Source organism: Mucilaginibacter sp., assembly GCF_028288185.1.
Classification (GTDB): domain Bacteria; phylum Bacteroidota; class Bacteroidia; order Sphingobacteriales; family Sphingobacteriaceae; genus Mucilaginibacter.
In genome coordinates this window covers 1-167,065 of sequence record NZ_JAQBOF010000002.1, presented here as the reverse complement: position 1 = coordinate 167,065, position 167,065 = coordinate 1, and the positions used below count along the sequence as shown (strand labels likewise).

Genomic DNA, 167,065 nt, shown 5'->3' with positions numbered 1-167,065 from the left:
CAGTGTTATACGGATAAGGGACGATAAAAAGAATTGAATTTTTCAAGCTATTTAACGGTATCCGGAACGCTATAAATTTGTCTATAAATTTTCTCCACGATATCAAAATTACGATATTTATATGCTAACGCTCTAATTCTTTTTTTCAAAAGGCCGTTATCCTCTTTTAACAAATCATCTATCTTTGTTATTGCGTTGTTGTATTCGTTATCTGTTAAACTTTTCAACACGTAACCGGCATTATTTTCTTCTATTATATCCGAATCATCAGAGATATTTGAAGTAATAACTACCGGTAAACCTGTTGCCCAATACTCGCCGTCTTTAATTGGCGTACAATACCGTTTGGTTGGGATTGGCTTTACCGGTGTAAGTGCAAAATCGGCAATTGCTAAGTATTTTGGAATGTCGTAATGAGGGACAAATTTTTGAATAAGAACATTATTGGGGATTTGAACGCGCTGTAATTGTTTACTTATGCTTTCTATTGATGCATTAGTAAGCATAAGTATCCTGAAATTACCTTTCCAATGTTTAAAGCATTGTTTAAAAAAATCAAATATTTCGTCGTCCAAATATATTCCTCCAAACTTTCCCGCATAAACGCAAATTATTTTACCATCTAAATCAAGTTCGTTTATCAATTGCGAATCCCGATACATAAAATTAAACTTCTCTAAATCTGTACAAGCCGGCTTGGTAAAAAAGCAGTTATTATCAATTTGTAAATTATAAGTTTTTTGGGCATAATCTTTCATCCCGGATGCTGCAGCTATATAATACTTAGCTCTGTGCGATTGTCTTATTTCTAATTCAAAGAGTATTTTATATGCCCATGAATTAAGTTTCCATGTGCCATTTTCTATCATAGTTTCTGCATGTGGTTCATAGCTATCCAATATTAGTGGCTTGCCTGATAAAATACTTAACAAATATCCTATAGCGCCTGCAGGGGTGCCCCATGTATGTATATATTCAACACCCTTCTTATTAACAAAATACAGCAATTTAGTAAGGTAAAAACTCCACATTAATATTTGTTTAATACCAAATCGGTTATATTCTAAAAAAATAACCTGCATATTATCTTTTTGCAGATCTGCATTTGTTTTTATTCTTTCCTGATAAGATGTTTTTAATTGTGATTGTTCGAGGCAAACTAAATATACCTTTCTTTTAGATACAGCAGCAATAATTTTAACATATGGCAAAGTATATGTTTGTACTAAAGCATCTTTGAAACTCCAGTAGGTTAGCACTAGTACAGGCTTCATTTACTTATCACTTTCTTAGTCAACTTTACTAACACAGGCGGATAGATAAATAAAGCTTTTATTAAAAAGTATATTCCCCGCTTTTTATTTTTACCATTTATCCACCAGCTGCCTGCCAACGTAAAATATAAATTAGAGAAGCATTGTTGTTTGAACCAAAATGATTTAAATAAGCCATTTTTATACGCCTTTTTGTATACGCTAACATGGTCCTTTTCCATTATTGATATGTTACGGCTCATACTATTGGGCAAAACTCTATAACTTGTTAATACTTTATTTATATGTCCAATTGGATGTTTCGCAGCCACCCTAAAAAACAACTCCTGATCTGCTGCCGTTGAAAAGGCAACATCCCATTGACCAATATTATAAAAGATGTTTTTTGTCATCATAGTACTTGATGGACCGGGAATATTAGTTTCTTGCCATAATAACAAGCTATTTAATATATTACCACCTTTTCCTTTAAAATAACCACCAGTAGAATTACTATTTTCATCAATTAACTCAACATCTGCATGAACGAGTGGATATTCGGGATTGGACATTAAAAAATCCAATTTTTCTTTAATGTTATTGTAATGAAAAAGATCGTCGGCATCCAAAAAGCACAAAAAAATTCCGGTTGCTATATTTGCACCAAAATTTCGACTATCAGATACTCCTGTATTATACTTTTTAAAATATTGAATTCTATTATCTATTAAGTGTTGTTGAATAATATGTGCAGACCCATCTGTTGATCCATCGTCTATGATTATGAGTTCCCAGTTTGTATAGGATTGATTGATAACAGACAATATCGTCTCATTTATGTAATTCTCTGCATTAAATAACGCTATTATAATAGAGACTCGTTCATCCAAAATATAAAAATTAACATGATTTTAAATAGTTACTTCTTTTTCAACCAAACACAAAGTTGCATTCCTGTATCGGTTTTCTTCATAAAAGGTGTAATGATGTAATCAATTATTTTAGGCATGTATGTTTGACACACATAGTATTGATGTAATATTACTTCATAGTTATTAGATATGGCATGGTCTTCAAATGATTTTAATCCAAATTCATACAGATGATAAGGGGCATGCATTGGAGATAAATTTCCAACATAGTCAAGCCCTCTAATCGAATAGTATAAATTAATAATTTTACCCACCAGCCAGTTTGATGATGGGACTTCGATATGAATAATACCATTTGGCTTTAACCATTTTAACGATTTAGTTATTGCTGCAGACGGATCATAAAGATGTTCTAAAACTGCCCCAAATGTTATAAAATCAAAATGATTATCGGGATACTCTATTTCCTCAATCATCCCAAGTTTTAATTTTTCAGAACTTATTTTCATTCTATTTATAGCCCTTTCATAAAAGGGTTGAGATGGCTCGAACCCATAAGCATCAAATCCTGCAGTAGAAAGAGCGGTCATAGCCTTACCCAACCCCGCTCCAATATCGAGTGATTTCATGCCTTTTTTAAAGTCAATGAGCGTTCTGAGTATTTCTATTTCAGCTTTAAAATAGTTTTCATTAAAAGTAAAATAATCATCTATCCAATAATTTTCCGGCGGTAAACCATAATGGTCCTGAATGTCATCAGGAACTGGTTGAGGATTACTGTAAATTAAGTTACAATTTGTACATTTAATTATAGAAGTGGTTATTCCAATTTTTTTACGGGGATTTTTACCTTGCGATTGATTGAGGCGTTTACCTATTACTTTATGCGCATTACTTGACGATCCACATAGGTTACAACAAGTAATATATTTGAAAGAATACTTCATGTCTAGCATTATCGTAGTTTTATATATATAAATTTATTATTTGCCAGAATGGATTCTTCCGTATTTTAAATTAGTTTCAAAAACCTTGCTTTTTCTTCATCACAAATTAAATAATTAAAGTAATTACTTTTACTTATATTTTTCGTTCTAATAATTTCTCCACTTTTTTCGTCTATATTAAAATATAAGTAATTTAAGTTTTGAACTAATGCCTGAACTTGTTCTCCTATTTCGTCGGTAAGTATTTCAATCAATATAGTTGGCCGAAATTTCTTTAAATATATACCCATGCCTGAAAGCACTTCTGGCTCATGGGTTTCAACATCAATTTTAATTAGATCAATTTTTTTCAGGCTTTCTTTTTCAATAAATTCATCGAGTCTTATTGTTTTTATTTTTTCTGTTCTGTATTCAACTGCATCTGGTAATAATGATTTATTTACTGTTACAGATAATGCATGAGTAGCGTTTTTTTCCATATATATTGTTGCTTCTCCTGTAAAATCCGATAACGCTACTTCATATGATTTCACTTCTGATTTAAATGAATTTAATCCTATGTTATAATTCAATTTCTCAAAAACCGATTTGATGGGTTCAAAAGAATAAATTTGGGCTAATGGATTCATGCTACCAGAAATTAAACTGTAAACACCCGTGTTTGCCCCGATATCTAAAATGATTTCTGAATTTTCACTTAACGCTTTCCATAACTTGAATGAAATTTTTTCCCAGGCGTTGTCAATGCCATGCCAAAAAAGCTCGTTCTCAATCATATATCCATAATGCTGCATGTAAAAGCTATTTTCTGAATGAGCTTTTATTTTTATTATAGAGTTAAAATGCAAGTGCTGACTTAAGCTTTTTGATGGAATCCAAAAATATTTTATCGCAGTAAATATTCCCTTTTTAAAAGGAATAATTTTATATATAAATTTTATAAATTTCTTCAAAATTAATTATTTAAATATACGTTTAAGTAATTTTTTAGCATAAACTTTACATCATACATGGAGTGTGCTATTAGCTTAATTTCTTCCGAAATTAGTGATTTTCTTTTTACATCTTTCAGCATCCAGTTAATGCCTGAAATTATATCTTTCGAATTTTTTTCAGCAACAAAGTAACAATTTTTTTTATGCTCAAGGGCATCAGCAGCAGCCCCGGTTCGGGTTGTTACCAATGGCACTCCATTGGCCATGGCTTCTGCAATAACAAAACCAAAAGGTTCTTGAGTTGCAGCGTGTACATATATATCCATTATGCCATATAAGGATGGAATATAATCTCTTTCTATCCAGCCCGCTAAAATAATGTTACCCTGAAGCCCATATTTTATAATCAAAGAATTTAGTTCATCACATTGGGGGCCTTCACCAATAAAAATAAACTTCACATTTGGGTGTTTTCTAATTATTTCTGCGGCGGCCTCAATTATGTATCTATATCCTTTCCATTCAATGTACCTTGAAACTGTACCTATTACAATATTATCTGTTATATTGTATCTCGCTCTTAATTCTTTTTTATAATTATCATTTTGCTTGCATAAATATTCAAAAGGGATTCCGTGATGTATCAGCTTAACTTTAAGCGGATCAGCTTTTTCATTGTTTAATATAAATTCTTTTGATTCATTGCTAATTGCTATAATATTGGTTGCGTTAAAATTATTAAATTTATCCGCCCAAACCCACTTTCTGGCATAATTCCAATGAAAGGTTGTATCACCTTTGGTTATTACTCTTTTTTTAATTCCGACCAATCGTGCTGCAAATAATGCTGGTAATGAATCGTCAAACAAATGAGTGTTTACTACATCAGGGTTAATTAGTTTAAAAAGTTTTATTAATTGAGGTAATGCCAATAACATAGACCCTTTTCTCTTAGCATTATTAAACTTTATCCAATAACAATTACATCCCCTTTCCTTCATATCCTCCAACATTTGTGGTTTTGAGGGACACATAGCAATGAAAGAAAATTTATAGGAGGGATATTTATGAATTTCTTCTGCAAACCAATTAAAATAGGGTACAGAAGAATTATTAGCCATTATGTGAACTATGTGCATTTTTGTTGTAAGACTTTGTAAAACCTTTATTTAGATAAATTCCCGCCTGAACTGTATATAATTTAAATAATAATATTTGGGGCAGGCATGCTTTTTCGCAAGTTGTTACTATAAGATTAAAAAGCAACAACGGCAGTTTTTGTCTTATAAGAAATTTTGCTATTTTTTTTATTTTCAATTTTTGTGAATCTTTTTTTTGGACGGGAATATTTTCAGTCCACATAGCTGTTACTTTGCGTTCAGGGAATTTTTGACATAAAAAAACAAAACCCTGCACACCGTTAAACTGCCTTGTTAACCAGTTTTTCTTTTTTATACGGTCAATTTCATTATGCTTTACAATAATATTCTCATCCAAAATAAGGGTAAATCCTAAGTTTTTAGCCCGTTCTGCAAAGTCCTGATCCTCACATCCTGCATAAGGAAAATTTTCATCCATTCCGTTCAGTTCCTTATAATGACTGGCTTTTATTGATAAACAGAAAGAAGCAAGAGATTCCACCTCATACAATTTGTTTTCTCCCGGTATTTTATACTCAATTTTACCCCTTATAGGAGCATAATCATAAGCTAATTTATATCGGCCAAATGTTGTTTTAGTTAGAAGTTTTTTAACCAGTTCACTATATTCCCAAAGGGGAGTTGACAGCGCCCGGTCAAATTTTTCATGCAGGTATAATACGTTTAAAAGTGTGTTTGCGTCAACAATAATATCATCGTCTATAAACAAAAGTATTTTACTTGTTGCCAATTGGGCTCCTAAATTTCGGGCACTCGCCGCGCCATAATTTCTATTATTAACAACAATGGTATTATATGTATTAATATTTAAAAACGCAACTATTTCCAACACAGACGTAGTTTTATCATCGTTTACAATAATAATTTCGGCGATAATACCATTTATTGCACCAATTAGATGATCATAGGTTTCTTTTAAAATCTCTAATCGCTTGTAGGTAGGTATTATTATACTTATTAACATTGCATTAATTTTGGCCAATTATTAAATATAAATATTGATAATAAAGTCTAACTACGGTTGCAAATCGCAATAAAAAAAAGCTATATTTTATTTCATATTTTAAGACAAGAATATTTGCCTTATTATTATTTGTCATTTTATTTAAAAAGGATTTTAAATTGCTGAGCAAGTTATCAGATGTCTTAGGATCACGCATCTTTCTGTATACTTCTATCCAAAATAAAAATGAATTAACAACGTGATTAACAATTTCTATTTCACTTAAACCATTTTTGGATAAATACGGTAGGTCTACCTCACAATTTGCTGGAATATTATATTTAATTGCTAGGCAGGCCAAAGACTGCTTAAGTAAATGTGTTGAACTATAATTAGTAGAGTGTATTCTGTAATCGGTTAATATGCAATCTAAATTTATTCCTTCATATTTATTTAAAATTCTTACCCATAGGTCGTAATCTTCAGCAACCAATATCGGATAATATCCACCCAATTCATTGAAAATATTTTTCTCAAATACTACACTTGGATGTGCAAAGCAACATCTGTTTTTTATTTCTTTTTTTACATCAATTAAGCTTGTTGGATATCTCCAAGTACCAAATGGTTTTGAATTTATGTCAATTAATCTGACGTGCGCGCCGACAAGTTTGACATGTTTATTTTGCTGCAAATAACTAACTTGCATAGTTAACCTATCTTTATATGCAATGTCATCGGCATCCATACGAGCTATATAAGGACCGTTGGCTATTTCAATAGCCTCGTTAAGGCATTTGACTAAACCTTGATTTTTTTGCTTATTTATGTATTTGATCCTTGGATCGGTATATGACGATATGATATTATGACTTGTATCTGTAGAGCCATCGTTGATTATGATAAATTCCAAATCAGTTAAGCTTTGATTTAAAATACTATCAATAGAGGATCTCAAAAATTCAGCCGCATTGTACACCGGCATTACAACTGAAACTATAGACATACCCATGAAGGAGGATAAATGGACTGAATATATTGTGCGTTTTGATTAGGTTCAATAAACCATTGTTTAGGAGCAACAACAATTTTATTTTTATAGTTATTCATCCATGCCCCCCACCAGGAATAAGTGCTATTTGCTATAATATTGTGTTTACATTGTGCCATTAAAACCATTCCTTCATAAGAATACATCTTCTCATCTTCAATCATAATATTTTTATATGGCAGTTTAATATTTACTTTGCACCAATCTATATCATCTGAAAAAATAAATATAGTTATATCCTCGATTTGTAAATTACTTAAAATGCAATTGATGCTTTTCGTATAATAATCTGATGTTTGAATATGATAAATATGGCTGTATTTAGATAAATAATCAGAGCGCCTGATGTGTATACTTATACTATTGTTTGAACTATTTATTAAATCACTATAAATGGCAGCGCCGGCACTCATTTTATTTTTTAACACCAATTGGTTACGCAAATCTGCTTCTATGCCTTCAAAATATTTAGGCGATTGCCAATATCCATCCAAATACGCATTGTTTCTTACTTGAAAAATATTAGGGTCAAATTTAAACTGTTTTTCTTGAGTGTAAGAGTTTTTATAATATGGTAGAAATATGCGTTCCAAAAATCGGGGGACTTTTGCAAATATATCTTGTGGAATTATTGTAGTTGAATTATTCTTTTTTAAATCAGTTAAACTAAAAGCCTCTAACGATAATTGACGTTTGGTTGTATCATTATCGTTATTATTGTAATAATAAGATGTATCAAATTGTACTTCTTTATTAAGCTGTTTCTTCAATGCAAAACCCAATGCGTATTGAAATAACTGATTACCAACACCCCCCATTATTTTTATTGTGATCATTTATTATTATGTTGTTAAAAATCATACAGCATTTATTAAAGTTTATCTAGATAGATTTTCTCCTATAAATATCGAAGTAATAAAACATTTTCTTTACATTATCCTTAGCAACAAGCAGCCACTTTTTAACGCCGGTATATCGCAAAGCCCTATGTCCGCCATATTTACCTTTATCCAATATAATAAGTTTAGGTATAAAAGGTAAACCCCAATTTTCCACGTACGCATACTCTGGCGACAATATTTTGGGCATTTTATTTAGCAAATAATGATTAAGGTGCGACTCGTCATGCCATAATGCTATTACTCCTTTATTGAGGTCGTTCTGAATGTTGTTTTTTAATGTATTGATCAATTTTAAATAGTTTTCCCGCATGCCTCCATTAAAACCACCCATAAAATAATGATCGCCTTCTCCTTGTGCGATGTATGCCTTAGAGTTTGCATTTCTATCATAAGGAAATTCATCGTTTTTTTTATTCCAATATCCAGGGTGAAGTACTGCCAGCAAACCGGAATCTATTTCATTCGGTAAGATTTCTGAGCTTATATGATCGCAAAAGGATATATTGGCATTAAAGAAAAACAAATAATCACATTTTTTTAATTCTTCTTCAACTTTCAAAAACATCTCAAAACGAAGTAAGGTATTATTCGGCCAACCTAAGGTCTTTTGATATATTTTTTTTACTTCGCTATCATCCTCAGCAAAAATTTTCTTTGCATCAGTAAATACAAAATATTTTTTTTTGTGCCCCTTAAATAAAAATTCTTGAGAAGATTGATAAAATTCTTCCCAGAAAATAGCATAGTTACCAGTGCAAATGTAAAGGATGCCGATCGTACTAGACATCCACTTTACTTTTACTACTTACTACACAAATCATAGTTTCACCCTCAAGTAAGTATGTTTCCAATGGTGTCAATGTGGTATATTTTTTGATGACATTATTTAACGTGTAAGCACTGAACCAGCAATTATGGTCGGGATGAACGATCTCTTGAAACGCATCACCATGCCAGCTATTTCTTTTTATATGATTTGGTGCAAAACAATTAGGTCCTGTTATAATGAATCTATCACAGGACAATTTAGATATGTCGCTAAGAAACATTTGAATATTATCTACGTGTTCAATTGTTTCGGGAATTAAGCAGACGTCAAAATGTTTATCAGCCACTTCCGAAAATGAAGAAAAATAAGGCTTGTTAACATATGTTTTCAAAACGTCTATCCCCTCCTTATCTATATCAAAACCATATAATTCGTCAACATAGCTATTTAATTGAATATGCAGATTTTTTTCAGGGTTAAATACTGGATAGTCAGTACATCCAAAATGAAGCACACTTTTTCCGGTGCAATATTTTCTAAATAAATCTAGGCGATTATCAGTTTTTTTGATCTCCGTTTTTTGTACAAAAAACGGATCGTGCGTATAGCTTTTTTTTTTATAAAACATATATAATAATTTTAATTTAATGTCCAGTTTATATCTTCAACATATATTGAGTTTTCACTCAAGTTTACAATGTCATTATTATTTACGATTTCAAATGCGCAAACTTCTTCTACTGTCTCTATGTGCTTATTGTTAAACTTATCACCTAAATGAGCTGTGAGGGTATACCTGCCTGGCATTAATTTAGGGCTTTCTAAAAGAGCCGTTATTTCAAAATCACCTTCTTTAGACCATGCGATGTTATCATCATAAATAACTGGGTTGATTATGGATAGCCCCGAGTTATCTACTATTTGAAATGCAAGCCCCGCATTTATAGGTTTTGATACAAAGTTTATTTTAAATGTAAAATTTATTGGTTCTGAGAAACGGTGAATACCATAAGCGTCGCTAGTGTTAATATTAATGGCAACAAACCCATTTTTTTTTCCTAAACAAATGTAATTTTTATTGCCATTATTAGAAAAGTCATTTTTATATAACATAATTCCTTCATTAGTCATACCGTGAAAACTTATTTCACCATTTTTAAGATATATAGTTGATGTTGTTAATTTTCTTACTGCGTCTATGTTGTGACTTACAAAAAGTACTGTTCTCCCTTCTTTGCTGACATCATTCATTTTACCCAAACATTTCTTTTGAAATTCGGCATCACCTACAGCCAATACTTCGTCAACTATTAATATTTCAGGTTCTAAATGAGCCGCTACAGCAAACGCTAATCGTACGTACATGCCACTACTGTAACGTTTTACCGGGGTATCTAAAAATTTTTCTACGTCGCTAAAGTCTACAATTTCGTCAAATTTTGATTTGATCTCTTTATGACTCATCCCCAGTATAGAGCCGTTAAGATATATGTTTTCGCGCCCGGTTAATTCTTGATGAAAACCTGTGCCCACTTCTAACAGGCTTGCCACGCGCCCATTTAAAGTAATACGACCGGTTGTTGGCTCGGTAATTCGGCTTAATAGTTTTAGCAACGTGCTTTTACCTGCCCCATTCCTGCCAATTATGCCTACCGCATCGCCTTTTTTTATTTCAAAATTAACATCTTTTAGGGCCCAAAAATCCTCGGTATGATCTGATGTAGCACGCCTGGCCTTAAAAATATTTTTTGCCTTATTGGCTATAACATCTCGTAATGCCGTATACCTCTGTTCTTGCTTATTACCTATCTGGTAACATTTTCCTAAATTTTCAACGCTTATAATAGCTTCACTCATAAAAAATTTAAATAATGTCAGCAAATGTTTTTTCAGTTTTCCTGAAATGTCTAATAGCAATAATTAGCATAAACAAACTTAATCCTACAGAAATACCCATGCTTAATTCAATATCCGAAGTTAAATTACCACCTAATATACACCACCTAAACCCATCTATTATACCAACCACCGGGTTAATATCAAATAGCAATCGCCACTTATGTGGTACAATGCTGCTGCTATAGCCTACCGGCGAAACATATAATCCAAACTGCACTATAAATGGTATAATATACCTAAAATCGCGATATTTAACATTTAATGCTGTCAAATATAACCCTATGCTAAATGATGTTAAAAAGGAAAGGAAAAGGAATATAGGCAAAAGCAAAATCTGTATGGGTGGTAAAAACTGATAGTAAATAAATAATACAAAAAGTAATACCAGACTTATTAAAAAGTCGACAAAACTGGCTATTACCGCACTTGCCGGCACAATTAATCTTGGAAAATATACTTTAGTAATTAAATTGGTGTTTGCTACCAGGCTATTACTACATTCTGTTAATGCTGAAGAAAAAAATGTCCAGGGAAGCATGCCGGCAAATACAAAAAGGGCATAAGGGGCATTAATATTGGCAGGAAGCTTCGCAAAACGGTTAAAAACAACCGTAAATATAACCATTACCAGTAAAGGTCTTAAAATGCTCCAGATTACTCCCAGCGCAGTTTGTTTGTATTTTACTTTAACATCGCGCCAACTTAAAATGTAAAAGAGCTCGCGAAAGCGCCATAAGTCTTTCCAATAATTTTTTTCGGTTCGACCCGGCTCAATGATTATTTGATGTTGTTTATAATCCATCCTTCATATTTTAACAAAAGTTCGATTTATAAAACAAGTGGGCTTAGTCGTCCTGATATCACTGGTTAAAAAACGACTGCCAAACCGTGGGTCGATGTAAAGTAATGTCATTAGTTTATCGTTATTTGTATTCCATCATCTAATTTATATAGAGGGTCATAATTTAACAGAGTTTTGGCTTTTGAAATATCTGCCCAGCTATTTTTAATATCACCTGTACGGCTCGGCGTATGAATGCCATTTATTTTTTTATTAGAAAAGTAATTTATCTTTTCTAAAAGCTGATTAAGTGAGGTTTTTTCTCCGCAAGCTATATTATAAACCTGGTTAACCGCCTCAGTATTTTCGACAAAAAAGGCTTTTATATTAGCCTGAACCGCGTTTTCAACAAATGTAAAATCCCGGGTTTGCTCCCCGTCTCCATGTATAGTTGGTGAAAGATCATTTTTTACTGCATCTATAAATAACGGTATCACAGCAGCATATGCGCCTTTTGGGCTTTGACGCGGGCCAAAAACATTAAAATACCTTAATCCTATCGTTTCCATTCCATACGTTTTGGCAAAAACATCTGCATACAATTCATTTACATACTTAGTAATAGCATAAGGGGAAAGGGGCTTACCAATATTATTCTCTGTTTTAGTTATGTCTGAGTTATCTCCATAAGTAGAAGATGAAGCGGCGTAAATAATTCTTTTTACACTTTCTGTTTCCTTTGCCGCACACAATATGTTTAAAAATCCGGTTATGTTAACCTCATTATTCATTATCGGGTCGTCAATAGACCGCGGAACAGAACCAAGTGCTGCCTGGTGCGTTATGTAATCTATGCCATCAACTGCCTTTTTACAAGTTTCAAAATCTCTTATATCTCCCACTAATAATTCAAATGATGGATTATCCATAAAAGCTTTAATATTTTCAAAAAATCCTGTAGCAAAACTATCAAGCACACGCACTTTTTTTGCACCGTTTTTTAACAGATATTCCACAATGTTTGACCCTATAAATCCTGCTCCACCGGTTACAAGAAATTGAAGATTGCTTAAATCTCTGGTATGATATTGTTTATTGTACATAGTTATATTATAATCTTCCGTCAATTAATGATGGTTTAAGAACTCCTTTAACATCAAATAAAACTCCCGGAGTTTTTAGTATAGCTGTTATGTCAATTTTTATGAAATCATTATGGCTTACAGCTAATATAATTGCATCGTAGGTTTTGTCAGTAGGCAATGTATTAATGCAATCCAATTTGTATTCATTTTGCACTTCGGTACAATTAGCCCAAGGGTCATAAATAGTTATGTCTGCGTTATAAGTTTTTAATTCTTTAACAATATCAACCACCTTGGTATTGCGTATATCCGGGCAGTTTTCTTTAAATGTAAAACCCATTATTAAAATGGATGATTGCCAAACGTTTATCTGTTTCTTAACCATTAATTTAATTACGGCATCTGCTATATACGGCCCCATACTGTCATTAATTCGCCTGCCGGACAATATAATTTCAGGATGATAGCCCGCAGAAGTCGCTTTTTGAGCTAAATAATAAGGGTCCACCCCTATACAATGCCCACCAACCAATCCGGGCTTAAATGGCAAAAAATTCCATTTAGTTGCAGCGGCCTCAAGGACTTCATTTGTATCAATATCTAATAAAGAAAATATTTTTGACAACTCGTTTACGAATGCAATATTAATATCGCGCTGGGCATTTTCAATAATTTTAGCAGCTTCTGCAACTTTTATTGATGACGCCAAATGAGTCCCTGCAGGTATAATTGATAAATACAGTTCATTAATGAGTTGCGCGGCTTGTGGGGTGGAGCCGGAGGTTACCTTTTTGATATTTGGCAAAGTTCTGGTTTTATCACCCGGGTTAATACGCTCGGGCGAATAGCCGCAAAAGAAATCCTCATTAAAAACTAAACCTGACATTTTTTCTAAAATTGGCACACAATCTTCTTCTGTACATCCAGGGTAAACGGTAGACTCATAGATAACAATATCGCCCTTCTTTAACACACTAGCCACAGTTTCTGTCGCTTTAATAAGAGGTGTCAGGTCTGGGTTATTATACTGATCAATTGGGGTTGGCACAGTTACTATAAAAACATTACATCCTTTCAAATCATTTTTATCAAAAGTGAAAAAGGTGCCGAGACCTTCACTATCGGTTCGACTATTTTCACTTAACTCATGCGGATCAGCTTCAAGCGTATGATCTATACCTAATAATAACTCTATAATACGAGTATTATTAATATCAAATCCAACTACCTTATACTTTTTCCCAAACTCTATGGCTAACGGTAACCCAACATATCCTAAGCCAATTATAGCTATACTTGGGCTTAATACCTTACCTTGCTGATTTATCATTAATATTATTTATTCTATATAAACGTAATGCGACTAATATGATTAACATTAATAATACAAATATCGCCGAAATGAAAACTATATACCTAGTTGTGCTTGCTATAACAGGCGCTAAAGGAAGCTCAGGCTCATCAATAATTTTATATAACGGGGTTTCTTTTTGTAAGTTAATTTTAGCAATTTCTAAATTACGCATAACCTCTGTATAAGCACCCGCGAAAGCAGCGGCCTTGGCCTGGCTGAATAAGGTACCGGACCGCTGAGTGCTAATCGAAGGGTTTAAGTTATACGTCCGGTCAATCATTGCAGCCGTAGAGTTGTATGTACCGCGTAATACTATTCCCAAACTATCCGCTTCGCGCTGAAGCAGCTTTACACTTGTTGCAGAAATCGTTGTTTTAGTATCTATAAAATATTGAGCTGTTTCACCAAGTATACATTTCGCAATATAATAGGCTGTATTTGCATCTGTTGATGTGGCGCTTATTAAGTAAAAAATTAATTTTTTATCTTTTTTAAATACAATAAATGAGCTTCCAACATAACTAATTACACTTCTATATACACTAATTTGCGCTTTGCTATATGTTTTAGGATTGTTATTAAATGGCCCATTTTTTTCATAAAACTTACTATATTTTTTTTGTGCTATATAGTTTAATAATGTTTGATGCGTAGCGGTGTCTACAACAGCCATTAAAGCAGACCCAATTAAACTCCTTGATTTGAATAATTCGATAATATTATCGCCCGAAAATATGTTATCTCCGCCACCAGCGCCAGTGCCGTCAAACCCAAGTTGTGCCGCTAATCCGGATAATCCGTTACCCCCTCTGGGATCACCTGTTGATAAAACAAAACTTATATTGGCCGTATAGGTAGGTTTAACATCTGGCTTAGTATAATATCCAACTACTACGCCTACAATTAAAGCTAAGAGTAAAAAGTACCATTTTTTTATTAAATAGAATAAAACATTGATACCCCGTTCCTGCCAAACTTTAATAAAATCCTGACTAATAATATCGGGCATGTTATTTCCTTAAACTAGTTACTGTTAAAACGATCAATGTAAGTGCAGATACCATTCCTGTTGTAAGGGTAATTACTTCTGTCGGTGAAACACCAACCTTTTCAATTCTCCTCGGTATTATAATTTCGGCGCCTGTTTGAATAGAAGGATATGATCTAAACAAACCAAAAAAACCGTTACGCGTCCTCTTCACATGCCCATCTGCGTATAGCACGTAGATTTTTGATTTACGTGCCCTTTCTGTTGTTCCCCCAGCCTGTGTCAAATAATAATTTAAGGGCTTTCCTTCAATGAACCCCGTTTTTGTTGCAGACAATACTTGTCCGCTCACTTTAACCAATGGGTCAATCCTTGAAACTAAGATTTGATCGCCATCCAACAACTGATAATCCTCAATTGATCCCGGCTTGTTTAACACCTTATCCAAATTTATTGGTATTTTGAAATTTGTTTTCGATACATCTTCTATCACCTTAGATGTTGAGTCTTTTAGATTTTTTTGAATGTTTTGTATAATGGCCTGCGCTTCTTCGTTATCCAAAGGAGTATGGCGTATTAAATATATACCTTTTGGATAAGCCAAAGCTGTTAGCCCTCCCGTGCGTTTTAATATACTGCTAATATGCTCTGATTTTGATTCAAGTACATAAGTTCCTGGGTAATAAACCTCGCCCTCTACAAAAACCTTTTGTTGTTCAATATACGCCGGATTACGCCTTACAGTAATTACATCATTAGGTTGAAGTATAAACCTGTTACTTTCAACAGCAAGGTCTTTATCGGTATTAAGGACTAACACAATAGCAATAGAATCCACATCCTTATTTAACCGCTCGGTAGTAAGCCTTCTGCTTACTTCTACACGGTATGATGATGCCGCATCAGTAAAGCCATTTGCAGCAAAAAAAATATCTTTTAATGATAGATTTGCTTTGTAAGGGTAAGCTCCTGGTTTTTTTACTTCGCCTTCAATTTGTATGGTATAAAGTGTTTTAAACTCCGCGCTTGTAGCTATATTCACTGCATCATATTTTACCAAAGGGATATCAGCAGCCCGGCCATTTAATATCTCTGTTAGGTTAAAGGTGACATTATCAAGCGTGCCATCCGGGTGCTTGCGTGTTAAGGTTGCCCTGTCTGTAAAAGCGCCTTCCGTTAATCCACCGGCGCGTTGTACCAAGGTACCCACAGTTAAGCCAGGCGTTAATTCATAATCACCAGCCCTGTAAAGTGGTCCTGATATGGTAACACCATTTTCAATCCGGTCTAAAACACCATCTACTCTAAACTCATCTCCATCAAGCGGTTTATAATTGGGGATATCTGCCCGGTAAATAGTTCTTATTTTTCGTTCAAGGTCAGTTATTTGCTTTACTGTAATTTGAGCTTTATACGCTTTGTCTGTATATCCTCCTGCAAAAAATAACAGGTCTTCCAGGTTTTCATTGTCCTTTAATTCAAATGTTCCGCCGCGTTTTACCTGTCCGCTTATTGAAACATGCTTTTTAAAAACAGGAAAACTAATCACATCGCCGTCTTTTAAAACGACATTTCCCTTTTGATCGCCGCGGGTTAAGAACTGGTAAAGGTCAATCGTAGTAAATATTTTATTGTTGCGCAGTAATTCAATATTTCGGTAGCTATTAATATCACCCGGGCCGCCGCAGGCTAAAAGTGCATTATAAACAGTAGTGAAAGACGATACGGTAAAATTACCCGGCTTATAAGCACCGATCGCAGTTATATGTATACTGCGTATTTTGCCTAAGGACACGGTAAGCCTAGATAAATTGTTTTTTAGAGAAGGATAAGCAGTTTGAGCCATTTTATTCTTTATACGGGCAATGGCATCATCAATTCTTAATCCCGATAATTCAATTGCACCAACTTGGGGTATAAAAATAGTGCCTTCGGGCCCAATCGTAGTTTTTATATTTGTTTCCTGGTAACCCGATACATTGATAGCCAGTTCATCATCAGGGCCTAAAATATAATTTGTAGGAGTGGCTATACGCAGGTTAGGTTCAAATGACAATGAAGGCGAGTCAAAAAACGATGATCCGAATACCCCGTTTGCGTGTGGCTTAGGGATTGTTAAATAATCATTTTTTTGCGTTTCCCTGGTTACTGTTGGGGTTAGCGTTGGCTCAACATTAACCTTAGAAGATTCTACTTTAGTCAAAGAATCTTTTTTTGAAGTAGCTTGCCCTTTGGCTTCGTATATATTAAAACAAATAAAAAAAGCAATAAATAATATAAGAAGGTTTTTGATATGCATTGTAGTAATAAAAACACCCAATCGATTATCGATTATCATTGTTAGCAAAGCTTGAATAAATTAGACTCTAAAACTACCAAATATATTTTAAACTACTTATTAGTTGGCGGTATATTTGCAATTATAGCTTTTTTAAAGCATTTGTTTAAATATTAAGAATCGTACTTAACATTATCATTCTTATCGTCTAGTATTCAAAGCTGTATTTACTATGCATACGTTCCTCCATTCGCAAAAATAAAATCATTTCTTGTCTGCAATAACGCTATCATCAATTTATTTCTAAAAATATAGGTCTTTTATAGATTATAGACCTGTGAATTAGGATGGCCACGTTTGACAGTCATAGAGTTCGCATCCCATAATCTGTTCGTACTCTAAGGTCGGTTGATAGTGTAGTGTTAGTACGTTGTAGGTTAGACGTACTACAATATAATAAATATTGTCGGCTTTGGCCTCTTATAAAGAAGAAGCAATTTGAAGTAAACCATAAAATTGAGTTATGGTTCTTTATGTACTAACGTGTACTATCACTGTACTATCAGCTATTTAGCTTCGCTGTCCGCTGCTAGTGGCATAAAAAACAAAAAGCCCTTAGAACTTAATCTAAAGGCTTTCTTTATGTGGGAGTTACTGGGTTCGAACCAGTGACCCTCTGCTTGTAAGGCAGATGCTCTGAACCAGCTGAGCTAAACTCCCGTTGTTTTGGGACTGCAAATATAGAATGATTGGGCAACTCTTCAAAATAAAAATGAAATAATACCACTAGTTGTTGATTATCAGTAAGTAACAAGGTTGTTAATAGGTGCTTATGCATGCGGCTGAGTGTGTTCGTGCAATTGTTCATACAGCATAGCAGCCATAAAAAACACTTTTATGGTTTATTACAAGCTAATTATAGGCGAAAGAAGATTTAAAGAAGATCAGATTTTACAAGTCCAGATCTGCGGTTAAACGCAAATTAGACAGAAAATAGTTCGAAATTCGTACAGTAACTCCCACATAATAAAAAAGCAATTTCTAATAGTATGTCAACCAACGGGGCCCATATCGTTTTAAAGGGGTTAATTTTAAAGGGGTTAATTATGTTAATATTTGTTAAAAATGCGCCGGTAGACCATGGTGTGTGCTTACAATACCTACTAATAAATTATATTTAAAAATTATTTGCCGTGCCCTATAGGCACGGCAAATAACAGTTTAGTTTTAAAGCCGTAATAAACAACTATCTTTGCAGCCGCATTAATACATAATGCAGACCGTGGATGATTAGGCGGGATGAACAAATAAAATTTGAAATATCATACTACAAGCATGAAAAAATCGCTACAAAGCACTTTTTTAATTATACTTTCTATAGCTATTATAGCATCTGTAACCAGTTGTAATAAAAAAAGTAATGTAACACTACCTATACCTGCGCCATTAATAAATGATATCGTAAGCGGCCTTACATCAACCACAGTAACTATAGATGGGCGTATAGGAGCATCATACGTGGTAACAGAAAATGGCATTTGCTATAGCGCTACCAATAAAACACCTACTACCAGCAATATTTTTATTATCGATACCGTTGGTGCTCGCTGGGAAAATAAATTAACCGGGCTAACCCCCAACACCACTTACTATATAAGAGCGTATGCGACTAATGATAGCGGCACGGGCTACAGTGATGTTTTAACCGTTACAACACCAGCCAATAACGCGGTGCCGGTTGGTACAGTAACTACTTTTGCGGGTAGTGATAAAGGGCTTTCGGGATATGTAGAGGGTATAGGCACAGCCGCTTTGTTTGACGGGCCGCAAAATATAGCATTCAATACAACTAGTGGGTTGTTTTATGTTAGCGATTCGTTTAACAACACCATAAGAACCCTTACAACTACCGGCACAACCGGCACATTAACAAATGCCGGTATAGGTTATGTAAATGGCTCATTAAGCGATGCGCGTTTTTACGGCCCGAGGGGCATATCATTTGACGTGCAGGGAAATGTTTATCTGGCCGACCTGGGAAACAATGTTATCCGTAAAATTACCACCGGAGGTATTGTAAGCACATTGGCCGGAAACACCATAGCTGGTTATCTTGATGGCACAGCTACTGTAGCAGAGTTTTATAATCCAATAGCAACTACTGTTGATGCTACAGGAAATGTTTATGTAGCAGATAGAAGTAATAATTTGATACGTAAAATCACCCCTGACGGGGTGGTGAGCGTATTTGTTGGTTTTAAGGCTCTTAACGGATATTCGCAACTAACGGTACCTGGTTATTTAGATGGAAGCGCCGCAGTCGCAGTTTTTAATTACCCCATAGCAATAACCAAAGATGCAAACAGTAATTTTTATGTGGCGGATTATAAAAACAACGCGATAAGAAAAATAACACCAGCCGGTGATGTTACAACCTATGCGGGCGGATTAAATTTCCCGGCTTTAATTGGTAGCCCAACAGGTATAGTTATTGATGCACAGGGAAATATGTTTATTTCTGACAATGCCGGCCGCATACTTGAGATTACCAAAAACAAAGTATTATATGTATTGGCTGGCGCTAAAGCGTCTGGTAATACAAATGGCGTAGGTTCTGTGGCTCGCTTTAGCAATCCACAATCAATAGCGCTTGATGCAACCGGCAATTTATATGTAGCCGATTTTAACAATAATGCTATTCGTAAAATTACTATAGCGATACAATAAGATATTTAGTCGGCCCATAATTTATAATAGATGTTGGACTAATATTAATTGCTATCTAAATAAGGCATGTCAGGGAATTATGTTTAAAAAAAACACTGAAAAAACTTGAATCGGTAAAAAATACCATAATCACCCCAAACAATACCATTAAACCTGGTTATTACCGCCTATCTTTGGGGTAATGAAAGCTGTTATCCCCATATACGACATTTGCAGCCTAACCCAAAAGAAGGATGACTTATTAATAAGCCGCTTTGCGCCGTACTTAAAAAGCCACCGCAATTTGCACTTGGCGCACAAACATTCGTTTTATCACCTGGTGTTTTTTACCCAAGGTGGCGGTTCGCAGACGATAGATTTTCAGCAAGTGCCTGTTAAAGCTAACCAAATTTATTTTATGATACCGGGCCAGGTGCATAACTGGGCCTTTAAAGGCGAGGTTGATGGTTATATCGTTAACTTTTCAGTGCCGTTTTTCCAATCATTTCTATTGAAGACTAATTATTTAGAGGACTTTCCATTTTTTACCGGAATAATTAATGACGCGGTAATTGACATACCTACCGGACAGCAGGAAAAGGTCATTGCTCTTTTTGAAGAACTGATCCACGAAATAGAAGAGCCCAAGCCGCTTGAAATGGATATGGTACGATCTATCATGCTACAGCTATTTATCAGCATTGCCCGGTTGGGCTTAAATACGGTGAATAATACCACGCCGTCCTATAATTATACCCTGCTACGCAATTTTCAGAAGCTGATAGAGAAAAATTATACTTCCATAAAGCTCCCTAAAGAATATGCAGAGCTGCTATACATTACCCCAAATCATTTAAACGCTTTGTGCAATGATGTATTGGGTATATCAGCTGGTGAAGTGATCCGCAACCGGATCGTTTTGGAAGCAAAGCGACTGCTCATCAACAATGATCTGACTGTATTAGAAATAGCCAACCAGCTAAATTTTGCAGATAACTCATATTTCACCAAATTCTTTAAAAAGCAGGTTGGCCAAACGCCCGAAGAATTTAGAAAAACAACTAACAGCCATGAATAGTTCAATAATAAACACAACAATGGAAACCTCGCAACTATCAGCCGCCATACATGCCAAATGCCCGAAATGCCGCAGGGGCGACCTGTTTGCTACCAGTATGTATGGGTTTTCGTCGCAAAAAATGAATACCAGCTGCTCGCACTGCGGTTTTACATTCGAGATTGAGCCGGGGTATTTCTATGTGGCTATGTTTGTAAGCTATGCTTTTAACATTGCCCAAATGGTAACCATGGCTGTAGCTATTTATGTATTATTTGGCAGCCATAACCCGTGGGTGTATGTTGGCGCGTTGTTGGGGGTATCTGTTGTGCTTTCGCCGTTTAATTTTAGGTACTCAAGAGTTGTGCTGCTATACTGGCTAACCCCCGGCATTCATTACGACCCCAACCGCGCTCGTGACGATTATCAAAAAATAGGCTAATTATAACCTGGGTTTATTAGGCTTTATCGGTGCTTCAAAAGTATTTACGCCACGTGTTTTAAACTTGCGGCGATAAACTTTATCCTTACAGGCTACATACATTACATCAAAATTACTGCCGCCAAAGCAAAGGTTAGCGGGTTGCCCGTTAGGTATCGGGAAAATAATGTTTACCCGTCCGGCTTGGTCGGCAACTTGTATGCCTAATCGGGTGGCTATATATACACGGCCCGCGCTGTCTACCTTCAGGCCATCGGCACCGGCATTATCCTGGTTGTCGGGAGTGTAAAGCCAGTCGTAGCGCTGTTTATTAGAGAGGGTTCCATCCGGATTTATTGAAAACAGGTAAACAAAATGCGTCCCCATTTCGGCAACGTATAATTGGGTTTGGTCGGGCGTTAACGCAAGGCCATTCGAGTACTTCATACCCTCGTCAACCACCACCTTTTCGCCATTGGGCCTTACCAAATATATTTTGCTGGGTTTCTCCATGCCATCGGGAGCTGTAACATACATATTTCCATTTTTTGCTACCGCGATATCGTTTCCGGGGATGTCGCTGGCAACAACTTTCTCTTTGCCTTTGACATCGTAACTCAAAATTTGATTGGTTGCGGTAGCCACGGTATAGCGTACACCCTTATTATCAAAGCCGGTACCGCCTGCTTTTTTCGAGTCGATTTTCAGATCAGTCACCTTACCATCCAACCCAACTTTATAGGTTTTTGCATTGGGTATGTCCTGGAAATAAACCTCGCCTGCGGTGTTAGCGATTAACCCCTCTGTAAAGCCATAACCCTCGCCAACCAGCTCCCAGCCCTCGCCGGGGATAATAATATCATGCAGCATTGCATTTTTGCTGATGCCGGTTGTAATAGGTGCCGGATAATCTTTCCATAACCACCGCATAGCTGCCGGGAACATCGCCTCGGCTTGTTTACCGTTATGATTACCCTCGCCCCAGGCATGCTCTACCTGCGTGCCCACAAATTGCAGCGAGCGTTCCATCATCTGGTTAGCAAAGAACCAATCGCCGGGGTAGGAGTTTTGGTCATTACTGCCATCCTGCAAAAATACACGCATGGCACGTGGCTCATATTTCCTGACTAATGACGAGTAACGCTCGCCGCCCCGCAAACCAACATACGTGCCTATACCCGAAAACACTTTCGAAAACTCGTTGGGCTTTTCCCATGCTGCGGTAAAAGCCGCGATGGCACCGCTGCTATTGCCGCCAATGGCGCGGTCGTTACCTGTTTTTAATAAATGAATGGCACGGCCATCGCTGGTTTTTTGTTTCTCTACATCGGGTAAAAGCTCCTGCAAAATAAACCGGGCATAAGCATCACCCAAACCATCATACTCTAAGCTGCGATTGTAGCGATCTAAACCGGTTTTTTGGTCTGCCGCCACTATCCGCCCCGGCGAAACAAAAACGCCTATGGTAACCGGCATTTCTTTGCTGTTTATCAGGTTGTCAAAAACAATAGGGGCTTTATTCTGGATACCATCCTGGTTAATATATACGCAAGCCGGTTTGGTGCCATCATATTGCGCGGGTATATAAACCCAATACTCGTGCATTTGCCCCGGGAAGATCTTAGAGTTTTGTAAGGTAAATTTTAGCACCTCGCCTTTAGGCACCCCAGCATGCGCGACAGATGCCGGGTCGACCGGGTAATTTTCAACAGGCGCCTGGCCAAAAGTTAATACCGGCAAAAAGAATAAACAGGCATATAGCAATGCTTTCATAACACGTTCAGGAAAAGGGTTTATAATTGATTATAGTAAATATATGGGTTTTAACTATAACCTAGCATTTTAGGGAGAAAATATAAGCGCTGTTACAACAAGAGGAGGGTAACCTCTTCTTCTAGTTTAGATAAATATTTAACAACAATAACCAAATCACATCATCTGATACATTGTCATAACCATGGATAATCCTATTTGGGGTATCAATGATCTTTTTGATGTCAGTAATTTTAATATCAGGTTGTTTCTTTATGATCCTATTGGCTGCTTCACCAATAATTTCAACGTTTCTTTTAATGGCCCTTTTGGCTTTAAGGTCTTTTTTAAATTGAAAGAAGTTTTTCTGGTCTGGAAGAAAATGGTCAAGATTTGTTTCACCCGCATGAAACAAAGCAGCATTACACAGGGCTTCGTCAAATCCTTTTGCAATCACACGCAACCTGCTTGCATTTTTTATTACTTTTGTGCCAAATATAATTTTGCATGAAGAACACAGCCCTTAGCGAAACCCATATAAAAGCAGGTGCCAAGATGGTGCCCTTTGCCGGTTACAACATGCCGGTACAATATGCAGGCATTAATGCCGAACATGAAACCGTGCGCAAAGCAGTAGGCGTGTTTGACGTAAGCCACATGGGCGAGTTTATTTTAAAAGGCGATAACGCGCTCGACCTGATACAACGCGTAAGCAGCAATGATGCCTCAAAACTATATGATGGCAAAGTGCAATACTCATGCCTTCCCAATAAAACCGGCGGTATTGTTGATGATCTGTTAGTTTATCGCATTGACGAGAAAACCTACATGCTAGTAGTAAACGCGTCAAACATCGAGAAGGATTGGAACTGGATAAGCCAGTTTAATACCGATGGCGTGGTGATGAAAGATATATCAGACCGCACCTCTTTACTAGCTGTACAAGGACCAAAAGCCGCCGAAGCTTTACAAAACCTTACAGATATTGACCTGGCATCAATGGAATACTATACCTTTAAAAAAGGCACATTTGCCGGTATTGATAACGTAATTGTATCTGCAACAGGCTATACCGGCGCAGGAGGCTTCGAGTTATATTTTGACAATGAACATGCCGAAGCTATCTGGGATGCCATATTTAAAGCGGGCGAAGCATTTGGTATTAAACCAATTGGCCTGGGCGCACGTGATACACTGCGTTTAGAAATGGGTTTCTGCTTATATGGTAATGATATTGATGATACCACCTCACCTTTAGAGGCAGGCTTAGGGTGGGTAACCAAGTTTAATAAGGGGTTCACTAACTCGGCAGCTTTGCAGGAACAAAAAGCGGCAGGCGTAAAGCAAAAGCTGGTTGGTTTTGAAATGATTGATCGCGGCATACCCCGCCATGACTATGAGATTGTTGACACCGATGGCAACAACATTGGTAAAGTAACATCGGGCACGCAATCGCCATCATTACAAAAGGCTATAGGTATGGGTTATATAAAGAATGAGTTTGCCAAAGAAGGCACCGAGATCTTTATTAAGATCCGCGATAACAGTATTAAAGCTAGAATAGTTAAACCACCTTTTTATAAATAGTATTTTGAGTCAACCAATAAACAAACCGTCTGCAAAGGGCCTGGATGTTTGCCTTACCCCAGCGCTGATCCCGCTTTATAATGTTGAAGATTACATTGTTGTAGTTATTGATATTTTTAGGGCCACAACCTCTATTTGCTACGGAATTGAAAATGGTGCCGAGGCTATTATACCGGTATCGCAGGTAGAAGAATGCAGCGCCTATTTAGAAAAAGGCTTTGATTACTTACTGGCTGCCGAGCGCAATGGCGAGGTAGTAGTAGGTTTTGACTTTGGTAACTCGCCATTCTCCTATACCAAAGAGAAGGTAGCGGGCAAAACTATTGTGCTCACCACCACTAACGGCACCCATGCTTTACACCTTTCGCGCAGCGCAAAAAAAATAGTTATAGGCGCATTTATTAATCTTACCGCTATTTGCAACTGGCTAAAGCAACAGGATGAGAGCATTCTGCTGGTGTGCTCCGGCTGGAAAAACAACTTTAATCTGGAGGACACCTTGTTTGCAGGTGCCGTTGTTGAGCAACTAAAGAATAGCGGTTTTGTAGTTGATGACCCTGCGCTAGCTGCTAATGATCTTTATAACATTGCCAAAGATGACCTGAATAAATACCTCAAAAAAACCTCGCATAGCGAACGCTTGAAAAAATTAGGTATTGAGGCTGATATTGAGTTTTGTTTAAAGATCGATCTAACAACCGCTATCCCGATTTTAGATGGAGATAGATTGGTAAAGTTGCAGTAGCAGTAAATATTGTCAATTTAAACAGCCACTTATTTTAATTTCTCGTTATTCTTGTGCCTATCCGCATCGCGGATGCTTTTCTTTTCCATGTTCTTTTGCAGGGCATCGGTCAAATCAATATTGGTTTGGTTAGCCAAGCATATCAGCACAAATAAAACATCGGCCATTTCATCGGCAAGGTTAACTTCTGTATCAGATTTTTTGAAGGATTGTTCACCATATTGCCGCGCCATTATGCGGGCCACCTCACCAACCTCTTCCATTAATATGGCCGTATTGGTTAACTCGTTAAAATAACGAATGCCGGTTGTTTTTATCCACTTGTCTACCAATCTCTGTGCTTCGGATAGTTCCATAATTAGTGATTTTCCTTGTCTTTTGTATCCATGATTATTGTTACCGGCCCGTCATTTATCAAGCTTATTTTCATATCGGCACCAAATACACCCGTGGCAGTTTTTTTGCCGGTAATGGTATCAAGCGTCTTTATCATTTGTTCATACAATGGTATTGCCCTATCTGGCCTTGCGGCTTTTATAAATGACGGTCTGTTACCTTTTTTCGTTTGTGCAAACAGGGTGAATTGCGAGATCAATAAAATACTTCCACTTACATCGGCCAATGCTTTATTCATCAAACCACTCTCATCGCCAAAAACACGCATGCTTGTTATTTTTTGTGCCAGCCATTGTACATCTTCTTCGGTGTCTGCGTCCTCAATACCCAGCAGCACCAAAAACCCCAGGCTGATCTCGCCGGTTATGGCCCCGTCAACTTTACAGTTTGCCTCAGAAACGCGTTGTATTACTGCCCTCATTTATAGAATCAAGAGTTAAGAATCAGGAAGCAAGATAAAAAACAAATGGTAAAAAGCATCTCTTCAAATGAAAGGGCTTAGGTGGTCTATTGTACCATCACCGCCATAGTGGGCGTGCGGTCACTTTCGTTTTTCAACCTGTCGATAGCCGTAATTACATACAAATACGTTTTACCGCGTTGTGCTGTCGTATCAACATACATCGGGTTAGCATCATATTGTATATGTAATATATGGTCAGGCGCTGATATGTCTATCTTTTCACTACCCTCAAAACGGTAAATAACATAGCCATAAACCAGTTCATTGTCTTTTGCCGGTAATGGGGCATCCCATTTTAATTGTATTTTATTGGTATTGGGTACTTTGGCTACTTGCAGGTTTCGCGGAGTGTTAGGCGGCACAGAATCCAACCATAACATAACCGGCGGCAATGCCGGGTGCTTGTAATAATTTAACCGTAAGGAGTCGGTAAATCCCAACTTATTATCTGTTAATGATTGCGAACTAAAAAACACGCTGCCCTGAACGCGCGGGTTATTACGCAACAATTTTATTTGATCAGGCATTTGCTGCGGATACTTAAAGGCTCCTATTTTTCTTTCATTTATTCGGTAAGCGGCTTGTCCTATATATAAATGCCGGTTATAGGTATTAAGCCCCCACCAATCCAGTAATTTTTCAAAACCCGCCAATGAATAACCTATTGGCCAGTATATTTGCGGGTTAATATAATCCAGCCAGCCTTCTTTTATCCATTTCCGCGAATCGGCATATAATTCATAATACGAGTCGCCACCTCTTGTATCAGACCCTTCGGGGTTTTGCGATTTATTGGCCCAAATGCCAAACGGACTAATGCCAAACTTTACACGCGGTTTATGTTTGTGGATACTATCGCTAAGCATTTTTATCAGTTGGTTAACATTGTCGCGACGCCAATCTCTGATATCACTAAAATTGCTGCCATACTGGGCATAGGTAGCGGCATCGTTTATTTTTTGTCCGGCTATTGCATATGGATAAAAATAATCGTCCATATGTATGCCGTCTACATCATAATTATCAACTACATCTAAAACAACCTGCACAATATATTCACGCACTTCGGGTATGCCCGGGTTAAACAGCTTTAATCCTCCATAAATAAAAAACCACTCAGGCTTTTTGTTGGTGATATGGTCCGGGCTTAGGGCCGAGTATTTATTATCAAATGTAGCACGGTAAGGGTTAAACCAGGCATGTAGTTCAATTCCCCGCTTATGTGCCTCTGCAATAGCAAAATCTAACGGGTCATAAAAAGGTGCGGGGGCCTGTCCCTGTTTGCCCATCAGCCATTTAGACCATGGCTCGCGGCCCCTGCCATAAAAGGCATCGGCAGCCGGGCGCACCTGGAACATTACTGCATTTAGATTAGTACGCTGGTGCTGGTCCAGTATATTAACCAACTGTTGCTTTTGCTGATCAACTGTCGAGCCTTGCTGCGGCCAGTCAATATTAACAACAGTTGCTATCCATGCCCCTCTAAATTCGCGCTTAGGGTGGGCACGATATTTAAGCATGACTGTGGTATCTGTTTGGGCTTTTGCTTTTGTTATAACTAATAACGTAAACAGAAGTATAAAATAGCGTAATTGGTGCATTAACAGGCTTTCTTTTAGAAGTGCAAAGATATAAACTCATTAATAAGGCGGTTTATTATGGCAAATAATAATTGCGTTTTATGCAATTTGTAGCTACTTTTAGCCAATCGCGGTCAAATTATTTATAGACAATTGTAAAAACAATATCATAAATTTCGCATTATTACGTATATTAATAGTTAACCAATGATTGATGCGGAGTAAAATCGGCCCATCTTTAATAACGGCATGTCCGAATTTAATTATTATTTAAGTACAAAATCAGACAATTTTTATGGAGAACCAGCAAACACAAGAGCCTAAAAAAAACTCGAACGTTATTTACTTTTTAGTGGTAGTAATTGTAGCATTATTAGGCACCGACGTGTATTTATACATGAAGAAGAATAATTCGGACCTTAAAGTTGTTTACCAAAACGATGAAAAGACCCGGCTACAAACAGAACTGGATAGTTTAGAAGCACAGATTGAGCAGGTAAATTCAGGTAAAACAAAAATGTCGGCAGAGCTACAGGCAAAAAACGATTCGCTTAAATCCAAAATAAAAGTTTTAAGAAGCGAACTGGCCAAAGGCAAACTTACCGCCGCCGAACTAAGCAAGGCACAAGAGGACGTAAAACAACTGCGCTATTTTGTTACCAAATACACTGCCGATATTGACGAGCTTAAAAAAGAAAATGTATCATTAACTACCGAAAGAGATACTTTAAAAACCAATCTTACCTCGGTTAGTGAAAAAGCTACCAACCTTGAAAAACAAAATCAAGATCTTGACAGCAAAGTAAAAGTAGCATCAGCATTAAAAGTAGCTACCACCAGCGTTGTTGGGTATAAGGTTAAAAAGAATGGAAAAGAAAGCGATGAAACCAAAGCCAAAAACGTTAATAAACTAAAAATAAACTTTACCGTTGCCAGCAATGCTATAGCAGCAAAAGGATCGCATGATATCTATATCCGCATTATTGACCCAACCGGCAACCTGATAACAGGTGCAGACGCCGGAACATTTAATGCCGATAGTCAAGATTTGCAATACACCTATAAAACATCTATTGACTTTAAAGACGATGGCGTTAATTATACCGTTGATTGGGTTTATGCATCACCATTCCAAAAAGGAACTTATACCGTATTGCTTTATGCCGATGGTTATACTATGGGTAAAACAAGTGTAACGTTTAAATAAGATACACCCCGCAAACGCCATTGCGAGGAACGAAGCAATCTCTACGCCGAAAGGTATGGAGGTTGCTTTTTTGTTTTAGGGTACTGTACCAGGTACGCATGGATACACCTGTGTACACTTGAATAGGTTACTTACCTGTCTTTTTTGGTTCCGATAGGTAATAATGCCATAACAGCATAGTAGCTACCGTCCTATAAGGCTGCCATTGGGCGGCAACGGCTATTATTTCCTCTCTTGTAGTTGTTGCCGGCAAACCCTTAACCCGCTTTAAAGCATTAACCGCGGCAAGGCCACCAATGGGGAACAGGTCAGCCCGTTGTAGTACAAACATCAGGTAAACATCAACTGTCCAGTTGCCAATGCCTTTTAGGGTGACCAATTGCGCACGGATCTTATCGTCTGGCAATTGCTCAAATGCTTCTAAGTCGATATGTCCGCTTATTAATGCCTCGGCTAAATATTTAATGTAAGCTGTTTTTTGGCGACTGCAATAACAGGCCCTAAGCTCTTCGTCCGTTAATAATAGCACTCGCGCAGGAGTCAGCTCCTGCACCCGCTCTTTTAATTTATTTAAGGCCGATAGCGCCGATGCCAGCGATACCTGCTGCTCTAAAATAATATGCACTAAAGTTTCGAATGTATTGGTTCGACTCCATAGTGGCGGGTAACCATGGACTTTAATAATACCCGCTAGCTCTGTATCGGTTAATGCTAATTCATCACAGATTTGGTGATAGTTGGCTTGGGAGAACTTTGTTATCATATAATTGTTATTTAAAAATACTAAAAAATTTAGGATTTAGCGTTTACTTTTCAGATTTTTACTACATGAACAATCTCCCGCCATTAGCAGAACGCATGCGCCCAAAAAACCTGGACGATTATGTGGGACAAAAACACCTGGTAGGGCCGGGCGCGGTATTGCGCAAGGCTATAGAAAGCGGCGCGTTGCCGTCTATGCTGTTTTGGGGCCCGCCGGGTGTGGGTAAAACTACGCTGGCTTATATTATATCGCAAACGCTTGACAGACCCTTCTTTTCGCTAAGCGCCATCAACTCGGGTGTTAAAGACGTGCGCGAGGTCATTGAAACCGCATCGCGTTTAAAAGAAGATGGCGACACACTACCCGTATTGTTTATTGATGAGATCCATCGTTTCTCTAAATCGCAACAAGACTCGCTTTTAGGCGCTGTAGAGCGTGGTATAGTTACATTGATAGGTGCAACTACAGAAAACCCATCCTTCGAGGTTATATCGGCTTTGCTATCGCGATGCCAGGTATATGTCCTGCAGCCATTGGAGGAGGATGACCTGGTAAGTTTATTGGATAAAGCGAAGAAAGAAGATATTGTACTACGCGATAGAAAGATCGACGTTAAAGAATATGAGGCTTTGCTGCGCCTATCCGGCGGCGATGCGCGTAAGTTGTTGAATATTTTTGAGTTGTTGGTAAATGCTATCTCGGGCAAAAAAATAGAGATCACTAACCAAATAGTGTTGGATCATGTGCAGCAAAACATGGCGCTGTATGATAAAGCCGGCGAGAATCATTATGATATTATATCTGCATTTATTAAATCCATGCGGGGCAGCGATCCTAACGGCGCGGTTTATTGGCTGGCGCGGATGATTGCCGGTGGCGAGGACCCGTTGTTTATTGCCCGCCGCATGCTCATCCTGTCATCCGAAGATATTGGCAATGCCAATCCTAATGCCTTGTTGCTGGCTCAGGCCTGCTTTAATTCGGTTAACGTAATTGGCATGCCCGAGTCGCAATTGATCTTATCACAAACAGCTATTTATTTGGCAACATCAGCCAAAAGCAATTCGGCTACTACGGCTATTGGTACGGCCATGGGCTTGGTAAAACAAACCGGCGATTTGCCTGTACCTCTGCACTTGCGCAACGCCCCAACCAAGCTGATGAAGAATATTGGTTATGGTAAAGATTATAAATATGCTCATAGTTTTGAGAACAACTTTGTTGATCTTGACTTTTTGCCCGATGCCATAAAGGGCACAAAAATTTACGAACCTGGTAACAATCCAAGGGAGTATGAGTCAAAAGAAAAGTTAAAAAAATTGTGGGGCGATAGGTATAAATATTAGGCCTCACCCCGGCCCTCTCCAATGGAGAGGGAGAAGCCAACGCACAAAGCCAACACAACAAGCAAGTCCCCTCCTTTGAAGAGGATTTAGGTGAGGCATTTATTAATTTATTTAATTATAATTACAGTAATTAACTATTTTTTAGCAGGCCGCATGATAACAACTTTCTTTAAGCACGAGTTTAAAGCCTTTTGGCGCTCAAAAAACGCGGGTAAGAACCTTGCGGTCCGCATAATAATGTCGTTGCTTATTTTAATGCTGCTTCTTTATGTAGTGGCAGCCGGGTTCTTAATGGACCTTATACTTAAAAAAGTATTTCCCCATGATTCTTTGATATTTTCATTTTGTGGTATTGTACTGGTTTATTTTGTTGGCGAACTGTTTTCAAGGATCCAATTGCAAGAGTTACCAACCCTACGGGTACAGCCGTATCTACAACTACCTATTAAACGCAATACCATTGTTGGTTACCTTGCGCTTACTGCACTTTTTTCGGTATTTAACTTATGGCCATTTTTATTGTTCTGGCCGTTTTTATTTAAAGTAGTATTGCATGACGAAGGCGGCCTGGCTGTGATAAGTTTTATGGTGTCGCTTTTTGGCCTGTCTGTTTTTAATAACTACCTGGCCCTGTATATTAAACGAAAAGCCAACTTAAACGGCTGGGTATTTTTAGTTGCTTCCGCTGTTTTGATATTGGTAATTATGGGCGATACTTCATGGCACTTATACTCCATCCGCAATATATCCTACCTGTTTTTTGGCAATTTAATTAATCATCCTGTTTTAGCCTTAGTGCCGGTATTGTTAGGGGCCACCATGTATTATTTAAACTTTATCTATCTTAAACAAAACCTTTACCTGGAAGAACTAAGCACCAAAAAAGACAAATACAAAAGCAGTACCGAGTATCCTGTTTTAAGTTATTTTGGCGCAACCGGCGACCTGGTAGCTAGCGAGGTCAAATTGATATTGCGGAACAAGCGCCCTAAGTCGGCTTTGATCATGTCATTGTTCTTTCTGTTTTATGGATTGATATTTTATACCAATCCCGGGCTTAAACACAACGAGTGGATGAAGCTTTTTGCAGGGATGTTCATGACCGGGTTTTTCATTATTAACTACGGACAATTTATGTTTAGCTGGCAGGCTTCGCACTTTGATGGCTTAATGGTGAGCAAAGTTAGCTTTGTTAATTTTTTAAAAGGCAAATATCTTTTGTTTACCACTACTTCAACGGTAGCGTTTCTGTTAACCATACCTTACGTTTATTATGGCTGGCGGGTATTGCTGGTGCATTTTGTAATGTACTTGTGGAACTTAGGCGTAACCGTTAACATTGTATTATACTTTGCCAACCGCAATGCCAAACGCATTGACTTGAGTAAAGGTGCATCATTTAATTGGGAAGGGGTTGGCGCAACGCAGCTTATTCTATCGTTCCTGCTGTTTTTACCGCCGTTTATCGTTTATCTGCCCTTTAAATTATTAGGGCATCCTGACCTTGCGCTAGCCACTCTTGCCGCTTGCGGTGTGGCAGGCATACTTACCCGCGGCTACTGGATAAATTTCCTGGAAGCTGACTTTAACAAACGAAAATTTGCCATACTTGATGGCTTTAGAAATAAATAAAGATGATACAAGTAAAAGATCTTAAAAAAGTTTATAGCGGCGTTATTGTTGTAAACATACCGCAGCTGGAGATTAAAAAAGGCGAAAGCATTGGCTTGGTTGGTAATAATGGTGCCGGTAAAACTACACTGTTTCGTATGATACTTGATTTAATACGCCCCGAAAGCGGCGAGGTATTATCAAATGAAAAGCCCGTTGCCGGCAATGACCATTGGAAAGATTATACTGCGTCTTATTTAGACGAAGGCTTTTTGATAGACTACCTTACCCCCGAAGAATACTTTTATTTCATCGGCGGCCTGCACCAACAAACCCGTGCTCATGTGGACGATTTTTTAGCAGGATACACCGACTTTTTTAACGGCGAAATATTAAAACGCGGCAAATACATCCGTGATCTTTCAAAAGGTAACCAAACCAAAGTGGGCATAGCATCATGCATGCTGCAAACCCCTGAGTTGTTAATGCTGGATGAGCCTTTTGCTAATATTGACCCAACCACACAGTTCAGGTTAAAAGCGATGATCAAGGAAGCTAACCAAAAAGGCGTTACCACCATCGTATCAAGCCATGACCTTAACCACGTTACCGATATTTGCGACCGCATATTGCTAATGGAAAAAGGAAAGATTATTAAAGATATAGCCACTAACTCGACTACTCTGTCCGAACTGGAGCAATACTTTGCTATCGGTGGTGCGCCAACGCCCGCCGCGCCCATTATTGATGAGGAGGAAAACCATTAATAAACGATACTCGATTGTCATTCATGTACACCATCAGAGAAGCAACCGTAAACGATGCAGAAACCATCAGGGCGCTGGCCAATGAAATATGGTGGCCAACATACTCGTCTATACTAGCCGATGATCAGATCAATTTTATGTTGAATGACCGGTACTCTACGGGTGTACTGGCCAAACAAATTCAAGATAAGGAACAAACTTATTTATTATTGATTGCTGAGGAACAAACGGTAGCCTTTGCCGCTTATTCGCCGGATGATAAGGATCCGCATATATATAAGCTTCATAAACTATACATGCTGCCATCAACCCAAGGAAAAGGATATGGCAAGATTTTGTTAAATGCTGTTTATGAAAAGGTACTGGCGGCAGGTAAAAACATATTGGAATTAAACGTGCATCGCCGCAACCCGGCCAAAACCTTTTACGAAAAAATGGGCTTTACCATAGCCTATGAAATAGACATTCCGTTCGGCCCATATTTTTTGAATGATTACGTTATGCGGAAGGAGTTGTAATATTTAGAAATCGAAGTTTAAAAACTTCGTTAGTCTTTTTGAAATACAGTTTTGGGCTCTTAATCCTTTTCCGGATACATGCTTGTGATCAATCTGCGCAGTGATAGCTCCACTAACACACCAAGTCCAATACCAATGGTATAACTTGCTAAATCGCCAATATAGAAAGTTTCGCCTAATAATACTTTGCCAAAAAAAGTAGTGCGTAAATTATTTATCCAGGGAGCCTGGTAAAGCTGGCTAAGCTCGGTAGCGTAAGCATAAATTAGGCTTACAATTATGGTAAATGTTAACGCTTTTTGTATGAAGAGGAATCGCATTAACAGAAAGACAGCCAGTCCCCATAAAATATCACCAACAAATAACGGTATAACGGCCGGTGATAACGTACGCGATACCAACCCGGTAATAACGGTAATTATAATAAGGATTAAATAAATCAGACGTGCTTTTAGCATTGGTTAAATATATATATTTTAGAACATATAGTTAAACCTAATGTATAAAAAAAGCGCCCCAATATCTATCGGGACGCTTTTTTTATAAATGTTGTGTGCTTATTAAGCGGTTACAGTTTCTGCTTCCAAAGCCATTTGCTCATCAATTAGGATACGGCCGCAATGCTCGCAAACAATAATTTTTTTGCGTTGGCGGATATCAGACTGACGCTGAGGCGGGATTTGGTTAAAACATCCTGAGCATGAATCGCGCTGGATAGTAACTACAGCTAAACCATTTTTAGCATTTTGGCGCAAACGATTGTAAGCAATCAATAAACGTTCTTCGATATTAGGGATAGCTTTTTCTGCCTGCGCAGTTAATTCGCTTTCGTCTTTTTCGGTTTCGGCAGTAATAGTGCCTAGCTCATCTTTCTTAGCGTCAAGGTCGCTTTTGCGAGCCTCAAGGTCAGCCAATGCTTTTTCATAAACCTGGGTTTTTGAAGCTATCTCAAAACCAAATTCACGTATTTTTTTCTCGCTAACTTGTATATCCAAACCTTGTATTTCAATCTCTTTCGAAATTGCATCATACTCGCGGTTGTTTTTTACTTCGTTAAGCTGGGTTTCGTATTTTTTGGTGTTAGCCAATGAATCTTTTATCAGATTTTTGCGGGTAACAATATCATCCTCCAAATCATCAAGCTCACTTTTAATTTTTTGTATACGGGTTTCCAAACCTGCAACATCATCTTCCAGATCGGCAACCTCCATAGGTAATTCACCTCTTATCTGGCGAATTTTATCAATTTTAGTGTGGATGGTTTGTAATTCGTATAACGCTTTAAGCTTTTGTTCTACGGTTTGTTCCATTATTTTGACGGGATTTATACTTATTTCTTTTTATAAACGGATGGCAAAGATACAACTTTTTTAAAATATTTTATAATTGAATTGTAAATTGCTAATATTCAAAAGTGTAGAGGGCATCAAAACGACTATTATGTCATTTCGAGCATAGCGAGAAATCTATACATAAGCATGTCGCCGGCCTATTCGTGTATACATCTCTTCCTTTGGTCGAGATGACAATTAAAATTTGCTACATAAAATACCTCACCGGATTAGTGTTAACACTGGTTAACCGTAATGGCAGATCAGCAAACTTTTTTTGTATCATTTCATGCAGCAATTGTTGGGTAAACTGCTCGCTTTCAAAATGGCCTATGTCTGCTATAATGATCTTACTGTCGGCATCAAAAAACTCATGGTATTTATAATCAGCGGTAATAAAAATATCCGCGCCGGCGGCTATTGCATGCTTTAATAAAAACCCACCCGAGCCACCACAAACGGCAACCTTTTTTATTTGCTTGCCCGTAAAGGCGGTATGCCTTATTACAGAGGCATGCATCTTTTCTTTCAGGTGATATAAAAATTCTTCGGCATCCATAGCTTGTTCCAGTTCGCCGGCCATGCCCGATCCTACCTGTTGGTGCTGGTTGGTCAATGCATATAGATCATAAGCCACTTCTTCATAAGGATGTGCCAGCATCAGCGCCATTAGTATTTTACTTTCCAGGTTGGCGGGGTAAACGGTTTCTATACGCGTTTCTTCTTCGGTATGGCGTATGCCGGGTTGGCCAACGTATGGGTCGCTATCTTCGTTGCCTTTAAAGGTGCCCGTTCCTTCGACGTTGAAGCTGCATTCGCTATAATTACCTATGTTACCCGCCCCTGCATAGAATAGCGCATTACGCACCTGGTCTACATGGCTGGTGGGTACATAGGTAACCAGTTTTTTTAACAAGCCTTGTTTTGGCGATAAGATATGTGTGTTCTCCAATCCTAGGGTCTCGCAAATTTTGGCGTTAACCCCGTTCATTACACTATCTAAATTGGTATGGATGGCATATAGCGCTATGTCATTTCGGATAGCTTTTTCGACCACGCGCTCCACATAAGTTTTGCCGTTAAACCGTTTTAACCCTTTAAAAACTATGGGGTGATGCGATATAATGACCTGGCAATTGGTAGCGATCGCTTCATCAACAACAGCCTCAATACAATCCAACGATATTAAAACCTGGTGAATTTCCTGGTCGGGATTACCAACAATAAGGCCGGCATTATCATAATCTTCCTGGTAAGCCAGCGGGGCAATACTTTCAAGGTAAGTGGTGAGTTGGGATAATTTCATTGTTAGGATTACACAATTTTTTTTGATTGCACTGATGTTTGATAAATGTATCAAAAATACCGTAAACAAGTAAAGACGCAATGTCTTTTGCGTCCTTACATTTTCCAATATATGATAGATCAAGGAGCGATTTCCCGCACCTCTACGGAGTATTAATTACCCATTTTAGCAAGGTTAAAGCTTTCGAAGGCCATTTTTTGGTTGTATTCGTAAGCTAATTTTTTATGGTTGATCAGGTCGACAATTGAGCCGATAAAGCATAAGCCTACAGTAAACAAGTACAATATACCCATCCCGATCTGTCCGGTGATGAACCTTTGCAGGCCCGGCACCAAAAACAGACCTATTATACAAAATATCAGCATATCCTGCGGGCTTTTGCGTTTACCTGAATACACCATAAAGAAGTATTTTTTTTGCTCGTCAGTTAATCCTGCAGTAGCTTGTTGTAACAGAGCCAATTCTTCGGGTGTTATGCCTGAAAGGCTCATATACGGGTTTTGATACATATCCATGATCGTTGTTGTTTTAAAGTGATTTGTTTTATTTATACCCCAAAACTAATGTACCATTTAAAAGTGGACAATGCAAAATGGGCAAAGCTGATAAACAAATCGGTAAGGGTAGGGATTTGAGCGGTGAAAAAGTGGGGTGGGTGTGAGTTTGTCGGCGAATACTCACCCCGAGGCTCTTCGAACGCGACCCTCTCTTTGTCTTTTGCAGAAAGAGAGTTATTAAAAGTTAATTCGAAAAAAAATCAAACAACCCTCTTTATCGCTTGCGAAAGAGAGGGTGATCGAGCGAAGCGATGATCGGGTGAGTCCCAGCCATACTAATCAAACTTATATTCCTGCTTCGGCACAAACAAACATCGCCCCAGCACAAAAATCCTATACCCAATAATTAATAAAGCAGGCACGCCCAGCCAATGCGCATGCCACGATCTAACAATATCACCATGCAACAGCCATGATATGGCATGCCCGATACCACAACCGGGACACCAGGTAATACCCATCAATTTTAGCGGGCATAGGGTGTACTGCGACTCGATAGCCGAATTAGCAACCGCCAGCGCAATGATGGCGGCTACCCAGAAAATAAGTTCGAAGTTTGTTTTTAAAAATTTAATCAACCTTGTTTGATTTTGTTGCCAAAACCAAAGATACAGCTAATGAAGATAATAATCCAATCAACAAGGCACCGAACATACGGCCAGAGAACGCGGCAAAATTATTACCGGCTTGTATATAATTGATATAAACTATACCTGCAAAAACGGCTAGTATGCCACCAAATAATAATATTTTAAAGCTTTGTATCAACGCTTCTAAGAAGCCCATATTGCCCGCAAGCTCGTAGTCGCGATAGCCTTTTATACCAAAAAACAGGCCTATTATCGGTATAAAAATGGACAGATATTCGTAAGGCGCGGTTTTGTCATCAGAGATGTCATAACCTAGGGCGTGTGTAATAAACAGCCATGCCGCGCTTAGTACACCGATAACAAGGCCCCATATTAAAGCATTTTTCATTTTATTTAAGTATTAGGTTAAAAGTTGTGAGTTGTAATTTAAATACGTGCCGTAAATACAAAACGTTGTTTAAACTATCTTAAAAAGTGTTTTAAGTGGTATATTGTTTTGTATAATTAAAATTTATGCTGTCAAACAGCCTTTTTACAAGTTAATTAAAATTATGCGGGTTTACTTGTTCGCGCGCATTAAAAATCAGTGCAATCAATATTAATCAGCCGTCCTTTTTCCCTATATTTGCGGCAGTTTGAACATCCGTGATATATTAGAAAGATATAAAGCTGATGACCGGATTTTAGCGTTGGCGAAAGCTTTAAACGCGGGTAAAAATCCAAGGATACAGCTTCGTGGGCTGGTCGGATCGGGTGATGCGACCATGGCGGTAGCATTGTATTTTTTGCAGCATAAGCACATGGTGTTTGTATTGCCCGAGCGTGAAGAAGCCGGCTATTTCCAGGCCGACCTGGAGAACCTTACCGGTAAAGAGGTACTGCTTTTCCCATCATCATACCGCAAACCTTTTGAGTTTACCCAGCCCGATAGCAGCAATGTTTTAGCGCGCGCCGAGGTATTGAATGAGCTGAACCATTCGTCTGAATTTGGGCAGCTGATTGTTACCTATCCCGAGGCTTTGGCCGAAAAGGTAATTGACCGTGCATCATTAGAAAAAAACACGTTAGAGATTGCCGTCACCAACAAACTGAGCATTGATTTTATCAATGAGTTTTTGGTAGAGTATGATTTTGACAGGGTTGATTTTGTATACGAGCCAGGGCAGTTTTCTATCCGTGGTGGTATAGTTGATATTTTCTCTTTCTCGCACGAACTGCCTTACCGGGTGGAGTTTTGGGGCGATATGATCGAGTCTATCCGCACGTTCGAGATAGAGAGCCAATTATCGGTGGAGCAGGTTAAGAGCATTACGATAGTGCCTAATGTGCAATCGAAATTTTTAACGGAAAGTAATATTTCGCTGTTAGAATATATTGACGATGATACCCAGATCTGGATAAAGGATGTACAGTTTACGTTTGATATTATCCAAACCGGGTATAAAAAAGCTACCCAGTTATGGAACGCTTTATCGACAGACGAAAAGAATCAAAACCCCGATTGGATTGACCCTAAATTTGGTTTTACTGATGAAAAACTAATTGCCGACCAACTGCATGACTATCCCGTAATTGAGTTTGGCAAGCAATTCTTCTATCAACCTACAGAAACTATCAGCTTTGATATGCGCCCGCAGCCATCTTTTAATAAAGATTTTAGCCTGCTGATACATAACTTTAAAAATAACGAAGCCGAAAAGATAGAAAACTATATCCTCACCGATTCGGCGCGACAGGTGGAGCGGTTGTATGCCATTTTAGACGATCTGGATAAAACGGTAAAATTTACACCGATAAGCGTTTCAATCCGCGAAGGTTTTGTAGACCGCGAGCAACACCTGGCCTGCTATACTGATCACCAGATATTTGATCGTTACTATAAATACAAGCTTAAAAAAGGATACCAGCGTTCGCAAGCCATTACGCTTAAAGAGCTGCGCGAGCTTAAACCCGGTGACTATGTTACCCATATTGACCACGGTATAGGCAAATATGCGGGGTTGGAAAAAGTAGAAGTTACGGGCAAACAGCAGGAAATGATCCGCTTAATTTATGCCGATAATGACCTGTTGTATGTTAACATCAATTCTCTTAACCGCATATCCAAATACAGCGGTAAAGAGGGCAGCGTACCCCGCATGAATAAATTGGGTACTGATACGTGGGAAAAGCTCAAGAAAACAACAAAAAAAAAAGTTAAAGACATAGCCCGAGATTTGATCAAGCTTTATGCGGTGCGTAAATCGCAGGTAGGTAACTCATTCTCGCCGGACAGCTATTTACAAACCGAACTGGAGGCCTCATTTATCTATGAGGATACACCCGACCAGGAAAAAGCTACTACTGATTTCAAGAAGGATATGGAGTCGCCGCACCCTATGGATAGGTTGATCTGCGGCGATGTGGGCTTTGGTAAAACCGAGGTTGCCATCCGCGCGGCATTTAAGGCCGTTGCCGATAGCAAGCAGGTGGCTATCCTGGTACCGACAACCATTTTGGCGGCCCAACATTATAAAACGTTTAGCGAGCGTTTAAAAGGCTTCCCTTGTAACATTGATTACGTTAATCGCTTTAAATCAAGCAAGCAGATAAAGGACACTTTAGAGAATCTGAAGAATGGCAAGGTAGATATTATCATAGGTACACACCGTTTGGTGAGCAAGGATGTAAAATTTAAAGATCTTGGCCTGATGATCATTGACGAGGAGCAGAAGTTTGGCGTAGGCACCAAAGAGAAATTGAAACAAATGCGCGCCAATGTAGATACGTTAACGTTAACCGCGACCCCCATACCGCGTACCCTCCATTTTTCCTTAATGGGCGCGCGCGACTTGTCCATTATATCAACACCGCCACCCAACCGCCAGCCGGTAGTTACCGAGCTGCATGTGTTTAATGATAAGCTGATAAAAGAAGCGGTTGAGTTTGAATTGGAGCGTAACGGCCAGGTGTTTTTTATCCATAACCGGGTTAATGACTTGCCGCAACTGGGGGGCATGATCCATAAGCTGGTGCCCGGTGCACGTGTGGGCATCGCTCACGGCCAGTTAGAAGGCGACGCGCTGGAAGATGTAATGCTAAAATTTGTGAATAACGAATATGATGTATTGGTAGCCACTACCATTATTGAGGCGGGTTTGGATATCCCTAATGCCAATACTATTATCATTAATCATGCGCACATGTTTGGCTTGAGCGACTTGCACCAGATGCGTGGCCGTGTAGGCCGGAGCAATAAAAAGGCGTATTGTTATTTGCTGAGTCCGCCATTGTCAACCCTAACTAACGAGGCCCGCAAACGACTAAGCGCAATTGAAGAATTTAGCGATCTGGGCAGCGGCTTTAACGTTGCCATGCGTGATCTCGACATCCGCGGTAGCGGAAACCTTTTAGGAGCCGAGCAAAGCGGTTTTATTGCCGAGATCGGTTTCGAGATGTATCATAAGATCCTGGATGAAGCCATTCACGAATTAAAGGACGATGAGTTTAAAGGCCTGTTCCCTGATGATAAACCACGACCCTTTATTGCCTTTACCCAAATAGATACCGACCTGGAGATACTGATACCAAACGAATATGTAACCAGTTTATCAGAGCGGTATAATTTATATTCGGACCTATCTAAACTGGAAAACGAGGCAGAACTGCAAGCGTTTCAGCAACAATTGCATGACCGTTTTGGGCCTATACCTGCACAGGTAAACGATTTGCTCAATACCATGCGCCTGCAATGGACTGGCAGGGCTATTGGCTTCGAAAAGATCTCATTAAAGAAAGGCGTACTGCGCGGTTACTTTATCACCAACCAGCAATCGCCATATTTTGAAACTGCAGCTTTCCGCAATGTGCTAACCTTTGTGCAAGCCAACCCTCGCCGTACCAATTTAAAAGAAGTAAAAAACACCCTTCGTTTAAGTATTGAAGGCGTAATGGGTATTAATGAAGCGGTTGAGTTGTTGGGTGGGATGTTGGAAGTAGCGGAAGCGCAACCATAATCGTCCTGTCATTCTGATCGCTAGCGAAGAATCTTTTACGCGCGACAAGTACAGCGCTTATCAATAAATTATATAAGATCTTTCGCTGTCGCTCTGGATGACAAATAAGAAGAGCCGTTCCTACAAATCCCTCAACCACCTAAACACCACTCCCACATACAACAATATACATATCGCCGCCACTATCCCAATCTCCATAATAACTTTAACAATAGCGTCCGGTCCGCCGGTGGCCATAGTGCCAAATACGGCTACGCCAACCGCGCCTGCTGCTTGCCGGGTGGTATTTAATACTGCCGAGGCAATGCCCGACTGATTAGGGGTAACGGTTGCTAAAGTGCCCGTTGTCATGGCTGGCACCGCCAACCCCATGCCCATTGGCAACGCAAAGAAGGGGAAGAGTAATTGCCAGTAAGGTGTATCCTGTTTTGCTACCAATAGGCAGGCAAAACCAATGGCAAATATGGTTAGTCCAATTAAAATGGGTATACGTATGCCATGTTTTTGCATAATTACACTGCTGGTTAGGTTGGCTATTAAAAATCCGCCTGTTAGCGGCAAAAACGCCATGCCTGCCTCAAAAGCCGAGTAATGCAATACTTGTTGCAGGTAAAGGCTCAGCACAAATACCGTCCCGTAATAACAGCCGTTAAATGCCATCCCCAAACCAATAAATACATTAAAGTTGGTTGATTTAAACAGATCAAGCGGCAATATGGGCGATTCGGCGACTTTCTCCCTCCACAAAAAAAGTCCCAGCATTATTACACTAAAAATTATCCCCCCATAAATAAAGGGCGAGTGCGCCCCCAGGTTATGCCACTCGATAATAGCAGCAATAAACGCCGTAAGCGCCAGCATCCATATCAATTGGCCGGGGATATCAAAGCCGCGTTTTTTACCCGGCTTGCTATCTATCAAATAAATACTGCAAAGCAGCCCGGCTAAACAAATTGGTATGTTCACTAAAAATATGGCGCGCCAGGTGCTGATGTGTAACAGCAAACCACCCAACACAGGTCCGGCGGCAATGGATACTCCGCCGCCTGCCGTCCAAAAGGCAACGGCACTGGCGCGCAGCTTTGGCTCGTGCGAAAAGGTATTGTTTAAGATCGATAACGAACTGGGTATCATAATAGCAGACCCTACACCTTGCAATGCCCTAAAGCCTATTAACGCTACCGGGCTCCATGCAATCCCGCAACCTACCGATGCTATGCCAAACAGCAATAATCCTAATTGAAATAAACGCTTAGAACCTAACAGATCGCTCATACCGCCTGCGGATAACATCAGCACCGCGAAAGCTATGGTATAGGCATCCACGATCCATTGCAATGTGCTTACTCCCACGGCAAATGAGCGGCCCATTTGCGGCAACGCTATATTAACGATAGACACATCTAATTGCGATACTACAAAGGCCAAACTGGTGGTAAATACCACAAACCAAAAGCCGGTTTTAGATTTTTTCACAAGGTAATTTTATAGATTAATTAAATTCAAGACCAACTAACTCTTTTAAAGCCTGTTTCCCCGATGCCGTTATGACAATGGCCCGTGTCCCGGTTTTGCGGGCAACCCATTTTTTATCTAAAAACAATTGGCAAACCGCAGCTCCTAATGCCCCGGCCAGGTGCGGTGTTTTTTCTGTCCAATCCATGCAGCCGAAAGCAAATTTGCGGTTGCCGTTTTTGGGCAGGGGCAGATCGATACCTAGTCTGCCAAAAATAGTATCTCCATTGGGGCCAAGCTGAATGGTTTTGGCAAGCAAATTTTTGACTTTTGGGGTAGTATCGCTGGTAAAATTAATAGCGCCTTGCTGCATAAGCGCATTAAAAACGGCTACACCCAGTTTGCCCGCCAAATGGTCATAACAGGTACGGGCTTGTTGTATGGGTTTTATCTCTATTTCTTTTTTGGGCGATAGAGGCTGCAGGTTTAATAACAACTCTATCAGCTGCGCTACGTCAGGGTTAGACAGCTCATATATTTTTTGCCTGCCGGCTGATGTTGATTTAATTAACCCAGCATTTTTAAGCACCGCCAAATGATTAGACAAATTGCTTTGCGAAACCTCCAGGTGATTGATCATTTCTGTAACCGATGCCGAGCCACGGATCAAATACATCATTACCGATAATCGTACCGGGTCTGCAATAGCGGCGGTTATGGTGAAAATATTTAACTCTTCCATGCCATAAAGGTAGGGAATGAACAAACACGATATATCACTGGATAATGATATGTCAATTTTAAATCAAATAAAATAATTTAAAATGTTTTATCTTGTTAATCGTCTACATAAACAGCAACAATTAAAGGCTCATGAAAATTAAAGTTATAATTACAGGCACTACCGGCATGGTAGGCGAAGGTGTACTACTTGAATGTTTAGAAAATCCTGCGGTAGAACAGGTGCTGATAGTTAACCGCAAGCATTACGATATGCAGCACCCTAAGTTACAAGAGCTTTTAGTGCCCGATTTTTTTGACCTGACCAAAGTAACCACCCAGCTCACTGGGTACAACGCCTGCTTTTTTTGCGCGGGGATAAGCTCGGTCGGCGTTAAAGAGCCCGAATACACCCATATCACTTACGATCTTACCCTGCATTTTGCCGAAACATTATCTAAACTAAACCCGGATATGGTATTTACCTATGTATCGGGCAGCCATACAGACAGTACAGAGAAAGGCAGCATTATGTGGGCGCGTGTAAAGGGCCGTACCGAGAACGCGCTTGTCAAACTGCCGTTCGCAGGCGTTTATAACTTTCGCCCCGGTTTTATGAAACCAACCGAAGGGCAAAAAAGTATGAAGACCTTCTATAAGATCATTGCGCCATTATACCCGCTATTACACCTTTTTATGGCCAAACAATTACTCACCCTGCGCGATGTGGCAACGGCTATGATAAATGCGGTATTAAAAGGATATCCCAAATCAGTTTTGGAGATTGGGGATATAAAAGTGTTGGCGAAAGGTTAGCTGTTTATTTGATGCGTGACCATTTAAGTTTCATAATTAACCTCTTATTGAACAAACACTCCGCCTAACCACTCTTTATGTACGGCTTCTAAACGTTGTACAATATCGGGGTATTTATCCGCCAGGTTGTTTTTTTCTGATGGATCATCCTTTAAATTCACCAGGAAATAGTTTTGACTGTTTAACTCCTCTTTCTTTGCCTCAAATGGGCTATGCATCAATTTCCAATCGCCATCCAGAACAGACCATTGAGGGTTATCCTTACCCCCTGCACTTTGCCAGTTAAATAGCGGGTGTGGCGTTTGCGCCTGCGGCGAATTAATTACTGGTTGTAAGTTTTGCCCGTCAATTTTACGAGCCGGCATTTTAATATTGCAATAGGCCGCCAGCGTAGGGAACCAGTCAATATTGGCGGCAACCTGTGTGCGTACCTGGTTAACCGGGATATGATTTTGCCAGCTTATAATTGCCGGTACACGCACACCTCCTTCGAATAAACTAAACTTCGATCCCCTAAAAATACCGGCAGAGCCGCCGCCGCCAAACGTACGCTCTTCCATTGAAAACCCCTGGTCTGATTGAAAAACAATGATGGTGTTTTCGCGTAAGCCAAGGGCATCTAGTTTCTTTAACAGTTCGCCTATTTTTTCATCCATGGTTGATATGCTGGCGGCATATTTATCGCGTGGCGATGGCAGGTTTTTATAATAATCCAACCATTTCTTTTCGCCTTGCAGCGGATAATGCGGGTTGTTAATGGCCCAGTATAAAAAGAAGGGCTGGTCCTTGTTTTCAGTTAAAAACTTGCCTGCTTGTTCCACCATAAGGTCTGGGAAGTATCGGCCCGCTTCATATATTTCTGCGCCGTTTTTCCATAGGTCATGGCGGTTAGGTCCTTCCCAATAAAAAAAGTGCGAATAGTTATCAATACATCCACCCATAAACCCGTAAGAGAAATCAAACCCTTGCGCGTTTGGCTCGGTATCTTTGGTATAGCCTACGTGCCATTTACCTATATGCGCGGTTTTATAGCCTGCATCTTTAAATAATTCGCCCATGGTATATTGCGAGCCGGGCATACCGCTAACACCTTCTTTAGATGAGGCCATATTGGGCAGCCCCGCTCTTTGAGGATACCTGCCGGTTAATAAGGATGCCCTTGATGGCGAACATATAGGCGCAGCTGCATAAAACTGTGTGAACCGCACGCCGCTCCTGGCCAGCGCGTCCATATTAGGGGTATAAAGGTCTTTCGATCCATATATATTCATATCGGCATAACCCTGATCATCAGTATAGATGATGATAACATTTGGGCGTTTGGCCGCTTTTTGCTTTGGGGTATAGGCCAATAAGCTTATACCTACTGCAATTAGGAGTATAACAGGTAAAGGATTTCTTTTCATAACAGGTTTATGTTATATAGTGATGATACAAATCTATATAATTATGCGGTTATGAGGCGCCTTGAAAATTATTTATGCCACCAGTTGCCTTTTGCCGGTTTCTGCCTGAATATCCGGCTTAACTGCAAATAGAGCTCGGGGTGTTTTTGCTGAAACTGATCGGGTTTTTCAAAAAAGTATTCGGCAGCAACGGCTAAAAATTCGGCTTCGTTGGTAATGGCGTAAGGGTTAATGTCTGATTTGCCCTCTTTTATACGATGCATTTCCTGGTGCATTAAGCTAAGCCACGGGGCGGCGTATTCATGCTCCATTAATTGTTCGGGCACGCCATCGGTAGCGCCGTCTGATTTATCAACCAGGTGCACAAATTCATGTATAGCTGTATTTTCTTTACCCGATATAGGTGAAAAACCTTTTAGCAAGGCTGGCCGCGATAAGATCATCTGACCGTTCATATAACCGGTGCCTACCATCCCTTGTATGTTGCGATTGCCACCTTCAAATTGGTACTCGTGGTCGAAGGTATCCGGGTAAAGTATTACGTTGGTTAAATTGCTGTATTCCCAATCGCCCAAACCAAATACTGGTATAATGGCGCTTGAGGCTATCAATACCCGGTCCAGATCGGTAATATCAGTACCCACCCCTTCTATATTTACGTACTGCAAAAACGCGGCAATTTGCCCTTCAAACCGCTTGCGTTCCCTCTTTCCCAGCCTGTGGTAGTAATTAATATTAGCGTCAAGCAATAACCGTAAAGGTGCATCTAACTTTTGGAACCCGGCTGGCATGGCTTTGCCCCTTTTACGAAAAACAACCCAGGCGATAATTAAAATTACAGGGATTACGATAATAAAATACATAGTTAAAACTTAGAAGTGTTACGGTATAAGAACAATTACCGGTAATTGTTCTTATTAAAACTCCATTACCTCTTTTTTCTTTTTGTGTTTCATGCGTTTGGGTACAAACTCCAGTATTTCGTTTTTTAGCGCTTCAATCATACGGCGTTTTAGGTAATTGCGTTGTATAACAATGCTTACCTCGCGTGCCGGCTCGGGCGATTTAAAGTAACGTACCCGGTCCATTTGCTTATCGGTTAGGTCTGTAAGGGCTAATTCTGGCAGTATGGTAGCGCCGTTGTTTTGATCGACCATGCGTTTAAGTGTTTCAACACTGCCACTATTATACTCAAAATGCTGAAAGCCCTGAGTAGAACGTCTACGCTGGCAAATGTTTAACACCTGCTCGCGCATACAATGGCCTTCGTTTAGCACCCAAATTTCTTCCATGTCTATATCATCGGGGTCTATATGTTTCTTTTTGTATAGCTTACTGTGCTTGCTCACATAGGCCACAAAGTTTTCGTAAAATACCGGGATCTCTATCAGGCTGCTTTCGTGCAAAGGGGTACTTAATATGCCGCAATCCAACGTGCCTAGTTTTAATTGCTGTACTATCTGCTCGGTAGTTTGTTCTGATACGATGAGCTTTACTTGCGGATATTTTGCGATAAAACCGTGTAATATTTTAGGTAGTATATATGGCGCTACGGTAGGGATGATACCCACTTTCAATTCGCCTGATAACTCTTTTTGCCTGTCGGATATGATCTCTTTTATCTTCTCACCCTCTGCTAACAGTATGCGGGCCTGGTTGATGATATCGATACCGATCTCCGTTGGCGTTACTGGCTGTTTAGAGCGGTCGAATAGTTTTACGCCAAGCGTATCTTCCAGCTTTTGTATTTGCATGCTTAGGGTGGGCTGGGTAACAAAACATTTGTCGGCAGCGGCCACAAAACTGCGATAAGTATCAACAGCTACAACGTACTCTAATTGGGTTATGGTCATGATATAGATATAATCTATACAAATATATAAATTATTGATTTTTTCTATCAAAATATATTACTGAAGTTTGTTGTAACTAAAATCAATAGATTATGGAAACTCCAAAGAAAAAGCTGACTACCGCATCGGGCATCCCGTATGCCGAGAATGAAAACTCAATGACAGCCGGCCCCCGCGGACCGATATTATTGCAGGATTTTATTCTGCATGAAAAAATGGCTCACTTTAACCGCGAGCGTATTCCCGAGCGCGTTGTGCATGCTAAAGGTTCGGGCGCTTATGGTACGTTAACCATTACGCATGATATATCTAGATACACCCGCGCAAAAGTGTTTAATCAAGTGGGTAAGCAAACAAAGCTGTTCCTGCGTTTCTCCACCGTGGGCGGCGAAAAGGGTTCGGCTGATACCGAGCGTGACCCGCGGGGATTTGCTATTAAGTTTTATACCGAAGAGGGCAATTGGGATCTGGTGGGTAACAACACCCCGGTTTTCTTTGTGAAGGACCCTAAAAAATTTGGCGACTTTATCCACACTCAAAAACGCGACCCATACACCAACAGCAAAAGTGCTACTATGATGTGGGATTTTTGGTCACTTAACCCGGAGAGTTTGCACCAGGTAACTATATTGATGAGTGACAGGGGCACGCCGTATGGCTACCGCCACATGCATGGTTTTGGCAGCCATACATTCTCTTTGATCAATGCTAACAACGAGCGGTTTTGGGTAAAATTCCACTTTAAAACCCAGCAGGGTATAAAAAACTTTACGGATGAAGAGGCCGGTGCAATGCGCGGCCACAACCCTGATTTTGCGCAACATGATCTGTTGACGCATATTGACAATGGCGATTTCCCGAAATGGGCCATGAAAATACAGGTAATGCCAGAGGCCGATGCCACAACCTACCATATTAATCCATTCGATTTAACCAAAGTATGGCCGCATGGCGACTATCCGCTGATTGATGTAGGTGTGTTAGAGTTGAATGAAAATCCCGATAACTATTTTGCCCATGTGGAACAGGCTGCCTTTGCACCGGCCCACGTTGTGGATGGTATAGGTTACTCGCCCGATAAAATGTTGCAGGGACGGATCCTGTCTTATCCCGATGCGCACCGTTACCGTTTGGGTGGCAACTATGAGCAGATACCGGTAAACAAATGCCCGTTTATGGTAAATAATTATGAACGCGATGGCCAGATGCGTGTGGATGGCAACCAAGGCTCGGCACCAAACTATTTCCCTAATAGCTTTGATAATATTGAGGCAGACCAGGCTTATAAAGAACCGGCCTGGGATTTTGGATCATCTGTAGGTGACTGGTATGACCGCAATGCCGAGGGTGAAAATGATCATTACACCCAACCGGGCAACCTATATCGTCTGATGACACAAGGTCAAAAAAACGATTTGATCAAAAACGTTGTAAATTCCATGAGCGGTATTGATGGGCCAAAGAAAGAACAAATAGTTAATCGCCAATTATGCCATTGGTTTAGGGCTGATATAGGCTTAGGGATGGCTATAGCTAAAGGCCTGGAACTTGATCTGCAGGAAACGATGAAGCATATGCCGGCGTGATGGTGATTAGAATTTAGAGATTGTTATTAAAGCGCTTCACTACTGAGGCGCTTTTTTGGTTATGTACTGAGACTAATCTCTAAAACATATCTCACATCTCAATACTAATTATTATTTTGCACCAAATGCAGTTTAAACACATAGTAGGGCAGGCGGCCATCAAACAACGGCTGATCAATTCGGTAAAAGAAGGCCGGGTTAGTCATGCACAATTGTTTTTGGGGCCAGAGGGGTCGGGTAGTTTGGCACTGGCGGTTGCCTATGCGCAATATTTATCTTGTTTAGATAAACAGGTTGATGATTCGTGCGGCGAATGTTCGTCATGCCGCAAATATCAAAAATTGATGCACCCCGATCTGCATTTTACCTATCCAACATTTGGTCTGCCAAAAGAAACGTCAATAGACTTTATCGAGAATTGGCGGCAAGCCTTTTTAGAGAACAACTATTTAAACCTGGATATATGGCGCGGTTATGTTGATGCAGGGAACAAGCAAGCAAATATTAATATTGCAGATTGCCATCAGATCATTAAAAGGTTAAGCTTTAAGCCGTTCGAGTCTGATTATAAAGTATTAATACTTTGGCTGCCTGAGTTTTTAGATAAACAGGGTAATGCCCTGCTTAAAATTATTGAAGAGCCACAACCCAACACCCTGTTTTTATTAGTGGCCCAAAATCAGGACCAGATATTAAACACCATCCTATCGCGTACGCAACTGATAAAAATACCGGCACTGGGTTACGAAGATATTAAGGCCGAATTAATGGGGCATCATCACCAAACAGAACATGCGGCCGCCGAAATTGCCTATTTAAGCAACGGCAATTTAACGGATGCGCTGGTCATGCTGCAGCAGGAAAATAAAAGCTACCACACCTTATTTGTGCAATGGCTGCGTTTGTGCTTTGCCAATAAAGGGATAGAGCTTGTGGGCTTTGTTGATCAGTTATCAAAAATGGGGCGCGAAAACCAAAAGAATTTTTTACGATACGGTATCAGTTTTATTCGGGAGTGTTGTTTGCTGATAGCCGGCGCAGGCGAACTTGTGCATTTACCGGCGGCCGAGTTGGAAACAGCGCAAAAACTGAGCGCGATAATGAGTATTTCTATGAACAACGCCATAGTTGCTGAGCTTGAAAAAGCGCATTATCACGTAGAAAGAAATGCAAACCCTAAAATTTTATTTTTAGATGTATCTTTACAAATTATAAGTTTTTTAAAAACTAAGTCAAGCCCGCAAGGGAATCAATATATAGCGAATTAATTATGGGATGTGGAAGTTGCTCAACGGGGGGCGGATGCTCGCCGGCAGGCTGCAAAAGTAATGGCTCATGCCTCACTAACGGATGCAGTAAATTAGATGTTTACGACTGGCTGTCGCACATGGATATGCCAGTAAATTATAAGCCATTTTCAATTGTCGAGATAAAATTTAAGGGTTCACGCAAAGAGTTCTATATAAATACCGATAATGTTTACCTGGAAAACGGCGACCTAGTTGTTGTTGAAGCCGCTACGGGCGGTTATGACATCGGCCATATATCATTAACCGGCGAGCTGGTTAGGATGCAATTGGTTAAACGCCGTGTAAAGGAGGAAGATGTTTTAAAGAAAATATATCGCCGGGCAACACCTGCCGATGTAGATAAATGGAAGGCCGCAAAAGATATGGAATGGGAAACCATGCATAGCGCGCGCAAGCTGGCCCTAAGCCTTAATCTATCCATGAAGCTAAGCGATGTGGATTACCAGGCCGATAAAAGCAAAGCTACTTTTTACTATACAGCCGAAGGTCGCGTTGATTTCAGGGAGTTGATCAAGAAGATGGCCGAAACCTTTCGCATTCGTATTGAGATGCGCCAGATAGGTATGCGCCAGGAAGCTAGCCGTTTAGGTGGCATTGGCTCATGCGGGCGCGAATTATGCTGCTCTACCTGGTTAACTGATTTTAAAACGGTTTCTACATCAGCAGCCCGTTATCAGAATCTATCTTTAAACACATTAAAACTGGCCGGCCAATGTGGTAAGTTAAAGTGCTGCTTAAATTATGAGCTGGACACTTACATGGATGCCTTAAAGCATATCCCCGAAAATGTAAATTACTTAAAGACCCTTAAAGGCGATGCCCGTTTACAAAAGACAGATATCTTTAAAAAACAGATGTGGTTTAGTTACCCCCGTGAGGAATCATGGATAGCGGTGCCGCTTGCACGGGTTAAAGAAATACAACAGATGAACAAAGATGGTGTATTGCCTGATGACCTGTTGGTATTTGTTGAGGTTGAAACCGAACCGATAAAAGCGCTGGATTACGAAAATGTTGTTGGTCAGGATAGCCTTACCCGTTTGGATGAACGCAATCGCAATAATAACAACAAAAAGAAAAACAAGAACCGCAACAAAAATAAGCCGAATCCAAATAATCCAAATGGTAACAGCAATCAGCCGCGCCCGGCAAATGTTGCAGGCCAGCCTAACAATAGTGGACAACCACGGCCACAGGGCCCAAGACCCGAGGGGGGAAACAATAACACAAACCCAGGGGCACAACCGCGTCCACAAGGCCCAAGGCCGGATGGGGGAAGCAACCCTAATCGAAACAGGAATCGTCCTAATAATAACAGAAACAAGCCCAATCGCCCGGACGGAAACCGTGGCGGCGGAGATGAACCACCAAAAGAGTAAGCAATGAAAAGTGCTTTAAAATACTTATTCCCCGCCCTGATGGTTTTAATATTGCTATCAGGGGCGGGTTGTACAGACCCAAATGCGGTTATTGATCAGAATGCCGAGATCGTTAACAACAATTGGGCGTATACCAATAAAATTAAATATTCGGTAAAAATAGATAATGAGCAGCAGGCTTATAACCTATACCTTAATTTAAGGGTAACCGGCGATTATAAGTACTCCAACATTTTTTTATTAATACATCAAACCAATCCCGATAAAAAAACAACTGCGGTGCGGTATGAGTTTAAACTGGCTAACCCCGATGGTGAATGGCTAGGGCAGGGATCGGGCAATTTGTATAGTTACCAAACACCCTTTCTGTTAAATTATAAATTCCCGACTAAAGGTACTTACACTTTCCAAATAGAACAAAACATGCGCGATAACCCATTGCATGAGGTGAGTGATGTTGGTTTGCGGGTGGAGACGGTTAAATAAATTCTTTATTAAACCCCGCTTTTGATTGTTTTTTCTTTAATGGCCCGCCAAATTAACCTTTAAGAAACAAATCAACAAATCGTATGTTTCATTAATTATTACTATTTTAGATAGCAATAATGTTTTCCCGCAAACCAAATTATTAACTAGTATTTAAACACGGGCGCTATTATAATAATTGATAGCTTGATTTTGAATATACACTCATGAACAATAAATCAAAAAGGGTTAGTGCTGAAAAACAGTCGAATGCCCTAAACAATCACTTAATCGAAAGAGTTCTTAAAAATTATGGGGCTTCTTCTAAGAATGATTTGTTTCGTCTGGTTATTGAACACCTGCCCGATCAAATTTATTTAAAAGACCCCACGGGACATTTTATAATGTGCAATACGCCCGTAGCCGTTAACGCCGGTTGTGCGATGCCCGAGGAAATGATAGGGAAAACAGATTTTGATTTTTATCCCGCCAGCGATGCAGAACGGTTTCATGAGGATGAACATGAGATTATGAGATCTTCTAATGCGTTGGTAAATCAAGAAGAACACTTTACAGACAAGAATACAAAAGAAATAAGATGGAACCTAACAACCAAAGTTCCAATAAAAAACGAGGTAGATAAAGTGATAGGATTACTGGGCATAAACCGCGACATCACCCAGATAAAAAAGGCCTTGTTAGAACGCGAAAATACCATGAAAGATTTATTGCAGCGCAATAAAGATCTCGAACAAGTTGCTTATGTTGTATCGCATAATTTAAGAGTGCCCGTTGCCAATATATTAGGTTTGTTAGAAATTGCGAGCCATGCAGGCACTATTGATGCTGAAGATTTAAAAACAGTATTCAAGAGCATTTCAAAATCGGCCAAAAAGCTTGATGCTATTATTCATGATCTTAACCATATCTTAGAGACTACCACCACGGTTGATGCCTCCCTGTAATTTATCCGCTATAAAAACATTAATAATTTACCGCATAGCTAATTTTTATTTACCTTCGTTTTGCTAATATTTTTATCAAAATGACTGTCGCTTTTTTATTCGCTTCCCTTGTAATACTTTTAATTGCCGTGTTTCTTTTTTTAAAGAAGCCAACCTCTGCTGATGGTATTTCGGCGGAAGAGTTTGCGCGATTGAAAAATGATAATGCAACGCTAAGCATAACTTTAGCTAAGGCCGAAGAGCGCGCATTAGGTTTGGGTTTAGAACGCGACAAAGCCGATAAACAGTTACAGGATGAGCGCGAGCGTTATGACACCGCTATCACTACATTAAACCAGGAACTGCTTACCGAAAAAAACCGTATGGCCAAAGCCGAGGAGCAATTTAAAGCACAACGCGAGCGACTGGGCGACCAGGAAAAAAGCATCCAGGAGATACAGCAAAAATTTCAGAAGGAGTTTGAGAACGTTGCCGAGAAACTCCTGAAAGAAAAATCAAAAGAGTTTATTGATGTTAACCGCACCAATTTAGATATCATCTTAAATCCGCTTAAAGAAAACCTGAAAGCGTTTGAAGATAAGGTGGACAAGGTATACAATATGGAAGCCGCCGAGCGTAATACCATGAAAGGGGTAATTACCCAGCTAATGGAGCTAAACAAACAAATTAGCGATGAGGCGCAAAATCTAACAAAAGCCCTAAAAGGTGATAATAAAAAGCAAGGCAACTGGGGCGAGGTTATTTTAGAACGTGTATTAGAACGCTCGGGCCTGGTGAAAGACCAGGAGTACCGCCTGCAAGCCAGTTTAACCGGCGTAGACGGCAGCCGTTTACAGCCCGATGTTATAATAGACCTGCCGGATGAAAAACACCTGATTATTGACTCTAAAGTGTCTTTAATAGCTTATGAGCGCTTGGTTAATTGTGAGACCGAGGACGATCGCAAGCTATTCTCGAAAGCGCATGTCGAATCTATCCGCAGCCATGTGCATGGTTTATCATCAAAAAACTACCATGATCTGTACCAGATTAACTCGCCGGATTTTGTGTTGTTGTTTATCCCGATCGAATCATCATTCAGTTTCGCGGTGCAGATAGATTCTGAATTATTTAGCGATGCCTGGGATAAGCGGGTGGTGATTGTTAGTCCGTCAACCTTACTGGCTACATTGCGCACCATTGCCAGTATCTGGAAACAAGAACGACAAAACCGTAACGTACTAGAAATTGCCCGTTTAAGCGGAGCCATGTATGATAAATTTGTGGGCTTTGTAAATGATATGGAAGGCATCGGCAAAAATATTAAACTAAGCCAGAATGCTTATGACAGTGCAATTAACAAGTTAACTGAGGGCAACGGCAACTTAACCAAGACAGCCGAGAAAATAAAGAGTTTGGGCGCTAAGGCTAATAAGCAGTTGGATCAAAAATATATTGAGATTGGCGATGATGAAGCGGTTGAATAGATTGGGTAGCCCCGATGGGGCAAAGACTTTTCTACTTATTTTCTACAAAGGTGTTAACCCTATACACCAACCATATATCTCAAGGCCTTTATTCTGCTGGCAATGCCGCCACGAAATCTAATAAAATATCTTGGTATTCATTACGGATAAACAGATCGATCCAATTTATAACCGCAAAGCTTATAAAAATACAATTTGTCCTGATCTCAGAATTTATATTTGGTACTCATTATTACTTAAAAGTACAGTACTTGTAGTTATAATGCAAGGCGGTTGGTTTGGTTGATTAAAAGTCACGAGTACGCCGCCCTCAAGCCACCGCTGCATACTCGCGCCAGGATGGGGTGAAAAGCAACTATTTTGCCACCCTGAAACCACTACGCTTCGAAATAAAAAAATTTGGATGAAGTGATGCTAACATACTTTCTTTGTAGTTGGCACCTATTTTTATGAAGAAATTGTTCTCTAAGATCACATAATCGCCATCAACCGAGTGGATCTTTGATTCGTTGACAAGATATGATTTGTGAATGCGCAAAAATGATGTGTTTGATAACTTTTGCTCCAACTCCTTCATGGTTAAATAAGTGACATATTTGCTTTTTTCGAGGTAAATGGTCACATAGTTTTGGCAAGCCTCAACATAAAAAACATCATCATGATTCAGACGGATCATCTTTCCTTTTGCTTCGCTTTGAATATAGAAATGTGGGGATAGGTCATTTTGGGGCGCCGGGTATTTGCCGGATCTTACTTTATTCAAAGCGCGGTTCAACTGCGTTAAACTTATTGGGCTAATCAGAAAATCGACAGCCTTATAGTTGAACGCCAGCACTGCATCTTCCTCAGATCGGGAGGTAATGATCAGTGAAGTGTGATTTGTTATTAATTCGGGCAGATTGCTTTGATGGGCCGCGCACACTTCAATATTTACGATCACAGCATCCGGAAATCGGTCTTTTCTAAGAATTTCTTCTAAAGCAATATTTGGGTTGTTTTGACTGCCGGCCAATATAAAATCTGTATGATGATGTAAATGGTTGGCTATGCTGTTCACTGCTGCGCTTTCTTCGATAACGTACAATGAAAATGTTTCCGTTTTGGCAAGGTGAGATATCATGACGGTAAAATTGGTTTAGGTGTTAGTCTTAGGGCTAAAACTAATCATTTTATACGGGTGTTTTTTAATAAAGTTACCTGGCAGATGAAATAAGCAAACATAATTTTTGAGGTTTGGTGTATGCAAAAAGCCATTTCGTCATGCCAAACCTTGTTCTTCATGTAATAAAATAAAAACGAATTTACATTTTAGTTAATATTGGATAACTAAAAATTAAAAACATGAAAAACTTAAACAGAACTATCAAAAAAGCTACTATGCCAAAACTGAGCCCTGTTACATCAGTAAACAGGAAATTTCTTTATAGCTTATGCGCTGCATTATTTTTGCTTACCTGTTCATTATCAACCAAAGCTCAAGACGGCACCCAAGCTGATCCTGATACTGTGACTTTAGGCTTCGAACATAAGGACCTGACTGCGTGTACTTCGTGTTCTCCTCTTATTAATAATTATGGGGATGCCACTCATTCCGGTACTGATAGGTGGATTAAGATAACTTTAATAGATGATGGTTACTTAACCATAAACGGTGGTACTTCTGATTTTGATAGCGTTTTCTATTTGCTTGGCTCCGACGAGAGCACCCTACTTACCTCCGGTGATGATGGCGCTGGCTCTGGGGATAACAATGACCACATTCACTTGCAACCCTTGATGCAATATTACGCGAGTGCCGGTACTTATTACTTAGTAGTAGACGGTACCGACAAATATATTGGATACCCGAGTAGTTGGACATCGACGAGTGGCACCGTAGGTATTTACCTTGCTCTTACTCACTTTTAATGTGAACTCCTAAAAAGGTTGATTGATGATACAAAAGTTGTTAAAAGATGCCGTCTCATAAGTCAATTATGAGGCGGTTTTTTGTTTTGATACTTTGATCGATATTAACACACAGCTATAACGATATCCCCCTCTGGCGTGAATATGCAGCGCTGGCCTTAGGGCGGCGTACCGTGACTTACCAAGAAGTTGACAGCTAAACGTTTCCCACCACAAAGTTTACGCTTTCGGTATCAATAAAACTATTTGCCCCCGGTGATTGGCCAGGTGGCTGGTGCGGCTCATTAAAACGTTAAGGCGGTTTCTATGCGGTTCTTTTTCAAAATCTTCTTCTGATACACTGGCGTGGCGTGTAAACCAATCCCCTGCCGGCAGGCTGTCAATATGTGCCGAAAATTTATTGTTAACTGCATGCCATTGCGCTCTTAATTGGCTAACCGGCGGAAGGTCGGCAATTGCTTTATCGGGCGCTTCAATAAAAACAGGACGAAGTTCGGGATATGATGGGTCTTCAAAACGAAGTAATGGCAATAATTGGTCGTGCACGGCAACTAAATGCCCTAATAAATAAATCCCGCGATTTTTTCCCGGAGATATTTCATTCAGCAACTCCTCGTCAGATATTTTATCCAATGTGTCATTGGTGAATTTAATTTGCTGGTTCCATCCGTCGACAGCCATTTTTACAAATACTTGTTGTTGATCCATTGCTCTTGGTTTTAGTGGTTAATATTTAATCAAATAAAACCTTTTGCAATGGGAGTTTTATCGGCATAAAGTAAACAAATTACCAAATATCACGCTAACGCTTGCGATGCTTCGCGCAAATACCCGATACGTCATAGCGAGCGAAGCGTGGCTATCTCTGCGCGCCAGGTCGCATGTTAACCTATTGTGTAGAGATCGCCACACTCGTGCCTCGTTCGCGATGACGGAATGGTGAGAGGGCCGGGTTAACGATGGCAGCGGATACCGGCCGCTTCGAGGACCTCAGCGCAGGCCGCGCCTAACGCCTCGTGCGCGTATGAGCGTACAGCGTGGGCCGTAGGCAACGCCAAATAGAAAGCTATAACTCTACATTTAACTAACCAAATTGGATGGGCTTGTAACATTTTAATCATGAGCCAATAAAGTGCTTGCATCCTAAATTAATTACTAATAAATTTACTTAATAGGTATTAAACGCTAATCAATATGGCTTCATACAAAATTTCTGTCAATAATAAGCTGGTTACTGTTGAGGCAGACGCTGATACGCCAATGCTCTGGGTATTGCGCGATCATTTAAATTTAGTGGGCACGAAGTTTGGTTGCGGTATTGCGCAATGCGGTGCCTGTACGGTGCATTTTAACGGGTTCGCTATGCGATCATGTCAATTACCGATATCCGAAGTTAAAGATTCGAAGATCACCACCATTGAGGGTTTAAGTACAGATGGTTCGCATCCCGTACAAAAAGCCTGGAGCGAAATGGATGTACCGCAATGCGGCTATTGCCAAACCGGGCAGATCATGGCGGCATCAGCTTTGCTAAAACAAAATCCACACCCAACAGATAATGATATAGATTTAGCTATGAACAATATATGTCGTTGCGGTACGCATTACCGTATACGTAAGGCCATACACTTAGCGGCAGAGAAAGGAGTAGCTGCAAGATGAGCAATCCCGATTTTTCAAGGCGCCACTTTTTAAAAGTAAGCGCTATAGCCGGTGGCGGTGTAATGTTTGGGTTCCATTTACTGGCGGATGCAAACCCGGCGCAGCATTTGGCAGATACCATATTTTCGCCCAATGCTTATGTGTCTATTGATTCGAAAGGGTTGATCACGTTAATGTCGCCTAACCCCGAGATAGGGCAGGGTGTAAAAACAGCGCTACCCATGATTTTGGCCGAGGAGCTGGATGTACAATGGGATAAAGTAGTGGTAGAGATGGCCCCGCTTGATCAAAGCAAATACGGGTCGCAAAACGCGGGTGGTAGTGGCGCCATACGCGGCAGATTTATGCCTATCCGCAACGCGGGGGCTACAGCCAGGCAAATGCTTATCACTGCCGCTGCCCAGCAATGGGGTGTTAATGAGGCTGATTGTTATGCCGAGAATGCTTTTATCATTCATAAACCAACCGGCAAAAAACTATCTTATGGCGAGCTTGCGGCAAAAGCTGCTGTACTGCCCGTGCCATCGACAGTAAAATTAAAAGACCCTAAAGATTTTAAAATAATAGGCACCCGGGTACATAATATTGATAACCATAAAATTATAACCGGGCAGCCACTATATGGCATTGACACCCGCCGTGAGGGGATGCTGTTCGCAATAGTGGCAAGGCCGCCGGCATTCGGCAAAACCTTTAAATCGTTCGATGATACCGAAACCCGTAAAGTTGCCGGTGTTAAAAACGTAGTGCAGGTACATAATGTGGTAGCTGTATTGGCAACATCCACATGGGCCGCTAAAAAAGGGCGTGATGTGCTTAAAGTTGTTTGGGAAGATACCAGCCCGCTGGAAAGCAGTACCGACCACATTGCTTCATTTACCGAACTGTTAAATAATAAAAGTGATAAGCCCGGCCGTAACGATGGTGACATTGACGCGGCTTTAAGCAACAGTAACTATAAAATAGTAGAGGCAGTTTACCAGGTGCCGGTATTGTCGCATGCCAATATGGAGCCGCTTAACTTTTTTGCCGATGTAAAAGGCGATAAGGTTGAGCTATATGGCCCAACCCAGGTGCCTGCCAATTTACGCGGCGCGGTTGCAAAAGCGCTAAACGTTCCGCAGGAAAATATTACGCTGGGCATGCCACGCCAAGGCGGTGGCTTTGGCCGTAAACTGCAAACAGATTATGGTGTTGAAGCGGCATTAATATCGCAAGCGGCAAAAGTACCGGTGCAATTGTTATGGATGCGCGAAGACGATATGCAAGGCGATTATTACCGCCCTGCCAGTATGTTTAAATACCAGGCAGCTATTGATCCGGCTAAAAACGAGATCGCGGCCTGGCATTTTAACGGAGCGGTATTAAGCGGCGGCTCGGCTGGTAAACCTGATGGTTTCCCGGCAGCAAGTATTGCTAATTATAGGGCGGATAATCATAGTCTGAAAACAAATATCCAAACCGGGCCGTGGCGCGCGCCCACATCAAACTCGGTAGCTTTTGCTGATGAGTGCTTTTTGGATGAACTGGCCCACCAAATGAAAAAAGACCCGATAGCGTTGCGATTGGAACTGATAGAAAAAGCTAAAAATCAACCCGCGGGTAAAGCAGCTAGTTATGATCCTGCAAAGTATAAAAGCGTTATAGACCTGGTTACGCAAATAAGCGGCTGGGGCAAACCGAAAAAGCCAAATGTGTACCAAGGCTTTGCCGCACATTTTTCGTTTAACACTTATGCGGCACATGTTGCCGAGGTAACTAAAATGAAGAATGGCAAACTACGGGTAACCAAAGTATATAGTGCTATAAACTGTGGCCGGGTAGTTAACCAAAGCGGTGCTGAAACCCAAGTGGAGGGCGCAATAATTGACGGGCTGAGCCACGCTTTATTCAGCAAGGTTACTTTTGATAAGGGAGCGGTTGAGCAAACCAATTTCCATACCTATAAATTTTTGCGGATGAAGGACGCGCCGATAGAGGTGATGGTAAAGTTTGTACAAACAGATGATGCCCCAACCGGCCTTGGCGAACCCGGATTACCGCCAATTGCCCCGGCAGTTGGTAACGCGGTTTTCGCGGCAACGGGAATAAGGTATAGGACATTGCCTTTTGAGTTTGAGAAAGCGTAGAGGTTAAGTGCTCAATATTTATGGCATGGTAATAGCAGCGGTTAATAAACGTTATTATACCATGAGCACCATACCACTGTTACCTAATTTTAATCTTGACAAATTTAAGGCCGATGTTAGGCAGGGCTTTAAAAATCTGGCCAAAGGCGGATTCAAAAATATTTACAGCCATATAGACCAGCTTGGCATTAAAAAAGGTGTAGATGAGTTGGGCATTAATAAATTTGTTAACCAATGCGCTCTGTTAGCAGCAGGCAGCGGTGCCATTGCGGGTGCCGGTGGACTGGCAATCATGCTAGTTGGTATTCCGCTTGATATGGCCAATCTTGTAACTCAGCAATTTAGGGTTACATTAGCCATAAATTATTACAAAACAGGTCGCTATGAATTGCGGTTTGAAGATTTCTTTAAGATTGTTGCGTCTTCGCTGAAAATAGACGCAGGCGTAACGGTGACTAAAAATGTTATGGAAGAAGTAGCTGAAAAGCTGCTCCTAAATCTCGGCTCTAAAACCGCCGAGCGACTGGTACCAATAGTAGGCGCTGTAATTGGTGGATCGGCCAATTATTTGTTTATAAAAAGGGTAGCTACGCAGTTAAAGAAAAATTGAAACGTGCCTTTCAAACAGTGCATAAAGAATTCAACCCTATATTCTATTAACGGAATTTTGGCATTAGTGTCCGGGCAACTACGCGTTTCTAAGCAGTTCTTCATAATCGGTCACGGTATCAATGTCAATACCGCCCTTTTCAAAAGGGACGGTCGCTACATCATCAGGATGGTTATTGATCACTTTTTTTGCACCTTCCTGGCCCTGTAATAAAAGCAGTTCGGTAAATAGGGCACGTTTAAATAAGGCAGGTACACCAAAGGTGTCTTTATAGGTGCAGGCAACTATGTTAGTCCCGGTTTGTTGTTTATATAGCAGGCTATCGATGATTGCCCGGTTAACAAAGGGCTGGTCGCATAGCATGATCATGGCTCCGGTTATGGTATTATCGTCTTTAATATAATTAATGCCCGCTCTTATAGACGATGCCATGCCCTGGGTCCAAGCGGTGTTATGAATGATTTGGATATCATTGCTTTTTATGCCGGGTTCAATCTTGTCGGCATTTGCACCCAGTACAACAATGACCGGGTTGCATTTAGATTTCAGGCCGCTCTCTATAGCCAACTCAATTAACGTTTTGCCTTTGTACAGTAAGGTTTGTTTAGGGAAACCCAACCTGCTTGATTCGCCTGCCGCGAGTATAATTAATGCAGTCATTTTATGGTGACTGATTGGAGTTGGGTAGAATGAATAGCAACCGGCTTGTATTTTAATGAAAACCCTTTACGGGCAGATAGCACCGCTTTTATCTCGGCTACGATAGATAATGCTATTTCTTCTGCTCCTTCCGACCCTATATCCAACCCCACCGGTCCATAAATGGTGTCCAGGTTTTCTTCAGTTATTTGGGTGCCGTGGTCTTCCAGTTCGGCAAGGATGCGCTGTAGTTTCTTTTTAGGACCGAGTATGCCAATATAGGGTAATTGTAAGGGTAGCAACTCTTTTAGCAATGCCAGTTCATAATTGTAATTATGTGTCATCAGCACAAAGACGGTCCATTCGTTCAATTCAAGGTGTGATAGTACTTGCTCAGGCTTTGCAACAATAACTTTTTTAGCTGATGGGAAGCGCTCGGGCAAAGCATAATTGTTCCTGCCATCAATAACCGTAATATCCCAACCCAAAACAGCAGCTATTTTGGTAAGCGGTATGGCATCATTGCCTGCACCAATTATCACCAGCGATATAACAGGTTTTACATGTTCAACAAAAGCGGTGTAAGCTACCTTGTCGGTATAAGTATGCGTTGCTGATCGCTGGGTTTTTAAAACGTTTGCTGCATCACTTTTTAAAGTATCAATGTAGGGTGCGTGGTCGATTCCGTTAGTAATAAGCCCACTTTCTGTTAAACATAAACAGGTGCCGGGTTGCGGCGCTTTCCTGTCATCAACAGAAAATAAAGTAACCAATACCGCGTGCCTGCGGTTGTTTAATATCGTCTTTAATAAAATGATGGGGTTTGTTGGATGATCAGATATTGGCTCGATCAATATATGGATTATGCCGTTACAGCCCAGGCCAACGCCAAGTTTGGCATCGTCGTCATCGGTAGTATCGTAAGTAACCAGCAGGGGTTCTTGCTGTAGTATCACTAATCGCGCCTTGCGTAAGGCATCGCCCTCTAAACAGCCACCGCTAATGGCGCCGGTAAGCTGACCATCCTCGGTAATTAACATGCGTGCCCCGGCACGGCGGTAGGCCGAGCCTTCCACTAACACCACAGTAGCCAAGGCGGTTTTTTTGCCTTGTTTATGTGCTGCGTCAAAAGCGGTTACGATGTCAATTATCTCTTTCATTTACTTAACAGCATGATGCCAATGTATAAATTTATGTATTATTTATGACTCACAGCCCATTCTTTTAAAAGCCTTATCGCATCATAAAGTACGCCAGCCTCACCCCTAAAATTGCCAGAGCCTTTTGGAGCGCCGGTTTGCACATCATACCATTCAAAAAAACCTTTGTTGGCAATAACACGGTCGGTCATTGGGGTTAGGTCGTTATAAGCCTCGGTAACCAGGTTATATTTTAACAGGCCCTCTATCATACGGCCTCCAAACCAGGTCCAGTCGCCGCCGTTTTGGTAAACGTATGGTGCCATGTTAGGATATTGTTCTTTTGGGTAAGGCGGATATACCGTGATGCCTATAGTAGCATATTTTTCTTTAGCTGCTGCTGCTACTATCTGCCGGTTAATTTCTATTACCTCTTTTTTGGTATTGAAGCCAGCTAAAATAGCGCAGATAGATCCACCGGTATATAAAATGTCCTCTTCTTTAAAATCTTTAGTGAAAGGGCCTCCATCCAAATAAATATGGGGTAAATACTTATTTGTTTTTGACTGCCATAAATATTTACGCACATTGGCTTTTAGATTAGTGGCAACTACATTCCAGTTTTTAGCGGTTTGATAGCTTCTAGGTTTAAAGGATAAAAAATCTTTAACGGCAATGGCAAACATGGCATTATCATAAATATCAATTGCCCATTTGGTTTTTTGATTGATAGCTACGCCCCAGCCGGTTTCGGGCTGTACATCGCCCCAATCAATAGTAGTGGCCCCGGTAACCAAACCATATTTAGCCGACCAACGATCTTTCATAATATAATTTAAGGCATCCTCTAACCGTTGGATAACCAATTTACCACCCACCTGTTCATTCAATATAGATGCATCGCCGGTAACATCAATATACTTTCTGATTGCTTGTATTAACGATGACTCCTGGTCGGTCTCCACCGTGTTTTTATGCGCGGCCCAGCCGGGTAACAGTTCGGAGTGGCGATAATTATAATTAACATTCGCCTTTTTTTCTTCTACCACGCCATCTACGATGTTACCATCCTCGCCTTGTATCTTAAAAAACATCAGCAGCATGTTTTTTACTTCTTCTTTTGGATGTGCTTTAAGCGACCCTTTAATAAAGGTGTTAAAATCGCGTATCCAAACTTCGTTATAAGAGTTACCTGCCGAAAAGCCACTAAGCAGTTTAATACCTGTTACCTGTACCGAGTCGAAGTTTTTATTGGTTAGAATAGACTGTGCAATAGTTTTGTCAACATTTGCCTGGGCGTTACTATTTAATTTTAATAAGCATACCAAAATGAAGCAACACAATAATGATTTATCCATAATATTTAAATAAGAAATTATAATTGGTTAGCAATAAACCGAGGATTACATTACCCGGTTTATAAATCTGTATTTAACGAAGATAATTAAGAAAAGGCGATTGTCAATTATTAATAACAGCAAGGGAAGCGTTAATAATACTGACTAGATCAACTGATGTTGTAAAATGGCAATTACCTGCGGAGTTAATAGCTTAACATTATGTTCAGTATATAAAGGTATCTCCAGTAAATCACCTGCGCTTAAGGTGTAGGTATGCTGCCCTATGGTACAAACGCATTGGCCCTTCAGTATAAGAAAGCTTTCCATAATATCGCTATGTGATTCTTCCGGGACATCTACTTGGGTAACTATTAATGTTTGCTCGATATTATCATTGTGGCGCAACGGATATGCAAAAAAATCGCCAATAGATTCATTAGGTATCAAATGCTCAATAGCTTGCAACCAGGTTTGGTAGTTGGAGTATTTGCTTATAGCTGGCAGATTATCTAGTGTAATAGCCTGGTCGTTGGTCGTAATTAGATTTGCTATTTGCTGCTTTAGTTCGGCTTTAGGTGTGATGGCATTATTTAACGCAAGGCGTTGCATAGCCAATTCAATCTCTTCCAGGTCTTTTTTAACTTCAGGATATAAAGCGCTCATGGCCAACACTGCTTCCTGTTCGCTCGGAGTGAGTAAACCAAGGCAATATTGTTCTAAAATGCCGCTGTTTATATATTCCTGTATTTGCATTATTTTAATGAAATATATTTAATAGCAATTGTAAATAAACAGTTTTTAACGGAGCGGTGACTCATTAATTATCGACATTTTTTGTAGGGACTTTTAGGATACTAACAAATGTATCAAAAGTTTACTACTTGTATATACGTGTATTTTGTTCATCCGGTTTTATTGGAATAAAAAAAACAACAGATTAAATAAATATCTTAGCAGTAATTTAAACGTTATGTATTTTATAATTTCAAAAATCCTGCTATTTATATTGCTGCCACTTTACTGGATAATAGCTTTACTAGTTATAGCGCTAATTAGTAAAAATCCTAAAAGGAAAAAGAAATTTTTACTGGCTGCTATAATTGTTTGTTATTTATTTACTACCCCCTTTTTTCTAAAAGCCTTTGAAAAAGCATGGGATATAGAACCGTACCCTGCTAACGACAGTAAAAAATATAGCTGCGTAATAGTATTGGGCGGGTTTTCTTCGAGTGGTAAGTTCGCTGGTGGGTATTTTAATTCGGCTGCCGACAGGTTTATACAGGGGGTTAAATTAATGGATACTAAACAAGCATCGCATATATTAATAAGTGGTGGAAACGGCTCATTGCTACCGGGTGGGTTTAGAGAAGCTGACTGGGTTAAAACGCAATTAACCCAATTCAATATTCCAGATAGTTTGATTTTGATTGAAAGCAACTCTAAAAACACCATAGAGAATGCACAGTTTTCTAAAACACTGTTAGAAAAATCTCATTTGCCCCCACCTTATTTATTGGTAACCTCGGCATTCCACATGCGTAGATCGTTAATGATATTTAAAAAGGCAGGTATAAATGTAGTTCCTTATCCAAGTAATTATCTTGGATCTGAGGTAAACTTTGCGCTAAATAACTTTTTACCCGAAGCAAATACTTTATCTAATTGGGAATATTATACCAAAGAAGTAGTAGGCTATGTAGTTAACTATTTTAAAAAATAAGCATACGGTATGTGCCGTATGCTTATTTAATTATTATGCCAGTTCAGGAATGGCCTCGCCGCTAAACGGATCTATACGTTTGAGTTTAAAATGAGTTACCGGATTTACTACCAGCGGTATTTTTTCAACATGTGTTTCGCTGGTATCCAGGCCAAAGGTCTTGGCATCTGATTGTGCCAGTTTTTTAATGCTGAAATAACTATTTAATATAAAGCCTTCGGCAACGCTAAATACGTTATTGTATGACAGGAATTTCTCTAATATCACAAACCTAAAGTCAGACACAACTTTAAATTTATTTAATGATTCATACTTGCTGATGATGTCTAATTCTTTTCGATTCAACATATCTTCAATTACTTTTCTAAACAGCACGTTAACCCGTGGTTGTATCCTAAAGCCCAATCTAAAATCTACTCTAATTATCTTTCCCTTTTCAACCTGATCCACGCTGTACTCCATGGTATAGGGTTCATCAGTAGTATCAATATGGATAAACCAGTAGGTGTCGGCGCGTTTTGGGCTTCGGCTCATTATGGAGTAGATGATCTTTTCTTCTATCTGCCTGCTATTGTTGGCTTTGGTTAAATAAATAAGCTGGCCGGCATATTTGGCAACAGATTGATCGGCGCGTAATGCGTTAAGCAACGGTATTTGAGTTTTAAGGTCGACAAAGTTTAAGAACCGGTTATTTATTTTGCGGGCCTTATACCAAATGTACATGGTAAAGATCAACCCAAACTCAAACACCAGGAAGAACAATCTTTTAACAATTTTTACCGCGTTTACTACAAAAAAGCTAAACTCGACCGTTAAAAACACGCATAAAATTATGGTAACTAACCATACCGGCCAATGCTTTACATAACGCATAAAGTAATACATTAAAATAGTAGTCATGAGCATGGCTATGGTGATAGAAAAGCCGTAAGCGGCTGTCATGTGCTCAACCGTGCGGAAATACAGGGTTACCGCTATACATCCAAAGCATAATATCCAGTTTATGCTGGGTATATAAATTTGCCCGCGAATATTTGACGGGTATTTGATGGTGATACGTGGCCAAAAGTTCATACTAACGGCTTCGCTTATCAGCGTAAACGAACCGCTTATTAAAGCCTGGCTGGCAATAATAGTAGCCAATGTTGCTAAAGCCACACATGGTACCATTAGTAAATGCTGATAAGGCACAATTTGATAGAATGGGTTTAGTAAGCTAAAATTTGTGTTTGCCGGCTGCTGTAAAACCCATGCTCCTTGTCCAAAATAGTTTAATAGTAATGCTGTTTTAACAAATATCCAGCTAACTTGTATGTTTTTGCGTCCGCAATGGCCAAGATCAGAGTATAGCGCTTCGGCACCCGTTGTACATAAAAATACTGCGCCTAATAACCAAAACCCTTTGGGATGGTCCATTAATAAACGCGCGCCATAATAAGGATTAATAGCTTTAAATATGCCCGGATCATGTGCCACCTGTAAAGCGCCTAATACACCTATGGTTAAAAACCAAACCAGCATAACGGGCCCGAATGAAATGCCAACAACCTTAGTGCCGAATTGCTGAAAGAAGAACAGCAACAGCATAATACCGGTAACAATACCCATAATAAGCCAACTGCCCGGTATGAACGATGATGCCAACGAAGGTACGTTGCTCAAACCCTCAATTGCTGATGTAACTGATACCGGTGGTGTAATAATACCATCAGCCAATAAAGTGCCCGCACCAATTATGGCCGGTATGGCCAGCCATTTACCGTAGCGGCGTACAAGAGCGTATAAAGAAAATATACCACCCTCGCCTTTATTGTCGGCTTGTAGGGTAATGAAAATGTATTTAAAGGTAGTTTGCAGGGTAAGGGTCCAGAATATGCAGGAAAGTGAACCCAGCACCAACGCCGGGTTTACTTTGCCGCCCTCTATTAACAAGGTTTGAAAAACATATAGGGGCGATGTGCCTATATCGCCAAAAATAATTCCGAGGGTTATTAGTACGCCTGCTGCCGAGACAGTTTTAAGATGAGAAGTCATTATTGTTTATGTGTGATGATAAGTGATTAAATGTTTTAGCTAACAACCGTTAGGCGTTATTTACAATCAGTGTAAAGTGAAACCGGCTCCCAATGCCTGGCTGACTTGAAACGCCGATGGCGCCGCCTTGTGCTTCAATAAAATCTTTAGCTATTGCCAGGCCAAGGCCAGTGCCTGTTTTTTCGGGATCGGCATCGGGTACTTTAAAGTAGCGTTCGAATATGCGCGACAGGTACATGGCATCAATACCACGGCCAGCATCTTTTACGGCAAACTCAATTACGTTCTTTCCTTTGGTTTGTATGGAAAGATCAATCGTTGATTTAACCGGACTGTATTTTATAGCGTTTGATAAAAGGTTGATGAGTACCCAGGTAGTTTTGTCCAGGTCGGCCATAACGTTGGGTAGTGTTTCCGGACAATTAATGGCTATGGTTATTTCTTTCTGATCGGCCAGTGATTTGATAGACTTCACCGCATAATTAACGATGTTGGTTGGGTGCGCGCTGCCGAAGTTAAGTTGGATATTACCCGTTTCGGCTTGCGCGGCGTTTAATAGCTCGCCGGTTATTTGTAATAAGCGTTTGGCATCGTCTTCAATATTTTCCAATATCTGTTGCTGCTCGGTATTCATGGTACCGACACGTTCATCCTGTAATAACTTAATACCCATTTTCATGGATGATATGGGCGTCTTCAACTCGTGCGATACGGTGGCGATGAACGTAGTTTTATTATCACTGGCCTGTTTAAGATTATCTATATTTTTTGTTACAGGATTGGCTATATAACTTGGAAAATTAACCCAAAAGCTAAAAGCGATCAAAAAACAAAGCGACCCCATTAACGATACTATGATTACCGCATCATCGGCAGTTTTGCTTGCTGTATCACTTTTATGCTGGATGGCAGTCATGTTTAACTGCATGATAGCATAAACTGCTGCCCTGATGTTGTTTTTATATAGAATATTGCCGGGAGCAAGCTTATATAATTCAAAGTTTGCCCTAAGCGTGGCGGCTAGTTTAGCTTCACCAGGTTCGGTGATATTATGTTCCTCTTGTGTTAGATTGGTCTCTATAATTTGTTGATTGGCTGACGAATTTGTCTTGCCATCATCTAAAGCCTCACCAATATTTTTACTATAGGTAATAGAGCGGTAGTTATTTTTAAGAATAAGTTTAGAATCGGATGAAAGGCGGTTTAAGTAATAATCTGCCAGGCCCGAACTTATCAAAGCCATCAGGAACAAAAAGCCAATGCCAAAACGGAGTTTGTTTTTTAAACGCATAGTGGCGCTATTGCCAAACAAATGCCATTAATAAAAAATGTTGGATATATAATGATATACAGTTAGTTGTATTTTGATGGAATAATAAGTATAATTACGCTACCCTATCATTTTGATATGGTATTATCAAAATGGGATTATAATAATCCGAATAAATTGGTTATTCAGTTTCGCTAAAAGTGATCTTGTTAGTTGCTTTATACAGCCTTAATATCACCTCTCCTACACTGCCCAAAGAGCACACATCAGTGTTTAAATACATTTTAATTTTGGGATCGTATTTGGGCTTTGCCTGATTGTCTTCCTCATTTTTCATTTTTTTTAATCCTTCAATAGGAAAGATCGTAAGACGGAGAAAAGTTTTATTATTAATTAAAGACCAGAATGTTGCATTTGTGTATGAAGCAGAAAAATTTGGAAAATTCTTAATTCGCGTCTGAGGATTATTAACAGCGTCTTTTATGGCAGCATAATAAGGCATCATGCTTTTGGGCAAATTGTCAGTGTCGGTTAATGCAATATAACCATGTTGTTTTATCCAGTCTGTTAATGACAGTTTTTTACGGCTCTGTGCAGATAGGCTAGCGCTAATTACTATAAGGAATGCAAATGCGTATAAGTTTTTCATCAGCTATGATCGATAATTGCTAATATACCAACAATCGCGTTACTCCAATCCGTACTCTTTTAACTTGCGATACAAAGTAGCAATGCCAATGTTTAATAGCCTTGCGGCTTCGGCGCGGTTGCCGCTGGTATGGTTAAGCACACGTTTAATATGCTGCTCTTCAATTATTGCCAGTTCAAATGCCGAAGCGGAGTTCTCGGTTTTTATGGAAGCGATATTAAACTCATAAGGCAATAAGGAAGCATCCAGTTCATTACCATCGCATAATATTACCGCGCGTTCAATAACATTCTTTAACTCGCGTATGTTGCCGGGCCAGTTATAAGCTTCCAGCTTTTGCAGGAAATCAGCAGTAAAACCGGTTATATGTTTATTTACTTTGGTGGCATAGGTTTGGACAAAACTTTTGGCAAGGGGTGCGATATCTTTCTTACGGTCGCGCACAGGGGGCAGGGTGATCTGGAAAACAGATAAACGGTAAAACAGATCAGACCTGAAATTGCCTTTAGCAGCTTCATCCTGCAAATCGCGGTTAGTGGCTGCCAGTATGCGCACACTTACCTGTGTGGTTTTGGTATCGCCTATCTTAATAAATTGTTGCGACTCCAGCACGCGTAATAATTTGGCTTGCAGGTCATGGTCCAACTCGCCTATCTCATCTAAAAAAATAGTGCCGCCATTGGCTTCTTCAAAAAGACCTTTTTTATCTTTTATGGCCCCGGTAAACGCGCCGGCTTTATGGCCAAACAGTTCGCTTTCTAAAAGTTCTTTGCTAAACGCGCTGCAGTTTATAGCTACAAATGGTTTGGCATTACGCGGACTGGCCTGGTGTATGGCTTCGGCAAATACTTCTTTGCCGGTGCCGGTTTCTCCCAATAATAAAACGGTGGTATCGGTAACGGCTACACGTTGCGCCAGTTTAATGGCATCAGCAATACCTGCCGAGCTGCCAATTATCCGCTCGAAACCAAATTTTAAATTTAGCTTATTCTCCAATTCTAGTACCCGGCGCTGTAAAATGGCTTTATCCATCGCCTTGCTAACCAGCGGGATGATCTTTTCATTATCATCGCCTTTGGTTATATAATCAAACGCACCATTTTTAATGGCGGTTACACCATCGTTTATAGTGCCATAAGCGGTAAGCACGATGATTTCGACAGCAGGGTTATTGGTTTTAATAATTTTGGTAAGTTCAATACCGTTAGTATCCGGCAATTTTACATCACATATAACAACATCAACGGTAGCGCTTTCTAATTGACGCAAGCCTTCTTTGCCTGTCGCGGCCTCCAGCAGATCGTATCCTTCCAGTTGCAAAATGCGGGCAAGTAGTTTTCGTAAACGGTCTTCGTCATCAATTATTAAAAGCTTGCCTTTTGATGCTGTGCTCATGGATTACAAATCTGTGTAATTTAATTGTGATTATAAACAACAAAAAAGCCCGTCCCAATGGCTATCGGGACGGGCTTTTATATAATGTGAAACTATTTAGTCTTTTATCTCACGGATCTTCATGTTTTTCCAACCGCTTGCTCCGGGGTGTTTTTGGATAGCAATTTTGCCGCCTTGTACTTTCATGAAATCTTCAAAGCCACGGCTTTTAAATTTACTTTGTGCCATTGCAGCGTCCCACTCAGGGCTGCCTATTTTAACGTCAACAGTTTTAGTCCCGTTTAACCAAAAAGTAAGTTGGCCTTTATTTTGAATAATTTTAACCTGGTTCCACTCGCCCGGAGTTACCGGATGTGATACAGTTGCATCGCCAATCATATCATACAAGCAACCTGCTAAGTGATTTGGTTTTTTATTGTCGCTTGCAGCAATGTTATCCAATACCTGCATTTCTGCACCTGTTTGGTAAGTAGCTCCATGTTTGCCATCTTCCTGGATGTCAAAAATAATACCGCTGTTACCACCAGGGGTAATTCTCCATTGTATTTGTAACTCGTAGTTTGTATATGAACCATCAGTCACTAAGTCTTCACCTTTACGGTCATTGCTTAAATCGTATTGTATTTGGCCGTCTTTTACCATCCAGTTAGCAGCAACTGTATCGCGTTTCCAAGAGTGCCAGCCTTTAAGATCGGTGCCATCAAATAGCAGTTTCCAGCCTTGTTTTATTTCTTTTTTAGTTAATGTGTTGTCCTGTGCCTTTACTACAGAGGAGATAGCTATGCATGCCACAAAGCCTAATACAAGTATTTTTTTCATGTTTATTTAAAAATGGTTAGGGTAAAACTACAATAATTTTTAATGGTGCGATATTTTTTATCAATTTCTCAAGTAAATAATAGGTTACAATTGGTTTTGAGGATAATTTGCTGTAAAAACGGCGAAGACTCACCCGGTCCACGCCACCGAAGTTTACCTAACTCTCCACCATTTCCTCCCACAAAAACCATTTAAAAAAAACCCTTTTCTGTATTAGTATTTTTCCCTACATTTGCAGGCTAATTGTTGCTCATTGAAATCGCTAAGAAATTATTCGATTCCTTTTACTGGTTTAGCACTTGGTAAGCATCATTTTGAATTTGATGTAAAGGATGACTTTTTTGACGAGTTTGATTACTCGCTGGTAAAAAAGGCCGACTTGAAATGTGAGGTCGAAATTGAAAAACAGGAAACTATGTTGATCCTTGATTTTCATATTACCGGTACAATTGATGCTGCTTGCGATAAATGTTTGTCGCAATATCCGCAAGCGTTGGATGTGCACGAACAGCAGATAGCTAAGTTTAGCGACGAAGAGATAGACGAAGACGATGAGATCATAGCCATAGGTAAAAATGAGCATGAAATAATGCTGGCCGGCTTGATCTATGAATATATTAACGTTGCAGTACCTTTTATACAGGTATGTAATGACGAGGGTAACACCCCGTATTGTGATAATGAAATGCTGGATAAGTTGAATAACTTAGCGGCGAATAATGAACAAGATGAGAACCCGGACCCACGGTGGGACGCACTCAAAAAAATTAAATAAATAATAACATTAAGTTATGCCACATCCAAAACGTAAAATATCCAAATCAAGAAGAGACAAGCGTAGAACCCATTACAAGGCTATCGCTCCAACTTTAACTACCTGCAAAGTTACCGGTGCTGTACATTTGCCGCACAGAGCTTATACTGTAGATGGTAACGTATACTATAACGGTAAATTACTGATTGAAAAAGCAGTAGCCTAATACTAATTTTCTAATATGAAGATTGGCTTAGATATTATGGGCGGAGATTACGCTCCCAAAGCGACTGTTTTAGGGGCTATCGAAGCATATAAAGTTTTATCGGGCCATACCCTTGTACTTATAGGCGATAAAGATGCGGCTGTAAGTATTCTTCGTGAAAATAACTTTGACCCGGATAGCTTTGAGTATGTACATACTACCGAGGTTATTGGCATGGGCGAACACCCCACCAAGGCTGTTGTTCAAAAACCAGACTCAAGTATCAGCGTAGGTTTTAAACTGTTAAAAGAAGGCCAAATACAGGCCTTCTCTTCGGCAGGTAATACCGGTGCTATGTTGGTTGGTGCTATGTTTAGCGTAAAAGCTATACCGGGGATACATCGGCCTGCTATAACTACTATGGTACCAAAGCTGAAAGGCGGCTTGGGTATTTTGTTAGATGTAGGTGCCAATGCCGATTGCAAACCCGAAGTATTAGTACAGTTTGGCGTATTGGGCAGCTTAATGGCGCAAAACGTTTATAATATTGCCAATCCCCGCGTAGCGCTGATGAACATTGGCGAAGAGGAAGAAAAAGGCAACCTGCTTTGCCAGGCTACCTATCCTTTAATGAAAGAAACAGACCTTTTTAACTTTGTAGGTAATGCCGAAGGGCGCGACCTGTTTAGCGATAATGCGGATGTTTTTGTATGCGATGGTTTTACCGGAAATATTATACTTAAACTTGCCGAATCATTTTATGTGGCAACCCTTAAAAAGGGATTGAAAGATGAGTTTTTTGACAGGTTTAATTATGAGCAATATGGCGGCAGCCCAATTTTGGGGGTAAACGCGCCTGTTGTTGTTGGCCACGGTATTTCAAACCCCGAGGCTATAAAGAATATGGTTCTTTTGTCTAAAGAGATGGTTGAAAGCGAGTTGGTTGGTAAAATAACTAAGGCGTTTCAATAAAAAATTATAACTATGAGTAAAATTACTGCAGCCATTACAGCTGTTAATGGTTACGTACCAGATTATATACTCACTAATCATGAGTTATCTACAATGGTTGATACCAATGACGAGTGGATAACCACCCGTACCGGTATTAAAGAGCGCCGCATATTAAAAGGCGAGGGCCTTGGCACATCAGACCTGGCAGTTCCTGCCGTTTTAGGCTTGCTAAAAAAACGCGGTATAGGTGCCGAAGAAATTGACCTGATCATTTTTTGTACTACTACACCTGATATGCCTTTCCCGGCTACTGCTAACTCATTTGGGCATAAAATTGGCGCGGTAAATGCCTGGGGATTTGATATGCAGGCAGCCTGCTCTGGCTTTCTATTTGGCCTTGCTACCGGCGCGCAGTTTATTGAAACCGGTATGCATAAAAAAGTATTGGTAGTTGGTGCCGATAAAATGTCATCAATAGTTGATTATCAGGACAGGGCAACCTGTATTATATTTGGTGATGGTGCCGGCGCCGCTTTATTAGAGCCTAATTATGATGGTTATGGCTTACTTGATTCTGTACTAAAAAGCGATGGTTCGGGTATCCCGTTCCTGAATATGAAAGCCGGGGGTTCTATAAAACCGGCTAGCCATGAAACTATTGATGCCCGCGAGCATTATGCTTACCAGGAAGGTAAAGCGGTATTTAAATTTGCGGTAACCAATATGGCCGATGTTGCTGCCGAAGTAATGGAGCGCAATAATTTAACTGCTGATGATATTGCATGGCTGGTGCCACACCAGGCCAATAAACGTATTATTGATGCTACCGCCGCTCGTACAGGTGTTAGTGAGGATAAAGTAATTGTTAATATTGAACGTTACGGTAACACCACAAACGCGACTATACCTTTGTGTTTATGGGAGTGGGAAGATAAATTTAAAAAAGGAGACAACCTGATATTGGCCGCCTTTGGTGGCGGCTTTACCTGGGGTTCTATTTATTTAAAATGGGCTTACTGATGTGCAGATGCGTGTATGTGCAGATGTGTAAATGATCGAGTTAACTTTCTCACATTTAGTCTGAACATTGTAAACGCGTATTTGTTAATCACTTAACTATTAACATTATAAAAAACATCCGCATATTTGCACATCTGCATATTCGCACATTAAATTGCGCATCTGCATATTATAACTAACTTAGATTAACACGTTATCCAAAAACCCTATAATCTGCAACAATGGATATTAAACAAATACAAGATCTTATACGCTTTGTTTCCAAATCAGGAGTAAACGAAGTAGCTATTGAGCAAAAGGATTTTAAGATCACTATTAAAACTGCCGGCGAGCCCACAGTTGTGCACGCAACTATACCCGCGCCTGTTACTGCCGCGCCCGCTGCATTGGCCCCTGCTGCACCAGTTGCCGCTGCACCTGCTGCTGACGATACATCAAACTACATAACTATAAAATCGCCAATGATCGGTACTTTTTACCGTTCGGCATCGCCAGACAAACCATTGTTTGTTAATGTTGGCGATGAAATAACAAGCGGTACAGTAGTTTGTATTATTGAAGCCATGAAATTATTCAACGAGATCGAAGCAGAAGTATCAGGCCGTATTGTGAAGATACTGGTTGATAACGCATCGCCGGTTGAGTATGACCAGCCATTATTTTTAGTAGAACCTATATAGATGTGCAAATGTGCGGATGTGCTAATATGCAAATGATTTGCATATTTAAAAGCCATCCGCACATCTGCATATCTGCATATTTGCACATTTGACTTATGTTTAAAAAAATATTAATAGCTAATCGTGGTGAAATTGCATTGCGCATAATCCGTACCTGTAAAGAAATGGGTATAAAAACGGTAGCTGTATATTCTACTGCCGATCGTGACAGCCTTCATGTACGCTTTGCTGATGAGGCCGTTTGTATTGGCCCGCCACCAAGTAAAGATTCTTATTTAAATATTCCCAACATCATATCAGCTGCCGAGTTAACCAATGCCGATGCTATACATCCGGGTTATGGTTTCTTGTCAGAGAATGCAAAATTCTCGGCTATTTGTGCGGAGTACGGCATCAAATTTATCGGTGCAACTTTCGCTCAGATCAATGCCATGGGCGATAAAGCATCAGCCAAAGAAACCATGAAAAAAGCTGGGGTACCAACTATCCCGGGCTCTGAAGGTTTGTTACCAGATGTTAAAACAGGTATCGCAATAGCAAAAAAAATAGGCTACCCGGTTATATTAAAAGCAACTGCCGGTGGTGGTGGCCGTGGTATGCGTGTAGTTTGGAAAGACGAAGAGTTTGAAGCAGCCTGGGATTCGGCCCGTGCAGAATCAGGAGCGGCTTTTGGTAACGATGGTATGTACCTGGAAAAATATGTTCAGGATCCGCGCCATATTGAAATACAAGTGGTAGGCGACCAATATGGCAAAGTTTGCCACTTATCAGAACGTGATTGCTCTATACAGCGCCGTCACCAAAAACTGGTAGAAGAAGCACCATCGCCTTTTATGACAGAAAAACTGCGTAAAAAAATGGGCGAAGCTGCCATTAAAGGTGCAAAAGCGGTTAAATACGAAGGTGCCGGTACGGTAGAGTTTTTGGTTGATAAGGACCGCAACTTCTACTTTATGGAAATGAATACCCGGATCCAGGTAGAGCACCCGGTTACCGAAGAAGTAATCAACTTTGATTTAATTAAAGAACAAATAAAAGTTGCTGCAGGTATACCTATATCAGGCAAAAACTACGAGCCTACAATGCACGCCATCGAGTGCCGTATCAATGCCGAAGATCCGTTTAACAACTTCCGCCCGTCACCGGGTAAAATAACCAATTTTCACTCGCCGGGTGGCCATGGCGTACGTATTGATACGCATGTGTATACTGGTTATGTTATTCCGCCTAATTACGATTCGATGATCGCTAAAGTAATTTGCGTGGCTCAAACCCGCGAAGAAGCTTTAAGCACCATGGAGCGTGCGTTAAGCGAGTTTGTTATTGAAGGGGTTAAAACTACTATACCATTCCACTTAAAATTATTAAAGGACCCAAACTTCCGTGCCGGTAACTTTACTACCAAGTTTATGGAAACGTTTGAATATTCTGAATAAACAAAACATCACCCGTAATGAACATCTCCATAGGTCCAACGGACGGATATATAAGCATGGATAACTAAACAAATGAGCGATAACAAAATAATAAAAGCAATACAGGATAAGGGTAAAACCATCGAGTCTGAAATGTCGTTTTTTGAGCATTTAGAGGCTTTAAGATGGCATTTAATACGATCGGCTATTGCTGTTGTTGTTTTTGCACTGGCCGCTTTTTTAAATTACGACTTTATATTCAACAACATTATAATGGGCCCGTTTAAGACTGATTTCTGGACCTACAGAATGATGTGTAAACTGGGCGATGGCTTTTGTGTATCAAAAATAAATGCCACTATTATTAACACCGAGGTTGCCGGACAGTTTATGCTGCAAATCAACTCATCGGTGCTGATAGGTATCATCGTGTCTATCCCTTATATTTTATGGGAGATATGGCGCTTCATTAAACCGGCCCTGCTATCTAAAGAAAAAAAAGCGGCCAGCGGATTTGTTTTTTATGCATCGGCACTTTTTATTCTGGGTATTTTATTTGGCTACTACATTATAGCACCCGAATCTATTTCTTTCCTGGCCAGCTATACCGTTAGTGATACCATTAAAAATGAATTTACTGTTGGCTCATACCTATCAATGGTGGCAACCATTACTTTAATTATAGGTATCGTATTTGAGCTGCCGATCCTGATATACATACTGGCATCTATAGGCATATTAACGGGCACGTTCATGAAAAAAACGCGCCGGTATTCGGTTGTGATACTATTAATAGTAGGTGCCATTATATCTCCGTCGCCAGATTTTTTGACTACCATGATAGCAACAATTCCATTATTTGCCCTATATGAGGTAGGTATAGTTGTAGCATCAACAGTTGAGAGAAGACGTGCAAAGGCACATGATGATATAATGAATTCGTAATATAATAGGTAATAATAACATGATAGAAGGACTAAAAATTGCCATTGGTGCAGACCACGCCGGTTTCGAAATGAAAAACGCCCTGTTAACCATATTGGGCGAGAACGTTAAAGATTTCGGCACCTTCTCTAAAGACTCATGCGATTATACAGACTTTGCACACCCGGTTGCTTCGGCGGTTGAAAGTGGCGAGTTTGACTATGGTATATTACTTTGCGGCAGCGCCAACGGTGTAGCCATTGCGGCCAACAAACACCAGGGCATCCGCGCGGCATTATGCTATAACGAAGCCGTAACAGAACCGGCCCGCAGCCATACCGATGCAAACGTGTTATGCATCCCATCAAACTTTGTAACGTTAGAACAGGCAAAGAACATTGTAGAGATATTTTTTAATACCAAATTTGAGGGTGGCCGCCATGCAAGGCGCGTTGGCAAAATAGCCTGCTCATAAAATATAAATTGCGATAATGCGTAATATAAAATAGCGATAGGTTTTGAATCTATCGCTATTTTTTTAGGATTAAAAAAATTACCTTAGCGCCATGACAAGCATTTCGGAAGAGTTTTTAGTTGACGCGGAAAATAAGGCGTTTGATATAGATCACCGTAGGATTATCAATTACAATATTGCTAAGTACGATACGGCTGTTGATCGTGGCTTGGGCAGGATAATAAACTTGGATAATGCGAAGAAAAAAGGCCACGCAATTAAGTGGAAGGTGATGGAAAACCTGGACAAAATATTGCCCGAGTTTGAAGCCAACTTTCAAAAACGCGGCGGTAAAGTTATCTGGGCCAATGATGCTGCCGAGGCCAACAAGGAGATACTAAATATCATACAAAAAGCAGGGGCCAAAACGGTTATCAAATCAAAATCGATGGTTACCGAGGAGATTGAGCTAAACGAGTTCCTGGAACATCACCATATCGAATCAATAGAATCTGATCTGGGCGAATACATTATACAATTGCTGGGGCAAAAGCCTTATCATATTGTAACGCCGGCCATGCACCTGTCTAAAGAAGATATTGCCAAACTTTTTCATGAACGTTTTGGTACCCCGATTGATTTCACCCCCGAACAATTGACTCAAAAAGCGCGCGAGTTATTACGTGAAAAATATGTTCAGGCAGATGTGGGTATAACCGGCGGCAATTTTTTAATTGCAGATACAGGTAGCATCGCGCTGTCAGAAAATGAGGGAAATGCCAGGTTAAGCACCTCGTTCCCTAAAATACATATTGCTGTTGTGGGTATTGAAAAGCTAATACCATCACTAACAGACCTTGACCTGTTTTGGCCAATGCTGGCAACACATGGTACCGGCCAAAATTTAACGGTTTATAATACCATACTAAGCGGCCCGCGCCAAAATGACGAAACAGATGGCCCCGAAGAAATGTACGTGGTTTTACTGGATAACGGCCGCACCAACCTGCTTGCTCAAAAAGACCAGCGCCAGGGTTTATATTGCATTCGTTGCGGGGCTTGTTTAAACGCCTGCCCGGTTTATAAAAACATTGGTGGCCATACTTATAATACAGCTTATAGCGGCCCTATCGGTTCTATTATTACCCCGCACTTGCAGGGCATGAAAGAGTTTAAGCACCTAAGTTACGCTTCTAGCCTATGCGGTAAATGTACCGAGGTTTGTCCGGTAAAAATTGATATCCACAAAATGCTGCTGCTTAATCGCAGGGATGCTGTTAATGAGGGCTTATCGCCAACGGCCGAAAAATTTGGCTGGAAAATGTGGAAGACCGGTATGTTAAGCCGCCGACTGGAAGATTTTTTAAGCGGTAAAACCAAAAACCTGTTGATGAAAACCTTCTTCAAAAAAACATGGGGACATTACAGGGATATGCCAAATGTTGCCGGTAAATCTTTCACCCAGCAATGGCAGGAAAAACATCAGCCTGAAAAATAAAGATCATAAATGCGCAAGATAATATTAAACCTGGCGGTTAGTCTGGATGGCTTTATTGAAGGCCCTAAAGGCGAAATTGATTGGTGCCTAACCGACCAGGATTATGGTATGGAGGCTTTTTTTGCCAGTACCGATGCCATATTTATGGGGCGCAAAAGTTATGATATGATAGACGGGCTGCCCAGTCCTTTTGCCGACAAGCAGATCTATGTATTTACCGATTCGCCTTTTTTAATACCGAACCCGCACATTGAGGTTATACACAGCAAAGATTTTTTAAAAGATATCCAGGCTATACGCACATTACCGGGTAAAAATATATGGTTGTTTGGCGGCGCATCCTTGCTGTCCAGCTTTATTAAACATAAACTCATCAGCGAGTTTATTATTTCTGTTCACCCTGTTGTATTAGGCGGCGGTAAGCCCCTGTTTTATAATATAGGCGAAAAACTGGACCTGCTGTTTCTAGGCAGCGAAACTTTTTCGAGCGGCTTGATCCAATTAAAATATGCCATCAAACCAAAATTTGATTTCGGCATATTGGAGCAACAATTGTCTTTGTTAAACTAGGCTCTTTAGTCGCTTCATTAACACCCCCAAAATTTCAGTAGATTAGCCGGATGATTTTTGACCGGAAAAACCTGGACGATAATGCGCTGATAGCAATTTATAAAAAACTGCTGTTTCCGCGTGTTATTGAAGAAAAAATGCTGGTCTTGCTTCGCCAGGGGCGTATTGGTAAGTGGTTTTCCGGTATTGGTCAGGAGGCTATTGCGGTAGGTTGCGCGTTAGCCATGCAGCCTGATGAATATATACTACCCATGCACCGTAACCTGGGTGTGTTTACGGCTCGTAACGTGCCGTTTAATCGATTGTTAGGGCAATGGCAGGGCAAAGCATCCGGCTTTACTAAGGGTCGCGACCGGTCGTTTCATTTCGGCTCGCAAGAACATAAAATCATTGGCATGATCTCACACCTCGGTCCGCAAATGGCTCTGGCGGATGGCATAGCGTTAGCCGATATTTTAGCCGACCGTAAAAAAGCGACTTTGGTATTTACTGGCGAAGGAGGCACCAGTGAAGGTGATTTCCATGAAGCCCTAAACATTGCAGCCGTATGGAACCTGCCCGTTATTTTTTTGATAGAGAATAACGGCTACGCTTTATCAACCCCAACAAATGAGCAATACAAAGCAAAGAAACTAATTGATAAAGCCATAGGCTATGGTATTGAAGGCAGGCAGATCAATGGCAATAATATATTAGAAGTTTATTACGCTATTAGCGAAATAGCCAATAACATCCGCAAGAGGCCAAGGCCCGTGTTGGTTGAATGTACAACATTCAGGATGCGCGGGCATGAAGAAGCATCGGGCACTAAATATGTACCGCAGGAGTTGTTTGACGAATGGCAGGATAAAGATCCGATAAGTAAATTTGAGAATTTTTTAATAGACGAAGGAGCGTTACGACCAGAGTGGATACCTTATTTACGCAACGACTTTTTGAAAGAAATAGACCCGATCATTGAAAGGGTGTTAAACGAAAAAGATATACGCCCCAATATATTTACTGAGATGGGCGATGTATACCAACCATCTACCCGGCCAACATTTAAGCTATCAGGCAAATCAAGTGTGGTGCGTTATATTGATGCTATAAGAGATGGCTTAATATTATCAATGCGTAAATATGATAACTTGGTAATTATGGGCCAGGATATAGCCGAATATGGTGGGGTTTTTAAAGTGACGGAAGGCTTGGTTGAACTTTTTGGCAAAGAGCGCGTGCGCAACACGCCGCTTTGCGAATCGGGCGTTATAGGTGCGGCCATGGGATTATCACTTAACGGCTACAAAGCAATAGTTGAAATGCAATTTGCCGATTTTGTAAGCAGCGGTTTTACACAAATAGTAAACAATCTCGCCAAAACCCACTATCGCTGGGGGCAAAATGTTGATGTAGTTATACGTATGCCTACGGGCGCGGGTACCGCCGGAGGGCCGTTCCACTCACAAAGTAATGAGGCGTGGTTCACCAAAACACCGGGACTAAAAGTGGTTTATCCGGCTTTCCCTACTGACGCTAAAGGCTTGCTAATGGCCGCCATTGCTGACCCAAACCCGGTAATGTATTTTGAGCATAAATACCTATATCGTAACTTAACCGGCGAAGTGCCCGAAGGCGATATATATATAGAGATAGGCAAGGCAAGGATAGTTAAAAAAGGTACTACTGCCACCATTATAGCCTATGGCTACGCCGTACACTGGGCGCTTGAATATTTAAGTAATCACCCCGAACTGTCTATAGAAATTATCGATCTGCGCAGCCTGCAACCGTGGGATGTAAACACGGTTACAACCAGTGTAAAGAAAACCGGCAGGGCAATGGTGTTACATGAAGATACTTTAACCGGCGGTTTTGGTGCCGAAATTGCCGCTACAATAACCGAAAATTGTTTTAAGGAATTAAAGGCCCCCGTTATGCGCTGCGCCAGTTTAGATACCCCTGTACCTATGGACAAAGGGCTGGAAAGCCAGTTCCTGGGCAAATCTCGCCTGGAGAAAGTCATGCAGCAATTATTGAATTATGTCTGAAGATCCACACGAGGCATACGGCAACATAGATATTTACCTGTTTGACCAGCTGTTAAAAAGGACCTATCAACATTGCAGCAATGTTTTGGATATAGGCTGCGGCGGTGGCAGAAACCTGCATTATTTTTTAAAAAATAATTATAAAGTTTTTGGAATAGACCAAAATCCGGACGCTATTAATTCGGTACGCGCATTATCGGCAGCTTTGGCGTCAGCCAATCCAACAGAAAATTTTAGTGTAGGTAATGCTGAGGATTTACCTTTTCAGGATGGATCATTTGATTTAATTATCAGTAGCGCGGTGCTGCATTTCGCGAAGGATAAAACGCATTTTGATACGATGGTTAAGGAGACGTTCCGCGTTTTAAAACCTGGCGGTTATTTCTTTGCCCGGCTTGCTTCTGATATTGGTATAGAAACATTGGTTAAAAGTGTGGGTAATGACCGGTATCAATTACCCGATGGCTCAGTAAGATTTTTAGTTAATCAGGAAACCTTACTTGCCTATACTCACCAATTTGGTAGACTACATGAACCCATAAAAACCACCAACGTACAGAATCTGCGCTGTATGACTACCTGGTGTGTCCAAAAAAGTCTCACTAAAACCCCTCTCCAAAAGAGAGGGACTTAATATCGCTTTAAATCAAAGTCCTCTCCTTTGGCGAGGAGTTAGGTGAGGTTAATTCTATTAAATCACTATACTTTTTACATACAAACAACAATTTTTTGCATAAACTTGCAATGTAAAGAGTAGCAAGACTATACACATAATGAACGACGAATTTTACAGGCAGATATTAAATAAACAGCAGCTAACCGAGGCCGTACCTTCTAATAAAGAAATTACAACTTGGGCTTTGCAGGTTATTCGCTTGTTGTTTCCTGAGCAATCAAAAAAGGTGTTCATTTCTATAGGGCAATTACAAGATGAATTTGCAAAACTGCAGGAAGAGCTATTGCATATTATGAATGCTACCCAAGCTTGCAGCGATTGCGATAATAAGGATCGATCTAAGAGTTTCTTTGATCAGTTGCCAGAATTGTACCGAATATTGAATACCGATATCCAGGCTATTTTTAATGGCGACCCTGCCGCGCGCAGCGAGTTTGAAGTAATACGTACCTATCCAGGGTTTTATGCGATATGTTTTTATCGCCTGGCGCACAGCTTATTTAAACATGATGTGCCGCTGATACCCCGCATATTAACAGAATATGCACATTCAAAAACAGGCATCGATATACACCCCGCCGCAAATATTGATGAATACTTTTACATCGACCACGGTACAGGCATTGTAATTGGCGAAACGACCAGGATAGGGAAACACGTAAAGTTATACCAAGGGGTAACCTTAGGCGCTTTAAGTGTCGAAAAATTTATGGCCGATACCAAACGCCATCCAACAGTTGAAGATAATGTGGTGATCTATTCGGGCGCTACCATACTGGGTGGCGAAACTATTGTGGGGCATGATAGCGTTATAGGCGGCAATGTTTGGTTGACAAAAAGCGTTCAGCCATATTCAAGAGTTTACCATGCGCCAATGGTAAAAGTTTTAAAAAAGGACGAACAATAAAATGGCTACATTAATTGATCTGATAGGCAATACGCCGCTGGTTGAAATTAGGCGGTTAAATCCAAATCCCAACGTAAAAATATATGGCAAGCTGGAGGGCAATAATCCCGGCGGCAGTGTAAAGGACCGTGCGGCACTAAACATGATAAAAAGCGCTTTGGAGCGTGGTGATATTAAACCCGGCAGTAAATTAATTGAAGCCACAAGCGGCAATACAGGTATTGCTTTGTCGATGATAGCTTGCTTGTTTGGTTTAGAGATCGAACTGGCCCTGCCATCAAACTCGACCAAAGAACGTACGTTGGCTATGGAAGCCTTCGGAGCCAAAGTGACCTTGTTGGATGGCATAGAAGCCTGCCGTGATTATGCCGAAAGCAAAGCTGCAAACGAAGGTTATTATATACTGAACCAGTTTGCCAACCATGATAATTATATGGCTCATTATAAAACAACGGGCCCCGAGATATGGCGCGATACCGACCATAAGATAACCCACTTTGTTAGTGCCATGGGTACAACAGGCACCATAATGGGCTGCTCTAAGTTTTTAAAAAGTGTTAATCCTGACATACAAATTATAGGCTGCCAGCCAACCGAGGGTTCGTCCATCCCCGGCATACGCCGCTGGCCCGAAGCTTACCTGCCAAAAATATTCGATCCATCAAAAGTCGACCGTATAATGGACATATCCGAAGAGGATGCCGTAGCGATGACCCGTAAACTGGCCCGCGAAGAAGGTGTATTTGCCGGCATGAGTAGTGGCGGCGCATTATCAGCAGCCCTAAAATTAGCTGCCGAACTAAAAGAGGGTGTTATTGTATTTATTTGCTGCGATAGAGGTGACAGGTATTTGAGTACTGATCTGTTTGGGTAGAAGTCCCACCGCTGTTTGTACCTCATAAACAGTTCTGAAATTGCAAAAAGGGTGCCTGTGAGGACACAGGCACCGGGGGATTTTTTTTTCTTTTCCTACTTTATAACCCTTGCCGCCACACCTTCATTGGTGATCTTAACCGGCAGGATATGCCCTTCGGCATCAAAATACATTTTATCAATACAGGTTACGCGGTGGTTGCCGTCACGCTCGCCTAATGGGCGGCGGTGATAAACAATATACCACTCATCTGTTTTTGGGATATTGATAACCGAGTGATGCCCGGCACCGGTAGCAACGGTCATGTCTTGTTTTAATATCACATCAATACGGTTAAAAGGGCCAACAGGCGAATCGCCAATGGCATAGGCCACGCGATAATTAGGGCCGGTCCAGCCGCCCTCGCTCCACATCAGGTAATATTTGCCATTACGTTTAAACATAACAGGTCCTTCAACATAATCTTTCGGGGTGATAGACTTAAAAGTCTCCCCATCAGCAAACGGAACAACGTCTGTAAAATTTTTATTCAGCTTCGCGATGTTGCAATGCCCCCAGCCACCGTAAACAATATAGTATTGGCCGTCATCATCTTTAAAAACAAACTGGTCTATTGGCTGTGCGCCATTAATGATCTTGCCGATAAGAGGTTTGCCTAAATAGTCTTTAAACGGACCGCCCGGTTTTTTTGAAACCGCTACACCGATACCGCCAACCTGGTTATCATTCTGAATATCGTTAGCGCCAAAAAATAAGTAATACTTTCCGCCCTTTTCGGTTACAGCCGGGGCCCACATGGCTTTTTTGGCCCATTTAACTGCGGAAGTATCTATAATGCGGTCGTGCTTAGTCCAATGCACCAAATCTTTTGATGAAAATGCATCCATCAAAACTTGTTTTTCATATTTATCAGAAAAGGTAGGATAAACCCAATATTCTTTTCCGAAGATCTTAGCTTCCGGGTCGGCATACCAGCCTTGTGCTATAGGGTTACCTGATGTTGTTTTAGGTGCATCCTGCGCAAAGGAAATCCCTGCCGATAAGGCAAGGATTGTTGTTAGTTTTAATGATTGATAAAGTCTCATAACATATTTATCTTATTTTTTCCAAACCCTTTTTTTACCCCTGTTATTGCGATTTTGATTTGGTTTGGCTTCCTGCCTAACCTCGGCAATGTTGTTTAAATGTTCGGGCAATGGGTGCTGGGTAATCTTTCGGTCTATTAGTTCTTCAATACTTTTTAGCCTCCGCTCATCACGATGATTAACAAAAGTAATAGCGGTACCGGTAGTTTCCGCTCTGGCAGTACGGCCAATACGGTGAACATAATCTTCTGCATCGCCCGGTACGTCATAGTTAACTACCAGGTCTATCCCCTCTACATCAATACCGCGCGAAAGTGCATCGGTACCAATAATAATGGGTAATTGTTTGTTTTTAAATCTAAGTAGAATTTCTTCACGTTCCTTCTGTTCAAGGTCCGAGTGAAATGCTTCAGCTTTAAGGTGTATGCCTTTTAATTCTTTATATAAAGCTTTTACAATTTCTTTCCGCGAAGCGAAAATAATAGTGCTCAAGTAATTCCCATCTTTTAGCAAATGCTGCAACAACGGTGTTTTTTGCTGATCGTGCAAACGATAGATCTGTTGGTCGATACCGGCTGCCGGTTGTGATATGGCAATGTTAATTTGCTCGGGATTTATCAATACCGATTTAGCCAAGTTGCGTATGCGCCCCGGCATAGTAGCCGAAAACAATAAGGTTTGCCGCTCTTTTGGCAGATAGCTTATGATGCGCATTATATCATCCGAGAAACCCATGTCCAGCATACGGTCGGCCTCATCCAATATCAAATGATTGATTTGGTTTAGCTTTAATACGCCTGATGTAAGGTGGGCTATCAGCCTGCCCGGTGTGGCAATAATAATGTTTACATTGTTTTGTATACCACGGCGCTGCTGCTCGTAAACGTGCCCGTCGCCACCGCCAAAAACCGCTATGGAACTTATGCCGGTAAAATAGGCAAGCCCTTCAACCTGTTGGTCTATTTGCTGTGCAAGCTCGCGCGTTGGGGTTAATATAAGGGTGCTGGTATGGCCCTTTTCGGTGCGGCCTATTTGTTCTAAAACCGGCAATAAAAATGCGGCGGTTTTGCCGGTACCTGTTTGGGCGCAAGCTATTAGGTCTTTGCCCGCTAAAATAAGTGGAATGGCCATTCCCTGTATCGGGGTTGGGGTGGTGTACCCCATGCTGGTAATGCCTTCTGTTAGCTGTTCGTTAAAATTAAAATCGTTAAATGTCACTCTATCTTTTTTGTATGCGGACAAGATAAGAAAAATTGTTGTGCTAACAGTATTTGCGGGTTATCTTGACACAAGCGTCACTAATTCACACGGGCGATTGGCTTTATATCAGTAGTAAAAATCGATGGTTTTCAGGTATCAACCCTTACACCGGTAGTAAAAAATGGCGTTTTTCAGGTATCCGTGGTTTTACCGGTAGTAAAAATTGCCATTTATCGGGTATCGGCGGGTATGTTGGTAGTAAGTTTTCTATTCAAGGAACTGATTGTCAATGGATTGATTATTATTGACTGTTTTGTGAGATAATATTTTGCTTTTAGATACCCTGTAAATAGCGAGGCTTTGAGTGCCGGCGAAAGCGGCAGTGGCTAATACAAAAATACGAAAAAGGAGTGGGTTTAAAAAATGCAAAGTATAATCACATGGCATCGCCGAACCATCTTTTTTGAATCATCTTAAATTATAAATCCTGACCAGTAGGGAATTGGCCTTTACGACTGTATATAACTCTTCAACTGCTCTATCGTATCCTCATGTACAGATATGGTTTCGGTAACCACATCGGTGATGGATATAATGCCGCATAATTTATCCAATCTAAAAACAGGCAGGTAGCGGATGTTGCTTTCGCTCATGATATGCATGCAGGTTTCTATCGAGCTATCTGGTAATATTCGGGGCAGGCCGGTGCTCATAATTTCGCGTACGGTTGTCCCGGTAGATGAACGGCCTTCCAGTACAACTTTACGGGCATAATCCCTTTCGGTAAGCAGGCCTGCATATTCGCCATCCTCAGTAACTATTACCGAGCCTATGTTTTTACCAGCCATTAAAATTAACGCATCCAAAACAGATGTTTGGGCGTCAATAGAAATCACATTACTGCCCTTACGGGTAAGGATATCAGAAACTTTACGCATAACATAGGGGTTTAGTGGTACAACAGGTTATTCCAAATATAACCATCTGCAAAATAAAAAAAGCCTCTAGATGAGGCCTTTATATTAACATTTGTTTATTTCTTTTGTTGATAGCTTAATCTCTGTCGCGGCTTAGCTTGCTAAATTGTAACGGGTTCTCGTTCAGTTCTAGTCCTTCTTTACGATGTTTAACTATATGCAGGGCTGTAAATATCGCTTCGCGGAATGATATTTCTGATGCCATATTTTTACCGGCGATATCATAAGCCGTACCATGGTCAGGCGATGTGCGTACAAATTTTAGCCCTGCCGTAAAGTTAACTCCAGATTCGAAAGCGATCTGTTTAAAAGGGATCAACCCCTGGTCGTGGTACATGGCCAGTACGGCATCAAACTGCATATAAGTAGCGTTGGCAAAAAAACCATCGGCAGCATACGGCCCAAAAGCCAATATATCGTTTGATCGTGCTTCTTCAATAGCGGGGATGATGGTAGTTTGTTCTTCGTCACCAATTAAGCCATTATCGCTGGCATGTGGGTTTAGTCCCAGTACGGCAATCTTAGGTTTGCGTATCCAAAAATCATCGCGTAAGCTGGTGTTCATTAACTTTAGCTTGGCTAATATTTTTTCGGTAGTGATGCTTTCGGCAACTTTGGTAACCGGGATATGGCCGGTAACTACACCTACACGCAGGGTGTCGCTTACCAAAAACATTAATGATTCGGCAGCACCATCACGGGCCTGCAAATACTCGGTATGGCCGGGGAAGTTAAAATCTTCGCTTTGTATAGTGTCTTTATTTATTGGGGCGGTTACCAACGCGTCTATATCACCATTAATTAAGTCGGCAGTAGCACGTTCTAATGAAGCAAAGGCAAATTTACCAACTTCTTTGTCGGCTACACCTGGCTCTATTTTAACGTCCTCTTCCCAGCAATTGATCATGTTGGCACGTTTTGGCTGTGCTTTTGACGGATGGTCTATTACATTAAAGTTCAGCTCGCTTGCCTCGGTAACACGGCGATAAAACGATGCTACTTTGGTATGGCCGTAAACAATTGGTGTGCAATAATTATAGATCATGCTCTCGGCAAGTGTCTTGATAATTATCTCTAACCCAATGCCGTTTACGTCGCCTATGCTAATGCCTATTTTAAGTTTTTCGCTCATTTTATTTTAGATGATTTAACCTTTCTTCATCGTAAATTACAACGCAAAGAAAAGATTTTAGGCTCAGAGTTCCTGATTAAAGCACAAATATGACTTAATTTGCTCAAATATTTGATTAATAATGACATTAGTAAGGGCAAAAAAACATTTAGGGCAACATTTCCTGACCGATAAAAATATCGCTGCCAAGATAGTTGATAGTCTGCGCCCCGAAAATAAGTACAGCCAGGTGTTGGAGGTTGGACCGGGCATGGGTATCCTATCGGATATATTGTTAGAGCGGGAAGGCTACGAAGTTTCATTGATCGATATTGATACCGAGAGTTACGAGTACCTGCAAAAGAAATACCCAAAACTGGGCAGCAAGCTCATCAATGCCGATTTTTTGGAGATGGATTTTGCCGCTACGTTTACCGGTCCGTTGGGTATAATTGGTAATTTCCCGTACAATATATCATCGCAAATACTTTTTAAGGTGTTGGATAATCGTCAGCAGGTAGTTGAGGTAGTAGGCATGTTTCAAAAGGAAGTGGCAGAACGCTGCGCCTCAAAAGCGGGCAGTAAAGAATATGGTATATTGAGTGTGTTTTTGCAGGCCTATTATAAAGTTGAATATTTGTTTACGGTTAAGGCGGGGGTGTTTAATCCACCGCCTAAAGTATTGTCGGCAGTTATCAGGTTAACGCGTAATGAGACTCCACAATTGGATTGCGATGAAAAGCTTTTTTGGCAAGTGGTAAAAGCCGGCTTTAATCAACGCCGCAAAACGTTGCGTAACGCGTTATCATCCCTCATCAACAAAGAAAAAATGACCGAAGAGCCATTACTTGACCTGCGCGCCGAGCGGCTAACGGTTGATGACTTTGTAAAGATCACCCAACAAATTACAGCGAACAGATAGCGCCTAATTTACTATTACAATAGCATTAGGTGTTGTAGCGGTAAAATAACCCAATGCTTTACCCTTTTCATCCTCCAGTTTCCAAACATGCGATACGAAGGTTTTTTGTATGGACCTGTTATATGGCGAAATTTGCCCGTAAGGACGTGATTTTTCTGTAAAATCTATAAAGAACAGTTTCACTTTACGCCCGGTATTGTTCACGAACATTATAGATGCCTTATTAGTACCTGTGCCCGATATGGTACTTGTGGGTAATTTTTTAGCCGGCGTAACATCGATAACTTCAATTGGTAATTTACCGGTATAAATGGCTTTTGCCAGGGCATAGCCCTCGGGGTCATAACCCATCAAACCATCCGGGCCCGCTGCAGGTAGTTTGGTGCCTTTTAAAAATTCGCCATGTGCGCCAAAGTACCACATTGATAGCTCGGCCCAGTATTCGCCGGCATCAACGGCGGCGTTAGCGCCTTTCCATAACCCCTTGGCGATGGCATTTTTATATTGGTCTCTTATTCTCTTCGCCAAATTATCATCCAGTCCGTAATACATAATGTTATGCGCAAATTCGCGGATGCAAATGTCTGATCCACCTGCATAGCGGTCGCCGGGTAAATTCAATAGATTTTCTTCGCCGCATGAGGTATAGATACCGCCCAAGCCGCGCGTACGGTTATCAATATTTGTGGTTATACCGGTATTATCAACGTATGATACGCCTTTTTGATCGCGAAATTCGGGCAGGTCAGATGTTTGCTGGTTTTTACCGATGATATGGATCTCGGCCCCCCATTGCGCCAAATTATGGCGCGCATTAGGAATATTAGCCAGCATCATATTTATTTTTTGAGCAGCTACTTGTAATGCTTTATCATCAACCGCGTTTGACGAACGAATGGCGATACCACCGCAATCTAAATATTTGCTGTAGAAATCAAATAACGGCGGGGTTGCTTTGGTGATAGGTGTGATGTCAGAGTTTGGGGCAATTGTTTGTGCGTTTGAATATTGGATAACACATAATAGATTGATAATGAGGAAAATATTTTTAAAGGGCAAGGCAAGGTTCAACATAAGTATGAGGTCGATAAATCAATTTTTGGGAGTTAACTTGTTTTTATTGAGATAGATTGACAACTGTTCAAAACTCATGTCTTTAATATCCATAGATATTTTATCCTTAATTTTTTTAAAGGTCTTTACAGTGTCGAAAACCTTTGATTTTTTATAAAATCTCTGAGCCATATTCCAAAGTTAGTTAATCTTTCGTTATGTATATTTGGCCTTTTAGTAGTAGTAAATGAATACAAACAACAAAATACTCATCGTTGACGATATACACCCCATATTTATTGAACAGGCAGAAGCCATGGGGTATGTATGCGATTATCAGCCATTAATAAAACTGGACGGCGCATTACAAATTATTAGCGATTACGCCGGACTGGTTATCCGCTCAAAATTTAATGTGAATAGGCAAGTTATAGACGTAGCTAAAAGCCTGCGCTTTGTTTGTCGTGCCGGTGCCGGTATGGATAATATTGACGTGCCTTATGCCGAAGAAAAGAACATAACCCTGATCAACGCGTCCGAAGGAAACATGGACGCGGTTGGCGAGCATGCGGTGGGCTTATTATTATCGCTAATGAACCATTTTAATACCGCCGATGCCGAAATACGCAACGGCGAATGGAAGCGCGAAGCTAACCGGGGTTTTGAATTAAAAGGTAAAACGGTTGGTATTATAGGCTATGGTTTTATGGGGAAGAGCTTTGCCAAAAAGTTATCAGGTTTTGAGGTTGAGGTTATTGCTTATGATAAATATAAAACCGGTTTTTCTGACAAGTATGCCCGCGAGGTAAGCATGGAAGAAATTGTTAAACATAGTGATGTGTTGAGCATGCACGTGCCGCTGACCAGCGAAACAAACGGTATGATTAATGATGAGCTGCTGTTCCACTTTAAAAAGCCTATATTTTTTATCAATACATCACGCGGTAAAGTGGCCAAAGTTAGGGCGGTGTTAAATGCTATTAGGGAGGGCAAAATTTTAGGTGCCGGGCTGGATGTGTTGGAAACAGAAAAATTCCCGGCATTAGGCGAGCAGGAATGGTTTGATGACCTGAAAAAATTAGGCAAAGTAATTTTAACGCCCCACGTTGCCGGCTGGACATTTGATTCATATAGAAGGATAAGCGAGGTAATGGCTGATAAGCTTGCCGCGCTGCGCGAAGATTAGTTAATAAAGATTGAAGATTGGTGACTGAAAAACTACGAATGCTAATACAACTAATCTTCAATCTTTAATCATCAATCTTTATTACCCCAACAAAAATTTGCATATTAAAACTTAAATAACTTATCTTCGTTTTACATAAAGCAAGACTATACGGGTACGCCTGCATAGTCTTGTTTGTTTTTAAAGTCATTGCGTCCTTCTTAAAATAGGGAGGGCGGTTTTTTTTGACAGACCAATTAGACAAATAAGAAATTAAATAAAGCGTTATGGCAGAGGTAGCATATTTTACCAAAGAAGGTTTAGAAAAATTAAAACAAGAGTTACAGGAATTAAAAACCACGGGCCGGACTAATATATCAAAGGCAATAGCCGAGGCACGGGATAAAGGCGATCTTTCTGAGAACGCCGAGTATGATGCGGCTAAGGAAGCACAAGGTTTGCATGAAGCTAAAATATCGCAAATGCAGGAAACACTGGCTAATGCCCGTTTGCTGGACGAATCGAAACTGGATGTGTCAAAAGTACTGGCATTATCTATCGTTAAAATAAAGAACATACAAAACGGCGCAACCATGAGCTACCAGTTAGTAGCCGAAAGTGAAGCTGATATGAAGACCGGAAAGATCTCTATGATATCGCCTATTGCTAAAGGGTTGCTAGGGAAAAAAGTAGGCGACATTGCCGAAATTACCGTACCAGCAGGCAAAATGGAGTTTGAGATATTAGAAGTAAGCAGGTAACTTTAATGAGTGAATTATTGAATGAGTGATTGAGTGAATGTTTTTAGCTTATTCAAAACTTGCAAATCCACATTCACTCAATCACTCAATCACTCATTCAATAATTCACTCATTAACCTATGTCAAGCATTTTTTCAAAGATCATAGCCGGCGATATACCAGCCTATAAAGTGGCCGAAAACAACGAGTTTTTAGCCTTTTTAGATATTGCCCCATTGGCAGAGGGCCACTTGCTGGTTATCCCCAAAAAGGAAGTTGATAAGCTGTTTGACCTGGATGATGAAACTTATACCGGGCTAATGCTGTTTGCCAAAACTATTGCCACGGCTATGAAGAAGGTTATCCCATGTAATAGGATAGGTGTTACTGTTATAGGTTTAGAAGTGCCGCATGCCCATATACATTTAATCCCTATTAACGGGGTTAATGACATGAACTTTACCAAACCCAAACTAAAGTTTACTCCCGAGCAGTTTAAAACTACTGCTGATAAAATCCGCGAAGCGTTATAATTATCGTCCTATCTGATTTTTGATAGCGAATTCTTTGTTGTTATCAATGTATCATCTGATATATTGATTTTATGCGCTCATTTTCAATTATTTTCAAGTAAATTTAACCATTCGGGCAACCTTTATGCAGTAATCAACGTGATGCATATAAAAACGGGAAACACCAACTAAGCAACTATTTATAACCCTTATGGGCGAAGAAGAGTTACATCATCTGATCCACGGCTGTGTTAAACAGGACAGGAAAAGCCAGAAATTGCTTTACAAGGCATTCTATGGGTTTTCTATGGCTATATGTTTGCGCTATGCCGGCGACCGTGATGAGGCTGCTGAGGTGATGAACCAGGGGTTTTTTAAGGTTTTTACAAAGATAGATTCTTATGATACCTCGCGGCCGTTTAAAGCATGGCTGGGTAGGATCATGATGAATGTATCTATTGATTATTACCGGGCCAACCTTAAAATGGCATACGCCGAGGATCTGGACCAGGCCGAGCATGTATATGATGCCAGCGTGGCTACCGATAATAATTTAAATTATAATGATCTGTTGGCAATGGTGCAGAGGCTTCCGCAGGGATACAGAACGGTTTTTAACTTGTTTGCTATAGATGGCTATTCGCATGAGGAAATTGCCGATATGCTGAATATAAACATAGGTACATCAAAATCAAACCTGTTTAAGGCAAGGCAAAAACTAAAACAAATGATACTGGATGCAGATGCACCCGGTAATTACATAAACGGAGTAAATTTTACACCGGTTGTTGCAATAAACGCAACGCCAATTGGCCCGGTGTTTTATAATAAAAACGGCATTAGAGAATGAAAAAGGAAAAAGGCATTGATGACATCTTTAAACATGGACTCAGGGATCCGGTTGATGAAACCGAATTCAGGGAAAGTGATTGGGATGCATTTGAAAACATGCTTGATGAACGTAAACCAAAGGGAGGAGTTTTTTGGCTGCCTATGTTGGGCAGTGCTGCAGCTATTTTGCTGGCGTTTTTTGGTTGGTGGATGTTTAGGCCACAAACAAGTACAGTACAAAATACACAGCAGGTAGCAGTAAACCCAAAGGGTACAACACAAGCGCAAACACCTGTTGAACAACGGCAGGCAGCGGCTGTAAATCAGCCGGAAAAAACGGGTCCAATAGTTTCTAATTCAGCAAACGCAGCTAAGAATGAAAAAACCACTACACAGCAAAACAAGCTACAACCACAGTATTTAGCCGCCCGTATAAATAATGGTAAGCATGGTATTGGAGGGGCAACACATTTAGGGCAAGGAAAATATGAGGGCAATAGTCCGGTATTTGCTAATGTACCGGGTGCAAGAGATACAGTACAGCTTTATAGTCCATTGGCGGCTATAAATCCAACAACCGATCTTAGTGTGTCAAATGATTTTGGCAGTCCCGCTTTGGCATCAGTTGTCGGTGAGAAAAAGACCGGCATTAACGCTTTGGTAATTTCTTCTGCACCGGCTATTAAAAAAACGGGCTTGTCGGCATTTCATCCGCAATTTGCTATAAGAGCATTGGCAGCTTCAGAGGTTAACGGTGTTGGGTCATTCCAGTCAAGCAGTAAGGGTACCAATATTGGCCTGCTGTTTTCTGTAGGCGTAAAGAAATTTAGCTTGACCACCGGCGCTTCATATTCAACCAAACCATATACTATACCTTATAGCCAGTATAATACCAGTTATAAGTTAAAATATGAGCCAGAGTATGTAACTGCAGATTGCCGTGTGTTAGATATACCGATTAACCTTGGCTACCAGTTGTACAATAAATCAAGCAATAAAATATCCATCGGAGCAGGCATGTCGTCATACATCATGATGCATGAAAGTTATACTTATGATTATGGGACCTCATCAACACTATATGGCCCATCCTATTACGCCGTGAAAACCCGGGGCAAATATTTATTCAGCATTATGAACCTGGAGGCAACTTATGAGCGCAAGGTTAATTCGAAAGTAGGGTTAAGCCTTACCCCTTATTATAAAATACCATTATCAGATATAGGTTACAGCCAGGTTAGGGTACAGACCTTTGGCGTAGCTGTAGGGTTAAACTGGAACATAAATTTGTTAACAAAACCTAAGTAAACATGAAACATATCAGTATTATTTTACTCGCCTGGTTAAGCATCTTAAACCAGACGGGGCAGGGACTCTATGCTTGTAAAAATGCTCAGATCAGTCTTTTTTCAACCGCGCCGATCGAGGATATTGCGGCAAAAACATCATCGGGTACATCAGTTTATAACTCAAATACGGGCGACCTTGTATTCAGTTTAGCTATAAATACCTTCAAGTTCCCCAAATCATTAATGCAGGAGCATTTTAACAGCGATTACCTGGAAAGCGATAAATATCCGCGAGCTACTTTTACAGGAAAAGTGCAGGAACATCCTGATCTGACAAAAAACGGCACCTATCCAATAACCGTAACCGGCGAGCTGAATGTGCATAATGTTAAACAAAACCGCACCATACCGGGCAACCTTACAGTAAATAATGGAGTACTGACTATGACGGCAGAGTTTATGGTAAAATGTGTCGATCATCATATTGAAATACCGCGATTGGTGTTTCACAACATTGCAGAGAGTATTAAAATGAATGTTTCTGCCACTTACACGGCAGCTAAATAGAAATTAATTACAACAATTATCCACAACAATGAAAAAACACATCGCATTATTAGGCTTACTGGGATTGACGCTGGGAGCAAAAGCACAAAAAAAATCATCGGCTGATTCTTTAATGAGCGCGATGAATGCTAATGAAAGACCTGTACCGGTTGCCATATTTAAATCAACCCGGTTAGTATTGTCACAAACCACCGAGACGGTTAAAAAGAATGAGTTTAATTTCCAGATCATTCACCGTTTTGGCGATATTGCCGGAAAAGGTAACGGCGGAGAAACCGCGTTTGGTATAGACCGTGTTAATGATGTTTTCTTTGGATTTGAATACGGCGTTAGCGACAATTTTAACCTTGATTTGGGCCGAAGCACCATTGGCCAATTAGTACAGTTGGAGGCAAAGTGGGCCGTGATGCATCAAACATCTGATAATAGTTCGCCATTGGCAATAACTTTAGTTGGCGAAGCAGGTGCTAAACCATACCAGGGGACTACTTTCCCTACGTTTAGCAGCAGGTTATCTTATTTAGCGCAAGCCATTATCGCGCGTAAATTCTCGTCTGATATTTCTATACAAGTAGCGCCAACGTATGTGCGTGAAAATACACCATTCCCGATATTGCCGGGCAATGAGCAATCGTTTTTTGCAATGCAGGCATCGGCACGTGTTAAACTAACTAATCATACCGGGCTGATATTTGATTATGCTCACCCATTCTCAAACTTCAGGAAAAACACTGTGGGGTTTGAGGATCCGATAGGTTTTGGTTATGAAGTTGAAACCGGCGGCCACGTATTTACGGTAAATGTTACCAATGCCAACTCTGTATCAGAAATGAATATGCTGACCAACTCGCAGCAACGGTTTTCATACGGGCAATACCGTATAGGTTTTACCATATCAAGGATGTTTGATTTTAATCCGAAGGTTAAAAAAGACAAATAATAAATTTACCGACCCCTAAAAAGTAATATTATGGAACGCGAAGAGTTTTTATCGAAGCTGGGCATAGGCGCGCTGGCGGTATGTATGGGTTGCAGCATGGTAGCATGCAGCAAAAGTGGCAATGCCAACCCATCAAACAATAATGTAAACACCCCGCCGGCCGGCACCACATTTTCCGTGGATCTTGGTTCTTCTCTTACCGCCGTTGGCGATTCAAAAATATCAAACGGTATTATATTGGTAAGAATAGCCTCAGGCAATGCTATAAGCTCCTTTACAGCTGTACAAGTAGCTTGTACCCACGAAGGAACAGCTATTAACTATAACAATAGCCAGGGCTTGTTTATTTGCCCACTGCACGGCAGCGAGTTTAGCAAAAGCGGCGCGTTAATACAGGGCCCGGCTACTACATCATTAAAACAGTATACAGTTGCTATTGCCGGCAGTACGCTTACAGTAACGGTGTAATACCCAAATAGAGACTTACGAAGTTTTTTAAACTTCGTAAGTCTTATACATTCTTCTCAATAGTTGCAAACCATCCCGGATATGCAATTTGCTCCTCATTCATCTATATCCTGAGATATTTTTAACGCTACCAAAATATTCTGTAGCTTTGCAAAATTATTTTCTTGAACAAAGTGCTTATTAGTTTTAATGCTTTCTGCTTCAATTACAATAAATTAGAAATTATAATATGAAAAAAATTGTTGACTACAGAAAGCTTTTAGGCGTTACAGAAACAGCCGAACTAGTGGAATTAAAATCGGTTTACCGTGGATTAATGAAAACCTGGCATCCGGATAAATTTCAGGATAGTGAAGAAACCAAGCTGGATGCAGAAGAGAAAAGCAAAACTATTATTGAGGCCTACCATTTTTTGGTAAGCATAGCGCCCGAAACCCGTGACCAATCATTAGCCGAATATAATGCAACCACTGCTACGGCCAGTATTACCGATTTTGAGTTCAAATCGCAGGTGTTGAAGGTTGAATTTTCTGACGGTAACGCTTATGAATATTTTGATGTACCCAGGGCTGTTTATGTAAAATTGGTTAATGCAGATTCGCCGGGAAGATTTGCCCGAAGGCATATTTATAACGAATTTGTTTACAGGAGTTTAAGCAGATTAGTGGCCAACGGTTAATTATTATACTTAAATAACATACAATAACTATCCCTAAAGCTCGTTTTTAAGCCAAACAACTAATCACAACTATGAAATTTTTAAGAGCCCTTTACTTCTCCGTTTTTATTTTATCAGCAGTTACTTTAATGCAAGCTTGCAAGGCAAAAAAGATAGCCCAGGCAACACCTGTAGCCGTAACTGAAACGCCTGCACCTGTAGCGGCAACACCAGCACCTGTAGCAGCTACACCAGCTCCTGCGCCCGCTCCGGCACCGGTTGAAAAACCTAACTATAACTTTGCCAACATACAATTCGAGTTTAACTCGGGCATATTAAAAACAGCTTCTTATCCTATTATGGATAAAGCGGCAAGTGAAATGAAAAAAGACCCGTCAGTAAATTTTGTACTAAACGGCAATGCATCGGCAGAGGGTACAGACGCACATAACATGTCATTATCTGTTGAAAGAGCTACGGCTGTAAAGGCGTACCTGGTTAACTCGGGCATAAGCGCTGATAACCTAACCGTTAAGGGTTATGGCGATAAAAAACCTATAGCAGATAACGCTACCGAAGCCGGCCGTGTTAGAAATCGTCGGGTTGAGATAAAGAAACAATAGTAGTTCCTAAAGTTTTATTGGTTAACCTGTTGATATTTAGGTAAGTGTTAACAAATAAATGATACTCCGGTAACGTTTTTGTCATGCGTTATGCTTTATCTTTAGGATATGCATTAACGAGTACTAAAAAACGAGTTTTATGACCTGGAGAAAGTTTAGCGGCGAGATCATCCAATTACCTATTATTGAAGAGGTAGAACAAGTAATTGAACGGGAAACCTTGCTGGGTAACAAGCTTAAAGTATGCATCGGCACCGACTCGCAGGTTAAAGGTGCTATAACCGATTTTGCGACTGTAATTGTTTTTTTGCGCGAGGGCAGGGGCGGCTTTATGTTTATCCACCAGGAACGCACATCGCAAAAGATGAGCATTAAAGAACGGATGCTTACCGAGGTGCAAAAATCAATAGACATTTCTTACAAACTTTGCGACCTGCTTGACCTGTATGATGTTGATCTGGAAGTGCATGCCGATATTAATACCAACCCTATGTTTAAATCAAACCAGGCCCTGCACGAGGCTATGGGTTATATATTAAGCATGGGCTTTGTATTTAAGGCAAAACCAGAGGCCTTTGCCAGCTCATGCTGCGCTAATAAGATGGTGCAATAACAAAGTTGATTTTGATGGATATTTTTTATCTTGCATAAACATCACGTTATGAAAAGATCAGCCTTTATCCTGCTCACATTGCTGGCTCCGCTATTTAGCCGGGCACAACAAGTCGACCCCACAACTTTTACCAAAGTAGGCGACACTGCACCGATGTTTGATTTCAGCATAACCAAAACACAAAAAGCCAACTTAAAAGATTATCGCGGTAAAATAGTAATGATCAACTTTTTTGCTACCTGGTGCGGCCCCTGCCGATTGGAGCTACCACGTGTACAAGCCGAGATATGGGACAAGTATAAAGACAATCCCAAATTTGCATTATTTATTTTTGGCCGCGAAGAAGGATGGAACGTAGTACTGCCTTTTAAAGAAAAATATCATTACACATTTGCCATGCTGCCTGATGAGGGACGCAAAGTTTTTGGCTTATATGCTACGCAATCTATTCCGCGTAATGTTGTAATTGATGAAAATGGTAAGATCCTATATCAATCTATAGGTTATAGTGAGCCTGAATTTAAAACGCTGCTTAACCTGCTTGATGCTAAATTAAAAACGATAAACTAACAACAGGCAATTACTGGCTGAGTTTTTGCGCTGATTGGAGCGTGAAAACCTATCTATTTAAATTTGAGCAAAACCTGCCCATCCCCCTGGCCGAAACCTGGGACTTTTTTACCTCTCCGTTAAATCTTGTAAAACTTACTCCGCCGCAAATGCGGTTTGAAGTAACATCGCCCTATGATGCTAATAACAGGGTGTATGAAGGTATGATCATCACTTACAAAATAACACCGTTGCTGGGTATAAAAATGAACTGGGTGACCGAGATCACTCACGTAAAAGACCAGGAGTATTTTGTAGACGAACAACGCTTTGGCCCCTACGCATTATGGCATCACGAACATCATTTTAAAGAAATAAAGGGCGGCGTACAGATGACGGATATTGTAAATTACGCAATTCCGTACGGTGTTATAGGCCGTTTAAGCCATAAGCTGCTGGTTGGTAAAAAGATCAAAAAGATATTTGATTATCGCGCGAAAGCGATAAATGAAATGTTTGGGGTGTATAGAAATTAGGTGAAATCCTAATGTCATTTCTCACTGCGTTTCGAAATGACAGCGTTGTTAGGGGTTAGATTTGACAACTTTTAAAAGGTTGTCAAATTTTCGGAGTAGGGCATACTTCTTACTTACAATACTTCATCACCGCATCCTTACCTGCTTTTGATCCCAACACTGCTGCGGCATTAAAATCTGTACAGGCACCGGCTCTATCATTTTGGTTGATCTTAGCCATGCCACGCTTTAAGTATGATGCCGGATTTTTGGTGTTTAAGCCGATAGCCAGGGTATAATCTTTTATAGCGGCATTAGGGTTTTTTAAGTTGAGCTCGGCATCACCCCATAGATTATAAATAGCCTCATTTTTAGGGTCGAGCATTATAGCATAGCTAAAGTCTTCTTTTATACGCTCGGCATCGGGCATAAAGCTTTTGGCGTAGCCCCGCCATGCAAATGCTTTTATATTGTCCAGGTTTATAAATAAGGTACTGTTATAATCGTCAACAGCGCCCTGGTAATCTTTGGTAGCCAATTTAACGCTTGCCCGTAAAAAGAAGGCTTCGTCATCATCATCGCGCAGCAATACAGCTTTGTTAATATCTTTAAGTGCGCCCTCGTAATCACTAAGCGCTATTTTTGCATGTCCACGGTTTTGGTAAGCTTCTGCCGATGCGGTATCCAGCGTCAACGCTTCATTATAATCTTCTATAGCGCCGGTAACGTTGTCCAGGTTTTCGCGGGCAATGCCACGTTCTATATAAAAGCCGGCAACTTTAGGGTCACGGGTTATTAAGTTATTAAAAAGCGTCTGTAACTCGTTAAAAAAACTACCCTTAGCCATTAACTGACCAAGCCGTATATATAAATAGTTATCGCTGGAATTAAGATCGCCCAGCTTTTTAAAATCTTGTAAAGCACCCACCCGATCTCCCATCCTAAGGCGGGTGCCACCGCGTTTTAGATAGTTTTCTGTATTGCCGGGATTATCTGCTATCGCTTTATTATAATCTGCTAAGGCGGCATTATCATTTCTAAGTATGGTATTTATATCGCCGCGTATGGAAAAGGCGAAGTCATTCAAAGTATTAATCTCGATAGCGGTATTAATGTCTTTAAGTGCACCGCTGGTATCATTAAGCTTTAGCTTGATCCTTGACCGGGTTATAAACGCGTAACTGTTTTTTGCATCGAGCCCTATTGCCTTGTCCGCATCGTCAGATGCATCATCATACAATTTAATATTAAATTTTGCATCGGCACGGCTTTGATAGGCCTCGCTGTTTGGCCTTAATTCTATCGCTTTATCAAAATCGGCAATAGCACCTTCTTTATCGTTAAGGTTATTTTTAACAATACCATCGTATAAGTATAGGTCGGCATTTTTAGGGTCTGCTTTTATCCGGTCGCCAAAAAAGTCAAGCGCGGCTTTAGTATCGCCGTTTTTGGCCAAAGCATTTGCCAGGTACTTATAAATGTTGGGAATTTTGCTATCTATCGAAATTGCCCTTTTATAATCTTCAATGGCCTCGGCATATTCATTAATATTGCCATGTGCATTTGCACGATAAAAAAAAGCGGCCGCGTTTTGCGGATTCATGGCCAGTGTTTTGGTATAATCAGCAATGGCGCCTTTAAAGTCGGGCATATTACCTTTGGCGTTGGCACGATAAAATATAATATCGGCATTTTCAGGGTCGAGTTTTGCAGCTCTGTCATAATCAGCAATGGCACCTTTATTATCGCCTAAATTGGCTTTGACAACACCCCTGTACTCAAATAAAGAGGGGTCATTAGGTGATATTTGGATGGCCCTGTTAAAGTCTTCGATAGCGCCTGTATAATCTTTTAAATTAGATTTGGCATCGGCGCGGTAATGGTATAAAATGGCATTCTTCGGGCTAATGGCGAGAGCCTTTGTATAATCTGCCACGGCTTCCGCGTAATTTTTATTGGCGTTGTAGGCATTGCCACGATAGTAATAAGCAAACATATTTACCGATGGTGGATCAAGCTCTATAGAGCTGGTAAAATCTTTTATAGCCGCGGGGTAATTATTAATTGCACTGTAGGCGTTAGCACGGTAAAAATAGATCTTCGCGTTTTTACCGTCCTGTTCAATAGCTTTGGAAAACTCGGCAATAGCGCCCTTATAATCTTTTGCACTTACTTTTGTATTACCCTGTTGGATATAAGTTTCTGACGACTGAGCAAGGCAGTAAAAAGGGAAAAGAAATAATATAAGTAATGATCTGAGCATGTTTTTATACGCTAAAATGGCTTTATAATAAATGATGCCGATGCACTTGAACCATCGCCGGTGTTGCGTCCGTTAATAAATTTACCAGCTGATAAAAATAATGATAGCCGCTTGCCGAATGAATAGCCATAACTTAATGATACCTGATTAAAGGCAAAGTTTTTATTACTGGCTATATGCGTAGGGTCATAGCCGCTGCTAAGAGTACTTGTTGAGTAAAAGCCACCCAGAGAAACGGAAACCTGGTGTTTAAATCGCCTGTCGAGTGTTAGGCCAAACGTGGCGGTATATCTATCTTGCAAAGGGCCGTATGTTCCGAAATACTGCCTTATGCCATTCTCCAGGTTAAAATAATAGTTTTTACCAAGTAGTTTGCCGCTGCCCCCAAATGATGCCTTTAATTCTGCGCCTTTTTCGCCATAACCTAAATTAACATTGTTGATGTACATGGGAAGTATAAAAGTGCCCTGTACGGTGAAATAATAGATGTAATTAATATTGGCCACATAATATCTAATGCCTGTTTCCAGATCAGTTAATCCATTTGTTTGGTTGCTGTAGCCATTGTTATCATGATAGTTGTTTATAACATACGGTAGTAATGCTACAAAGGTAAAGCGCCTGCTTATACCATATTCTGTATATAAAGAATAACTGGTAGACCGGAACTGCCCGCCCGCTGCAAACGGACTAAGCGTACGCAACGAGTCCCAACCTTTGTTTGCAAAGAAATAATTTATAGACGGTGATAATAATAAACTACCGGGCCTAACCGGGAAACTGCCGGCATAGCTATTATTTTGTGAAGCGAAGAAAAGTATTACTGCAACAAGCAGGCACCTTAGCCAAGTTTTAGTAATTTTCATATCATTAAAATAATAATGTAAATGTCTCATGCATCCAACGGATGCCTTCAAGCTTCTTCTTTATTTTTTATTCGATCGTGTCTAATCCTTTTATTAACTAAAAAAACAATCCAAACTGGTCATGCATCCACGAGTTCTCCAGCTGTATGTACAGCGGGCTAACATCATGTCCCAGGTCTTTAAATATCATTATCTTTTTTTGCGTTGATATACTATTAAAAACCACAAAATCATTTGTTGGCGGCACATAAGTATCCAGTAAGCCAACACTCATTATAAATTTGCATTTAACATTTGGCGCAAAATTTTTCACATCAAAATAATCAAGGTTATCCATTATTTTATTCAATGATAGTCCAGGCTGGGTTTTAAGATAGGTATTGATAGCGCTAATTGGAAACTTAACCCGCTTTATCAAGCTGCGCATATCAGCAAATATGGGGCTTTGTGCCGAGCATAGATTAACCCTTTTGTCTAAACTGGCAGTAGTAATAGCTAAAAAGCCGCCCATACTACCTCCCTTTGCAAAAATGTTATCATGTTTAAGCTCCGGCCTTGTATAAATAAAATCCATGGCCCTTATACAATCCATAATTACACCGCGCATTACGTATTTGTTTTTGTCCTCGATGTTATGGACCACAAACTCGTCACGCCGGGTATTGATAACATCCCGGCTGTTACCCTGGCCACGTACGTTTAAAGTAAGAAATGCCAGGTCGGGGTCGTCTATGGTCATAATAGGCGAAAGATCTATCTGGTAACCCGGCAAGCCAAGTACTATCGCAAATTTTTTGTCAGGATTTTTTGAAACAGGCTCTGTTAACCAACCCCTGATGGTAATGTTATCTAATGATTGCATTTGCACCAAGTAAACGTTACAGGTTTTAGTGCTCATTTTGGGCATGAAAAGAACCTGGAATTTAGGTTTTACTTTAGCCAGATCATCCTTGGCTTTTTGCCAATAGGCATCAAAATCGGCAGGCTTTTTTACGGTTGATGTGATCAGTTCGGGCTTTATGCCAAAGGCTTTATGCAGCGTGTCATCATAATCAGTTATATTGACCATGAAATTTACTCTATAAAAGCCAACGCCTTTACCCGGAATATCGAAATTGTATTTTGCCGTTGCTTTTTTAAGTACGCTTATTTTTATCGAATCCGTCCGTATTTTTTGGCCGTTTTCGTCAACAACATCATAACTTATTTTACCTTGCTGATCATTCTCTGTTGGATTTTTTACCTCAAAGGTATATTTGGCTATTTCGTCAAAAATGGCATTTTTATTGGCTGCGGTAATTAGGGTCGATATTTCGGTATTGTCAGCCTTGCCGGGTTTTGTTTCGGTGTGAGATTGCGCGTTGGCTGTAATTATCCAAAACGGTTGCGTTGCCGTTAGTACAATTAAAAAACAAACAAATTTTATAAATCTCATCACGTTCATTTTATCTCTGCAGAGTCATTATCAGGGTTACGCGCTTTATTCTTAATCAAAAAATCCGATTTACGAATGTAATGATTAAGTGGTTCCTCAATAGTTTTAAATAGTAAAATAGATATCGCGTTTAACAAAATAAAAGCATAGAGCAGGTTTATCTTATCATTCTCAAAAGGCGAGTGCCAATTAATGCCCCATTTATCATATAGCGCAAATACATAGTCATTTAACCACTCGGTGCCTGTATGTATCAGGTTATATAGCCAGCCTAAATGTATCAGGTAAAATATGTACGAGCTTTTACCCAACAGCTCGATAAATGGATTGGCTAATACTTTTTTTAAGGCGCTGGTTTCTGTTAATAGCCCATAAAAGAATAAAGCTACCGCAATACATAAAAAGTAGTTATTGGTTATAATACCTGTAGGGCTTTCAACACCTGCTGCCCAGCCCTTGGGTATAGGTTGAAAAGCCATTACCAATACACATAAAAATATCAACAGAAAACCTAGATAGGTATACACTATTTTATTGGTGCGCTCAAAGCCCTTGTTTAATACAATGCGGGCCAGTTGTACGCCTACAAAAAACTCAAAGCATCGCCCAAAAAAGGTAAACAGCATTACAAAAGGGAAGTTGCTGAAGAACCCATACCAATCTACATGGCTAAATATCAATACCATCACTATGGCGAAGGCGGTTAATATTATGGGCTGTATATAAAACTTGCTGTATTTTTTGGCGATGAGAAAGATAATTGGCGCCGAAAAGTAAAAGCATTCCTCGACCGTTAAGCTCCAGCCTTGCGCTATGCCGGTATCCCAAAAACGATAAAAGAAACCACGTATAAACGTAATGTTCATCACCATTAACCATATTGGGTTTTGGTAGCCTTTGGTTATGCTTTCGTCTTTAGTGATAAAGTAATAAACAAAGGCGCAAATGGTCAATATGGCATACATGGGATATATGCGCGCTACCCGGTTTTTTAAATACTGCTTAAACCAATCGACAGTTAAATGAAAGTTTTTATAGTACCTAAAAGTTATTAAAAAGCCTGATAGTACAAAGAAGATAGATACCCCGATATGGAACTCGCCCAAAAAGCGTTGCACAATGTGAGGAAAAGTATCATCAAAAACGTAGAAATAGTGGGATACAAAAACAAGATAAGCAGCCAGCGCGCGAACCCCGGTTAAGGCCGGAATATAGTTTTGAACAGGTTTTTGTACCAACAGACCGTTAAATTAATTTTCTCTAAAATACTTGTTATACCTGTAAGTGCAAAATCAATGCCGGGCCCCCTCTAAATCTCCCCCGGTAGGGGAGACTTTTGATTAGATTTAAATAAAAAGATTATGAAAACTATAAAGTGGGCTTAGCGCGATGGCAAGCTCCCCTACCGGGGGAGATTTAGAGGGGGCTGATTGCACTCCCCTGCACTACACCGCTATTCAAGATCTTTTGGTCTATGTAGTATTGTATTTCAGATTTTTTGAGGCCCCAGTTTGGAGCGATCAGCAGTTCGCGGTCACTAAGGCCGAATAAGCGTTGGATCACCACATCGGGCCTTACCAGGGGTAATAACTCGCATAAAAACCCGGCGTACTCATCCAGGCCGAAAAGCTTAAATGGTTCGCGTTTGTATTTTACACCCATTACAGAGCCTTCAACAATATGCAGGTGATGGAACTTTACAAATTTTATCTGCGGATGGCGGTTTATTTCATCGGCATATTTAAGCATCATTTCCCTGGTTTCCCAGGGGAAGCCGAAGATGGTGTGTACACAAATATCCAGCTTGCTATTCTCTACCAGTTTAAGGGCGGTTAGCAGGTCGTCATGGCTGCAGCCACGGTTTATCTGGTCAAGCGTTTCATTATAGATGCTTTCCATGCCCATTTCCAAGTCTACATCGAAGCGGTCGGTATAGCTTTCAAGCAGGGCTATTTTTTCGGCATCTATACAATCGGGGCGGGTACCTACTGATAGGCCAACAATGTCGTCGGTGCAATAACTTAGCGCTTCGTCATACAGGGCTTTTAGGTAATGTACCGGCGCATAGGTATTGGTATTGGGCTGAAAGTAGATAATAAACTTATCGGCCTTATTGCCCTTGCGCGCACGCTCCATGCCCTCCATAACCTGTTGCCTGATGGTAGACGCATTGCGGCTAACCGATGGCGTAAACGAGTCTACATTGCAATACGTGCAGCCGCCGAAACCTTTACTGCCATCGCGGTTGGGGCAGGTAAAGTTGCCATCAACAATAACTTTAAACACACGGTGGCCGGGGTATTTCTCTTTAAGCCACGGCCCATAGTTATTATACCCCTTCTCCCAAATACTTGTTGATGTGTCTGTTAATTGCATTATGTTTTGTGATTTCACTGATTATTTTGTGATTTCACCAATGGCAAAGATACGGATTGATGTGCAGATATGCAGATGAATGCCGCGATAATGAAAATAGCCGCCGACCAAAAAAGGCCTCAGGGTGACAGCCTCCAGTTTATTATAACTCTACCACTACCGGGTGATCACTCAAACTTAAAGCGATCTCGTTAACATTTTTTAAACTTTGATTAGCGGATGCGCCAACGGTAGGGTCATAAACCTTTACAGAACTAAACTTTTTACCCAGGCTAACCTTTACCTCGTCAGTCCCGGTAGCTTTCTCATCCCATATTACTAGTTGAAACTTGCCATTGCTGTTTTGCAGCAGTAGGTCATGCACGGTTTCGGGTTGATTAGCTATGGTATAAGCTAATGCGGCTGGTTTTTTTAATGAGCCTTTATCGGTTAAAATAGTAGTTAGATTATGCAGGTAGACGGCTGCTTTACGCGGTGTATAATCTTTCTGATAAAAGCCGAAGGTTTGATTGCCGCTTTCGTCTGATCTGTCCCTTAACAAATAAATAGCCGTATAGCTCCATTTGCGTTTAAACTGCGATAAATAAAGGTTCGTGTATAAGCAAGCCTGTTTTTCTTCGGATACTTTTTCGCCGAGCGTTACGCCGGTTTCGGTAGTGACTTTGGGCAGATCAATTAATTGCTCTGCGGTATAGCCTTTAAACTTTTTAGCCCAGGTTTTGCCGTAATTGCCAAACAGCCCGTCAACCTTGCAAAGCGGACCGGGGTCAGCAGCGTTCCAGGTTTGGTTGTCGTATAATCCGGGGTGCGATGGGTGCAGGAAATAGTTGTGGCAGGTAGCGTAATCGGCATACTGGGTGCCATCGGGCATAAGCGCGCCAGTACCGGTTGGTATTTGCAGGTATTGCAGGCCTGTATTATCGGTTTGCGCGCCGCTTTCGCTGATGCTCCAAACGGGGAACGGGTTTAATGTCGCATCAGCTTTAACAGCTTTGTACATATCGTTTTGCAGTTTGGCTACGGCCAGCCAGGTTAGGTTTTTACCACCTTTTTCGCCGTGATAGGTTAGGGGCCAGTTATTGGGCTCGTTAACGCCTTCAAAAGCTAATAGCGCGCCCGCGTTGGCTAACATTCGGCCGCCGGTTAGCAGGCGGTCTATATTGGTGCCGCCGCTCATTAATCCATAACTGAATTTAACGCCTGTTTCGCGGTGCAGGGTTAGGTAGTCGCTTTCAGTCGCATTGCCTTCGTAGCCTGATCGGATCCATCTTATCCCGGTATATTTTATGGCTTCGATGGTTTTTTCCAGCTTCTCGCCACGGGCCGCAATAGCCGAGTTTATCCCAATGCTATTCAAAAAATCATTTGTGTTTATAGCCACTACTTTTGCAGGAGCAGGCTTATCCGCAGAAAAAAATATAGTTAACGGCAAAGCCAAGGCCATTAAACTTTTAGGTAGGATAGTAAATTTCATTACTTAATAAATTAGTAACGCCAAGATAGAAAATTTATGGCGATTGCTATGCCAACAGCCGACTGTCTCGTCCCTGAGTGGATGGCCACCCTCAACGTCACGTCATCCCACAAACATAGGATGACGCGCGAGTTGAAGTGGTAATAGTTACTGTATTTTTACTGATGTTACTAAATCATTAGCCGTTGGTGTAAGATTTGGGAAATGCGGTGTATCTGCATTTATTACCCACGATTGCCCCAGGTAATTATCATCCTTGTACATGGTAACCGTCCATCCTGGCGGTACCGTTGCCGATGATGCCCAATCATTTACAAAACCCATAGTTTGCAATTGCGATATAGTGTAATTACCCTTAGGGATAATACCGCTGCTGGTACCACCATATAGCGTGTTCTGATAAAATACCACGCCCTGGTACTGCTGCATAAAGGACACCAAACTGCAAGCCTCGTAAGTCTGGATATAGCCTGTTGGGCAAGCCACCGCATAGTTACGGTAAGTAAGATTACGCGCAGGATCACGGTTGGCCCAGCCGGTATCTACATTGGTTAATATCCAACTTAGGTATTGGGTTTGTTTGCCATCATTTATCAGCTGCATTATATAATCGGCGAAGATGGCTTTCATGGTGCCTTGCTCGTTAAAGTCGCCTTCGGCGGGGAGGATGCCTTGCGCGTTACACATATTGTTTTTAACGTAATCGGCATAACGGGTAGCGTCTGACAGATATGCGCTGTTACCGCTCTGTTTGTATAACGCGTAAGCCGCGCCAATAGCGGTACCCGAGTTATAGGTATAATCCGTTCCGCCCGGCGGGTTGCTGCCAATTTTATTATCATACACCTGGCCGGTAGTGGTATTGGTTAAATTGGCTTTTGCCCAGGTATAAATAGATTGTGCTTTGGTTAAATAGGCGCTATTGCCGGTAATATTATATAACCGCATAGCCGCAATAACCGTTGGGAAGTTAATGCACGAGTTTTTACCAGTATGGTTAAAATCCCAAAACATGCCGCCGCCTACAGAATCATACGAGCCTGCCCACACCCTATCGAAACCCGCCGTGGCATTGGTAAGGTAGGCTGCATTGTTGGTTATCTTATAGGCGCGTGCAAGCGCGTTTATCCACCACATCATATCATCATAAATAAACCATACGGTGGTATTGTTCCAGTTATAGGCAGCGTATTGGTTTGATCCGCCGGTGTACATATCGGTAATGCGGGTCATATCAGCAGTGGCCTTGGTGCGGGTGTACACATCCATTGCCATGTCCCAGAATATGGCCTGCGTCCAAATGGCGGCAAGGCCCGTTTTTTGGGTGGTGCCATAATACAGTTTAGCGGTAGGGTTGTAGCAAGCCGTATTAAAGGCATTGTAAGCCGTGGTAGCATCGGCAGGGTCCCAGTACACAAATGATTGCCCCGAGGTTACCCCAGACGGCACCGAACCCAGCGTAGTTTTACCGCCCGGCGCGGCACCTTCTTTTTTACTGCAACTTAACAATGCTAAGCAGGCAGTTAACAATAGGATACTTGTTTTCTTCATAATTGTAAGCATTAGTGGTTTGTATTAGTGTTTGTTTGATTAATTACTCAATTGGTTTAACGTAATTTGTAGACACATTACCACAAGCTATCAACAGGCATGCTTGCAAATGGGGTATAGCAAGTAAAGCCCGTTTTAACAACAGCTTATATCAACAACGCAACAGTTTTATTCCGATAACTACCGGGACAGGTTTAAAAATTTATTGGTTTTCTTTATACGCAAGTGGCTAACTAAAAGATGCACCGATAGTTAATGCATCATTAACCAATGCGAAAAGTACGTTTGAAACATAACATAAAACAAAAATGTCATTTCGAACCATGGTTCGAAATGACAGGAGGAGTGGGACGGTGAACGGATTGACCTAATTACATCCCCACCAAGGTATAAGTTTTACCGGCAACGGTTGGCATATCATATAGCAGGGTTGGCTTTTCGCCGGGTGCTTTTAGTTGTGCTTTGTCTGATATGATGGGTTTAGCGGTTTCTTCGTTTTGATAAAAGAAGTTAGTATTTGCGCCTTTGGCGGATCTTAACGCGCCGCCAACCAGCTTAATGCTATTTGGTACACGCAACCTGCAATTACCACCTACGGTCGACTTAATTTTAAGCTGAGCTATTTTACCATCCTTCCATTGCATGCTCACAATCTCAAAACCGCCACGGGCACGCAGGCCGCTGATGGTTCCGGCTGGCCAGGCATCGGGCAGGGCAGGTAGCAGGTTAAGGGCACCATCGGCGCTTTGCATCAGCATTTCACTGATGCCGGCCGCACAACCAAAGTTACCATCAATCTGGAACGGCGGATGCGCGTCAAACATATTAGGATAGGTTCCGCCCCCATTGTTAGAGCTGCCTTTGTTTTTACCCGTTGGAGTTAATTGGTTTTGTATCAGTTTAAAAGCATGGTTTCCGTCAAGCAATCGTGCCCAAAAGTTAACTTTCCAGCCCATGCTCCACCCGGTTGATACATCGGTACGATAGATCAACGAGGTACGCGCGGCATCAAACAGCTCGGGCGTGCGGTATGGCGATATCTGGTTACTTGGGTACAACCCATATAAGTGTGATATATGGCGGTTATGGTCCTTAGGGCTATCCAGATCATGCAGCCACTCTTGCAATTGGCTGTACTGGCCAATTTGCATAGGCGGTAGCCTATCACGCGCGGCCTTTAGTTTGGCGGCAAAATCCTGGTCTACATTTAAAATTTTAGCGGCGGCCATTACCTCGCTGAATATATCAAACACCAGTTGGTTATCCATAGTAACTCCGGCATCAATATTAATACCGCCGCCATAGGCCTGCGGGCCATTCTCCGGCGATACAGATGGTGCTATCACCAGCCATTTATGCTCAGGCTCCTCAACCAAAAACTCCAGGTAAAACTGTGCCGCACCGCGCAACGCGCTGTAAACGGCTTTTAAATACGCTTTATCGCCATTGTACATATAGCGGTCCCATAACTGCGTGCTTAACCATGCACCGCCCGATGGCCAAAGGCCCGAGTAAATACCGTCTACGGGGCCTGTAATGCGCCATAGGTCGGTGTTGTGGTGGGCTAGCCAGCCGCCAACGCCGTACATGTCTTTAGCGGTTTGTTTACCGGTTACGGCAAGGTCTTTCACCATTTGTACCAGCGGCTCGTGCATTTCGGCAAGGTTGGTTTCCTCGGCGGGCCAGTAGTTCATTTCGGTGTTAATGTTGATGGTATATTTACTGCCCCAAGGCGGGCTCATTTCTTTGTTCCAGATGCCTTGTAAATTGGCTGGCTGGCCGCCGGGTTGTGACGATGAGATCAGCAGATATCTTCCAAACTGAAAATACAGCTCTACCAACTGCGGATCATTACCGCTGGCGAAATCATTGATACGGGCATCAGTCGTGTTTTTTATGGAGTCGGTTTTACCTATGTCTAACTTAACCCGGTTAAAGAATTTTTGATAAGCGGCAACATGATTGTTCAGCAATGTCGCGTAGGCGATAGGCCAGGCTTTATTTAGATAAGCGTTAGCTCGTGCCGATTCGTCAGCGCTAATATCATCATATTTTACAAAGTTAGTTGCGATGGATATAAACAACGTAGCAGCATTGGCTTTTGATACGTTGACCGAGGTGTCAGACGCGGCAACTTCGCCGCCATCCAGCTTAACCCTTACAAGCGCCTGGAACTTATCCTCTCCCTTTACACCGTCACGGTTACCCGATACACCCGATAATACCAACTCATCCTTACCCTTAGTAACAACAGTTGACTTTTGGGGACTAGACATAGCCGCCGAAAACGTTAAACTACCCGGCTTGCTTGCCGATAAATGCACCACAATAACCTGGTTAGCATTTGATGCAAATACCTCGCGTTTATAAGTTACACCATCAACCACGTAGGTGGTGGTGGCTATTGCTTTTGATATATCCAGATCGCGGTAATAGTTTTGATATTGCTCATGTCCGGGGAAGTTAAGGTACAGGTTGCCCACCGGCTGATAGCACATACCGTTATCTTTATTTGAGCGCATGGCTTTGGTGGCAATGGCCGCGGCTTCTTTACGCTTATTCTCAAATATCAGCCGTCTTACCTCGGGTAAGGCAGCTAACGCGCCTTTGCTGTCATTACGGCTTGGGCCGCCGCTCCATAACGTGGCTTCGTTTAGCTGGATAGTTTCGCGGGCCGGGTTGCCATAAACCATACCTGCCAAACGGCCGTTACCAACCGGCATGGCTTTTTCCCAGGTTTTCTCGGATGGTTTATTATACCAGAGTTTTAAATCGTTTTTTTGCGCAAAGAGGCTAAGGGTTGTACTTAACAGCACAAGCGTCAGCAAGGGTTTTTTAGGACTCATAATTTTGGTTTACTGTGCTAAAGCTATTCAAAATTTTAGTCATATCCGTTCATTTCTAAACGGTTGTAAATAAAATATTACAGATATAAACCGTTATGATATTATATTTACACCATACCATCCATTAGTAAACTTTTTTGTCGGATATTTTTTAAGACTGGTAAGCCATAATTAATTAGCCTCCTTTTTAGCCTGGTTAAGTTTTAAACTACCATCTCCAATACCGCCGTTTGCGTCAACACCTGCTATTTTAACGGTGTACTTTTCTTTAATATCCTGCTTATAAATATCAGGTCGGCTCAGTTGTTGGCGCATTATTCTACCTTATATCTGTAAACTTGCCTGGCTAATGCGCCATCGGCGTTAATACCTTCAATGGTCACCCGGTAAGTACCGGTTTGGTCGCTATTAAAATAGCTTACTTTGATTTGGCCGGTTGGCCCGGTTAACACCCTTGGGTTCCAGTAAATGGTGCTTCGCAGATCGGCTACTTTTGAGCCAGTTTCCCAGTCATATTTAGGCGAATAAAACTCTCTTGTATAATCATAACCTTTAGGCGCGTAATACACAATAGACGGATCACTAGTTTTGCGAAAATAACCGCTCTTTGTAAAAATGGCTATCACAGCAGGGGCAACGTTTTGCGAGCCGCCGCCCGATCTTTGAAAGTTTAAGCCACCTAATAGCTTAGCTGATATAGCCGGACTTTCGTGCGAGGTATATACTTTATCAATATCAAGCGGACTGCCTAAAAGTAAAGATTGATATTCGCAGGGCTGTATCAGCATACGGTCTATCATCACGACGTAGGGCGTTCTGTTAAAAAACGGTACCCAAAGCGGGCCGCAATCATCACTGTTTACCTGGTCAAACCTGATGCGGCTCTTATACATCTCGTTTAAACATTCCATTAGTGTGGTGCAAGGCATGCGGCTATCGGGCCTAAACACTTCATCGGCCTGGCTTTCGTTAATATTGCCCGCGCCGTATTTTGCCCTGGCGGCTCTTATCTGTACTTCTCTTAGTTGATGCGCACGGGTTTCAAATCCATATTTGGCCAGCTCCTGATCTTGCTTTATATTGTTTTCAACGGATGTTTTTATCAATGTGGGGATATCGGCATTTACATCGCCTAAGTTGTTGTTTGGTGTTAACGGTGTTTTGGTTACGCGGTCAACCTCGGTAATTACCCGTTTACCACCTTTGGGTGTGGTGCCTTGTATGGTAAAATCAATGCCATTAGTTATCAGCAGGTTGCTAAAACTAAATCGTCCATCGTTATCGGTAACTGTATCCTGCACAAATCGTAGCTTGTTGTTTATCAGGATCACTTTGGCGCCCGGTACGGGTTTATGGTTCATGGTAGTTACCCGGCCTGTTACTGCATTTACCAATTTCTCGGCCTTATAGACAGGGGCCGCAACATTACCCGTTAAGATGTTTTTCCATGCAAAGCGTCTGTAACCTTGGGTAAGCATTAAAATGTCCAGGTTCGCACGGGTTTCGGCATTGGGGTTGTAGAAATAATAGTTGGGTTTTTCTATATAACCTTTAATGTCCGAACTTAATAGCAGTTGGGAAAAAATAGTATTCTCGCTCGCCTCATCTGATGGTACTGCCGTCTCGCTCACTACCGATACGGAGAAATTACCGCCAACGGGCCTGCCTGCTCCATCTTTTGCATCAATACCCAGGTCAACTTTTTCGCGCCGGTTATAAACCTGTTTAGGGCTGTTAATTTTAAGGTTGATGTTGTCTTTATTTTGGATAAATACAATGCGCTCATTTAAAGGGTCGCCGTTTGAAGTAAACAAAGTAAACTGCAATATGCCCGAAGGAACCTCGTCTACAGGTAAGTATATAGCGGTCATCCCTTTACTAACCGGCACATTGGCCGAGAAATAAACCTTACCACCCGATTGCCCGATAAGGCTCAACATGCCGCCTTGCTTTAAACTACCCGGCGCAGCATTTATCCTCACTAATACAGAATCATTTTTAGGCGTAGCATACACCGACAAAGTGTAACCCTCATTAACTGCATCGGGCAGTTTTATGGTGTTTATGGAACCATCCGGATAGGTTACTTTGGCGCTGTAGGTTTGGCCCGCCTCGGGTGTAAAATAAAAATAGCCCATGCCTAAATGTTTAAGGCCCAGTTGGGCAATTTCCTTGTTTTGATTGTCGATAACAGTGCCGCTTACCGCAACACCTAACCCATTAGTGCCGGTAGCTTTAAAGGCGACTTTGCTTTTTACGCCATTAACTAAATTGCCGCCCTCCGGGAAAAACTGAACATCGGTTTGCAGCGATGCTGTTTTAATAGGGAATGTTTTGGCGACTGTTTCGCTGGCGTTAACACTTAACTTGGTTAAGATGTAAGAACCGCTCAATTCGCCCGGTTTTGAATTGGGCAGGTTAATGGTGATCTCGCCTTGCGCATTAGTTTTTGCGCCACTTGCTGTAATTATTTTATAACCATCTTTAAGCTGATAGCTCACATTTTTACCGGCATAGGCAATGCCCTTTTCATCGGTATATCTTAATACTGCTTTTACTTTTGTCTGGCTGCCGTTTTTGGTATATATGTAATCAATTTTAGAAAAAACGTTGTTGATAATGGAGTTGCCAATGGTGAACGTCCTGTCGTAAAAATACTCGGGGCCGGCATTGCGCATCCATTGGGTATAGGCCCTTATGCGATAATTGCCTTCGCGCATAACCTCGTTATCCAAAACAAAACTACCTACCGCCATACCCGATGTTACGGGCAGTTTTAATTCTTTCGCAACCGAGTCGCCCTCACTGAGCAGGTCGACATATAACGCGCCGCTTAGCGCCGATAGCTGGTGTTTATAGCCAATGGTGACATAAGCCTTAAACCATACTGTATCGCCAACTAAATAGTAGGGTTTATCGGTATGCAGGTACACTTTTTCCTGCGGATGGTTATAAAAATATTGCTGCAGGCTGGTAACCAGTTTGTCTATCGGGTCATCAGCTTTGGGAGTAAAGGCCAGCAATAACAATAGTAATGAGCAAAGTGTCGCTAGTTTTAGACGAAGGCTATTATGGATTTTCATGTTTGATTTGGTTAAGTTTAAAAGTGCCGTCGCCAATCCCGCCGGTTACATCAACCCCCGAAAATTTAATGGTGTATGCGCCCTTAATGTCTGACGTATAGAAAGAAACGTTTGCTTTTCCGTTTTGGTTTGTGGTGATGTTAGGTTCCCAGTATAGGGTTGAGCGGTAATCCGGCTCTGTCACTGATGATACAATATTGTATTTGGGGCTGTAAAATTGCTGTGGGTTTAATAAAGGTAATGGCCGGTAGGTAACAGTACCGGTTTTAGGGGATTTATACCAACCATTGCCTTTAACTGTAGTTATAATTATCCATGGGATAGCTGGCAAATGCATATTATATAACCGGTTAAGGCGCGGCCTGCTTTCCAATACTTCAAGCCCCCTTAAAGTTGCTATTTTGATCTCGCTCATTTCTTCAATCAGTTCTTCTGCAGAAAATGGGTCATCAATATGCAGCGGCAGCGCCCCTCCATCTATAATGATCTTACACCTCATATCATTAATCTCAGGTACTGCAAACCCACCATAATGGACAAAATCTTTTATTACTTTAAAGCCCGGCACCTTTTGTTTTAATAGCTCATAAAGGTTTATAGTCGCCGATTCTTTAATATCTTTTTGGTCATAAGCAATGTCAGAGTCGCCCGGGCCTAACGGGTTGTCTGAATCTATAATAATTTTTTTACTTTTTACCTCTACTTGTTTTAACACAATACCGGTTAGTTTTATACTGCTTTCATCGGCTGCCTGGGCTTTTCTTTTTACATAGTTCATCTGCGCGGTATCAGTATTTACATACCATGGTTTTATCAGGTCGCGTAATGTTTGGGGGATAGCGGGTGGTTTAAACTTGTTGACGTTGATATTGCCAAACATTATTTTTTTGCCGTTTTTATTATTGGCCTGGATAAAAAATGAGCCCGAATCAATAGCCGGCAAATCTTTAAACACATATATGCCATTGGCATCAGTAAACGTAGTAGCCAAAAAATTTGGTTTTTGCGATGATATCAATACCGGGGTATTGGGTATGGGTTTATTAGAAACATTTGATACACGCCCTGTAATTCTAAAATCTTTTTCCATTTCAAACCCAAGTGGTTTAGCCGGCGCGAAAACGTCCTTCCAACTATAACCCGTCCAGCCCTGGGTAAGCAACAGATTATCCAATGCCTGCCAGGCTTGTTTGTCCCTGCGGTTAGTATAATATCCTGGCGACTCTACATGTCCCTTTAGCTCAGAATTAATAAGCAAGCTGGCCATGATACCATAATTGCTCACACTATCCGGCCTGATCTGTGAATCATCCGTTACCGCAAGTGAAAAGCTACCCTGCACCGGGATACCGCTTTTATCCATAACCGCTATTTCCAATCCTACACTATCCCGTTTGTTATATTGAGATTTATTAGGCGTAATCTTGATACTTAATTGGTCGTGATTATCAATAAAAACTGCCCGTTCATTTAATGGTTTCATGCCCTTAAACAGGGTAAAGCGGGCTATGCCTGATGGGAAAATATTTTTAGGAACTACCAATTCCGTTTGATCAAGTACGACAATGTGCGAATAATATATAACGCCTCTTGAAGTACCAATCAAATAACAGGCGCTATCGGCAGGTAAATTTTTTAAGCCGGCAAAGGAAACTTTTAGCTCATCGTCTTTCTCGGGGTTGTTTATATGCATAACCGTACCTATAGCACTTATTTTAGGGAAGGTAAAGCTTTTAACAACAGGGCTGCTTAATTTTGCAGTATAAATTTCATTTGCTTCGGGGGTAAATTCAAATGATCCCATCCCTTTATATAAGGTTGTAAAAGTTGCTGCAGCTACGCCTTTGCTATTATAAATACTGCCGCTAACAGGTGTGCCCGTCCCATCTTCGGCAATTGCTTTAAAGCCGACTACCGATTTTAAGCCTGCCACCAATTTGCCGCTTTCCGGTAAAAATTGTACGTCTATTTTTGCATCGCGATTTAGATCCAACGGTATCCGCAGTATTTTAATGCCATCTGCCTTTTCGAGCGCGGTAATCATTACCGTTATCATTTTACCATTTGCTTTTTGTTTCAGGTTTTGGCTAAACCTGAGCGAGCCATCTATCCCCGTTTGCAGCGTTTCTTTGTAGATATAATGCTCATACTGATATAATGAGTCCTGGCTGTCTAAGATCTTTACCTGCACCTTTCGCAAAGCTACGGGCGTATTTAGATTGTCTGGCCGGTTTAGCTTTATTTCTACCTGTAGTTGTTCTGTTTGTCCTATAGGTTTAAGTACAGCTTTCGCATTGACCATCCAGGTGGTGGGTGCCGGTACACCCAGGTAAAACCGCTGACTAAAAACAAAGTCATCGCCAAAGTTTTGCATCCAGTTGGTATAAGCGCGTAAAGTATAGCCCCCTTCATGGAAAATGTTTCTTGTCAAAGGTATCTGCCCCCACCCCAGCCCATCCTTAATGGGGACGCTTATGCGGCGGGCAACTACAGTGCTATCATCAATAATATCAACATACAGCAGTTTGCTTAATTTAGAGGCCGTAAGATTAACCCTGTCTAGTAGATAACTTTTAAACCAAAGCGTATCGCTTATGTTGTAATAAGGTTTATCTAAGTGCAGGTATACCTTCTCTACCGGCAGGCGTTTGTTAAAACTATCCAATGGGGCGGTTATCAGCGCCAGGCTTTTATCTGCCGCAGGCAATGTTTTTATGCCGATTATGGTTTGGCCGGCCTCAACCGTATAACGATATACCTGTCTGCCCAATTCACCAGCGGCGTTTATGCCTTCCACAATTACTTTATAATTACCAGGTCCATCTGCGTTAAAATAATTGAATACAGTTTTTCCGTTAATGTCGGTTTTTAAATATGGATTCCAGTAAATGGTACTGCGTAGATCGGGCAGTTTATCGGCATTGCCAGGCCTGTCATATCGTGGCGAATAAAACTCGCGTACTTTATTAAAGCCTTTGGGCGATACATTGGCAGTGCTTGGATTATACTGTTTGCGCGTAGTGCCTAACTTAGTAAGGATCAATATATACTCGCCGCCTAAAAAATTAACCATAGCCAGGTTGGTCCTTACCACTTCTATCTTAGCGACATCTTCGGGCGGTATGCTGCCTTCCAATATTTCTGCTATTTCATCAGCAGTCATTTTCTGCCCGTCAACTATCAGCCCTACCGCTTTCTTCTCCTGCATATCTATAAAATGCGGTCGGCCGTAGCCATCCATCTCTATAATAATTCCCTGTAGCTTGGCTTCCAGGCACATTTTCAAATCAACACATCGTTCGGCCTCATCACCCAAAAAAGTAATTACTCTGTCTGCAGATCCTTCGTGTATTTTATACATTCCCTGTGGTGTAATACCGTCATCAGGTTTAAGTTTTTTTGCTTTTATCCTAACCTCTTTTAACCGTTGCACGCGGTCAAGCTGGCCGGTTTGTTCATAAATATCATCCAGCTTTTTGCCGTTATCAATATATGTTTTTAGTGTGGCAGTTATGTTGGTGCTTACATCGGCCAGGTTGCGGTTCTTGTTTAACTTTAGTTTCGGTATGGTGTCTAAAATTATTTTAACCTTATCGCTGTTTTTAACTGTGCGCGCCTGTAATGCAAATTTTATGCTATCGGTCATAAATATGCCGTCAAACTTAAAGCGACCATTGGCATCTGTAGTGGTGCTTTTCATTACATGTGCTTTAAGCGACATTAAAGTAACATTGGCGCCCGGCAGTATTTTATGCCCAAGTGTTTGTACCGTTCCGGCTATGGTAACGCCTAAACCTTCCGCCGGAAAAGCAGGTTTGATATTTACCGTACCAGCCAAATCCTTCCAGGCAAACCTGCGATAGCCTTGTGTAAGCATTAAGTTATCCAGCGCTTTGTTTACATCATCAGTTTCGGCAGTAAAATAGTAATTGGGGTTTTCTATATATCCTTTCAGGTCAGACGTTAGCAGGATGTTAGAGAAGATAGTACTTTCCAAACTTTCATCAACCGGCACTTTGCTTTCGTCTATTACCGTTACCGAGAAGTTACCTGGTACACCCTTGCCTTGGCTGTCTTTGGCATCGAGCTCAACTTGTACATGCTCTTTGCTTCTGTAGCTGCTTTTGGCAGTTTTTAAGCCCAACTGCATCAAGTCGGTACTTCTTATAAAAGCGATACGTTCATTTAAAGGCTCGCCTGCACTATTAAAGATGGTAAATTGTGCTATCCCGCTGGGGAACACTTTTTTATCTAACGAGATAGATGTAATGGCCTTTTCTATTTTTACCGGTGCCGCAAATATGGTTTCGCCGCCGGTTTGGGCGATGAGGTTAATGGTTTGACCGGTCTCTACCAATTTTGCCGATGCATTTACTCTTACCACCACATTATCTTTATCAAGCTGATATATGCTAAGCACATATCCTTCATCAACAGCCTTTGGTAAGGCTATATTTTTTATGGTGCCATCGACAAAATTTATGCGGGCGGTATAAGTTTTACCGGCCTGCGGCTTTAAGGTAAAACTACTCATGCCGGCATGCAAAGTTTCAATTGTCGCCACCTCGTTGTTGGTGTCATCAACTACAACACCTTTAATGGCAGTGCCCGCGCCATCAATACCGACAGCTTTAAAAGCTACGCGCGATGATAGGCCATTAACTAAATTACCGCTTTCCGGAAAAAACTGCACATCGCTTTGCGATAAAGAAGCTTTGATAGGGAAGTTTTTAACTACTGGAGTTTTATCAGCGGCTGTAATAGTAGTGGTGATATACGATCCGGCCAGGTTAACATGGCCATCATTAGGGATGTTGATGAGGATGCTCCCCAATGCATCGGTTTTTACATTTTTAACCCAAACTACTTTATTATTAATAATAATATTATAACGCACATCCCTATCGGCAAGCGCTTTGCCTTCGTCATTGGTGTAGTTTAAGAAAGCGGTTAATGTTGGTTTATTGTTGATGGTCTTGTACTGGTAATCGGCTTTTGTAATTATATCATTATCTGCGATGGATCCTACGGTAATAGTCCGGTCAAAAAAATAGTCCTCGCCCGCGTTACGCATCCATTGGGTGTATGATCTGATACGGTAGCTGCCTTCTTTGAAATCATCGCCCAAAATAAAATTGCCCATCACCATCCCAGAAGTAACAGGAAGTTTAAGTGACCGGACGATGGAATCCTTTTCGGTTATCAGATCAACATATACGGCCCCGCTTAATGCGGATAGCTGGTGCCTGCTGCCGATAGTCACATAGCCTTTAAACCAAATGGTATCGCCCAGCGCATAATAAGGTTTATCCATGTGCAGGTACACTTTTTCCTGCGGGATGGTGTCCGTCCAGCGCTGTAAGGACGCGACAAGTTTGCCCAAGGGGTCTTCATCGCGGGGAATGAATGCCAAAAGTATTAACATTGAACCCAATAGTCCGAATTTAACTGTAAGCCGATTTGGTTTAGCCCACAATGTTAGTACCCGCAAAAAACGGTCGACATTCATATATAAAGGTGATTAGGTATTATTGGTTAGAATAAATGTAAATATATTATTCTGACAAAGTATTATATAAGAAAAGAATATGACTTATATGTCTGTTTTTCAATAGCCTGATGAGCGTAAATGGTGAGTGAAGCGGAGGATTTAGAAATAATTATACCTGTGCAGTTGTAAAAACTGCACAGGATAACTAACCAACTCGAACTAAATAACATAGTGCCAATCCCCTAATTTGACACTACCCCTTAGTGGTTGTTTCTCAAAGGTGATATGGTTTAGATATTAATTGAAGGTAGAAATTAAAAATCATACTTTCTTGTTCATTTTGTTCACAATTACAGGAACAGCTTTTAGGAGTAAATAAGCAATGTATAATGGTAAAATCCTGATTTTAGTGTTTTAATAAGCAGTCGCCAGGCTAAATTATGAACGGGGTTTTGAAATGCATCATTATTAATGATTTTGTTTTAAAGATTTACTACTTTGCATTCTGTTAACACAATTATTAAAATAAACTGATAATTTATAGCTCACCTTATTATCCATTTTATGGAATTGGATAGCTATGTATTATTATATTAAAATCATATCTATAAGTTATGTCTAAGTTTCGCAGTACAGACTGGTTTGGTAAAAAAGATAAAATGGGTTTCATCTACCGCAGTTGGATGAAGAACCAGGGTATGCCCGAGGATATGTTTGACGGCCGCCCGGTAATTGGTATATGCAATACCTGGTCTGAACTTACCCCCTGCAATGCCCACCTGCGTGATATTGCCGAAAGCGTAAAGCGCGGGGTATTAGAAGCAGGTGGTTTCCCGCTGGAGTTTCCAATTATGTCATTAGGCGAAACATTGCTAAAACCTACCGCCATGCTGTTTAGAAACCTGGCCAGCATGGATGCGGAGGAGTCAATAAGAGGTAACCCACTTGACGGTGTTGTACTGCTTACCGGCTGCGATAAAACTACCCCATCAACCTTAATGGGTGCCGCCAGTGTTGATTTGCCAACCATCGTGGTACAAGGCGGCCCTATGCTGAATGGTAAATATAAGGGACATGATATAGGATCCGGCACTAACGTTTGGACGTTTACGGACGACCTGAAAACCGGTAAAATATCCTATGCAGAGTTTGCCGAAGCCGAGAGCTGCATGTCGCGCAGCCCCGGCCACTGTATGACTATGGGTACCGCGTCAACCATGGCTTGTATGGTAGAGTCGTTAGGGATGTCATTAAGCGGCGGCGCGGCTATTCCGGCGGTTGATTCGCGAAGGAAAAGATTGGCCCAACTCTCCGGCAGGCGCATTGTCGAAATGGTTAAGGAAGATCTTAAAATATCAAAAATATTAACCCGCGCAGCTTTCGAGAACGCAATAAAAGTTAACGCGGCCATTGGCGGCTCATCCAACTTTGTTATCCATTTAACCGCTATCGCGGGACGTATTGGCGTTGAATTAAACCTGGAGGATTTTGATAACATCGGCAGTAAAATGCCCTTGTTGCTTGACTTGATGCCATCGGGTAAATTCCTGATGGAAGATTTTTATTATGCGGGAGGTCTACCCGCTATAATTAAACAAATGAGTCCGGTTTTGGATATGGATGCCATTACCGTTACGGGTAAATCGCATAAAGAAAATATTGAAACCGTCGGTACTATATATAATGAAGAGGTTATACATCAGTTCGAAAAGCCAATTATTGAGGAAGCGGGCATTGTTGTATTAAAAGGTAACCTGGCCGTAAATGGCGCGGTTATAAAACCATCGGCAGCAACACCGGCATTAATGCAGCACCGGGGCCGTGCAGTAGTTTTTGAAAACATTGAGGATTACCACGACCGTGTTGACGACCCTAACTTGGATATTGACGAAACCTGCGTAATGGTTTTAAAATGCGTTGGCCCTGTTGGCTACCCAGGCATGCCCGAGGTAGGTAACATGACCCTGCCTAAAAAACTGCTAGCAAAAGGCGTTACAGATATGGTACGCATATCAGACGGACGCATGAGTGGTACCGCTTTTGGTACAGTGATCTTACACGTATCGCCCGAGTCGGCCATTGGGGGTAACTTGGGATTGGTGCAAAATGGCGATATGATAAAACTGGATGTGGCAGCCAAATCAATTCACCTGGAAGTATCAGAGGAAGAACTAGCCACGCGCCGAAGCAAATGGGTGGCACTGCCGCCGGCTTCAAACCGTGGCTATGTCAATCTATATGTTAAACACGTGCAGCAGGCAGATAAAGGTGCAGACCTTGATTTCCTGGTAGGTGGTTCGGGATCGGAAGTGTTGCGGGATTCGCATTGAGTCCCACCCAACCCTCCCCGGTAGGGAGGGCTTTTTAAAAATAAAAAAACAAAAAAGTCTCCCCTACCGGGGGAGATTTAGAGGGGGCTATGGTAATACTAACTCTTATCCTTTGTATTGTAACGCTCATCCTGCTGGTAACCTGGGCAAGGCTAAACGTGTTCCTTACTTTTTTGGTGATATCAATAATGGCTGCCTTGCTATTGGGTATGCCTTTACCGCATATTGTTCAATCTGTAAATAAAGGATTGGGCGATATGCTGGGCTCGCTGGTTATTATTATTGTATTGGGCTCCATGCTGGGTAAGCTGGTAGGTATAAGCGGCGCGGCGCAAAAAATAGCCACCTCTATGCGCAATGCCTTCGGCGAAAAATATATTACCTGGGCCATGTGCGCTACCGGTTTTATTGTAGGTATACCTTTATATTATAATGTTGGTTTTTTCCTGCTGATACCCATCATATTTTCAGTAGCTAACCGATATAAATTGCCGTTGGTGTATGTGGGTATACCTATGCTGGCATCGCTATCGGTAATGCATGGTTTTTTACCGCCACACCCATCGCCAATGGCGCTTACAACGCAGTTTCATGCTGATATAAGTAAGGTTTTTGGGTATGGGTTTATTGTAGCTATCCCCACTATTATAATTGCCGGGCCGCTGTTTGCAAGGTTCTTGCGTAATATGTCATCGCAATCCATAATAGCCATGTCTGTACAGGAAATGCCCGAGGATAAACTACCGGGTTTAACCAACAGTATATTATCATCGCTTTTGCCGGTTATTATTATTGGGTTAAGCACCGTGGTTATTCGTTTTGCAGGCGACAATGCGCAACTAAAGAACATCGCCGCTTTCCTGGGCGACCCAAGCATGGCCATGATGGAAACCATAGCAATAGCTACTTATACTTTAGGCATACGCATGGGAATGAAATTAAATGAAGTAATGAATGTTTATGCCGATGCCGTTAAAGAGGTTGCCATGATATTATTAATAATAGGCAGCGCGGGCATATTAAAACAAATATTTTTAGACAGCGGTGCCAGCGGACAAATAGCCACAACCCTACAGGGTCTTAACCTGCCGCCATTATTATTAGGCTGGATAATAGCCGCCGTATTAAGATTATGCTTAGGCTCGGCAACCGTAGCTGGATTAACTGCGGCAGGGATTATCTACCCGCTAATGCAGCATGTACCAGTCGATCCCAACCTGATGGTGCTTTCTATAGGCGCAGGCAGTTTGTTTTGCTCACATGTTAATGATACCTCGTTTTGGGTTACTAAGGAGTACTTTGGCCTCAGTATGAAAAATACGTTCCTGTCGTGGTCGTTAATGGAGACGCTGGTTTCCGTCATTGGGTTGGGAGGAGTGTTGATATTGAATACCATAGTGCGATAATTTTTAATTATTTTTGATCAGACCAATAAAAAACCATGAAAAAATTATTTTTAACCTTACTGATGGGCGTTGCAGTAACTGCTGCCTTTAGCCAAAAAGACAACACCCTAACCAAGAAAGAAGCTGCCGCGCATTGGAAGCTTTTATTTGACGGAACAACAGCCAACGGCTGGGTAAACGGCGATGGCTCTTTGGTAAAAGCTACTCCCGGCGCATGGGAAGTTATTAATGGTGCCATCACCCTTAAAAAAGATGCCAAAGGCGGCGACATTTATACTACCGATGAATACGGCGATTTTGAATTTTCTGCCGATTTTAATATTGAGCCCGGCACCAACACCGGCATAAAATACTTTTGCCATAAATATGATAAAGGCGGCAACCTGGGCTGCGAGTTTCAGATCATTGATGATGTATTGGGCGAGGATAATAAACTACCCAACCACCTGCTAGGGTCATTATACGATGTATTGCCACCGATAGAGGCCAACAAAAAAGTTAATCCTCCGGGCCAATGGAATACCATACGCATTGTAGCTAAAGGCAAAAATGTACAGCACTGGGTAAACGGCGTTAAAGTATTAGAGTACACTCGTGGCAGCGATGACTACCTGGCCGCGGTAGCTAAAAGTAAATTCAGCAAAGTAGAGCCGGTATTTGGCACGGTTGAAAAAGGTCGCATCCAGCTACAAGATCACCACGGGCCGGTGGCATTTAAAAATATTAAGGTAAGAGAGTTGTAATAGCTCTTACCTGATGAAAAAGGCTTGAACAAATGTTCAAGCCTTTTTTGTTTTCCCTGGCTACCATATTATAAACCCCGGCAGGCTGGTTTCGGGGGTAAACGCTAATTAATTTAACACGAGTATAAAGCCAATTGCCGGTAGTAAAAAATGCCGTTCTCCGGGTATCACCGTTTTTATCGGTAGTAAAACAGACCTCTTTTCGGGTATAAGGCGTTAGGCCGGTAGTAAAAAGTGGTATTTTTCGGGTATTGGGTATTATACCGGTAGTAATATTTAACTCAAATAATTGATTATCAGCTATATAAATAGAAATCTTTAAAGAACTAAACAAAAAATGTATTTGAAATATTTGTGCTGATTAACAGGCAAACTGCAAGCGTGGATGTTATTCAAAGATACGAAAATTTGGGCAGAGGGGCAAATGAAAGGCTTGGGAGCGATCTCGGGCCTTTTGTATTTACAGTAGTTGCAAACTACAGACATAGCGGCTCGAAGTCGGAGACTTCTAACATCGGACCGCATCCAACTACAGGATCACCACGGGCCGTTTTTGTTTACTCTGGTTGTCATTCTGAGCGATAGGTCTACAATCCTAACTTTATCCCAACGCCAATAAACCGCTTACTTTCAGCATCATATACTGGCACATGTCCTTCTGTCTCCTGGCCCTGGGTAAGGTTGCGGGCGTTAATAAATACATCAAGGTATTTGATCATATCCAACGGCTTTAAGCGGTAACCCAAATAAACGTTTTGCAATTTGAACGCGCGGGCATCAGAAGTATATACAGTAAAATTACCGTTGCCGGAAGCTACCTGTTGGTATATGCCCTTGTCAAAGTCGTAACGGGCGGCAACGCCTCCAAAAAAATTTCGATAGCTTGCTTGGCTCTCCAATCCGGTGGTTATCAGGTTTTTGCTAGGGTAAATTACACGTAGCTGTAATAGCGTGTAATTTGTATTCAGATCCTTATTCTTAATAAGCGTGCCGTTTAAGCTGGTGGTCCATTTAAACTCACCCTTGCCGGGTAAAGTATAAGTTATACCCAACCGGTGCATAATAATATTAGCGGTGGTTTGCCTTATGGTATCTTTTTGGGCTATGGTTTCCCCCGCTATGTAATAGGTAGTATTAAATTTTGAATTGCTGTAGTTGTAGCTAAATGATAGCCCCTCTGTTAAAAATGACAAGCTTAAGCCGCCCTGGATTTGGTTGTAAGTTTGATACGGGTTTACAGGTTCATAAATAGTTTGCCTGCCAGCTGCAGCGCGGAGGGGGTAGTACGATATATCTACAAAACTACCGGCAAGGTCTGCAACGTACGACATGGTGCTTGCATACGACGCGTAAAGCATTAGTTTAGTTGTGGGTGTCTTCTTCATAGAGTCTGGCACAAAAAAAGGTTTTAAAATATCAACACTTAACGATGCGAAAGGCAATATTTTAGGCGATTTGGTGCCATTAAATACCGGCATATTGGTATAGGTGTATTTTTGCACGCCAACCTGTAACGTGGCTATATCAGCATAACTTGCGGCAATTGATGGTGTTATGGCAAACAGCTTTTGCTTTTGCAGATAGCGTGTTGTATTTATACTTGAAGAGGTTGCCAAATACTGGCTTTTGGTAAAGGCTGCTGTGTCTGTTGCTTCACGATAAGTAGCGTTAATATTAGCGTTAAGGGTAAAGTCGCCCAAAGTGGTTTGGGCAGAAAGATCATCTTTAACTATCAAACTATTTATGGTAGCCACGCTATCAACACCGTTTGATTTAAGAAAGCTGGTTGGCTGGTAAATATACTCGCTGCTGAAAGCGCTTTTGCGGCGCTGGTAACCCAGGCTCAGATTATTGGTAAACAACTGGGCGATGTTAGTTTTAAGCACTACATTACCATACGCTATATACTGGCTATTATATGTTTTATATGCATAGATAATAGGTGTTAAACTTTCCCTATCCCGTTGCGGCACATAACCAGCGTTAATGCTTATGGTGTTATTGGCATCTAATTTAACATCCATATAGCCGTTAAATTTAAACCGATCAGTGGCTAATGGCTTAAATGCTGTGTAGAAAGTCTTGTCCCAATATTGCGGAAATACATTCTGCTGAAAATCTGCAGATACACCAGCTTTAAAGTTTTGGGTGTTAGTATAGGCCGATACGTAATATTGCTGGTAAAGATCCTGCGTGCTGTACCCCGCATTGCCAGTACCTGCGCTGGTATTAGCGCTAAAAGCGGTATATTTTCTAACCAAATTGGTTTGTCCGGCAATAGTTATACCCTTGCGGCGGGGCCCGCCGCGTTTGGTTTTAATGAGCACCAATACCTGCGATGGCAGCACACCATTTAACGCTACAGCGGCGTTTTGCACCACGGTTATCTCGTCTATATCATAGATGCTGTAAGCGTTAACATCAGTATTTAAAACACCATCTATTACGTAAGCAAACTTTTGCTGCTGGCCGTAAATGCCGTTAATATACAATAGCAGGGCTTCTTTCAGGTCGGTAAAGGGCATTTTCTCCAGGTCGGCAGCGTGGATGGTGTAGGCTTGGGTGAATTTCTTTTTTAAGGTCATTCTGCCAAGATCATACACGGCGGTATTCGGCAGCGAAAACAGTTTAGGTACAATTATCGAAGTATCCGTTTGCGCTATTGCGGGATTAAAAAAAACAGCCAAAAACATTAATGTACAAGCAAGTAAGGTTGCTTTCATAAGCGATGGGTTATAGGTTTAACGGGTAGGTTAATAATTGGTTACCCAAATGTAATAAGTATTTCTAATATATAATATTATTGGCAATTAATTGGAGGTTAAGCACAGGTAGTCTTTGCGCACCCGCTGCCCGGCATATTTGCGCCGGTTTAGTGTTGGAGAGTTTTCAATTTATCAAGGAGCATAAAGAATGACAAGCCTGTTTTACTACCGCTTCCTAAACGGCTTCTCAAAAAAATCATCAACTATTTTATTAAACTCATCCCTGTGCTCAATGAGCGTGCCATGGCCCGAGTTGGGTACAATCCATAAATATGATCTGGTGATGGACTGCGCTATAGCAACGGTATGAGGCACAGGTATAAGGTCATGATCGCCGCCGATGATGAGTGATGGACACTTAATAGCCTTGAGTGCACTAAAGGATATGTTAGGTTGAAGCCAATCCAACATAAAAACTTTATAAATATTTCTTGTTCTGGCATCTTTTAACGGCATCTTTTTTTGCCATTCTTTGTAATCTTTTTGCTCGCCTTTCCAGTAGGATGGGATCAGCCCTGTAGAATCGGGTACTAAATTGGCCCCGGTTGATGCCAGTTTAATTACTTTATCAGGGTGCCGCATAGCCAGCACCAGTGCGTTAATACCACCATCGCTCCAACCCAAAACATAAGCCGAATCTATATGCATGGCGGTAAGCAAGGCATCAAAATCATCGGCCATCATTTCAAAACTTAACGAGTCGCGGTCGTCTTTGGTGCGGCCATGCGCGCGGCTATCAACAGCTATAACCTGGTATTTTTTGGCAAAATAAGGTATGGTATTGCTAAACGCACCCATACTTCCGCCGTTACCATGTATCATTAATAAAGGCTTGCCGGTGCCGTAAACTTCGGTATACATTTTAATGCCGCGTACATCATAAAACCGGCCCACGCTATCATTATGGCCGTAGTTTATTTTAGACTGACTGAAAGCTGCTGATATAAAGGCAATCGATAGCAATAATATTAATGTGGTGTTTTTAAACATAAGTATTACTCTTTCGTATTCTTAACAATAAACGCTACGATCTGTCCCGGTTCCCTCGGCACTTTAGGAAAATGCCCCTCACCGGGGATAGTAATAACTGTCATGCTGCCGCCAAGCGCTTTGTAGCGCTGCTCGGCAACTCGGGTGTCGGTTGTTAACCATGGATCGGTAGCGCCACTAACGTGCAGGGTTTTTATGCCGGCTTTAGTAAGCGGGGCAAGGGTATCAATTGGTGCCTTCTTTTCCATCAGGCTGCGCATGGCAACGTTATCTACATATATGCACGATATCTTGTCGGGGTTGTAAATAGCCCATTCGTAAGCCTCGCCGCCATAAGCGCCGGTGCCCATCATAACCGGTTTCTTAGAGAAACCCTTGCCGGTAAGTGTGGTATAAATCTTATCCCAATCCTTACGTACAGGTCCAGACTGCGATGTTATTGGCGGTATCACCACATAATAACCCTTAGCCAATAAAGCCTGCTCAACGGCAGCATCACGGGCTATGGTACGGTCGGTCCTGAAAACCCATGGGTTACCCGGTGCAGGTTTGTTAGGCGCGATAATAGTTAACCCCTTTATACCATATTTGCTTGCCGTTTTAGCCATATAAACATCATAAACAGGCGTAAACCATGGGCCGCGTACGGTTGCATAAGTTTTCTCCGCTTTAAGAAATTGATATTGATTTTCCAGGCTATAATAGTAGGTTTTTGTATAAGCGGCGGTGTCGGCAAACAGCGGGTCGCTTATGGTTGGTTTAATATTTTGCTCTACCCAGTCGGCAATAAATTTAGCATCGCGGATGCTATGCGGGTGGTGCGGTGTGCCTTCTTTTATCATCATGGTCATGCGGCCGCCTAACTGATGATAAATATCCTCGATAGGTATGGTATTGGTCGGGAACAAAAAGTCTTCGGTACCCACCAAACTCAATACCGGGATATCATATTTAACCAACAGGTCAAGCTTTGCAAAACTCTCGGGGCGAATAGCAGGATTATCCGCATATAAGCAAGATACTTTATCAGGGTGCGTAGTTGCCCAGGCATATTCATTAATACCGCCACGGCTCATGCCGCTAAAGGCAGGCTTTTTGGACAGGCCGTGTTTGGTAAAAAAATCATACCAGGCCTCCCAATGGTTATCGGGGTCAATATTGCAATACACCACGTGGAAACCGCGTTTAAGCAACTCTACTTCTGATTGTGATTCATGATCCCAATAAAACCCGCGCCAGGTACACGGGTTGCCAGGCGCTGCCGCTTTGGGTACAATAACGATACAGCGGATGGTGCCTTTTGGCGTATTAGCATCGTTCATGCCTGTACCTTCCTGCGGGGTTGCTTTTATGGGTTTAATGGCCATGGTTTCCATATCCATTAAATAATCGTAACGGTCAAAGCCATGCCAGCTGGTTTTTTCGCCTTCGAAGGTGGTTAGCGCTTGGGCTGATATTTTACCGATAACTATCAGTAACAGGCCAACGATGGCTAGAGTGAGTTTAAAAAACGTTCTCATTTTAAGGTTTTAATTGTGGTTGATTAATTGGTGGTTGATCAAATATCCTATAATTATTTACATTTGGGCATCCGACCATGAATTTACCTCATAAAATTACAAAAGTATTGATATTATTTATCTGCTCATTATTGGGCATGGTAAAGGTCTATAGCCAAACTAACAACGCTGATGCTGTTATTAAAGAGATTCATAAACATTGCAGGCAAATGTTATTGTCAGACACGGTTTACGCTACCGAGCGTGGCTTACGGCTTACCGATGACATTAAATATAACACCAATGTAGCCGGGTATTTAAATACTTTAACCGCAGATGGTAGCTGGGGCGACATCTCCTACAAAAATCAAACCCGTGGGACCTGGGCACCTGCGGGGCATTTATATAGGATACTATTGTTGGGCCGTGCTTACTTTAAAAATAATGATCCGGCGTATCTTACAGCCATACATAAAGCATTGCGCTTTTGGATAAAAAACGATTTTAAATGCGAAAACTGGTGGCACAATAATATTAATGTGCCGTTTGCTTATTCGAGCATCATACTACAATTGGGCGACAATGCGCAACCGGATGAACTCGACTTCCTGAACAACGTACTTGTTAAACGCATACCTGTAAATGCCGCTACTGGCCAAAACCTGATATGGCAGTTAGATAACGAGGCACGTGTAGCATTAATACATAATGATTACACGGCGTTTGCAAAAGCAATGGCCGGGATGCAGGGCGTAATAACAGTAACTACCGGCGAGGGTATACAACCCGATTATTCTTTTCACCAACATGGCGCTATGATGCAGGTGGGTAATTACGGATTGTCATTTGTAAACTCATTATTGTTTTGGATGTCGGTTACAGACCATAGTCCGCTGGCGTTTGATAAAGCTAAGCAGCAGATAGTTTTTAATTATTGCGCTAATGGTTTAAGGTGGACGATTTATAAAGGCGCTATGGATATCCCTGCCATTGGCAGGCAATTACGTAAAAATGCTGCGGTTAAGCGCGGTACTAACCTGTACGAAGACTTTGATCTCATCCGTTCTTTAGATCATAGTTACCAGTGCAGGGATGTTATAGACGGGTTTGATTACCCAGGTAATTGTAAACTTGCAGGCAACAAAGGTTTTTGGCGCAGCGATTATATGGTGCAGTTAAAAAAAGACCATTACCTGATGAGCGTAAAAATGCATGGCCCGTTTGTAAAAAGGCTGGAATCAATAAACAGCGAAAATTTAAAAGGCGCATTTATTAATGATGGCCTTGCACTGGTGCAAAGCAACGGTAAAGAGTACAACGATATTGAGGCCATTTGGAACTGGACAATGTTACCGGGCACAACTTGTGATACTACTGTTGACCCTGGTGGAAAAAAAGCATTTGCAACAGGGAATACATCCACCTTTGTAGGCCAGGTATCAAACGGGGCTGAAGGCATCAGCGCTATGGATTATAACCGAATGGATGTTAAAGCACATAAAAGCTACTTTTTTGTTGATGATATGCTGATAGCCTTAGGCGCGGGGATAGAATCAGCAGAAAAGAAAAATCTGGTGACAACGGTAGACCAAAGCTTTCATGAAGGATCACTCATCAACAGTAAAAACAAAGACGGGCAAAAATGGCTATGGCATGATGGTAAAGCCTACTATTTCCTGGATAACACCGAAAGCGTCAAAACCAAAACCGAATATCGAAGCAGTGGTTGGGAAGGCGTAAACAATAATGATACAGGTGACGATAAACCATCAGCGGGCAACGTAACCACAACTTATATTGAGCATAACCAAAATAATAAATATGCCTATCTGATAAAGCCGGGAGTTAATGTAAAACAACTACAAGCCGGGTTAAATACCGGGGTTAATATATTAGCAAATACAACCAGTACGCAGGCCATAACATCAGGTAATAACATAATGATTGTCTTTTACCAACCCGGCAGCATAATAGTAAACCATATAACACTAAAAACAGATAAGCCTTGCCTGCTTATTTGTAAAAAGAGCAGAAATAAGCTAAGCGATGTATGGGTATCAGACCCTACGCGCCAACAGGATACCATCAATTTAAGTATCGGTAAAATTATCCGGCAGGTAAAACTACCGATGGGTGATTATAAAGGATCGTCTGTAAAGGTGGTATTGTAACCTACTTAAAATGCTTATCCATAAAGTTAAGATACTGTTGCCAATCATAAGTAAGTATATTATGATTACCCGGGCGGATATGATATTGTATTTGCCCTGATACCGGCTCATTAACTCCCGGCCATTTGGTGGTAGGTAAACCTTCAAGTCCGAATAGTTTATAGACCGGACTGGCATATACGCCACCCAAAAACTCGCCCTCAGGATCAGAATACAGGTCGCCTTCGGCGCTGCCAATGGCAATTGGCCTCGGCGCTATTAAAGATATTACTAAATGCTGGTCGAATGGTAATACCGTATCCCGGCCCATATATTTTCTGAAGTTTGCATCAAACCAATGCGGAAAACTGGTACATAAATGTTTAATGTCTTCGCCCTTGCCCCGCCTAAATATCCTCACCCCACCAGCGCCCGATTCATTACTTAACACCATCGCGAAACGCTCGTCAGTAGCGCCGGCCCAAAGCGCGGCCTTACCCAATCGCGAAAAACCAAATACGGCAACTTTTTTGGCATCGATGTCTTTATCGGTTTGCATATAATCTAAAGCGCGGCTAAGGCCCCAGGCCCATGCGCCTATGGTAGTAAAGTTGTCGCTACGGCCTTGCAATTCGGGGTATAGCGCATGTACGCCGTTTTTAAAGCCATCATCAAAATCGGGGTCAATATCACCACAATAAATAGTGGCGAAACCATAGCCTCGGTTCAATATCATTTCAACATCCCTGTTGGGGTTTTTACCACGGCTGGCTTCGTTAGCTTTGTTGTTTATAGCTGTTTTGCTGTTTGCAACCCAACTGGTTGAAAGTCGTACGGCGGTATCATTACTTAAAGTCTGATTGCCATTAAACCCCAACTGTAAAATAAGACCAGGCTTTTTTACTTTGTTAGGCAGATAGATGAGTATATCCATTTGCGGGCCATCGGTTTTGCCGTTAAAATAAACGGTTACCTGTTTGCGGGTTGCCAAACCACCCAAAGCATTTTTATTGGTCTCGAAAACTTTAAAAGTCATGTTTGCAGGCCGCGCGGGTTGTTGGCCATACATTTCGGTAGTGAAAAATTGCAGTAGTTCTTTGCGTCTTTTTTGCCATTGTTTTGTAGTGGCTACTTTGCTGCCATCACTCATGGTTAGCGGATCTGCCAACCACGACAAATTGCTTTGTGCATGCGCACTTAATGTAATAGCTATTGCTATAATAGCAAGCGATAAATAATTTTTAACCGGCATAGTATAACGTATCTATTTAGGTAACAGATAGCTAAAGATAGATAAATATGCGGTTTAGTAAATAGTATGCGTCCTTTTTAAATGGATGCCGTATATAATGCGGGCGTCTTTAAATTTTTCGTACACGTGTAATGCGTTTTTATCTTCGTAATAATGTTTTACCGACTCGTCAATTTTCCTTTCCAGCTTGTTAACTATCTGGAAGCCATTTTTTAGCAGGATGCCTTCAATGTCATATACATAATGTACAAAGTTTTGAATAGAGATACTGTTATTGTTGTGCTGGAATGTGCGCTTGCCGCCAAATGCCAAGGCATTAGGATGGAAATCGGTTATAATAATATCGCCGTTATGTTTTAATATGCGGCACCAGGCTTGCAGCGCCTCTTCAATGTTTTCAATATGTGCCACAGTAAGTGTTGATACTATTACATCGTAAGTGGCGGTATCGGTATCCGCGAAAAGGTTATCTGTTATCTGGTTGGTTTTTGCTGCCGGAAATTTTTCCTCTAAACGTCTCAACATCCCTGCCGAAACATCAAAGCCGGTAATGCTTGCCGGTTTGGCTTTTAAAAGTTTTGGCCAGTGCCTGCCAGTGCCGCAGCCTATATCGGCAATTGCTGCTCCTTTTAGATTAACCTCGGACAGCAATTCTGTAAACACCTCTTCATCCATATCCAACATTAAATTACCGGGTTGCACATCATAACTTTCTGCCCATATATCATAAGCCTCAACTGACTTTTTTTCTTTTACAGGGGTAAAAAAAATATTTCTCTGCATGGCCCTTTTTAAGGTTGATATCAAGCTGTTTATTGGGTTGGTAGTTGCTATCATGGTGCTCATATGGTAAATAGTTTTAAAGGACTTATAATAGAAATTACAATTGATGTGTACAATGGTTTTAAACATTATATATCAATTACGGGTGGCTATTTGTAAAGGTTGCCCCGGTAATTTATTTCGGGTAATGGGCAACCTTTGGCTAGTGTGGGGCGTAACTGTTTCGATAATTGTGTAATTATAGATTTTAGTTTCTCCAGATAGTGATGGGTGCAGATCCATCACTATTTAGTTTTCAAATGCGAAGTAAAAAAAGCATGTATTTAATGCCTGATACAAATAAAATTACCATTGGATATAGCTATTCAAAATAAAGGAATTAACCGTGTAAAATCCCGCAAGCCGGATTTTGAGGAATTATATTGTGCCGTAAGAGAATCCGAAAAAAAGACATATACCGATCTGCAACTAAAAGGATTGCCTGATTTTGGCACCAACTCGCCCGAATGGGAAATACGCAAACATTCTGCCAATAGGTTGCTGGCTTATTTAAGTAAAAAGCGCAAATTTTTAAGGATATTAGAAGTGGGCTGTGGTAACGGCTGGCTCTCATCAAAAATGGCCGATCTGCCTAACACGTATATAACCGGCCTTGATGTTAATCAGGTCGAAATTAACCAGGCAAGCAGGGTGTTTAAAAAATCTAATTTAGAGTTTGTATACGATAGCTTTAATGAAAACACCTTTGATAAAGAGAAATTTGATATTGTTGTTTTTGCAGCATCCTTACAATACTTTCCATCGGTTGTGGCTGTTTTGCGCCAGGCCGAGAGTCTATTAAATCGAGGAGGTGAGACACACATCATTGATACCCCTTTTTATGATCCGGACGGCGCAGCTATAGCTGCCGAGCGCTGCCGCACCTATTATAAAGATATGGGCATTCCCGCCATGGCCGATCATTACTTTCACCATGATATAAGTGAATTTTGGGGATTTAATTACCGGGTAATGTTTAACCCTACAAGCTTATTTAATCGCTTGTTCAAAAAAGACCCGTTTTATTGGGTCGCTATCAGTAAATAAGGATCATAGCCTTCAGTTGGTTATTGTTCTAACAGAAATAATCGTTAAAGTACTTAATTAGCCAGTAAGTTTTCAGGGACAACCAATATCTGCGATATTTTTTGCTGGTATTGTTTAAGCAGTTTGGCCTGGAAGTTTCCCGGATCTGGTTTAGCATAATGCTTGCCGGTATCCATGCTCATAATGGCGCCTTTTGAGTTGAGTTTTTTCGACTCGGTTTTTTTAAGCCATCTGCCGGCGGTTATTTGCATCAATATATTATCAATAGCATTGCCAAGGCGGTTATCCAATATCTTTTCAAACAATTGTTTAAACAAAGACGGCTTTAACGGCTTTGCCGATGATATGCGCATTATTTTATTGGGCAGATACTCGCGCGTCCAGCCGTTGGCGGCATAAAATTGCTCAATCACAGTATCGCCTTGCAGCGGGATAAGAGTAACAACCTCAATAGCGGTATAAATGGTTTTTTCCTTTATTTCCAGTTGCTCCTCGTCTATATAATAATTCATGCAAAAATAGTCCTGTTTGTTTACCAAAAAGGTTAATTTTTTAAAGGCATGCATTAAAGTACGTGCTATCCACAGGCGGTTTTTGGCAGTGATAATAAACAGATCGATATCAGAATGTTCGTCAGCGAAGTTTTTTGATAACGAACCCGATATGGCAATCCCACGCACATAAGGAAATTTGATAAGCATATCGCCCACTTTTGAGGCTGTTTTGATCAACTCGGCGGCTTTTTGGTTGCCGTTATATCTGCGAACTATTAGCTCGTGGTCGTTTCGTAAAGTATAAAAATTGCTAAACTGGTAAACAGATTGACCGGCAACCAAATATTTAAGGGCAAATTCGAAGTCATTCTGGTTATATTTATTTTTTAGAAATAAATATATCTCTCCACTGGTTAGCGGATACTTGAATATATCAAAATAAGCCAATGTTGCTAATATGTTTTCTTTTGCCGCGTTCACGTTGTTACCTGTGCATCTTTCTATTGTTATAGTGATGACGGGTTAGTGTGCAGATAGGTTGCCCCTGAATTAAATAAAAGTCACCTATTTTGCTATTGTAACAGGCGATTTACAAAAAGGACGTTCTGATATTTCACTTATGCATCTGTACATCCACACATCTGCACATTATTTAACCACCCGCTTAGCATTATCCTTAACAAAAGTATCCCAACCTGAGTATGATTTTTTGCTGCCACTTTTTCCGGTAGGCATCCTTTGGAAAGAATGGCAAACAGCTACGGCCAAACCATCCGTAGCATCTAAAAAATCGGGTGTTTCTTTAAAGCTTAACAGATTTTGCAACATGGCGGCAACCTGTTCTTTGGTAGCATTGCCATTACCCGTAATAGATTGTTTTATTTTGCGTGGCGAGTACTCTGTAACCTCAATACTGCGCGATAAAGCTGCGGCCATTGCAACGCCCTGAGCCCTCCCCAGTTTTAGCATTACCTGTATGTTTTTGCCATAGAAAGGTGCCTCGATAGCCAGGCAATCGGGTTTGTAGTTATCAATAAGCGCAACAGTTTTTTCAAATATGCGTTGCAGCTTTAGCATATGGTCGTCAATTTTATCCATCTTAACCACACCTAAAGCAATCAGTTCAATTTTTGAGCCCACCTCTTTCACCAATCCATAACCCATAACCGCTGTGCCGGGGTCTATACCTAAAATTATACGCTCTTTTATATTTATTGCTTGCTGCATTTAATTATTAAAGTTTGACGTGCACCAATGCACCGTGGTGCAGCGCAGTTAAAGGTAGGTATCATTCTACATTATTACCCAAGCATCGTCATATATTCTTTTCTGCTGATCATCCTCGCGCCCATTGATTCCAGGTGATCGGTATGCACCTGGCAATCCAGTAATTTATAATCGCCGGTTTTTATCAAGGTAATCAATGCTGTTTTTGAAGCGTTGCTTACTTTGCTAAACATACTTTCGCCACAAAACACATCACCAATGGCTATGCCGTACATACCGCCCACCAAATCATCGCCCTGCCAAACCTCTACAGAATGTGCATTACCCTGTTGATGAAGCTGGATGTAAGCATCTTTCATATCAGCAGTTATCCAGGTGCCGTCCTGGTCCTTACGTTCGACTGCGGAGCAAGCTTCTATCACATCTGCAAAGCAAGTGTTAAAACTTACCCGGAAGCGGTTGGAGTTTAAAATTCTTTTCATACTGGATGATATATTTAATTCATCAGGATATAATACAAACCGCTCATGCGGCGAGTACCATAAAATAGGCGTATCATCACTATACCAGGGGAAAATGCCGCTTTTATAGGCCAGGATTAATCGTTCGGTTGAAAGATCGCCGCCTACGGCTAAAAGGCCATCATCCTCGGCCAACTCAGGATCTGGAAATAGTAAATGTTCTGTAAGCCTGAATATCATTTGTCACAAATTTATGTCATATACATTAATTTGTTATTACAATTAAACTATTTGTTAAATTAGCACTCATACTGTTTTAAACCCCCTTAAAACATGGCCAATATTAAGCAAATCAAGCATTTAACATCGCGCGCGGGCTTCGGCTTGGGCTTTGATGATTTTAAGGATGCCGAGAACCAAAGCATTAAACAAACTGTTAAGGAACTTTTTAAAGCATCTGCAGATTATGAGCCGCTAAATATTGTTAAGGGCAATGTAGATTATGCCATGGTTGTAAAAGGCGATCAGGCAAGTCGAAAAATGTTTCAGCAGCAACAACGCCAGCAGGAAAAAGACCTTAACCTGGGGTGGATAAATTATATGAGCACCACAAAAGGCCAGTTGCGCGAAAAAATGGCCCTGTTTTGGAACAACCATTTTGCCTGTCGTACTAAACAAGGTACATACGCGCAACAAGTAGCCAATATACAGCGTAGTAATGCTCTGGGTAATTTTAAGGTCATGACGCTGGAGATAGCCAAATCGCCGGCTATGTTGCAGTTTTTAAATAATCAGCAAAACTTAAAGGGTCATCCTAACGAAAATTTCGCGCGCGAACTGATGGAGCTTTTTACCATTGGCCGGGGTAACTATACCGAGCAGGATGTTAAAGAATCTGCACGCGCGTTTACCGGCTGGGGATATGATGGTACCGGCGAATTTAGATTCCGCCCGTTTGTGCATGATAATGAGAGCAAAACCTTCCTGGGCAAAACCGGGAATTTTAAGGGTGAAGATATTATTGATATCATATTTGACAATAAACAAACCGCTCGTTTCCTTAGTACGAAACTTTATAAATATTTAGTTAACGAAACACCCGATCAGGCACATGTAGAAGCTATGGCCGATGTGTTTTACAAGTCTAACTATGAAATAAAACCACTCCTGGAATATGTCTTTACTGCCGATTGGTTTTATGATGATAAAAATACGGGCAACCTGGTAAAATCGCCCATTGAATTGATAGTGGGCTTAAACAGGCAGTTTACCATTAACTATCAACGGCCAGAGGTAATGTTGCAGTTTCAAAAAGTGTTAGGGCAGGTGTTATTTTATCCGCCAAATGTAGCAGGCTGGCCGGGTGGGCGTAACTGGATAGATAGCTCATCATTAATGTATCGCATTAAAATACCATCAACCATATTAAACGGTGGTGTTATTGATTTTACCGGCAAAGCCGACCCGGAAGATGAAGCCTTTTTAGCTACTATGCGTGTACAACAACCGTTTGTAAATACAAGGGTACAGGCACAACCTGATTGGAACAAGTTTTTAAGCGCTATACCCAAGGACATGAATAAAACAAGTATAGCGCAGTTTATGTTAGAACCTAAATTGAGTAGCGCTTTGATGAATAGCGTTAATCAATCAAAGGATACCAAGGCGTTGGTTATTGAATTGGTATCATCGCCGGAGTATCAGTTAGGTTAGGTATGAATTATAGAATTGAAATCAATAAATCATTAATTCTGTAATTCAATAATTAAAACGTAATGAGTAACTCGAAACAGATTAAGCATTTATACGCCAGGGCCGGCTTTGGTATCAGGTTTGAGGATCTGCACGACAAGCAAAACTGGTCGATACGGAAAAGTGTAAGAAAGCTTTTAAAGGCATCCGAAAAAATAGAGCTTTTAACTGCTGTTAAAGAAAATATTGATATAAGGCAAAGACCTTATAATGCCCTTACCGAGGACGAAAAAAGACAGCTTAATCAAGATCGAAATCAGCAAGAAAAAGCATTGAATGATGCCTGGGTAAAACAGTTAAGTAATACCGATGCACAGTTACGAGAAAAGATGACCTTGTTTTGGCATAATCATTTTGCCTGTAACGTAGGCAACTCTTATTACCAGCAGGAATTAAATAATATAGAACGCACCCATGCGCTGGGTAATTTTAAAACTATGCTGATGCAGGTATCGCAAACGCCGGCGATGCTCCAGTTTTTAAATAATCAGCAAAATCAAAAAAACCACCCCAACGAAAACTTTTCGCGTGAGCTGATGGAGCTTTTTACATTGGGCCGCGGAAATTATACCGAGCAGGATGTAAAAGAGTCGGCACGGTCATTTACAGGCTGGGCCTATAACGGCAAAGACGGCACCTATAAATTCAATAATTATGCGCATGATAGCAGCACCAAAACATTTTTGGGCCAAACCGCTAATTTTTGCGGCGAGGATATCATAAGTATTATAACAGCTAATAAGCAAACAGCTATATTTATCTGCACCAAGCTATACAAGTATTTGGTTAACGAGGTGCCCGATGATATACATATTGGCCAGATGGCCGATGTCTTTTACAAAGAAAACTACGAGATAACACCCTTGCTGAAATTTGTATTTCTGTCTGATTGGTTTTATGATGAAAAGAATATCGGCAACCTGGTAAAATCGCCGGTTGAGTTTTTAGTAGGACTGAACCGCCAGTTTTATATCACCTATCAAAATCCTGATGTGCTGATGCAGTTTCAGCGCACGCTGGGGCAGGTATTGTTTCGTCCACCCAATGTGGCTGGGTGGCCCGGGGGCAAAACCTGGATAGATAGTTCATCGTTAATGTACCGGATGAAAATGCCATCAACCATATTAAATGCCGGGGTAATTGATTTTACAGGTAAAGCCACGCCCGAAGATGAGGCTTACCTGGCATCGCAACGTAAGCAGCAATTAAACGTAATAAAACGTGTACAGGCTACGGTCAACTGGGATAAGTTTTTACATGATATCCCCGCCAAAACCACACACGAAGAAATAGCCCGGTTTATGCTGGAACCGGATCTGAATAAAACAGTAATTGACGAAGTTAACCGCCCCGGCGATTTAAAAACAATAGTAATACAAATAGCATCAACGCCAGAGTATCAGCTTTGCTGATCAATGAGTGATTGAGTGAATATTAAATGGACAATGAAAATTTGAGTAGAAATAGTAAAAGAGTGATATTCACTCAATCACTAATTCAATAATTAAAAAGTTATGGAACGCAGAGATTTTTTAAAAAACACCGCATTAATATCAGGAGCCTTTATGGTGCCTGCATTTTTAAAGCCGTTGGAAGCAATGGCAAAAGGCGATTTAACCGGGCATAAAAACCTGGTTATTATACAGCTTTCGGGCGGTAATGATGGTTTAAATACCGTCATCCCTTACGGTAACGATATTTATTATCAAAAGCGTAAAACCATAGCTATTAACAAGCCCGATATAGTAACGCTTAACGATATGCAGGGGCTTAATCCTAACTTATCGGCCCTGAAAGAAATTTACGACCAGGGATGGATGAATATCATTAACTCAGTAGGTTATCCAAATCCGGATAGGTCGCATTTCCGGTCGATGGATATCTGGCAAACAGGTAGTGATGCGAACCAGTTTTTAAGCACCGGCTGGATTGGCCGTTACCTGGATTCCAACTGCCAGACTTGTCAAAACCCATATACGGCTATAGAGGTTGATGATACATTATCATTAGCCATGAAAGGTGCTAAGATGAAAGGAATTGCTGTACAGGACCCTAACAAACTGTTCCAGACTACGCGCGAGCCATTCTTTAAGGACCTGGTGCATGATCATAGCAGTACTAATTTGAACGAGGATAATTTAGGTTACCTGTATAAAACCATGATCGAAACTTATTCATCAGCTGATTATATACAGAAAACATCAAAAACCTATAATGTAACTGCTACCTATCCAAACACAGGCTTAGGTTACCAGTTAAAGAATGTATCTAAATTTATTAACTCTGGTTTAGACACCCGTGTTTATTATGTATCGCTAAGCGGATTTGATACACACGTTGGTCAGCAAGGACAACAGGGCCGTCAGTTAAAAATTTATGGCGATGCCGTAGCAGCGTTTATTAAAGATCTGAAAGCTACCGGTAAACTGGATGATACCCTGGTGATGACTTTCTCTGAGTTTGGCCGCCGCGTTGAGCAAAACGCCAGCAACGGTACCGACCATGGTACAGCAAACAATGTATTTATGTTTGGCGGTAAGTTGAAAAAAGCTGGTATTTTCAATGATTCGCCTGATTTAACCACACTGGATAATGGCGACTTAAAATACCAGGTAGACTTCAGAGATATTTATGCGAACCTATTGGATAAATGGCTGGATGTAAGCAACGCACAGGTATTGAATAAGAATTTTGCGGGGCTGGATTTGATATAGACCCCATTACCACCACGTCACTGCGAGCGATAGCGGGGCAATCTCTACACGACAGATTGCGAATTTGTGAGTGTAGAGATTGCCACACTCGTTCCTCGTTCGCGTGGAGAATTACAAACTTGTCAATTTCACCACAATCTCTTTCACCGTTAACTTCTCCTGCAAGCCTGATGCCATGTCTTTAAAAGTAAGTAAGCCGCTTTGCATTTCGTCACTGCCGATAACTACCGTGTAAGGGATGTTTTTATTGTTGGCATAATCCAGCTGTTTTTTGATCTTGGCGCCTGCGGGGTATAACTCGGTGTTAATGTTGTTATCGCGTAGTTGTTGTAGTAACGGCAGCCCGTATAGCTCGCCATCTTTATCAAAACAACATATTAAAACTTGTGTGCTTTGGTTAGCATCAGCCGGGAAAAGGTTTAGCTCTTCCATTACATCATAAATACGGTCGGCACCAAAAGATATGCCAGCGCCGGTTAATCCTTTTAAACCGAACATGCCCGTCAGGTCATCATATCTTCCACCACCACCAATGCTGCCTATGGCAACCTCGTTGGTTTTAACTTCGAAGATAGCACCGGTATAATAGTTTAGTCCGCGGGCCAAGGTAATGTCAAGTTCTATAGCCGCGTTTTGCAGTTTAAAATTATCTACGTAGTTCAGTACTTCTTCTATTTCATCGCAACCCGTTTGTCCAATTACAGATCCGGCAAGTGCCGCACGCAAACTTTGCAGCTTTACAGAATTGGTGCCTTCCAGTAAAATTACTGGTTTAAGCCGCTCAATATCTTCAATAGTAAAACCCCTTTCCAGTAACTCTTTTATAACACCATCCAGGCCAATTTTATCCAGTTTATCAATGGCTACAGTAAGGTCAATTATGTTATCGATTTTTCCTATAACTTCGGCTATGCCTGATAGAATTTTTCTATTATTTATTTTTACTGTAAAATCTTTTAAGCCCAGGGCGCTTAAAGCTTCGTCATAGATCAATATAAATTCGGCCTCATTTAATAAAGAATCAGAGCCCACCACATCAGCATCGCACTGAAAAAATTCGCGATAGCGGCCCCTTTGTGGTCTATCTGCACGCCAAACCGGCTGCACCTGGAAACGTTTAAAAGGAAAAGTAATTTCGTTTTGGTGTTGCACTACGTAACGGGCAAAAGGAACGGTGAGGTCGTAGCGTAGGGCTTTTTCTGAAACAGCACTGATTAAATCTTGATTCGATTTTTTATACAATTCTCGTTCACTCTCTGATTCAGATACTCTTTGAAATGCTTCATTAAGAGAATGAGCATCAGGAACCTCCCAAACTACTTTTGTGTCTTTGCCCTTGTGCCAAGGTTCATTCTCTTTTACTTCGTCTATAGATGGCTTCAACCCCTTCGGAACTAATACATTAAATAATTCGCCAAGACCATTATATAATTTTGAATTTATAAGGTCGCCATTGTTAAGTATCTTAAACATCAATTTATCTCCCTCATCACCATACTTACCGGTTAAGGTAGACAGGTTCTCCATTGACGGAGTTTCTATTTGCTGATAACCAAACTTGCGGAAAACGCCTTTAATGGTATCAAAAATAAAATTGCGTTTTACCATTTCGGCAGGCGAAAAGTCGCGGGTTCCTTTAGGTACGGATGGTTTTATAGCGGCCATGTGGCAAATGTACAAAAAAGAGTGTTAAGCTCTCTTTATAAGATGTGCGTTATTAGCAGCTTGGTGACGCTCATGGCTGTTATTTGTAATTCGCTACCTATCGCTTGGTAGCGCTCAATTGCCGCTAGGGCTGTTCCTTTTGTCTTGATACAAAAGGAACCAAAAAATCAAGTCAGCCCAATCGCTGCCATCGCGCAGGCCATACTTCCGGCCGCGTGGGCTGACGGGCCAACGCTCTTTTTTACTCTCATTAAATAACTAAATGCAGGTTATATACGAAGTGTCAGACAAAAAGCTTCGGGTGAAAGCAGGTTAAACTTGTTGGGCTGTGCGGTTGGAAGGGCGTAGCGTCTTTTTGCCCGGACAATGGCCTGTGCGAGTTGGAGCAAAATTATGCCGCCCGTGGTTTTACCTGCTTTGCCGTGCAAAGGCCTCGAGCGAAAAGAAGCCTCTCGTCTGACTTGATTTATTCACCTATTGTTTGTTTTATAGGTGTTCATGAGGTCGCTACGCTTAGTTTTTTGTTGCTTTTTCATCTAAGGAAAAAGTAACAGGCCTTTAACGGAAAGCTAAAATCTATAGGTAATATTGTTATTAAATATTATGATCATTATGAAAGCTTTGATAAAGTGGGCCGTATAAAGTCTATCGCCGGCCGCACCCAGCATGTTACCATTGATGGCCTGACAGATGAGGACCTGGTAAACGCGGATACAGGATTTTAAGAAAACCCTTTTATACCCCAAACTGTCCCAAGTGATGATCCAGGTGTTTATAAAACATGGTGTCCCACTCGCCTTTAGTTAATACACCAAACGAATGCGATTCTTTTTTATCAAAATGTGCCTCGCCAAGATCAAGTGTTTGATTAATGTGAGCTATTAGCCGCTCTTTTTCCGCTTCGAAATCGCGGTCATCCTTAATTAAAAAAGCTGGAGCAGTAGGATTATTGTGTTTATAGGGATCAGGGCCAACTACTTTTTTCTTCACCAATGCCTTTAAAATAAATTTCATAAAAGGGTTAGGTTTAGGGTGCTTATCGGTATAGGCCATTTCATAGCTTACGTTGCAATGGGCCAGCATTTGTGCCACGTTCATTTTTCCCCATTGGGGTTTGGTATCTGCTGTTAGTTTGTTTATTCGGGTGGTTAGTTCGGTAACATCAGCGGGGTTAAATACACTTTTCATTATGATTGGGTTTGTATAAAGATGGGGAATATAACCCAAGCAATCAAAACTATAACAACAAAAAAGGCCTGAGAATAAACACCCTCAAGCCCTCACATATAGGGGTATTAAAATACTTATGCTCTGTCTACAGATCCGAACCTAATAACCGTAACTGTAAATAGGGCTAAACATGCCAACAGTATTAAGCCTTCGTAAAGATTTCGGCTTGTGTTATTATTCATTGTGGTTATTACACCCAATGTTAATATTACTAAGCAAACTGTAATTATGGTGGTGATGGTTGAATATTTTATTTCCATGTCTGTACTATTCTGTATTATATTAAGTGTTCTAACTAATACAAACGCTACGCCAATGCAATTTATAGTGGATAGTCAGCTAATGGGGGGTAATATGTGGAATTGTGTTCCCAATTAAGGGCCCAATTGTAACGGATATGTTACAATTTGGTTTTAACCAATTCTATCTGTAAGGCCATGCAACAATACGGCACCTACAAATAAAACCGCGCATACGGCCAATACAATACCTGCAAACAGGTTCCTGGCCTGGTCATCACCCATAAAATTTAATACAACTAGTGTTATGGCAACTATTATAAATATGGCCCATGCTATAGAGAAAGATAGTTTCCTTTTCATGCTTCATCAGTTAATGTAATAGCTTAAACAAATACAGCACCAATGGTAAATTAAGTTCAAAAACCGAGGGCTGTATGGATAGCACTGTTGATTTAAGCTGTAATAAGTGGGAAATTATGCCCCACTATAAATTAAGTTTGTACTTTTAAAAATGCGGCGCAGGTATCAATTTATTCTATTATTTATATTGCTAATTTGCTGCCCGTTAGCGGTATCAGCCCAACAAACAGTCAAGCCGTTTCCGCAGTATGCCCGTTATTTTGCGGGGATTATCAAGCCAAATCACATCACCCAGGCACAACTGGATAATACCGTACGAGGCTTTTACGCACAATGGAAAACCCGCTTTATAAAAAACGTACCCGGAAAACCCCAATGCTATGTTTGGTTTGAGGGCAAGGGCGGCAAGCAATGCGTATCAGAGGGGCAAGGTTATGGGATGATAATAACCGCGTTAATGGCCGGGCATGATGCAAATGCTAAAACTACCTACGATAATTTATTCCGCTATTACCGGGCCCACCCCAGCCATCGCAGTAAATACCTAATGGCTTGGGCGCAAAAAACCAACGGGGCTGATCTGGATAAAACATCCGCTACGGATGGTGATATGGATATTGCTTATTCCCTGCTACTGGCAGCCAAACAATGGGGTAATAATGGCGCAATTAATTATGTACAGGAAGCTAAAGCCATGATCAATGCCATTATGCAATACGAGATCAATCATAAAACGTGGTCGGTTTTGTTAAGTGATGGCGTGGAAGAAGAAAGCAAAGATTATTTTGCCATGCGATCATCTGATTTTATGCCGGCTCATTTTAAAGCATTTCAACAAGTTGTTAAAGATGGGAGATGGGGGAAGGTTGTTAATGCATGCTATCGGTTATTTGATAGTATGCAAACCAATTACAGTCCGGATGCAGGGCTGCTGCCCGATTTTATCATCAACCTAAATAAAAACCCCAAACCCGCCAACCCATATTTTTTGGAAGATAAGTATGACGGTCAATATAATTACAACGCCTGCCGTGTGCCCTGGCGCATAGCTATAGACTATTTAATGACCGGCGATAAACGTTCAAAAAATATCGTTGTCAAAATAAACTCATGGATACGAGAGACTACTAATAATAACACCTACAACATTTCTGCCGGTTATACCTTAGCGGGCAACGATATTAAAGGGCGATATTTCGAGGCCTTGAGTTTTGTAGCGCCGTTTGCCGTTTCGGCAATGGTTGATGGTAAGAACCAGGTATGGCTAAATCGCGTTTGGGATTATTTGATTGGCTTTAAGCTAAAGGATTATGACTATTATGATAACAGTATCAAACTGCTGAACATGATCATACTATCCGGCAATTACTGGCAATAAAAAGCGGCTATTATCCCGTCAGGAACAATAACCGCTTTAATGATAGGTGTTGATCTATTTAATACTGATCACCGATATACCTGCATCAATATATCCCATACGGTTAGCATGACAATGCATGGCAATTACGTTTTTGCCATTTGGTATAAAAGCTTTTTTACCGGCATCGTTAATATCTTCAATTGTATAATTACGTGAGTGGCCGGCAATATGAGCGGCTTTTACACCATTGATATACACATCGCAGTCGTCCTGGTGACGGATGTTAAGCACCATGTTTTTAACATCCGTAACATTGCTTGCGGTAAACTCCTGGCGCAGCCATATATCATTGGTGGCCCAAACAGATTTAACGCCTGTTGGCGTATTGTTAGGGCGCACATTAGTTGGCACACGCGATGCAAAACCACCGGGAGCCGATTGCCACGCGGCATCGTTAAACGCCGGGGTAAGCCATGCCGTGTCGGGCTTTTCAAAAGTATATTTCCAGTTTTGCGATGTTGGCAATACAGTTGTTAAAGTCACGCTGCCTTTAATAGCCAGGTCGTTTGATGCTTTGATGGTAGCCTCGGGCGCTTTAACAACCTCGCGGTCATAGGTAAGCAAGCCGTTCAGTTCAGATTCTACATCTGTCGTTTCGGTGTAAACTGCGGCGCTTAAACCCCTGTTGGTTTTTAGGTAAGCCAGGTCGCGCGAGTAAGAATTGTACAGATCGGTATAATCTTTCAACTTATCTATCATAATATAGGTTGGACGTTGTGACCATGTATGGCCCGGTATAATGTAACCGATGCCACCATACTCACCATTGGCTACAACTTGTGTAGTGGTTGGCAAAGCGTCCGGATCGGGATAACTATGTACGTCTAAATAATCGCCTGCATTGAACCAACTGCCACCACTGGCCTGATTAACTAAACGCGATGGGTCGAGTTCTTTCACCATCCTAACCAGCGATGGTGTGTTTTGCGCACCCTGCGCCTGGCCTTCGTTAAAAGTAACCCAGGTGATGATACAAGGTGAGTTCCAATGCGTTTGTACCAACCTGGTCAGTTCCTTGCGGAACTCCATGGTATCAACCGGTGGCGGCGGGAAAGCACGACCGGTATATGAGTTTGGCGATGGCATATCCTGCCAAATCATCAACCCTAATTTATCGGCCCAATAATACCAGCGGTAGGGCTCAACTTTAATGTGCTTACGCACCATGTTAAAGCCAAAATCTTTGGTTTTTTGCAGATCGTATTTTAAAGCTGCGTCTGTCGGTGCCGTATAGCCACCATCCGGCCAAAAACCCTGGTCTAACGGGCCAACCATAAATTGAAATTTATTGTTCAGGTATAGTTTTTTATACCCGCCATCATTTTCGACAGATATTTTACGCATCCCAAAATAACTGGAAACAGCATCAACCTTAGTTGAACCTTTTACTAAGGCTATATTCAGGTCATATAAGAATGGGCTATCCGGCGACCATAGTTTGGCGTTTGCTACGGGTACACTTAGCTCGGTATTAGTTTTCCCGGTCATGGTTCTAACCACCTTAGCACCGTCTTTTACGGTAATGCTTACAGTTGAGCCTTCGCTTTGGCTGCTAACAGTTAGCCTTACTACACCCTTATCAATATCAGGCACTATTTTAATATCGCTGATGTTGGTTACAGGTACCGGCTCTAACCATACTGTTTGCCAGATCCCGGTTACAGATTGGTACATGATACCGCCCGGCCTTAACGTTTGTTTACCGCGGGGTTGGCCGCCATTGTCGGTTGGATCAAATACCCGTACTGTAATTTCTTGCGGACCTGATGCTTTAATGGCCGATGTTATATCATACGTAAAAGGATCATACCCGCCTGAGTGTACACCCATGTTTTTGCCGTTTACAAACACTTCGCTTTCATAATCAACCGCGCCAAAGTGCAGTAGGATATTCTCGCCTTTCCAAGTTGCGGGTACGGTAAACGTGCGGCGATACCATAAACGGTCATGATGCTCCATAACACCCGATAAGGCAGATTCCACCGGGAACGGCACCAATATGTTTGAAGCCAAATTACCTGTCGGCAAAGCATCGGCAGCAGCTCCGGGTTGGTATTGCCATAGTCCGTTTAGGTTCATCCATTTAACACGCGTTAGCTGCGGGCGCGGATATTCAGGCAATACACTGTTAGGGTTTACATCCTTGGCAAATTTGCTCATCAAGGCCGCCTTTTTAGGTTGCCATTGCTGCGCAAACATAAGCGAGGGTATTAGGATACATATCGCTAATGATAAAATTCTTCTCATATTAATTTGAAGTTATTGAGGTTAAATTGGTTAGGCTAAATTTAGATTAAAAAAATAATTACAACATAACATACAATATATATGTTACACTTTCCGATCGGGCAAATTCCGTTCTAAACTATTGGTAATAATGCAAAATCGTTATCTTGCCGCCATGTATGATATCTGCTGCGTAGGGCACATCACCTCTGATAAAATAGTTAATACCAAAACCACTTTGCACATGCCGGGCGGTACGGCGCTGTACTTTTCGTGCGCTGTAAATAAGTTGGATGTAAACTATCTTTTAGTAACTGCCCTTGCCGCTGCCGAGATGGAATATGTAACCTATCTGCGCGACAAAGGCATTAAAGTTAAAGTGCAACCCAGCACACATACCGTAATTTTTGAAAATATTTACGCCGAAAACCAGGACGAACGCACCCAGAACGTACTGCAAATTGCCGACTCGTTTACGATGGAGCAGTTGTTGGATGTTGAGGCAAAGGTGTTTCACTTAGGCCCGCTATTAGCCGATGATTTTGACACGGATTTTATAAAAACGCTGTCAGCCAAAGGCAGTATCGCATTAGACGTTCAAGGCTATTTACGCAGAGTAGTAAAGCAAAAAGTATACTTAACCGACTGGCCCGATAAAAAAGCGGCCCTGCAATACATTGATGTTTTAAAAGCGGATGTTGCCGAACTGGCAGCATTGTCAGGCCATAAAACAGTGGTCGAAGGCGTAAAGTTTTTAAGCGATTTAGGTGTAAAAGAAGCCGTAATAACCAACGGTAGCCAGGGATCTGCAATTTATGCGGATGGAGTTTTATATGAGATCCCTGCTTATCATCCCGAAATGGTAGTAGATGCTACCGGTTGCGGCGATACTTATATGGCCGGTTATTTATACAAACGCATTAAAAATGCCGGCATACATCAAGCCGGCGAATTTGCCGCTGCCATGGCCGGGCTTAAAACCATGTCGCCGGGTCCATTTGTGGGTACCGAGGACGAGGTATTGAAGTTTATGGCTGATCGCTTTTAAGTAAATCAAATAATATACTTACTTGTTATATTAATGCCGTGAACTGCACCACGGTGCTGGTGGTGCGGTGCTTGATGTATAAATATTTTTCTGTTATTTATCATATTTTGTTTAAAAAAGCTTATGCAAGCCAAAAAGCAAGCATGTGGAGAAAGTATTATAAAAACTTGACTGGTTTTTAAGCGATTTGTGGTAATATTTACAATATTGACTAATAAAAATTATAATATTTTCAAAAAACATTGCAATTATTTAAAAACAGTTTATATATTACATCTTTATAAACATACCCGGTTAACAAATTTTTATTTTACCTAATATTTTCATGCAGGAATCAGCTTATTTTGATAAATACAACCCGATTGATGGCGTTTGGGATGAAATGTATGGAGCAGATGCCAACGTGCGTGAGCATTACCGTAAGGTAATTGAGTACATTTCAAGAGAATCAGCAGACGATCTGAATAAAAAAGAAGAGCTTGCCAAAAGGCTTTTCATGAGCCAGGGTATAACTTTTACAGTATATAATAGCGGCGAAGGGATTGAAAAAATATTCCCGTTTGATATTATCCCCCGCATTATTACCGCTGCCGAATGGGCCTTTGTAGAGAAAGGGATTAAACAACGGCTAACTGCGCTTAATCATTTTTTAAAGGACATTTACCACAACCAATTTATTATTAAGGATGGTATAGTGCCTATTGATATTATATACTCCTGCCCCCACTTCCTGCGCGAAATGCACATGTTGAATGTGCCTTATGATATCTATGTGCATATATCCGGTATTGATCTGATCCGTGATTTTGACGGTACTTTTTACGTGCTGGAAGATAACCTGCGCACCCCATCGGGCGTAAGCTATATGCTGGAGAACCGAGAGATCACCAAACGTTTATTTCCGGATCTGTTGCCGCAATGCGGCGTGCGCAGTGTGACCGAGTATCCATCTATATTATACAAGAACTTACTGGCCCTATCGCCACGACAAATAGCTAATCCTAATATCGTGTTGTTAAGCCCGGGTATTTATAACTCGGCTTATTTTGAGCATACCACACTGGCCCGTTTAATGGGTGTTGAGCTGGTTGAGGGGCGCGACCTTGTGGTGAATAACCATAAGGTGTACATGAAAACTACCATCGGCCTGCAACAGGTTGATGTTATCTATCGCCGGGTTGATGATGAGTACCTGGACCCGTTGGTGTTTAATCCAAGCAGTATGCTGGGTGTGGCAGGTATTATGGGCGCTTATCGTAAAGGCAACGTAGCGATTGTTAACGCAATAGGCAATGGCGTAGCCGATGATAAAGCGGTTTACACTTATGTGCCTGATATGATACGCTATTATTTAAATGAGGAGCCGATATTAAAGAACGTACCTACCTATCAGCTAGGAAATGATGACGAACGCGAGCATGTATTTAAAAACCTGAATAATATGGTGGTTAAACGCACCAACGGCAGCGGTGGCTACGGCATGTTGATGGGTCACGCGGCATCCGAAGAAGAGATAGACGACTATAAAAAAGAGATCATTAAAGAGCCACGCAATTTTATCGCGCAGCCAACCATAAGTCTTTCGGCAGCGCCCTGCTATATGCAGGGCGAGTTAAAACCGAGGCGGATAGATTTGCGCCCCTACGCGCTGTTTGGACCTGATGGTATTGAGATAGTACCCGGCGGCTTAACCCGTGTAGCGCTAAAAGAAGGTTCGCTGGTGGTTAATAGTTCGCAGGGTGGTGGTAGTAAAGATACGTGGGTCCTGGCGTAAATCCAGTAAGCAGTTGGCAGCAGCAGTTAGCAGTAAATAAAGGGTTGAAAATATCCGAATAATTAATAACATAAATAAATCCGATATCGAACATCCGATATCCGAAATCAACAAAGAATGTTAAGTAGAGTAGCAGCAAGTTTATATTGGCAAAGTCGGTACATTGAGCGTAGCGATGGTATGCTGCGTATGCTTAAAATAAACTATGCTTCATCGCAGGATGCCATACAGGAGTTTACCTGGGAGCCGGTGATACGCATATTTGCGGGGCTTGATGATGATGAAGGAGCCACCCTGGGCAATGATAGCCGCGCCGTATTAAAATACATGGTGATGGGTAAAAGTAATTCAAACTCTGTGTTGAATATAATTACCCTTGCCCGCGAAAATGCGCGTAGTGTGCAGGAGCATATCACCAAGGATCTTTGGCAATGTTTAAACGAATATTACCATACCGTAAAAGATAGTAAGCTGGAGCGCGCCTTACAGCGCGAGGACCCGATAAGCGTACTGGATGTTTTGATAAAACAAGTAATGCTTTACTATGGTACTGTGGAAATCACCATGGAGCGTGGCGAGGGCCGTAGCTTTATGAATATTGGTAAATACCTTGAACGTGCTATACAATCTGTTGATATTTTGGACACCAAATTTGGTTCTATCAGTGATAATCCCGACTTACTTACCGATACTACCTACTGGAAACACTTATTGCTTTCGCTGGGCGGATATGAACTGTATTTAAAAACCTATCGCGAGGGTTTTGAAGCCGAGAACGTATTAGAGCAGGTGGTGCTGAATAATGATTTCCCACGCTCGGTTATCTACTCGGTAAATAATATACAACGTTATTTTGAGCGCCTGCAAAACGATAGTAACTTGGAAGATTTTAGGGATATGATCTTTAAAATTGGCCGTTTGCAAAGCCGTATAAAATACAGCTCGGTAAAAACAATAAGACAGGAAGGGTTACATGCTTTCCTTACCCAAATACGTGGCGAACTTTACGGTATTGCCGATGCCTTGAATGAACATTATTTTGCGAATTCGTGAAAAAAGATTGGTTAATTGAAGATTAAAGATTAGGATTGCCTGATTCAAATAAACAATCCTCTTTCCGCGTAGCGAAGAGAGGGTCGACAAGCGAAGCGATGTCGGGGTGAGTAATCGCCATCATCACATTAAATAATTATTACCCATATGCCTGAATTTGAAATACAACATATAACCAGATATATTTATGACAGCCCGGCCCGTGATAGTGCCAACCAGATCATTCTGTTCCCCATAAAAGATGAGTTTCAGGATGTTTTGAAGCAGGAGGTCACCGTAAGCGGCAACCCTATTGTTGACAGGCATGTAGATTATTATGGTAACGAGGTTGGCAGCTTTACTTACAGCGAGCCACACTCGGTATTGATCATTAACTCAAAAATATTGGTGAGTACCAAGCATCGCCCTTACCCGGTAAATGATATTTTCCCGGCACAGCAATGGGAGGACCTAAAGCCGTTACAATACATCGTTCCCTTTATTGATTTTTTAAGGCAGGAGTATTTTGAAGGCTTTGAAGAACTAAAAAAACTGGTTGAAGAATTAAAAGGGAATAATGATATTCCTTACCAGGTAGCACTGCGCTTTTGCGAGTATGTGTACAAGAATTTTAACTATATAAAAGGCGTAACCACCGTTGAAACCACCTTGGATGAGATATGGAAACTAAAGGCCGGCGTTTGCCAGGATTTTGCCCATATTTTAACCGAAATGCTGCGTATGGTAAAAATACCGGCGAGGTATGTAAGCGGCTATATCTGCACTGATAAAAACGGTATGCGCGGCGAAGGCGCGACCCACGCCTGGGCTGAAGCCTATATACCAGATTATGGCTGGCTAGGCCTTGATCCTACCAACAACATTATAGCTAATGAGAACCATGTGCGCCTGGCAGTAGGCCGTAATTTTATGGACTGCTCGCCGGTAAAGGGTGTTTACAAAGGATCATCGGGCCATAGTTTGGAGGTTGCAGTAACAGTTGACGATGATGGTTTAGTAAATTATGAGCTGGCCGATGAAAAAACGCAGGCAGCTATACCGGTAGCAAACTATACCATTAAAAACAGCTACCAGCGCCACATGGAGATGATTCAGCAACAACAACAGCAGCAACAATAATGCACCAACTGTATCACTATACTGTTCATGGTATAATTGCATATTTTGCTTCGTAACACCTTTCAACACGCAACCTGTCGCTTGGTGACGCTCTTGGCCGCTAAGGCCAGTTACTTTTGTCTTGATACAAAAGTAACCAAAAAATCAAGTCAGCCCAATCGCTGCCGCGTGTGCTGACAGGCCTTCGCTCTTTTAATTTTTCATTAATATGAGGAATGTAGTTCTATTGAATAAAGTGTCAGCAGAAAAGCTTCGGATGAAATTAAGTAAAACAAGTTGGCATGTGCGTTGGAAAGGGCATAGCAACTTTTTACTGAAGCGAGGCCTTTGCGCGAGCGAAGCAGGGTAAAAATATTGCAGCCCGTGGTTTTACTTACTTTGCCGGGCAAAGGCCGCGAGCGCAAAGAAGCCTATCTGTTGACTTGATTTTTTGTTACTTTTTCATCTAAGGAAAAAGTAATGGGCCTTAGCGGCCAAGAGCGCTACAACGCTACTTTTACTTCGTCTTCTTAACCGCTGCAATCAAATCATTGATCTCCGGTGCTTTTGAATAACCCTTTACCAGTTTTTTATCGCTATTATAAACAGCAACATAAGGTGTTGTTTGTATTTTAAAGTATTTCTGCACCAGGTAGCTATAACCTTCTGTACCTATGGTGATATTAGGATATTTCTTCAAATCGTAATCGCGCACAAAGTTTTTGATGGCACGGATATCATAATTGTTAGACCAGGTTATCATCATGATCTGGGTATCACCCAGTTTTTTCATGCGTTCGCGCATCTCCATAGTTAAATGCTGGCAATGCGGGCAATCGGGCGAAAAATAGATAAGCAACGTTTTGCGGTGCTTTAAATTTGCAGGGGTTATCCAGGTGCTGTCGGTTGTTAAAATGCGGTAGGGTGGCATAGCGGCACCAACCGAATCATTGTTTTGGGCACGGCAATATCCGGCAGCTATTATCAGGCTAAAAAGTAGAATAAGTTTTTTCATTTGTAAGTATATATTAAGCTTCCAGCAGTTCCATCTGCCAGGCCATGTGTTCTTCTGTTATTGGATATAACGCGTTATTGCGTACGACATGATAAACCGCGTAAAATAAATTAGCATAATCGCCTTTAATAGATGGCATAAACTCAATACTCTTCTCGCCATCGGGTCCAACAGTAACCAATTTGCCTTCCATGCCTGCCGGCTCAACGCCGTAAATATCATCAGTTGGCAAAATGCCTTTATCTAATTGGGCTTCCTGCATATCGCAGCGATATTTACTGTAACTGCCTATGGTACCATGCACTACAAAAGCAGGTAGCGGGTCGGCAATTAATAAGCCCGATGTTAAATATACCACTAATCCGGCAGGATATATTAAACGGTAATTTAAGTAATCAGGCACTTCCGATAAGTCGCGCTGAATAGTTATGAACTTATCAAAAGCTAAAGGCTTACCAAATAAATGGATGGCCTGGTCTATTAAATGCGGACCTAGCTCATAAACTATTCCGTTTATAGGTGTGTCCTTAGTTTCTTTAAAAGGTTTGGGGTTAAGTGCAGGTTTGTAGCGATCATAACGGAAATTTACCTCGGTTAACCGGCCCAATCGGCCGCTTTCAATAACTTCTTTTACCGATAAGAAATCACTATCCCAACGGCGATTCTGATAGCCAAAAACCTGGCGACCATTTGCACGGGCTACGTCAAACAATTCTTTGATCTCGGCGACATTGCCCGCTGCCGGTTTTTCTATCAGTACATGTTTACCGGCATTTAGAGCCTGTTTGGCAAAATCAAAATGAGTAAAGTTGGGTGTGTTAACTATAATGAGCTCTATCTCGCTATCGGCCAATATCTCCTCAACCGAGTTATAGCTCACAATATCCGGGTAATGCGTGGCCATCTTCTTCTGACTACGCTCAACTACCGCTTTTAACTTAAACTGCGGATTGGTGCTTAAAAAAGGCGCATGGAAAACCCTTCCGGACATTCCGTAAGCCAATAAACCGGTTACTATAGGTGCTGACATGTTAGATAGTTGTATTACACAGCCAAATTATTGTTTTAATCAGGCTTATGCAAATAAAACCTCACCTTTAGAGACGGCCGGGGTGAGGGTCTACTTTATACTCCCATGTACCGCATCAATCAAATCTAAATGCCTTTGTATGGTCATTATGTTTTTTGCGGCAAAACCTTTTATCTCGGGGTCAAAGCCATGTTTGGCTGTATTTTGAAACAGGTCCAATGCTTTTTTATAATCTACTTTTATTTTATCCAGGTAAGCAATGTCAAACTCTTTGCCTGCTTTTTTGGCTAGCTCGGCTATTGATTTTTGGTCATCGGTATCCAGGGTATCGGGCAAGGTTATTTTTTTTGCTTTGGCAAGTGCTATTAACCGCCCCTTGCCTTTGGTAAGGTCCTTGATCATCATAGCCCCTAAATTTTTAACGCGCTTATCAAGCCCTTTTTGTTTAGCAAGTGTGCCTATTTTAATTTCGGCCAGGCAACCTTGTGCAATAGTGGTTAAAAATCTAGCATCGTCTTTACCTACAATAATAGAGATGTGTTTAGTGGTATCAATAACTTCTCTCGTGGTATCATCATCCGCATCGACATTTTTATTACCATGACAAGCCTGCAATAAACAAGCAGAAACCAGGGTAATAAACAATAGCGTTACCTTTTTCATAAGGGGTTATTGGGTTAGCAATCAATAATTTTGTTCAAACAGGTTTTTTGGTGATTATAAAATTACGGTTTAATAAGGTTAATTTATCAGGTTGAATAAACTTTTGTTATTTTTGGATAAAATTAAATGATCATATGAACTTTCCTGCTGAACTAAAATACACAAAAGACCACGAATGGGTTAAATTAGATGGTAACGTAGCTACCATTGGTATTACTGAATTTGCTCAAGGCGAACTAGGCGATATTGTATATGTAGATATAAATTCGGTAGGGAAAGAAGTTAGTAAGGAAGGCGTTTTTGGCACTGTCGAGGCTGTTAAAACCGTATCAGACCTGTTTATGCCTGTTACAGGTACCGTAACAGAAGTTAACAAAGCTTTAGATAGCCAGCCTGAACTAGTAAACTCTGACCCATACGGCGAAGGCTGGATGGTAAAAATAACCGTATCAAACCCTGCTGATGTAGCTACCCTATTATCTGCGGATGATTACAAGGGCCTTGTTGGCGCATAATTTATAATGTGCAATGCTGATTTTTGGCGGCATTAGGTATGGGAATATTTAGTATATTAGTAGCTATTGGAGCAATTAAGTATGAAAAAAAATAAACTCTTTTTAATTGGATTGATAGGCTTGCTAAGCTTCTCGGCTTGCAGCATATTTAAAAAAGATTGCGGATGCCCGCATTTTGGTAAGGTAAAAACAACAACGAAGCAAGCACCCGTGGTTTACGCGGCGCGATAATTAATTACTCCGCCATCCAAACCGTATCAACAAACCATTTTTTAATATCAAAGAAACGGTCAAGGGGCCTAAAGCCGGTGTTTGTGGCCATCTGGTCGGTTTGCATGATGGTGAATTTTTGCGATATCTCCATATAAATATACTCGTCCTTAACAAAGCGGATGGTTTCTTTACCAATGTTTATCAATTGGTCCTTTACGCTTATTAAATAGCTTTTGCAGGCGCCGGTTTCAGGGTCGTATGTGGCATAATGGTCAAACTGGGTTACATCGAAATTGGCATTCAGCTCGCGGTTTATGCGTAATAGCAAATTCAAGTTAAATCTTTTGGTTATCCCCTCCGAATCATTATAAGCAGCCAATATAACTTTAGGTGATTTTTTTAAATCGAAGCCTATCAGAGCCATATCGCCGGCAGTTAAATGCTCCCTTAAAGCCTTGCAAAACTCAGTTGCTTCATTTACCGGCATATTACCAATGTTCGACCCCATAAACAACACCACTTTGCGCCTGTTTGATAGCGAAGACGCTTTCTTCAACATATCAAAATACTCGCCGTTTAGCCCGTTCATTTTTAGCCCCGGGATAGTTAGCGGCAATTTTACAGTTAGGTAATTAATAACGTTGTTCGATATATCAATAGGCACGTAAGTAAAATCAACCTGCTGGTCCTGCAAATACTTTAACAGGTGGGTTGATTTGGTGGCATCACCTGCGCCCAATTCTATCAGGTCAAAAGCATCGCCATCGCCAATTATTGATTGCCCAAGTGCCGCTGTTTTGGTCGAAAATATCTCCAGTTCGCAATTGGTTGGATAATATTCAGGACAATCCATCAACTCCTGGAATATTTTATCACCCACAGCATCATAAAAATATTTAGAATTGAGGTGCTTAGGGGTTGACTGTAATCCTGCTATAACATCAGCATAAAACGTACTCGCTTTATTGTTTGACGCATCCATCATTTCGGTGTGTGCAGCGGTTTGGTTCATGGTGTAAATGGTTTTGCGCAATTATTTAGCAAGCCTTATGCCAGTAAATTGCCAACGTAAATGTGTTTGAAAAAAATTACGGTAAGTAATACGGCTATGCCCCGGCGATGTTGCTTCCGAAGCCCCCCTTAACACTTTCTGATTAACCATAAACTTGCCGTTATATTCGCCTATCGCGCCTGCCGCTTTAGTAAAACCCGGATAGGGCAGGTAGGAACTTTCTGTCCACTCCCAGCTTTTGCCCCAGGCAAATTGCGGCGCGGCGGCTTCCCATTCGAATTCTGTAGGCAATCTTAACCCTTGCCATGAGGCATAAGCATAAGCCTCGAAATAGCTAATATGGCAAACCGGCTCATGTAATTTAAGTGGCTCTAACCCATGGAAAGTATAAATATGCCATTCGCCATCAATTAAATGCCAGTAAAGCGGTGCTTCAACTTTATTGGTTTTTACCCAATCCCAACCCTCGGCATGCCAGTGACGGAAATCATGGTAACCATCGGCATTAATAAACTCTAAATACTCTGCATTGGTTACCAAATTGGGACTGATCCGGAAGCTATTTAAATAAACCTTATGACGGTTTAACTCATTGTCAAAGCTGAACCCATCGCCCTTAAAACCAATCTCATAAACGCCTTCGTTCATCTTAATAAACCCGGCATCGCTCACCTCGGTCTTTGGTGATACATAACTTTTATTATAAGCCGGAAATAATGGATTATGCCCTAAAATGTATTTAATATCCGTCAGTAAAAGTTCCTGGTGCTGTTCTTCATGATTTAAGCCGAGGATTAACAGCCCTTTTACATCAGCAGATGGCTCGGCACATAAAAAATTAGCCATGGCATCATCTACATATTTGCGGTAGCTATAAATTTCTATGACGGTAGGTCGGCTTAAATTACCCCGGTCAGTGCGGATAACACGGTTGCCTACGGTTTCGTAATAGCTGTTAAATACGTAATTGTAATCAGGGTTATATTCCTGGTAGCCTATAAAGTAGGGCTTTAAAATAAAGGTCTCGAAAAACCAGGTGGTATGGCCAATATGCCACTTAGGCGGACTAACATCCGCAACGGGCTGCACCACATAGTCCTCGGTCTGCAAATGGCTGCAGATATCTTCGGTATGTTTCCGGGTTTTTAAGTAACAGTCTAGTAAGTCCATTTGGAGTTATTTACGCTCTAAATATTGTTTAAGGTTTGATATAGTTTTAACACCTAAATCGCCGGCTTGTTTTTTACGCATCATTAAAGCATAGGCATTATTAAACCCTATGGGTTGCAGCCACTTTATTTTATATCGTTTTTCAAATTCGTTTTTAACATAGGTGTAAGTTTTTTCTTTATCACCTGCCACCGCGTCAATTTCTTTTTGCAACGGTTGTAATATGGCTAATAAACCCGTACCCGTGTACTCGGGGTAAAGGTCTATCTGGTTATTAATTAGTGCATCAAAACAAATTTTGGTGCCACCTAACCCCGTTTTTGTGGCTACATCATAATCGGTATAACCTTTAATCAGCATGGTGTACATGCTGGCTAAAATGTATTGCTCGCCAAATATTTTTGAGCCTATACGTACTATACCTGCACTGCCGCCACGCTCGGGCCGGTATAAATTATGAGCCATCAAAAAGTCTTTAGCCACACGCTCCGGGCTTTGGTGAAGATAGTCAGTGCGGTAATTTAAATCTGTCATCACGCTATCATTTATTTTGCCCGATAGCATATTTAATGTTGGCTCCAGGTCAGGGAATTTTTTCAACGCGTCATCCCTCACAATTGGCGCGGCATAATAGGGTGGAAAAATCTTTTTATCATCATCCAAAACCACCAACCCATAAGCTTTTAATCGGCCATCAGTAGAGTAGCCGCTTATCACGTCCAGTTCTTTTTCAAAACAAGCCTTATACATCACCGCATCGCTGATCACTATTGTGTGAATTTTTAAGCCATACTTGCTTTGCAGGCCCAGGTTACCATCCTGCCGTCCCATAAATTCGGGTGTGAATCCGGCTGTAAGTTTACCACCATAGGCTGATGGGATGAAGTAAAAACAAGCGAATATGATAAGTAGCATTGGTAGTATGGCAGCGGCAGTTTTTAATTTCTTTAGGTTTAAGTGCTGGAGCGTTGATAAAAGAAAATCAAATAAAATAGCCAGCAAAGCCGCCGGGATAGCGCCAGCCAATATCATATTGGTATTGTTGAGGGAGATACCGCCGAATATAAACTCACCTAAGCCACCCGCGGCAATATATGACGCCAGTGTTGCCACACCCACATTAATGACCGTAGCGGTACGGATACCAGCCAATATCACCGGCATAGCCAAAGGCAACTCAACCTTAAATAATATTTGCCACTTGCTCATTCCCATGGCAACAGCGGCTTCTTTAACCGCGCCATCAACGCCGGTAATGCCTGTATAAGTATTGCGGATGATAGGAAGTAACGCATATAACAACAAAGCCACAATAGCAGGCTTAGCGCCAATGCCTAAAAGCGGGATCATAAAACCCAGCAAGGCAATGCTGGGTATAGTTTGCAATATCCCCGCTACGCCCAAAACCGAGCCCGATAATTTTCTTTTCCTGGCGATAAGGATACCCAATGGCAAGCCGATTATCACAGCAATGATCAGCGAAATAAACGTCAGCCCGATATGTTGCAGCGTTTGGGTGAGCAGCTTATCGCTTTGCTGGGCCATGAATTGCCACAAAGTTTGTTGTTGCTCATTCATGCGGCTGCTGTTTTTTGTATTGATAAAATGCCGACATCAATTCTTCAAACCCCGCCGAGCGGTATTCGTCTTTTTGCTGATGTTTGATGTGTAAATGCTCGGTTTTAATAAACTTAAAGCGCTCAATAGCCGACCAAAAACTTGCATCACTTATTAATCCATCATGTGCTTCAAAAGTTCCCCCTTTAGAGGGCGGCGGCAAATATTTCCAGATATCATTTAAACGCAATGCCTTAAACTCTAATTGCAAACGCTGCTCTTTTAAAAAGTCTATTACAAACGCATTAACCGGTTTAAATAATAGCTCGGTTGGTGTTCCGTTTTGAATGATCTTGCCTTTATCCATCAGGCAGATGCGGTCACCCAGGTCAAAAGCTTCCTGCACATCATGGGTTACCATGATGATAGTTTTGCGTTTTAGCTCATTAAGGGCCTTAAACTCGGCGTGGATTTTTGAGCGGGTAACGTTATCCAGCGCGCCAAAAGGTTCGTCCATTAATAAAACCGGTGGGTCGGCAACTAATGCTCTTGCCAGCCCTACGCGCTGCTGCTGGCCGCCGCTTAACTCGTTAGGATAAACTTTTAGATAGCTTTTATCCAGGTGTAGTTTCTCTAATAATTCGCTAACGCGACGTTCGGTTTTCTTTACATCCCACTTCAACAATTGCGGGACGATGGCAATATTCTCGGCAACGGTATAATGTGGGAACAATCCATTGTTTTGTAAAACATAACCAATGCCACGACGAAGGATTTCTGGCGGTTGGGCCATGATGTTATTCCCATTAATAAAAACCTTGCCGCTGGTAGGCTCAATGAGCCGGTTAATCATTTTAAGCGTAGTGGTTTTGCCGCAGCCGCTGGTACCTAAAAGTATAAGGTTCTCCCCCTCCGCTACCTCGAACGAGATATGGTCAACAGCTTTTACTTTTCCTCCAAAGGAGTCCTTCGGCCCAAATGATTTGCTTAAATGGTCAACCTTTATCATAGGCAATTACTCGTCAATATTCATGAACAGGTTATTTAATGATTCGGAGTACAGCGGATGCGCAAATACGCAATAACGTATCCTGTCGTAAGTAATACCACCCTCCATCGCCATTTGCAGTACCGACATAATCTCGCCGCCTTCCTGACCCAAAATTGCCGCGCCTAATATCTTTTTAGTTTTTCTGTCCACAACAGCTTTCATAAATCCACGGGTGTCGCCGGTTTCCACCGCGCGGGCCACGCGGGCCATGGGTAGTTTAGCAATTATAACGTCAAGGTTCTGATCTTTTGCTTCCTTCTCGCTTATACCAACGCGGCCCAGCTGCGGGTCGGTAAACATGCAGTAGGGTATGGGGCGATCTTTTGTATTGAGGTTCGCCTTTTCTATAATATTGCGATACACAATGGTATAATCATTATAAGCTATATGGGTAAACGCCGGTCCGCCTTTTACATCGCCTAAAGCATAAATGCCTTTTACATTAGTTTCGAGCTTGTTATTTACTTTAATGTAGCCTTTCTCATCCAACTTAACACCGGTTTTATCAAGGCCTAATGTATCGGTATTGGGTATGCGACCAACGGCTACCAACACGTGGCTAAATTTCGCCTTCTTTTCGTGTCCCGCGTTTTTTATGGTAGCTATGATCTTATCTTTTTTGCTTTGTTTGAATTTGACAGCCTGTGAACCGGTTTGCACATCGATATTTTCTAACTCTAATATCTTACGCACCTCGGTTGATATATCCTCATCTTCGCGCGATACCAGCATTGCCGATTTCTCTAGTATAGTAACCTTGCTACCAAACCTGCGGAACATCTGCCCAAACTCCAGGCCTATATAGTTGCCGCCCAGTATCAATAAGTTATCGGGCACTTTATCCAGTTCTAAAATAGAAGTAGAGGTTAAGTAGTCAATATCAGCTAATCCCTCAATATCAGGGATAAAAGTTTTGGTACCGACATTTAAAAATATCAAATCGGCTTTAAAAAGTTTGGTGCCGCCATCTTTTAGCTTTACGGATATGATTTTGGTATCAGTAAAAGCAGCTTCACCAAATACCAGATCGAGGTTTGGGGTTTCTTGGGCGTTTTTTGTGCCGCCGTTGCGGGCGTGCAGCACAATATCATCTTTGCGCTTTTTTATAAGCGCCATGTCTACTTTATAACTTTTGATTTTAACACCCAGTGGGCCGCTATTGGCTGCGATGTAAGCGGTTTTAGCCGATGCTATCCAGGTTTTAGTTGGTGTGCAGCCATCATTTACGCAGGTGCCGCCAACCCATCGCTTCTCTATAAGAGCTACTTTTTTGCCCGCTTTGGCTAATTTTTTTGACAAAGGTAAACCTGCTTGTCCGGCGCCTATTACTATTACATCATATTGTTTGGGCTTCATGAATAGCAGATTTATTTAATAAAGATATGTTTATACTTTGATAGATTTACAATGTAAAAAGGAGGTTTTTGTTTGAACGGATGGCATTGACTTTGCCATTTAAAAGGCACAAAAATATTTTTTTAAAAGAATATTTTTAATTTATCATTAAACGTATATCTTTGCAATCCCAAAATAAGGGAATGGTTTAAGTCAAAAGCCAAAAAGTCAAGAGTCAAAAACAGACATTTGACTCCTAACTAAAGACTTAACAACCAGAACTTAAATGGCCCGTTCGTCTAGGGGTTAGGACGTTAGATTTTCATTCTAGAAACAGGGGTTCGATTCCCCTACGGGCTACTTTTAGAGAGCTAGATATAAAGTATCTAGCTCTCTTTTGTTTTTATCACAACTTGCTATTAGTCAATCAATTAATATATATAATTGATTTCCCTCTGAAAAAATAAATTTACTAAGAAATTATTGGGGTTTTTGATTGCATAAATCATTTTTAACTGATTATCAATAACTCATGTGATTTTCATAAAAAAGGTTCGAGATTTGATTAGAGTTAACCCTGATGTTAGATCATCCGCCGGGATAAAAAGTAAAGGATACACAAGCGAACGGGAGTTGTTCGCTTTCAGCTGCCCGGCCTTGCCTTTTTACCTTGCTCGCGCTGTTGGTTGCCTAACAGTTGAATAAGGATGGTGCGTTCATTTATTTCTTTACTTCAATCAAACTATATTCACTTTTAGGAGCTTCGCATACCGGGCATTTGTAATCGGTCAGGGTTTCAAAATCAATATCTTTCTCAATGTTATTTGTCTGGTCGCCATAAAGTTTATCATATCTTGTTAAGCAGCTATTACATTGATAAATACCTTTTTTTTCATTCTGCGAATTTGTTACATCAGTCATA

General features: G+C 41.0%; 148 protein-coding genes and 2 tRNA genes. 67 read left to right on the top strand and 83 right to left on the bottom strand.

Going from position 1 to position 167,065, the window contains the following annotated elements:
- Positions 1-47: 47 nt before the first annotated feature.
- The 17 genes from JWQ34_RS00925 to JWQ34_RS00845 form a co-directional block, all read right to left on the bottom strand.
- Positions 48-1,274: a glycosyltransferase gene (locus JWQ34_RS00925; RefSeq protein ID WP_299352551.1), complete on the bottom strand. Its 1,227-nt coding sequence runs from the start codon at positions 1,272-1,274 to the stop codon at positions 48-50.
- A complete protein-coding gene (locus JWQ34_RS00920; protein ID WP_299352548.1) occupies positions 1,271-2,143 on the bottom strand; it encodes a glycosyltransferase in 873 nt (290 codons plus the stop codon). Before JWQ34_RS00920 ends, JWQ34_RS00925 begins: the two co-directional genes overlap by 4 nt.
- A 29-nt stretch (positions 2,144-2,172) precedes the next feature.
- Entirely contained in the window at positions 2,173-3,072 is a 900-nt protein-coding gene (locus JWQ34_RS00915) for a class I SAM-dependent methyltransferase (RefSeq protein WP_299352545.1), read from the bottom strand.
- 65 nt (positions 3,073-3,137) lie between these two features.
- A complete protein-coding gene (locus tag JWQ34_RS00910) occupies positions 3,138-4,025 on the bottom strand; it encodes an FkbM family methyltransferase (RefSeq protein WP_299352542.1) in 888 nt (295 codons plus the stop codon).
- A gap of 2 nt (positions 4,026-4,027) precedes the next feature.
- Positions 4,028-5,128, bottom strand: a complete 1,101-nt coding sequence (locus JWQ34_RS00905) for a glycosyltransferase family 4 protein (protein ID WP_299352539.1) — start codon at positions 5,126-5,128, stop codon at positions 4,028-4,030.
- Positions 5,121-6,149 (bottom strand): glycosyltransferase, encoded by a 1,029-nt coding sequence (locus JWQ34_RS00900; protein ID WP_299352536.1) that lies wholly within the window; start codon positions 6,147-6,149, stop codon positions 5,121-5,123. Before JWQ34_RS00900 ends, JWQ34_RS00905 begins: the two co-directional genes overlap by 8 nt.
- Positions 6,136-7,116: a glycosyltransferase gene (locus tag JWQ34_RS00895; RefSeq protein WP_299352533.1), complete on the bottom strand. Its 981-nt coding sequence runs from the start codon at positions 7,114-7,116 to the stop codon at positions 6,136-6,138. The genes JWQ34_RS00900 and JWQ34_RS00895 overlap by 14 nt, the downstream gene beginning before the upstream one ends.
- The gene (locus JWQ34_RS00890; protein WP_299352530.1) at positions 7,107-7,997 is read right to left on the bottom strand and encodes an alpha-1,2-fucosyltransferase; all 891 of its coding nucleotides are present in this window, start codon (positions 7,995-7,997) and stop codon (positions 7,107-7,109) included. Before JWQ34_RS00890 ends, JWQ34_RS00895 begins: the two co-directional genes overlap by 10 nt.
- 46 nt (positions 7,998-8,043) lie before the next feature.
- On the bottom strand, positions 8,044-8,850 hold the full coding sequence (locus JWQ34_RS00885; protein WP_299352527.1) for a family 6 glucosyltransferase: 807 nt from the start codon (positions 8,848-8,850) through the stop codon (positions 8,044-8,046).
- Complete coding sequence (locus JWQ34_RS00880; RefSeq protein ID WP_299352524.1) at positions 8,843-9,460, bottom strand: methyltransferase domain-containing protein; 618 nt, start codon at positions 9,458-9,460, stop codon at positions 8,843-8,845. Before JWQ34_RS00880 ends, JWQ34_RS00885 begins: the two co-directional genes overlap by 8 nt.
- Before the next feature lie 11 nt (positions 9,461-9,471).
- Positions 9,472-10,689, bottom strand: coding sequence for an ABC transporter ATP-binding protein (locus JWQ34_RS00875; RefSeq protein ID WP_299352522.1), 1,218 nt, complete (start codon positions 10,687-10,689; stop codon positions 9,472-9,474).
- Between the two features lie 7 nt (positions 10,690-10,696).
- On the bottom strand, positions 10,697-11,533 hold the full coding sequence (locus JWQ34_RS00870; RefSeq protein WP_299352520.1) for an ABC transporter permease: 837 nt from the start codon (positions 11,531-11,533) through the stop codon (positions 10,697-10,699).
- 110 nt (positions 11,534-11,643) lie between these two features.
- Positions 11,644-12,615: an SDR family oxidoreductase gene (locus tag JWQ34_RS00865; protein WP_299352518.1), complete on the bottom strand. Its 972-nt coding sequence runs from the start codon at positions 12,613-12,615 to the stop codon at positions 11,644-11,646.
- Positions 12,616-12,622: 7 nt separating this feature from the next.
- A complete protein-coding gene (locus JWQ34_RS00860; RefSeq protein WP_299352516.1) occupies positions 12,623-13,927 on the bottom strand; it encodes a nucleotide sugar dehydrogenase in 1,305 nt (434 codons plus the stop codon).
- Complete coding sequence (locus JWQ34_RS00855) at positions 13,908-14,960, bottom strand: hypothetical protein (protein WP_299352514.1); 1,053 nt, start codon at positions 14,958-14,960, stop codon at positions 13,908-13,910. Before JWQ34_RS00855 ends, JWQ34_RS00860 begins: the two co-directional genes overlap by 20 nt.
- 1 nt (position 14,961) lies before the next feature.
- Positions 14,962-17,142 (bottom strand): SLBB domain-containing protein, encoded by a 2,181-nt coding sequence (locus JWQ34_RS00850; RefSeq protein WP_299352512.1) that lies wholly within the window; start codon positions 17,140-17,142, stop codon positions 14,962-14,964.
- 720 nt (positions 17,143-17,862) lie between these two features.
- Positions 17,863-17,937: transfer RNA gene (locus JWQ34_RS00845), tRNA-Val, on the bottom strand.
- Positions 17,938-18,552: 615 nt separating this feature from the next.
- Here JWQ34_RS00845 and JWQ34_RS00840 point away from each other — a divergent pair.
- The 3 genes from JWQ34_RS00840 to JWQ34_RS00830 all read left to right on the top strand — a co-directional run bounded on the left by JWQ34_RS00840 (position 18,553) and on the right by JWQ34_RS00830 (position 21,422).
- Positions 18,553-19,944: a hypothetical protein gene (locus JWQ34_RS00840; protein ID WP_299352510.1), complete on the top strand. Its 1,392-nt coding sequence runs from the start codon at positions 18,553-18,555 to the stop codon at positions 19,942-19,944.
- Positions 19,945-20,125: 181 nt separating this feature from the next.
- Positions 20,126-21,001 (top strand): helix-turn-helix transcriptional regulator, encoded by an 876-nt coding sequence (locus JWQ34_RS00835; RefSeq protein ID WP_299352508.1) that lies wholly within the window; start codon positions 20,126-20,128, stop codon positions 20,999-21,001.
- Between the two features lie 19 nt (positions 21,002-21,020).
- Positions 21,021-21,422: a DUF983 domain-containing protein gene (locus JWQ34_RS00830; RefSeq protein WP_299352507.1), complete on the top strand. Its 402-nt coding sequence runs from the start codon at positions 21,021-21,023 to the stop codon at positions 21,420-21,422.
- On the opposite strand, the gene JWQ34_RS00825 is transcribed toward JWQ34_RS00830, so the two are convergent.
- Entirely contained in the window at positions 21,423-23,174 is a 1,752-nt protein-coding gene (locus JWQ34_RS00825; protein ID WP_299352506.1) for an SMP-30/gluconolactonase/LRE family protein, read from the bottom strand.
- A 121-nt stretch (positions 23,175-23,295) separates the two neighbouring features.
- Complete coding sequence (locus tag JWQ34_RS00820; RefSeq protein WP_299352505.1) at positions 23,296-23,610, bottom strand: HepT-like ribonuclease domain-containing protein; 315 nt, start codon at positions 23,608-23,610, stop codon at positions 23,296-23,298.
- 50 nt (positions 23,611-23,660) lie between these two features.
- On the opposite strand from JWQ34_RS00820, the gene gcvT reads away from it, so the two are divergent.
- Positions 23,661-24,740, top strand: coding sequence for a glycine cleavage system aminomethyltransferase GcvT (gcvT, locus tag JWQ34_RS00815; RefSeq protein WP_299352504.1), 1,080 nt, complete (start codon positions 23,661-23,663; stop codon positions 24,738-24,740).
- Positions 24,741-24,744: 4 nt separating this feature from the next.
- The gene (locus tag JWQ34_RS00810; RefSeq protein ID WP_299352502.1) at positions 24,745-25,485 is read left to right on the top strand and encodes a 2-phosphosulfolactate phosphatase; all 741 of its coding nucleotides are present in this window, start codon (positions 24,745-24,747) and stop codon (positions 25,483-25,485) included.
- Between the two features lie 29 nt (positions 25,486-25,514).
- Here the strand turns inward: JWQ34_RS00810 and JWQ34_RS00805 are convergent, their stop codons facing one another.
- From JWQ34_RS00805 to JWQ34_RS00795, 3 genes are all read right to left on the bottom strand, one after another.
- Positions 25,515-25,841, bottom strand: a complete 327-nt coding sequence (locus tag JWQ34_RS00805) for a nucleotide pyrophosphohydrolase (RefSeq protein WP_299352500.1) — start codon at positions 25,839-25,841, stop codon at positions 25,515-25,517.
- Positions 25,842-25,843: 2 nt separating this feature from the next.
- Complete coding sequence (gene dtd / locus JWQ34_RS00800) at positions 25,844-26,302, bottom strand: D-aminoacyl-tRNA deacylase (RefSeq protein ID WP_299352498.1); 459 nt, start codon at positions 26,300-26,302, stop codon at positions 25,844-25,846.
- Between the two features lie 86 nt (positions 26,303-26,388).
- Positions 26,389-27,864 (bottom strand): family 10 glycosylhydrolase, encoded by a 1,476-nt coding sequence (locus JWQ34_RS00795; RefSeq protein ID WP_299352496.1) that lies wholly within the window; start codon positions 27,862-27,864, stop codon positions 26,389-26,391.
- A gap of 355 nt (positions 27,865-28,219) precedes the next feature.
- On the opposite strand from JWQ34_RS00795, the gene JWQ34_RS00790 reads away from it, so the two are divergent.
- The gene (locus JWQ34_RS00790; protein ID WP_299352494.1) at positions 28,220-29,131 is read left to right on the top strand and encodes a hypothetical protein; all 912 of its coding nucleotides are present in this window, start codon (positions 28,220-28,222) and stop codon (positions 29,129-29,131) included.
- A 127-nt stretch (positions 29,132-29,258) separates the two neighbouring features.
- Here JWQ34_RS00790 and JWQ34_RS00785 read toward each other — a convergent pair whose 3' ends face one another.
- Complete coding sequence (locus JWQ34_RS00785; protein WP_299352492.1) at positions 29,259-29,894, bottom strand: DNA-3-methyladenine glycosylase 2 family protein; 636 nt, start codon at positions 29,892-29,894, stop codon at positions 29,259-29,261.
- Positions 29,895-29,959: 65 nt separating this feature from the next.
- On the opposite strand from JWQ34_RS00785, the gene JWQ34_RS00780 reads away from it, so the two are divergent.
- From JWQ34_RS00780 to JWQ34_RS00765, 4 genes are all read left to right on the top strand, one after another.
- Entirely contained in the window at positions 29,960-31,240 is a 1,281-nt protein-coding gene (locus JWQ34_RS00780; RefSeq protein ID WP_299352490.1) for a replication-associated recombination protein A, read from the top strand.
- A 153-nt stretch (positions 31,241-31,393) separates the two neighbouring features.
- Positions 31,394-32,872 (top strand): DUF5687 family protein, encoded by a 1,479-nt coding sequence (locus JWQ34_RS00775; RefSeq protein WP_299352488.1) that lies wholly within the window; start codon positions 31,394-31,396, stop codon positions 32,870-32,872.
- Positions 32,873-32,874: 2 nt separating this feature from the next.
- Positions 32,875-33,618, top strand: coding sequence for an ATP-binding cassette domain-containing protein (locus JWQ34_RS00770; protein ID WP_299352486.1), 744 nt, complete (start codon positions 32,875-32,877; stop codon positions 33,616-33,618).
- A gap of 23 nt (positions 33,619-33,641) precedes the next feature.
- Complete coding sequence (locus tag JWQ34_RS00765; protein WP_299352484.1) at positions 33,642-34,136, top strand: GNAT family N-acetyltransferase; 495 nt, start codon at positions 33,642-33,644, stop codon at positions 34,134-34,136.
- 59 nt (positions 34,137-34,195) lie between these two features.
- Here the strand turns inward: JWQ34_RS00765 and JWQ34_RS00760 are convergent, their stop codons facing one another.
- The 6 genes from JWQ34_RS00760 to JWQ34_RS00735 form a co-directional block, all read right to left on the bottom strand.
- Entirely contained in the window at positions 34,196-34,594 is a 399-nt protein-coding gene (locus tag JWQ34_RS00760; protein WP_299352482.1) for a DUF2809 domain-containing protein, read from the bottom strand.
- A gap of 102 nt (positions 34,595-34,696) precedes the next feature.
- On the bottom strand, positions 34,697-35,446 hold the full coding sequence (locus JWQ34_RS00755) for a C4-type zinc ribbon domain-containing protein (RefSeq protein WP_299352480.1): 750 nt from the start codon (positions 35,444-35,446) through the stop codon (positions 34,697-34,699).
- Between the two features lie 229 nt (positions 35,447-35,675).
- On the bottom strand, positions 35,676-36,773 hold the full coding sequence (locus tag JWQ34_RS00750; RefSeq protein WP_299352478.1) for a Nif3-like dinuclear metal center hexameric protein: 1,098 nt from the start codon (positions 36,771-36,773) through the stop codon (positions 35,676-35,678).
- Between the two features lie 152 nt (positions 36,774-36,925).
- Positions 36,926-37,288, bottom strand: coding sequence for a TM2 domain-containing protein (locus JWQ34_RS00745; RefSeq protein ID WP_299352475.1), 363 nt, complete (start codon positions 37,286-37,288; stop codon positions 36,926-36,928).
- A gap of 317 nt (positions 37,289-37,605) precedes the next feature.
- Positions 37,606-37,908 carry a DUF2752 domain-containing protein gene (locus JWQ34_RS00740; protein ID WP_299352472.1) on the bottom strand — a complete coding sequence of 101 codons (303 nt, stop codon included), beginning with the start codon at positions 37,906-37,908 and terminating at the stop codon, positions 37,606-37,608.
- On the bottom strand, positions 37,901-38,308 hold the full coding sequence (locus JWQ34_RS00735) for a DUF4199 domain-containing protein (RefSeq protein WP_299352469.1): 408 nt from the start codon (positions 38,306-38,308) through the stop codon (positions 37,901-37,903). The genes JWQ34_RS00740 and JWQ34_RS00735 overlap by 8 nt, the downstream gene beginning before the upstream one ends.
- A gap of 247 nt (positions 38,309-38,555) precedes the next feature.
- Between JWQ34_RS00735 and mfd the strand changes: the two genes are divergently transcribed.
- Entirely contained in the window at positions 38,556-41,915 is a 3,360-nt protein-coding gene (gene mfd / locus JWQ34_RS00730; protein WP_299352467.1) for a transcription-repair coupling factor, read from the top strand.
- A gap of 120 nt (positions 41,916-42,035) precedes the next feature.
- On the opposite strand, the gene JWQ34_RS00725 is transcribed toward mfd, so the two are convergent.
- Both JWQ34_RS00725 and JWQ34_RS00720 read right to left on the bottom strand, forming a co-directional pair.
- A complete protein-coding gene (locus JWQ34_RS00725; protein ID WP_299352464.1) occupies positions 42,036-43,391 on the bottom strand; it encodes an MFS transporter in 1,356 nt (451 codons plus the stop codon).
- A gap of 16 nt (positions 43,392-43,407) precedes the next feature.
- Positions 43,408-44,112: a metalloregulator ArsR/SmtB family transcription factor gene (locus tag JWQ34_RS00720; protein WP_299352461.1), complete on the bottom strand. Its 705-nt coding sequence runs from the start codon at positions 44,110-44,112 to the stop codon at positions 43,408-43,410.
- Positions 44,113-44,243: 131 nt separating this feature from the next.
- On the opposite strand from JWQ34_RS00720, the gene JWQ34_RS00715 reads away from it, so the two are divergent.
- A complete protein-coding gene (locus JWQ34_RS00715; protein WP_299352458.1) occupies positions 44,244-44,906 on the top strand; it encodes an NAD-dependent epimerase/dehydratase family protein in 663 nt (220 codons plus the stop codon).
- Positions 44,907-44,950: 44 nt separating this feature from the next.
- On the opposite strand, the gene JWQ34_RS00710 is transcribed toward JWQ34_RS00715, so the two are convergent.
- From JWQ34_RS00710 to JWQ34_RS00700, 3 genes are all read right to left on the bottom strand, one after another.
- Entirely contained in the window at positions 44,951-46,312 is a 1,362-nt protein-coding gene (locus tag JWQ34_RS00710) for a sulfatase-like hydrolase/transferase (protein WP_299352455.1), read from the bottom strand.
- Between the two features lie 68 nt (positions 46,313-46,380).
- Positions 46,381-47,175, bottom strand: coding sequence for a zinc-dependent peptidase (locus JWQ34_RS00705; RefSeq protein ID WP_299352452.1), 795 nt, complete (start codon positions 47,173-47,175; stop codon positions 46,381-46,383).
- Between the two features lie 54 nt (positions 47,176-47,229).
- The gene (locus JWQ34_RS00700; RefSeq protein WP_299352449.1) at positions 47,230-48,165 is read right to left on the bottom strand and encodes a hydrogen peroxide-inducible genes activator; all 936 of its coding nucleotides are present in this window, start codon (positions 48,163-48,165) and stop codon (positions 47,230-47,232) included.
- 92 nt (positions 48,166-48,257) lie between these two features.
- On the opposite strand from JWQ34_RS00700, the gene JWQ34_RS00695 reads away from it, so the two are divergent.
- The 6 genes from JWQ34_RS00695 (at position 48,258) to rmuC (ending at position 55,336) form a co-directional block, all read left to right on the top strand.
- Positions 48,258-49,751: a catalase gene (locus tag JWQ34_RS00695; RefSeq protein WP_299352446.1), complete on the top strand. Its 1,494-nt coding sequence runs from the start codon at positions 48,258-48,260 to the stop codon at positions 49,749-49,751.
- 125 nt (positions 49,752-49,876) lie between these two features.
- Positions 49,877-51,019, top strand: coding sequence for a hypothetical protein (locus JWQ34_RS00690; RefSeq protein WP_299352444.1), 1,143 nt, complete (start codon positions 49,877-49,879; stop codon positions 51,017-51,019).
- A gap of 2 nt (positions 51,020-51,021) precedes the next feature.
- Positions 51,022-52,440: a regulatory iron-sulfur-containing complex subunit RicT gene (ricT, locus tag JWQ34_RS00685; protein WP_299352441.1), complete on the top strand. Its 1,419-nt coding sequence runs from the start codon at positions 51,022-51,024 to the stop codon at positions 52,438-52,440.
- Between the two features lie 3 nt (positions 52,441-52,443).
- Positions 52,444-52,926: a gliding motility lipoprotein GldH gene (locus tag JWQ34_RS00680; protein WP_299352438.1), complete on the top strand. Its 483-nt coding sequence runs from the start codon at positions 52,444-52,446 to the stop codon at positions 52,924-52,926.
- A gap of 206 nt (positions 52,927-53,132) precedes the next feature.
- Entirely contained in the window at positions 53,133-53,870 is a 738-nt protein-coding gene (locus JWQ34_RS00675) for a PAS domain-containing protein (RefSeq protein WP_299352435.1), read from the top strand.
- A gap of 80 nt (positions 53,871-53,950) precedes the next feature.
- Positions 53,951-55,336, top strand: coding sequence for a DNA recombination protein RmuC (gene rmuC / locus JWQ34_RS00670; RefSeq protein WP_299352432.1), 1,386 nt, complete (start codon positions 53,951-53,953; stop codon positions 55,334-55,336).
- Positions 55,337-55,691: 355 nt separating this feature from the next.
- Here the strand turns inward: rmuC and JWQ34_RS00665 are convergent, their stop codons facing one another.
- A complete protein-coding gene (locus tag JWQ34_RS00665; RefSeq protein WP_299352429.1) occupies positions 55,692-56,456 on the bottom strand; it encodes a DNA-binding response regulator in 765 nt (254 codons plus the stop codon).
- 221 nt (positions 56,457-56,677) lie between these two features.
- Here JWQ34_RS00665 and JWQ34_RS00660 point away from each other — a divergent pair, with 221 nt between their 5' ends.
- Complete coding sequence (locus JWQ34_RS00660) at positions 56,678-57,244, top strand: hypothetical protein (RefSeq protein WP_299352426.1); 567 nt, start codon at positions 56,678-56,680, stop codon at positions 57,242-57,244.
- A 219-nt stretch (positions 57,245-57,463) separates the two neighbouring features.
- Here the strand turns inward: JWQ34_RS00660 and JWQ34_RS00655 are convergent, their stop codons facing one another.
- Both JWQ34_RS00655 and JWQ34_RS00650 read right to left on the bottom strand, forming a co-directional pair.
- Entirely contained in the window at positions 57,464-57,952 is a 489-nt protein-coding gene (locus JWQ34_RS00655) for a DinB family protein (protein WP_299352423.1), read from the bottom strand.
- A 245-nt stretch (positions 57,953-58,197) separates the two neighbouring features.
- Entirely contained in the window at positions 58,198-58,365 is a 168-nt protein-coding gene (locus JWQ34_RS00650) for a hypothetical protein (protein WP_299352420.1), read from the bottom strand.
- A gap of 73 nt (positions 58,366-58,438) precedes the next feature.
- Between JWQ34_RS00650 and JWQ34_RS00645 the strand changes: the two genes are divergently transcribed.
- The 3 genes from JWQ34_RS00645 to JWQ34_RS00635 all read left to right on the top strand — a co-directional run bounded on the left by JWQ34_RS00645 (position 58,439) and on the right by JWQ34_RS00635 (position 61,645).
- Positions 58,439-58,906 carry a (2Fe-2S)-binding protein gene (locus JWQ34_RS00645; RefSeq protein WP_299352417.1) on the top strand — a complete coding sequence of 156 codons (468 nt, stop codon included), beginning with the start codon at positions 58,439-58,441 and terminating at the stop codon, positions 58,904-58,906.
- Positions 58,903-61,035, top strand: a complete 2,133-nt coding sequence (locus JWQ34_RS00640) for a molybdopterin cofactor-binding domain-containing protein (RefSeq protein ID WP_299352414.1) — start codon at positions 58,903-58,905, stop codon at positions 61,033-61,035. The genes JWQ34_RS00645 and JWQ34_RS00640 overlap by 4 nt, the downstream gene beginning before the upstream one ends.
- Positions 61,036-61,096: 61 nt before the next feature.
- Complete coding sequence (locus JWQ34_RS00635) at positions 61,097-61,645, top strand: hypothetical protein (RefSeq protein WP_299352412.1); 549 nt, start codon at positions 61,097-61,099, stop codon at positions 61,643-61,645.
- Between the two features lie 78 nt (positions 61,646-61,723).
- Here JWQ34_RS00635 and JWQ34_RS00630 read toward each other — a convergent pair whose 3' ends face one another.
- The 4 genes from JWQ34_RS00630 to JWQ34_RS00615 all read right to left on the bottom strand — a co-directional run bounded on the left by JWQ34_RS00630 (position 61,724) and on the right by JWQ34_RS00615 (position 65,516).
- The gene (locus JWQ34_RS00630) at positions 61,724-62,305 is read right to left on the bottom strand and encodes a nucleotidyltransferase family protein (RefSeq protein ID WP_299352409.1); all 582 of its coding nucleotides are present in this window, start codon (positions 62,303-62,305) and stop codon (positions 61,724-61,726) included.
- A complete protein-coding gene (locus JWQ34_RS00625; RefSeq protein WP_299352406.1) occupies positions 62,302-63,444 on the bottom strand; it encodes an XdhC family protein in 1,143 nt (380 codons plus the stop codon). The genes JWQ34_RS00630 and JWQ34_RS00625 overlap by 4 nt, the downstream gene beginning before the upstream one ends.
- A 38-nt stretch (positions 63,445-63,482) precedes the next feature.
- A complete protein-coding gene (locus tag JWQ34_RS00620; protein ID WP_299352403.1) occupies positions 63,483-64,781 on the bottom strand; it encodes a hypothetical protein in 1,299 nt (432 codons plus the stop codon).
- Between the two features lie 144 nt (positions 64,782-64,925).
- Entirely contained in the window at positions 64,926-65,516 is a 591-nt protein-coding gene (locus tag JWQ34_RS00615) for a cupin domain-containing protein (protein WP_299352400.1), read from the bottom strand.
- Between the two features lie 217 nt (positions 65,517-65,733).
- Between JWQ34_RS00615 and JWQ34_RS00610 the strand changes: the two genes are divergently transcribed.
- Positions 65,734-66,483 (top strand): YdcF family protein, encoded by a 750-nt coding sequence (locus JWQ34_RS00610; protein WP_299352397.1) that lies wholly within the window; start codon positions 65,734-65,736, stop codon positions 66,481-66,483.
- Between the two features lie 33 nt (positions 66,484-66,516).
- Here JWQ34_RS00610 and JWQ34_RS00605 read toward each other — a convergent pair whose 3' ends face one another.
- From JWQ34_RS00605 to JWQ34_RS00585, 5 genes are all read right to left on the bottom strand, one after another.
- Positions 66,517-68,517, bottom strand: coding sequence for a KUP/HAK/KT family potassium transporter (locus JWQ34_RS00605; RefSeq protein WP_299352394.1), 2,001 nt, complete (start codon positions 68,515-68,517; stop codon positions 66,517-66,519).
- A 49-nt stretch (positions 68,518-68,566) separates the two neighbouring features.
- Positions 68,567-69,808, bottom strand: coding sequence for a HAMP domain-containing sensor histidine kinase (locus tag JWQ34_RS00600; protein ID WP_299352391.1), 1,242 nt, complete (start codon positions 69,806-69,808; stop codon positions 68,567-68,569).
- Between the two features lie 160 nt (positions 69,809-69,968).
- Positions 69,969-70,436 carry a hypothetical protein gene (locus tag JWQ34_RS00595; RefSeq protein ID WP_299352388.1) on the bottom strand — a complete coding sequence of 156 codons (468 nt, stop codon included), beginning with the start codon at positions 70,434-70,436 and terminating at the stop codon, positions 69,969-69,971.
- A 39-nt stretch (positions 70,437-70,475) separates the two neighbouring features.
- On the bottom strand, positions 70,476-71,831 hold the full coding sequence (locus tag JWQ34_RS00590; RefSeq protein WP_299352385.1) for a sigma-54 dependent transcriptional regulator: 1,356 nt from the start codon (positions 71,829-71,831) through the stop codon (positions 70,476-70,478).
- Positions 71,832-71,927: 96 nt separating this feature from the next.
- Complete coding sequence (locus JWQ34_RS00585; RefSeq protein ID WP_299352382.1) at positions 71,928-72,650, bottom strand: DUF1080 domain-containing protein; 723 nt, start codon at positions 72,648-72,650, stop codon at positions 71,928-71,930.
- 253 nt (positions 72,651-72,903) lie between these two features.
- Between JWQ34_RS00585 and JWQ34_RS00580 the strand changes: the two genes are divergently transcribed.
- The 14 genes from JWQ34_RS00580 to cysM all read left to right on the top strand — a co-directional run bounded on the left by JWQ34_RS00580 (position 72,904) and on the right by cysM (position 85,611).
- Positions 72,904-73,425 carry a DUF177 domain-containing protein gene (locus JWQ34_RS00580; RefSeq protein ID WP_299352379.1) on the top strand — a complete coding sequence of 174 codons (522 nt, stop codon included), beginning with the start codon at positions 72,904-72,906 and terminating at the stop codon, positions 73,423-73,425.
- A 16-nt stretch (positions 73,426-73,441) separates the two neighbouring features.
- Positions 73,442-73,630, top strand: a complete 189-nt coding sequence (gene rpmF, locus JWQ34_RS00575) for a 50S ribosomal protein L32 (RefSeq protein WP_299352377.1) — start codon at positions 73,442-73,444, stop codon at positions 73,628-73,630.
- A gap of 15 nt (positions 73,631-73,645) precedes the next feature.
- Entirely contained in the window at positions 73,646-74,581 is a 936-nt protein-coding gene (plsX, locus tag JWQ34_RS00570; protein WP_299352374.1) for a phosphate acyltransferase PlsX, read from the top strand.
- A gap of 12 nt (positions 74,582-74,593) precedes the next feature.
- Positions 74,594-75,583 carry a beta-ketoacyl-ACP synthase III gene (locus JWQ34_RS00565; RefSeq protein ID WP_299352370.1) on the top strand — a complete coding sequence of 330 codons (990 nt, stop codon included), beginning with the start codon at positions 74,594-74,596 and terminating at the stop codon, positions 75,581-75,583.
- A gap of 221 nt (positions 75,584-75,804) precedes the next feature.
- A complete protein-coding gene (accB, locus tag JWQ34_RS00560) occupies positions 75,805-76,263 on the top strand; it encodes an acetyl-CoA carboxylase biotin carboxyl carrier protein (protein ID WP_299352367.1) in 459 nt (152 codons plus the stop codon).
- A gap of 95 nt (positions 76,264-76,358) precedes the next feature.
- A complete protein-coding gene (gene accC, locus JWQ34_RS00555; RefSeq protein ID WP_299352365.1) occupies positions 76,359-77,699 on the top strand; it encodes an acetyl-CoA carboxylase biotin carboxylase subunit in 1,341 nt (446 codons plus the stop codon).
- A 72-nt stretch (positions 77,700-77,771) separates the two neighbouring features.
- Positions 77,772-78,623: a twin-arginine translocase subunit TatC gene (tatC, locus tag JWQ34_RS00550; protein WP_299352362.1), complete on the top strand. Its 852-nt coding sequence runs from the start codon at positions 77,772-77,774 to the stop codon at positions 78,621-78,623.
- A gap of 19 nt (positions 78,624-78,642) precedes the next feature.
- Positions 78,643-79,077, top strand: a complete 435-nt coding sequence (rpiB, locus tag JWQ34_RS00545) for a ribose 5-phosphate isomerase B (protein WP_299352359.1) — start codon at positions 78,643-78,645, stop codon at positions 79,075-79,077.
- 91 nt (positions 79,078-79,168) lie between these two features.
- A complete protein-coding gene (locus tag JWQ34_RS00540; RefSeq protein ID WP_299352356.1) occupies positions 79,169-80,554 on the top strand; it encodes a LutB/LldF family L-lactate oxidation iron-sulfur protein in 1,386 nt (461 codons plus the stop codon).
- A gap of 9 nt (positions 80,555-80,563) precedes the next feature.
- Positions 80,564-81,124 (top strand): dihydrofolate reductase family protein, encoded by a 561-nt coding sequence (locus tag JWQ34_RS00535; RefSeq protein WP_299352354.1) that lies wholly within the window; start codon positions 80,564-80,566, stop codon positions 81,122-81,124.
- Positions 81,125-81,174: 50 nt separating this feature from the next.
- Positions 81,175-83,154 carry a dehydrogenase E1 component subunit alpha/beta gene (locus tag JWQ34_RS00530; protein ID WP_299352352.1) on the top strand — a complete coding sequence of 660 codons (1,980 nt, stop codon included), beginning with the start codon at positions 81,175-81,177 and terminating at the stop codon, positions 83,152-83,154.
- On the top strand, positions 83,147-83,788 hold the full coding sequence (locus JWQ34_RS00525) for a class I SAM-dependent methyltransferase (RefSeq protein WP_299352349.1): 642 nt from the start codon (positions 83,147-83,149) through the stop codon (positions 83,786-83,788). The genes JWQ34_RS00530 and JWQ34_RS00525 overlap by 8 nt, the downstream gene beginning before the upstream one ends.
- A gap of 139 nt (positions 83,789-83,927) precedes the next feature.
- The gene (gene epsC / locus JWQ34_RS00520) at positions 83,928-84,737 is read left to right on the top strand and encodes a serine O-acetyltransferase EpsC (RefSeq protein ID WP_299352346.1); all 810 of its coding nucleotides are present in this window, start codon (positions 83,928-83,930) and stop codon (positions 84,735-84,737) included.
- A gap of 1 nt (position 84,738) precedes the next feature.
- Positions 84,739-85,611 carry a cysteine synthase CysM gene (gene cysM, locus JWQ34_RS00515; protein WP_299352343.1) on the top strand — a complete coding sequence of 291 codons (873 nt, stop codon included), beginning with the start codon at positions 84,739-84,741 and terminating at the stop codon, positions 85,609-85,611.
- Between the two features lie 95 nt (positions 85,612-85,706).
- Here the strand turns inward: cysM and JWQ34_RS00510 are convergent, their stop codons facing one another.
- The 4 genes from JWQ34_RS00510 to pdxA form a co-directional block, all read right to left on the bottom strand.
- Positions 85,707-86,696 (bottom strand): glycoside hydrolase family 43 protein, encoded by a 990-nt coding sequence (locus JWQ34_RS00510; RefSeq protein WP_299352340.1) that lies wholly within the window; start codon positions 86,694-86,696, stop codon positions 85,707-85,709.
- Positions 86,697-86,708: 12 nt separating this feature from the next.
- Positions 86,709-87,914: a DEAD/DEAH box helicase gene (locus JWQ34_RS00505; RefSeq protein ID WP_299352554.1), complete on the bottom strand. Its 1,206-nt coding sequence runs from the start codon at positions 87,912-87,914 to the stop codon at positions 86,709-86,711.
- Between the two features lie 491 nt (positions 87,915-88,405).
- On the bottom strand, positions 88,406-88,834 hold the full coding sequence (locus tag JWQ34_RS00500; protein WP_299352337.1) for a CBS domain-containing protein: 429 nt from the start codon (positions 88,832-88,834) through the stop codon (positions 88,406-88,408).
- Between the two features lie 115 nt (positions 88,835-88,949).
- Positions 88,950-90,005 carry a 4-hydroxythreonine-4-phosphate dehydrogenase PdxA gene (gene pdxA / locus JWQ34_RS00495; RefSeq protein ID WP_299352335.1) on the bottom strand — a complete coding sequence of 352 codons (1,056 nt, stop codon included), beginning with the start codon at positions 90,003-90,005 and terminating at the stop codon, positions 88,950-88,952.
- Between the two features lie 121 nt (positions 90,006-90,126).
- Between pdxA and rsmA the strand changes: the two genes are divergently transcribed.
- The gene (gene rsmA, locus JWQ34_RS00490) at positions 90,127-90,906 is read left to right on the top strand and encodes a 16S rRNA (adenine(1518)-N(6)/adenine(1519)-N(6))-dimethyltransferase RsmA (protein WP_299352332.1); all 780 of its coding nucleotides are present in this window, start codon (positions 90,127-90,129) and stop codon (positions 90,904-90,906) included.
- Positions 90,907-90,909: 3 nt separating this feature from the next.
- Here rsmA and JWQ34_RS00485 read toward each other — a convergent pair whose 3' ends face one another.
- The gene (locus tag JWQ34_RS00485; RefSeq protein ID WP_299352329.1) at positions 90,910-91,980 is read right to left on the bottom strand and encodes a hypothetical protein; all 1,071 of its coding nucleotides are present in this window, start codon (positions 91,978-91,980) and stop codon (positions 90,910-90,912) included.
- 226 nt (positions 91,981-92,206) lie between these two features.
- On the opposite strand from JWQ34_RS00485, the gene JWQ34_RS00480 reads away from it, so the two are divergent.
- From JWQ34_RS00480 to JWQ34_RS00420, 13 genes are all read left to right on the top strand, one after another.
- Positions 92,207-93,145 (top strand): 2-hydroxyacid dehydrogenase, encoded by a 939-nt coding sequence (locus JWQ34_RS00480; RefSeq protein WP_299352327.1) that lies wholly within the window; start codon positions 92,207-92,209, stop codon positions 93,143-93,145.
- 266 nt (positions 93,146-93,411) lie between these two features.
- Positions 93,412-93,885, top strand: coding sequence for a transcription elongation factor GreA (gene greA, locus JWQ34_RS00475; RefSeq protein WP_299352324.1), 474 nt, complete (start codon positions 93,412-93,414; stop codon positions 93,883-93,885).
- 119 nt (positions 93,886-94,004) lie between these two features.
- Positions 94,005-94,397 (top strand): HIT family protein, encoded by a 393-nt coding sequence (locus JWQ34_RS00470; RefSeq protein ID WP_299352322.1) that lies wholly within the window; start codon positions 94,005-94,007, stop codon positions 94,395-94,397.
- 190 nt (positions 94,398-94,587) lie between these two features.
- Positions 94,588-95,226 carry a sigma-70 family RNA polymerase sigma factor gene (locus JWQ34_RS00465; RefSeq protein WP_299352319.1) on the top strand — a complete coding sequence of 213 codons (639 nt, stop codon included), beginning with the start codon at positions 94,588-94,590 and terminating at the stop codon, positions 95,224-95,226.
- Positions 95,223-96,515, top strand: coding sequence for a hypothetical protein (locus JWQ34_RS00460; protein ID WP_299352316.1), 1,293 nt, complete (start codon positions 95,223-95,225; stop codon positions 96,513-96,515). Before JWQ34_RS00465 ends, JWQ34_RS00460 begins: the two co-directional genes overlap by 4 nt.
- A gap of 2 nt (positions 96,516-96,517) precedes the next feature.
- The gene (locus JWQ34_RS00455) at positions 96,518-97,063 is read left to right on the top strand and encodes a YceI family protein (RefSeq protein WP_299352313.1); all 546 of its coding nucleotides are present in this window, start codon (positions 96,518-96,520) and stop codon (positions 97,061-97,063) included.
- A 28-nt stretch (positions 97,064-97,091) separates the two neighbouring features.
- Complete coding sequence (locus JWQ34_RS00450) at positions 97,092-98,003, top strand: DUF5777 family beta-barrel protein (protein WP_299352310.1); 912 nt, start codon at positions 97,092-97,094, stop codon at positions 98,001-98,003.
- A 30-nt stretch (positions 98,004-98,033) separates the two neighbouring features.
- Positions 98,034-98,471, top strand: coding sequence for a ubiquinol-cytochrome c reductase iron-sulfur subunit (locus JWQ34_RS00445; RefSeq protein ID WP_299352307.1), 438 nt, complete (start codon positions 98,034-98,036; stop codon positions 98,469-98,471).
- Between the two features lie 229 nt (positions 98,472-98,700).
- Positions 98,701-99,150, top strand: coding sequence for a KTSC domain-containing protein (locus JWQ34_RS00440; protein ID WP_299352304.1), 450 nt, complete (start codon positions 98,701-98,703; stop codon positions 99,148-99,150).
- Positions 99,151-99,221: 71 nt separating this feature from the next.
- A complete protein-coding gene (locus JWQ34_RS00435) occupies positions 99,222-99,752 on the top strand; it encodes an OmpA family protein (RefSeq protein WP_299352301.1) in 531 nt (176 codons plus the stop codon).
- A gap of 139 nt (positions 99,753-99,891) precedes the next feature.
- The gene (locus JWQ34_RS00430) at positions 99,892-100,365 is read left to right on the top strand and encodes a ribonuclease H-like YkuK family protein (protein WP_299352298.1); all 474 of its coding nucleotides are present in this window, start codon (positions 99,892-99,894) and stop codon (positions 100,363-100,365) included.
- Between the two features lie 48 nt (positions 100,366-100,413).
- Positions 100,414-100,935 (top strand): TlpA disulfide reductase family protein, encoded by a 522-nt coding sequence (locus tag JWQ34_RS00425; protein ID WP_299352295.1) that lies wholly within the window; start codon positions 100,414-100,416, stop codon positions 100,933-100,935.
- A gap of 41 nt (positions 100,936-100,976) precedes the next feature.
- Positions 100,977-101,450, top strand: coding sequence for an SRPBCC family protein (locus JWQ34_RS00420; protein WP_299352292.1), 474 nt, complete (start codon positions 100,977-100,979; stop codon positions 101,448-101,450).
- Positions 101,451-101,559: 109 nt separating this feature from the next.
- Here JWQ34_RS00420 and JWQ34_RS00415 read toward each other — a convergent pair whose 3' ends face one another.
- The 11 genes from JWQ34_RS00415 to JWQ34_RS00365 all read right to left on the bottom strand — a co-directional run bounded on the left by JWQ34_RS00415 (position 101,560) and on the right by JWQ34_RS00365 (position 122,748).
- The gene (locus JWQ34_RS00415; protein ID WP_299352289.1) at positions 101,560-103,692 is read right to left on the bottom strand and encodes a tetratricopeptide repeat protein; all 2,133 of its coding nucleotides are present in this window, start codon (positions 103,690-103,692) and stop codon (positions 101,560-101,562) included.
- A gap of 11 nt (positions 103,693-103,703) precedes the next feature.
- Entirely contained in the window at positions 103,704-104,558 is an 855-nt protein-coding gene (locus JWQ34_RS00410) for a hypothetical protein (RefSeq protein ID WP_299352286.1), read from the bottom strand.
- A gap of 97 nt (positions 104,559-104,655) precedes the next feature.
- Positions 104,656-105,993 carry an acetylxylan esterase gene (locus tag JWQ34_RS00405; RefSeq protein WP_299352283.1) on the bottom strand — a complete coding sequence of 446 codons (1,338 nt, stop codon included), beginning with the start codon at positions 105,991-105,993 and terminating at the stop codon, positions 104,656-104,658.
- A gap of 5 nt (positions 105,994-105,998) precedes the next feature.
- The gene (locus tag JWQ34_RS00400; protein ID WP_299352280.1) at positions 105,999-107,231 is read right to left on the bottom strand and encodes an acyltransferase; all 1,233 of its coding nucleotides are present in this window, start codon (positions 107,229-107,231) and stop codon (positions 105,999-106,001) included.
- Between the two features lie 178 nt (positions 107,232-107,409).
- On the bottom strand, positions 107,410-108,369 hold the full coding sequence (locus JWQ34_RS00395) for a TIGR01212 family radical SAM protein (RefSeq protein WP_299352277.1): 960 nt from the start codon (positions 108,367-108,369) through the stop codon (positions 107,410-107,412).
- A 142-nt stretch (positions 108,370-108,511) separates the two neighbouring features.
- Entirely contained in the window at positions 108,512-109,843 is a 1,332-nt protein-coding gene (locus JWQ34_RS00390; protein WP_299352274.1) for a hypothetical protein, read from the bottom strand.
- Between the two features lie 147 nt (positions 109,844-109,990).
- Positions 109,991-111,394 (bottom strand): glycoside hydrolase family 76 protein, encoded by a 1,404-nt coding sequence (locus JWQ34_RS00385; protein ID WP_299352269.1) that lies wholly within the window; start codon positions 111,392-111,394, stop codon positions 109,991-109,993.
- A gap of 371 nt (positions 111,395-111,765) precedes the next feature.
- Positions 111,766-114,240: a glycoside hydrolase family 95 protein gene (locus JWQ34_RS00380; RefSeq protein ID WP_299352266.1), complete on the bottom strand. Its 2,475-nt coding sequence runs from the start codon at positions 114,238-114,240 to the stop codon at positions 111,766-111,768.
- A gap of 171 nt (positions 114,241-114,411) precedes the next feature.
- A complete protein-coding gene (locus tag JWQ34_RS00375) occupies positions 114,412-114,555 on the bottom strand; it encodes a hypothetical protein (RefSeq protein ID WP_299352263.1) in 144 nt (47 codons plus the stop codon).
- Entirely contained in the window at positions 114,555-117,323 is a 2,769-nt protein-coding gene (locus JWQ34_RS00370) for a carboxypeptidase regulatory-like domain-containing protein (protein WP_299352260.1), read from the bottom strand. Before JWQ34_RS00370 ends, JWQ34_RS00375 begins: the two co-directional genes overlap by 1 nt.
- Positions 117,310-122,748 carry a hypothetical protein gene (locus tag JWQ34_RS00365; protein WP_299352257.1) on the bottom strand — a complete coding sequence of 1,813 codons (5,439 nt, stop codon included), beginning with the start codon at positions 122,746-122,748 and terminating at the stop codon, positions 117,310-117,312. The genes JWQ34_RS00370 and JWQ34_RS00365 overlap by 14 nt, the downstream gene beginning before the upstream one ends.
- 680 nt (positions 122,749-123,428) lie before the next feature.
- Between JWQ34_RS00365 and JWQ34_RS00360 the strand changes: the two genes are divergently transcribed.
- The 3 genes from JWQ34_RS00360 to JWQ34_RS00350 all read left to right on the top strand — a co-directional run bounded on the left by JWQ34_RS00360 (position 123,429) and on the right by JWQ34_RS00350 (position 127,293).
- Positions 123,429-125,144, top strand: coding sequence for an IlvD/Edd family dehydratase (locus tag JWQ34_RS00360; RefSeq protein ID WP_299352254.1), 1,716 nt, complete (start codon positions 123,429-123,431; stop codon positions 125,142-125,144).
- Positions 125,145-125,233: 89 nt separating this feature from the next.
- Positions 125,234-126,550: a gluconate:H+ symporter gene (locus tag JWQ34_RS00355; RefSeq protein ID WP_299352251.1), complete on the top strand. Its 1,317-nt coding sequence runs from the start codon at positions 125,234-125,236 to the stop codon at positions 126,548-126,550.
- A 35-nt stretch (positions 126,551-126,585) separates the two neighbouring features.
- The gene (locus JWQ34_RS00350; protein WP_299352249.1) at positions 126,586-127,293 is read left to right on the top strand and encodes a DUF1080 domain-containing protein; all 708 of its coding nucleotides are present in this window, start codon (positions 126,586-126,588) and stop codon (positions 127,291-127,293) included.
- A gap of 587 nt (positions 127,294-127,880) precedes the next feature.
- On the opposite strand, the gene JWQ34_RS00345 is transcribed toward JWQ34_RS00350, so the two are convergent.
- The 3 genes from JWQ34_RS00345 to JWQ34_RS00335 all read right to left on the bottom strand — a co-directional run bounded on the left by JWQ34_RS00345 (position 127,881) and on the right by JWQ34_RS00335 (position 132,568).
- Complete coding sequence (locus JWQ34_RS00345) at positions 127,881-130,016, bottom strand: hypothetical protein (RefSeq protein ID WP_299352246.1); 2,136 nt, start codon at positions 130,014-130,016, stop codon at positions 127,881-127,883.
- Between the two features lie 207 nt (positions 130,017-130,223).
- Complete coding sequence (locus JWQ34_RS00340) at positions 130,224-131,048, bottom strand: alpha/beta hydrolase (RefSeq protein ID WP_299352243.1); 825 nt, start codon at positions 131,046-131,048, stop codon at positions 130,224-130,226.
- Between the two features lie 5 nt (positions 131,049-131,053).
- Positions 131,054-132,568, bottom strand: a complete 1,515-nt coding sequence (locus JWQ34_RS00335; RefSeq protein ID WP_299352240.1) for a hypothetical protein — start codon at positions 132,566-132,568, stop codon at positions 131,054-131,056.
- A gap of 77 nt (positions 132,569-132,645) precedes the next feature.
- Here JWQ34_RS00335 and JWQ34_RS00330 point away from each other — a divergent pair, with 77 nt between their 5' ends.
- Positions 132,646-134,718 carry a polysaccharide lyase family 8 super-sandwich domain-containing protein gene (locus JWQ34_RS00330; protein ID WP_299352237.1) on the top strand — a complete coding sequence of 691 codons (2,073 nt, stop codon included), beginning with the start codon at positions 132,646-132,648 and terminating at the stop codon, positions 134,716-134,718.
- 1 nt (position 134,719) lies between these two features.
- Here the strand turns inward: JWQ34_RS00330 and JWQ34_RS00325 are convergent, their stop codons facing one another.
- Together JWQ34_RS00325 and JWQ34_RS00320 are read right to left on the bottom strand one after the other, a co-directional pair.
- The gene (locus JWQ34_RS00325; RefSeq protein ID WP_299352234.1) at positions 134,720-135,949 is read right to left on the bottom strand and encodes an acetylxylan esterase; all 1,230 of its coding nucleotides are present in this window, start codon (positions 135,947-135,949) and stop codon (positions 134,720-134,722) included.
- A 54-nt stretch (positions 135,950-136,003) separates the two neighbouring features.
- Positions 136,004-136,795 (bottom strand): class I SAM-dependent methyltransferase, encoded by a 792-nt coding sequence (locus JWQ34_RS00320; protein ID WP_299352231.1) that lies wholly within the window; start codon positions 136,793-136,795, stop codon positions 136,004-136,006.
- Positions 136,796-137,083: 288 nt separating this feature from the next.
- Here JWQ34_RS00320 and JWQ34_RS00315 point away from each other — a divergent pair, with 288 nt between their 5' ends.
- Positions 137,084-137,818 carry a class I SAM-dependent methyltransferase gene (locus tag JWQ34_RS00315; RefSeq protein WP_299352228.1) on the top strand — a complete coding sequence of 245 codons (735 nt, stop codon included), beginning with the start codon at positions 137,084-137,086 and terminating at the stop codon, positions 137,816-137,818.
- Positions 137,819-137,871: 53 nt separating this feature from the next.
- Here the strand turns inward: JWQ34_RS00315 and JWQ34_RS00310 are convergent, their stop codons facing one another.
- The 3 genes from JWQ34_RS00310 to aat all read right to left on the bottom strand — a co-directional run bounded on the left by JWQ34_RS00310 (position 137,872) and on the right by aat (position 140,240).
- Positions 137,872-138,792, bottom strand: a complete 921-nt coding sequence (locus JWQ34_RS00310) for a nucleotidyltransferase domain-containing protein (protein WP_299352225.1) — start codon at positions 138,790-138,792, stop codon at positions 137,872-137,874.
- A gap of 168 nt (positions 138,793-138,960) precedes the next feature.
- Complete coding sequence (gene ruvC / locus JWQ34_RS00305) at positions 138,961-139,539, bottom strand: crossover junction endodeoxyribonuclease RuvC (RefSeq protein ID WP_299352222.1); 579 nt, start codon at positions 139,537-139,539, stop codon at positions 138,961-138,963.
- Positions 139,540-139,613: 74 nt separating this feature from the next.
- Complete coding sequence (gene aat, locus JWQ34_RS00300; protein ID WP_299352219.1) at positions 139,614-140,240, bottom strand: leucyl/phenylalanyl-tRNA--protein transferase; 627 nt, start codon at positions 140,238-140,240, stop codon at positions 139,614-139,616.
- A gap of 93 nt (positions 140,241-140,333) precedes the next feature.
- Between aat and JWQ34_RS00295 the strand changes: the two genes are divergently transcribed.
- The 3 genes from JWQ34_RS00295 to JWQ34_RS00285 all read left to right on the top strand — a co-directional run bounded on the left by JWQ34_RS00295 (position 140,334) and on the right by JWQ34_RS00285 (position 144,466).
- Positions 140,334-141,713, top strand: coding sequence for a DUF1800 domain-containing protein (locus tag JWQ34_RS00295; RefSeq protein ID WP_299352216.1), 1,380 nt, complete (start codon positions 140,334-140,336; stop codon positions 141,711-141,713).
- Between the two features lie 62 nt (positions 141,714-141,775).
- Positions 141,776-143,164, top strand: a complete 1,389-nt coding sequence (locus tag JWQ34_RS00290; protein WP_299352213.1) for a DUF1800 domain-containing protein — start codon at positions 141,776-141,778, stop codon at positions 143,162-143,164.
- Positions 143,165-143,266: 102 nt separating this feature from the next.
- A complete protein-coding gene (locus JWQ34_RS00285) occupies positions 143,267-144,466 on the top strand; it encodes a DUF1501 domain-containing protein (RefSeq protein ID WP_299352211.1) in 1,200 nt (399 codons plus the stop codon).
- A gap of 111 nt (positions 144,467-144,577) precedes the next feature.
- On the opposite strand, the gene hisS is transcribed toward JWQ34_RS00285, so the two are convergent.
- The 3 genes from hisS to JWQ34_RS00270 form a co-directional block, all read right to left on the bottom strand.
- On the bottom strand, positions 144,578-146,131 hold the full coding sequence (gene hisS, locus JWQ34_RS00280) for a histidine--tRNA ligase (RefSeq protein WP_299352209.1): 1,554 nt from the start codon (positions 146,129-146,131) through the stop codon (positions 144,578-144,580).
- A 735-nt stretch (positions 146,132-146,866) separates the two neighbouring features.
- Positions 146,867-147,319: a DUF1569 domain-containing protein gene (locus tag JWQ34_RS00275; RefSeq protein WP_299352207.1), complete on the bottom strand. Its 453-nt coding sequence runs from the start codon at positions 147,317-147,319 to the stop codon at positions 146,867-146,869.
- A 455-nt stretch (positions 147,320-147,774) separates the two neighbouring features.
- Positions 147,775-147,963 carry a hypothetical protein gene (locus tag JWQ34_RS00270; RefSeq protein WP_299352204.1) on the bottom strand — a complete coding sequence of 63 codons (189 nt, stop codon included), beginning with the start codon at positions 147,961-147,963 and terminating at the stop codon, positions 147,775-147,777.
- A gap of 151 nt (positions 147,964-148,114) precedes the next feature.
- Here JWQ34_RS00270 and JWQ34_RS00265 point away from each other — a divergent pair, with 151 nt between their 5' ends.
- Positions 148,115-149,341 (top strand): glycosyl hydrolase family 8, encoded by a 1,227-nt coding sequence (locus tag JWQ34_RS00265; RefSeq protein ID WP_299352201.1) that lies wholly within the window; start codon positions 148,115-148,117, stop codon positions 149,339-149,341.
- A 54-nt stretch (positions 149,342-149,395) separates the two neighbouring features.
- Here JWQ34_RS00265 and JWQ34_RS00260 read toward each other — a convergent pair whose 3' ends face one another.
- Positions 149,396-151,630 (bottom strand): glycoside hydrolase family 2 protein, encoded by a 2,235-nt coding sequence (locus JWQ34_RS00260; RefSeq protein WP_299352198.1) that lies wholly within the window; start codon positions 151,628-151,630, stop codon positions 149,396-149,398.
- 130 nt (positions 151,631-151,760) lie between these two features.
- Between JWQ34_RS00260 and JWQ34_RS00255 the strand changes: the two genes are divergently transcribed.
- From JWQ34_RS00255 to JWQ34_RS00240, 4 genes are all read left to right on the top strand, one after another.
- A complete protein-coding gene (locus JWQ34_RS00255) occupies positions 151,761-152,657 on the top strand; it encodes a PfkB family carbohydrate kinase (RefSeq protein WP_299352195.1) in 897 nt (298 codons plus the stop codon).
- 325 nt (positions 152,658-152,982) lie between these two features.
- A complete protein-coding gene (locus JWQ34_RS00250) occupies positions 152,983-154,431 on the top strand; it encodes a circularly permuted type 2 ATP-grasp protein (RefSeq protein WP_299352192.1) in 1,449 nt (482 codons plus the stop codon).
- A gap of 117 nt (positions 154,432-154,548) precedes the next feature.
- Complete coding sequence (locus JWQ34_RS00245; protein ID WP_299352190.1) at positions 154,549-155,484, top strand: alpha-E domain-containing protein; 936 nt, start codon at positions 154,549-154,551, stop codon at positions 155,482-155,484.
- Positions 155,485-155,631: 147 nt separating this feature from the next.
- On the top strand, positions 155,632-156,603 hold the full coding sequence (locus JWQ34_RS00240; protein ID WP_299352187.1) for a transglutaminase family protein: 972 nt from the start codon (positions 155,632-155,634) through the stop codon (positions 156,601-156,603).
- Between the two features lie 496 nt (positions 156,604-157,099).
- On the opposite strand, the gene JWQ34_RS00235 is transcribed toward JWQ34_RS00240, so the two are convergent.
- From JWQ34_RS00235 to JWQ34_RS00225, 3 genes are all read right to left on the bottom strand, one after another.
- Positions 157,100-157,597, bottom strand: coding sequence for a thioredoxin fold domain-containing protein (locus JWQ34_RS00235; RefSeq protein ID WP_299352184.1), 498 nt, complete (start codon positions 157,595-157,597; stop codon positions 157,100-157,102).
- Positions 157,598-157,610: 13 nt separating this feature from the next.
- Positions 157,611-158,627 (bottom strand): Gfo/Idh/MocA family oxidoreductase, encoded by a 1,017-nt coding sequence (locus JWQ34_RS00230; protein WP_299352181.1) that lies wholly within the window; start codon positions 158,625-158,627, stop codon positions 157,611-157,613.
- A 90-nt stretch (positions 158,628-158,717) separates the two neighbouring features.
- Positions 158,718-159,290, bottom strand: a complete 573-nt coding sequence (locus JWQ34_RS00225) for a DUF4142 domain-containing protein (RefSeq protein ID WP_299352178.1) — start codon at positions 159,288-159,290, stop codon at positions 158,718-158,720.
- A 134-nt stretch (positions 159,291-159,424) separates the two neighbouring features.
- Between JWQ34_RS00225 and gcvH the strand changes: the two genes are divergently transcribed.
- A complete protein-coding gene (gene gcvH, locus JWQ34_RS00220) occupies positions 159,425-159,805 on the top strand; it encodes a glycine cleavage system protein GcvH (RefSeq protein WP_299352175.1) in 381 nt (126 codons plus the stop codon).
- Positions 159,806-159,886: 81 nt separating this feature from the next.
- Entirely contained in the window at positions 159,887-160,036 is a 150-nt protein-coding gene (locus JWQ34_RS00215) for a hypothetical protein (protein WP_299352172.1), read from the top strand.
- Positions 160,037-160,040: 4 nt separating this feature from the next.
- Here the strand turns inward: JWQ34_RS00215 and JWQ34_RS00210 are convergent, their stop codons facing one another.
- Genes JWQ34_RS00210 through JWQ34_RS00190 form a run of 5 tightly spaced genes read right to left on the bottom strand, consistent with a single transcriptional unit; the run spans position 160,041 to position 166,164 of the window.
- Positions 160,041-161,030, bottom strand: coding sequence for an L-histidine N(alpha)-methyltransferase (locus JWQ34_RS00210; protein ID WP_299352169.1), 990 nt, complete (start codon positions 161,028-161,030; stop codon positions 160,041-160,043).
- A gap of 21 nt (positions 161,031-161,051) precedes the next feature.
- Complete coding sequence (egtB, locus tag JWQ34_RS00205) at positions 161,052-162,200, bottom strand: ergothioneine biosynthesis protein EgtB (protein WP_299352166.1); 1,149 nt, start codon at positions 162,198-162,200, stop codon at positions 161,052-161,054.
- Positions 162,201-162,206: 6 nt separating this feature from the next.
- Entirely contained in the window at positions 162,207-163,778 is a 1,572-nt protein-coding gene (locus tag JWQ34_RS00200) for an ABC transporter permease/substrate-binding protein (RefSeq protein ID WP_299352163.1), read from the bottom strand.
- Entirely contained in the window at positions 163,771-164,766 is a 996-nt protein-coding gene (locus tag JWQ34_RS00195) for an ABC transporter ATP-binding protein (protein ID WP_299352160.1), read from the bottom strand. Before JWQ34_RS00195 ends, JWQ34_RS00200 begins: the two co-directional genes overlap by 8 nt.
- A 6-nt stretch (positions 164,767-164,772) precedes the next feature.
- A complete protein-coding gene (locus tag JWQ34_RS00190) occupies positions 164,773-166,164 on the bottom strand; it encodes a mercuric reductase (RefSeq protein WP_299352157.1) in 1,392 nt (463 codons plus the stop codon).
- 267 nt (positions 166,165-166,431) lie between these two features.
- Here JWQ34_RS00190 and JWQ34_RS00185 point away from each other — a divergent pair.
- A tRNA-Glu gene (locus tag JWQ34_RS00185) sits at positions 166,432-166,503 on the top strand.
- Between the two features lie 360 nt (positions 166,504-166,863).
- Here JWQ34_RS00185 and JWQ34_RS00180 read toward each other — a convergent pair.
- Positions 166,864-167,065 (bottom strand): rubredoxin (locus JWQ34_RS00180; RefSeq protein WP_299352154.1); only part of this gene is annotated, 202 nt, incomplete at its 5' end.

Coding starts and splice junctions, on each gene's coding strand:
- rpmF (WP_299352377.1), top strand. CDS start 73,442: ATGCCACATCCAAAACGTAAAATATCCAAATCAAGAAGAGACAAGCGT.
- dtd (WP_299352498.1), bottom strand. CDS start 26,302: ATGAGGGCAGTAATACAACGCGTTTCTGAGGCAAACTGTAAAGTTGAC.
- JWQ34_RS00295 (WP_299352216.1), top strand. CDS start 140,334: ATGGCCAATATTAAGCAAATCAAGCATTTAACATCGCGCGCGGGCTTC.
- JWQ34_RS00540 (WP_299352356.1), top strand. CDS start 79,169: ATGACAAGCATTTCGGAAGAGTTTTTAGTTGACGCGGAAAATAAGGCG.
- JWQ34_RS00905 (WP_299352539.1), bottom strand. CDS start 5,128: ATGGCTAATAATTCTTCTGTACCCTATTTTAATTGGTTTGCAGAAGAA.
- JWQ34_RS00530 (WP_299352352.1), top strand. CDS start 81,175: ATGATTTTTGACCGGAAAAACCTGGACGATAATGCGCTGATAGCAATT.
- JWQ34_RS00265 (WP_299352201.1), top strand. CDS start 148,115: ATGCGGCGCAGGTATCAATTTATTCTATTATTTATATTGCTAATTTGC.
- gcvH (WP_299352175.1), top strand. CDS start 159,425: ATGAACTTTCCTGCTGAACTAAAATACACAAAAGACCACGAATGGGTT.
- JWQ34_RS00410 (WP_299352286.1), bottom strand. CDS start 104,558: ATGAAAATTACTAAAACTTGGCTAAGGTGCCTGCTTGTTGCAGTAATA.
- JWQ34_RS00190 (WP_299352157.1), bottom strand. CDS start 166,164: ATGAAGCCCAAACAATATGATGTAATAGTAATAGGCGCCGGACAAGCA.
- JWQ34_RS00855 (WP_299352514.1), bottom strand. CDS start 14,960: ATGCCCGATATTATTAGTCAGGATTTTATTAAAGTTTGGCAGGAACGG.
- JWQ34_RS00735 (WP_299352469.1), bottom strand. CDS start 38,308: ATGAAAAATGCTTTAATATGGGGCCTTGTTATCGGTGTACTAAGCGCG.
- JWQ34_RS00755 (WP_299352480.1), bottom strand. CDS start 35,446: ATGGAACAAACCGTAGAACAAAAGCTTAAAGCGTTATACGAATTACAA.
- JWQ34_RS00470 (WP_299352322.1), top strand. CDS start 94,005: ATGTCAAGCATTTTTTCAAAGATCATAGCCGGCGATATACCAGCCTAT.
- JWQ34_RS00825 (WP_299352506.1), bottom strand. CDS start 23,174: ATGAAAGCATTGCTATATGCCTGTTTATTCTTTTTGCCGGTATTAACT.
- JWQ34_RS00625 (WP_299352406.1), bottom strand. CDS start 63,444: ATGAAAGAGATAATTGACATCGTAACCGCTTTTGACGCAGCACATAAA.
- JWQ34_RS00715 (WP_299352458.1), top strand. CDS start 44,244: ATGAAAATTAAAGTTATAATTACAGGCACTACCGGCATGGTAGGCGAA.
- JWQ34_RS00860 (WP_299352516.1), bottom strand. CDS start 13,927: ATGATAAATCAGCAAGGTAAGGTATTAAGCCCAAGTATAGCTATAATT.
- JWQ34_RS00720 (WP_299352461.1), bottom strand. CDS start 44,112: ATGGAAGAGTTAAATATTTTCACCATAACCGCCGCTATTGCAGACCCG.
- JWQ34_RS00195 (WP_299352160.1), bottom strand. CDS start 164,766: ATGATAAAGGTTGACCATTTAAGCAAATCATTTGGGCCGAAGGACTCC.
- JWQ34_RS00390 (WP_299352274.1), bottom strand. CDS start 109,843: ATGAAATTTACTATCCTACCTAAAAGTTTAATGGCCTTGGCTTTGCCG.
- tatC (WP_299352362.1), top strand. CDS start 77,772: ATGAGCGATAACAAAATAATAAAAGCAATACAGGATAAGGGTAAAACC.
- JWQ34_RS00250 (WP_299352192.1), top strand. CDS start 152,983: ATGCAGGAATCAGCTTATTTTGATAAATACAACCCGATTGATGGCGTT.
- JWQ34_RS00405 (WP_299352283.1), bottom strand. CDS start 105,993: ATGAGATTTATAAAATTTGTTTGTTTTTTAATTGTACTAACGGCAACG.
- ruvC (WP_299352222.1), bottom strand. CDS start 139,539: ATGCAGCAAGCAATAAATATAAAAGAGCGTATAATTTTAGGTATAGAC.
- JWQ34_RS00480 (WP_299352327.1), top strand. CDS start 92,207: ATGAATACAAACAACAAAATACTCATCGTTGACGATATACACCCCATA.
- JWQ34_RS00895 (WP_299352533.1), bottom strand. CDS start 7,116: ATGTCTATAGTTTCAGTTGTAATGCCGGTGTACAATGCGGCTGAATTT.
- aat (WP_299352219.1), bottom strand. CDS start 140,240: ATGATATTCAGGCTTACAGAACATTTACTATTTCCAGATCCTGAGTTG.
- JWQ34_RS00745 (WP_299352475.1), bottom strand. CDS start 37,288: ATGGATATGTATCAAAACCCGTATATGAGCCTTTCAGGCATAACACCC.
- JWQ34_RS00775 (WP_299352488.1), top strand. CDS start 31,394: ATGATAACAACTTTCTTTAAGCACGAGTTTAAAGCCTTTTGGCGCTCA.
- JWQ34_RS00350 (WP_299352249.1), top strand. CDS start 126,586: ATGAAAAAATTATTTTTAACCTTACTGATGGGCGTTGCAGTAACTGCT.
- JWQ34_RS00355 (WP_299352251.1), top strand. CDS start 125,234: ATGGTAATACTAACTCTTATCCTTTGTATTGTAACGCTCATCCTGCTG.
- JWQ34_RS00870 (WP_299352520.1), bottom strand. CDS start 11,533: ATGGATTATAAACAACATCAAATAATCATTGAGCCGGGTCGAACCGAA.
- JWQ34_RS00785 (WP_299352492.1), bottom strand. CDS start 29,894: ATGATAACAAAGTTCTCCCAAGCCAACTATCACCAAATCTGTGATGAA.
- JWQ34_RS00360 (WP_299352254.1), top strand. CDS start 123,429: ATGTCTAAGTTTCGCAGTACAGACTGGTTTGGTAAAAAAGATAAAATG.
- JWQ34_RS00240 (WP_299352187.1), top strand. CDS start 155,632: ATGCCTGAATTTGAAATACAACATATAACCAGATATATTTATGACAGC.
- epsC (WP_299352346.1), top strand. CDS start 83,928: ATGAACGACGAATTTTACAGGCAGATATTAAATAAACAGCAGCTAACC.
- JWQ34_RS00210 (WP_299352169.1), bottom strand. CDS start 161,030: ATGAACCAAACCGCTGCACACACCGAAATGATGGATGCGTCAAACAAT.
- plsX (WP_299352374.1), top strand. CDS start 73,646: ATGAAGATTGGCTTAGATATTATGGGCGGAGATTACGCTCCCAAAGCG.
- JWQ34_RS00235 (WP_299352184.1), bottom strand. CDS start 157,597: ATGAAAAAACTTATTCTACTTTTTAGCCTGATAATAGCTGCCGGATAT.
- JWQ34_RS00615 (WP_299352400.1), bottom strand. CDS start 65,516: ATGCAAATACAGGAATATATAAACAGCGGCATTTTAGAACAATATTGC.
- JWQ34_RS00640 (WP_299352414.1), top strand. CDS start 58,903: ATGAGCAATCCCGATTTTTCAAGGCGCCACTTTTTAAAAGTAAGCGCT.
- pdxA (WP_299352335.1), bottom strand. CDS start 90,005: ATGAGCGAAAAACTTAAAATAGGCATTAGCATAGGCGACGTAAACGGC.
- JWQ34_RS00595 (WP_299352388.1), bottom strand. CDS start 70,436: ATGAAAAACTTATACGCATTTGCATTCCTTATAGTAATTAGCGCTAGC.
- egtB (WP_299352166.1), bottom strand. CDS start 162,200: ATGGACTTACTAGACTGTTACTTAAAAACCCGGAAACATACCGAAGAT.
- JWQ34_RS00830 (WP_299352507.1), top strand. CDS start 21,021: ATGGAAACCTCGCAACTATCAGCCGCCATACATGCCAAATGCCCGAAA.
- JWQ34_RS00455 (WP_299352313.1), top strand. CDS start 96,518: ATGAAACATATCAGTATTATTTTACTCGCCTGGTTAAGCATCTTAAAC.
- JWQ34_RS00610 (WP_299352397.1), top strand. CDS start 65,734: ATGTATTTTATAATTTCAAAAATCCTGCTATTTATATTGCTGCCACTT.
- JWQ34_RS00335 (WP_299352240.1), bottom strand. CDS start 132,568: ATGAGAACGTTTTTTAAACTCACTCTAGCCATCGTTGGCCTGTTACTG.
- JWQ34_RS00875 (WP_299352522.1), bottom strand. CDS start 10,689: ATGAGTGAAGCTATTATAAGCGTTGAAAATTTAGGAAAATGTTACCAG.
- JWQ34_RS00915 (WP_299352545.1), bottom strand. CDS start 3,072: ATGAAGTATTCTTTCAAATATATTACTTGTTGTAACCTATGTGGATCG.
- JWQ34_RS00285 (WP_299352211.1), top strand. CDS start 143,267: ATGGAACGCAGAGATTTTTTAAAAAACACCGCATTAATATCAGGAGCC.
- JWQ34_RS00600 (WP_299352391.1), bottom strand. CDS start 69,808: ATGCGTTTAAAAAACAAACTCCGTTTTGGCATTGGCTTTTTGTTCCTG.
- ricT (WP_299352441.1), top strand. CDS start 51,022: ATGGGATGTGGAAGTTGCTCAACGGGGGGCGGATGCTCGCCGGCAGGC.
- JWQ34_RS00645 (WP_299352417.1), top strand. CDS start 58,439: ATGGCTTCATACAAAATTTCTGTCAATAATAAGCTGGTTACTGTTGAG.
- JWQ34_RS00780 (WP_299352490.1), top strand. CDS start 29,960: ATGAACAATCTCCCGCCATTAGCAGAACGCATGCGCCCAAAAAACCTG.
- rmuC (WP_299352432.1), top strand. CDS start 53,951: ATGACTGTCGCTTTTTTATTCGCTTCCCTTGTAATACTTTTAATTGCC.
- JWQ34_RS00660 (WP_299352426.1), top strand. CDS start 56,678: ATGAAAAACTTAAACAGAACTATCAAAAAAGCTACTATGCCAAAACTG.
- JWQ34_RS00835 (WP_299352508.1), top strand. CDS start 20,126: ATGAAAGCTGTTATCCCCATATACGACATTTGCAGCCTAACCCAAAAG.
- JWQ34_RS00565 (WP_299352370.1), top strand. CDS start 74,594: ATGAGTAAAATTACTGCAGCCATTACAGCTGTTAATGGTTACGTACCA.
- JWQ34_RS00695 (WP_299352446.1), top strand. CDS start 48,258: ATGGAAACTCCAAAGAAAAAGCTGACTACCGCATCGGGCATCCCGTAT.
- JWQ34_RS00760 (WP_299352482.1), bottom strand. CDS start 34,594: ATGCTAAAAGCACGTCTGATTTATTTAATCCTTATTATAATTACCGTT.
- JWQ34_RS00370 (WP_299352260.1), bottom strand. CDS start 117,323: ATGAAAATCCATAATAGCCTTCGTCTAAAACTAGCGACACTTTGCTCA.
- JWQ34_RS00750 (WP_299352478.1), bottom strand. CDS start 36,773: ATGAAATTATCCCAACTCACCACTTACCTTGAAAGTATTGCCCCGCTG.
- JWQ34_RS00790 (WP_299352494.1), top strand. CDS start 28,220: ATGGAGAACCAGCAAACACAAGAGCCTAAAAAAAACTCGAACGTTATT.
- JWQ34_RS00325 (WP_299352234.1), bottom strand. CDS start 135,949: ATGCCGGTTAAAAATTATTTATCGCTTGCTATTATAGCAATAGCTATT.
- JWQ34_RS00665 (WP_299352429.1), bottom strand. CDS start 56,456: ATGATATCTCACCTTGCCAAAACGGAAACATTTTCATTGTACGTTATC.
- JWQ34_RS00345 (WP_299352246.1), bottom strand. CDS start 130,016: ATGAAAGCAACCTTACTTGCTTGTACATTAATGTTTTTGGCTGTTTTT.
- JWQ34_RS00650 (WP_299352420.1), bottom strand. CDS start 58,365: ATGATTAAAATGTTACAAGCCCATCCAATTTGGTTAGTTAAATGTAGA.
- JWQ34_RS00605 (WP_299352394.1), bottom strand. CDS start 68,517: ATGACTTCTCATCTTAAAACTGTCTCGGCAGCAGGCGTACTAATAACC.
- JWQ34_RS00385 (WP_299352269.1), bottom strand. CDS start 111,394: ATGAAGAAAACAAGTATCCTATTGTTAACTGCCTGCTTAGCATTGTTA.
- greA (WP_299352324.1), top strand. CDS start 93,412: ATGGCAGAGGTAGCATATTTTACCAAAGAAGGTTTAGAAAAATTAAAA.
- JWQ34_RS00425 (WP_299352295.1), top strand. CDS start 100,414: ATGAAAAGATCAGCCTTTATCCTGCTCACATTGCTGGCTCCGCTATTT.
- JWQ34_RS00380 (WP_299352266.1), bottom strand. CDS start 114,240: ATGAGTCCTAAAAAACCCTTGCTGACGCTTGTGCTGTTAAGTACAACC.
- accC (WP_299352365.1), top strand. CDS start 76,359: ATGTTTAAAAAAATATTAATAGCTAATCGTGGTGAAATTGCATTGCGC.
- JWQ34_RS00255 (WP_299352195.1), top strand. CDS start 151,761: ATGCAAAATCGTTATCTTGCCGCCATGTATGATATCTGCTGCGTAGGG.
- JWQ34_RS00450 (WP_299352310.1), top strand. CDS start 97,092: ATGAAAAAACACATCGCATTATTAGGCTTACTGGGATTGACGCTGGGA.
- JWQ34_RS00215 (WP_299352172.1), top strand. CDS start 159,887: ATGAAAAAAAATAAACTCTTTTTAATTGGATTGATAGGCTTGCTAAGC.
- JWQ34_RS00430 (WP_299352298.1), top strand. CDS start 99,892: ATGACCTGGAGAAAGTTTAGCGGCGAGATCATCCAATTACCTATTATT.
- JWQ34_RS00485 (WP_299352329.1), bottom strand. CDS start 91,980: ATGTTGAACCTTGCCTTGCCCTTTAAAAATATTTTCCTCATTATCAAT.
- JWQ34_RS00445 (WP_299352307.1), top strand. CDS start 98,034: ATGGAACGCGAAGAGTTTTTATCGAAGCTGGGCATAGGCGCGCTGGCG.
- accB (WP_299352367.1), top strand. CDS start 75,805: ATGGATATTAAACAAATACAAGATCTTATACGCTTTGTTTCCAAATCA.
- JWQ34_RS00460 (WP_299352316.1), top strand. CDS start 95,223: ATGAAAAAGGAAAAAGGCATTGATGACATCTTTAAACATGGACTCAGG.
- JWQ34_RS00590 (WP_299352385.1), bottom strand. CDS start 71,831: ATGAGCACAGCATCAAAAGGCAAGCTTTTAATAATTGATGACGAAGAC.
- JWQ34_RS00415 (WP_299352289.1), bottom strand. CDS start 103,692: ATGCTCAGATCATTACTTATATTATTTCTTTTCCCTTTTTACTGCCTT.
- JWQ34_RS00435 (WP_299352301.1), top strand. CDS start 99,222: ATGAAATTTTTAAGAGCCCTTTACTTCTCCGTTTTTATTTTATCAGCA.
- JWQ34_RS00770 (WP_299352486.1), top strand. CDS start 32,875: ATGATACAAGTAAAAGATCTTAAAAAAGTTTATAGCGGCGTTATTGTT.
- JWQ34_RS00270 (WP_299352204.1), bottom strand. CDS start 147,963: ATGAAAAGGAAACTATCTTTCTCTATAGCATGGGCCATATTTATAATA.
- JWQ34_RS00675 (WP_299352435.1), top strand. CDS start 53,133: ATGAACAATAAATCAAAAAGGGTTAGTGCTGAAAAACAGTCGAATGCC.
- hisS (WP_299352209.1), bottom strand. CDS start 146,131: ATGGCCGCTATAAAACCATCCGTACCTAAAGGAACCCGCGACTTTTCG.
- JWQ34_RS00245 (WP_299352190.1), top strand. CDS start 154,549: ATGTTAAGTAGAGTAGCAGCAAGTTTATATTGGCAAAGTCGGTACATT.
- JWQ34_RS00320 (WP_299352231.1), bottom strand. CDS start 136,795: ATGAGCACCATGATAGCAACTACCAACCCAATAAACAGCTTGATATCA.
- JWQ34_RS00440 (WP_299352304.1), top strand. CDS start 98,701: ATGAAAAAAATTGTTGACTACAGAAAGCTTTTAGGCGTTACAGAAACA.
- JWQ34_RS00290 (WP_299352213.1), top strand. CDS start 141,776: ATGAGTAACTCGAAACAGATTAAGCATTTATACGCCAGGGCCGGCTTT.
- JWQ34_RS00880 (WP_299352524.1), bottom strand. CDS start 9,460: ATGTTTTATAAAAAAAAAAGCTATACGCACGATCCGTTTTTTGTACAA.
- JWQ34_RS00700 (WP_299352449.1), bottom strand. CDS start 48,165: ATGACCATAACCCAATTAGAGTACGTTGTAGCTGTTGATACTTATCGC.
- JWQ34_RS00225 (WP_299352178.1), bottom strand. CDS start 159,290: ATGAAAAAGGTAACGCTATTGTTTATTACCCTGGTTTCTGCTTGTTTA.
- JWQ34_RS00620 (WP_299352403.1), bottom strand. CDS start 64,781: ATGGATAAATCATTATTGTGTTGCTTCATTTTGGTATGCTTATTAAAA.
- JWQ34_RS00705 (WP_299352452.1), bottom strand. CDS start 47,175: ATGTATTTTATTATCGTAATCCCTGTAATTTTAATTATCGCCTGGGTT.
- JWQ34_RS00260 (WP_299352198.1), bottom strand. CDS start 151,630: ATGAGAAGAATTTTATCATTAGCGATATGTATCCTAATACCCTCGCTT.
- rsmA (WP_299352332.1), top strand. CDS start 90,127: ATGACATTAGTAAGGGCAAAAAAACATTTAGGGCAACATTTCCTGACC.
- JWQ34_RS00635 (WP_299352412.1), top strand. CDS start 61,097: ATGAGCACCATACCACTGTTACCTAATTTTAATCTTGACAAATTTAAG.
- JWQ34_RS00465 (WP_299352319.1), top strand. CDS start 94,588: ATGGGCGAAGAAGAGTTACATCATCTGATCCACGGCTGTGTTAAACAG.
- JWQ34_RS00375 (WP_299352263.1), bottom strand. CDS start 114,555: ATGCGCCAACAACTGAGCCGACCTGATATTTATAAGCAGGATATTAAA.
- JWQ34_RS00340 (WP_299352243.1), bottom strand. CDS start 131,048: ATGTTTAAAAACACCACATTAATATTATTGCTATCGATTGCCTTTATA.
- JWQ34_RS00200 (WP_299352163.1), bottom strand. CDS start 163,778: ATGAATGAGCAACAACAAACTTTGTGGCAATTCATGGCCCAGCAAAGC.
- cysM (WP_299352343.1), top strand. CDS start 84,739: ATGGCTACATTAATTGATCTGATAGGCAATACGCCGCTGGTTGAAATT.
- JWQ34_RS00275 (WP_299352207.1), bottom strand. CDS start 147,319: ATGAAAAGTGTATTTAACCCCGCTGATGTTACCGAACTAACCACCCGA.
- JWQ34_RS00525 (WP_299352349.1), top strand. CDS start 83,147: ATGTCTGAAGATCCACACGAGGCATACGGCAACATAGATATTTACCTG.
- JWQ34_RS00710 (WP_299352455.1), bottom strand. CDS start 46,312: ATGAAAAGAAATCCTTTACCTGTTATACTCCTAATTGCAGTAGGTATA.
- JWQ34_RS00690 (WP_299352444.1), top strand. CDS start 49,877: ATGCAGTTTAAACACATAGTAGGGCAGGCGGCCATCAAACAACGGCTG.
- JWQ34_RS00230 (WP_299352181.1), bottom strand. CDS start 158,627: ATGTCAGCACCTATAGTAACCGGTTTATTGGCTTACGGAATGTCCGGA.
- JWQ34_RS00680 (WP_299352438.1), top strand. CDS start 52,444: ATGAAAAGTGCTTTAAAATACTTATTCCCCGCCCTGATGGTTTTAATA.
- JWQ34_RS00925 (WP_299352551.1), bottom strand. CDS start 1,274: ATGAAGCCTGTACTAGTGCTAACCTACTGGAGTTTCAAAGATGCTTTA.
- JWQ34_RS00840 (WP_299352510.1), top strand. CDS start 18,553: ATGAAAAAATCGCTACAAAGCACTTTTTTAATTATACTTTCTATAGCT.
- JWQ34_RS00500 (WP_299352337.1), bottom strand. CDS start 88,834: ATGCGTAAAGTTTCTGATATCCTTACCCGTAAGGGCAGTAATGTGATT.
- JWQ34_RS00330 (WP_299352237.1), top strand. CDS start 132,646: ATGAATTTACCTCATAAAATTACAAAAGTATTGATATTATTTATCTGC.
- JWQ34_RS00890 (WP_299352530.1), bottom strand. CDS start 7,997: ATGATCACAATAAAAATAATGGGGGGTGTTGGTAATCAGTTATTTCAA.
- JWQ34_RS00865 (WP_299352518.1), bottom strand. CDS start 12,615: ATGTACAATAAACAATATCATACCAGAGATTTAAGCAATCTTCAATTT.
- gcvT (WP_299352504.1), top strand. CDS start 23,661: ATGAAGAACACAGCCCTTAGCGAAACCCATATAAAAGCAGGTGCCAAG.
- JWQ34_RS00795 (WP_299352496.1), bottom strand. CDS start 27,864: ATGCTTAAATATCGTGCCCACCCTAAGCGCGAATTTAGAGGGGCATGG.
- JWQ34_RS00805 (WP_299352500.1), bottom strand. CDS start 25,841: ATGGAACTATCCGAAGCACAGAGATTGGTAGACAAGTGGATAAAAACA.
- JWQ34_RS00585 (WP_299352382.1), bottom strand. CDS start 72,650: ATGAAAAAAATACTTGTATTAGGCTTTGTGGCATGCATAGCTATCTCC.
- JWQ34_RS00885 (WP_299352527.1), bottom strand. CDS start 8,850: ATGTCTAGTACGATCGGCATCCTTTACATTTGCACTGGTAACTATGCT.
- JWQ34_RS00535 (WP_299352354.1), top strand. CDS start 80,564: ATGCGCAAGATAATATTAAACCTGGCGGTTAGTCTGGATGGCTTTATT.
- rpiB (WP_299352359.1), top strand. CDS start 78,643: ATGATAGAAGGACTAAAAATTGCCATTGGTGCAGACCACGCCGGTTTC.
- JWQ34_RS00510 (WP_299352340.1), bottom strand. CDS start 86,696: ATGAGACTTTATCAATCATTAAAACTAACAACAATCCTTGCCTTATCG.
- JWQ34_RS00365 (WP_299352257.1), bottom strand. CDS start 122,748: ATGTTAATACTTTTGGCATTCATTCCCCGCGATGAAGACCCCTTGGGC.
- JWQ34_RS00655 (WP_299352423.1), bottom strand. CDS start 57,952: ATGGATCAACAACAAGTATTTGTAAAAATGGCTGTCGACGGATGGAAC.
- JWQ34_RS00765 (WP_299352484.1), top strand. CDS start 33,642: ATGTACACCATCAGAGAAGCAACCGTAAACGATGCAGAAACCATCAGG.
- JWQ34_RS00395 (WP_299352277.1), bottom strand. CDS start 108,369: ATGCAATTAACAGACACATCAACAAGTATTTGGGAGAAGGGGTATAAT.
- JWQ34_RS00630 (WP_299352409.1), bottom strand. CDS start 62,305: ATGACTGCATTAATTATACTCGCGGCAGGCGAATCAAGCAGGTTGGGT.